Annotated in this window: 203 protein-coding genes, 6 tRNA genes, 1 other RNA gene and 1 riboswitch (1 of these 211 cut by a window edge); of the genes, 95 read left to right on the forward strand and 115 right to left on the reverse strand. The window is 66.9% G+C overall.

Annotation, left to right across the window (positions count from 1 at the left end):
• Positions 1-9: 9 nt before the first annotated feature.
• From ABH900_RS05965 to ABH900_RS06030, 14 genes are all read right to left on the reverse strand, one after another.
• Positions 10-85 (reverse strand) — tRNA-Gly (locus tag ABH900_RS05965).
• A 137-nt stretch (positions 86-222) separates the two neighbouring features.
• Positions 223-298 (reverse strand) — tRNA-Gly (locus tag ABH900_RS05970).
• 313 nt (positions 299-611) lie between these two features.
• The gene (gene pgsA, locus ABH900_RS05975; protein ID WP_012510614.1) at positions 612-1238 is read right to left on the reverse strand and encodes a CDP-diacylglycerol--glycerol-3-phosphate 3-phosphatidyltransferase; all 627 of its coding nucleotides are present in this window, start codon (positions 1236-1238) and stop codon (positions 612-614) included.
• A gap of 18 nt (positions 1239-1256) precedes the next feature.
• Positions 1257-3101, reverse strand: a complete 1845-nt coding sequence (uvrC, locus tag ABH900_RS05980; protein ID WP_429621992.1) for an excinuclease ABC subunit UvrC — start codon at positions 3099-3101, stop codon at positions 1257-1259.
• Positions 3098-4510 (reverse strand): hypothetical protein, encoded by a 1413-nt coding sequence (locus tag ABH900_RS05985; protein ID WP_429621993.1) that lies wholly within the window; start codon positions 4508-4510, stop codon positions 3098-3100. Before ABH900_RS05985 ends, uvrC begins: the two co-directional genes overlap by 4 nt.
• Positions 4507-4995, reverse strand: coding sequence for a low molecular weight protein-tyrosine-phosphatase (locus ABH900_RS05990; RefSeq protein ID WP_429621994.1), 489 nt, complete (start codon positions 4993-4995; stop codon positions 4507-4509). The genes ABH900_RS05985 and ABH900_RS05990 overlap by 4 nt, the downstream gene beginning before the upstream one ends.
• Positions 4992-5765 carry a 3-deoxy-manno-octulosonate cytidylyltransferase gene (kdsB, locus tag ABH900_RS05995; protein WP_429621995.1) on the reverse strand — a complete coding sequence of 258 codons (774 nt, stop codon included), beginning with the start codon at positions 5763-5765 and terminating at the stop codon, positions 4992-4994. The genes ABH900_RS05990 and kdsB overlap by 4 nt, the downstream gene beginning before the upstream one ends.
• A gap of 75 nt (positions 5766-5840) precedes the next feature.
• A complete protein-coding gene (gene lpxK, locus ABH900_RS06000) occupies positions 5841-6860 on the reverse strand; it encodes a tetraacyldisaccharide 4'-kinase (protein WP_429621996.1) in 1020 nt (339 codons plus the stop codon).
• On the reverse strand, positions 6860-8608 hold the full coding sequence (gene msbA / locus ABH900_RS06005; protein WP_429621997.1) for a lipid A export permease/ATP-binding protein MsbA: 1749 nt from the start codon (positions 8606-8608) through the stop codon (positions 6860-6862). The genes lpxK and msbA overlap by 1 nt, the downstream gene beginning before the upstream one ends.
• Positions 8605-9027: an ExbD/TolR family protein gene (locus ABH900_RS06010; protein WP_014036620.1), complete on the reverse strand. Its 423-nt coding sequence runs from the start codon at positions 9025-9027 to the stop codon at positions 8605-8607. Before ABH900_RS06010 ends, msbA begins: the two co-directional genes overlap by 4 nt.
• A gap of 3 nt (positions 9028-9030) precedes the next feature.
• Positions 9031-9693 (reverse strand): MotA/TolQ/ExbB proton channel family protein, encoded by a 663-nt coding sequence (locus tag ABH900_RS06015; RefSeq protein WP_429621998.1) that lies wholly within the window; start codon positions 9691-9693, stop codon positions 9031-9033.
• Between the two features lie 3 nt (positions 9694-9696).
• A complete protein-coding gene (locus tag ABH900_RS06020; protein WP_429621999.1) occupies positions 9697-12096 on the reverse strand; it encodes a DNA internalization-related competence protein ComEC/Rec2 in 2400 nt (799 codons plus the stop codon).
• A gap of 59 nt (positions 12097-12155) precedes the next feature.
• Positions 12156-13499 (reverse strand): sensor histidine kinase, encoded by a 1344-nt coding sequence (locus tag ABH900_RS06025; protein ID WP_429622000.1) that lies wholly within the window; start codon positions 13497-13499, stop codon positions 12156-12158.
• Between the two features lies 1 nt (position 13500).
• Positions 13501-14172, reverse strand: a complete 672-nt coding sequence (locus ABH900_RS06030) for a response regulator transcription factor (RefSeq protein ID WP_429622001.1) — start codon at positions 14170-14172, stop codon at positions 13501-13503.
• Positions 14173-14335: 163 nt separating this feature from the next.
• Between ABH900_RS06030 and ABH900_RS06035 the strand changes: the two genes are divergently transcribed.
• Complete coding sequence (locus ABH900_RS06035; RefSeq protein ID WP_429622002.1) at positions 14336-14620, forward strand: hypothetical protein; 285 nt, start codon at positions 14336-14338, stop codon at positions 14618-14620.
• A gap of 93 nt (positions 14621-14713) precedes the next feature.
• Here ABH900_RS06035 and ABH900_RS06040 read toward each other — a convergent pair whose 3' ends face one another.
• The gene (locus tag ABH900_RS06040) at positions 14714-14854 is read right to left on the reverse strand and encodes a hypothetical protein (RefSeq protein WP_429622003.1); all 141 of its coding nucleotides are present in this window, start codon (positions 14852-14854) and stop codon (positions 14714-14716) included.
• 182 nt (positions 14855-15036) lie between these two features.
• Here ABH900_RS06040 and ABH900_RS06045 point away from each other — a divergent pair, with 182 nt between their 5' ends.
• Complete coding sequence (locus tag ABH900_RS06045) at positions 15037-15378, forward strand: hypothetical protein (RefSeq protein WP_429622004.1); 342 nt, start codon at positions 15037-15039, stop codon at positions 15376-15378.
• A gap of 113 nt (positions 15379-15491) precedes the next feature.
• Here the strand turns inward: ABH900_RS06045 and ABH900_RS06050 are convergent.
• The 3 genes from ABH900_RS06050 to uvrB all read right to left on the reverse strand — a co-directional run bounded on the left by ABH900_RS06050 (position 15492) and on the right by uvrB (position 17870).
• A tRNA-Val gene (locus ABH900_RS06050) sits at positions 15492-15566 on the reverse strand.
• A 98-nt stretch (positions 15567-15664) separates the two neighbouring features.
• Positions 15665-15739, reverse strand: a tRNA-Val gene (locus ABH900_RS06055).
• Positions 15740-15845: 106 nt separating this feature from the next.
• The gene (gene uvrB / locus ABH900_RS06060) at positions 15846-17870 is read right to left on the reverse strand and encodes an excinuclease ABC subunit UvrB (protein ID WP_429622005.1); all 2025 of its coding nucleotides are present in this window, start codon (positions 17868-17870) and stop codon (positions 15846-15848) included.
• A 179-nt stretch (positions 17871-18049) separates the two neighbouring features.
• Between uvrB and ABH900_RS06065 the strand changes: the two genes are divergently transcribed.
• Positions 18050-18544 (forward strand): GspH/FimT family pseudopilin, encoded by a 495-nt coding sequence (locus ABH900_RS06065; RefSeq protein ID WP_429622006.1) that lies wholly within the window; start codon positions 18050-18052, stop codon positions 18542-18544.
• Between the two features lie 52 nt (positions 18545-18596).
• Here ABH900_RS06065 and ABH900_RS06070 read toward each other — a convergent pair.
• The 11 genes from ABH900_RS06070 to grxD (ABH900_RS06120) form a co-directional block, all read right to left on the reverse strand.
• Positions 18597-18673, reverse strand: a tRNA-Asn gene (locus ABH900_RS06070).
• Positions 18674-18720: 47 nt separating this feature from the next.
• Positions 18721-19128: a type IV pilin protein gene (locus tag ABH900_RS06075; protein ID WP_429622007.1), complete on the reverse strand. Its 408-nt coding sequence runs from the start codon at positions 19126-19128 to the stop codon at positions 18721-18723.
• A 22-nt stretch (positions 19129-19150) separates the two neighbouring features.
• Positions 19151-22903 (reverse strand): pilus assembly protein, encoded by a 3753-nt coding sequence (locus tag ABH900_RS06080; protein WP_429622008.1) that lies wholly within the window; start codon positions 22901-22903, stop codon positions 19151-19153.
• 13 nt (positions 22904-22916) lie between these two features.
• Positions 22917-23438 (reverse strand): pilus assembly PilX family protein, encoded by a 522-nt coding sequence (locus ABH900_RS06085; RefSeq protein WP_429622009.1) that lies wholly within the window; start codon positions 23436-23438, stop codon positions 22917-22919.
• 5 nt (positions 23439-23443) lie between these two features.
• Entirely contained in the window at positions 23444-24601 is a 1158-nt protein-coding gene (locus ABH900_RS06090) for a PilW family protein (RefSeq protein WP_429622010.1), read from the reverse strand.
• An 8-nt stretch (positions 24602-24609) separates the two neighbouring features.
• The gene (gene pilV / locus ABH900_RS06095) at positions 24610-25107 is read right to left on the reverse strand and encodes a type IV pilus modification protein PilV (RefSeq protein WP_429622011.1); all 498 of its coding nucleotides are present in this window, start codon (positions 25105-25107) and stop codon (positions 24610-24612) included.
• Positions 25104-25619, reverse strand: coding sequence for a GspH/FimT family pseudopilin (locus ABH900_RS06100; protein ID WP_429622012.1), 516 nt, complete (start codon positions 25617-25619; stop codon positions 25104-25106). The genes pilV and ABH900_RS06100 overlap by 4 nt, the downstream gene beginning before the upstream one ends.
• A gap of 173 nt (positions 25620-25792) precedes the next feature.
• Positions 25793-27181, reverse strand: a complete 1389-nt coding sequence (ppnN, locus tag ABH900_RS06105; protein ID WP_429622013.1) for a nucleotide 5'-monophosphate nucleosidase PpnN — start codon at positions 27179-27181, stop codon at positions 25793-25795.
• 253 nt (positions 27182-27434) lie between these two features.
• Positions 27435-30629, reverse strand: a complete 3195-nt coding sequence (locus ABH900_RS06110) for a TonB-dependent receptor (RefSeq protein WP_429622014.1) — start codon at positions 30627-30629, stop codon at positions 27435-27437.
• Between the two features lie 250 nt (positions 30630-30879).
• Entirely contained in the window at positions 30880-31656 is a 777-nt protein-coding gene (locus ABH900_RS06115) for an SDR family NAD(P)-dependent oxidoreductase (protein WP_429622015.1), read from the reverse strand.
• Positions 31653-31973: a Grx4 family monothiol glutaredoxin gene (grxD, locus tag ABH900_RS06120; RefSeq protein WP_429622016.1), complete on the reverse strand. Its 321-nt coding sequence runs from the start codon at positions 31971-31973 to the stop codon at positions 31653-31655. The genes ABH900_RS06115 and grxD (ABH900_RS06120) overlap by 4 nt, the downstream gene beginning before the upstream one ends.
• A gap of 120 nt (positions 31974-32093) precedes the next feature.
• On the opposite strand from grxD (ABH900_RS06120), the gene ABH900_RS06125 reads away from it, so the two are divergent.
• Entirely contained in the window at positions 32094-32672 is a 579-nt protein-coding gene (locus ABH900_RS06125) for a superoxide dismutase (protein WP_429622017.1), read from the forward strand.
• 38 nt (positions 32673-32710) lie between these two features.
• Here ABH900_RS06125 and ABH900_RS06130 read toward each other — a convergent pair whose 3' ends face one another.
• The 3 genes from ABH900_RS06130 to purE form a co-directional block, all read right to left on the reverse strand.
• A complete protein-coding gene (locus tag ABH900_RS06130; RefSeq protein WP_429622018.1) occupies positions 32711-33052 on the reverse strand; it encodes a carboxymuconolactone decarboxylase family protein in 342 nt (113 codons plus the stop codon).
• A 125-nt stretch (positions 33053-33177) separates the two neighbouring features.
• Positions 33178-34326 (reverse strand): 5-(carboxyamino)imidazole ribonucleotide synthase, encoded by a 1149-nt coding sequence (locus tag ABH900_RS06135; protein ID WP_429622019.1) that lies wholly within the window; start codon positions 34324-34326, stop codon positions 33178-33180.
• On the reverse strand, positions 34323-34826 hold the full coding sequence (gene purE, locus ABH900_RS06140) for a 5-(carboxyamino)imidazole ribonucleotide mutase (protein WP_099820029.1): 504 nt from the start codon (positions 34824-34826) through the stop codon (positions 34323-34325). The genes ABH900_RS06135 and purE overlap by 4 nt, the downstream gene beginning before the upstream one ends.
• A 58-nt stretch (positions 34827-34884) precedes the next feature.
• On the opposite strand from purE, the gene ABH900_RS06145 reads away from it, so the two are divergent.
• The 4 genes from ABH900_RS06145 (at position 34885) to ABH900_RS06160 (ending at position 37516) form a co-directional block, all read left to right on the forward strand.
• A complete protein-coding gene (locus ABH900_RS06145) occupies positions 34885-35154 on the forward strand; it encodes a Trm112 family protein (protein ID WP_032128883.1) in 270 nt (89 codons plus the stop codon).
• The gene (nadC, locus tag ABH900_RS06150; protein ID WP_429622020.1) at positions 35151-36002 is read left to right on the forward strand and encodes a carboxylating nicotinate-nucleotide diphosphorylase; all 852 of its coding nucleotides are present in this window, start codon (positions 35151-35153) and stop codon (positions 36000-36002) included. The genes ABH900_RS06145 and nadC overlap by 4 nt, the downstream gene beginning before the upstream one ends.
• Before the next feature lie 115 nt (positions 36003-36117).
• A complete protein-coding gene (locus ABH900_RS06155) occupies positions 36118-37098 on the forward strand; it encodes a DUF2272 domain-containing protein (protein WP_429622021.1) in 981 nt (326 codons plus the stop codon).
• A 67-nt stretch (positions 37099-37165) separates the two neighbouring features.
• Entirely contained in the window at positions 37166-37516 is a 351-nt protein-coding gene (locus ABH900_RS06160) for a DUF3301 domain-containing protein (protein WP_429622022.1), read from the forward strand.
• Between the two features lie 87 nt (positions 37517-37603).
• Here the strand turns inward: ABH900_RS06160 and ABH900_RS06165 are convergent, their stop codons facing one another.
• From ABH900_RS06165 to ABH900_RS06195, 7 genes are all read right to left on the reverse strand, one after another.
• Positions 37604-38056 carry a ClpXP protease specificity-enhancing factor gene (locus tag ABH900_RS06165; protein WP_429622023.1) on the reverse strand — a complete coding sequence of 151 codons (453 nt, stop codon included), beginning with the start codon at positions 38054-38056 and terminating at the stop codon, positions 37604-37606.
• An 84-nt stretch (positions 38057-38140) separates the two neighbouring features.
• On the reverse strand, positions 38141-38776 hold the full coding sequence (locus ABH900_RS06170; protein WP_429622025.1) for a glutathione S-transferase N-terminal domain-containing protein: 636 nt from the start codon (positions 38774-38776) through the stop codon (positions 38141-38143).
• A 134-nt stretch (positions 38777-38910) separates the two neighbouring features.
• Positions 38911-39660: a cytochrome c1 gene (locus ABH900_RS06175; RefSeq protein WP_429622026.1), complete on the reverse strand. Its 750-nt coding sequence runs from the start codon at positions 39658-39660 to the stop codon at positions 38911-38913.
• Positions 39653-40912 carry a cytochrome b gene (locus ABH900_RS06180; RefSeq protein WP_429622027.1) on the reverse strand — a complete coding sequence of 420 codons (1260 nt, stop codon included), beginning with the start codon at positions 40910-40912 and terminating at the stop codon, positions 39653-39655. Before ABH900_RS06180 ends, ABH900_RS06175 begins: the two co-directional genes overlap by 8 nt.
• Complete coding sequence (gene petA / locus ABH900_RS06185) at positions 40912-41532, reverse strand: ubiquinol-cytochrome c reductase iron-sulfur subunit (RefSeq protein WP_010486121.1); 621 nt, start codon at positions 41530-41532, stop codon at positions 40912-40914. Before petA ends, ABH900_RS06180 begins: the two co-directional genes overlap by 1 nt.
• Positions 41533-41728: 196 nt before the next feature.
• Positions 41729-42649: a transglycosylase SLT domain-containing protein gene (locus ABH900_RS06190; RefSeq protein ID WP_429622028.1), complete on the reverse strand. Its 921-nt coding sequence runs from the start codon at positions 42647-42649 to the stop codon at positions 41729-41731.
• A gap of 46 nt (positions 42650-42695) precedes the next feature.
• Entirely contained in the window at positions 42696-43664 is a 969-nt protein-coding gene (locus ABH900_RS06195) for a helix-turn-helix transcriptional regulator (RefSeq protein ID WP_429622029.1), read from the reverse strand.
• Between the two features lie 80 nt (positions 43665-43744).
• On the opposite strand from ABH900_RS06195, the gene ABH900_RS06200 reads away from it, so the two are divergent.
• Positions 43745-44365, forward strand: a complete 621-nt coding sequence (locus tag ABH900_RS06200) for a glutathione S-transferase family protein (RefSeq protein WP_429622030.1) — start codon at positions 43745-43747, stop codon at positions 44363-44365.
• A gap of 162 nt (positions 44366-44527) precedes the next feature.
• Positions 44528-45946 (forward strand): tRNA (N6-isopentenyl adenosine(37)-C2)-methylthiotransferase MiaB, encoded by a 1419-nt coding sequence (gene miaB, locus ABH900_RS06205; RefSeq protein ID WP_429622031.1) that lies wholly within the window; start codon positions 44528-44530, stop codon positions 45944-45946.
• Between the two features lie 42 nt (positions 45947-45988).
• Here miaB and ABH900_RS06210 read toward each other — a convergent pair whose 3' ends face one another.
• Genes ABH900_RS06210 through ABH900_RS06220 form a run of 3 tightly spaced genes read right to left on the reverse strand, consistent with a single transcriptional unit; the run spans position 45989 to position 48998 of the window.
• Positions 45989-47101, reverse strand: coding sequence for an ABC transporter permease (locus tag ABH900_RS06210; RefSeq protein ID WP_429622032.1), 1113 nt, complete (start codon positions 47099-47101; stop codon positions 45989-45991).
• Positions 47098-48021 carry an ATP-binding cassette domain-containing protein gene (locus ABH900_RS06215; RefSeq protein ID WP_429622033.1) on the reverse strand — a complete coding sequence of 308 codons (924 nt, stop codon included), beginning with the start codon at positions 48019-48021 and terminating at the stop codon, positions 47098-47100. The genes ABH900_RS06210 and ABH900_RS06215 overlap by 4 nt, the downstream gene beginning before the upstream one ends.
• A 20-nt stretch (positions 48022-48041) precedes the next feature.
• Complete coding sequence (locus tag ABH900_RS06220; RefSeq protein WP_429622034.1) at positions 48042-48998, reverse strand: HlyD family secretion protein; 957 nt, start codon at positions 48996-48998, stop codon at positions 48042-48044.
• Between the two features lie 395 nt (positions 48999-49393).
• Here ABH900_RS06220 and ABH900_RS06225 point away from each other — a divergent pair, with 395 nt between their 5' ends.
• The 6 genes from ABH900_RS06225 to ABH900_RS06250 all read left to right on the forward strand — a co-directional run bounded on the left by ABH900_RS06225 (position 49394) and on the right by ABH900_RS06250 (position 54753).
• Entirely contained in the window at positions 49394-50380 is a 987-nt protein-coding gene (locus ABH900_RS06225) for a PhoH family protein (RefSeq protein ID WP_429622035.1), read from the forward strand.
• Positions 50377-50862, forward strand: coding sequence for an rRNA maturation RNase YbeY (gene ybeY, locus ABH900_RS06230; RefSeq protein ID WP_014036587.1), 486 nt, complete (start codon positions 50377-50379; stop codon positions 50860-50862). The genes ABH900_RS06225 and ybeY overlap by 4 nt, the downstream gene beginning before the upstream one ends.
• Before the next feature lie 102 nt (positions 50863-50964).
• Positions 50965-51531: a hypothetical protein gene (locus ABH900_RS06235; RefSeq protein WP_429622336.1), complete on the forward strand. Its 567-nt coding sequence runs from the start codon at positions 50965-50967 to the stop codon at positions 51529-51531.
• A 64-nt stretch (positions 51532-51595) separates the two neighbouring features.
• Positions 51596-52477, forward strand: coding sequence for an HlyC/CorC family transporter (locus ABH900_RS06240; protein WP_429622036.1), 882 nt, complete (start codon positions 51596-51598; stop codon positions 52475-52477).
• Positions 52474-53724: a DUF4105 domain-containing protein gene (locus ABH900_RS06245; protein WP_429622037.1), complete on the forward strand. Its 1251-nt coding sequence runs from the start codon at positions 52474-52476 to the stop codon at positions 53722-53724. Before ABH900_RS06240 ends, ABH900_RS06245 begins: the two co-directional genes overlap by 4 nt.
• 6 nt (positions 53725-53730) lie before the next feature.
• Positions 53731-54753: a magnesium and cobalt transport protein CorA gene (locus ABH900_RS06250; protein ID WP_429622038.1), complete on the forward strand. Its 1023-nt coding sequence runs from the start codon at positions 53731-53733 to the stop codon at positions 54751-54753.
• Positions 54754-55053: 300 nt separating this feature from the next.
• On the opposite strand, the gene ABH900_RS06255 is transcribed toward ABH900_RS06250, so the two are convergent.
• Positions 55054-56112 (reverse strand): NAD(P)-dependent alcohol dehydrogenase, encoded by a 1059-nt coding sequence (locus tag ABH900_RS06255; RefSeq protein WP_429622039.1) that lies wholly within the window; start codon positions 56110-56112, stop codon positions 55054-55056.
• A 107-nt stretch (positions 56113-56219) separates the two neighbouring features.
• On the opposite strand from ABH900_RS06255, the gene ABH900_RS06260 reads away from it, so the two are divergent.
• Positions 56220-57104 (forward strand): LysR family transcriptional regulator, encoded by an 885-nt coding sequence (locus tag ABH900_RS06260; RefSeq protein ID WP_429622040.1) that lies wholly within the window; start codon positions 56220-56222, stop codon positions 57102-57104.
• Positions 57105-57228: 124 nt separating this feature from the next.
• Here ABH900_RS06260 and ABH900_RS06265 read toward each other — a convergent pair whose 3' ends face one another.
• Positions 57229-57891, reverse strand: a complete 663-nt coding sequence (locus ABH900_RS06265; RefSeq protein ID WP_429622041.1) for a TetR/AcrR family transcriptional regulator — start codon at positions 57889-57891, stop codon at positions 57229-57231.
• Between the two features lie 75 nt (positions 57892-57966).
• Here ABH900_RS06265 and ABH900_RS06270 point away from each other — a divergent pair, with 75 nt between their 5' ends.
• Positions 57967-58662: a DAPG hydrolase family protein gene (locus ABH900_RS06270; protein ID WP_429622042.1), complete on the forward strand. Its 696-nt coding sequence runs from the start codon at positions 57967-57969 to the stop codon at positions 58660-58662.
• Between the two features lie 121 nt (positions 58663-58783).
• On the opposite strand, the gene ABH900_RS06275 is transcribed toward ABH900_RS06270, so the two are convergent.
• Positions 58784-59887 (reverse strand): alkene reductase, encoded by a 1104-nt coding sequence (locus tag ABH900_RS06275; RefSeq protein WP_429622043.1) that lies wholly within the window; start codon positions 59885-59887, stop codon positions 58784-58786.
• A gap of 133 nt (positions 59888-60020) precedes the next feature.
• Between ABH900_RS06275 and ABH900_RS06280 the strand changes: the two genes are divergently transcribed.
• The 6 genes from ABH900_RS06280 to ABH900_RS06305 all read left to right on the forward strand — a co-directional run bounded on the left by ABH900_RS06280 (position 60021) and on the right by ABH900_RS06305 (position 65281).
• A complete protein-coding gene (locus tag ABH900_RS06280) occupies positions 60021-60926 on the forward strand; it encodes a LysR family transcriptional regulator (protein WP_429622337.1) in 906 nt (301 codons plus the stop codon).
• A gap of 70 nt (positions 60927-60996) precedes the next feature.
• Entirely contained in the window at positions 60997-61272 is a 276-nt protein-coding gene (gene frmR / locus ABH900_RS06285) for a formaldehyde-responsive transcriptional repressor FrmR (RefSeq protein WP_005411009.1), read from the forward strand.
• A 59-nt stretch (positions 61273-61331) separates the two neighbouring features.
• Positions 61332-62441: an S-(hydroxymethyl)glutathione dehydrogenase/class III alcohol dehydrogenase gene (locus ABH900_RS06290; RefSeq protein WP_429622044.1), complete on the forward strand. Its 1110-nt coding sequence runs from the start codon at positions 61332-61334 to the stop codon at positions 62439-62441.
• Positions 62442-62449: 8 nt separating this feature from the next.
• Positions 62450-62806, forward strand: coding sequence for a YqcC family protein (locus ABH900_RS06295; RefSeq protein ID WP_429622045.1), 357 nt, complete (start codon positions 62450-62452; stop codon positions 62804-62806).
• Between the two features lie 62 nt (positions 62807-62868).
• On the forward strand, positions 62869-63699 hold the full coding sequence (gene fghA / locus ABH900_RS06300) for an S-formylglutathione hydrolase (protein ID WP_429622046.1): 831 nt from the start codon (positions 62869-62871) through the stop codon (positions 63697-63699).
• Positions 63700-63835: 136 nt separating this feature from the next.
• Positions 63836-65281 carry a GGDEF domain-containing protein gene (locus ABH900_RS06305; RefSeq protein WP_429622047.1) on the forward strand — a complete coding sequence of 482 codons (1446 nt, stop codon included), beginning with the start codon at positions 63836-63838 and terminating at the stop codon, positions 65279-65281.
• Between the two features lie 143 nt (positions 65282-65424).
• On the opposite strand, the gene ABH900_RS06310 is transcribed toward ABH900_RS06305, so the two are convergent.
• A complete protein-coding gene (locus tag ABH900_RS06310) occupies positions 65425-65865 on the reverse strand; it encodes a universal stress protein (RefSeq protein ID WP_429622048.1) in 441 nt (146 codons plus the stop codon).
• 141 nt (positions 65866-66006) lie between these two features.
• Between ABH900_RS06310 and ABH900_RS06315 the strand changes: the two genes are divergently transcribed.
• The 4 genes from ABH900_RS06315 (at position 66007) to ABH900_RS06330 (ending at position 71137) form a co-directional block, all read left to right on the forward strand.
• Positions 66007-66915 (forward strand): LysR family transcriptional regulator, encoded by a 909-nt coding sequence (locus ABH900_RS06315; RefSeq protein ID WP_429622049.1) that lies wholly within the window; start codon positions 66007-66009, stop codon positions 66913-66915.
• Positions 66916-67106: 191 nt separating this feature from the next.
• Positions 67107-68621 carry an MFS transporter gene (locus ABH900_RS06320; RefSeq protein ID WP_429622050.1) on the forward strand — a complete coding sequence of 505 codons (1515 nt, stop codon included), beginning with the start codon at positions 67107-67109 and terminating at the stop codon, positions 68619-68621.
• Positions 68622-68645: 24 nt separating this feature from the next.
• On the forward strand, positions 68646-69728 hold the full coding sequence (locus ABH900_RS06325) for an HlyD family secretion protein (protein WP_429622051.1): 1083 nt from the start codon (positions 68646-68648) through the stop codon (positions 69726-69728).
• Positions 69725-71137, forward strand: a complete 1413-nt coding sequence (locus ABH900_RS06330; protein ID WP_429622052.1) for an efflux transporter outer membrane subunit — start codon at positions 69725-69727, stop codon at positions 71135-71137. Before ABH900_RS06325 ends, ABH900_RS06330 begins: the two co-directional genes overlap by 4 nt.
• Before the next feature lie 45 nt (positions 71138-71182).
• Here ABH900_RS06330 and ABH900_RS06335 read toward each other — a convergent pair whose 3' ends face one another.
• The 6 genes from ABH900_RS06335 to ABH900_RS06360 form a co-directional block, all read right to left on the reverse strand.
• A complete protein-coding gene (locus ABH900_RS06335) occupies positions 71183-71581 on the reverse strand; it encodes a hypothetical protein (RefSeq protein WP_429622053.1) in 399 nt (132 codons plus the stop codon).
• Between the two features lie 123 nt (positions 71582-71704).
• Complete coding sequence (locus tag ABH900_RS06340; RefSeq protein WP_429622054.1) at positions 71705-72043, reverse strand: hypothetical protein; 339 nt, start codon at positions 72041-72043, stop codon at positions 71705-71707.
• 77 nt (positions 72044-72120) lie between these two features.
• A complete protein-coding gene (locus ABH900_RS06345; protein WP_429622055.1) occupies positions 72121-73062 on the reverse strand; it encodes a DegV family protein in 942 nt (313 codons plus the stop codon).
• A 95-nt stretch (positions 73063-73157) separates the two neighbouring features.
• Positions 73158-73790 (reverse strand): 2-hydroxychromene-2-carboxylate isomerase, encoded by a 633-nt coding sequence (locus ABH900_RS06350; protein WP_429622056.1) that lies wholly within the window; start codon positions 73788-73790, stop codon positions 73158-73160.
• A 20-nt stretch (positions 73791-73810) separates the two neighbouring features.
• Positions 73811-75073 carry an amidohydrolase family protein gene (locus tag ABH900_RS06355; protein ID WP_429622057.1) on the reverse strand — a complete coding sequence of 421 codons (1263 nt, stop codon included), beginning with the start codon at positions 75071-75073 and terminating at the stop codon, positions 73811-73813.
• Positions 75073-76482 (reverse strand): amidohydrolase, encoded by a 1410-nt coding sequence (locus ABH900_RS06360; protein WP_429622058.1) that lies wholly within the window; start codon positions 76480-76482, stop codon positions 75073-75075. Before ABH900_RS06360 ends, ABH900_RS06355 begins: the two co-directional genes overlap by 1 nt.
• A gap of 247 nt (positions 76483-76729) precedes the next feature.
• On the opposite strand from ABH900_RS06360, the gene ABH900_RS06365 reads away from it, so the two are divergent.
• The 3 genes from ABH900_RS06365 (at position 76730) to ABH900_RS06375 (ending at position 81812) form a co-directional block, all read left to right on the forward strand.
• Positions 76730-80323, forward strand: coding sequence for an autotransporter domain-containing protein (locus ABH900_RS06365; protein WP_429622059.1), 3594 nt, complete (start codon positions 76730-76732; stop codon positions 80321-80323).
• Between the two features lie 130 nt (positions 80324-80453).
• Positions 80454-81230 carry an AMP nucleosidase gene (locus ABH900_RS06370; protein WP_429622060.1) on the forward strand — a complete coding sequence of 259 codons (777 nt, stop codon included), beginning with the start codon at positions 80454-80456 and terminating at the stop codon, positions 81228-81230.
• A gap of 42 nt (positions 81231-81272) precedes the next feature.
• A complete protein-coding gene (locus ABH900_RS06375) occupies positions 81273-81812 on the forward strand; it encodes a DUF924 family protein (RefSeq protein ID WP_429622061.1) in 540 nt (179 codons plus the stop codon).
• A gap of 121 nt (positions 81813-81933) precedes the next feature.
• Here the strand turns inward: ABH900_RS06375 and grxD (ABH900_RS06380) are convergent, their stop codons facing one another.
• Positions 81934-82860 carry a Grx4 family monothiol glutaredoxin gene (gene grxD, locus ABH900_RS06380; protein ID WP_429622062.1) on the reverse strand — a complete coding sequence of 309 codons (927 nt, stop codon included), beginning with the start codon at positions 82858-82860 and terminating at the stop codon, positions 81934-81936.
• Positions 82861-82919: 59 nt separating this feature from the next.
• On the opposite strand from grxD (ABH900_RS06380), the gene ABH900_RS06385 reads away from it, so the two are divergent.
• A complete protein-coding gene (locus tag ABH900_RS06385) occupies positions 82920-83699 on the forward strand; it encodes a polysaccharide deacetylase family protein (RefSeq protein WP_429622063.1) in 780 nt (259 codons plus the stop codon).
• A 75-nt stretch (positions 83700-83774) separates the two neighbouring features.
• Here ABH900_RS06385 and ABH900_RS06390 read toward each other — a convergent pair whose 3' ends face one another.
• The 3 genes from ABH900_RS06390 to ABH900_RS06400 are packed head-to-tail and all read right to left on the reverse strand — an operon-like array spanning position 83775 to position 86391.
• The gene (locus tag ABH900_RS06390; protein ID WP_429622064.1) at positions 83775-84491 is read right to left on the reverse strand and encodes a class I SAM-dependent methyltransferase; all 717 of its coding nucleotides are present in this window, start codon (positions 84489-84491) and stop codon (positions 83775-83777) included.
• A 4-nt stretch (positions 84492-84495) separates the two neighbouring features.
• Positions 84496-85113, reverse strand: a complete 618-nt coding sequence (locus tag ABH900_RS06395) for an SGNH/GDSL hydrolase family protein (RefSeq protein ID WP_429622065.1) — start codon at positions 85111-85113, stop codon at positions 84496-84498.
• A gap of 3 nt (positions 85114-85116) precedes the next feature.
• Positions 85117-86391, reverse strand: a complete 1275-nt coding sequence (locus ABH900_RS06400) for a pyridoxal phosphate-dependent aminotransferase (RefSeq protein WP_429622066.1) — start codon at positions 86389-86391, stop codon at positions 85117-85119.
• 114 nt (positions 86392-86505) lie between these two features.
• On the opposite strand from ABH900_RS06400, the gene rsgA reads away from it, so the two are divergent.
• Complete coding sequence (gene rsgA, locus ABH900_RS06405) at positions 86506-87615, forward strand: ribosome small subunit-dependent GTPase A (protein ID WP_429622338.1); 1110 nt, start codon at positions 86506-86508, stop codon at positions 87613-87615.
• A gap of 185 nt (positions 87616-87800) precedes the next feature.
• Positions 87801-89054, forward strand: a complete 1254-nt coding sequence (locus tag ABH900_RS06410) for a flavohemoglobin expression-modulating QEGLA motif protein (protein ID WP_429622067.1) — start codon at positions 87801-87803, stop codon at positions 89052-89054.
• A 374-nt stretch (positions 89055-89428) separates the two neighbouring features.
• Here ABH900_RS06410 and ABH900_RS06415 read toward each other — a convergent pair whose 3' ends face one another.
• From ABH900_RS06415 to ABH900_RS06430, 4 genes are all read right to left on the reverse strand, one after another.
• Entirely contained in the window at positions 89429-91732 is a 2304-nt protein-coding gene (locus ABH900_RS06415) for a TonB-dependent receptor (RefSeq protein WP_429622068.1), read from the reverse strand.
• 229 nt (positions 91733-91961) lie between these two features.
• Positions 91962-92702, reverse strand: coding sequence for an acetoacetyl-CoA reductase (gene phbB / locus ABH900_RS06420; RefSeq protein WP_429622069.1), 741 nt, complete (start codon positions 92700-92702; stop codon positions 91962-91964).
• A 24-nt stretch (positions 92703-92726) separates the two neighbouring features.
• Positions 92727-94055: a CitMHS family transporter gene (locus tag ABH900_RS06425; RefSeq protein ID WP_429622339.1), complete on the reverse strand. Its 1329-nt coding sequence runs from the start codon at positions 94053-94055 to the stop codon at positions 92727-92729.
• A gap of 75 nt (positions 94056-94130) precedes the next feature.
• Positions 94131-95270 (reverse strand): OprO/OprP family phosphate-selective porin, encoded by a 1140-nt coding sequence (locus tag ABH900_RS06430; RefSeq protein ID WP_429622340.1) that lies wholly within the window; start codon positions 95268-95270, stop codon positions 94131-94133.
• A gap of 275 nt (positions 95271-95545) precedes the next feature.
• On the opposite strand from ABH900_RS06430, the gene ABH900_RS06435 reads away from it, so the two are divergent.
• Genes ABH900_RS06435 through ABH900_RS06450 form a run of 4 tightly spaced genes read left to right on the forward strand, consistent with a single transcriptional unit; the run spans position 95546 to position 99379 of the window.
• A complete protein-coding gene (locus tag ABH900_RS06435) occupies positions 95546-96235 on the forward strand; it encodes a response regulator (RefSeq protein ID WP_429622070.1) in 690 nt (229 codons plus the stop codon).
• Positions 96228-97619: a sensor histidine kinase N-terminal domain-containing protein gene (locus ABH900_RS06440; protein ID WP_429622341.1), complete on the forward strand. Its 1392-nt coding sequence runs from the start codon at positions 96228-96230 to the stop codon at positions 97617-97619. Before ABH900_RS06435 ends, ABH900_RS06440 begins: the two co-directional genes overlap by 8 nt.
• The gene (locus ABH900_RS06445; RefSeq protein ID WP_429622071.1) at positions 97616-98671 is read left to right on the forward strand and encodes an ABC transporter substrate-binding protein; all 1056 of its coding nucleotides are present in this window, start codon (positions 97616-97618) and stop codon (positions 98669-98671) included. Before ABH900_RS06440 ends, ABH900_RS06445 begins: the two co-directional genes overlap by 4 nt.
• A 60-nt stretch (positions 98672-98731) precedes the next feature.
• A complete protein-coding gene (locus ABH900_RS06450) occupies positions 98732-99379 on the forward strand; it encodes a response regulator (protein ID WP_429622072.1) in 648 nt (215 codons plus the stop codon).
• Positions 99380-99446: 67 nt separating this feature from the next.
• Here ABH900_RS06450 and ABH900_RS06455 read toward each other — a convergent pair whose 3' ends face one another.
• Both ABH900_RS06455 and ABH900_RS06460 read right to left on the reverse strand, forming a co-directional pair.
• Positions 99447-102095 carry a hybrid sensor histidine kinase/response regulator gene (locus ABH900_RS06455; protein WP_429622073.1) on the reverse strand — a complete coding sequence of 883 codons (2649 nt, stop codon included), beginning with the start codon at positions 102093-102095 and terminating at the stop codon, positions 99447-99449.
• 66 nt (positions 102096-102161) lie between these two features.
• Positions 102162-103328 (reverse strand): OprO/OprP family phosphate-selective porin, encoded by a 1167-nt coding sequence (locus ABH900_RS06460; protein WP_429622074.1) that lies wholly within the window; start codon positions 103326-103328, stop codon positions 102162-102164.
• A gap of 332 nt (positions 103329-103660) precedes the next feature.
• Between ABH900_RS06460 and ABH900_RS06465 the strand changes: the two genes are divergently transcribed.
• Positions 103661-105004, forward strand: coding sequence for a dicarboxylate/amino acid:cation symporter (locus ABH900_RS06465; protein ID WP_429622075.1), 1344 nt, complete (start codon positions 103661-103663; stop codon positions 105002-105004).
• Between the two features lie 230 nt (positions 105005-105234).
• On the forward strand, positions 105235-107526 hold the full coding sequence (locus ABH900_RS06470; RefSeq protein ID WP_429622076.1) for an NADP-dependent malic enzyme: 2292 nt from the start codon (positions 105235-105237) through the stop codon (positions 107524-107526).
• A gap of 424 nt (positions 107527-107950) precedes the next feature.
• On the opposite strand, the gene ABH900_RS06475 is transcribed toward ABH900_RS06470, so the two are convergent.
• Entirely contained in the window at positions 107951-108694 is a 744-nt protein-coding gene (locus ABH900_RS06475) for a basic secretory protein-like protein (RefSeq protein WP_429622077.1), read from the reverse strand.
• On the reverse strand, positions 108691-112035 hold the full coding sequence (locus ABH900_RS06480) for a GH92 family glycosyl hydrolase (RefSeq protein ID WP_429622078.1): 3345 nt from the start codon (positions 112033-112035) through the stop codon (positions 108691-108693). Before ABH900_RS06480 ends, ABH900_RS06475 begins: the two co-directional genes overlap by 4 nt.
• A gap of 420 nt (positions 112036-112455) precedes the next feature.
• On the opposite strand from ABH900_RS06480, the gene ABH900_RS06485 reads away from it, so the two are divergent.
• The 4 genes from ABH900_RS06485 to ABH900_RS06500 all read left to right on the forward strand — a co-directional run bounded on the left by ABH900_RS06485 (position 112456) and on the right by ABH900_RS06500 (position 115680).
• Positions 112456-112653 (forward strand): zinc-finger domain-containing protein, encoded by a 198-nt coding sequence (locus tag ABH900_RS06485; protein WP_005410967.1) that lies wholly within the window; start codon positions 112456-112458, stop codon positions 112651-112653.
• Positions 112654-112668: 15 nt separating this feature from the next.
• Positions 112669-113784, forward strand: a complete 1116-nt coding sequence (locus ABH900_RS06490; protein WP_429622079.1) for a glycosyltransferase — start codon at positions 112669-112671, stop codon at positions 113782-113784.
• Entirely contained in the window at positions 113765-115096 is a 1332-nt protein-coding gene (locus tag ABH900_RS06495; RefSeq protein WP_429622080.1) for an O-antigen ligase family protein, read from the forward strand. Before ABH900_RS06490 ends, ABH900_RS06495 begins: the two co-directional genes overlap by 20 nt.
• Positions 115097-115230: 134 nt before the next feature.
• A complete protein-coding gene (locus ABH900_RS06500; RefSeq protein WP_429622342.1) occupies positions 115231-115680 on the forward strand; it encodes an REP-associated tyrosine transposase in 450 nt (149 codons plus the stop codon).
• Positions 115681-115890: 210 nt separating this feature from the next.
• Here ABH900_RS06500 and ABH900_RS06505 read toward each other — a convergent pair whose 3' ends face one another.
• Positions 115891-116808 (reverse strand): LpxL/LpxP family Kdo(2)-lipid IV(A) lauroyl/palmitoleoyl acyltransferase, encoded by a 918-nt coding sequence (locus ABH900_RS06505; RefSeq protein ID WP_429622081.1) that lies wholly within the window; start codon positions 116806-116808, stop codon positions 115891-115893.
• A 60-nt stretch (positions 116809-116868) separates the two neighbouring features.
• On the opposite strand from ABH900_RS06505, the gene waaA reads away from it, so the two are divergent.
• Together waaA and ABH900_RS06515 are read left to right on the forward strand one after the other, a co-directional pair.
• Positions 116869-118167, forward strand: coding sequence for a lipid IV(A) 3-deoxy-D-manno-octulosonic acid transferase (gene waaA, locus ABH900_RS06510; protein WP_429622082.1), 1299 nt, complete (start codon positions 116869-116871; stop codon positions 118165-118167).
• Positions 118168-118390: 223 nt separating this feature from the next.
• Positions 118391-119641 (forward strand): amino acid transporter, encoded by a 1251-nt coding sequence (locus tag ABH900_RS06515; RefSeq protein WP_429622083.1) that lies wholly within the window; start codon positions 118391-118393, stop codon positions 119639-119641.
• Positions 119642-119731: 90 nt separating this feature from the next.
• Here ABH900_RS06515 and ABH900_RS06520 read toward each other — a convergent pair whose 3' ends face one another.
• The 3 genes from ABH900_RS06520 to ABH900_RS06530 all read right to left on the reverse strand — a co-directional run bounded on the left by ABH900_RS06520 (position 119732) and on the right by ABH900_RS06530 (position 122572).
• Positions 119732-121090 (reverse strand): TolC family outer membrane protein, encoded by a 1359-nt coding sequence (locus tag ABH900_RS06520; RefSeq protein WP_429622084.1) that lies wholly within the window; start codon positions 121088-121090, stop codon positions 119732-119734.
• A gap of 16 nt (positions 121091-121106) precedes the next feature.
• A complete protein-coding gene (locus tag ABH900_RS06525) occupies positions 121107-121754 on the reverse strand; it encodes a protein-L-isoaspartate O-methyltransferase family protein (RefSeq protein WP_429622085.1) in 648 nt (215 codons plus the stop codon).
• 140 nt (positions 121755-121894) lie between these two features.
• Complete coding sequence (locus tag ABH900_RS06530; RefSeq protein ID WP_429622086.1) at positions 121895-122572, reverse strand: TetR/AcrR family transcriptional regulator; 678 nt, start codon at positions 122570-122572, stop codon at positions 121895-121897.
• Between the two features lie 123 nt (positions 122573-122695).
• Between ABH900_RS06530 and ABH900_RS06535 the strand changes: the two genes are divergently transcribed.
• Both ABH900_RS06535 and ABH900_RS06540 read left to right on the forward strand, forming a co-directional pair.
• Complete coding sequence (locus ABH900_RS06535; protein ID WP_429622087.1) at positions 122696-123835, forward strand: efflux RND transporter periplasmic adaptor subunit; 1140 nt, start codon at positions 122696-122698, stop codon at positions 123833-123835.
• Between the two features lie 3 nt (positions 123836-123838).
• Complete coding sequence (locus ABH900_RS06540) at positions 123839-127000, forward strand: efflux RND transporter permease subunit (protein ID WP_429622088.1); 3162 nt, start codon at positions 123839-123841, stop codon at positions 126998-127000.
• 344 nt (positions 127001-127344) lie between these two features.
• On the opposite strand, the gene ABH900_RS06545 is transcribed toward ABH900_RS06540, so the two are convergent.
• Complete coding sequence (locus tag ABH900_RS06545; protein ID WP_429622089.1) at positions 127345-128250, reverse strand: LysR family transcriptional regulator; 906 nt, start codon at positions 128248-128250, stop codon at positions 127345-127347.
• 116 nt (positions 128251-128366) lie between these two features.
• Here ABH900_RS06545 and ABH900_RS06550 point away from each other — a divergent pair, with 116 nt between their 5' ends.
• Both ABH900_RS06550 and ABH900_RS06555 read left to right on the forward strand, forming a co-directional pair.
• Positions 128367-129140, forward strand: coding sequence for an SDR family oxidoreductase (locus tag ABH900_RS06550; RefSeq protein ID WP_429622090.1), 774 nt, complete (start codon positions 128367-128369; stop codon positions 129138-129140).
• Between the two features lie 43 nt (positions 129141-129183).
• Positions 129184-130314: a hypothetical protein gene (locus tag ABH900_RS06555; RefSeq protein ID WP_429622091.1), complete on the forward strand. Its 1131-nt coding sequence runs from the start codon at positions 129184-129186 to the stop codon at positions 130312-130314.
• A 99-nt stretch (positions 130315-130413) separates the two neighbouring features.
• On the opposite strand, the gene leuB is transcribed toward ABH900_RS06555, so the two are convergent.
• The 9 genes from leuB to ilvC form a co-directional block, all read right to left on the reverse strand.
• Positions 130414-131475, reverse strand: a complete 1062-nt coding sequence (gene leuB / locus ABH900_RS06560) for a 3-isopropylmalate dehydrogenase (RefSeq protein WP_429622092.1) — start codon at positions 131473-131475, stop codon at positions 130414-130416.
• Positions 131465-132043 (reverse strand): 3-isopropylmalate dehydratase small subunit, encoded by a 579-nt coding sequence (gene leuD / locus ABH900_RS06565; RefSeq protein ID WP_429622093.1) that lies wholly within the window; start codon positions 132041-132043, stop codon positions 131465-131467. Before leuD ends, leuB begins: the two co-directional genes overlap by 11 nt.
• A complete protein-coding gene (leuC, locus tag ABH900_RS06570; protein ID WP_429622094.1) occupies positions 132043-133461 on the reverse strand; it encodes a 3-isopropylmalate dehydratase large subunit in 1419 nt (472 codons plus the stop codon). Before leuC ends, leuD begins: the two co-directional genes overlap by 1 nt.
• Positions 133462-133521: 60 nt before the next feature.
• On the reverse strand, positions 133522-134295 hold the full coding sequence (locus tag ABH900_RS06575; protein ID WP_429622095.1) for a class I SAM-dependent methyltransferase: 774 nt from the start codon (positions 134293-134295) through the stop codon (positions 133522-133524).
• Between the two features lie 11 nt (positions 134296-134306).
• Positions 134307-135893 carry a 2-isopropylmalate synthase gene (locus ABH900_RS06580; protein WP_429622096.1) on the reverse strand — a complete coding sequence of 529 codons (1587 nt, stop codon included), beginning with the start codon at positions 135891-135893 and terminating at the stop codon, positions 134307-134309.
• Complete coding sequence (locus tag ABH900_RS06585; protein WP_429622097.1) at positions 135890-136981, reverse strand: threonine dehydratase; 1092 nt, start codon at positions 136979-136981, stop codon at positions 135890-135892. The genes ABH900_RS06580 and ABH900_RS06585 overlap by 4 nt, the downstream gene beginning before the upstream one ends.
• Before the next feature lie 96 nt (positions 136982-137077).
• The gene (locus tag ABH900_RS06590) at positions 137078-137329 is read right to left on the reverse strand and encodes an ACT domain-containing protein (RefSeq protein WP_429622098.1); all 252 of its coding nucleotides are present in this window, start codon (positions 137327-137329) and stop codon (positions 137078-137080) included.
• Positions 137313-139049, reverse strand: coding sequence for an acetolactate synthase 2 catalytic subunit (gene ilvG, locus ABH900_RS06595; protein ID WP_429622099.1), 1737 nt, complete (start codon positions 139047-139049; stop codon positions 137313-137315). Before ilvG ends, ABH900_RS06590 begins: the two co-directional genes overlap by 17 nt.
• A gap of 38 nt (positions 139050-139087) precedes the next feature.
• Positions 139088-140062, reverse strand: a complete 975-nt coding sequence (gene ilvC / locus ABH900_RS06600; protein WP_429622100.1) for a ketol-acid reductoisomerase — start codon at positions 140060-140062, stop codon at positions 139088-139090.
• Positions 140063-140751: 689 nt separating this feature from the next.
• On the opposite strand from ilvC, the gene ggt reads away from it, so the two are divergent.
• Entirely contained in the window at positions 140752-142470 is a 1719-nt protein-coding gene (gene ggt / locus ABH900_RS06605; RefSeq protein ID WP_429622101.1) for a gamma-glutamyltransferase, read from the forward strand.
• 551 nt (positions 142471-143021) lie between these two features.
• Here the strand turns inward: ggt and ABH900_RS06610 are convergent.
• On the reverse strand, positions 143022-144599 hold the full coding sequence (locus ABH900_RS06610) for a BCCT family transporter (protein ID WP_429622102.1): 1578 nt from the start codon (positions 144597-144599) through the stop codon (positions 143022-143024).
• Positions 144600-144856: 257 nt separating this feature from the next.
• A riboswitch (TPP riboswitch) is annotated at positions 144857-144958 on the forward strand.
• Between the two features lie 82 nt (positions 144959-145040).
• On the opposite strand from ABH900_RS06610, the gene thiC reads away from it, so the two are divergent.
• The 6 genes from thiC to ABH900_RS06640 all read left to right on the forward strand — a co-directional run bounded on the left by thiC (position 145041) and on the right by ABH900_RS06640 (position 154577).
• Positions 145041-146885, forward strand: coding sequence for a phosphomethylpyrimidine synthase ThiC (gene thiC, locus ABH900_RS06615; RefSeq protein WP_429622103.1), 1845 nt, complete (start codon positions 145041-145043; stop codon positions 146883-146885).
• 117 nt (positions 146886-147002) lie between these two features.
• Positions 147003-147674: an ion channel gene (locus ABH900_RS06620; protein WP_429622104.1), complete on the forward strand. Its 672-nt coding sequence runs from the start codon at positions 147003-147005 to the stop codon at positions 147672-147674.
• Between the two features lie 259 nt (positions 147675-147933).
• Positions 147934-150243 carry a winged helix-turn-helix domain-containing protein gene (locus ABH900_RS06625; protein ID WP_429622105.1) on the forward strand — a complete coding sequence of 770 codons (2310 nt, stop codon included), beginning with the start codon at positions 147934-147936 and terminating at the stop codon, positions 150241-150243.
• A 130-nt stretch (positions 150244-150373) separates the two neighbouring features.
• Positions 150374-151273 (forward strand): helix-turn-helix transcriptional regulator, encoded by a 900-nt coding sequence (locus ABH900_RS06630; RefSeq protein WP_429622106.1) that lies wholly within the window; start codon positions 150374-150376, stop codon positions 151271-151273.
• A gap of 49 nt (positions 151274-151322) precedes the next feature.
• A complete protein-coding gene (locus tag ABH900_RS06635) occupies positions 151323-154169 on the forward strand; it encodes a TonB-dependent receptor (protein ID WP_429622107.1) in 2847 nt (948 codons plus the stop codon).
• Between the two features lie 198 nt (positions 154170-154367).
• Positions 154368-154577 carry a hypothetical protein gene (locus tag ABH900_RS06640; RefSeq protein ID WP_429622108.1) on the forward strand — a complete coding sequence of 70 codons (210 nt, stop codon included), beginning with the start codon at positions 154368-154370 and terminating at the stop codon, positions 154575-154577.
• Between the two features lie 59 nt (positions 154578-154636).
• On the opposite strand, the gene ABH900_RS06645 is transcribed toward ABH900_RS06640, so the two are convergent.
• Positions 154637-155758 carry an HDOD domain-containing protein gene (locus tag ABH900_RS06645; RefSeq protein WP_429622109.1) on the reverse strand — a complete coding sequence of 374 codons (1122 nt, stop codon included), beginning with the start codon at positions 155756-155758 and terminating at the stop codon, positions 154637-154639.
• A gap of 151 nt (positions 155759-155909) precedes the next feature.
• Entirely contained in the window at positions 155910-156446 is a 537-nt protein-coding gene (gene ppa, locus ABH900_RS06650; RefSeq protein ID WP_005410935.1) for an inorganic diphosphatase, read from the reverse strand.
• A gap of 185 nt (positions 156447-156631) precedes the next feature.
• Here ppa and ABH900_RS06655 point away from each other — a divergent pair, with 185 nt between their 5' ends.
• The 5 genes from ABH900_RS06655 (at position 156632) to ABH900_RS06675 (ending at position 162536) form a co-directional block, all read left to right on the forward strand.
• Positions 156632-157123, forward strand: coding sequence for a hypothetical protein (locus ABH900_RS06655; protein WP_429622110.1), 492 nt, complete (start codon positions 156632-156634; stop codon positions 157121-157123).
• Between the two features lie 41 nt (positions 157124-157164).
• Positions 157165-157599, forward strand: a complete 435-nt coding sequence (locus ABH900_RS06660; protein WP_429622111.1) for a hypothetical protein — start codon at positions 157165-157167, stop codon at positions 157597-157599.
• A gap of 82 nt (positions 157600-157681) precedes the next feature.
• The gene (locus ABH900_RS06665) at positions 157682-158182 is read left to right on the forward strand and encodes an RNA polymerase sigma factor (RefSeq protein WP_429622112.1); all 501 of its coding nucleotides are present in this window, start codon (positions 157682-157684) and stop codon (positions 158180-158182) included.
• Positions 158183-158286: 104 nt separating this feature from the next.
• Positions 158287-159219 (forward strand): FecR family protein, encoded by a 933-nt coding sequence (locus ABH900_RS06670; RefSeq protein WP_429622113.1) that lies wholly within the window; start codon positions 158287-158289, stop codon positions 159217-159219.
• Between the two features lie 398 nt (positions 159220-159617).
• Positions 159618-162536, forward strand: a complete 2919-nt coding sequence (locus ABH900_RS06675; protein WP_429622114.1) for a TonB-dependent receptor domain-containing protein — start codon at positions 159618-159620, stop codon at positions 162534-162536.
• A 125-nt stretch (positions 162537-162661) separates the two neighbouring features.
• Here the strand turns inward: ABH900_RS06675 and ABH900_RS06680 are convergent, their stop codons facing one another.
• Positions 162662-162919, reverse strand: a complete 258-nt coding sequence (locus ABH900_RS06680; RefSeq protein WP_429622115.1) for a DUF2789 domain-containing protein — start codon at positions 162917-162919, stop codon at positions 162662-162664.
• A 108-nt stretch (positions 162920-163027) separates the two neighbouring features.
• Between ABH900_RS06680 and ABH900_RS06685 the strand changes: the two genes are divergently transcribed.
• From ABH900_RS06685 to ABH900_RS06705, 5 genes are read left to right on the forward strand one after another with little or no spacing between them, the layout of a single operon-like run.
• Positions 163028-163615, forward strand: coding sequence for a biliverdin-producing heme oxygenase (locus tag ABH900_RS06685; protein ID WP_429622116.1), 588 nt, complete (start codon positions 163028-163030; stop codon positions 163613-163615).
• A gap of 31 nt (positions 163616-163646) precedes the next feature.
• The gene (locus ABH900_RS06690) at positions 163647-164114 is read left to right on the forward strand and encodes a YbaN family protein (RefSeq protein WP_429622117.1); all 468 of its coding nucleotides are present in this window, start codon (positions 163647-163649) and stop codon (positions 164112-164114) included.
• On the forward strand, positions 164101-164829 hold the full coding sequence (exbB, locus tag ABH900_RS06695) for a tonB-system energizer ExbB (RefSeq protein ID WP_429622118.1): 729 nt from the start codon (positions 164101-164103) through the stop codon (positions 164827-164829). Before ABH900_RS06690 ends, exbB begins: the two co-directional genes overlap by 14 nt.
• Before the next feature lie 9 nt (positions 164830-164838).
• On the forward strand, positions 164839-165264 hold the full coding sequence (gene exbD, locus ABH900_RS06700) for a TonB system transport protein ExbD (protein WP_429622119.1): 426 nt from the start codon (positions 164839-164841) through the stop codon (positions 165262-165264).
• Positions 165261-165980, forward strand: coding sequence for an energy transducer TonB (locus ABH900_RS06705; RefSeq protein WP_429622120.1), 720 nt, complete (start codon positions 165261-165263; stop codon positions 165978-165980). The genes exbD and ABH900_RS06705 overlap by 4 nt, the downstream gene beginning before the upstream one ends.
• Positions 165981-166057: 77 nt before the next feature.
• Here ABH900_RS06705 and ABH900_RS06710 read toward each other — a convergent pair whose 3' ends face one another.
• Entirely contained in the window at positions 166058-168085 is a 2028-nt protein-coding gene (locus tag ABH900_RS06710; protein WP_429622121.1) for a sodium-translocating pyrophosphatase, read from the reverse strand.
• Between the two features lie 283 nt (positions 168086-168368).
• Here ABH900_RS06710 and ABH900_RS06715 point away from each other — a divergent pair, with 283 nt between their 5' ends.
• Positions 168369-168872: a hypothetical protein gene (locus tag ABH900_RS06715; protein ID WP_429622122.1), complete on the forward strand. Its 504-nt coding sequence runs from the start codon at positions 168369-168371 to the stop codon at positions 168870-168872.
• 41 nt (positions 168873-168913) lie between these two features.
• Here the strand turns inward: ABH900_RS06715 and ABH900_RS06720 are convergent, their stop codons facing one another.
• Together ABH900_RS06720 and ABH900_RS06725 are read right to left on the reverse strand one after the other, a co-directional pair.
• Entirely contained in the window at positions 168914-170773 is a 1860-nt protein-coding gene (locus ABH900_RS06720) for a potassium transporter Kup (RefSeq protein WP_429622343.1), read from the reverse strand.
• 199 nt (positions 170774-170972) lie between these two features.
• Positions 170973-172229, reverse strand: coding sequence for a 6-phosphofructokinase (locus tag ABH900_RS06725; RefSeq protein WP_429622123.1), 1257 nt, complete (start codon positions 172227-172229; stop codon positions 170973-170975).
• Between the two features lie 136 nt (positions 172230-172365).
• Between ABH900_RS06725 and ABH900_RS06730 the strand changes: the two genes are divergently transcribed.
• The 3 genes from ABH900_RS06730 to ABH900_RS06740 all read left to right on the forward strand — a co-directional run bounded on the left by ABH900_RS06730 (position 172366) and on the right by ABH900_RS06740 (position 175198).
• Positions 172366-172929: an adenylate kinase gene (locus ABH900_RS06730; protein WP_429622124.1), complete on the forward strand. Its 564-nt coding sequence runs from the start codon at positions 172366-172368 to the stop codon at positions 172927-172929.
• A gap of 329 nt (positions 172930-173258) precedes the next feature.
• Complete coding sequence (mpl, locus tag ABH900_RS06735) at positions 173259-174623, forward strand: UDP-N-acetylmuramate:L-alanyl-gamma-D-glutamyl-meso-diaminopimelate ligase (RefSeq protein WP_429622125.1); 1365 nt, start codon at positions 173259-173261, stop codon at positions 174621-174623.
• A complete protein-coding gene (locus ABH900_RS06740) occupies positions 174620-175198 on the forward strand; it encodes an LON peptidase substrate-binding domain-containing protein (RefSeq protein WP_429622126.1) in 579 nt (192 codons plus the stop codon). Before mpl ends, ABH900_RS06740 begins: the two co-directional genes overlap by 4 nt.
• A gap of 178 nt (positions 175199-175376) precedes the next feature.
• Here the strand turns inward: ABH900_RS06740 and ABH900_RS06745 are convergent, their stop codons facing one another.
• Complete coding sequence (locus ABH900_RS06745; protein WP_429622127.1) at positions 175377-177371, reverse strand: VTT domain-containing protein; 1995 nt, start codon at positions 177369-177371, stop codon at positions 175377-175379.
• A gap of 85 nt (positions 177372-177456) precedes the next feature.
• Between ABH900_RS06745 and ABH900_RS06750 the strand changes: the two genes are divergently transcribed.
• From ABH900_RS06750 to ABH900_RS06775, 6 genes are all read left to right on the forward strand, one after another.
• On the forward strand, positions 177457-178119 hold the full coding sequence (locus ABH900_RS06750; protein WP_429622128.1) for a serine/threonine-protein kinase: 663 nt from the start codon (positions 177457-177459) through the stop codon (positions 178117-178119).
• Complete coding sequence (locus tag ABH900_RS06755) at positions 178116-178622, forward strand: DUF2867 domain-containing protein (RefSeq protein ID WP_429622129.1); 507 nt, start codon at positions 178116-178118, stop codon at positions 178620-178622. The genes ABH900_RS06750 and ABH900_RS06755 overlap by 4 nt, the downstream gene beginning before the upstream one ends.
• A gap of 139 nt (positions 178623-178761) precedes the next feature.
• On the forward strand, positions 178762-179157 hold the full coding sequence (locus ABH900_RS06760) for a DUF6984 family protein (protein WP_429622130.1): 396 nt from the start codon (positions 178762-178764) through the stop codon (positions 179155-179157).
• A 7-nt stretch (positions 179158-179164) separates the two neighbouring features.
• Entirely contained in the window at positions 179165-179713 is a 549-nt protein-coding gene (locus ABH900_RS06765) for a hypothetical protein (protein ID WP_429622131.1), read from the forward strand.
• 42 nt (positions 179714-179755) lie between these two features.
• On the forward strand, positions 179756-180226 hold the full coding sequence (locus ABH900_RS06770) for a hypothetical protein (protein ID WP_429622132.1): 471 nt from the start codon (positions 179756-179758) through the stop codon (positions 180224-180226).
• 134 nt (positions 180227-180360) lie between these two features.
• Entirely contained in the window at positions 180361-180723 is a 363-nt protein-coding gene (locus tag ABH900_RS06775) for a DUF4288 domain-containing protein (RefSeq protein ID WP_429622133.1), read from the forward strand.
• Positions 180724-180768: 45 nt separating this feature from the next.
• Here the strand turns inward: ABH900_RS06775 and ABH900_RS06780 are convergent, their stop codons facing one another.
• The gene (locus tag ABH900_RS06780; protein WP_429622134.1) at positions 180769-181452 is read right to left on the reverse strand and encodes a hypothetical protein; all 684 of its coding nucleotides are present in this window, start codon (positions 181450-181452) and stop codon (positions 180769-180771) included.
• 108 nt (positions 181453-181560) lie between these two features.
• Between ABH900_RS06780 and ABH900_RS06785 the strand changes: the two genes are divergently transcribed.
• Positions 181561-182379 carry an SDR family oxidoreductase gene (locus ABH900_RS06785; RefSeq protein WP_429622135.1) on the forward strand — a complete coding sequence of 273 codons (819 nt, stop codon included), beginning with the start codon at positions 181561-181563 and terminating at the stop codon, positions 182377-182379.
• A 66-nt stretch (positions 182380-182445) separates the two neighbouring features.
• Here the strand turns inward: ABH900_RS06785 and ABH900_RS06790 are convergent, their stop codons facing one another.
• Entirely contained in the window at positions 182446-183318 is an 873-nt protein-coding gene (locus ABH900_RS06790; RefSeq protein WP_429622136.1) for an ion transporter, read from the reverse strand.
• 63 nt (positions 183319-183381) lie between these two features.
• Between ABH900_RS06790 and ABH900_RS06795 the strand changes: the two genes are divergently transcribed.
• Positions 183382-184608, forward strand: coding sequence for an acetylornithine transaminase (locus tag ABH900_RS06795; protein ID WP_006467246.1), 1227 nt, complete (start codon positions 183382-183384; stop codon positions 184606-184608).
• 53 nt (positions 184609-184661) lie between these two features.
• On the opposite strand, the gene ABH900_RS06800 is transcribed toward ABH900_RS06795, so the two are convergent.
• Positions 184662-185264: an HAD-IA family hydrolase gene (locus tag ABH900_RS06800; protein WP_429622137.1), complete on the reverse strand. Its 603-nt coding sequence runs from the start codon at positions 185262-185264 to the stop codon at positions 184662-184664.
• 122 nt (positions 185265-185386) lie between these two features.
• Between ABH900_RS06800 and azu the strand changes: the two genes are divergently transcribed.
• On the forward strand, positions 185387-185836 hold the full coding sequence (azu, locus tag ABH900_RS06805) for an azurin (protein WP_429622138.1): 450 nt from the start codon (positions 185387-185389) through the stop codon (positions 185834-185836).
• Between the two features lie 106 nt (positions 185837-185942).
• On the opposite strand, the gene hemL is transcribed toward azu, so the two are convergent.
• Both hemL and thiE read right to left on the reverse strand, forming a co-directional pair.
• Positions 185943-187232, reverse strand: a complete 1290-nt coding sequence (gene hemL, locus ABH900_RS06810; protein ID WP_429622139.1) for a glutamate-1-semialdehyde 2,1-aminomutase — start codon at positions 187230-187232, stop codon at positions 185943-185945.
• Positions 187233-187248: 16 nt separating this feature from the next.
• Positions 187249-187875, reverse strand: coding sequence for a thiamine phosphate synthase (gene thiE, locus ABH900_RS06815; RefSeq protein WP_429622140.1), 627 nt, complete (start codon positions 187873-187875; stop codon positions 187249-187251).
• A gap of 34 nt (positions 187876-187909) precedes the next feature.
• Between thiE and ABH900_RS06820 the strand changes: the two genes are divergently transcribed.
• A complete protein-coding gene (locus tag ABH900_RS06820; protein ID WP_014038358.1) occupies positions 187910-188134 on the forward strand; it encodes a rubredoxin in 225 nt (74 codons plus the stop codon).
• Positions 188135-188272: 138 nt separating this feature from the next.
• On the opposite strand, the gene ABH900_RS06825 is transcribed toward ABH900_RS06820, so the two are convergent.
• The 8 genes from ABH900_RS06825 to ABH900_RS06860 all read right to left on the reverse strand — a co-directional run bounded on the left by ABH900_RS06825 (position 188273) and on the right by ABH900_RS06860 (position 192404).
• Positions 188273-189118, reverse strand: coding sequence for a SirB1 family protein (locus ABH900_RS06825; RefSeq protein ID WP_429622141.1), 846 nt, complete (start codon positions 189116-189118; stop codon positions 188273-188275).
• 154 nt (positions 189119-189272) lie between these two features.
• Positions 189273-189716 (reverse strand): DUF192 domain-containing protein, encoded by a 444-nt coding sequence (locus ABH900_RS06830; RefSeq protein ID WP_429622142.1) that lies wholly within the window; start codon positions 189714-189716, stop codon positions 189273-189275.
• A 21-nt stretch (positions 189717-189737) separates the two neighbouring features.
• Complete coding sequence (rpiA, locus tag ABH900_RS06835; protein WP_429622143.1) at positions 189738-190385, reverse strand: ribose-5-phosphate isomerase RpiA; 648 nt, start codon at positions 190383-190385, stop codon at positions 189738-189740.
• Positions 190386-190407: 22 nt separating this feature from the next.
• Complete coding sequence (locus ABH900_RS06840) at positions 190408-190887, reverse strand: EVE domain-containing protein (protein WP_429622144.1); 480 nt, start codon at positions 190885-190887, stop codon at positions 190408-190410.
• Complete coding sequence (locus tag ABH900_RS06845; protein WP_429622145.1) at positions 190884-191477, reverse strand: 5-formyltetrahydrofolate cyclo-ligase; 594 nt, start codon at positions 191475-191477, stop codon at positions 190884-190886. The genes ABH900_RS06840 and ABH900_RS06845 overlap by 4 nt, the downstream gene beginning before the upstream one ends.
• Before the next feature lie 83 nt (positions 191478-191560).
• A non-coding RNA gene (ssrS, locus tag ABH900_RS06850) (6S RNA) lies at positions 191561-191746 on the reverse strand.
• Between the two features lie 143 nt (positions 191747-191889).
• A complete protein-coding gene (locus ABH900_RS06855) occupies positions 191890-192186 on the reverse strand; it encodes a cell division protein ZapA (RefSeq protein ID WP_135274969.1) in 297 nt (98 codons plus the stop codon).
• Positions 192183-192404, reverse strand: a complete 222-nt coding sequence (locus ABH900_RS06860; RefSeq protein WP_005410898.1) for a TIGR02449 family protein — start codon at positions 192402-192404, stop codon at positions 192183-192185. The genes ABH900_RS06855 and ABH900_RS06860 overlap by 4 nt, the downstream gene beginning before the upstream one ends.
• 166 nt (positions 192405-192570) lie before the next feature.
• Here ABH900_RS06860 and ABH900_RS06865 point away from each other — a divergent pair, with 166 nt between their 5' ends.
• Together ABH900_RS06865 and ABH900_RS06870 are read left to right on the forward strand one after the other, a co-directional pair.
• Positions 192571-193119 carry a YecA family protein gene (locus tag ABH900_RS06865; RefSeq protein WP_429622146.1) on the forward strand — a complete coding sequence of 183 codons (549 nt, stop codon included), beginning with the start codon at positions 192571-192573 and terminating at the stop codon, positions 193117-193119.
• A 5-nt stretch (positions 193120-193124) separates the two neighbouring features.
• On the forward strand, positions 193125-194447 hold the full coding sequence (locus ABH900_RS06870) for an aminopeptidase P N-terminal domain-containing protein (protein WP_429622344.1): 1323 nt from the start codon (positions 193125-193127) through the stop codon (positions 194445-194447).
• 405 nt (positions 194448-194852) lie between these two features.
• Here the strand turns inward: ABH900_RS06870 and pepQ are convergent, their stop codons facing one another.
• The 7 genes from pepQ to rph all read right to left on the reverse strand — a co-directional run bounded on the left by pepQ (position 194853) and on the right by rph (position 202021).
• Complete coding sequence (pepQ, locus tag ABH900_RS06875; protein WP_429622147.1) at positions 194853-196184, reverse strand: Xaa-Pro dipeptidase; 1332 nt, start codon at positions 196182-196184, stop codon at positions 194853-194855.
• A gap of 75 nt (positions 196185-196259) precedes the next feature.
• Positions 196260-196634, reverse strand: a complete 375-nt coding sequence (locus ABH900_RS06880; RefSeq protein WP_429622148.1) for a PilZ domain-containing protein — start codon at positions 196632-196634, stop codon at positions 196260-196262.
• Complete coding sequence (locus ABH900_RS06885; RefSeq protein WP_429622149.1) at positions 196631-198910, reverse strand: DUF1631 family protein; 2280 nt, start codon at positions 198908-198910, stop codon at positions 196631-196633. The genes ABH900_RS06880 and ABH900_RS06885 overlap by 4 nt, the downstream gene beginning before the upstream one ends.
• A 122-nt stretch (positions 198911-199032) precedes the next feature.
• Positions 199033-200259: a radical SAM family heme chaperone HemW gene (gene hemW, locus ABH900_RS06890; protein ID WP_429622345.1), complete on the reverse strand. Its 1227-nt coding sequence runs from the start codon at positions 200257-200259 to the stop codon at positions 199033-199035.
• Positions 200260-200316: 57 nt separating this feature from the next.
• Complete coding sequence (gene rdgB, locus ABH900_RS06895; RefSeq protein WP_429622150.1) at positions 200317-200913, reverse strand: RdgB/HAM1 family non-canonical purine NTP pyrophosphatase; 597 nt, start codon at positions 200911-200913, stop codon at positions 200317-200319.
• Complete coding sequence (locus ABH900_RS06900; RefSeq protein ID WP_429622151.1) at positions 200910-201299, reverse strand: VOC family protein; 390 nt, start codon at positions 201297-201299, stop codon at positions 200910-200912. The genes rdgB and ABH900_RS06900 overlap by 4 nt, the downstream gene beginning before the upstream one ends.
• A complete protein-coding gene (gene rph / locus ABH900_RS06905; RefSeq protein WP_429622152.1) occupies positions 201296-202021 on the reverse strand; it encodes a ribonuclease PH in 726 nt (241 codons plus the stop codon). Before rph ends, ABH900_RS06900 begins: the two co-directional genes overlap by 4 nt.
• Before the next feature lie 124 nt (positions 202022-202145).
• Here rph and ABH900_RS06910 point away from each other — a divergent pair, with 124 nt between their 5' ends.
• Positions 202146-203006 carry a YicC/YloC family endoribonuclease gene (locus ABH900_RS06910; RefSeq protein ID WP_429622153.1) on the forward strand — a complete coding sequence of 287 codons (861 nt, stop codon included), beginning with the start codon at positions 202146-202148 and terminating at the stop codon, positions 203004-203006.
• A gap of 35 nt (positions 203007-203041) precedes the next feature.
• On the opposite strand, the gene selD is transcribed toward ABH900_RS06910, so the two are convergent.
• The 8 genes from selD to fdnG all read right to left on the reverse strand — a co-directional run bounded on the left by selD (position 203042) and on the right by fdnG (position 213707).
• Complete coding sequence (gene selD, locus ABH900_RS06915; protein WP_429622154.1) at positions 203042-204121, reverse strand: selenide, water dikinase SelD; 1080 nt, start codon at positions 204119-204121, stop codon at positions 203042-203044.
• Between the two features lie 26 nt (positions 204122-204147).
• Positions 204148-204243, reverse strand: a tRNA-Sec gene (locus ABH900_RS06920).
• Positions 204244-204267: 24 nt separating this feature from the next.
• On the reverse strand, positions 204268-206199 hold the full coding sequence (selB, locus tag ABH900_RS06925) for a selenocysteine-specific translation elongation factor (RefSeq protein ID WP_429622155.1): 1932 nt from the start codon (positions 206197-206199) through the stop codon (positions 204268-204270).
• Positions 206196-207614: an L-seryl-tRNA(Sec) selenium transferase gene (selA, locus tag ABH900_RS06930; RefSeq protein WP_429622156.1), complete on the reverse strand. Its 1419-nt coding sequence runs from the start codon at positions 207612-207614 to the stop codon at positions 206196-206198. Before selA ends, selB begins: the two co-directional genes overlap by 4 nt.
• Before the next feature lie 4 nt (positions 207615-207618).
• Positions 207619-208602, reverse strand: coding sequence for a formate dehydrogenase accessory protein FdhE (gene fdhE, locus ABH900_RS06935; protein WP_429622157.1), 984 nt, complete (start codon positions 208600-208602; stop codon positions 207619-207621).
• A 464-nt stretch (positions 208603-209066) separates the two neighbouring features.
• Positions 209067-209714 carry a formate dehydrogenase subunit gamma gene (locus tag ABH900_RS06940; protein WP_429622158.1) on the reverse strand — a complete coding sequence of 216 codons (648 nt, stop codon included), beginning with the start codon at positions 209712-209714 and terminating at the stop codon, positions 209067-209069.
• On the reverse strand, positions 209711-210628 hold the full coding sequence (gene fdxH, locus ABH900_RS06945; RefSeq protein ID WP_429622159.1) for a formate dehydrogenase subunit beta: 918 nt from the start codon (positions 210626-210628) through the stop codon (positions 209711-209713). The genes ABH900_RS06940 and fdxH overlap by 4 nt, the downstream gene beginning before the upstream one ends.
• Before the next feature lie 10 nt (positions 210629-210638).
• Positions 210639-213707 carry a formate dehydrogenase-N subunit alpha gene (fdnG, locus tag ABH900_RS06950; RefSeq protein ID WP_429622160.1) on the reverse strand — a complete coding sequence of 1023 codons (3069 nt, stop codon included), beginning with the start codon at positions 213705-213707 and terminating at the stop codon, positions 210639-210641.
• Positions 213708-213999: 292 nt separating this feature from the next.
• Here fdnG and gmk point away from each other — a divergent pair, with 292 nt between their 5' ends.
• The 8 genes from gmk to ABH900_RS06990 all read left to right on the forward strand — a co-directional run bounded on the left by gmk (position 214000) and on the right by ABH900_RS06990 (position 223110).
• Positions 214000-214665, forward strand: coding sequence for a guanylate kinase (gene gmk, locus ABH900_RS06955; RefSeq protein ID WP_429622161.1), 666 nt, complete (start codon positions 214000-214002; stop codon positions 214663-214665).
• Between the two features lie 110 nt (positions 214666-214775).
• Positions 214776-215075: a DNA-directed RNA polymerase subunit omega gene (rpoZ, locus tag ABH900_RS06960; protein WP_005410877.1), complete on the forward strand. Its 300-nt coding sequence runs from the start codon at positions 214776-214778 to the stop codon at positions 215073-215075.
• Between the two features lie 105 nt (positions 215076-215180).
• Complete coding sequence (locus ABH900_RS06965) at positions 215181-217343, forward strand: RelA/SpoT family protein (protein WP_429622162.1); 2163 nt, start codon at positions 215181-215183, stop codon at positions 217341-217343.
• 85 nt (positions 217344-217428) lie between these two features.
• A complete protein-coding gene (locus ABH900_RS06970) occupies positions 217429-217815 on the forward strand; it encodes a RidA family protein (protein ID WP_429622163.1) in 387 nt (128 codons plus the stop codon).
• 7 nt (positions 217816-217822) lie between these two features.
• A complete protein-coding gene (gene recG, locus ABH900_RS06975) occupies positions 217823-219934 on the forward strand; it encodes an ATP-dependent DNA helicase RecG (protein ID WP_429622164.1) in 2112 nt (703 codons plus the stop codon).
• 332 nt (positions 219935-220266) lie between these two features.
• Positions 220267-221205: a nucleoside hydrolase gene (locus ABH900_RS06980; protein ID WP_429622165.1), complete on the forward strand. Its 939-nt coding sequence runs from the start codon at positions 220267-220269 to the stop codon at positions 221203-221205.
• A gap of 88 nt (positions 221206-221293) precedes the next feature.
• Positions 221294-221536, forward strand: a complete 243-nt coding sequence (locus ABH900_RS06985) for a type B 50S ribosomal protein L31 (protein ID WP_006389217.1) — start codon at positions 221294-221296, stop codon at positions 221534-221536.
• A gap of 296 nt (positions 221537-221832) precedes the next feature.
• Complete coding sequence (locus ABH900_RS06990; protein WP_429622166.1) at positions 221833-223110, forward strand: citrate synthase; 1278 nt, start codon at positions 221833-221835, stop codon at positions 223108-223110.
• A 186-nt stretch (positions 223111-223296) separates the two neighbouring features.
• Here ABH900_RS06990 and ABH900_RS06995 read toward each other — a convergent pair whose 3' ends face one another.
• Positions 223297-224070, reverse strand: coding sequence for an AraC family transcriptional regulator (locus ABH900_RS06995; RefSeq protein WP_429622167.1), 774 nt, complete (start codon positions 224068-224070; stop codon positions 223297-223299).
• A 114-nt stretch (positions 224071-224184) separates the two neighbouring features.
• On the opposite strand from ABH900_RS06995, the gene ABH900_RS07000 reads away from it, so the two are divergent.
• The 3 genes from ABH900_RS07000 to ABH900_RS07010 all read left to right on the forward strand — a co-directional run.
• Entirely contained in the window at positions 224185-224922 is a 738-nt protein-coding gene (locus tag ABH900_RS07000; protein WP_429622168.1) for an alpha/beta fold hydrolase, read from the forward strand.
• Between the two features lie 327 nt (positions 224923-225249).
• Positions 225250-225756 (forward strand): CS1 type fimbrial major subunit, encoded by a 507-nt coding sequence (locus ABH900_RS07005; protein ID WP_429622169.1) that lies wholly within the window; start codon positions 225250-225252, stop codon positions 225754-225756.
• 51 nt (positions 225757-225807) lie between these two features.
• Positions 225808-227707 carry the 5' portion of a TcfC E-set like domain-containing protein gene (locus tag ABH900_RS07010; RefSeq protein WP_429622170.1) on the forward strand. 824 nt of this gene lie beyond the right edge of the window, so only the first 1900 of its 2724 coding nucleotides appear in the window; the start codon lies at positions 225808-225810; its stop codon lies beyond the right edge, outside the window.

Here is a 227707-nt window from a genome sequence, read left to right on the forward strand (position 1 = left end):
TCTTGAATCTGGAGCGGGAAACGAGACTCGAACTCGCGACCTCAACCTTGGCAAGGTTGCGCTCTACCAACTGAGCTATTCCCGCTTGGGAGGCGGCATTTTACCGGATTCACATCGGAGGTCAAGCATCGATCCTGACGACCGATGACATCAATGAAGCGCCACTTCATCACCGATGGGAAAATGAAAAACGCCCTCTTCCGAGAGCGTCATTCTTGAATCTGGAGCGGGAAACGAGACTCGAACTCGCGACCTCAACCTTGGCAAGGTTGCGCTCTACCAACTGAGCTATTCCCGCTTGGGAGGCGAAATTCTACCTGTTCTGGAAAAGGCGTCAAGCGATTTTTTCGGGGTCTGGGGGCGCCTTGCACCGCGTATCCACGCATGGCGTGGATCTACTGCAACATCCCCGCAAACCGTTGGGTCCGCACCACCCGTGATGCAGTATTTCCAGTAGATCCACGCCATGCGTGGATGGACACGCCATGATCCAGTAGATCCACGCCGTGCGTGGATGGACACGCCATGATCCAGTAGATCCACGCCGTGCGTGGATGGACGCATCCTGGGGTCAGAGCCCTTTCCTGCGGAAAGGGATCCGACCCCGGCGCTCAGTTGCCCAGCTTCTTCTGCCGTGCACGCTCGCGCGCAGCGCGCTCGTCATCGCGCAGGCTCGGCCAGGCGGCGTGCAGGTACTGCAGGCCCGACCACAGGGTCAGCACCGCGGCAATCGCCAGGGTCCAGTCGCCGATGTGGAACACCGGCCAGCCCATCCAGATGTCTTCCACCGGCACGTTCGGTGCCACCGAGTACAGCAGGCACAGCAGCGCGACCATCTGCGCGGTGGTCTTGACCTTGCCGATCATCGCCACGCGCACCTTGGCGCGCTGGCCCAGTTCGGCCATCCACTCGCGCAGCGCCGACACCGCGATCTCGCGGCCGACGATCACCGCCGCCCAGAACGCCATCCACGGCGTCGGGTGGCCCTGCACGATCAGGAACAGCGCCACCGCCACCATCAGCTTGTCCGCCACCGGATCGAGGAAGGCGCCGAATGCCGACTCCAGCTGGTAACGGCGTGCAATCCAGCCATCGAGCCAGTCGGTGATCGCGGCAAGACCGAAGATCGCCGCCGATGCGAAGTTGGTCCAGGTGTAAGGCAGGTAGAACACCAGCACCAGCACCGGGATCATCACGATCCGCAACAACGTCAGCCAGGTGGGCAGGGTCAACTTCATGCTTGCGTGCTTCTCTCTCTACTCGGCCGCATCGGGCGTGGCCAACCCGTGCAGGTTAGCGTAGATACGTGCCGCGAGGGCGTCATTGATGCCTTCCACCCTGGCGATTTCCGCTTCACCGGCCGCCTTCAGGCCGACCAGCCCGCCGAAATGCTTGAGCAGGCTGGCACGACGGCGCGGGCCGATGCCAGGGATGTCCTCCAGCTTGCTGGTCATCCGTGCCTTCTGGCGGCGGCCGCGATGGCCGGTGATGGCAAAGCGGTGCGCCTCGTCGCGCACCTGCTGGATGAACTGCAGCGCCGGATCGGCCGCACCCGGGCGCAACTCGCGGCCATCGGGCATCACCAGCGCTTCGTGGCCGGCGCGACGCTCCACGCCCTTGGCCACGCCCACCAGCAGCACGCCTTCCACGCCGAGGTCAGCCAGCGCGGCCTGGGCCTGGGCCAGCTGGCCGGCACCGCCATCGATCAGCAGCACGTCCGGCAGCACACTCTGCTCTTCCACCGCCCGGCGGAAGCGGCGATCGATGGCCTGGCGCATGGCGGCGTAGTCGTCGCCAGGTTCGATGCCGCTGATGTTGAAGCGGCGGTACTGCGCGCGCACCGGTCCGGCGGCATCGAACACCACGCACGAGGCCACGGTGGCCTCGCCCAGCGTATGACTGATGTCGAAGCACTCGACCCGCTTGACCGGCTCGGCCAGGCCCAGCATGTCGCGCAACGCATCACTGCGCGCATGTTGTGCGTTGCGGCTGTTGAGCTCCGTGGCCAGGGTCAGCTGCGCGTTGCGGCTGGCCAGTTCCACGTAGCCGGCGCGCTCGCCGCGCACGTTCCACTTCAGCTGCACCTTGCGCTCGGCCGAGGCCGACAGCGCGGCGGTCAGCAGATCGGCGTCGGGGATCTCGCGATCGAGCAGGATCTCGCGTGGCGGCGCGAATTCGATGTAGTACTGCGAGACGAACGCGGCCAGCACCTCCTCCGGACTCTCCTCGCCATTGGTGCGCGGGAAGAAGGGACGGGTGCCAAGGTTGCGGCCATCACGGAAAGCCAGCAACAGCACACAGGCCTGCGAACCCAGCATGGCCACCGCCAGCACATCCAGGTCGGCGGCGCGACCATCCACGTACTGGCGGGTCTGCATGCTGCGCAACGAAGAGATCAGGTCGCGCAGGCGTGCGGCCTGTTCGAATTCCAGCGCCTCGCTCGCCGCCTGCATCTGGTCGCCCAGCTCGCGGGTCAACTCATCACTCTTGCCTTCCAGGAAAAGCGCGGCACGGCGTACCGATTCGGCATACTCCGCCGGCGCCACCAGCTCGACACAGGGCGCGCTGCAGCGACCGATCTGGTACTGCAGGCACGGCCGCGAACGGTTGCGGAACACGCTGTCCTCGCAGCTGCGCAGCTTGAACAGCTTGTGCATCAGGTTCAGCGTCTCGCGCACTGCGGTAACGCCGGGATACGGCCCAAAGTAGCGACCAGGAATCGCACGCGGGCCGCGATGCAGGGCAATGCGCGGCCAATCCTCGCGCGTCAGCAGCACATGCGGATAGGTCTTGTCGTCGCGCAGCGAGACGTTGTAGCGCGGCGCCAACGATTTGATCAGCTGGTTTTCCAGCAGCAGCGCCTCGGCTTCCGAGCGCGTCACCGTCACGTCCATGCGCGTGATCTGCGAGATCATCGACATGATCCGCGCGTTCTTCGGGCTGCCGTTGAAGTAACTGCCGACACGGTTGCGCAACGCGCGCGCCTTGCCCACGTACAGCAGCGTGTCGTCGGCGGCGTACATGCGGTACACGCCGGGGGCGGTACTGAGCTGGGCCGCGAAGGCCTTGCCGTCGAAGGCCGGGGCGGGAACGTCGGTCATTCGCTGATCGGGACTTCGCTGAGCACACCGCTGTCGGGGTCGAAACGCAGCACCGCGTGGGCATCGGTCTCGGCCACCCATACCGCACCGGCGCCCACGGCCAGCCCGGCCGGCCCATGCAGGCGGCGCGGCAACGGCTGGGTAGTCAGTTCACCGCCGCCCAGACGCAGCGTACGCAGGCGGCCATTACCGGTATCGGCAATCCACAACAGCGGTGCCTCCGGGCTCAGTGCGATGGCCTGCGGGAACTGCAGGCTGGCCTGCGCACGCGGGCCGTCTTCATGGCCGAACCGCCATGGCCCCTGCCCGACCAGGGTCTGCACCAGGTCGCCACGCAGCTGCAGCGCACGGATCGAGGAACCCAGCGCATCGGCCACGTACAGCACCTGTTGCACCACGGCCAGCGCGCTTGGCTGGGCGAAGGCGGCCAGATGGCCGCTGCCATCGCGCTCGTCGATGGCCCCACTGCCGGCACGCCATTGCAGGCTGCGCTGACCCAGGTGATAGCTCCAGATGCGGTTGTCGCCAGCCATGGCGATGTGCAGCTGGTTGTCGGCGATGGCCAGGCCGACCGGATGGTCCAGCGAGACCTGCCGCGCCTGCGCAACCGGACCCTCGACGGGAGCACCGGGCCGGCCATTGCCGCACAGCGTGTCGACGATGCCGGTCAACAGGTTGATGCGGCGCACGGCATGGTTGCCGGTATCGGCCACGTACAGCGCGTCGCGCTCCAGCACCAGCGCCTGCGGACGGTGGAAGGCGGCTTCGGCCAGGTTGCCATCCATGAAATCGGCGGTCCCCAGGCCGAACTGGCGAAGGATGCGGCCGCCATGGCTGCATTCGAGGATGCGATGGTGGCCGCTGTCGGCGATATACAGCCGCTCGGTGCTGACCGCCAGGCCGAGCGGGAAGCGCAGCGCCTGGCGCGGCTCCGGATGCAGCTCACTGCCACCACGCGGCGGTGCCAAAGGGGCGCCCTGGCACAGCGCATTCAAGGCCCGCTCCAGCTCACCCGGCACACCCTGCCCGACCAGCCGCTGTTGCTCGCGCCCCTGCGCATCCAGCAACACCATGGTCGGCCAGGCGGTGACACCGAAGCGGCGCCAGCCGTCCCAGTCGGCATCCAGCAGCACCGGCATCGTCAGGCCTTGCCGCCGCAGCAGCTTCAGTGCGGCCGCGGGGTCGCGTTCGAAATCGAAACGCGGCACCTGCAGCACCAGCGGCTGCAGCTTGCCCGGGTGGCGCGACAGCCATTGGCCGAACTCGGCCAGGCGTTGCGCGCTCCAGGCGGAGGCCGCGTTGACGAACAGCAGTGCGACCGGCCGACCGCGCAGTTCGGTCAGGGTGCAGGGGGTGGCATTGAGCCAGGTGGCGAACTCGGGCAGGTCCGGGACGGGCTGGACGTTCATGACCCGATTATGCCGGAGTCGGCGTCATGCAACAGTCGTGCCACCGCACGTTTTGCAGCATCGTCCACCAGTGACCAGACCTGTTCGAAATGATCGCTGCCGCCGGTATAGGGATCCGGGATCGACACCCGTCCCGACCCGCCGGACCAGGGCAGGTACAGCGCCAGCCGCTCACGCTGGGCAGGCGTGGCCAGGCGGCCTGCATCGCGCAGGTTGGCCTCGTCGGCGCACAGGATCCAGTCGAACCGATCGAAATCAGAGCGCTGCAGCTGGCGCGCGCGCAGGCCACCGATGTCCACGCCGTGCCCCGCCGCGCAGGTGATCGCGCGGCGGTCCGGTGCTTCACCCACGTGCCAGTCGCCGGTACCGGCAGAGTCGACCTGCACCCGTCCGGCCAGCGGCGAGGCCTCCAGGCGTGCGCGCAGCGCCCCTTCGGCCATCGGCGAGCGGCAGATGTTGCCGAGGCAGACGACCAGTAGCTTCATCGTGCCGCCATCGCCTGCAGCAGCGCCTCGGCGCGCTCCAGGTCCTCGGGGGTGTCGATACCCGGCGGGAACGGCTCGGGCGAGATCGCCACGCTGATCGGGTAGCCGGCCTCCAGCACGCGCAACTGCTCCAGCGATTCGACCTGCTCCAGCTGACCGGGCGGCATCGCTGCGAACTGCTGCAGGAAGCCGGCCCGGTAGCCGTAGATGCCGATGTGGCGCAGCCAGCTGTGACCCTCGGGCAGCGTGTCGCGGCCGCGCGCGAAACCATCGCGATGCCAGGCGATCGGCGCACGGCTGAAGTACATCGCTTCGTTGCGCACGTTGCGCACCAGCTTGACCACGTTCGGGTCGAACAGCGTCTGTGCATCCTCGACGGTGGTGGCCAGGGTCGACATCGGTGCATCGCCAGCGACCAGTGCGTCAGCCACCGCACGGATGCCCGCCGCTGGCGCGAACGGCTCGTCGCCCTGCAGATTGACCACCACGGTGTCGTCGGACCAGCCCGCGATACGCGCGCACTCGGCCAGGCGATCGGTGCCGGAGGCGTGCGTGGCCGCGGTCATCGCCACCTTCACCTCGGCCAGCCCGGACAGCGCATCGGCGATGCGCTGATCGTCAGTAGCCACCCAGACCTCGCCGGCACCGGCCTGCAGCGCGCGGCGCGCCACGTGCAGTACCAGCGGTTCACCGCCCAGCGGGCGCAACGGCTTGCCCGGCAGCCGCGAGGCAGCGTAGCGGGCCGGGATGGCGACAACAAATTCGGTCATGCGGGCGGTACTCGGCAGGCTCGTTACAACGGGAATGCGGCCAGCGGCGCGTGAATGCAAGCGCTGGCGCATCACTCAGTTCGGCCGCAGCTTGTCCAGGCGATCGGTGAGCGCCACCCAGAACGCGGCAGGCAGCTCGGCACGCAGCGGGACTGCGTAATGCCAGTCGTTGCCAAACGCACGGCACTTCACCGCGTCCTTTTCGGTCATCAGCACCGGCAGCTGGCTGCCGAAGGACAGGTCCTGCGGCTGGTAGGCCTGATGGTCGGCAAAGGCATGCGGCACCACGCCGATGCCACGCGCGCGCAGCATCTCGAAGAAACGCTGCGGATGGGCAATGCCGGCCACGGCGTGCACACGCTGGCCCTTGAAATACGCCAGCGGGCGCGCGCGGCCGCCGGCCAGTGGCTGCGCACTGTCGATCTGCAGCGCCATCGGCCACTGCCCGAAGCCGCAGGCCTGGGCTGCGGTCTCCCCATCGGCCTGGCCCAGGTTGACCACGCGGAAATCGCATTCGCTGGCACGACTCACCGGTTCGCGCAACGGACCGGCAGGAATCATCAGGCCGTTGCCGTAGCGCCGCTGTGCATCGATCACTTCGATCTCGATGTCACGCGCCAGCCGGTAGTGCTGCAGACCGTCATCGCAGACGATCACATCGCAGCCAGCCTCGATCAATGCCCTGCCGGCCGCCACCCGGTCGCGGTCCACGCGCACCGGCACGCCGGTCTTCCATGCGATCAGCACCGGTTCGTCACCGCCCTTGGCGGTCGGCGTGTCGGCCTGGACCCACAGCGGCTTGTCAGCGTCTTCGCGGCCATAGCCGCGGCTGGCCACACCCGGTTTCCAGCCGGCCGCACGCAGGCGCTCGACCAGGGTGATGGTCAACGGCGTCTTGCCGGTGCCACCGGCGGTGATGTTGCCGACCACGATCACCGGCACCGGCAACGAGTAGCGCTTGCGCCAGCCGCGGCGGTAGGCCCGCCGGCGCAGCGCGGTGACACCTGCATACAGCGGCGCCAGCAGGCGCATCGCCCATGGAACCGGCGCGCCGTCGTACCAGTACGGCGGGGTCTGGGTACCCTTGCCTGCCATCAGTCCTGCCTTTCGCGGAACTGCATGCTGTGCAGATGCTGGTACAGGCCACCCATTTCGAGCAGCTGCTTGTGGGTACCACGCTCGACGATACGGCCGTGATCCATCACCAGCACCTGGTCGGCGTGCTCGATGGTCGACAGGCGATGGGCGATGACCAGCGTGGTGCGTTCGGGCATCAAGCGTTGCAGTGCATCCTGCACCAGGCGCTCGGACTCATTGTCCAGAGCGGCAGTCGCTTCGTCGAGAATCAGGATCGGTGCATCGCGCAGGATTGCGCGCGCGATCGCCAGGCGCTGGCGCTGGCCACCGGACAGCAGCGCACCGTTCTCGCCCACCGGGGTCTGCAGCTGCTGCGGCAAGCGCGCAATGAATTCCCAGGCATTGGCGGCTTCGGCCGCCGCACGGATCTGCTCGTCGGTCGCATCCATGCCATAGGCGATGTTGGCGCCAATGGTGTCGTCGAACAGCATCACCTTCTGCCCGACGATCGCCACCTGCCGGCGCAGGTCGGCCAGCGGGTAATCATCCAGCGCCACGCCATCGAGGGTGATGACACCGCCACTGGGCTCGTAGAAGCGCGGCACCAGCCGGATCAGGCTGGTCTTGCCGCTGCCCGAGCGGCCGACGATGGCCGTCACCGTACCCGGCCTGGCGACGAAGCTGATGTCGTCCAGCGCGATACCACTGTCTTCGCGGTAGCGCAGCATGACGTGGTCGAACGCCAGCTCGCCACGCACGCGTTGCACCGAATGCTTGCCCTCGTCGCGCTCAACCGGCATGTCAAGGATGCCGAACAGGCGCTCGGCAGCAGCGACGCCGCGCGAGATCGAGGTCTGCACGCTGGTCAGGCGGCGCAGCGAGGGAATGATGGCCATCATCGAGGTCATCAGGCCCATGAACTGGCCGGCATTGAGGCGGCCGGCCAGCGCTTCACGGGTCGACACCCAGACGATCACCGCCAGCGCCAGCGCCGCCAGGAACTGCACCACGCTGGATGCGGCAGCGCGGGTGACCTCTACCTTCATGTTCAGCGCCAGCATGCGGTTGGCCAGGCGCGAGTAGCGCGAGATCTCGTGCTGCTGGGTGCCGTGCACCTTCACTTCCTGCTGTGCGGCCAGCGACTGCTCGGCGGTCTGCGCCATCGTGCCCATGCCGTCCTGGATGCCGCGGCTGATGCGCCGGTAGCGCTTGCCCACGTAGGACACGATCACGCCGATCAGCGGCACCACCACCAGCATCGCCAGGGTCACCTTGACGCTCATCTGCAGCATTACCGCCAACATGGCGATGATGGTCAGGGTATCGGCCACCACGGTCTTCAACGCGTCGGCGCTGGCCTGGGTGACCTGCTCGGTATCGAAGTTCAGGCGGCTGACCATCACCGGCGTCGCTTCGGTATCGAAATGCGAAGACGGCAGGTGCAGATACTTCTGCAGCACCTGTTCGCGCAGGTCGCGGACCACGCTGCGGCCGGTCTTGGCCAGCGTGTAATCGCTCACCCAGGTGGCCACGCTGCGCATCAGGAACAGCCCCAGGATGGTCAGCGGCAGGATCACCGCCATGCGCGGTTCGGGATTGACGAAGCCGCGGTTGACCAGGGGCTCCATCAGCTTGGTGAAGTGATAGCCGGCCAGGGCTTCGACCACCATCGCGATGACCGCCCCGACCATGAATACCCAGTAGGTGCGGGTATAGCCCAGCAGACGTTTGTAGATCGGCCACACCGGCGCGTGATGGGAACTCATGGACGCACCTCTGGCGCAGTTGCAATGGCGATACGACGGAAACCGAGCTGACCGAGCGCGTCCTGCGCAGTCACCACGGCCTGGTAGGGAGTACGTGCGTCGGCGCGCAGCAGCACGGGCTGGCTGCGGTCACTGCCGGCGACGGCTGCGATGGTCTGCTTGACCGACTCGACGTCGCTGCGCAGCACTTCCTGGTCATTGATGAAATAACGGCCTTCGGCGTTGATCAGCACGCTGAGCGAACGTGGCGGCTCGTTGTTGGGCTGCTGGCTGGCGGTCGGCAGCTGCACCTGCAGCGTCGAGCGCGCGTCGAAGGTGGTGGTGACCACGAAGAAGATGATCAGCACCAGGATGACGTCGATCAGCGGTACCAGGTCGATGTGCGGCTCATCCTGGGATCGGTCGTTGCCGATACGCATCGATCAGGCCTTGGCCGTCGCGGCGCTGGCCGCACGCGCTGCCGGCGCCGGATTCATCACCCCGGGGCGACCGTCGAGCGTGTCCAGCAGCGCGCTGGCTTCCTGTTCCATCTCAACCACATAGCCATGGATGCGGCCCTTGAAATAGCGATGGAACATCAGCGCCGGGATCGCCACGATCATGCCGGTGGCGGTACATACCAGCGCCTTGCCGATGCCGCCGGCCAGCTGGTTCACATCACCCACGCCATGGTCGAGGATGCCCAGGAACATCTGGATCATGCCGACCACCGTACCGAGCAGGCCCAGCAATGGGCCGGCCGAGGCGATGGTGCCCAGCGCGTTGAGGAAGCGCTCCATGCGGTGCACCAGGTGGCGGCCGGTGTCTTCGATGCGCTCGCGGATCTGGTCACGCGGACGATTGCGTGATTCCAGCGCCGCGGCCAACAGCGCGCCCAGCGGCGAGTTGGTGCGCAGGGTCTGCAGGTGCGCCGGATCAAGCTTGCCGCGTGCAGCCCAGTTGCGCACCTCCTGGCCGAGGCCGGGGGGCAGCACCTCGGTTCGCCGCAGGGACCAGAAACGCTCCAGGATGATCGCCAAAGCCAGTACGCCCAACAGCAGCAGCGGCACCATCGGCCAGCCACCGGCCTTGACCAGTTCCCACACGTTTCAACCCTCCGGCCCAACGGCCGCTTGTTCGATCGGCGATAGGATAGCAGCCGACCGCGCCCGCCCAGCGGCATCCCACCACCGGGATGCATGGATACGCTGTTCACGCAGCTGCAGCCCTTGTGCGCCAAGCCATACGCGGATGGCACCGGACTCGGCAGTGGACACCACTTCGGCTCCCTGCGCCTGCCAGCGCCGGACCACCTCCCGCCGTGGATGGCCGAACCGGTTCTGATGGCCCGCCGAGACCAGCGCCAGACGGGGTGCCACCGCCGCTACCCAGGGCGCGCTGGAACTGCCAGCGCTGCCGTGGTGCGGCACCAGCACCACATCCGCACGCAACTGCGGCGAAGAGGTGGCCAACAGGCTCTGTTCGGCCGGCCGGCCGATGTCGCCCGGCAACAGGATCACGCCGTGGGCACCGACCACCCGCAGCACGCAGCTGTCCTCGTTCTCGGCCCGTTGGCTGTCAGCGGCAGGGTGCAGCACCTGGAAATCGACGCCATCCCAATGCCAGCGCAGCCCCCGCTGGCAACGCCGGGCCCCCGCGATCGCGCTGGCGGGCGGAGCCAGCAGCTCAAGCCCCGGCAACTGACGACGCAGGTTGGGCAGGCTTCCGGTGTGGTCCAGATCATCGTGGCTGAGCAGCACCCGGTCGGGCGGCGCCTGGCCCAGCGCGCGCAGGGCCGGAACCAGGATCCGCTCACTGCCCTCGCCGCCGGCCGGCGGCCCGACGTCGTACCAGAGCGCGTGCCGTGCCGTGCGCAGCAGCACGGCAGTCCCCTGGCCCACATCGTGCACCAGCAGTTCCAGCTCGCCGTCGGCCGGTCGCCCGCGGGCCGGCCACAGCAGCGGCAGGCACAGAAGCAGACCCGCCAGGACACCTCCGGCCCCGCGCGGCAGCAGCCACCAGAACACCCCCAGCATCGCCGCCGGCACCGCCCATGCGGGCGCCTCTGGCAACCACCACATCGCCTGCGGATGCGCCGCCAGCGGCTGCAGGGCCCGCCAGCTGACCTCGAACAACCCCGCTGCCGCGACCCATGCCCATCGCCCCGCCCCATCGTGCAGTGCCTGCAGGCCCGTGCCCAGCAACGACAGCGGCACCACCAGCAGGGTCCACCAGGGAATGACCGGCAGGTTGACCAACGGCCCCAACCGAGCGGTACCTCCGAACAGCGCGATTGCCAACGGCAGCAGCCCCACGCTGGCCACACCCTGCGCGGCGAAGAAGCCACGGAGACTGCTGCCCATACCGCCGGGCCGCCCCTGCGGCAGGCACCACAGCAGCCACAGCACACCGCCGAAACTGAGCCAGAACCCCGCTGACAGGACCGACAGCGGCGCCGGCAGCAGCATCCCCACCGCCGCCAGCGACAGGCCCTGTCCCGCACCGAGCGGCCGTCTACCGCTGCGTGCCAGCGCAATCAGCCCGATCATCAACGCCGTACGCACCGTAGGCAGTGCGCCACCGGCCAGCAGCGCGTACCCGGCGGCGGCCAGGGCAGCGGCCACCGCCGCCGCCTGGACCCTGGGCCGGTGCCGACCCAGACATGGCAACAGCCACCACAACAGCCGGCACAGCCAGGCGCCCAGCCCTGCCACCACGCCAACGTGGAAGCCGGAAATGGCCACCAGATGGGTCAGGCCCAGCGCACGCAGCTGTTCCCAGTCGGTGTCGGACAGGGCGCGCGTGTCGCCCAGCGCCAGCGCCTGTACGAAACGTGCAGACGGGCGCGCCACCTGCGCGGAGATCGCGGCGCTGCTGCGTTCGCGCCAGGCGGGCAGGCCGTGCGCGCGCTGCAGCTCGCGTGCACCGCCCGGCGCACGGACCGTGCCGCTGCCAGCCACGCCCAGCAGCACTGCATGGCGCTCGGCATCGAACCCACCGGGATTGATCCGCGAGCGCGGCGCACGAACGCGCAGGGCCAGCTGCCAGTGCGCGCCGGCACGGACCTGGCGGCGCCCTGCCTGGCCGCTGCCGGCAGCGCGGCCCCGCCAGGCATCGTTCCAGATGATCTGCAGGCGCTCACCGCGCAGCGACGGCAGATCGCCACTTTCGCTGACCTGCAGCAGGAAACGGCTGTAGCCGGGCCGGTGGTCCGGCAGGTCGATGACCCGACCACTGACCACCACGTCCTGTGCAGGTTGGCCGGGAGGAAGCTGCCTCAGCAGTGCCCAGTGCCCATGCAGCGCCGCCCAGCCCATACCGAACACCACGACGGCCAGCACGCGCCAGCGCCAGCGCAGGCAGCCGCCACCGACGCCCGCTGCAACCATTGCCGCACACAGCCACAACGGCGGCAACATCGGCAACTGCACGCCGGCCAGCGCACCCAACACCAGTCCTGCGGCGCAGCCACTGCCAGACAGCGCGGGAATGGATCGTTGGGCAACCATCCTGCCAGCCTGCCGGCACCGGCCGCAGGTGGCCTATCAGGCGTTGCCGCGTATGGATGTCAGCGTCTGACGCTGCCGCGATGGAAGTTGACCCGGAAGCTGGCCCCGCCACCGGCCGCTTCGCCGACGCTGACCGAGCCGCCGTGATGCTGCACGATCTCCTTCACCAGATGCAGCCCCAGGCCGCTGCCACTGCCGGCCGCGCGCAGGCGATGGAACGGTTCGAAGATCGCCTCGCGGTCGCCGACCGGAACGCCCGCGCCCTGATCGCTGACCTCCAGCAACCCGCGCGCATCCAGCCGCACACAGATGGTGCCGCGGCCGCCACCATGGACGATGGCGTTGTGCACGAGGTTGGCGATCACCCGCCCCAGCGCCAGGCTGTCACCATGGATCCACACCGGCATTTCCGGAGCATCCACCTCGAAACCGTAGCCGGCGCCAACCACCAGTGGCGCCAGGTCGGCCGCCGCTTCGCGCACCAGCAACGCCAGATCCAGGCGTTGCAGCGCGCCCACATTGCGGTCCAGCCGCTGCAGGTCGAGCAGGTGCTCGGCCACGTTGCCCAGCCGCGCCACGTCGGTCAGCAGCTGCGATTTCAGCTCGCCCTGCGGCAGCTGTGACAGCCGCGCCTGTACCACCGCGATCGGCACGCGCAGCTCATGCGCCGCGTCGGCAAGGAACTTGTCGCGTGCCGCGTACCCCTGCTGCACTTTGTCGATCGCATCGTTGAAGGCTTCCACCAGCGGCGCCACTTCGGTGGAGACCAGCCGGGCATCCAACCGTGCGCCGGGCCGACCGATGTCCAGCTCCTTGGCCTGCTGCGCGGAACGACGCACACCGCGCATGGCGCGATGGATCACCGTTGGCATCACCAGCAGCGTGATCACGATCAGCGGCAGGAAGAACCACAGACCGATCAGGCGCAGCACCATCAATGCGCCATCCAGCAGCCCGCCCTTGGGCGCGCCACCAACCATCACGGTGATGCGGCGTCCGTCCTCGTTGCGGATCATCACCCGTGCCACGTCCAGGTAGGGCGGCACCAGCGAGCCCAGCTCGGTGGCGCCGAGCGTCGGCAAGCGCGCGAGCAGGGGCGCGTGGATCACCGGGATGGTGCCACGCTCCAGCCAGACCCCCTTGTCGTCGACGGCCGCGAACCAGAGGTTGCCGCCGGCTTCCGCATCGAGCTTTTCCCAGCGCGCCTGGTCAAGCACCAGCCGGCCGCCTTCGGTGTGCACCGCCTTGGCCACCGCCTCGGCCATGAACATGTCCATCCCCCAGGTGTCCTTGTCGCCCCAGGTCAGGATCAATGCGACCACCGCGAACAACACGGTGAAGGCCTGCGCCAGGAACAGCCGCCAGGCCAGGCCCAGGGTGATGGAACGGATCGGACGGGCCATCTCAAGCCTCCGCCAGCAGATAGCCGACGCCCCGGATCACGTGGATCTCCACGCCGGCCCCGGCCTGCTGCAAGGCCTTGCGCAGCTTGGAGATGTGCGCATCGAGTGCGTTGGACTGGATCTCATCATCGAAGCCATACACCGCCGCTTCCAACGCGCTGCGGGTGACCGTGCGCCCCTGCCGCATCGCCAATGCCTGCAGCACCAGCACCTGCCGCCGTGGCAACGCCAGTGGCTGGCCCTCCACCAGGGCCTGCAACGATTCGAAATCGAATTCGAGGTGTCCCAGCCGCAGGCTGGGGGTCACCATCGCCGAGGGCCGCCGCGATACCGCGCGGATGCGCGCCATCAACTCCTCGATTGCCACCGGCTTGACCAGATAGTCATCAGCACCGACATCCAGGCCTTCCACCTTGTCCGACAACGTGCCCTTGGCAGTCAGCATGATCACCGCCAGGTTCGGGCGCAGCGCGCGCGCAGTGGCGACGAACGCGGCGCCATCGCCGTCCGGCAGTTGCCGGTCCAGCAGCATCAACTGGTGCACCGGTTCACGCAGGGCGAGTGCCGCCCCGGCCAGGCTGCCGACCACATCGGCGACCACGCCCTGCCGCTCCAGGCCCGATTGCAGGGCCCGCGAGAGATCGGGATCGTCTTCGACCAGAAGGATGCGCATCGTGGACTCGGCTACCGGAAACGGTGCCGATCATAGTGCCTGACGCCGGGATTTGCCGCCCACGCGCGCCGATTGCACAGGCGCAATGTTCTGACAATGTTGCGCCTTCACCATGCACAGCCATCCTCCGCAAACGTCGTCGCCCACGGACAAGGACACCCCCATGGCCTCCGTCTCCCCCACCAGCGAAGCCCACGCGATCCTGCGTGCGCCCGACCTGGACAGCGCCGAACGCGCCTACCTGGGCCTGATGCCCGACCTTGAACACGTCAATGCCCTGGCACGCCGCGCATTGGGAGTGTCGCGGGCTGCCGATGCCGCACGCGGTTATGCGTTGTCCATGACCCTGGTCGGGCTGCGCCTGCAGGAACTTGAAATGGGCGAGGCGACAGCCAGGGAACAACGCCAGGCGACGCTGCACAGCCTGCGCCAGGCTTTCAGCGCCTGATCACGCCCATGCGCGTGGGCACCGCCGCGCGCATGCAGCGATCCTCTTTCCAGGTGCGCCGATGGCACGCCGCATCCTGCCCACTGCCGTGTTTCAGCGCAGCGTGGTCCAGGCCAGCACCGCGCACAGGATCGCCACCCAGATCACTGCCTTGAAGGTGCCTTCCAGCATGTTGCCGCCAAACAGCAGCTCGAGGAATGGATTGGGCCTGGACACCGGGGCTTGGTCGCTCATGCGGTTGCTCCTTGCAGTAGTGGCGCGATTGCGCGGCAGCCCCAAGTTTACGCCTGACCGGCCCGGATTCATCGGCGCCTGACCGTCTTTGGCAACGCAATCCCGGCCTTCGTCGCAGTCCGGCTGCAACGCCGGACACGCCGTGCCAGCCTGCGTGCACTTTCCCGCTGGAGCACCGCGCCATGCCGATGCTTGCCCTGATGCTGCTGCTCTCCAGCCTGTTCGGCGACGGCAGTGGGCCTGACGAGGATGCCCTGCGCAAGCAGATCCTTCGTGCCGAAGCACAGCCTCCGGCCGGGGCGGCCGCCCAGCAGACCGAGCGTGATGTCCTGCCCCTGCAGCTCTACCCGCTGCGCCAGGATCGGGTGCTCCGGCTGGGCAGCCAGCCGCAGGAGCAGACACCTTCCGACGGCCAGCGCACCGCCGCTGACCGCGTCCGCGTAGCGCAGCTGTGGGAGCGCGTGGATGGCCAGTGGCGGATGCAACGTTCGGTCAGCATCGACCTGCTGATTTCACACCACTGAATCCGTTGCGTGGGCAACTGCCGCAGGGACGAGCCCCTGCCAGAACGAAAAAAGCCGGCCCCGAGGCCGGCTTTGATCGATTCCACCGCTTCACCGGCAATGCCGGGAGCAGGTGGTGGGCGGTACAGGGTTCGAACCTGTGACCCCTACCATGTCAAGGTAGTGCTCTACCGCTGAGCTAACCGCCCATCTTGTTCTTGCCGCCCGAAAGCTGGCCTTGCTACGTAAAAACCCGGCGCCAGGGCCGGGCTTTGCAGTTCACGATCACTCTCTTCCGAGAACATCGTGGTGGGCGGTACAGGGTTCGAACCTGTGACCCCTACCATGTCAAGGTAGTGCTCTACCGCTGAGCTAACCGCCCGTTTTGCTTCTGCATTTCCGCGATTACGTCGGTGCAGGCCGCGTATATTACGGATGCCGGCTGTGAAGCGCAATACTTTTGTGAAGATGATGCCGGCTTGCCGCGTTCAGCCCAGGCTGGCTTCCTTCAACTGCCGGATCTGGTCACGCACCCGCGCGGCATCCTCGAACTCCAGGTCCTTGGCGTGCTGGTACATCTGTTGCTCCAGCCCCTTGAGCCGCGCCGCCAGCTGGGCCGGACTGAGTGAACGATAATCCGCCGTTTCCTCGGCCACACCCCCACGGTTCTTTCCCTTGCCCTTTCTGGATTCCTTCTCCGCCGCATCGGATCGGGCACCTTCCAGCACATCGGTGATCGGCCGCGCTACCGAGCGTGGCACGATGCCGTGCTCTTCGTTGTACTCGACCTGCTTGGCGCGACGCCGGTCGGTTTCGTCGATCGCCGCCTGCATCGAACGGGTCACCTTGTCGGCGTACAGGATCGCCTTGCCGCGCACGTTGCGCGCAGCACGGCCGATGGTCTGGATCAACGAGCCGGTGGAGCGCAGGAAACCTTCCTTGTCCGCATCGAGGATCGCCACCAGCGACACTTCGGGCATGTCCAAACCTTCGCGCAGCAGATTGATGCCGACCAGCACATCGAACTTGCCCAGGCGCAGGTCACGGATGATCTCCACCCGTTCGACCGTATCCACGTCCGAGTGCAGGTAGCGCACGCGGATACCATGTTCAGTGAGGTATTCGGTGAGATTCTCGGCCATGCGCTTGGTCAGCGTGGTGACCAGCACGCGGTCGCCGGCCTTGATGCGCGCGTTGGCCTCGCTCATCAGGTCGTCGACCTGGGTGCCGACCGGGCGGATTTCCACCACCGGATCGATCAGGCCGGTCGGGCGCACCACCAGCTCGGTGATCTCGTCACCGGCCTCGCGGTATTCGTAGGGCCCCGGCGTGGCCGACACGTAGATCGCACGCGGGCAACGCTCCTCCCATTCCTCAAAGCGCAGCGGCCGGTTGTCCAGCGCCGACGGCAGGCGGAAACCGAACTCGACCAGGGTTTCCTTGCGCGAACGGTCGCCCTTGAACATTGCGCCGATCTGCGGAATCGTCACGTGCGATTCGTCGATCACCAGCAGCGCGTCGGCCGGCAGGTAGTCGAACAGGGTTGGTGGCGGTTCGCCAGCGGCCTTGCCGGTCAGGTGCCGCGAGTAGTTCTCGATGCCGTTGCAGAAACCCACCTCGGCCATCATCTCGATGTCGTACTGGGTGCGCTGGGCCAGGCGCTGGGCCTCGACCAGCTTGTTCTGCGCATAGAGCTGCTCCAGCCGCTCCTTCAGCTCCACCTTGATGGTTTCAACCGCCGCCAGCACACGCTCGCGGGTGGTCGCATAGTGGGTCTTGGGGTAGACGGTAAAGCGCTGCATGTTGCGCATCGTCTCGCCGGTGAGCGGATCGAACATCGTGATCTTCTCGACCTCGCCATCGAACAGTTCGATGCGCAGCGCCTCGCTGTCCGACTCGGCCGGGAACACATCGATCACTTCGCCGCGCACGCGGAACGTACCGCGCTGCAGTTCGTATTCGTTGCGCGTGTACTGCAGCTGGGTCAGGTGGTTGATCAGGTCGCGCTGGTCGATGCGCTCGCCCTTGGACAGGATCAGGCGCAGCGACAGATAATCTTCCGGCGCACCCAGACCGTAGATCGCCGACACCGTCGCCACCACGATCGCATCCGGGCGCGACAGCAGGGTCTTGGTCGCCGCCAGCCGCATCTGTTCGATGTGTTCGTTGATCGAACTGTCCTTCTCGATGAAGGTGTCCGACGAAGGCACGTAGGCTTCCGGCTGGTAATAGTCGTAGTAGCTGACGAAGTACTCCACCGCGTTGTGCGGGAAGAACGCCTTGAACTCACCATACAGCTGCGCCGCCAGCGTCTTGTTCGGCGCCATGATCAGCGTCGGCTTCTGCACGTTCTGGATGACGTTGGCGATGGTGTAGGTCTTGCCCGAGCCGGTCACGCCGAGCAGGGTCTGCTTGGCGATGCCGGCCTCGAAGTTGCTGGTCAGCTTCGCGATGGCATCGGGCTGGTCGCCCGCCGGTGAATACGGCGAGACAAGTTCAAAACTGTCGCTCATGGTGTTGCCAGTTCCCGGGAATGATGAGTATACGGGGCAAGGGGTGACGGCTGGCTGAGGGGTTGACGGGCAGCCTGTCGCGGCACTTTCCGATGGCGGCCAACAGGCCGGGCGCGGAGGCTGAAGGCATGTCCCTCACCAGAACGCCCCGCCCCTTCAGCCACCCACCCGCACCCGGCATGCATCTGACCGAACTGCTGGTGGTGCTGGCCGTGCTAGCCATCCTGCTGGCCGTGGGCTGGCCTGCACTGCAACCTTGGCTGCTGCGTCAACGCGCCGATGCACTGCAGCTGACCCTGCACGCCAGCCTTGCCGGCGCCCGCAGCGAGGCATTGCGACGACGCGAGCTGATCGGCCTGTGTGCCAGCGACGACGGCCTGCGCTGCAGCGATGACTGGAGCGCGGGCTGGATCGTCTACCGCAGCGGCGCCCAGCGCGCGCAGCCTTCATCGCCGGACGTGATTCTGACCCACTACCCCGGGCGCTCCGACGTTTCGATCCAGGCCAGGGCCAGCAGCGGGCGCCCACAGCTGTTCTTCCAGGCCGATGGGCGCAGCCCCGGGGCCAACCTCAGCCTGCGCATCTGCGCAGGCGACCGGCTGCACGGCGCACTGGTCGTCAACAATGGCGGCCGCACCCGCAGCGAGCGCGTGGACCGCGACACACCCTGCTGAACACGCACGCGGAAAAGAAAAAGCCGCGATTTCTCGCGGCTTTTTCAGTATCTGGCGCCCGAAGTTGGACTCGAACCAACGACCCCCTGATTAACAGTCAAGTGCTCTAACCGGCTGAGCTATTCGGGCGGGGAGGCGCATTGTACTGGGCGTTCACGGGAAGATCAACACCCGATTCACCAGCAGTTGGCAACGCCACCTTCGGCCGTCTTGCGGTTGGCCTGGTCCACGCTCAACACGCCGCAGCTGTCCTTCAGCTGCGTACCCTGCGGCGTGGCGGTGATGGTGAAACTGGTGCCATCCCCCTTGTAATCCAGGTTGTAGCGCGTCGTGCCGCCATCACGCGGCGACACCTTGGTCGGCAGCGCATAGCCCGTGTAGGAGTTGTTGCTGGTGTGGTAGCGCTCGGCACGCTGCGCATACTCGGCCAGGTCCGCCTTCACCACCGCACGGTGCGATCGCCGCACGTACTCCTGGTAGGACGGAATGGCGATCGCCGCCAGGATGCCGATGACGATCACTACGATCATCAGTTCGAGCAGCGTGAAGCCAGCCGCGCGGCGAGGCAGGGAGGTGTGCAGCATGGGCGTGGATCCTCGCACAGGGTTACTGGAGCTGGCGCCAGGACTGGCGACCGCACGGGTAAGGCAGGTAAAGCGCCTGGCTGCCGGCGGCACCGACGGCCATCCAGCAGGAACTGCCGCCCGGCGGCGCCTTGCTCGTCGGGCGTGGCAGCACCGACAGCGAGACATCGCGAACCGGAGCGGTTCCGCCCGTCTTCAAGGCGATGGCCGCCGTGCCCGTGCCCGGCTGGCTACCGGTCGGCGAGCCATAGCGCACGTTCTCCAGCATCGGCAGGCCGCTGATCGAGGACAACCCGAACAACCAGTTCGAACCACTGGTGGAACAGCCGACGGTCTGCATGTTGGGCACATAGGTCGGCATGAAGACGATGCCGCTGACCAGCATCGGATTGCCGACAGCGCGCTCGCCATTGCTGGCCGGAAGCTGGATCATCCAGCCACGCGCGTTCGCCGGCGCCGTCCCTGCAGTGATCTTGCGCTCATCACTGCCCGTACCCGGGGCCGCTGCGGTGTAGGGAACCAGGTTGGCAGCGGTCACGGTCGAGGTCACGCTCTTGCCGGACAGATCGTTCACGGCATACAGCGCCTGCTGTGCCTTGTCGTCCTTGTCACTGGTGAAGGAGAAGCTGCCGGTACCGAAATAGAGCATGACACCGCCTGACGGGCCGGTCGCGGCCGTCATGCCACCGGTGATCGGCTGCCGGTAGGTCTTGCCGGACGAATCCTGGCTGGTCTGGCTGGTGAACACCGGCACAGTCAGCGCGGTGTTCGCGCTGCTGGTCAGGTCGAACTTCCACACGGCGCCACGCTGGTCGGCGGCATAAACGGTGTCGGCCAGGCCATCACGGCCACGCGCATCCTGGCTCGCGCCGGTCCAGCGATCGACCACGACCACGTTGCCCAGGCCGTTGTCACCGGACACGCCGGCGCCACTGGTGCCTTCGGTGGCTTCGATCATGCGGATGTCGCCGCTGGCCATGTCGACCACGAACAGCACGGCCTTGCCATTGGCACTGCCATAGCCATTGCCGAAGATCGCCTTCCAGGCCACGCCGGTACCACTCTTCACCGGCACGATCACTGGCTTGCCCAGCACGAAGCCGATGTTGTTGCGCACCTCGTCCTTCAGCGACGCGTTGATGTCACTGATTTCCCAGAGCAGGTTGCCGGTGCCGAAACTTCCCGGCGCGGTGACATCCAATGCGAACACCGAGCGACCACCGGCACCGGTGGTGCCTACCAGGCTGGTCTGCCAGCCAGTGCCATTGAACGTATCGGACACCGTGACCGGGCCGTCGACATAGTAGCGATGGCGGAAGGTCTGGTCGGCGGTGTCGGACTTGTACGGGAACAGCAGATTGGCCATGTGGCCCAGCGCCGTGGCCGGGATATAGGCAAAACTCTCCCTGCCGCCGCTGCCATCCTGCTTGGCATCGGCCCCCATGCCGCCATCGAAGGCATGCAGCATGCCGTCGTTGGCGCCGACATAGACCATGTACCGCTGCGACTTGGCCTTGGTGGCCAGGTAGTCGGTGTAGCTCTTGGCGTAGGTACCGCCCAGCTGACGGTAACCGTAGTCGTCCAGCGGCGAGCTCACCACCGGCGCCGAATTGACGATGTCACCCAGCGGTGTGGTCCGGTCACGATACTTGCCGCCGTTGCGGACCTCGGTCGAACTGTCCGCACTGAGATAGTTGATGGCGCTGGCCAGATCGGCCTTGATCGTCGTCAGCTTGTCGGTGGAGCAGACCAGCATCGTCGCGTATTTGCCGCTGGGCTTGCTGCACAGATCCTGCAGGGAGATCCGGGCGCTGTTGAAGTCCACCGGCGACCCGGCCTTGTTGGCCACGATCCGGCGACCGGACGAGGAAAGACGGCTGGAGGCCTCCCAGACTTCGGTCAACTCGGCCACCTGGTCGGCGTTGACCTTGACGCTGGCAGCACTGAGCTTGCTCGACCAGTCGGTGCCACTGTTGGTGATGTCATAGCGCGGCGTCACCGCCAGCGAACCGGCACCGATGCGTGCACCACTGATGCCGATCGTGCCCGAGGGCGAAGCACCGCCAGTGATCGAGGACAGCACCCGGCGCATCGCCTCGGTCACATCGGCCGGCGTCTGCGCGTTGATGAACTCGCCACGGCTGTTGACGGCGGCATGCCACAGCTCATCGATGACGGTACCGTCATCGACATTCAGCGGGTTGCCATTGCCGGCCCAGTTCGGCGGATTCTTGTACGGATCGTCGGTTGCAGCCTGGTTCACGCCGTAGATCCGGCCCTGCGCGCCAAGCGTCACACCATAGAAATTCATGTGCAGATCGGTCTGGCAGTCCAGGCGCTTCCAGTCCGGGCTGCCCTTGTCCAGCGTGTTGCACTTGTCGCTGACCGGGACCTGCCCGACCGGGAAGCTGGTTCCGGTACGCAGCGGCGTGCGCGCACCGGCATAGGCGGCCGCGGCGATGTCGGCGATGGTGTTGCTGTAGCCATCGGCAAACGGAATGGACGGCAGCTGGGTCGAATTCACCGAGTCGGCATCACCGAAGGAGCCGTTCGGTGCATTGCCGGAGTTGGTGTAGCCATCGGTGAACAGCATGCCGCCATTGCGCTGGCAGGCCAGCTGCACCGGCGCATCGGCGTCCGTACGGCGGAACTGATCGACCATGTACTCCACGGCGCGGCGGTTCGGCGTGCCGCCATTGGCGGTCAGCGTGTAGATCTGCGAATACAGGTCGGCGCGGTTGGTGACCATGTCATACATGGTCGCGTTGCTGAGCTTGTTGATGGTGAAGTAGCCCACACGCATCGTATCCACGCTCACCAGCGCAGCCGTCGAGGAGCCGACGATGGCCAGCACGCGGTTGCGGTGATACTGGAACCAGTTGGAGAAACTCTGGATCGCGGCGTTGTATGCCGCCGCGCTCGAGTAGTTGGCCGCCTTGATCTGGTAACGGCGCATGTCGCAGCCAGGACCACAGGCGCCCGAGATGAGCGGACGACTGGCGTTGTCGGTCTTGTAGCCGGCCGGCGCAGGGCTGGCGGCAGGCAGGTAGAACGTCGCCGGGAAATAGGTCACCGCATAGGTGGTGTTGCCGGTGTTATTGACCGCCGCCGTACTCCAGCCACGACTGGTGTAGTAGGAATTGCCGGTACCCGACAGGTCCGGAATGCGCATGCCGCTGACGAACTGGAACTGCTCCGAGGTGCTGGCACGGTCGGCCGTCATGTTGTACACGGCGTTGTAGCCGCGCTGGTTGGAACGTGGATCCGCGCGCGTCTGGCTGATCGATGCGTCCGCCCACAACGTGCCGTCGGCGTTGGTCCACGGCCGGTAGGTCACATCCGGATTGAAGTAGCTGGCGTTATAGACATGCGAACGGGCGAAGCCGTAGATGTCCAGCGGCGGAATGGCGCGCCCCGGCGAATACTCCTTGTTGAAATCCGTGTGCGGGTACAGGTAGAGATAGCAGTCCACCGAGTTGTTCGCGCACGCGGTGCCGACGCTGAAGAAGCTGCCATCGTTGTTGAAGAAGCTGCTGGTGTTGCTGTTCCAGCGCATGCGTCCGTCACCACCGGGGAACATGCGTTCGAAGTTCATCGAACCCGAATCGTCCACCGCCATGATGAAGGCCGGCGTCGCGCGGGTCTGCACGTTCATCGGCTCCTGCGCCAGCACGCCCTGCGCCTGTGCGGCGAACAGGGTGTGCGCCAGATAGCCGCCAGCGGCCAAGACGGCAAGGCCAACGCCTGCCAGGATCCTGCGATTGCGCGTGTTCATGGGCACCCCACCCTCACAGCTTGAATACGGTATCGATCGCCGCACGCGACGTCGCATCACCGGTGGTGTCACCGGCATAGGTCGTGATCTGGTAGACCGGCGTTGGCTTTTCCACCGACTTGCCCATGTCCAGCGAACCTTCTCCCTGGATGCAGCCCTGGATCTCGCGGACATTGACGGCCGGCTTGCTGCCCAGCGTCGTCTTGGTCACCCAGCCGGAGGGATCGAACCCATCGTCACACTGCTGACTGATGTCCGACGACGCCACGGCCGGATTGGCGCCGGCGTCCTTGCGGTTGGCGATGTTCTCCACCGCGTTCTCGACGCTGCGGGCGGCGCCCTCGGCATTCTGGAATGCCATGTTGGTCGCCCGGTAGCCGGCCGCCATACGTTCCTGCATGCCCGCCACCTGCATGCCGATCACCCCAAGCAGGGCCAGCAGCACCAGCATGATCAGCGCGACGTAGAGCACGGCGCCCTGCTGTCGTGCCTGGCCAGCAAAGGGGCGGCGCCGGGAGGAAGAAGGGGAGCGCATGGTCGTCAGTTCCCGAACAAGCGGTTGCGCAAGGCAACGGACGCTTCATAGGCGCCGCGATGGCGCTGGTCATAAGGATCGGCCGGGGCAAAGCTGACACCCAGGATGGCCGGATAGGTCGCCGCGCTTCCCGGCGCTTCGGCCGAGGCACGTTGCGGACTGCGCGCCAGCAGGCCCACCTGCACCATGCCCACGCGGCGCCACTGCCCGGCGGCGGCCGCATCGGTGCCGGTGCTGACCGCACTGGCCACGCGCTGGTCGACGATACGGCCGGTCGGCGGCGTCGACAACGCGATGTTGGTGGTGGCATCCAGGCCATACAGGAACTGCATGTTCTCGATGCCTTCCACCAGTTCCTCGCCGTCACCATAACCACCGGCGCCGTTGGCCCGCGCGCGGTACAGCGCAGGCTCGCCGTTGGTATTGGTGGCGATGTAGTAGGCCATGCCGTCGGCGCGATACAGCATCGTCATCGCGTTGTTGACCGAGTAGTTGCTCAGGTCGACCTTGTCGACCTTGACGGTCGAACCGGTGACGGTGGCCGGAAACACGTCGGCACGGGTGCAGTCGGCCAGCGCGAAGACCGTGGGCGTGCCTGCGGCGTTGGCCTTCAGGCGGGTCATGCCATCGCTGGAAACGGTCAGCGTGGTGGCCGTGCCGGCCACGGACACGCCGGTCACGACCGCCCCTTCCGGACTCAGCAGGCGCAGCACCAGGATGTCGCTGCCGGGAAGCGGCGCCGGCTTCAGGCCGGTGATGCTCTTAGGAACCGACTGTGCCGCACTCCAGGCACGTCCCAGCATCAGCGTGGTGCCCGGCGCGGTACCTGCCGCCTCATAGCCCTGCACCGGAACCGAGAAATCCAGCGGATCGCCACTGCCGGAACTGATGCCCAGATGGTAGCCGACGTCCCCGGTGTTCTTGATCACGTGCGCCTGGTCGTTGACGCAGCCGAAGTGGCCGGCCATACGCAGGTCGCGCTGCAGGAAATCCAGCGCGAAGCGCGCGTTCTCCTGGGTACGGGCAGCACCTTCGGACAGGCGCGAGGCCGCGCGCGAGGCAATGAAGATCTGGGTCACGCCCAGCATCAGGACCAGACCGATGACCATGGCGATCATCAGTTCGATCAGCGACAGGCCGCGGACTCGCGAAATGGGGCTCATGGGCGCTTTCACAGGAAGGTCGTCAGGCCGAAGGTGGTGAGGCTGTCGGGATCCTTGGGATCCCAGCGCTGGTCTCCCCAGCTGATCGCAACGCTGACCTGGCCGGTACTCTGCACGAAGGTGACCTGGGCACTGGCCTTCTCACCCAGCGTCCGCACGACTTCGCACTGCCAGCGCGCCACATTCGTCTTCGGCGTCACCGCCGCACCGGTCGGCCAGGCACAGGCACTGGTCGGCTTCACCGCGCCAGCGGAGAACGAGGCCGTGGAATAGGCGCCGCCGTCCAGCGTATCGGTGCGCTGCGCACGCATCAGCTCGATCAGGTCGTTGGCCAGGTTGGTCGCCTGGGTCCGGTAATTCGCGCTCTGCACGAAGCGGACACTGGTGGTCTGCAACAGGGCGAAGCCAAGCAGGCCGAAGGCCAGGATCAGCACCGCCACCATCACTTCGATCAGGCTGAAGCCCCCCTGCGACGCGCGCGGGCGGGCCAGGTTGCGGCGGCTCATGAGCAGGTTCCCTTGGTCACCCGGACCTGGCCGGATTGATTGATCGTCAACGTGCTTTTCGATTCACCGGCCTTGCAGCTGTCCGGCGACAGCACCAGGGTCTGATCAGCGCTCGCCCTGCGTCGCCCACGCCCATCGAAGGCGATGGTCGCGCCCGGCGGCCCCACCACGCTCAGCTGCGGATTGCCCTGCGAGTAGCGCAGCGCGACATCGCCACTGCTCATCTGGCCGTCACCATCCAGGTCCGACCAGGCCAGCACGCCCTTGGACCAGTCGCCGTCACAGGCCTTGCCGTCGGTACTGCCACAGACGCCGCCGCCGCGGCTGTTGCGTACACCTTCGCTACGGGCCAGGTTGGCCAGTGCAATCAGTTCATTGTTGGCGGTTGCAAGCCGGTTCGAGCGGATCATGCCGCGGAAACTCGGATAGGCGATCGACGCCAGGATCACGAAGACGGCCAGCGTGACCATCAACTCAACCAGCGTGAAACCGTTTTGCCGGCGCAAAGACATTGGACGCTCCCCAGCGTGTTGAGCGCCACGATGCGCGATCCTCCCGCCACCGGCAAGCGGCGGCAGGACGAACGGTCATTCCGGGGCGACGGGCGTCAAAGGGTTGACAGCCCCTACCCTGTCGGCAACCCGCGGCAGGGGTCGGAGCCCGATGGGATCCAACCCCGGGCCGGTCAGGCCAGCACCTGATAGCAGGGCTGGTACTCGCCGGAGATCTTCATCCGGCGCTGCTCGACGAAGGCGCGCAGCAGTGCATCCAGCGCCTGCATCATGTCCGTGTCGCCGTGGATCTGGAACGGCCCGAACTGCTCGATGCGGCGCATGCCGTCTTCCTTCACGTTGCCGGCCACGATGCCCGAGAACGCCCGGCGCAGGTCGGCCGCCAGCGCGTGCGGCGCACGCCCGTGGTGCAGGTCCAGTGCGGCCATCGCCTCATGGGTCGGCACGAACGGCTGCTGGTACTCCCACGGAATCTCGATCGACCAGTTGAAGAAGAAGGAGTCTTTCTGCGCCAGGCGGTGCTCACGCACGCGCTTGATGCCGTTGGCCATCTTCTTCGCCACCGCGACCGGGTCGCCGATGATGATCTCGTAGCGCTCGGCAGCTTCATCACCCAGGGTCAGGCGGATGAAACGGTCGATCTGCTCGAAGTATGGCGCAGCCACGGTCGGGCCGGTCAGGATCAGCGGGAACGGCAGGTCCTTGTTCTCCTCGCGCAGCAGGATGCCGAGCAGGTACAGGATTTCCTCGGCGGTGCCGACACCACCAGCGAACACGATGATGCCGTGGCCGATGCGGACGAAGGCCTCGAGGCGCTTCTCGATGTCCGGCATGATCACCAGGTGGTTGACGATCGGGTTCGGCGACTCGGCGGCGATGATGCCCGGCTCGGTCAGGCCGATGTAGCGCGTCACGGTGCGCCGCTGCTTGGCATGGGCGATGGTGGCGCCCTTCATCGGGCCCTTCATCGCACCCGGGCCGCAGCCGGTGCAGATATCCAGGCCACGCAGGCCCAGCTCGTAGCCGACCTGCTTGGTGTACAGGTACTCGTCGCGTGAGATCGAGTGGCCGCCCCAGCACACCACCAGGTTGGGGTCGCCCGGGTTGAGGATGCGCGCGTTGCGCAGCAGACCGAACACCGCGTTGGTGATGCCTTCGGACGACTCCAGCTCGGCCGCGTAGGCCGGGCCCATTTCGATGGCCATGTAGGCCAGGTCGCGCACTACCGCGAACAGCAGCTCGGCAACGCCGCGGATGATCTCGCCATCGACGAAGGCCATCGCCGGGGCATTGACCAGGTCGATGCGTACGCCGCGATCCTGCTGCGCCACCTGGATGTCGAAATCGGGGTAAAGATCACGCGCCGCGCGCGGATCGTCAGACGCACTGCCACTGGTCAGCACCGCCAGCGCGCAGCGGCGCAACAACTCATGCATGCCGCCGGCGGAGGCATCGCGCAAACGTGCCACCTCGGCCCGCGACAGCACATCCAGCCCGCCGCGCGGGTAGATCCGCGCATCCTGCACCGGCAGCGTCCGCGCTGCTTTTTCGTTCGTCGTCATATCCAATTTTCTGCTTCCTTTAAGGTGTCCGACTGTACTGCCGCCCCCTTAAAAAGCAAAACGGCCGGGAAGCCCGACCGTTGGATGTGTGCTGCCCGCGTTCGCCTTTCCGGGCCCGCCTGGGCGGCGTTGGCGCCGCGCACATTCTTGGATGCTACGCCGATGTTCTGCATTCCGCAAGGGCTTTCGCTTGAACGGGAAACGGCCGGGTTTCCCCGGCCGTTTCCGTTTACAGCAATGCTACGTCAGTGCATCAGAACTGGTAGCGGAAGCCCAGCTGCAGCGACCACTGCGAGACACCGGCATCGAAGCCGTCGGCATCCTGGTTGGCCACGCTCGGGGAATCGGCGCCAGTGAAGTTGTACACGTACTTGCCCTGGTACAGGCCCTGCAGGGTTGCAACACGGTTGTTGGCGTAGAAGCCGTAGTCGTAGATGTTGCCCCACTTCTTGTTCAGCATGTTGCCGACGTTCTGGATGTCGACCCAGATCTCGGACTTGTGGCCCTTCATGAAGCCCGGCAGCTGCTGGCTGATGCGCACGTCGAAGGTGTTGATCCAGCCGGTACGGAAACCGTTGGCCGGGGCAACGCTGCCGGCGTACTTCTCAAGCTGCGGGTTCTGCGCCAGCCAAGCGAAGAACTTCTTCTCCATGTCGGCATCCGGAGCGAAGCGGCCATTGAGGTCCAGGGCGCCGAACAGCACTTCACCACGCTGCGGCACGTAGAACAGGTCGTTGCCCGAGCGGCCGTCGCCATTGGCGTCGTTGGCGTAGATGTAGCTGAACGGACGACCGCTGCGGCCTTCGTACACCAGGCCGACCTTGGTTTCGTAGTCGCCGAAGAACTTGTGCTTCCAGTTCAGCGAGCCCGACAGGCGGTCGCGGATCTGGTAGCGCGAGGTGTTCAGCTGATCGGCGTTGGCGTCGAAGGCGTACTGGTAGCCCCAGCCCGAACCTGCGGTGGAGCTGGTCAGCGAACCCACTTCCTTGGCATCGGTATAGGTGTAGCCGATGTTCCAGGACCAGTCGCTGTCGTTGCTCCACGGCTTGGCCAGCGAGAAGGTGGCCTGCGAGGTACGGCCCTTGCTGGTGTTGTCGATCAGATAGACCGCATCGAAATCACCATTGGCACGGTAGCGCGCATTACCGGTCGCCCACTGGCGGCCGTCAGCCGACGGCGCGTAGTAGTTGACGCGGCCATCCGGACCGACCTGGCGACCCTGGCCCAGGTTCAGGTGCTGGTAGTACAGGCCATCCTTGACCTTGGTGACCAGCAGTTCAGCCGAAGCCACGATGCCGTACCACGGCAGCTCGTGATCCAGGGCGATGTTGGCCTTGTAGATCGACGGCAGCTTGAAGTCCTTGCCGACGAAGCTGACGTTCTGGCGCGCCTGCCCCGGGGTGTTCGGAACCGGCTGGGTGTCCTTGTTGGCGTTGAACGGCATGCCGTTGTAGCCGGTGATGTTATACGCGGTGTAGTTGAAGCCGGTGGTGGAGTAGCTGTTGCTCAGCCACACCTGCGGGGCATCACCCTGGAACAGGCCCACGCCGCCGCGCAGCTGGGTCGGGCGCTCGGTGTCGAAGGTGTAGTTGAAGCCCACGCGCGGCTGGATCAGGAAGCTGCCGCCAAACACCTTGCTGTTGTCATAGCCATAGGCATTGAGCGCCTTCTGGTTGAAGGCCGGCGACGGGCTGGTGTCCGGACGGTCGGCGCGCACGCCCATGGTCAGGGTCAGGTTGCTGTTGACGTACCAGGTATCCTGCACGAACAGGGCCAGGTTGCTGAACGTGTAGTCAGCAGCGATCGAGCCCGGCTGGTTTTCCTTGTTGTACTGGTAGGTCTGCCAGCGGCCGGCGGCGAAGTTGTCCAGGCCGTAGAAGGTGTAGGTGCCCCACGAGTTGGCGCCGAAGTAGTTGTAGATGTCGTTGGTGTCGTAAGAGGCACCGAACTTCAGGTCGTGGTTGCCCAGGGTCCAGGTCGCCGCGGCGTAGTAGTTCCACGCCTTGGTCTGCAGGACGTTGTTCTGCGAGTTGGCTTCGGTACCCAGGTACAGCGAGTCACCCTGCGGGGTGGTCGGATTGCGCGGGAAGTAGACGCGGATGCTCGGGGCATTGGTCGGCACTTCGCGGATCGAGGAGAACTCGCGGTACGACGCCTTCAGTTCGGTCGAGAAGGTGTCGCTCCAGTCGCTGAACACCTGGGCGACGTAGCTCTCGTTGGTCTTGGCCTGCTGGTACCAGTACGAGCTCAGCGACGCGGCCGAGGTCGAGTTCATGCCATTGATGCGCAGCTTGCTCTGGTCGATCTTGCTGTAGCGGATGTTGGCACGGTGGTTGTCGCTGATGTTCCAGTCCAGCTTCAGCGCGTACTCTTCCATGCTGGTGTCGCCATTGCTTTCGGTGCCGCCGGCCTCGAAGCCGTAGACGTCCTTGGCGATCTGCTGGGCGCGCGCCACGTCAGCGGCATTGAAGTTGGCGTTGGCCTTGCCCAGCGCGGTACCGGAGATGTCGGCACCCGGAGCGGCCTGCTCGAACTTCTCGTAGTTGGCGAAGAAGAACAGCTTGTCCTTGACCAGCGGACCACCCAGGGTCATGCCGTAGGTCTTTTCCTTGGTGAAGCCCTTGAACGGCTGACCTTCCGGATTGTCACCGAACCAGTCACCGTCACGGTAGGTGCCGTAGACCGAACCGTGGAATTCGTTGGTACCCGACTTGGTCACCGCATTGACGGTGGCGCCGGCGGCGGCAGCGATGCTGACGTCGTAGTTGGACAGGTTGATGTCCAGCGCTTCGATGGCTTCCATCGCGACCGGCTGGCGGCGGGTCGGCATGTTGTTGCCTTCCAGGCCGAAGGTGTCGCTGGCCGAGACGCCGTCGATGTTGATCGAGTTGAAGCGCGGGTTCTGGCCACCGGCCGAGATCGAGCCCGAGGCGCGATCGATGAAGGTCACGCGCGGGTCCAGGCGCATCAGATCCTGGATGTTGCCGCCGATGGACGGCGCAACTTCGATCTGCTGCTGGCTGATGTTGGTGCCCGAGCCCATCTTGGTGGCGCTGAACACTTCCGAGCCGCCGCCGACAGCGGTGACCTGCACGGTGTCCAGGTTGGTCGCACCGACCAGGTCGCCGGCCAGGGTGGCGTTGATGGTGCCGGTCTGGTTCACGCCCAGGTAGACGCCATCTTCGGTCTTGGTGCCTTCACCCGGCTTGGTGATGGTGATGGTGTACGGGCCACCCACGCGCAGGCCGCGCGCGTTGTAGCGACCCGCCGCATCGGTGGTAGCACGCGAAACGGTGCCCGACTCGGTGTGGGTGATGGTGACTTCAGCGCCGACGACGGGCTGGCCGCCGCGGGAGATGACCTGGCCGCCGACACCGGCAGAGGTGCTCTGGGCAAAGGCGGGGGCGGCGGCAAGTGCAGCCACGAGACCAAGGGTAAGCTTGGACATCCGGAGTGGGTGAGTCATTTTTCGGTAGCCTCGATGCGAGTTGGCGATGGCGGAAAAAAAGCGCATCCAATCAGCCCTGCGGGTGGCTGGTCGGAGAGTTATCTGGGGTTCCCTACCGCTTGGCTGAAGGTAGCCATAACGGTTAACACTAGATTAACACGCTACGCCATCAATGTGACGGTTGTGCGACAAACGGCACCGGATCGCAACGCAATCGTGACGGGTTCTTCATTCCGCCTTACGACCACCTTCACACGCCAGCCGGATCACCGCTGGCATCGAGGATCTGCCCGCGCCAGGCCTGGCCGGCACGGGACAGCAGGGTCACCGCCGCGGCAGCGGCGGCCTCGGGACCCCGCGCGGCGGGATCCTGATCGACCGAGTAGGCACGCGCCCGCAGCGCGGTGCGCAGCGGGCCGGGATAGAGGCCACTGACCCGGACCGGGCTGCGCCCCAGCTCATCGTGCAGGCTGCCGATCAGCCCGCGCAGGCCGTGCTGGGCCACGCCATACCCTCCCCAATAGGCCTGCCCCACCCGTTCGGGGGCATCAACTGCAAGCACCAGAGCGGCATCCTCGCGCTGCCGCAGCAGCGGCAGGCACGCCTGCGCCAGCCAGGCCGGGGCCGTCAGGGTGACGTGGATCGCGCGGGCGAAACTGGCCGGGTCGGCCAGCTCGAAGGGGGTCAAGCCTGGAAAATGGGCGGCGCAGACCAGCAGGCCATCCAACCGCCCCAACTCACGCTGCAACGCCTGCGCCAGTTCGGCGTAGTCGTCTGGGCCCGCACCTTCCAGGTCCAGCGGGTAGAGCAGCGGCTCCGGCCCCACCGCCTGGACCTGGGTATAGACCCGGTCAAGCCGGCGTGGCTTGCGTCCCAGCAGGACCACGGTGGCGCCGGCCGCCGCCGCGGCCACCGCCGCCGCACTGCCCAGACCACCACCGGCGCCAGCCACCAGCACCACACGGTCCTGCAACGGACGGCCATCGAGCGCCCCGTCAGTCGGTGACGTCGATGGCCAGGCACTCATCCCTGGGCCGCCTCTTCGACGATCCGCTTGAGCTCGCCGGATTCAAACAGTTCCATCACGATGTCACAGCCGCCGATCAGCTCACCGTTGATGAACAGCTGCGGGAAGGTCGGCAGGTTGGAGAAGCGCGGCAGGTTGGCGCGGACCTCCGGCTCCTCGAGCACGTTGACGGTGCGCAGCGCGACCGCGCCGGCCGCCATCAGCGCCTGTACGGCGCGGCTGGAGAAACCACACATCGGGTACTGCGGGGTGCCCTTCATGAACAGCACGAGCGGGTAACGATCGACCTCGGCCTGGATTTGCTGCATCACCGCCACAACCTCACTCCTTGCTTCGCCGGGCAACCCGACCGCGATGGTCGGCTAGACTGCCCACGGTAGCCGCCATTGTAAGCCGATGGAACAGGCTGCCGTCGTCCCCTGGCCACGAACCTGTCCATGCCTGTCGAATTGCCCGCCCTGCCCTACCTCTCCGGCTCCCTGCAGCCGCACCTGTCCGCACAGGCCCTGGAGCTGCACCACGGCCGCCATCACCGTGCCTATATCGATGCGGTGAATGCCGGCATCCTCGGCACCGAGTGGGAAGAAGCGTCACTGGAGGAGATCGTCCGCCACGCCCAGGGCCGTTTGTTCGACGCAGCAGCCCAGGCCTGGAACCATGGCTTCTACTGGCAATGCCTGCGCCCGCGCGGCGGTGGCGAGCCGCAGGGCCCGCTGGCCGAACTGGTCAAGCGCCAGTTCGGTGATGTGCAGCGCCTGCGCGAAGAGTTCAACCGCACTGCATTGGGCCTGTTCGGCTCCGGCTGGGTATGGCTGGTACAGCATCCGGGCGGGCAGCTGGGCATCCAGGCGACCCGCAATGGCGGCACGCCGTTGACCGGCGACAGTACCCCGCTGCTGGGCTGCGATGTCTGGGAACACGCCTACTACACCGACTACCAGAATGACCGGGCGCGCTATCTGGAGGCGTTCTGGCAGCTGGTGAACTGGGAATTCGCCGAGAGCCGGCTGCGCTGAGGACATCCGCCGGGCATGGCCCGGCGACAAGGTGGATCTCACGCGCTCTCGTGCGCGACCACCGCGTCCATCACCCGTGCCGAGTACACCAGCGCCGCACCGGCATTGAGCGAGACCGCCACGCCCAGCGCCTCAGCGATTTCCTCGCGGCTGGCGCCCTGTTTCAACGCCGCGTCCACGTGCACGGTGATGCAGCCGTCGCAGCGGGTGGTGACCGCCACCGCCAGCGCGATCAGTTCACGGGTCCTGGCGTCAAGGTGGTTGGTCTGGGCGCCTGCGTTGGACAGCGTGGCATAGCCCTTCACCGTATCCGGCGAGAGCTTGCTGATCTCGCCGATGCGGCCCTTCAGTTCCTTGCGGTAGGCATTCCAGTCGAGCATGGTCGTGACTCCAGTGAAAGGAGTTCCACGCTACCACCGCCGCTGTTGCGCCGATGCGTGCGCCAGCGCGTCACAACGTTGCAGGAATACCGGGCAGCGCCGGCCGCTGGCCGGCACACCCCTGTTCAGCGGTGGCGCAGCGCGTGTACCGCCGGCACCACCTGGGCCTGGCGGTCCAGTTCCAGGCCCACCTGCTCCAGCGCGTCAGCCAGAGCTGCGGCATCATCGTCGCGCAGGGTGGCGTGGCCGACCTTGCGGCCCTCGCGCGGCTGCTTGCCGTAGTCGTGCCAATGGCCGCTGGCCTGGCCCAGCACCGGCAGCGGATCGGGCATCTCGCCCAGCCAGTTCAGCATGCAGGCATGGCCGAGCATGCGGGTGCTGCCCAGCGGCAGGCCCAGCACCGCGCGCAGGTGGTTCTCGAACTGCGAGGTCTCGCTGCCTTCGATGGTCCAGTGGCCGGAGTTGTGCACGCGCGGCGCCATCTCATTGGCCAGCAGCTCACCATCGCGGCAGAACAGCTCCAGCGCGAACACGCCGACATACTGCAGGTGCTCGGCGATGCGACGGGCGTAGCCGATCGCAGCCTCGTGCTCAGCGGCCGACAGCACGGCAGGCGCCACACTGGCCGACAGCACGCCGTCGACATGCCAGTTGCCGGTGACCGGCCAGGCCTGGAAGCTGCCGTCGCGTCCACGCACGGCCACCACGCTGACCTCACGCTGGAAGGCGACGAAGCCTTCCAGGATCAGCCCGGTGCGCTCGACCTGTGCGCCCAGCGCATCCCACGCGGCGTCGATATCGGCATCACTGCGCAGGCGGAACTGGCCCTTGCCGTCATAACCGAGGCGTCGGGTCTTGAGAATGCACGGCAGACCGAACTCGGCGGCCTTCGCGGCCAGCTCGTCACGGCTGCGGATGTCGGCGAAGGCCGGCAGCGGAATGCCCAGCTGCTGGAACAGGGTCTTCTCGCTCAGCCGATCCTGCGCCACGGCCAGCGCGGCCGGCGGCGGGTACACCGGCACGCGGCCGGCCAGGAACTGCGCACTGTCGGCGGGCACGTTCTCGAAATCGAAGGTGACCACATCGACCTTGGCGGCGAAGTCCGCCAACGCCTGGCGGTCATCGAAGGCGCCGACGGTGAGCGGCGCCAGCGGGCCGCTGCAGGCATCGGCCGCCGGGTCGTACAGTTCGAATCGCAGCCCCAGTGGCGCACCGGCCAGGACCATCATGCGGGCGAGCTGGCCGCCGCCGAGGATGCCGACAGTCAGGCTCATTGGCGCGGATCGTCGTGGGCCATCACGTCTTCGGTCTGGCGAGCGCGGAAGGCGTCGAGGGCCTGGCCGATGGCCGGCTGGTCGCTGGCCAGCATCGCGGCGGCGAACAGCGCGGCATTGGACGCGCCGGCATTGCCGATGGCGAAGGTGGCGACCGGGATGCCGGCCGGCATCTGCACGATCGACAGCAGCGAATCCATGCCATTGAGGGCCTTGGACTGCACCGGCACGCCCAGCACCGGCACCGCGGTCTTGGCCGCGATCATGCCCGGCAGATGCGCGGCACCGCCGGCGCCGGCAATGATCGCGCGCAGCCCGCGCGAACCGGCCTGCTCGGCATAACTGAACAACACATCCGGCGTCCGATGCGCGGACACCACCTTCACTTCGAACGGAACACCCAGGGCTTCAAGCTTCTGGGCGGCGTGCTGCATGGTTTCCCAGTCGGAACGGGAACCCATGACGATGCCGACAAGCGGCGCGATCGGGTTGGGGGTCATTGGCCGTCACCTGCCTTAAAGACGTATTCTAGCCGTCTTCCACGCAAGACGAAGAACCATGGATCGCAAGCTGCTCGACCTGCTGGTGTCGCCGGACACCCGCCAGCCCCTGTCCCTGCTGGATGGCAAGGGCCTGGAAGCGCTCAACAAGGCCATTTCCACCGGCGCGGTGAACAAGGCCGATGGCAACCCGCTGGCGCAGCCGTTGCGCGAGGCGCTGGTCACCCGTGACCGCAAGCAGGTGTTCCGCGTCGACGACGGTATCCCGGTGCTGCTGGCCGAGGAAGCCATCCCGACCGCACAGATCGCCGACTTCCCTGCCGCATGAGCACGCTGCCGACGCCGGATGCGGCCGTGGTCGCCGCCGATGTCGCGCGTGCCCTGGCCGAAGACCTGGGCAGCGGCGACGTCACCGCCGCCCTGCTGCCCGATCAGGCCGACAGCGCCTACCTGCTGTGCAAGCAGGACGCCGTGATCGCCGGCCGCCCCTGGTTCGACGCCACCCACCGCGCGCTCGATCCGGACGTGCGCATTGAATGGCGCATTTCCGAGGGTGATGCGGTCGCTGCGGGCACCGTGCTGGCCCTGCTGCATGGGCACAGCCGCAGCCTGGTCAGCGCCGAGCGCACCTCGCTGAACTTCCTGCAGACGCTGTCCGGCACCGCCACCACCACCGCCCGCTACGTGGCCGCCGTGGCCGGCACGGGCACGCGCATCCTCGACACCCGCAAGACGCTGCCCGGCCTGCGCATGGCCCAGAAATACGCGGTGCGGTGCGGCGGTGGCGAAAACCACCGTTTCGGCCTGTACGACATGGTGATGCTGAAGGAAAACCACATCCGCGCCGCCGGTTCGTTGGCCGCTGCCGTGGCCGCCGCGCGCCGGCAGTGGCCTGCTCTGCCGCTGGTGGTCGAGGTCGAAGACCTGGTGCAGTTGCGGCAGGCACTGGAGGCCGGCTGCGAACGCATCCTGCTGGACGATTTCAGCCCCGACCTGCGCCGTGAAGCGGTGCGCATCACTGCCGGCCGCATCCCGCTGGAAGTCTCCGGTAGCGTCGGCCTGGGCGGCCTGCGCTCGATCGCCGAAGATGGCGTGGACTGCATCTCCATCGGCGGACTGACCAAGCATGTGCAGGCCATCGACCTGTCGCTGAAGCTGGGCCCGCCGCCGGCTTGAGGCCGGGCTTGGGGTCAGATCCCTTTTCCAGCGGAAAAGGGATCTGACCCCGTCCTCACACCCGGCGTTCACGACGGCACTGCGACGCTGCGGTCATCCCCCACAGGAGCCGCGCATGCGCCGGACGCTCTTGCCTGTCTGCCTGCTGCTGGCGGCCACCCCCTTGTCCGCAGCTGCCGCCGAAGCCTGCGATGTGCCGCCCCGCTTCGGCCTCAGCCCGTTGGCGGTCGCCATCCGCAATACCGCCTGCAACGAACACCGGCTCTGGTTCCGCCCCTTCATCGATCGTGATGGCCGCGCCGCCAGCCTCAGCGTCACCGAAGCCGAGAGCGAGCATCTGGCCGACAACGGCCTGATCGCCTGGCAGCGCGTGGCCGGCTACTGGCGCGACAGCGGCACGCTCAATGCCATGGGCAGCATCGCCGGTGCCAGCAGCTGCCTGGCGCCGCTGGGCACGCGCTACACCGACAGCGACTGCCGCGCGTTCCTGGTCGACAACCCATGGTCGGCAGCCTTTATTTCGTGGGTGATGGTGCGTGCCGGTGTGCCCGGCTTCACTACCTCGCCGCGCCATATCGACTATATCCGTGCCGCGTACCAGGGTGGCCCCTCGGGCGTGCCCTACCGCCTGGTCGATCCGGCCACGGCCAAGCCGGCACCGGGCGATCTGCTGTGCTTCCTGCGTGACCGCAGCACGACGCTCAGCTACAGCGGACTGGTGCAGGCGCTCGGCAATGGCTCGGTGGGGCACTGGAAATCGCACTGCGAAGTGGTGGTGGCGGCCAATCTCGGCGGCGACCAGACTCTGTACCTGGTCGGCGGCAATGTCATGAACACCGTGGCGATGCGGCTGCTGCCGCTGGATCGCACCGGGCTGATCCAGCTGCCGCCGGCTCGCGAGCGCAACAGCACCGGCATCGATCCCAGCTGCACGCCTGGCCGCGAGGATGAGTGCAGTTTCAACCGCCAGGACTGGGCGGCGCTGCTGCAGCTGACGGCCAGCGCCCCCCTGCTGATGCCGTCATCGAGCGCCACTCCGGTGCAGCCCGCTCCAACACCGCAGCCAGTGATCGTCCCGCCACAGCCGACGCGGTGATGCCGACGCTTGATCCTGCGCGTATTCGCCGCCATCTTGGCAGGATCGACACCTGACGGCTGACGCCATGCCCACCCTGCTGCTGTTGCTGATTGCCGGCGGAATCATCTATTTCTTCTGGAACGCGGCACGCTCAGCTGCCGAGCGCGCCGTCGAGCTGGGCCGCAATGCCTGCCGCGCCGCCAATGTGCAGTGGCTGGACCAGGCCGTGCACGCCACCGGCCTGCGCCTGTCGCGCGGCGAGGACGGCCGGCTCGGTTTCGAGCGCACCTTCAAGTTTGAGTATTCCTACGACGGCATCGACCGCCATGTGGGGCGCATGGTGCTGCGCGGCGATCAGCTGATCTCATTCACCGGCCCGGGCGCGGCGCGGATCAGCCAGATCCGGCCGGATGTGGACGATGCCGAGGATGTGTAAGGGTTGAAAGTGTGCCGACCAACGGTCGGCACCCACCACTGAACCACCCAATGAAAAACGCCGCCCATCGGGGCGGCGTCGGAATAGTTATTTGACCACGCGCAGGTTCGGGCGACCCTTCGGCGGCGGGCTGGCGGGCGGCGTATCGTCCGGCGGCGCGCCTTCCTCGTGCAGCAGTTCGTCGCTGGCCGGTGCGGTCTCGTTGCCCGGGATGTCATCCGGCAGCGCCATGCCCTGCCCGGTCTCGCGGGCGTAGACGGCCAACACGGCGCTGATCGGCACCTGCACCGGGTAACTGGTACCGGAGAAGCGCGCCGAGAAGCTCACCATCTCGTTGTCGATCATCAGCCGCACGACGGCACGTTCGGCGATGTTGAGCACAACCCGGCCGTCCTTGACCGCCGAAGGCGGGACCTGCACGCCGGGGACGCCGGCGTCGACCAGGATGTGCGGGGTCAGCTGGTTGTCATTGATCCATTCCACCAGCGCCCGCAGCAGATAGGGGCGGTGGCTGGTCATGTGGAAGAAGTCTTCGGTCATGCGTGAAGTGTACGCGCCCGGCGCCCCGCCGGGGCAGATCGCCTGCACGCGGGTCGGCGTGCAGACGGGAATGCCGCCGCCGGATCAGACCGGCAGGTCGCGCAGTTTTCTTTCCTGATCGGTCAGGCTGCGGACGAAACCGGGGTGGCGGAAGATGCGGTTGCCATAGTCCTCGATCGCCTTGCCATCCTTCGGCAACGGCACGTCCAGCGACTGCAGGCGCCAGATGATCGGTGCCATCGCGCAGTCGGCCAGGCTCATTTCCGGGTTGAGGAAGAATTTGCTGGCCTTGAACAGCGGCAGAGACGCGGTCAGCAGCTCTTTCAGGCGCTTGCGTCCGGCCTCGGCCTGGGACTTGTTGCCCAGCTGGATGGCCTGCACCTGCGGCACCCAGTCGTGCTCGATGCGCAGCATGGCCAGGCGGATGCGCGCACGGGAGAGCGGATCGACCGGCATCAGCGGCGGATGCGGGTAGCGTTCATCCAGATACTCGCTGACCACCGATGCGGCGTACAGCACCAGTTCGCGCTCGACCAGGGTCGGCACCGAGTGGTACGGATTGAGATCGATCAGGTCTTCGGGCGGGTTCTGCGGATCGACCGGAACGAAGTCGAAGGTCACTCCCTTGGCCGCCAGCACCAGGCGCACCCGGTGGCACAGTACGTCGTCGTTCGAGGAAAACAGCGTCAATGTATTACGCATGCGCACGCTCGCCGCCATCAAAGGCTCTCCTACGACAGGAGACCGCCTGCCGCATCGGCGCCGCCAGCACCGTGCCAGCGGTCGACTCCTCCCCGAGTGTGCAACCGACCATCACAAAAGCCAATAGGCCCATGTGATGCTCGGCGGCAGAATCAGTGAACGTCCTTCCAGTATTCCTTCTTCAACAGGTACAACAGGAAGGTCAACAGCGCCAGGAACAGGATCACCCACACGCCCAGTTGCTGGCGCTTGAGGGCGGCCGGTTCGCCGGCGTATTCGAGGAAGTTGGTGATGTCCCGCACCGCCTGGTCGTACTGGCCGGCATCGACCGACCCAGGGGTTTCAATCTTGAGCCCCGTCACTGGCGGGTCCATGCCCGGCACCTCGGGCTTGCCATGCATGGCATGCTGCAGGCCCTGCATCTCCCACAGCGGATTGGGCATGGAGGCGTTGGCGAACAGCGCGTTGTTCCAGCCCAGCGGCCGGCTGCTGTCCAGGTAGAACGACTTGAGGTAGGTGTAGACCCAGTCGCTGCCGCGCACCCGCGAGATCAGGCTGAGGTCCGGCGGCATCTTGCCGAACCACTTCTCGGCATTCTCCTTGGGCATCGCCACCGGGATCGGGTCGCCGATCGCCGAGCCGGTGAAGTTGAGGTTGTTCATCACCTCTTCCTCGGTCAGGCCCAGGTCCTGCGCCATCCGCGAATAGCGCAGGTACTTCAGCGCGTGGCAGCCGGAGCAGTAGTTCATGTACAGCTGTGCGCCGCGCTGCAGCGACGCGCGATCACCGAGGTCGTTGCCCGCCTGCAGCAGCGGGGTGCCGCCCTCGGCGGCGGAGGCCAGGAAACTGCCCAGCATCAGGGTGGCCGCCAGGGCCAGCCGGACCATCCAGCGCTCAGTCATGCGTGGTCACCCTCTCCGGTACCGGCTTGGTCTTGTCCAACCTTGTCCATAGCGGCATGGTGATGAAGAACGCGAAGTACAGGAAGGTCAGCACCCGGCCGATGTAGGTTTCGTGCACGTCAGTGCCCGGGCCGGAGCCGATCACGCCGAGCCAGACGAAGCACACTGCAAACACCGCCAACAGCACCTTCGAGAGCACGCCGCGGTAACGGTAGGACTTGACACGCGCGCGGTCCAGCCACGGCACCAGGAACAGGATCGCGATGGCCGAGAACATCACCAGCACGCCGCCCAGCTTGTTCGGCACCACGCGCAACATCGCGTAGTACGGCGTGTAGTACCAGACCGGCTTGATGTGCTCCGGGGTCACCAGGCGGTTGGCCTCGGTGAAGTTGTCGTGCTCCAGGAACAGGCCGCCGAAGGCCGGGGCGAAGAAGATGATGAAGGCGGCGATGATCAGCAGGAAGCCGGCGCCGACGCCATCCTTGAGCGTGTAGTACGGATGGAACGGAATGCCATCGGCCGGCGCGTTCGGCGACCAGCGGTTGCCCTTCGGTCCCTTCTTGATCTCCACGCCATCTGGGTTGTTCGAACCCACTTCGTGCAGCGCGCCCAGGTGCAGCACCACCAGCAGCAACAGCACCAGGGGCAGCGCGATGACGTGCAGTGCGAAGAAGCGGTTGAGCGTGGCGTCACTGGGCAGGTAATCGCCCATGATCCATTCGGTCAGGCCGTTGCCGATCACCGGTATCGCGCCGAACAGCGAGATGATCACCTTGGCGCCCCAGAATGACATCTGGCCCCACGGCAGCACGTAGCCCATGAAGGCCTCGGCCATCAGCACCAGGTAGATCAGCATGCCGAGGATCCACACCAGCTCGCGCGGCTTCTGGTAACTGCCATACAGCAGGCCGCGGAACATGTGCAGGTAGACCACGATGAAGAACAGCGAGGCACCGGTGGAGTGCATGTAGCGGATCAACCAGCCCCACTCCACATCACGCATGATGTATTCGATGGAGCCGAACGCCTCGGCGGCGTTGGTCTTGTAATGCATCGTCAGGAAGATGCCGGTGACGATCTGGTTGACCAGCACCAGCAGCGCCAGCGAACCGAAGTAGTACCAGATGTTGAAGTTCTTCGGCGCGTAGTACTCGCTGACGTGCTTGCGGTAGACCGGCATCAGGCCCGGCGCGCGGGCATTGACCCAGTCGGCCACGCCGCTGGCGGTACGGCTGAGGATATTGGCCATCAGGCAGCCCCCTGCGGATCGACACCAATGATGATGGTGTTGTCGTCCTGGTAATGGTGCGCGGGCACCTTCAGGTTGATCGGCGCCGGAACGTCCTTGAAGACGCGGCCGGACATGTCGAAGCGCGACTTGTGGCAGGGGCAGAAATAGCCGCCCTTCCACTGCGGGTCATAGGGTTCGGGCCGGATCTCGGCGACCATTTCCGGCGAGCAGCCCAGATGCGTGCACAGGCCGACCAGCACGGAGATATCCGGCTTGATCGAGCGCAGCTCGGGGTTCTGCTTGAGCACGTACTCCGGCTGCTGGTCCTTCTCGCCGGACTCGGGGTCCTTGAGTCGGCCATCCAGACCGTGCAGCGCATCGAGGATGGCCTTGGACCGTTTGACGATCCAGATCGGCTGGCCGCGCCACTCCACGATCAGGCGTTGGCCTTCCTGCAGGGCACTGATATCGGCCACCACCGGTGCGCCGGCGAGCTTGGCACGGGCACTGGGGTTCCAGGATTTGATGAAAGGAACGGCGGTGAATCCGACGCCGACGGCGCCAACCACAGCAGTGGTGGCAGAAAGAAAACGCCGACGTCCGGTGTTGACTGGATCGTGTACCCCATCGTTGGCCATCCGGCACTCCGATATTGATTAGGTAGCTTTAAGGCTGCCAGCGGCGGTCCGGTGGGGGCCAGAGCCGCGTGAATCATGGGCGAGTGTAGCGGAACCGTCGCGCGCCACACAACGCATTGCAACAACTCTTTCAAAGGCGTGCCGACTGACAGTCGGCACCTGCATTATCAAGGGTGTGCCGACCAACGGTCGGCACCTACTGGTGGCTCAGGGCGGTGCGGTAACGCTCGGCCAGCTGGCCGACCCGGCGCACGTAGTACTGGGTCTCGCTGTAGGGCGGCACGCCACCATGGCGGTCGACCGCACCTTCGCCGGCGTTGTAGCCCGCCGCCGCCAGGGTCAGGTCACCGTTGAAGCGCTTCAACAGCCAGGCGAGGTACTGCACGCCGCCACGGATGTTCTGACCGGCATCGTAGGAATCGCCCACCCCGAAGCGGGCCGCGGTCGGCGGCATCAGCTGCATCAGGCCCTGCGCACCAGCGCGGCTGAGCGCGGTCGGGTTGTAGGCCGACTCGGCATGGATGATCGCGCGCACCACCGCCTCTTCCACGCCGAACTCGCGCGCGGCGGCGGCGATCTCACCCTGGAAGGCCGTGGTGTTCAGCCGCACCGAGCCGAAGTCCACGCGCGGGTTGGCCCCGCAGGCGTAACAGCGCTCCATGAAGCTGTAGCGGATGGTGCGCACCGGGCCGAGGCTGGCCAGCTGGGTCGGCCGCGCGCTGGTGTAATGGCGTACGCCATCCTTCATGAAGGAATAGACCTGGCCGCTTACCATGCGCCCGCCGCGTGAGACGGCCGGTGTTGCCGATACCGTTGCAGGTGCCGGCGTGGGCACGACCGCTGCCGGTGCCACCGTACTGGCCGCCACCGCAACCGGATTGCGTTCGATGCTGGCCACCGTGGTCGGCGCGGGTTTCGGTGCGGCCGCCACCGGGCGGGGTGTCAGGCGGGTATCGCGGCTGTAGCTGATGGTGCTGCAGCGGGCCCCGGCCACACGCTTGCTGACATAGCTGGTGACGCCATCGGCGCCCTGGCACTTGTACAGGCTACCGGCGCTGGCCGGCGCAGCGGTCAGCGCAGCGATGATGATCGCCGTTGTCCCCAGTATCCCCTTCATGGCGGCGAGTGTCCCAGCTTCGCCGGGGCTTGCCAAGCGATAAGGCTCAGCCTGTGACCGGCGGCACAGCCAGCACCTTCCCGAGCCCGGCCAGGCGCTGCGCCAGTTCGTCGCGCAGTTCTGGCGGCGTGGTCCACAGCGCCACCGGAACCCGGTCCAGGCTGAGGATCTGCGCCAGCATCATGCCGCGACTCTCGGCGCCCATGCGCAGCAGGCAATGGTCGCCACCATCCGCCTCCAGCACGCCGCACCAGGGCGGGATGCGGCCTTCCAGTTCGGCGCGGCTGCCGGCCAGGCGCAGGACGGCCTGCAGCGCGAACGGCGCCTGGCTGACTGCCTGTCGCACCATCACGTCCGGTGGCGCCGGAGGGCGCCGATGCAGGCCCGGTTCGGAGCATTCACGTACCGCGCCCATCCGGTCCACGCGCAGCGTGCGCCAGTCCTGCCGCCCAACGTCCCAGGCCAGCAGGTACCAGCGCCGGCCATAGTTCACCAGGTGCTGCGCCTCGACCTCGCGCTGGGTCACCGCATCCTGCGCGCTGCGGTATTCAAAGGCCAGCCGTGCGGCCTGCCGGCAGTGCTGGGCCAGGCGGCCGAGCAGGCGTGCGTCGGTGGACGGCAGTTCGGACAGGGTGGCGGTCGCTGCGTGCACCTCACCGGCCTGCTGGCGGCGGCGGGTCGGCACCAGAGGATCGAGCTTGGACAACAGGCCACGGGCGGTGTCGTCGATGCCGGCAACGGTCGCCGACGCCGCACGCAGGGCGATGGCCAGGGTGGTCGCCTCTTCTTCGTCCAGCAGCATCGGCAGGACCGGCGCCCCGGCCCCGAGCTGGTAGCCACCGCCGACCCCGGCCGAGGCCTGCACCGGGTAGCCCAGTTCGCGCAGGCGCTCGATGTCGCGGCGGATGCTGCGCCGGTCCACGCCCATGCGCTCGGCCAGCTCGGCCCCCGACCACTGGCGGCGGGCCTGCAGCAGGGCGATCAGGCGCAGCAGTCGATGAGCGGTATGGCGCATGAGGAATCGAGGACAGAAGTCGTCCGCAATAGTGCCCCAGGATGGCCTCCCGTTCACCACCCATCGCAAGGAGCACCGCCATGACATCCCGCCAGATCACCCTGTACCACGCCGCCCGTTCACGCTCGAGCGGCGCCGTGGCCCTGCTCGAAGCACTGGGCGCCGACTACCGCATGCAGGTGCTGGACCTGAAGGCCGGCGCCAATCTCGCCCCGGCCTATCTGGCCATCAACCCGATGGGCAAGGTGCCGGCCATCGTCCACAACGGTGCGCTGGTGACCGAGCAGGTAGCGATCTACCTGTACCTGGCCGACCTGTACCCGGAAGCCGGACTGGCCCCGCCGATCGGCGACGCCCTGCGCGGCCCTTACCTGCGCTGGATGGCCTTCTATGGCGCCTGTTTCGAGCCGGCGATGATCGACAAGGCCATGCACCGCGAACCGCCGCCGCGCCTGATGTCGCCCTACAACGATGCGGAGACCGTGCTGCAGGTGATCGAAGCCCAGCTGGCTCAGGGCCCCTGCCTGCTCGGCGAGGTGATGAGCGCGGCCGACGTGCTGTGGGGCAACGCGTTGAAGTGGACCAGCGAGTTCGGGCTGGTGCAGCTGGCACCGGCCACCCGCGCCTATGTGGACCGGATCGGCGCGCTGACCGCGTTCGACCGTTCACGGCAGATCGATGCGGAGCTGGTGGCGGCCTAACCGGGGTTGCAGTAGATCCACGCCGTGCTTGGATGAACCCCTCGAATGCAGCCAGGCATGGCCTGGCTCTACTGAATTCATCGGCTCTACATGAACGCGGCGCACGCGCCGGGATGCGGGTAGAATTGCCCGCTTTCCCGCCACCCGAATGGATTAAGCGCCATGACCGGGACGCCAGACGTCTTTCCGCCCGCCACACCGGGCGAAACCCCGCTCGTTGCCCTGCCCGCTGGTCCACGCAAGCCCGACCAGGTCAAAGGCAAGCTGTACATCAAGACCCACGGTTGCCAGATGAACGAGTACGACTCAGCCAAGATGGCCGACGTGCTTGCCGCCAGCGATGGCCTGGAACTGACCGACAGCCCGGACGACGCCGACGTCATTCTGGTCAACACCTGTTCCATCCGCGAGAAGGCGCAGGAGAAGGTGTTCAGCCAGCTGGGCGTGTGGAAGGGCCTGAAGAACAAGGGCCGCGAGGTCATCATCGGCGTCGGCGGCTGCGTCGCTTCGCAGGAGGGCGAAGCGATCATCAAGCGCGCGCCATTCGTGGACCTGGTGTTCGGCCCGCAGACCCTGCACCGCCTGCCGGAACTGATCCGCGCCCGCCGCGAGCAGAAGCGCCCGCAGGTCGACATCAGCTTCCCCGAGATCGAGAAGTTCGACCGCCTGCCGGAACCGCGCGCCGATGGTGCCTCGGCGTTCGTGTCGATCATGGAGGGCTGCTCCAAGTACTGCTCGTTCTGCGTGGTGCCCTACACCCGCGGCACCGAAGTCAGCCGTCCGTTCGAGGACGTGGTGGTGGAAGTGGCGCAGCTGGCCGCGCAGGGCGTGCGCGAGATCAACCTTCTCGGCCAGAACGTCAACGCATATCGCGGGCCGTATGGCGATGGCGAGTTCGCCGACCTCGGTCTGCTGATCCGCACCATTGCCGAGATCGACGGCGTCGGCCGCATCCGCTTCACCACCTCGCACCCGCTGGAGTTCAGCGATTCGCTGATCGATGCGTTCCGCGACGTGCCGCAGCTGGCCAACTTCCTGCACCTGCCGGTCCAGGCCGGCAGCGACCGCGTGCTGTCGGCGATGAAGCGCGGCTACACCGCGCTGGAATTCAAGTCGAAGATCCGCAAGCTGCGCGCGGTGCGCCCGGACATCTCGATCAGTTCGGACTTCATCGTCGGCTTCCCCGGCGAGACCGATGCCGATTTCGAGAAGACCCTGAAGCTGATCGAGGACATCGGCTTCGACCACAGCTTCTCCTTCATCTATTCGCGTCGCCCAGGCACGCCGGCGGCGGACCTGGAAGACACCATCAGCGATGCCGAGAAGCACGCGCGCCTGTCGCGCCTGCAGGAACGCATCAATGCACATGCCGCCAGCATTTCAGAGAAGATGGTCGGCACCGTGCAGACCGTGCTGGTGGACGGCCCCTCGCGCAAGAATCCGAATGAGCTGACCGGCAAGACCGAGAACATGCGCTCGGTGAATTTCCCGGCGCCGGCACGGCTGATCGGCCAGTTCGTGGACGTGGTGATCACCGAGGCGCTGACCAATTCGCTGCGCGCACGGGTGGTGGCGGAATGATCCCCCGGGTCGGAGCCCCTGCGGGGATCCGACCCCGTGCCCTCAATCCAGGCGCTTGCGGAAGCGCAGGATCGCCAGCGTCATCATCACCACGATGAAGACCAGCAGCGCCAGCGCGTCGTGCCACAGTTCCCACAGCGAGGCACCGCGCAGCATGATGCCGCGCACCAGGCGCAGGAAGTGGGTCAGCGGCAGCACTTCGGCCAGCCACTGCACCGGCCGCGGCATGCCCGCGAACGGGAACATGAAGCCCGACAGCAGGATCGACGGCAGGAACAGGAACAACGTCATCTGCATCGCCTGGAACTGCGAGCGCGCACGCGTGGAGATCAGCAGGCCCAGCGCCAGGTTGGCCAGCACCAGCAGCACCGCGGCCAGGTAGATATCCAGCAGGCTGCCGCGGATCGGCACCTGGAACAGCCAGGTGCCCAGCACCAGCACCAGCGTAGTCTGCAGCAGGCCAATCGCTGCGTAGGGCAGCACCTTGCCGACCATCAGTTCACTGCGCGACACCGGCGTGGCGATCAGCAACTCCATGTTGCCGCGCTCGCGTTCGCGCACCACTGCCACGGCCGTGAACATCACCAGGGTCATGGTCAGGATCACCCCGATCAGGCCGGGCACGATGTTCACCGCAGACCGCCGCTGCGGGTTGTAGAAGCTGATCACACTGACCTGACCACTGGCGATGCTGCCCTCGCGCAGCGGCCGCGTGTTGCTGGTCGGGCGCGGGTCCAATGGCACCTGCGCCAGTTGGATCGCTGCGCTCTGCACCACGGTGTCGCTACCATCAACCAGCACCTGCACCGCTTCGCGACCGTCGAAGCGACGGCGCTCGAAATCCGCTGGCACCACGATGCCGACACTGATCTCGCCGCGACGCAGCGCCTGCATCAGCTGGTCCGGGCTATACGCTTCACTGCGCGGCGTGATCACGCCGGTGGCGACCATGTCCTGCACCAGTGCGCGGGAGGCGGCGCTGTTGGCCTGGTCGGCGATACCGGCATCGAGGTGGCGCAGATTGAGGTTGATCGCATAACCGAACAGCAGCAGCTGCATCACCGGAATGCCGACGATCATCGCCAGGGTGATGCGATCGCGGCGCAGCTGGCGCAGCTCCTTGAGCATGATGGCCCACAGCCGACGCAGGTTCATGCCGCCGGCTCCCGGCCGCGACCCCGGGTCGCGGCGACGAACACGTCTTCCAGGTTCGGTGCCACCGTTTCGATACGGGCCTGCGGATCGGCGCTGGCCAAGGCGCGCTGCAACGACGCCATGTCGGCCGCGTCTTCACTGCACAGCACACGCAGCTGCGTGCCGATCTGCGCCACGCTCAGCACGCCGGGCATCTCGGCCAGCGCGCGGCTGGCGTGGCGCGGCTGCGAGGCGGTGACCTGCAATGTGCGTCCCTGCAGCGCTGCACACAGTTCGGCCGGTGTGCCATCGGCCACCAACGCGCCGCGATCCAGGATCGCCAGCCGGTGGCAGCGCTCGGCTTCGTCCATGTAGTGGGTCGAGACCAGCACCGTGGTACCGGCATCGGCCAGTTCGAACAGCGCTTCCCAGAAATCGCGACGCGACTCAGGATCGACCGCGCTGGTCGGCTCATCCAGGAACAGCAGTTCGGGCGCGTGCACAACGGCGCCGGCCAGGGCCAGGCGCTGCTTCTGCCCACCACTGAGCGTACCGGCCAGCTGCGGCTGGCGGTCCTGCAGCCGGTACTGCTGCAGCAGTGCATCAACCCGCTGCCGGGCCTGCGTACGCGGCAGGTCCTGGATGGCGGCGAGGAACTCCAGGTTCTCGCGTACCGACAGGTCTTCGTACAACGAAAAGCGCTGGGTCATGTAGCCGATGCGCCTGCGCAGCGCTTCGGCCTGCTGCGGCACGGCCAGCCCAAGCACCTCGATCTGCCCCGCGCTGGGTTCCAGCAGGCCGCACAGCATGCGGATGGTGGTCGACTTGCCCGAACCATTTGGGCCGAGGAAGCCATAGACCTGACCACGTGGCACGGTCAGGTCGACGTTGTCCACCGCCAGCAGATCGCCGAAGCGGCGGGTCAGGCCCTGCGCATGCACTGCAATGTCATCACCGGTGTTCAGAAGCTCACCCGCACCGGCAGGCCGGCCGGTAGCTTCTGCATGTCGCTGCTCCCGTCCACTTCGATCTCGGCCAGATAGCTCAGGCGTTCAATGTCATCACCGGTCAGGGCGTAGTACGGCGTAAATGAAGGCTCGCTGCGGATCGCGCGCACATGCCCCTTGAGGACAGTGCCACCCCCTTCCAGCTGTACCTGCGCCGCCTGCCCGACCTTCACCTGCAGGCGCAACGGCTGTGGCAGGTAAACGCGCGCATAGGGACGGTCGCCGACCAGCATCACCGCCAGCGGTGCCCCGACCGGCGCCTGGTCGCCCTGCCGGTAGGGCAAGGCGTCGACCACGCCGTCGCGAGGCGCACGCAGCTGCAGCTTCTGCAGGTTCACGCCCTGCACCACCTGCTGCGCGTGCGCGGCGTCCGCTGCGGCCTGTCCCTGGGCGATGTCCTGCGCACGGCTGCCGTGCACCAGCTCCAGCCAGGCCTGCTCGGCGGCACGCGCGCTGGCCTCGGCATTGCCCGCGGCGGCACGGGCGCGGTCGAGCTCGGCGGCGGCGATCAGGCGCTGTCGCGCCAACGGTTGCACCCGCCGGTAGTAGGCACTGGCTTCTGCAGCCTGCGCGCGCAGTGCGGCCAGCTGCGACCGGGCCTGCGCGATCTGCTCCTGGCGCGGGCCGATCTTCAGTTCCTCCAGCTGCGCCTGGGCACGCACGGTGTCGGCCTGCGCAGCGGCGAACTGCGCATCGCCACGGGCCGGGTCGAGCTGCATCAGCAACGCCCCGGCCTTGACCGGCTGGCCCTCGCGCACCTCCACCGTGGCAATCACTTCAGCCGCCGGTGCCGGCACCGTGATCCGATCCCACTCCAGCGTACCCAGCGCGGCCGGCGGCGCCTGTCCACACCCCGCCAGCAGGCCGAGGCCCGCCAGTCCGACTCCCTGCATCCCTTTGCCGATGCCCATGCCATCCCCTCCTGCGACGGCGCCACGGTGCCATGCGACCTGTGCACCCGCAATGATCCCGATCAGCCCTGACGGTTTTTTCACCACCCCACGGCAACGCCCTTGCCACAAGGCTCCGCGCCACCTATCCACAGGTTCGCTGCACTGCCGTCCACATCGCATGTGGAAAACCAGCGCAACGCTGACCATATTTTCACCACGGCATCATTTGCCTTGTGGCACAAGCGCTGCGAAGGACTATCCACAGCTTTCTGCAACGTCGGTCCACACGGACTGTGGAGAACCGTGCGGAGCACCACGCTCCGACGCCCATGCTGGCCGCCTGCCCGGCACGCGCGTAACCTTGTCATCCCGAGTCCATCGCGGTGGACGGCGAACCCGCCCCACCCCAAGCAATGAAAAGCATCGAGCATCGAGACTTCACCCTGTCGCCGGAAGACAACGAGCGACTGGCCAACCTGTGCGGCCCCTTCGATGGCCACCTGCGCCAGATCGAGCTCAAGCTCGGCGTGGAGATCGCCAACCGTGGCTTCGTGTTCCGCATCAGCGGGCCGAACGAGGCCATTGTCGAAGCCCAGAAGCTGGTCGAGGCACTGTACGCCGAAGCCGGCGAGACCACCTTCGACAACCATGCCATCCACCTGCGCCTGGCGCAGGCCAATATCGAGCAGATCGCCGAGCGCTCCTATGACGCGCAGGACGTGGCGATCAAGGTCAAGCGCGGTACGGTGCGCGGCCGCGGTGCCAACCAGGGCCGCTACCTGCACCAGATCGCCACCCACGACATCAATTTCGGCGTCGGCCCGGCCGGCACCGGCAAGACCTTCCTGGCCGTGGCCAGCGCGGTGGAAGCCCTGAACGAATCGCGGGTGCAGCGCCTGATCCTGGTACGCCCGGCGGTGGAGGCCGGCGAGAAGCTCGGCTTCCTGCCCGGCGACCTGAGCCAGAAGGTGGACCCTTACCTGCGACCGCTGTACGACGCCCTGTACGAGATGATGGGTGTGGAGAAGGTGGTCAAGCTGCTGGAAAGGAACGTCATCGAGATCGCGCCGCTGGCCTACATGCGTGGCCGTACGCTCAACGATGCGTTCGTGATCCTGGACGAAGCCCAGAACACCACCATCGAACAGATGAAGATGTTCCTGACCCGCCTCGGCTTTGGATCCACTGCGGTCGTGACCGGCGATCTGACCCAGACCGACCTGCCCAAGCACCTGAAGTCCGGCCTGCGTGATGCCATCGACGTGCTGCGCGATGTCGACGGCGTCAGCTTCACCTTCTTCGAATCGCGCGACGTGGTCCGGCATCCGCTGGTGGCACGCATCGTCAGTGCCTACGATCGCCGCGACCTGCATCAGATCCAACCTGGAGCAACTCCATGACCCGTGGTCCCGTGCGACTGGACGTCGCCGTCAGCTATGCCCTGCCGCGCACAGGCCTGCCGGCGGCGGTGAGTTTCCGCAAATGGGTGGCAGCGGCCCTCAAGGGCCGCATCCGCGAGGCCGACCTGGCCATCCGCGTGGTCGATGCCAAGGAAGGGCAGTCGCTGAACCGCCACTACCGGGGCAAGGACTACGCCACCAACGTGCTCAGTTTCCCGGCCGAGGTACCCGAAGGCCTGCCCAAGGGCGTCAAGTTCCCGCTGCTGGGCGACCTGGTGATCTGTGCACCGGTGGTGGCGCGCGAGGCCGATGAACAGGGCAAGGCGCTCAACGCCCACTACGCGCACCTGACCGTGCATGGCGTGCTGCACCTGCTCGGCTGGGACCACGAAGACGACAAGGAAGCCGACGCGATGGAACAGCTGGAGCGCGAGATCCTGGCCGAGCTCGGCATCGCCGACCCGTACGCCGGCGAGCGCTGAACCTGCCTTTGTAGCGCCGAGCCTGCGCTCGGCAGCTTCCACCGGACCTGACCGAAATGCAGCCGAGCATGGGCTCGGCGCCACAACGGAAACCTCTTCGTGCTGCTGCGTACTGCCCTGCCCCTGCTGCTTGCCGCATCCGCCCCGGCCTCCGCGCTGGACCTGCCGGCCCTGATCGAATGCCGCCAGAGCGTGGCCGAGCGGGCCGCGCTGGCGCCCCTGCTGGACGACCCGCTCAAGGCCGTGGCCCAGGGCCTGCAGCCGTTGCCGCAGGGCAACCGGTTCATGAGCGAGTACCGGCTGGCCCAGCCGATCACCGTATTCGGCAGCCGTACCGAGCTCGTTGCGGTGGCCGGATCCAGCGTGATGGCCATCCTCGACGAGGCCGACCCGCGTCCGCTGGCCCAGCGGCTGGGGCTGGAGACCGGCTACGACCAGGACGGCAAGTTCATGGCCGGCCGCGAGCTGGTCAGCCGCGATGTCGCCGATGCGAAGAGCGGCGAGGCCCGGATCGAGTCGATCATTCTCAGCGTCTCCACCGTCGCCTCCCACCCCGGCAGGACCCTGGCCGGCTGCACCTACAGCCTGGACCTGCCCGAGGAACAGGCGCCGGCCCGCCCTGAACTGGCGCCGCCGCCGATCACCGGCCCCGGCGGCGACGGCCACTGACAGGCCCCCACATCCTGCTAGACTTGGGCCAACGCCCGGCTTGCCGGGTGCCCTTTTTCCAGAGATGTCAGAAGACGACAGTAGTAGCTCCTCGCAGGAGCCCAGTGAAAAGAAGCGCGGCTGGCTCGAACGCCTGACCTCCGCCTTCTCCGGCGAACCCCATACCCGCGACGAGCTGGTCGCTGTGCTGCACACCGCGCAGGAAGAGGGACTGATCGCCGCCGATACCTTGAAGATGATGGAAGGTGCCATTTCGGTCGCTGAGCTGACCGTGGGCGACGTGATGATCTCGCGCTCGCAGATGGTCTCGCTGCCGGTCGAGGCGCCCTTCCTGGAACTGATGAAGCAGGTGGTCGAATCCGGCCATTCGCGCTTCCCGGTGCACGGCGAGAACAAGGACGACATTCTCGGCATCCTGCTGGCCAAGGACCTGCTGCGCGGCGTGGTCGCCGACAACGGCCCGGCCAACGTGCGCGAGCTGCTGCGCCCGGCGGTGCTGATTCCCGAGGCCAAGAAGCTCAACGTGCTGCTGAAGGAATTCCGCCTGTCGCGCAACCACATGGCGATCGTGGTCGACGAGTACGGCGGTGTCGCCGGCCTGGTCACCATCGAGGACGTGCTGGAGCAGATCGTCGGCGAGATCGACGACGAGCATGACGAGGCCGAGGATCCGTCGGCGCAGATCGCCATCCAGTCCGACGGCCAGTACGTGGTCGATGCACTGACCCCGATCGGCGACTTCAACGAGCGTTTCGGCGCGACCTTCTCCGACGAGGACTACGACACCATCGGCGGCCTGGTCACCGAGGCGGTCGGTCATCTGCCGGAAGTCGGCGACGAACTGGCACTGGACCGCTTCCTGTTCCGTGTGGCCCGCGCCGACGCGCGCCGGGTGCAGGCCTTCCACGTGACCGTACTGGCGCCGGACGCGCAGGACGACGCTTGAAGCGCCGCGGCCTCCTCCTGACGGTGTGGCTGGCACTGTGCGTGCTGGCCATGACCCTGCCGTTGGCCGCGTCCGCGCAGCCGGCGGCGGCCGCGCCTGGCACGCCCACTGCCAGCACCGAAGCGCCGGTCCCGCGCATCGGCGTGGTGACCATGCAGCCGGGCACGGTGTTCTTCGAACGCTTCGGCCACGACGCCATCGTCGTGCTCGATCCGGTCAGCGGCGAGGCGACCTCGTACAACTTCGGCTACTTCGATCCGTCCGAGGAGGATTTCATCGGTCGCTTCGTGCGCGGCGACATGATGTATTACCTGGTGGCGCTGCCGCTGCAGCAGGACCTGTCGTACTACGACGAGACCGGCCGCGGCGCCAGCGTGCAGTGGCTGGACCTGCGCCCCGACCAGGCGCGTGCCCTGGCCGCCGACCTGGCCGAACGGGCCAAGCCGGAAAATGCGCGCTACCACTACGATTACTACACCGCCAACTGCGCCACGATGGTGCGCGACAGCCTGGACAAGGCGCTCGACGGTGGCCTGCAATCGCAGCTGTCGGGGCGCTCGCGCGGCAATACCTACCGCAGCGAATCGGTGCGCCTGGCCTCGCCGGCACCGTGGATGTGGCTGGGCTTCGATCTTGGCCTGGGGCCGTTCGCCGACCAGCCACTGTCGCGCTGGCAGGAAGCCTTCGTGCCGATGCGCCTGGCCGACGCGCTGCGCCAGGCCCGCAACAGCGATGGCCGCCCGCTGGTGCAGTCCGAACAGGAACTTCTGCCGCACCGCATTGATCCGGAGCCGAAGGAATCGGCGCGCCGCTGGTGGCCGTGGCTGCTGCTCGGCCTGGCCGTGGCCGGCGGTGTCCTGGCGCTGCGCAGGCGCCCACGCCTGCTGGCCGGGCTGGCCCTGCCGTTCTGGCTGCTGAGCGCCCTGTTCGGCGGCGTGCTGGTGTTCCTGTGGGGCTTCAGCATCCACTACGCCGCCTGGGCCAACCGCAACCTGCTGCTGCTTTCGCCGCTGGCGGTGCTGCTGCTGCCGGGTGCGATCGCCCTGCTGCGCCGGCGCGTGCCAGGACGCATGTTCAGGATCGTGCTGTGGCTGCTGGCGATCCAGGCGGTGGCTGCGCTGGTGCTGCACTGGCTGAGCCTGCAGGCGCAGTACAACACGCAGTGGATCGTGCTGCTGCTGCCGGTCCATGCGGCGCTGGCCTGGGTGCTGGGGCGTCGTCCTCACTTGTCCGAAACACGGCGCTGACGCACGATGGCGGGCATGTCATTGCCCGCCTCCGCTTCGGCCCCCGCTTCGGCCAACCCCACCTGCGTCATCAACTGCGTCCACTACGATGACGAAGGCAAACGCCACGACATCAGCCTGGACGCCATCAGCGATGTCATCGCCAGTGGCAACGGCTTCGTCTGGGTCGGCCTGTACGATCCCAATGAAGATGTGCTGCTGAAACTGCAGGAGGAATTCTGCCTGCACGACCTGGCCATCGAGGATGCGCGCAACGCGCACCAGCGGCCCAAGGTCGAGACCTACGGCAACTCGTTGTTCGTGGTGGTCACCACTGCGCAGATGGTCGAGGAGCGCATCCAGTACGGCGAAACCCACGCCTTCCTCGGCCCGCGCTTCCTGGTAACCGTGCGCCATGGTGCATCGCTGTCCTACGCGCCGGTGCGTGCGCGGGTGGAGCGCGAGCCGCAGCTGTTGAAGATGGGACCGTCGTACTGCCTGTACGCCGTCGCCGACTTCGTGGTCGACAACTACCTGCCGATCGTGCACCGCTTCCGCGACACGCTGGATCTGCTGGAAAAAGACATCTTCGCCGACAACTACAAGCGCAGCACCGTGGTGCGCCTGTACGAGCTCAAGCGCGAACTGAACAAGATGCGCATGGCGGTGGCGCCGCTGCAGGATGTGCTGGCGCAGATCAGGCGGTACCAGGGCGACCTGATCCCGGACGAAGTGAAACTGTACGTGCGCGACGTGCACGACCACGCGGTGCGCATCAGCGATGTGATCGACACCCTGCGCGAGATGCTGGGCACCGCGCTGAGCGTGAACCTGTCGCTGGTGACGCTGGCGCAGGGTGAGACGGTCAAGCGTCTTGGTGCCTGGGCCGCCCTGCTGGCCGCGCCGACGCTGATCACCAGCTGGTATGGCATGAACTTCAGTCACATGCCGGAGCTGAGCGAACCGTGGTCCTACCCGATGATGATCGTTGGCGTGGGCGGCGTATGCGTGGGCCTGTACCGGTTGTTCAAGCGCGCTAAGTGGTTGTAGGGCGTATCGACCAACGGTCGATACCCACCAAACCGGCAGGCCACGACCGTTGGTCGTGGCACAAAAACCCGGTAGTGGGGGGGGGGGGGGGGGGCCCCCCCCCCCACCCCCCCCCCCCCCCCCCCCCCCCCCCCCCCCCGCCCCCCCAAACAACAGGGGGGGGGGTGGGGGGGGGGGGGGGCGGGGGGGGGGCGGGGGGGGGGCGGGGGGGGGGGGGGGGGGGCCGCCCCGCCCCCGGCACTACCTGCAGAAAAAACCCCGGCATCGCCGGGGTTTTTTCGTTTTGCGCAGCGCCGGCTGTCAGGCGGCGTTCGGCAGCGTCGCCATGTCGATCACGAAGCGGTAGCGCACATCGTTCTTCGCCATGCGCTCCCAGGCCTCGTTGACGTTCTTGATGTCGATCATTTCGACGTCGCTGACGATGCCGTGCTCGGCGCAGAAGTCCATCATTTCCTGGGTTTCGGCCATGCCGCCGATTGCCGAGCCGGTCAGGTGCTTGCGGCCGAAGATGACGCTGCCACCGGTCAGCGGCGGGTCCAGTTCGGTCAACACGCCGACCAGGCACATGGTGGCCTCGCGCTTGAGCAGGCCCATGTACGGGTTGGTGTCATGGCCGACCGGAATGGTGTTGAGCAGGAAGTCGAAGCTGCCGGCGTGCGCCTTCATCTGCGCGGCATCGCGCGAGACCAGCACTTCATCGGCGCCCAGGCGCTTGGCGTCGGCACCCTTTTCCGGCGTGGTGGTGATCATCACCACGTGCGCGCCGAGCGCCTTGGCGAACTTCACGCCCATGTGGCCGAGGCCACCGAGGCCGATCACGCCGACCTTCTGGCCTGGGCCGACCTTCCAGTGGCGCAGCGGCGACCAGGTGGTGATGCCGGCACACAGCAGCGGGGCGGCGGCCTTCAGGTCCAGGGTATCGGACACCTTCACCACGAAGCGCTGTTCGACCACCACGTGGTCGGAATAGCCGCCGTAGGTCGGCGCGCCGCTTTCGCGTTCGCGGCCGTTGTAGGTCCAGGTTGCACCTTCGGCGCAGTACTGCTCCAGATCGTGCTCACAGGCATCGCAGTGGCGGCAGGAGTCGACCATGCAGCCGACGCCGGCGTGGTCGCCGACCTTGAAGCGGGTGACGTTGCTGCCGACCTCGGTCACGCGACCGATGATCTCGTGGCCCGGCACCATCGGGTAGATCGAGCCGCCCCAGTCGTCGCGGGCCTGGTGCAGGTCGGAGTGGCAGATGCCGCTGTACAGGATCTCGATGCGCACATCGTCCGGGCCGACCGCGCGGCGCTCGAAGTCGTACGGGATCAGCGGGTCGGTATGTGAATGGGCGGCGTAACCACGGGCGAGGGACATGGGGAATCCTTGGCAGGGTTTGTCGAAAGGCGTTTTACAATACGCTGCGTACCCAGCGGCAAGAAGCCCGGATATCGGCATGATTCATCAAGTGAAACTGCACAATCATGGCCACTGACAACCTCTCGCATCTGGCCGCCTTCGCCGCGGTTGCACGCCATCGCAGCTTCCGCCGCGCCGGTGCCGAGCTGGCGCTGTCGACCTCAGCGGTCAGCTACGCCATCCGCGCGCTGGAAGAACGGCTGGGGGTGGGCCTGTTCCATCGCACCACCCGCAGCGTGGCCCTGACCGAAGCGGGGCAGCGCCTGTTGGAGCGTCTGCAACCGGCGCTGGGGCAGGTGCATGACGCGCTGGAAGAAATGAACCAGTTCCGTGCCGCGCCGGCGGGCCTGCTGCGCATCAATGCGACGCGCGCGGCGGTGGCGACGCAGCTGGGACCACGGCTGGCGCGTTTCCTGCACGCGCATCCGGACGTGCGGGTGGAGCTTACCGAGAATGATGGCCTGGTCGATATCGTGGCCGAAGGCTACGACGCCGGCGTGCGCCTGCACGAATTCGTGCCCGAGGACATGGTGGCGGTGCCGATGGGGCCGCCGCTGCGCGGGCTGATCGTCGGTTCGCCGGCGTATCTGCGGCGGCGTCCGGCGCCCCAGCATCCGCGCGACCTCGCCGCGCACGAGTGTGTGCGTTTCCGCTTCGCCAGTGGGCATCTGTACAAGTGGCAGTTCGAGCGCAACGGGCAGGCGCTGGAAGTCGACGTGCCCGGGCGGCTGACGCTGGGCGAGCAGGGCACGGTGGTCGGCGCGGTCCTTGATGGCATTGGCCTGGCGTACGTGTTGGAGGACACCGCGCGGCCGTACCTCGAATCGGGGCAGCTGGTGGCGGTGCTGGAAGACTGGAGCGAACCGTTCGCCGGCTTCGCGCTGTATTACCCGAAGCAACGGCAGATGCCCGGCGCGCTGCGCGCGTTCGTGGATATGCTGCGGGAGTGAATCGCAGTGAGTCGCATCCACGCATGGCGTGGATCTACTGACCATCGCCGCATGCCCATTTGGACCTCGCCATGCGTGGACGTCGTTGCACAGCAGATTCACGCCATGCGTGGATAAGGCCACGCTACGAAGCCTGCAGCATCGGTTCCATCAGGTGCAGGCACTCACACAGGTGCACATCCACCGACGCGTCTTCGGCAACCACGCCGATAGCGCGTTCGCGTAGGGGTTCGGCCACGGCCATGGACAGCACCAGACGCGCCATCCGTTCTGGATCACCGGCGCGCAGCAGCCCGCGCTGCTGCTGCCGCCGCAGCCAATCGGCCAGCAGTGCGCGACCGCGACCGATGCCGTTGTCGAGGTAGGCCCGCAGCAGCGCGTCCTTGCCCGGGAAGTCGGTGGTCAACAGGCGGAATACCCGCACCGCCTGCGCTGACAATGCCTGCGCGCACACCGCCTGCAGGATGTCGTGCAGCAATGGCAGTACCTCGTCGGCATCGCGTGCGTCGCGTTGCAGCTGCGGTGCGAAGCCGTCGGTCCACTCGCGAACCGCCAGCCCCACCAGCGCCTCGCGGTTGCTGGCGTGGCGGTACACCGTCTTCTTCGCCACCCCGGCGTGCGTGGCCACCGCCTCGATGGTAGTGGCCTCGTAACCCTGCGCCAGCAGCAGGTCCAGCGCGGCCTGCAGCACGGCGTGGCGGACCTCGGCTTCCGGTCGCGCGGGGCGTCCACGGCGGCGGGTCAGCGATGGGGGCTCGGGCAGGGCGGTGCTGTTCATTGCGCCCATCTTACCGCATTCGATCAATTGAGAAACGTTGTGCGTTTCCGTATTGTCCGATCTCCCCACTCTGCAGGAGACCCCATGGATACCCTCGCGAATGCACGCCCGTGGCTTGACCACCACGATCTACTCGACCCGGCACCGATGCACCTGGAGACCGGCATCCAGCGCCGCGAGGACGGCACTCTGTGGGTGGCGGTGCGTACCGATCTGCACGGCTGCAAGGGCCGCATGCTGGACTGGTGGTTCACCTTCTTCGAGACCACCCAGCACATCCGCTGGTGGCATCCGCTCGATCATGTCGAGCACCGTGGCTGGGACGAAGCCTGGCAGCGTGGACGCAGCTACCACGGCGCCAGCATCCACGCCGTGGAATCGCTGGCCGACATTCCGCCGGTAGCGGCGCGGCTGAAGTTCCATGACCCACGCACGTTGCTGTCGCCCGAGCGGCTGCAGGCGGCACAGGACGCGGGTACTGTGTCAGCGGTGATCGCCGCGCGCATCGGCTTCGGTGATCACGTGCGCCTGGACGCGCACGGTGATCCCTGCGATGGGCAGATGCTGCACGTCGCGCGCGACACGCCGTTTGGCTGCGTGCTGCGCAGCCGCTTCATGCTTGGCCTGGACAGCGCTGATCCGCAGTACGATGCCAGCGATGCGGTTGGCCTGGGCCTGCTCAAGCACTGCTATACCGAGTTCAGTTTCCTGTCGCGGCTGCTGCCGTCGCTGTACTACGGCGAGCGCGCCAACGGCGAAGCGGTGCCCCTGCCGTGGTGACTGGCAGGCCGCTCCACCGCGGTGGCAGCTGCTGCTTCCGGGCCCGCACGGCAGGAATCGCCGGCACCTGAAGCGAGGGGTCGGAACACTGGGATTGGCCGCTGTCCGACCCCTTGCGCGGTCAGCCCGCGGCCGGGTAATCCAGGTAGCCTTCCTCGCCGCCGCCGTAATAGGTGCTGCGATCGGGCGAGGCCAGCGCGATGTCGTGCCGCAGGCGCTCGACCAGATCCGGATTGGCGATGAATGGTTGGCCGAACGCGGCCAGATCGATGGTGCCGGCTTCGACCAGCTGCAGGGCGCGCGTGCGGGTCATGCCGCCGGCCAGGATCAGCGTGCCGCCGTAGGTCTGCTTGAACTGCTGCAGGAACGCCTCACCCAGCACCGATTCACCCTGCTGCAGATTGTCGTTGAGGTGCACGTAGGCCAGGCCGCGCTTGCCCAGTTCTTCGGCCAGGTACAGATAGGTGACTTCGTTGTCGGCGTAGTAGGGCATGTCGAAGGTGAGGTTGTTCGGCGCCAGGCGCACGCCGACGCGATGCGCACCGATGCGCTCGGCCATCGCATCGACGGTCTCCAGGATCAGCCGCGCACGGTTCGGCAGCGAGCCGCCATAGCGGTCCTCTCGCTGGTTGATGAGCGGGTTGAGGAACTGCTCGAACAGATAGCCATTGGCAGCATGCAGCTCGATGCCGTCGAAGCCGGCGGCGATCGCGTTGTTGGCGCCGCGCACGAAGTCGGCGACGATGCCGGGAATCTCTGCGGTATCCAGTGCACGTGCCGGGGTCGGGTCGGCATGGCCGCGGCTGCCGTCGGCCAGGTACACGAACGAGGTGTTCTTCGGTGCGCTGGCCACCGGGCGGGTGCCGGCGCTGACCGGCTGCCCGCCATTGGGCTGCAGCGACGCGTGCGACATGCGGCCGACATGCCAGAGCTGGGCGAAGATCGCACCCTGTGCCGCATGCACGGCCTCGGTGACGAGCTTCCAGCCAGCCACCTGTTCGTCGGACCAGATGCCCGGCACGTCGATGTAGCCCTGGCCCTGCGGTGAGACCGGCGTGCCTTCGCTGATGATCAGGCCGGCGCTGGCACGCTGCCGGTAGTACTGCGCGGTGAGTGCGTTGGCGACCGTACCGGGGTTGCGGGCGCGGGTCATCGGCGCCATCGCGATGCGGTTGCGCAGGGCGGTGCCTGCCAGGTCGAACGGTTGGAACAGGGCGGCGGTCATGTCGGTCATCTCGATGCGGGGGAGGGGCGCCGTCGGCGCCATGCATACAGGATGGAGTTGACATGCGGGCGCATAAAGCGCTTCGATCTCCCTGGGTACGGGACTATTTGTCCCCAATGGAGTGCGAAGAATGATACCGCCGCTGGAATCCTTGAATGGCCTGGTGACCTTCGTCACCACGGCACGCTCGGGCAGCTTCACCGAGGCTGCCGACGCGCTGGGCATCTCGCGCTCGGCGGTGGGCAAGGCCATCGCCCGGCTGGAAGCGCGGTTGGGCGTGCGCCTGTTCCATCGCACCACGCGGCGCATCGCGCTGACCACCGACGGCGAGGCCTACCATGCCTCCTGCGCAGCGGCGCTGGAGGAGATTTCCGCCGCCGAGGCCTGCCTCGGCTCGGGCGGCCTGCCCAGTGGGCGGCTGCGCATCGACATGCCGTCCTCGTTCGGTCGGCTGATGGTGCTGCCGGTGCTGCTTCGGCTGTGCCGGCAATATCCGGATCTGCAGCTGACGATGACCTTCACCGACCATTTCGTCGATCCGATCGAGGAGGGCATCGATCTGCTGATCCGCTTTGGCGGGTTGCATCACGCCGAGCACCTGGTGGCGCGACGGCTCGGGCGCCAGCGCCTGGTCACTTGCGCGTCGCCGGAGTATCTGCAGATGCACGGCGTGCCGCGCACCGTAGAGCAGCTGGCTGAGCACCGCAGCATCGTCGGCTTCCGCCACGGCCAGCCGGTGGCGTGGCGGATCGGCAGTGACGATGCGGAAGGGACGTTCATCCCCAATGCGGCCTACCAACTCAACGATGGCGATGCGGTGATCGAAGGCGCTCTTGCCGGGCTGGGCATCTGCCAGATGCCCATTTCACTGGTGCGCGGCCATCTGCAATCGGGTGCGCTGCAGTCGGTGCTGGATGCGCACATGCAGCGGTACATCGACATCCATGCGCTGTGGCCGCCGACCCGCCACCTGCGGCCGAAGGTGCGTTACGTGGTGGATGAACTGGCGCGGATGGCAGGTCAGGGCGCCTTCGACTGAGGCCCCGGGATTGAGTCCGGAAATGCGGTGTGTATACTATCCCCCAGTATAGTTTCTGGTTGGCCCCGCCATGCCGCACTCCCCCGAAGAGAAGAAGAAGGTCCTGGCCCGCGTGCGCCGCATCCGCGGCCAGTGCGATGCGCTGGACCGCGCGCTGGAAGCCGGAGCCGACTGCGGGCCAGTGCTGCAGCAGATCGCCGCCATCCGTGGCGCGGTCAACGGCCTGATGTCCGAGGTGATGGAGGCCCATCTGCGCGAGGAGTTCGGCCAGCCCGCGGCGTCTGATGAACAGCGCGCCGAACGCGTGCGCGACATGAGCGCACTGATCCGCTCTTACCTGAAATAAACGACGGCGCAACACAGCGCCGCGCATCCTGTTTCCCTTACGTATCCGGAGAGTCCACCATGAAGTCCCGTGCCGCCGTCGCCTTTGGTCCCGGCCAGCCGCTGCAGATCGTCGAGATCGACGTCGCCCCGCCGAAAGCGGGCGAAGTGCTGGTCAAGATCACCCACACCGGTATCTGCCACACCGATGCGTTCACCCTGTCCGGTGACGATCCGGAAGGCCTGTTCCCGGTGGTGCTGGGCCATGAAGGTGCCGGCATCGTGGTGGAAGTGGGCGAGGGCGTGACCAGCGTCAAGCCGGGCGACCACGTGATTCCGCTGTACACCGCCGAGTGTGGCGAGTGCCTGTTCTGCAAGAGCGGCAAGACCAATCTCTGCGTGGCCGTGCGCGCCACCCAGGGCAAGGGCGTGATGCCCGACGGCACCAGCCGTTTCAGCTACAACGGCGAGCCGCTGTACCACTACATGGGCTGCTCGACCTTCAGCGAGTACACCGTGGTGGCCGAAGTGTCGCTGGCCAAGATCAACCCGGACGCCAACCCGGAGCACGTCTGCCTGCTCGGCTGCGGTGTCACCACCGGCATCGGCGCGGTGCACAACACCGCCAAGGTGCAGGAAGGTGACAGCGTGGCGGTGTTCGGCCTCGGCGGCATCGGCCTGGCGGTGATCCAGGGGGCGCGCCAGGCCAAGGCCGGCCGCATCATCGCGGTGGATACCAATCCATCCAAGTTCGAGCTGGCCCGCGAATTCGGCGCCACCGACTGCATCAACCCGAAGGACTTCGACACGCCGATCCAGCAGGTCATCGTTGAAATGACCACCTGGGGCGTCGACCACAGCTTCGAGTGCATCGGCAACGTCAACGTGATGCGTGCGGCGCTGGAATGCGCGCACCGTGGCTGGGGCCAGAGCGTGGTGATCGGCGTGGCCGGCTCGGGCCAGGAAATCTCCACCCGTCCGTTCCAGCTGGTGACCGGCCGCAAGTGGATGGGTACCGCCTTCGGTGGCGTGAAGGGCCGCAGCCAGCTGCCGGGCATGGTCGAGGACGCGATGAAGGGCGATATCGAACTGGCGCCGTTCGTTACCCACACCATGGACCTGGACAAGATCAACGAAGCCTTCGACCTGATGCATGAAGGCAAGTCGATCCGTTCGGTGGTCCACTACTGAACCGCGGCGTGGGCTGGTTCGATGCCCTGCGCAGGCCGCGTGCGGACGATCCGCGCGCGGCCCTGGTCGATCCGATCGAGCAGGCGCTGCGGGGGCTGGGCTGGCTCGAGGGTGACGTCGGCTCGCCGCGCGCGGTGGATTCACCCTTCGGCATCGACGAGATGCCGTTCGAGCACTGGTTGGTGCAGGTGTTCCTGCCACGTCTGCACGAAGCTCGTGCAGGCGGCCAATGGCCGCCGCGCAGCCAAGTGGCGGTGGCGGCGTACCGTAACCTGGACGGGCAACCCGGTGTCGAGCCATTGCTGCGCCTGCTGTCGCAGCTGGATGAACTGATCAACAAAGGGATCCACGCGGTGCGTGGATAGGCCGACCAAGGTCGGCATCTACCGGAACACGCGTGCGCTGACGCGCCGTGCAGGAGAACACCATGGAACGCATTGAACATCGCGCCTGTTTCGGCGGCTGGCAGGACGTCTACCGCCATCATTCGACCACGCTGGGCTGCGACATGCAGTTCGCCGTTTACCTGCCGCCACAGGCGGAAACGCAGAAGTTGCCGGTGCTGTACTGGCTGAGCGGTCTGACCTGTACCGAGCAGAACGTCATCACCAAGGCCGGTGCGCAGCGCTACGCGGCCGAGCACGGGGTGATCATCGTCGCGCCCGATACCAGCCCGCGTGGCGAGGACGTGGCCGACGCCGATGGCTATGATCTCGGCAAGGGCGCAGGGTTCTACCTCAATGCCACCCGCACGCCCTGGGCGAAGCACTACCGCATGCACGACTACGTGGCGCAGGAGCTGCCGGCACTGATCGAAGCGAATTTCCCGGTCACCGGTGCCCGTGGCATCAGTGGCCATTCGATGGGCGGCCATGGCGCGCTGGTGATCGCGCTGCGCAACCCGGGGCGCTACCGCAGTGTGTCGGCGTTCTCGCCGATCGTTGCGCCCAGCCATGTGCCATGGGGGCAGAAGGCGTTCAGCGCCTATCTGGGCGACAACCCGGCGGACTGGGCGCAGTGGGACACATGCGCGCTGCTGGCCACGGCCTCCGAGCGGCTGCCGCTGCTGGTTGACCAGGGCGACGCCGACGAGTTCCTGCAGACCCAACTGCAGCCACAGCGCCTGCAGGCGGCCTGCGATGCGGCTGGCCATCCGTTGACCCTGCGCCTTCAGCCCGGTTACGACCACAGCTACTACTTCATCAGCAGCTTCATCGGCGAGCACATCGCCCACCACGCCCGCGCCCTGCACGGCTGACCGCCAAAAAGGGGACGGAGGGAATTAAGTCGTTTTAGGCGTAAACGACTTAATTCCCTCCGTCCCCTTTTTTTACGTGGCCGTGGCGCAGGCGGGGCTATCGTCCGCGCGTACGGTCCTGTCGATCGGGGGATGCATGCCGGTAGTGCTGGCGCTGCTGTATGTGCTGTGCCATGGCCTGGTGCTGACCCTGTGGCCGGGGCCCGCTGGGGCGGGATCCTTTGTCTTCCTGACCGGCGCCCCGTTGCTGGCGGCGGCGGCCTGCCTCTGGCGGGCGCGCCGCGATCAGGCGGCGCTGGGCTGGCGTGCCACCGCGCTGGCTTTGCTGCTGTGGGCCGGCGGCATGGCCCTCAACATGATCGACGCGTTGGGAGCCGGCCGCGCCGACATCACCCCGCGGGCAAGCCTGTTCCTGTACGTGCTGTACGGGGTGCCCCTGGTGTTCATCCTGGCCCGCGCACGGCGCGAGCGGCTCAGCATCAGCCTGATCGACGCGGCGATGGCCGCGCTGCTGGGCGTGCTGTTCTTCGTACACACGCAGTCCTTCGCCGACCGTGTCGAGAACGATCCATTGGCGCTGGCCCACATGCAACGGATGTTCGATATCCAGAACCTGTGCATCGCGGGCTTTGCGGTGGTGCGTTGGCTGGCCGGTGACATCCCCGAGCGGCGCAGCTTCTTCCGCGTGCTGGCGTTGTATGCGCTGGCCTATCTGCTGGTGGCGTACTACATCAACCACTACACCTCCGGCGATGCGTTCGGTGCCTACAACGACCTGCTGATCGACCTGCCGTTCCTGCTGCTGGCCCTGTTGGCGCTGAGCCAGGCGCTGGCTCCGGCATTCGTGCCGCATCCGCGGATGGCCCGCACGGTGCAGGCCGCTGGCCCGATGATCCTGCCGCTGCTGCTGCTGGTGGTCGGCACCCTGGTGGTGGATCATGCGCGACCGCTGGCGGTGGCGGGGTTCGTGGTGGCAACGCTGGGCTTCGGCCTGCGCAGCATCCTGCTGCAGACCGATCTGATGGAGCGGCAGGCGGCGCTGGACCAGCTGGCGCGACTGGACGGCCTGACCGGGGTGGCCAACCGTCGGCAGTTCGATGCGGCGCTGCTGGGCGAATGGAACCGGGCGCGCCGCAGTGGCAGCGAGTTGGCCCTGCTGCTGGTCGACATCGACCACTTCAAGGCGTTCAACGACCAGTACGGCCATCCTGCCGGAGACCGCTGTCTGCAGGCGGTGGCGACTGTATTGAAGGCAACCGCCGGCCGCGCGGGCGACAGTGTTGCGCGCTATGGCGGAGAAGAGTTCGCGGTGATCGTGTCCGGAAGCTCGCTGTCGGGCGTGCTGGCGCTGGCCGAACGCCTGCGCGAGGCGGTGGAGGCGCTGCCGTTGCCGGAAGGGGCGATCAGTATCAGCGTCGGCGTCGGGTTCCTGCATCCGCCGGCCCTGGCCAGTGCCGACCAGCTGTTGGCCGATGCCGATGCCGGGCTATATGCCGCCAAACGTGCCGGTCGCAATCAGGTGATCCTGCATGCGCACGTGCTCGACGATGAAGGCAACGCGCACGGCACGATGGATTGTTGAGGCGCCGGCGGCGCCGGTAGTTGCCAAGCCTGGTTGGCGGCCTCTGCCCGAAGTGCCAACCAAGGTTGGCGTCTACCAGGACGGCGCAGCGCAGGGATTGGGTAGTTGCCAACCTTGGTTGGCAGCCATCCGAGCGGGGCAGGTCAGCCATCGCGGGTCTCGACCAGCACAGGGCAGGGCGCGTGGTCGATGGTCCATTGCCCGATCGATGGTTCGAACAGGCGTTGCAGCCGGGACAGGTGGCGATGCCCGATGACGATCAGATCGCACTTCAGGCGGCGGGCCTGCTCGCTGATCACTTCGCCGGGTTCGCCGGAGGGAATCTGCGCGATGGCGTCGACGCCGCGTTCGCGCAGTTCGGCCAGCGCTTCGGCCAGCACCGCTTCGGCACGTGAGCGTTGGTGCGCGGCTTGCGGGTATTCGATGCGGTCGGCCTCGCTGGCATCGGCGGCCAGCGCGAATTCGGGGTCGAGCACGCACAGCAGGTGCAGGCGGCTGCGTGGGCCGGCGATGGCCGCAGCGAGGTCCAGCACGCGTGCGTGCTGGGGGCCGCCGTCGAGGGCGACCAGCAGGGTGTTGAACATGGATGTCTCCGTGGCAGGCCGGGGATGGTCGCCCATGCCGCACCGTGCACCCATGCCGTGCGGTGCAGTAAATACGTGCACGGTATGCAATCGACTTTGCCTGGGAGTGTCGTAGATTCATTCCATCCGTTGGAGACTGCCATGCCCCTGCCCGACCTCAACCTGCTGCTGGCCCTGGACGTCCTGCTGGACGAAGGCAGCGTCGCCGGGGCGGCCCGGCGCATGAATCTGAGCGCGCCGGCCATGAGCCGCACCCTGGGGCGGATCCGCGATGCGCTGGGCGACCCGGTACTGGTACGCGCAGGCCGCGGTCTGGCACCGACCCCGCGCGCACTGGAACTGCGCGAGCAGGTGCGCGACGTGATCGAGCAGGCCCATCGGGTGTTCAACGATGGGCGTGAGGTGGACATCCAGACCCTGGAACATACCTTCAGCATCCGCGCCAACGACGTGTTCATCGGCAGCTACGGCGGCCGCCTGCGGGACGTGTTCCGCCAGCAGGCGCCACGCTGCACGCTGCGGTTCATGCCTGAAGGCGATACCGACGATGACGCGATGGTGCAGGGCCGGATCGACCTGTATATCAGCACTGCCGGCAAGCATACGCAGGAAACCAAGGTGCAGAACCTGTTCACCACGGCCTTGCTGGGCGCAGCGCGTGAGGATCATCCGTTGTTCGACGGCGATATCACCGCCGAACGGTTTGCCGCCTGCGACCACATCGCCGTCTCGCGGCGCGGCATCGCGCATGGACCGATCGACGACGAACTGGCACAGCTGGGCCTGCGGCGGCGGGTGGCGATGGTGATCCCCACCTTCCATGGCGCGATCTTCGCCGCAGCCACCTCGGACCTGGTGCTGCCGCAGATGCCCAGCGTGATGCTCGATCGTATCGCCTACATGGGACTGCCACTGCGCATGTTCCCGCTGCCGGTGCCAGTACGCACGGTGGCATTGGTGCAGGCCTGGCACCCGCGCATGGACAACGACCCGGCACACCGCTGGCTGCGCCGTGCGATCAAGAGCATGTGCGACGCCGACGCTTTGTAGCGTCGAGCTTGCTCGACGTTACGAAGCGCCGATCTATAGCGCACCGCAAACCGTGCGTCCGGCGCACGTCTGGCATTGCACCCACGCCATTTTTCGCAGTAGTGGGCCTGCCTAGACTGCACTCCCCACATTCACGGAGCGCACGCCATGTCGCTTCACCTGCCGTGCGCTGCACGGATCGGCCCCCACCCATGAGCGCGATCACCCTGCCACAGGCCCAGGTCGCCCCGCTGGCCCCCGCGTTTGATCGCCGCATCGTGGTCGGCCTGTGCGGTGTGCTGCTGGTGGTGCTGGTGTCGGGCTTCAACGAGAACGTCACCAAGGTTGCGTTGGCCGACATCCGCGGCGCGATGGGGTTCAGTGTCGATGAGGGCAACTGGATCACTGGCATCTACAGCGCCATGTCGGTCAGCGCGATGGCCTTTGCACCCTGGTGCACGACCACCTTCTCGTTGCGCCGCTTCGGCCTGGTGATGATCACCGCCTTCATGTTGCTGGGCGTGCTGAGCCCGCTGGCACCGAACCTGCCGATCTTCCTGCTGCTGCGCGCGTTGCAGGGCCTGGCCGGTGGCGCCCTGCCGCCGCTGCTGATGAGCGTGGCCCTGCGCTTCCTGCCGCCGGGTATCAAGCTGTACGGCCTGGCGGGCTACGCGCTCACCGCAACGTTCGGGCCGAGCATGGGCACGCCGCTGGCCGCGCTGTGGGTCGAGCACGCGGGCTGGCAGTTCGCGTTCTGGCAGATCGTGCCGTTCTGCGTGGCCGGCATGGTGATGGTCGGCTGGGGCCTGCCGCAGGACCCGATGCGCCTGGAGCGCTTTGCCCAGTTCAACGGTGTGGGCCTGGCCCTGGGGCTGCCGGCGCTGGTGATGCTGGTGCTGGGCCTGACCCAGGGCGCACGCCTGAACTGGTTCGATTCGCCGCTGATCACGGTGTTGCTGGGCGGCGGCACCGGCCTGCTGGTGTTGTTCTTCATCAATGAGTGGTTCCACCCGCTGCCGTTCTTCAAGCTGCAACTGCTGGCCCATCGCAATCTCAGCTATTCGCTGGTCACCTGCATGGGTGTGCTGTTCGTACTGCTGGCGGTCATCTCCATCCCCTCCGGCTTTCTGGCCAGCGTGCAGGGCTACCGCCCGCTGCAGACCGCGCCGATGTTGTTGTGGGTGGCGCTGCCGCAGGCCATTGCGTTGCCGCTGGTGGCTGCCCTGATGAACCAGCGTGCGGTGGATTGCCGCTGGGTGCAGGCGGCCGGACTACTGCTGCTGGCCGCGGCGTGCTTCATCGGCGCACACCTGGATGTGCAGTGGAACCGCGACACCTTCCTGTGGGCGCAACTGCTGCAGGTAGTGGCGCAGCCGATGGCGGTACTGCCGTTGCTGCTGCTGGCGACCACCGGCCTGGCGCCGCAGGACGGTCCCTATGCCTCGGCCTGGTTCAACACCGTCAAAGGCTTTTCGGCAGTGCTCGCCGGTGGCGTGCTCGATGCGGTCGGACAGTCACGGCGCCACTTCCATTCCACCGTGCTGGTCGACCACCTGGGCAACCAGCCGTGGTTGCCGGCCGGCGCCGATCTGCCCGCGCGCCTGCACGCCCAGGTGCAGGCGCTGACCTCGGCGGACCTGTATTGGTTGGTCGCGCTGGTGGCCCTGGGCTGCCTGCCGCTGCTGCCGTGGGCCACCCGTGTCCATCCGCCACGCGCCGTGGCCTGACCCTCACCCGCAAGGACTCCCCCCATGAGCCTCAACAAGACAACCCTCAACACCGGCCTTGTGCTGGGCGTCCTGGCCCTGGCCATCGGCAGCTGGCTGCTGCTGCGCGAAGGGCGTTACCAGCGCACCGACAACGCCTACGTCAATGCCGATTTCACCGTGGTCGCACCGAAGGTGGCCGGCTTCGTCAGCAGCGTCGAGGTGCAGGACAACCAGCTGGTGAAGGCCGGCGACGTGCTCGCCCGCATCGACGACCGCGACTACCAGGTGGCACTGCAGGCCGCGCGTGCCGACCTGGCCAGCGCCCGTGCACAGCTGGCCAACGCGCAGGCCGCACTGGCCCAGCAGGACTCGCTGATCGAACAGGCCAAAGCCAGTGTCGATGTCGGTCGCTCCGAACTGACCCTGGCCAGCGCCGACCAGCAGCGCTACCGCGAACTGGCTCGTGACGGCGCCGGCACCGTGCAGAACGCCGAGCAGGCGCAATCGAAGCAGGCCGTGGCCAGCGCACATCTGCAGCAGGGCCAGGCGGCGCTGTCGACCGCTCGCCAGCGCACTGACATTCTCAACGCCGGCGTGCAGGCCGCGCAGGCCGCCGCGCAGCGCGCAGAAGCGGCACAGGCGCGCGCTGAACTGGATCTTTCGCACACCGTGCTGCGCGCACCGATCGACGGTGTGGTGGGGCGTCGTGCGGTGCGCGTAGGTGCCTACCTGACCCCGGGCACGGCGGTGGCGGCGGTGGTGCCGTTGAAGCGCGCGTTCGTGGTCGCCAACTTCCAGGAAACGCAGATGACCCGCATGCAGCCCGGCCAGCAGGTCGAACTGAAGGTGGACGTGTTCCCCGGCAAACCGCTGCGCGGCCACATCGACAGCATCGCGCCGGCCACCGGCGTCACCTTCGCTGCCGTCGCACCGGAGAATGCCACCGGCAACTTCACCAAGGTGGTGCAGCGGATTCCGGTGAAGATCGTGCTGGAGCCGGGCCAGCCGCTGCTGGACCAGCTGCGTGCCGGCATGTCGGTGGAAGCCAGCGTTGACCTGGGCGGCGGCGCGCGTGTGCAGAGCGTGCAGCGCGAACGGGGCCGCGCGGGCGGGGAAGGCGCATGAGCGCAGACGCCGCGTTCCGCACCTTCATCGCGGCAACCCTGTGCACGGCCCTGGTCGCATGCACGATGGGCCCGGACTTCGTGCGCCCGCAGGCGGAGCTGCCCAACCATTGGCAGGGCGAGGCGGTCGCCGGCAGCGCCATCGAACAGGACACCGCCTGGTGGGCCGGCTTCGACGATCCAGCGCTGGGCCAGTTGGCCAACCGGGTACTGCAGGCCAACCTCGATCTGCAATCGGCGGCCAACCGCGTGCAGCAGAGCCGCGCCGCGCGCGATGTCACCGCGGCCGACCGTCTGCCCAGTGTCAGTGCCAGCGCCAGTGGCACGCGTGCACGCAACAGCGAGGTGGGCTTGAACGATCCCTCCGGCAATGGCGGCCGTGACGATTACGGGTTGTTCCAGGCCGGCATCGGTATGAGCTGGGAACTGGATCTGTGGGGCCGCGTGCGGCGCCAGCTGGAAGCGGCCGATGCCCGCGTGCGGATGGCCGAAGAGGACGCACACGCGGTGCGCATCGCGTTGCTGGCGGAAACCGCGCGTGACTACCTGCAGCTGCGCGCGACGCGGCAGTTGCTGGCGATCACCGAGGACAACCTCAGCATCGCCCACGACATCAAGCGCCTGACCGAGGCGCGCCAGCGACAGGGCGTGGCCAGCACGCTGCAGGTATCCAGTGCGGCGGCGCAGGTGGCCTCGCTGCAGGCGCGCATCGCGCCGCTGCGGCATCGTGAATCGCAGTTGCGCAATGCGCTGGCGTTCCTGGTCGCCCAGCCGCCGCAGGCACTGGATGCGCAGCTGCAGGATGCGCGTCGTGACTGGCCGGCGTTGCCGGCGGTGGCGGTGGGTGTGCCCAGCGAACTGGCCGAGCGCCGCCCGGACATCCGTCGTGCCGAGGCGGCATTGCATGCCGCGACGGCAGGCGTCGGCGTCGCCCAGGCCAGCTTCCTGCCACGCATCACCTTGAATGGCGATGCCGGTTTCCAGGCCAGGCAGCTTGACGATCTGGACGGTTGGAACGCGCATCGCTTCAGCATCGGGCCGTCGATCAGCGTGCCGATCTTCCAGGGCGGACGGTTGAAGGCCAATCTCGCGCTGAGCAGGCTGCAGCAGCAACAATCGGCGCTGCAGTTCCGGCGCACCGTGCTGCAGGCCTGGCATGAGGTGGATGACGCCATCGATGGCTACGCCGCCGAGCAGCAGCGCACCGTGCAGCTGCAAGTGGCGGTGGAGGAGAGCGAAACCGCGTTGGGTGCGGCGCGTCTGCAGTACCAGGCCGGCGTGGTGGACATGCTGGATGTGCTGAGCACCCAACGCATCGCGCTGGACAACCAGGCCGCGCTGGCCAACAGCCAGGCCACGGCGGCGATCGCCCGGGTGGAGCTGTACCGCGCGCTGGGCGGTGGCTGGTAGATATGTGGAAACGCCGGGCCATGCCCGGCGAGCATCGCGGCCGCCTCAGTTCGACGGTTTCTCGCGCTTGCGGAACAACAGATAGGGCCAGATACCGACCAATACCAACGCGATGATCGTGCCGTAGGCCCGGGCGAAGACCGGCTTCGCGGGATCGGTCCAGACCATGGCGAGCAGGAGCAGGCCAAACACGATGGTCGGTCCACCCAGCAGAATCATCGCGAAGGTCTTCACTTTTCCGCTGGTGGGGGCGTTGGCCAGTTTGCCGACCATGTCGGTACCACCGAAGTACACCTGCAGCGCATCGTTGGTCGAGCGTGCGGGTTGTGGCTTGGCAGGTTCGGCGGGAGCCACCGGCTGCTGCAGGTCCACTTCCTGAGACGCCTGCGGCAGCAGGTCGGGCAGGTTGGTCTGCTCGATGAGGGCTTTCAGTCTGGGGTCCATGTGCAATCCGTGCAGCTACCCTTGGCGGCGGCACGATAGCAGCACGCCCGAGCCGCAGATAGTGCCGACCAAGGCCGGCAACTACCGTGGAACCCGCACGCCGGGCCACGCCCGGCGCTCGCCTCAACGCACGTCGCGCAGTTCCCAGTGGCTACCGGCCAGCAGGCGCAGGCGCTGCTTGAACACATCGCTGTCGATGCGCGTGGTGGCGACCAGGTTGATGCGCAGGTCCTTCTGCTCACCGGTCACGGTGGCCTCCGGGTCGGTCGCGCCCCACTGCGGTTCCACCGCATCCGGGTCGGGTTGCTTGGCCTTCCAGCGCTCGAACAGCGTGCCGCTGCGCAGCGCGTCCTGCAGTTCCTCGGCGAAGCCGCCGGCGCCCTGCGAATGGAAGGACAGGTCAGGGTCGTTGCCGCGGGCCTTGGACGGGTCGGGCAGGCTGATGTGGTACTGCGCAGGCATGGTGTTCTCCTTGAAGTGCGGCAAGGCTGGCACAGTCGCGGTGGAATCGATGTGCAGATTCCTGCCGCAGGCTGTCCTTATTCGAACCGGTGCGGCCCATCGGCAAAGCCCACGGTGACCGCACCCTTGCCGACGTTGACCATGCCGGTCAGGCTCATCACCGATTCGTACACGCTCACGCCGTGGCCGGCGCAGACTTCCTTCATCTGTGCATAGCCGGGCAGGCTGCGCAGTTCGTCCAGTTCGCCGCCGTAGCTGACGCACACCGTCGGTGTCATCAGCCCGGCACGCACGCGCTGGCCGACCACCGCGAACAGCTTCTGCACCGCGCTGTCGAAACCCTTGATCTTGGCCACCGGCCCGGTCTCGCCGCGGTAACCGTGCAGCACCGGCTTGATGTCCAGCGCACTGCCCAGCGCCGCGCTGAGCAGGCCGACGCTGCGGTCGCCCTTGTGCCGCGCGCGTGCGCGCATGTAGTACAGGTCGCGGGTGATCATGTAGCCGTGCACGTTGCCGGCCAGTTCTTCCAGCCGCTCGCGGATCTGCTGCACGCTGGCGCCGCTGTCACGCAGGCGTACCGCTTCCACGGCGGTCACCGCCTGCGCGGCGAACAGATTCTGGGTATCGAGTACGCGCAGCGCGAAGGGCGAGTTGTAGCCCGCCGCCTGCCGTACCGGCTTGTAGTCGTTGAGAATGGCGAAACTGGCCTGCAGCGCGTTGTCATGGATCGGGCTGCGGGTCTTGGTGATGGTCATGCAGAACACGTGGTCGTAGTCGATCACCAGCTGCTGCAGGAACAGGTCACGGATCTGGTTGACGCTGAACGGGATGGTTTCCGCTTCAGCGCCATGCTCGGCCACGTGGGCGTGCAGGAAGCTCAGCGTGGCCTGCTCGTCGCGGTGATCGGCCAGCACGGCCTCGCCGATCCTGACGGTGATCGGCAGCAATACGATGTTGTGTTCGGCGATGAAGTCCTGTGGCAGGTCGCAGGCCGAGTCGACGACGATTCCGATGCGCATCCGCGGCTCCCCCTCCAGGGCGGTTGTAGGTTCGGAAATGTGAAAACTATCTCAAAACTGCGCCCGGCGCGCGAGGGGAATGCGCCGGGGCCTGTTCAGCGACTGCGCTGCACGGCCACCGGCAGGCTGGCCAGGCGCAGCCATTCGGGCTGCTGCAACAGGCTCGGGTCGTCCAGCACGGCGGCCATCAATGGGTGGGCATCGTTGCCCCAGAACAGCTCATTATCGATGGCCAGGGTTGGCACCCCGAACACGCCGGCGGCGATGGCGGCCTCGGTATTGCGTCGCAGCTGCTCCTTGACCGCCGGATCGGCAATGGCAGTGACGACATCCTCGATGCCCAGCCGCGCGCCCGGTTCGCGCAGAGCCTCGGCGCTGTCGCCGGCATGGCCATCGCGCCAGATCCAGTCAAACAGCACGTCCACGGCCTGCACGCTGGCCCCGGCCGCCAGGCACAGCCGCAGCGCCGACAGCGGGTTGAACGGATGGCCGGGCGGGAAATGCAGCGGTGTGCCTTCGGCCTGCGCGGTCCACTGCAGGTGGCGATATGCGAAGCGCCGTTTGGCGGGGATCTCCGCAGGTCCCAGGTTGCCCAGGTGATGCAGCACCGCACCGAAGGCGATCGGTACGGTCTGGATCTGCGCGAACTGTGGCAGCTGCTTCAGCTTCTGCCAGTGCAGGTAGGAATACGGCGAAACGAAGTCGAAATACCAGCGCAGCGTAGCCATGGGTGTTTCCTCCGATGCGGTCAGGGTTGCGCGTTGCGCTGCAGGTAGCGGTCACGCAGTTCGGTCTGGCGCGAGCGCATCGGCATCGCACGGCCGCCCAGCCAGACCTGTTCGGCATAATGCGCCACATCCAGCGGATCGCCTTCCCACAACACCAGGTCGGCGCGCTTGCCGGGCTCGATGCTGCCGATCTGATCGGCCACGCCGAACGCCTGCGCCGGTATCCGGGTCAGGCCGGCCAGGCCGTCGGCCCAGGGCAGGCCGTTGGCTACCGCGTTGCCTGCCAGCTGGCGCATCTTGCGCGCGTTGTGCGAGGCATCGCCGCGCTGCACGAACGACACCGCCACGCCAGCGCGCTGCAGGCGCGCCGCATTTTCAAGGGTAGCGCCGATCTGGTCGAAGCTGGCCGGCAGATTGGAAAGCACGTCGACGAACACCGGCACCTGCGCGGTCGCCAGCTCCGGTGCCAGCTGCCAGGCCTCGCTGCCACCGGCAATGGCGATCTTCACTTTCTCGCGTGCGGCCCAGCGCAGCAGCTGGCGGATGTCCGCAGCGCGGTCCACCTCCACCACGATGCGGCCCTGGCCGCCCAGGTAGCGCCCCAGCGTGCGGCGCCCGGCCGGCGTCAGCAGTGCATGCGGTGAATCGGCAGCGACCTGGCCGCGTGCCTCATCCACCATCTGCTGCAGCAGCATCCATTGCGCAGCGCGCGAATGCCCGGTCAGCTCAGATGCCGCCGAGCCCAGGCGCAGGAACAGCGCGCGTGGCCCCAGCGGATCGGCGCTGCCATCGAGCCGCATCACACCGCCCTGTCCGGCGACGAACCCGCCGCCCGTGGCAGCCCCCAGCGCAGTGAAGCCAATGCCTTCCAGCCGCGCCACCGGAATCAGCACCGATGCCGGGTTGTAGGCCAGGGTGACGTCGAATTCCGGCCGCAGCGGCTGCTCGCCGATCTTCAGCGTGCTGTCGACCGTGCTCGCTTCGCCCGACACCTCTTCGATGCCGATCTCGGTGATGCCGCCGAACAGCGCCGGGGTCAGCGGCCGGCCATTGGCTTCGATCACGCTGGCCCCGGCCGGCGCGGCCAGGCCGGGGCCGACTGCGCGGATGACCCCGCCCTGCACCAGCACATCGGTGTGCTGCAGGCTGCCGCGGGTGCTGGCGGTGTGCACGGTGGCGTTGCGCACCAGCAGGTCCTGCGCCGATGCTGTGGTTGCCAGCAACAACAGCGCAACCACGGTAGCGCCGGACCATGCCCGGCGACGCTCGTTCAACACGCCCATCAGTGCACCTCCTGGCCAAGCTGGAAATCAGAACGTGGCGTGGTCGCCGGCGCACTGCGGTCATACAGCCGTCGACCGTCGATGAAGACCTGCTCGGCCAGCGCGTATGAGCTGAACGGATTGCCGTTCCACACCACCACGTCGGCCATCTTGCCGGCTTCCAGGGTGCCGGTCTGGCCCGCGATGCCCAACGCCTTGGCAGCGTTGGCGGTCATCCAGGTGATGGCGTGCTCGGGCGTGATCTCCGGCATGTGCGCGCGGCGCGCGACCGCGATCACTTTGGCCGCCTCCTGGTTCAGGCGCTGAATGCCTTCGGGCGAATCGGAATGGACGATGGCGCAGCTGTTCTTCGGCCGGTCGACCAGCGCGATGTTCTCCTGGATGCCGTCGAACGCCTCCATCTTGAAGCCCCACCAGTCGGCCCACAGCGCACCGCAGACACCGTCGGCGGCCAACCGGTCGGCTAGCTTGTAGGCCTCCACGCCGTGGTGGAAGGCGGCCACCTTGAAGCCGAATTCCTTGGCCAGGTCGAGCATGGTGGCCATCTCGTCGGCGCGGTAGCAGTGGATGTGCACGCGGATATCGCCCTCGATGGCGCCGGCCAGGGTGTCCAGCTTGAGGTCGCGCTTGCCGCCGGCATCGCCTGCGCTGTCGCCCTTGTCGCTGCCGAACCAGCCCTTGCGCTTGGCCGGCTTCGGCGTGTTCTTGGCGATGTAGTCGGCGGCATCGATGAAGGCGGCGCGGTAACCGGCCACGTTGCCCATGCGCGTGGCCGGCGCTACGCCCTTGCCTTCACCATAGACCCGCTTGGGGTTCTCGCCACAGGCCATCTTCAATCCCCACGGTGCACCGGGGAACTTCATCGCCTGGTAGGTGATGGCCGGTACGTTCTTCAGGGTCACGCCACGGCCACCGACCAGGTTGGCCGAGCCGGGCAGCACCTGCATGCTGGTCACGCCGCCGGCCAGTGCCGTGGCGAAGCCCGGGTCCTGCGGCCATACCGAGTGTTCGGCCCAGACGTTGGCGGTGACCGGGGCAGTCATCTCGTTGCCGTCGCTGTGCGCGCCGACGCCGGGGCTGGGGTACACGCCCAGGTGCGAATGCACGTCGATCAGGCCCGGTGTGACCCACTTTCCCTGCGCGTCGATGCGGGTGACGCCTGCGTCGGCCTGCAACTGGCGGCCCACGGCGGCGATGCGGCCCTCGCGCAGCAGCACGTCGGCATTGTCCAGGCGCTGGCCAGTGCCGGTCAGCACGGTGGCGTTCTGGATCAGCACCGGCGCATCGGGATGGGCCTGGTAGGTGCTGGGGTAGGGATCGGCCACGAAGCGCGAGGCGCCCACCGCCGGCGCGGTGGTCAGTGAGAGCAGCGCCAGTCCCAGGCCGGTGCGCAACAACGTCGATGCCATGCAGTTCCCCTTCCGCTGAACATGAATTCTTCGACGCTAGCCGGGGCCGGGGCGGCTTGCCAAGTGGCCTTGGGCAGGGGAGTGGGGGTAGGGGTAGGGATTTTCTGATGGAGGATTTGTGAAGGAAATATTAACGTTGGATGAAGCGGGGGCTGATTGCGTCTTGTACTGACCTGCATCACCAGCTTTCGCACGTGCTCCAAGAGGGAGCCAGCCCGCACTTTTCATGGAATCAAGGACGCAACCGATGACTGCTGCAATACCCTGCCGTTCGACCGTTTCGCGCCGTTCCTTCCTCCCTTCGCCGCTGGCTTCGGCCATTGTCGGTTCGTTGCTGCTGACCACCGCGCTGCCGGTCCTGGCCCAGGACAGTGACGATGCCCTGGCCCGTTACCAGCTGCAGCGCAGTCTGCAGTCGGCGTTCGCCGCGCCAGGCGGGGTGTCGGCCTCCGCTCCCGCATTGATCGCCCCCACGGTATCGATCCCGGAGACGGCGCTGGCTCCCAGCGTCAGCACCCCGGCCCAGCCGATCATGGGCAAGCCCGGTGATGCCGCCAGCTGGCGTACCAGCGAATTCAACCTCGACTGGGGCCTCGCTGCGATCAATGCCGATGCCGCCTATGCGCGCGGACTGACGGGTACCGGCATCCGCCTGGGCGTGTTCGACAGCGGCAGCGGTCTGGACCATCCCGAATTCGCCGGCAAGAACAACCGCAGCATCCGCATCGCTGACCTGATGGCCGATGGCACGCGCTGCACCAACACCAGCGTGGTGCGCGGCCCGGCGGCCTGCTTCGCCAGTGATGGCGATGACGTCCAGATCAGCTATGTGGGCTACAACGCCAATGTCCCCGAGAACATCCGCAGGATCATCGAGTCGGGCCCTTACGTGCAGCCGGGCATGCAGTTCGAGATCCACGGCACGCACGTTGCCGGGACCATCGCGGCGAACCGGGATGGCAACGGCATGCATGGCGTGTCCTTCGGCTCGGACCTTACTGTTGGGCGGCTGTTCTCCGACAGCATCCGCGAGTGGCAGCGTACTGCGGACGGCTATGCGGTGGTGACGCTGGGCGCGATCGGTCCGAAGCTCAGCGCCTTCCAGGACATGTACGACCAGATGAACGCCCAGGGCGTGCGTGCCATCAACCACAGCTGGGGCCTGGCTGTGGAACCGCCGACCGCGGCGGACATGGACGAGATCTACAACGATCCCGATGATCGCCAGTACCTGAGCACCTTCGCTGACGGTTCGCGTGCGCGCGGGATGATCCAGGTGTGGGCGGCAGGCAACACCAATTCTCTCATTCCGACGCCTGCGCAGAGCCCCATTGCCGGCATGTACGCCACGCTGCCGCGCGCCTTCGCCGACATCGAGCCGTACTGGTTGAGTGTGGTCAACGTCGGTACCAACCTGACCCTGAGCAATCGCTCCAACAAGTGCGGCCTGAGTGCCAACTGGTGCCTTGCGGCGCCGGGTTCGGACATCGTGTCGACCGCGTACGGTGACGATTCCACTCTCGCCGGCAGCATCGGCATCGACGCCAATGGCAACGTCAGCCTGGACATCCAGCAGCGCGTGCCCACCTACGGCTACGCAATGCTGAGCGGAACGTCGATGGCCGCACCGCATGTCACCGGCGCGCTGGGCCTGCTGTTTGAACGCTTCCCCTATCTGGACAGCGCTCAGGTGCGCGATGTGCTGCTGACCACGACCACCGATCTGGGAGCGCCAGGCATCGATGACATCTACGGCTGGGGCCTGATGAACCTGGCCAAGGCCATCGAGGGTTACGGATCGCTGCGCGTGGACACCAACGTGGTGATGAACCAGCGCGCCGGTGGGCTGAAAGTGTGGGAAGGCGATGCATGGGATGACTGGCGCAACGACATCGGCGGCCCCGGCAAGCTGACCAAGAGTGGCATCGGCTGGCTGCGCTTGAGTGGCGACAACAGCTTCAATGGCGCCCTGCTGCGCGAGGGCGTGCTGGAACTGGATGGCATCAACACGCTGACCAGTGCGGTAGACGTGGCCGGCGGGACCTTCCTGCTCAACGGCACATTGAAGAACACGGCACTGAACAGCCTGGCAGGCGCCAGCCACGTCAGCGCCAGCGGCGTGCTGGATGGCTCAGACCTGACAGTCATCGGCGGCGTGACGATCTTCGACGGCGTCCAGCGTGGGGCCCGGACGTCGGTGGCTGCGCAGGGAACGTTCGAATTGAACGGCAGGCTGGAAAACAGCAGGCTGACCAGCCTTGGCAACGGCCGGGTCAATGCCGGCGGCGTGTTGGCAGGTTCTGACCTGATCATCAATGGCGGAGTGCTGTCGTTCAATGGCGTACAGACCGGCGGCAGTACCGTCGTTGGCCCGCAGGGCACGCTGAAGGGTATCGGCCAGCTCGGTGACACCACCGTGTCCGGCGTCGTAGCGCCGGGCAATTCGATTGGCACGCTGACCATCAACGGCAATTACGTGCAGACCGCTACCGGTGTGTACCAGGCCGAGCTGGCCCCGGGCGGCCGCAGCGACCAGCTGCGTGTCACCGGCACCGCCACGTTGGGCGGCACCCTGATTGCGCTGCCGGAGCCGGGAACCTACTACCTGGGCGAACAGTTCAACTTCATCCGCGCTGATGGCGGAATCAGCGGGCAGTTTGCCACCACCGACTTCAGCGCGTTCTCGCCCTTCATGAAGTTTGCGCTTGCCTATGGCACCGGCGGCGCGCGCATCGAAGTGACCCGCGGCAATCCGCTTGCCAGCGCCGCCAACACGGAAAACCAGCGCGCGGCCGCCGTCGTGGTCGACAGTCTGGCGGTCAACCAGGGCCTGCCGCGCCCGCTGACGCTGCTGTTCCCGCAGCAGGTCGGGGCAGCATTGGATGGCCTCACTGGCGAGCTGCATGCTGCCACCGCGATGGCCCTGGTCGAGGGCAGCCGCTATGTGCGTGACGCTGCACTGTCGCGCCGGGTGGGTGCGAGCGCCCCGGGTGCGGACAGCGAGGCAGCCACGGGGGTCTGGATGCAGGCGATCGGCGGCAGCACCACACTGGACGGCAATGGCAACACCGCACGCACCGAGGCCAACAGCAATGGCCTGTTGATCGGCGTGGACCGTGAGATCAACGGCTGGCAGCTGGGCGTGTTGGCCGGCACCGGCCGTACCGATGCCAAGCAGCAGGAAACGCGCCGTGCGCGTGCAAAGGTCGACAATACGCATCTGGGCGCCTATGCCAGCCACGAGTGGGGTGCCTTTGGCCTGCGGGGAGGCCTTGCATGGAGCGAGCATGAGGTGAAGAGCACGCGCGAGCTGGCCTTCTCCGGCTACAGCGACACGCTGGCGGCCCGCTATGACGGTCGTACCCGCCAGGCGTTCATCGAGGCGAGCTACCGCTTCGGCGGCCGCGAGGCGGGACTGGAGCCCTACCTGCAGCTGGCTCGCGTGGAAGTGGACATGAAGCGCGTCAACGAACGCGGCGGTGCTGCCGCGCTGCAGGGCGAGGTGGACGATCTCCGTACCACGGTGGCAACGGCCGGCCTGCGTTTCGACAAGGGCCTGAAGGCTTCGTTCCAGCAGGACAGCTGGCTGCATCTGCGCGGTGGCGTGGGGTACCGCCACGCCAGCGGCGATCGCGACCCGTCGGCCCGCTTTGCCTTCACCAGCGGCAGCGACAGCTTCGTGGTCAGCGGGGCGCCGATCGCCGACAACACCGTAGTGGCTGAACTGGGTTTGTCGGCGTGGCTGACCGCGCGCCAGCAGCTGGAGCTGGGCTACAGTGGCCAGTATGGTGACGAAAGCCGCGACCACAGTGCGAACCTGCGCTGGTCCGTGCGTTTCTGATCCACCGGTTCCCCTGCAACGGGAATCCCCGGGAGGGCGGCCGCAGGTCCGCCCTTCTTCGTTGGCAGCTTGGGTGCCGGTTGCCCTGCGCGCGCCTACAATGGCGGCCCCACGCCGTTCCGGACCGTCCATGAAGAGCAAACAGGAAATCGTCGACAACTGGCTGCCGCGTTACACCGGCGTGCCGCTGGACCAGTTCGGCCAGCACATCCTGCTGACCAACTTCGGCGGCTACCTGCATACCTTCTCCGAGTTGACCGGGGCGCCGGTCATCGGCCTTGACCGGCCGATGGCCAGTGCCACCATCGATGGCATCACCATGATCAACTTCGGCATGGGCAGCCCCAATGCTGCGATCATCATGGACCTGCTGTCTGCGGTGATGCCCAAGGCGGTACTGTTCCTGGGCAAGTGCGGCGGCCTCAAGCGCAAGAACCAGCTGGGCGACCTGGTGCTGCCGATCGCCGCGATCCGGGGCGAGGGCACCTCGGGCGACTACCTGCCGCCGGAAGTCCCGGCACTGCCGGCCTTCGCCTTGCAGCGGGCGGTCTCGACCATGATCCGCGATCTCGGCCACGACTACTGGACCGGTACCGTCTACACCACCAACCGCCGGGTCTGGGAGCACGACGAGGCCTTCAAGGAGCGCCTGCGGGCGATGCGCTGCATGGCCATCGACATGGAGACCGCCACCGTGTTCGCCGCCGGCTTCGCCAACCACATCCCCGCCGGCGCGCTGCTGCTGGTCTCGGACCAGCCGATGATCCCCGACGGGGTCAAGACCGAGGCCTCCGATGCCAAGGTCAGCTCCCAGTTCGTGGAAAACCATATCCAGATCGGCATCGAGGCGCTTAAGCTTATCCGGCGCAACGGCAAGTCGGTCCGCCACCTGCGCTTCGACGAATGATGATGATGGCCTGGCGCGGTGCGCCGGCCCTGGGAGTAGGTGATGGATGTTGCCGCGCAAGTGGTGGAATTCTGGAGAGAGGCGGGCCCTGCGAAGTGGTTCGCCCGCGACGATGCGTTCGACGCGCAGTTTCGCCAGCTGTTCCTGGATGAGCATTTCGCCGCCGCTTCGCGCGCGCGCGAGCATTGGCTGGGCAGCGCGGAAGGGGCGCTGGCGCTGATGCTGCTGCTGGACCAGTTCCCGCGCAACTGCTTCCGGGGCACCGGCCATTCCTACGCCACCGATGGGCTGGCCCGTCACTACGCGATGCGCGCCATCGAGGAAGGCCTGGACCTGCAGCTGGTGCCCAAGCTGCGCGCGTTCATCTACCTGCCGTTCGAGCATTCCGAGGACCCGCTGGACCAGGACCGTTCGGTGGCGATGTTCGACGTGCTGGGTGACAAGGAATACCTGCAGTACGCCGAGCTGCACCGCGACATCATCCGCCGTTTCGGCCGCTTCCCGCACCGCAACGCGGTGCTGGGCCGCATGCCGACGCCGGAAGAACTGGATTACCTGGCCGAAGGCGGATTTGCCGGGTAACCCGGAACGTCAGCCCCCGCGCCTGGGACACGGAACGAGTAGATCCACGCCGTGCGTGGATGGGCTCAACAAAAAACGCCGGCTTTCGCCGGCGTTTTTCCTGTGTATCAACCGCAGCCGATCAGTACTTCGGCACGCCGTTGTCGACGTCTTCGGACCAGGCGTTGATGCCGCCGGTGACGTTGAAGACCTTGGTGAAGCCCAGGGCACGGAACTGTTCGGCAGCCTGTGCACTGCGGCCACCGTGGTGGCACAGGAAGGCCAGCGCGGTGTCCTTCGGCAGGGCTTCCAGCGCGGCGCGGCCGTTGCCGTCGAAGCTCTTGAACGGCACGCCCACCGCGGCGATGGCACGTTCGTCGGCCGGGCGCACATCCACCAGGGTGATGGTGCCGGCACGCACCAGGTCGTCGGCGTCACGCACGCTGATTTCCTGCACCGGCTTGGGCGCATTCGGGTTGTCGATGGCCAGGCCCTTGCCGCGGATGTCATCCACCCAGTCGATGGTGATGCCGTTGGCGCGACGGGCGCTGGCCAGGTCGAACTGCACGCGCAGGCCGTTGGACTCGGCGGCGATCGCGCCTTCGTCGTGCGGGGCCAGCTGGAAGTTCGGCTGGAAGCCGGCGTCGATGGACAGCTGCAACGATGCACCCGGCGAATCGGCCAGCGCGCCCTTGAGCATTTCCACGGCGGCCGGGGTGACGGTGATGCTCGGCGGGGTACGGTCCGGCGCGGCCAGGCCCAGCACGCTGCTCAGCTCACCGCTGGCGGCCATCTGCAGCACGATGTCGCTGCCGCCGACCAGTTCGCCGTCGATGTACAGCTGCGGGATGGTCGGCCAGTCGCCATAGGCCTTGATGCCTTCGCGGATTTCCTGGTCGGCCAGCACGTTGACGTGTGCGAACTCGACACCCAGGTCCTGCAGGGCGCCCACGGCCTTGGCCGAGAAACCGCACTGCGGCATCGACGGCTGGCCCTTCATGAACAGCACGACGCGGTTGTCGTTGAGGATGGATTCGATGCGCGAACGCAGGGCGGGATCGAGGGACATGGACGTCGGGGTTCCGGGAATTCGAATCATCAATTCTAACCCCCATGGCATCATGGGGGATGAGCAACGCAGGAACATTGCATCGCATCTCGACCCGGCCGTGGCGCTGGCTGCCCTGGCTGGTGGCGTCGCAGCTGGCCGTGATCCTGGTCTGGGCTCTGGCCGGCTGGCTGTGGGGCCTGTCGCTGATGGTGGCCAGCCACGCGCTGTTCATGGTGCCGGTGTTCCTGCCCAACAGCCGCTTCTATGCGCCGGTGCTGAGCCGGATGCCGGACGCGGGCGACAGTGTCTGGTTGACCATCGATGACGGACCTGGCCCGGAAACCCGTGCGGTGCTCGACCTGCTGGATCGCCACCAGGCCCGGGCCACCTTCTTCCTGGTGGGCGAGCGCGCGCTGGCGCAGCCGGACCTGGTGCAGGAGATCCTGCGTCGCGGCCACGACCTGGGCAACCACAGCCACAGCCACCCGCAGGCGCGGTTCTGGCGGCTGGGCCCAGCCGCGATGCGTGCCCAGATCGAGGGTTGCCAGGACGCGTTGCAGGCCGTGAGCGGCCGCCCGGTGCGCTGGTACCGCTCGGTGGTGGGCATGACCAACCCGTTCGTGGCGCCGGTGCTGAAGGCCCTGGGCCTGGTGCGCGTGGGCTGGAGTGCCCGCGGTTACGACGGTGTCGGCTGCACCCCGGACGGGGTGCTGGCGCGGCTTCTGCCGGACCTGCGCCCAGGGGCGATCGTGCTGCTGCATGAAGGCGCCGCGCACGGCCACAACCTGGCGATCATCGCGCGCGTGCTGCAGGCGCTGGACGAGCGTGGGCTGAAGGCGCAGCTGCCCACCGGCTGACACGTGTGCGGTAGCGCCGGGCCATGCCCGGCGGATTCCACAGGCGCCGCTGCGCCCGCTGGGCATGGCCCGGCGCTACCGGTTCCGGTGCGCCACCAGCAGCCAGCTGTTGAACGGTGTGCGCCCATGCAGCGGGCGCGGCGCTGTCACCTGCAATCCAGCTCCGGCCAAGGTCGCCTGGAGCACCTGAGGGTCGGGGTAGTGGCGCGGCCGCGTCCCCATCCAGCCGACCAGCCAGGCCAACCGGTCCGCCACCCGGGTGGTGCGGTCGCGGCCATCGCCGGTGGCCAGCGGCGTGCGCAGCAGCAGCCGGCCGCCCTCGGCCACGCGTGTACTGGCGGCGCGCAACAACGCCTCCTGTGCGTCCGCGTCCAGGTACTGCAGCACATCCAGCAGCAGCACATGCCCGGCCTGTGCCGGCAGCGGTGCCTGCACGTCCAGGCAGTCGAAGTGCACGTCGTGCAGCTCGGTGGCGGCATGCTGGGCGCGTGTGATCTTGCCGGCATCCACGTCCACGCCGAGATAGCGCTGGGTACCGCCGCGCTGGCGCAGTACATGGGCGAACAGGCCCAGTCCACAGCCCAGATCCAGTACCGGTTGCCCATCGCAAGGCAGATGCTGCAGCACGCCGTCGTACAGCGGATCGCTGCCGAGTTTGCCGCGGGTGTAGTAGTAGTCGCGGCGGCTGCCCCAGGCCTGCGCCGGGCGGAACGCTTCGGCGATCGAACGGGCCTGCGGCGCCGTCAGGGGTGTACAGGGCAGGGGCGTGCCATTCCGTGGCGTGCCGTCCATTGCTTCAGTCCGTTGCGCCGAGCAGGTGCGCGGCGACCGGTAGCGCACGTTCGCTCCACAGCGCGTACATCCGCGCCGAAGGATGCAGGCCGTCCTCGGCGATCATCGCCGGGTCTTCGCCCTGCGCGCGGCTGATATCGGTAATGTCGACGAACGCCACGCCCTGCTGGGTGCTGATCACCTCGGCAGCGGCATTGAATTCGTCGGTCTCGATCTCGATCGCCGCCAGGTCGCGGCCGCTGCCGGCGCCAAACGGGGTGGCGCCCCAATCGGGGAAGGACAGCACCAGCACACGCTCGGGGCGGCCACCGGCGAAGCCGATCGCCCGCTGCAGCAGCGCTTCAAACTGCACGCGGTATTCGTCCAGCGGGCGACCGCGGTACTGGTTGTTGACGCCGATCAGCAGGCTGACGAAGTCGAATGGCCCATGCGGAGCGGCCCCGTCGATGGCGGCGTCCAGCTCGTCGGTGCTCCAGCCGGTGGTGGCGATGGTCTGCGGATCGGCCAGTGCCACGCCCCGTGCGCGCAGGGTGGCGGCCAGCTGGTGCGGCCAGCGGCCTTGCACCGCAACCGCTTCGCCGATGGTGTACGAGTCGCCCAGCGCCAGGTAGGACAACGCCACGGCTCAGGCCACCGAACGGCGCGGCTTCAGCGGCACGACCTTGGTCGCGTCCTCGGCACGGCGCGCCAGCACGCGATCGATGCGGGCGAACACATCGCGCATCACCGAGGCTTCCGGCAACAGCGTTACGCGGAAATGGTGGCGATAGGGCACATTGAAGCTGGAACCCGGCACCACCAGCACGCCTTCATTGTTCATCAGGTCCAGCGCGAAATTGTGGTCGTCGAAGCCCTTGGCGGCGGCACCGACCACGGCCGGGAATGCGTACAGCGCGCCGGCCGGCGCGACCAGCGACAGATGTTCGCTGGCTTCGCAGGCTTCGATCACTGCGCGGCGGGTTTCATACAGACGGCCACCGGGCGTGCACAGTTCAGAGATGGTGTCCGGGCCGTTCACCGCAGCCTCGATGGCGTACTGGCCGGGCACGTTGGCGCACAGACGCAGCGCGCCGAGCAGGTCCAGCGCGGCACGGAACTCGCCCAGGCGCGCATCGTCGCCGCTGAGGTGGGCCCAACCCACGCGCCAGCCGCAGGCACGATGCACCTTGCTCAGCCCACTGAAGGTCAGGCACGGGTGGTCGCCGGCCAGCGGCGCGACCGGCTGGAACACCGCATCGTCGTACAGGATCTGGTCGTAGATCTCATCGACCAGCAGCAGAAGATTGTGGCGGCGCGCGATCTCGACCACGCGCTCCAGCAGTTCACGCGGGTAGCTGGCGCCGCTGGGGTTGTTCGGGTTGATCAGCACGATGGCGCGCGTGCGCGAAGAGACCAGGGTCTCGATCTCGCTGGGGTCCGGCTGGAAGCCGTTCTCAGCGGCGCAGCGGTAATACACCGGGCGGCCGTCGTTGAGGATGGTCGAGGCCGACCACAGCGGGTAATCCGGCGAGGGCACCAGCACTTCGTCGCCCGGGTTGAGCAGCGCACGCAGTGACAGGTCGATCAGCTCGCTGACGCCGTTGCCGACGAACACGCGGTCCGGGTGCGCATCGGGTGCGCCGCGACGGGCGTAGTACGCCGCGATCGCTTCGCGCGCCACCGGCAGACCCTGCTGGTGGGTGTAAGGGTCGGTGCGCCCCATGTCGTCGGCGATCGCGCGCTGCAGATGCTCGGGTGCACGGAAACCGAAGTTGCCGGGATTGCCGATGTTGAGCTTGATCAGCTTGCGGCCCTGCGCTTCCAGCTCCCGGGCTCGCCGCGCCAGTTCTCCGCGGATTTCGTAGCGCACTTCGGAAAGGCGCTCGCGGATGGCCAGGGGCTTGGGCGAGGAGGTGGACATGGGAGCTGGGCCGTCAAAAGGCATGGGGCTTCCATCCTACCGGAATTGCTGCAATGCATGGCAAGGGTTCAGGGCTTGCGGCTGTTGGGCTGGCAGGGCGCCGGCACAGGTAGAATGGCGGCGATGACCCAGACCCCCGATTTCACCGCCCTGCAGACCATCGGCTGGCCCTGGCCGGGCCCGGCGCAGCAGGCCGACTGGCAGGCCGTGATGTCCGCCCACCCGCAGGCCCGCCCGGCACGGGTGATCGAACAGCACCGCACCCATTACGTGGTGGCCGATGCCCCGGATGCGTCGATCAAGGCCGAGTCGCTGCCGGAATGGCAGCGCCCGCGCTTCCCCAGCCACGAACGGCCGGCGGTGGGCGACTGGGTGCTGCTGGACGGCATCCGCATCGTCGCGCTGCTGCCACGCCGTACCGCGATCAAGCGCGGCGCGGCCGGCGAGCATTATCACCAGCAGGTGATCGCGGCCAACATCGATACGGTGTTCATCGTCTGTGGCCTGGATGCCGACTTCAATCCTCGCCGCATCGAGCGCTACCTGCTGCTGGTCGGCGGTGGCGGTGCCGAGCCGGTGGTGGTGCTGACCAAGGCCGACCAGACCGAGTACAGCGAGGATGCACTGGCCGTGCTGGAAGAGCTTGAAATGCAGGGCATCGCCCTGCACGCGATCAACGGGCTGGATGCCGACAGCGTGGCGGTGCTGCAGCCGTGGCTGGGCCCGGGCCGTACGGTGGTGCTGGTCGGTTCCTCCGGTGCCGGCAAATCCACGCTGACCAATACCCTGTTGGGCGAGCAGCGGATGAAGACCAATGCGGTGCGCGCCAACGACTCGCGTGGCCGTCATACCACCACCCATCGCGCGCTGATGCCGCTGCCCATGGGTGCGTGCCTGATCGACACGCCTGGCATGCGCGAGCTCAAGCCGACGGGCGAGGAAACGCTGTCCGAAGGTGGCTTCGCCGACATCGAAGCACTGGCCGCACAGTGCCGCTTCAATGACTGCAAGCACCAGCAGGAACCGGGCTGCGCCGTGCGTGCGGCGATCGAGGCCGGCGAGATCGAAGAGAGCCGGCTGCTGAACTACTTCAAGCTGAAGGAAGAGGTGGCCGCCGCGGCCGCCAAGCTGGCGGTACGCCAGGCCGAGACCGCGCAGGAGCGCGGCGGCAGGAAAGGCAAGGGCCAGCAGTTCCGCCCGGCCGGCAAGCCGCGCCGGCGCTGATCGGAGTCGCGGGGTCAGAGCCCATTGCGCTGCAATGGGATCCGACCCCGGCAATGAACCCACCTCTGCCCGCTCCTGGTAGGTGCCAACCCTGGTTGGCACGGAGGTGTCCGAAGCCCGCCGCCGGCGGATGCCAACCAGGGTTGGCACCTACCAACGCGCGGGCAGGGCGCTATAGTCCGCGCATGGAACCGACCGCGACGCTGGACCGTGACGTGGCCCACCATGCAGCGCTCGATGCGCGCCTGGTCGAGGCTGTGGGAGGCATCCGCCTGCTGGGACTGACCAGCTGGCCGGCAACGCTGCAGGCGCCGTTCCTGGAGAGCGTGGCGCGTGGCCAGCCGGTCCTGCCGAAGGTGGACTACCCGCGACTGGACTTCGGCGAAGAGCGTCGTGCACTGGCCGCGATCGCCGCTGACTGCGACGACGGCCATCCCCTGGGCCACTATGTGCGGCAGTCGGCGCAGAGCTGGGACCTGGCCGCACAGCTGCTGGAGGGACTCGGCACGGCCGCAGTTGATGCCTGTTCGGTGCAGCTGTTCGGCGCGCCCGAGCAACCGCTGCCGGGCAATGGCCCGAGCACGCGCGAAGCGGCGCGGCATTTCATCCAGATCGCTGCCGAACTGGACCACGAACTGCTGGCGCCGGAAGAGCAGGTGCCGGTTTCGGCCATCGCGTTGCAGCTGCAACTGCAGAACGATCTGGACGCCTTCTTTGAATCGCGCATCATCCAGGTGCAGCTGGATCCGGAGCTGGTGTCCAAGGCTGCTGCTGGTCCGACCCGCATCCGTCTGCGCACCAGCGCACGCTTCAGCGCCTACGATCGTGCGCAGCTGTTCCACCATGAAGCACTGGTGCATTCGCTGACCGCATTGAACGGCCGCGAACAGCCGGTACTGCCGAGCCTGGCGCTGTCCTCGCCACGGGTGACCGCCACCCAGGAAGGGCTGGCAACCTTCGCCGAGCAGATCACCGGCAGCATTGATATCGAACGCCTGAAACGCATCAGCCTGCGCACCGAAGCGATCGCGATGGCACGCGAAGGTGCCGACTTCATCGAGGTGTTCCGTTACTTCTGCGATGCCGGACAAAACGCGGAAGAGAGCTTTGCGTCGGCGCAGCGCGTGTTCCGGGGCGTGCCGCCCAGTGGCGGCCTGGCGTTCACCAAGGACACGGTGTACCTGCGTGGTCTGGTATCGGTGCATACCTTCTTCCGCCACATGCTGGCCGAGGACCGCCTGCAGGTCTGCCGCTGGTTGTTCGCGGGCAAGATGAGCCTGACCGACGCGATCGCGTTCGCGCCGCTGTTCGAGGCGGGTGTGTTGAAGCCGCCGCGCTGGCTGCCGCACTGGGTGAGCCGGGCGAACGGGCTGGCCGGCATGCTGGCGTTCTCGCTGTTCGCCAACCGGATACGGATGGACCAGCTGGCGCCGGAGTGAAGGGCGTTGGCGGGATGACGCGCTGGCGCCTTGATTGATTTCGCTGGGCGGCGGTGGGGCACCCTGGCCAGGACACGCCGTAAACCCATCCATGGGGGCTCGATCGGCGCATCCATGCGCCTCACGGTCCTGGCCAGGGTGCCCCCCGCCGCCAGACAGTTCCCCGCGCGGGCGGCAGCACAGCACCGCGCCGAAGGGGTTGCGCTTGAAAAGCTTGAAAAGCAAAGAGCCGGGCAATGCCCGGCTCTTTGCTTTCGCTCTTCTTTGCCTTCCGCACCGTGGCGCGGGAAACCGTCGAGCAGGGTTGGATGGGCCGGCGCATCCGGCCCTGCCCTGCGACGATAATCAAGACGCCGCGGGGCAATGCTTCTGACTTAGAACTCCGCCGCCACCGTCATGAACAGCTGCCGCGGCGCGCTCGCATGGATCGCATAGCGCGTGCCCTTCGGATCGGTTGGCGCGAACGAGCTCAGCTGACCGGCATAACGCTTGTTGGTCAGGTTGGTCGCATTCAACGACACCCGTACGTTGCGCAGGCCCAGGCCCGGGCCGAAGTCATAGCCCGCACCCGCGTCGAAGGTGGTCACGCCCGGCACCGACTGGTCGTTGGTGTAGGTGTAGTAGCGCTTGCCGGTGTACTTGGCGCGCAGGCTGGCGAAGAAGCCATCGCGGTTCCAGCTGATCTCGCTGGAGGCCATGCGCTGCGGGGTATCCACCGTGATCTTGCCGGCCACCGGCACCACCGCGCCCCCGGAGATGTAGTCATCCTCGTAGGTGGTCTTGTTCCAGGACAACGCGTTGTACCACTGCAGGCCATCGATCGGCTTGAGGATGAAGGTCAGCTCGGCACCATGGCTCTTCACCGAGCCGACGTTGATGAAGCGCGTCACGCACTCCGGACGCGTGCCCACTTCGATGCTCGAACACGGATTGAGCGACAGCAGGCGGTTGTCGAACTTCACGTTGTAGGCGGCAATCGACGCCTGGTACTTCTCACCGAAGGTACGGAAGCCGGCTTCCAGGCTCTTGGACTTCTCCGGCTCCAACCCGGCGCTGGCCGCGAAGGATTCCGGGGTCACCTGCAGCGGGCCACCGCTGCCACCGCCGACGAAGGCGGCGATGTTCTCGGCGTACGAAGCGAACAGCTCGTTGTTGGCGTTTAGCTTGAAGCCCACGCCCAGCTGCGGCAACACCGATTCCTTGGCGGTCAGCGTGCCCGAGGCGATGCTGGTTTCCACGCCCGGCTGGGCGGTGGCGCGCATGCGCGTGTTGGGGCTCTTGATGCCCACGTCCACGGTCAGGCGCTGGTCCAGGAAGCGCATGCGGTCCTGCACGTAGAACTGGCGCGTGCGGATGTCGAAGTCCTGGTTGAACAACAGGCGGTCCGGGTTCTTCAGGTACAGGTCGTCCAGGAACGGGCCGCTGATGTAGTAGAAGTTGCGCGAGACGTTATGGTCGTTCTGCTCGTACCACAGGCCCGCTTCCAGCTCATGGATGCCCACCGTCCACGACAGCGCGGCGGTCAGGCCATCGCGGTTGATCGTGTAGTTGGTGCTGCGGATCGAGATCGGCAGCATCTTGTCGGTGCCCGGATAGGACGGCTGGCCTGGCGCCCACCAGTGGCCCTGGCCACGGTTGTCGTGGTGATAGGCCACCAGCTTCAGGCGGCCCTGCTCGCCCAGGCGCAGGTCGGCATCGACCGAGTACAGGTTGTCGTCACGCAGCGCCCGGCTCTGGTAGTACGCGTCGTCGATGCTGTTGACGCCGCCGCTGAACGCGCAGCGCGCCTTGTTGTAGGTGCCCGGCGCGCAGTACGCGGCGGCGACGGCGCGGTTCCAGTCTGGCGCGTAGATGTTCCAGTCATAGCCCAGGCCGCGGGCCAGCATGTCCTTGGACAGATAGGCGTAGTTGGCCTGGCTGGCGCGCGAGGTGGCCACGAACGCACCGAAGCGGTGGTCGCCGATATTCCATACTGCCTTGGCATTGAACTGGCGCGTGGTCTGGTTCTGGTACGGCGCGGCCCACATGTCCTGGTCCTGGTGCACGCCGGACACATAGGCGGAGAAGCCGTTGATATCACCAGTGTCCACGCGCAGGTAGCCACGCCGCTGGTTGTTGTCGCCGACGGTGACGCTGGCGCGGCCGCCGAACTCGGTGGACGGATCCATCGAGAAGTACTGGATGGTGCCGCCCAGGTTGCTGGTCGAGGCCACGCCCAGCGAACCGATGCCCTGCGACAGCTCTGCGCCGGCCAGATTCTCGGCGATGAGGGCGCGGGCGATGCTCAGGCCGTTGTAGTTGCCGTAGCTGTTGTCACCCAGCGGGATGCCATCGAGCGTGTAACCCAGGCGGCTCTTGTCGAAGCCACGCAGGCTGATGGTCTGCGATTCTTCGTTGGCGCCGAACGCATCATTGGACTGCACCGATACGCCCGGCAGGCGGTCGAGGATCTTCTGGCCACTGGTGCCCGGCGGCAGCACCTGCTTGTCGACCGCGGTGATGCGCTGTACCTGGCGGGTCTCGCCCTGGCCGATCACGGAGACGGTATCCAGCGTCTGCGCACTCAGCGCGGCCTCGGTGCCGGCGTTGGCGCCGGTATCAACTGCAGTGGCGGCATGTGCGCTGGCGGCGGCGGAGAGCGCGATCGCCACGGCGATCGTCAGGTATCGGGTCTGCATGGTGGTCCGTTGCATGGGGAGTGGTCACCGGCATGCGTGCGCGGTGCACGGCCACTATGCGAACGGAACATGAAACCTTCTTTACGAAAAACCAACGAACGGTGCAGGACACCCGCGCGCATGTCCTGCAGCCGAATGAAAAAGGGGCCGGATCCCCCTCGCAAGCGAAGGTTCACCGGCCCCGCGCACTCCGTGGGGGAGGCGGTCCACGCGCTGCGTGGAGGAGGGCTCAACCCATGTACAGGCCACCATTGACCGGATAGTCGGCACCGGTCACGTACGAGGCTTCGTCCGAGGCCAGCCAGGCGCACAGGCCGGCTACTTCCTCGGGGCGTCCCAGGCGGCGCACCGGCACCGAGGCGGCCAGCCGGTCCAGCACATCCGGCGGGAAGCTGCTGATTGCCTGGCTGGCGATGTAGCCCGGTGACAGCGTGTTGACGGTAACCCCGCGCGAGGCCACTTCGGCGGCCAGCGCGCGGCTGAAGCCGTGCATCGCGGCCTTGGCGGTGGCGTAGTTCACCTGGCCGATCTGGCCCTTGTGGGCGCTGACCGAGCCGATGTTGATGATGCGACCCCAGCCACGCGTAGCCATGCCATCGACCACCTGCTTGGTCAGGTTGAACAGCGAATTGAGGTTGGAGGCGATCACTGCGTTCCAGTCTTCGACCGTCATCTGACGGAACAGCAGGTCGCGGCTGCCGCCGGAGTTGTTGACCAGCACGTCCACTTCGCCGACATCGGCGCGCACCTTGGCGAACGCGGCGCTGGTCGAGGCCCAGTCGGTGGCGTTGCCTTCGGAGGCGATGAAGTCGAAGCCCTGGTCGCGCTGCTCGCGCAGCCAGTTGGCCTTGCGCGGTGAGTTCGGCGCGCACCCGGCGACCACGGTGTGGCCGCTGCGGGCCAGGCTCTGGCAGATGGCAGTGCCGACACTGCCCATTCCACTGGTGACGTAAGCGATTCGAAGCGTCATTGCAGAAGGCTCCTTGGTAAGGGGTCAGGCGGCGAGCGGGTACAGGCCGAACAGCAGGCTGCCGATCATCAGCAGCATCGAGATGGCGATGGCCCACTTCAGGGTGAACTTCTGGTGGTCGGCGAATTCGACCTTGGCCAGGCCCACCAGCAGGTAGGTGGACGGCACCAGCGGGCTGAGCAGGTGCACCGGCTGGCCGGCCAGCGAGGCGCGGGCCATTTCCACCGGGGTGATGCCGTAGTTGCTGGCGGCCTCGGACAGGATCGGCAGCACGCCGAAGTAGAACGCGTCGTTGGACATGAAGAAGGTGAACGGCATCGACGCCACCGCGGTGATCACCGCCAGGTATGGGCCCCACGATTCCGGAATCACCGCCAGGAAGGCATGCGACATCGCCTCGACCATGCCGGTGTTGTTGAGGATGCCGGTGAAGATGCCTGCAGCGAAGATCAGCGACACCACCGACAGCACGTTGCCGGCGTGGTTGACCACACGGCGGCGCTGTTCGGCTAGGTTCGGGTAGTTGATCACCAGCGCGATGGCGAAGCCGACCATGAACAGCACCGGCATCGGCAGCACGCCGATGATCAGCGCGGTCATCAGCGCCACGGTCAGGGCCAGGTTCACCCACAGCAGCTTCGGGCGCTTGATGTCCTCGGCATCTTCCACGGTCGGCAGCGCGTTGCTGTCGTCGGACACGCTGGTGTCCATCCAGCTGCCGCCCCTGGGCAGGGTCACCACGCCCAGCCGGCGGCGTTCCTTCAGGCCCAGGTACCAGGCCAGCAACAGCACGCCGGCGCAGGCGATCACCATCGACGGGATCAGCGGCACGAATACATCGGCCGGGTCCACGTGCAGCGCGGTGGCCGCGCGCGCGGTCGGGCCGCCCCACGGGGTCAGGTTCATCACGCCACCGGCCAGGATGGTCACGCAGGTCATGTTCAGCGCGTTCATGCCCAGCCGCTGGTACAGCGGCAGCATCGCCGAGACGGTGATCATGTAGGTGGTCGAGCCATCCCCGTCGAGCGAGATCAGCATCGCCAGCACGGCGGTGCCGAGCACGATCTTCATCGGATCGCCCTTGACGAAGCGCAGGATCACCCGCACCAGCGGATCGAACAGGCCGGCATCGATCATCACGCCGAAGTAGAGGATGGCGAACATCAGCATCACGCCGGTCGGCGCGATCTTCTTGATGCCTTCCAGCATCATCTCGTCGATGCCGGCGCCGAAGCCGCCGATCAGTGCGAACAGGATGGGAATGGTGATCAGGGCCACCAGCGGCGACAGCCGCTTGCTCATGATCAAGTACATGAACGTAATGACCATGCCAAAGCCGAGGATGCTCAGCATCATCTGCGGACTCCTTGCGAATACGGGACGTGGGGGAGTGGAAGGGGCCCGGGCGGCACGCCCGGGAGAGTGGGCTTAGAAGTCGTACTGCAGGCGGCCGGTGACCGCACGCGTGCGGTCCACCGTGATTCCGGCCAGGCGGTCGCGGTTGCGGCTTTCGATCACGTTGAGCATGAAGCGCAGGTTGTCGCGCAGGTACCAGTTGCCGCCCAGCGTCCAGGCCTCGGTGCTGCCGCGGCGCAGGTCCGGCGCACCATCCAGATGCTGCGCGCCCCACATCTGGTCGTAGCGCAGCGCCACTTCAAAGGCACCGGCCTTGTGGCGGATGTCCTTGACCCGGGCAAAGCGGCCGGTCTTGCGGTCATAGGCGCGGCTCTCGCCGGTGACGAACCAGCTGAGCATGCCGTAGGCCGCCATCACGTCACCGCGCTGGGCACCATCATCGAAGGTGGCGCCACTGAATTCGCCCTGCCACGACAGCGGGCCGCGCACCTGCGCGTACTCCAGCGACCACTTGTTGACGTCGGTGTCTCGGCCGGCCGAGAAGTCGACCAGGGTCAGGCGGCTTTCATCGGACAGATGGCCGGCCGGGCGCGGGCGAATCCTCAGGCCGGGCACGCCGTTCGCGCCCGGATTGTCATAGGCCTCGCGGGCCAGCGACAGTCCCAGGTGCAGCACGTCGCCGTCGCTGGGCGAGGGCGCCCAGGTGACCCGGCCGCCGGCGGCGCGGCCCTTCACCTGCCAGGCATCGATGCTTTCCAGGCTGTAGACGCTGGCCGCCCAGGTGAAGTCCCCCGGATTGGCCTGCCACGACGCACCCAGCCGATACAGCGGCGCCAGCGTGGTGCCGGCATTGCCGCGCTCCAGGAAGCTGCCGTAGTTGGAGCTGGTGCGGTCGTCCAGCGAGAAGTACTGCTTGAACTGGCCGACGGTGAGCTTGCCGGCCTTGCCGAAGCTGCGCGCCAGATACACGTCCTTGGCCTCGACGCGGTCGCCGGAAAAATCGGCCTCCAGCTTGTAGTCGACCACGAAGAACTTGCCGGACACGTCAACCCACGCACGGCGGATTTCGGTGTCGTCCTTGTTCGGCGTACCACGGTTGTCGTTGTCGAAGGTGGCGAAGTCCAGGTGCAGGCGACCGCCCAGGGCGGCGGTGACCGGACGGTCATCTTCAGCGGCGAAGGCCGGCGCCGACAGGGCAGCCAGCGCCATCATGGCGGCAGGACGCCGCCAGGCAAACGTGAATTCCACAAACCCTCCCAGGTGCGCGCCAGGCGCGCGGCAATCGTGGGCACCGGACGGTGCGCGGCCGCAGTCTGGGTCGGGCAAGCTGTCATCGTCCTGTCAACGGTTTGTGCGGTGCAGCGTAAATCGCCGCCGGGCATGGCCCGGCGCTACCCCTGCGCGCTATCCGGTAGCGCCGGGCCATGCCCGGCGGGCGGACCCTGCGCCATGCGGTAGCATTCGCTTCCCTTCCCACCGTTGTCCCCATGCGCCTGCTGCTGGTCGAAGACAATCCGGATCTGGCCGATGCGATCATCCGCCGCATGCGCCGCAGCGGGCATGCCGTCGACTGGCAGGCCGACGGCCTGGCCGCCGCCAGCGTGCTGCGCTACCAGAGCTTCGACCTGGTGGTGCTGGATATCGGCCTGCCCAAGCTCGATGGCCTGCGTGTGCTGGCTGGCATGCGCGAGCGCGGTGACAGCACACCGGTGCTGATGCTGACCGCGCGCGATGGCATTGAAGACCGCGTGCAGGCACTGGATGTCGGTGCTGACGACTACCTGGGCAAGCCGTTCGATTTCCGCGAGTTCGAGGCGCGCTGCCGCGTACTGCTGCGGCGTGGCCGTGGCCAGGCCAGCGAAGTGGTGCAGGTCGGTGGTTTCCAGTTCGACAATGCGGCGCACCGGGTCACGCTCGACGGCGAGCCGATCGAGCTGCCCAACCGCGAGTACCGTCTGCTGGAGATTCTGGTCGGCCGCCTGGGCCAGGTGGTGGGCAAGGACGAGATCGGCAACGGCCTGTTCGGCTTCGACGACGAAGCGGGTCCGAATGCCATCGAGCTTTACATCGGTCGCCTGAGGAAGAAGCTGGCCGGTGCACCACTGCGCATCACCACGGTGCGTGGCGTGGGCTATCTGCTGGAAGGCAGCGATGGCGGCGCCGACGCCGATGGCTGACGTGCGCGCTGCGCATGCCGCGCCGGGCTCGCTGCGGCGCACGCTGCTGCTCTACCTCGGTGGTCTGCTGGCGGTGTTCGCAGTGGCGCTGCTGTTCGCCGCGCGCGATTACGGCCAGCGCGCCGCCAACCGCTCGTACGATCACCTGCTGGTGTCCTCGGCGCTGTCCATTGCTGATTCGGTGGCCCTGGTCGATGGCCAGTGGCAGGTTGATCTGCCGTATGCCGCGCTCGACCTGCTGGCGATGGCGCCGGAAGACCGCGTGTTCTACCGCGTGGCTGACAGCCGCGGAAACCTGATCACTGGCTATGGCGACCTGCCAACGCCACCGCGTCGGCCCGGCACGCAGCCGCAGCTGTTCGATGCCAGCTACAGCGGTGAGACCGTGCGTTTCGTGGTGGTGGGCCGCAGCTTCGCCGCTGCGTCGGCGCAGGGCGAGGTGCAGGTCCAGGTCGGCCAGACCCGGCGTGCGCGTGAAGCCGTCGCGCAGGACATGGTCAACCGTGCGCTGCTGGCGATCGGCGTGCTGTCCGGCCTGCTGCTGGCACTGGTGGCCTTTGGCGTGCATCGCGCGTTTCGCCCGTTGGTGCGGGTGGAACGCGAGCTGTCGCGGCGCGAGCCGTCCGACCTGAAGCCGCTGGACGCGCGCGTGCCGCGTGAGATGGACCAGATGGTGGCCGCGCTGAACCGTTTCATGGAGCGGCTGTCCAGCAGCAACGAGACGTTGCGTGCGTTCATGGCCGAGGCTGCGCACCAGATGCGCACACCCCTGGCCGCGCTGCGTGCTCAGGCGCAGCTGGCATTGGACGACGATGATCCAGAGGACATGCGGCGAAGCCTGCAGGCGATCGAGCGCAATGCCACCCATATGAGCCGGCTGCTCAACCAGCTGCTCAGCGATGCCAGTGTGATCCATCGTTCGCACCTGCAGCGCTTTGCTGCGGTGGACCTGGCCGAGACCGTGCACCAGGCCCTGCATGAAGCCTTGCCGCAGGCCGGCCCGGCACCGCGCGTACAGCTGGCGATGACCACCGAGCCGGTGCAGGTGCATGGTGATGCGCTGCTGCTGCGGGAGGCGATCAAGAACCTGGTCGACAACGCACTGAAGTACGGTGGCGACGGTCCACTGCAGATCGCGCTGACGGTGGAGGGCGGGCAGGCGGTGCTGACCATCGCCGACCATGGTGCCGGCATCGCGCCTGTCGATGCCGAACGCGTATTCGAGCGCTTTGCGCGTGGCGAAGGCGCGCCTTCCGGCGGCGCCGGGCTCGGCCTGGCCATCGTCAAGCGCGTGGTCGACAGTCATGGTGGCCGCATCGATCTCAGCAACCGCCCGCAGGGCGGGCTGATCGCCACCATCCGCCTGCCCCGGAGCAGTTCATGATCCGCCTGTTCGCTGCCGTCGTCGCCCTGCTGTTGGCGCTGCCGGTGCTGGCCGCGCCCGGCGACGTGCGCCGTTTCCCGGCGCAGGGAAAAACCACCGCCCAGCTGCGCATCCACGGCACCACCGACATCGAAGTGTTCGCGGTGGTCATCGCCGATTACCAGCGCCTGCACCCGGGCACTGAAGTGGTGTATGAAGACATCATCACCCAGGACCTGTACGCACGTTACCTGCATGACCGCGCGGGGCCCGCTTCGCCGGACCTGCTGATCTCCAGTGGCATGGACCTGCAGACCAAACTGGTCAACGACGGCCACGCATTGCCGCATCGTTCGGCGCAGACCGCTGCGTTGCCGGCCTGGGCGCAGTGGCGCAACGAAGCGTTCGGCATCAGCTACGAGCCGGTGGTGATGGTCTACAACACCCGCACGCTACCGGCGGCGAAGGTGCCGCATACGCGTCGCCAGCTGCTGGACCGGCTGCGGGCGGACGGTGCACCGCTGCGCGGAAAGGTCGGCACCTATGACATCGAGCGCAGCAGCGTCGGCTACCTGCTGGCGACCCAGGACGCACAGCGGGGCAGCATCGCCGGGGCGCTGCTCGGGGCACTCGGTGACAACGACGTGGTGCGCGAGGAACGTACCGGCGTGCTGCTGGACAAGGTCGCAAGCGGCCAGCTGTCGCTGGTCTACAACGTGCTCGGTTCCTACGCGCAGGCGCGCATCGACGCCGGCGCACCGCTGGCCATCGTTGAACCCGAGGACTACACGCTGGTGGTGCTGCGCACGGCGGTGATCCCGCGCACGGGTCTGCATCCGGAGGAGGCGCGGCGCTTCCTCGACTACCTGCTGTCGCCACGTGGCCAGCAGGTGCTGTCACGCGAGGCACGGCTGATGCCGATCGTGACCGGCAACGCGCGCGGCGGGGATACCCCCGGCCGCAGCCGCCGCCCGATCCAGCTGGGCCCGGGCCTGCTGGTGTACCTGGATGCGCTCAAGCGCCGCCAGTTCCTCGATGCCTGGCGCAGCAGCGTGGAGCCGGCAGGACGCTGATGTCCTGCTAGCGCCGGGCCATGCCCGGCGGACGCGGTTTGCTGCCCGTACAATGGCGGCATGAGCGAATACACCATCCTGATCGCCGATGACCATCCGCTGCTGCGTTCGGCGGTGGTGCAGTCCTTGCGGCAGAGCCTGCCGTTGGCGCAGGTGCGCGAGGTGGCCAGTGCCGAGGCGCTGGCCGAAGCACTGGATGCACACCCGGATGTGGACCTGGTGCTGCTCGACCTGACCATGCCTGGCGCACACGGTTTCTCCGCACTGCTGCATGTGCGCGGCTCGCATCCGGACATCCCGGTGGTGATCCTCTCGTCCAACGACCACCCGCGGGTGATCCGCCGCGCCCAACAGTTCGGCGCGGCCGGTTTCATCCCGAAGTCGGCCCCGGCCGAGACCATCGGCGAAGCCGTGCAGGCAGTACTCGATGGCGGCCTGTGGTTCCCGGCGATGGCGGCCGAGCGCTCGGAGGCGGACGCACTGCTGGCCAGCCGCCTGGCCCAGCTGACCCCGCAGCAGTTCCGCGTGCTGCTGTGCCTGGCCGATGGCCTGCTCAACAAGCAGATCGCCTACGAGCTGGGCCTGGCCGAGAACACGGTGAAGGTGCACGTCACTGCGATCCTGAAGAAGCTCGAATGCCATAGCCGCACACAGGCGGCGGTGCTGGTGAAGGCACTGGAACCGGAAGGCGACGCAGGCGGGATCTGACCCTCCTGTAGCGCCGAGCCCATGCTTGGCTGGATTTCCCGACCGTTGCAGTCGAGCAAGCTCGACTCTACCCCCGATGCCGCAACAGCAACTGCGTCATCAATGCCCGCAGCGCGGGCGGCCGCACGGGCTTGAGCAGGAAGCCCCAGCCGTTCTCGGCGGCATGCGCCTTCAGCGCCTCATCACGCTCGGCGGTCACCAGGATCACCGGGGGCCGCGCCTTCCACAGCGTGCACAGCGCCTCATACAGGTCCGGTCCGTGCCATTGCCCCATGCGCACGTCCAGCAGCAGCAACTGCGGTACGTTCAATGCACTGGCGATTTCCAGTGCACCCTGCGGGCCATCGGCAAGTTCGACCTGGCAACCCCAGCGTTCCAGCAGCGCACGGGTCGCCGCACAGACGTGGGGGTCATCGTCGATGCTCCACACCCGGCATTTCCGCAGTGGGCTGTCGTCGGAGGGTTCGCTTGCGACGACCGGCGCTGCGGCGGGTACGATCACATCGTCGGCGCGCCCAAGTGCCACGCTCACGGCGAACACGCTGCCCTTGCCCAGTGTTGAGCGCAGGCTGATACGGTGGCCAAGCAGGCGGCCGATGCGTTCGACGATGGCCAGGCCCAGGCCGGCGCCACGTTCCTGCTCCACGCCATCGTTCAGGCGACGGAACTCTTCGAAGATCTCGCCCTGCAGGCTTTCCGGAATGCCGGGGCCCTGGTCATGTACCTCGATGCGCAGCTGGTCGCCTGCACGCCGGCAGCCGATCAGCACGCGCCCACGTGGGGTGTAGCGCAACGCGTTGGACAGGAAATTCTGCAGGATGCGCCGCAGCAGGGCTTCGTCGCTGACCACCACCGCGCGGGTATCCACCCAGTCAAGCTGCAGGCCACGGCTCTGGGCGGCGATGCCGAACTCGCGCGCCAGGGTCTCCAGCAGTGGAGAAAGTGCGAACGTGCGCACGCGGATCTGCAACGATCCTGATTCCAGCCGCGAGATATCCAGCAGGCTGTTGAGAATCGCATCCTGTGCCGCCAGTGCGGCATCGATGTGGTCGCTGGTCTGCTGCTGTGCGGGATCGCTCAGCTTGCCGCGCAGCACCGAGACGAACATGCGCGCCGCGTTCAACGGCTGCAACAGGTCGTGCACCGCCGAAGCGACGAAGCGGGTCTTGTAGCGGTTGGCCTGTTCGGCCTCGCGGCGTGCCTCGTCCAGATCGCGGGTACGCTCGGCAATGCGATGCTCCAGCGCGTCGGCCAACGAGCGCAGCTCGCGCGCGGCGTTCTTGTAGCTGGTGATGTCGGCGTAGCTAGTGACGAAGCCGCCGTCCGGCAGTGGATTGCCGCGGATCTCCAGCACCGTGCCGTCGTCCTTCTCGCTCTCGCGCATGTGCGGGCGGCCGCTGCGCAGATGGTTGAGGCGACGTTCGATGGCGTCGTCCACAGGCCCGGGGCCGAGCAGGCCGCGGCGTGCGTTGAAGCGGAACAGTTCTTCGATCGGACGGCCGACCCGCACCAGGTCTGCCGGAAACCGGAACAGTTCCAGATAGCGCGCATTCCATGCGACCAGACGCAGCTCCTTGTCGATCACCACCACACCCTGTGGCAGGTGCGCCAGGCTGCGGCTGAGGCCGCTGTCGGCGTCGGTGGCCGCTTGCAGCAGGCCATCCTGCGCAGTGCGCAGTTCCTGTGCATGCTGCTTGAGCAGGGTCTCCAGTTCGCGTCGGCTGCGCAGGCGATGCTTGGCCAGGCGCCGGCGCTGCTGCACGAACAGTACCAGGAACCCCACTGCCAGCCACGCCGCGCCACCGGCCAACGCGGCGTCGCGCCCCGCGCCGTTGGCGGCGCCGGCATCGTGCAGCAGGTGCAGGTTCCAGCCTTCCACGGGCAGCGGCAGGGTCTGCCACAGCATCGGCTGCGGCAACGCGGGATCGAGCAGGCGGACCATGCGCCCGCCGTCGGCCAGTACATCTTCGGTACGTGCGCGAAGTGGTTGCAGCGAGCGGTCGGCGTATTGGCGGCTGTCGAGCATTTCGCGGCGCTCGGCGTCGCCCAGCGGACGCAGCAGGCGATAGCGCCAGGCATCACGGTTGGCCAGGAATACCACGTCATGGTCGTCACTGGCGAGCACCACATCCGGGCTGCTCAGCCACTCCTGTTCCAGTGCGGACAGTTCGACCTTGATCACCACCACACCCAGCCGCCTGCCGTCTTCCTCGATCGCCTGCGAGAGGTAGTAGCCGGGCACGCCGGTGGTCATGCCGATGCCGTAGAAGCGGCCACGGCCCTGCGCCAATGCCTGGCGGTAGTAAGGGCGGTAGCTGTAGTTCTCGCCGACGTTGCTGGTGGGCTGATCCCAGTTGCTGGCGGCCACCGCCACGCCATCGTGGCCGACCAGGGTCAGGGTGGACGCACGGGTGACCTGGTTGGCACGTTGCAGCTTGAGGTTCAGCCGTTGCCGCTCGGCGGGCGAGGGCGCGACCCGCAGCGCCTGCAGCAGGTCCGGATCAAGCGCGAGAACCTGCGGCAATGTTCCAAAGCGGTCGATGCGCTGCTGCAGCCCCTGGCCGTACAGCTGCAGCTGGCGCTGCACCTGGCTGCTTTCGCTGGCCAGTGCCTGCCGCCACGCGTAGTGGCCTGCCGCGATGGCGCACAGCACGGTGCCGCCGACCATCACCAGCAGGGTGAGCAACAGCATCCGGTGGCGGCTGAGCCAATACATGGCGGCAGTCTACGCAGGGCCGGCGGGCGTGGCGTGCACGCCCGCCGGGGTCTGACGTGGAAGGGGTCAGAAGTGCATCTGCGCGCGCAGTTCGAAGATCTCCGGCGTGCTGTGCACGCCACGACGGCTGGCGTCGACCTTCACGTAGTTGGCCTGGAACTTGAAGTGGCTGGTCAGGTACCAGTTGGCGCCCAGCGTCAGGTCATGCTGGCGGCCGCCGAGGATGCTGCCGTCGTCCAGATCCAGGCGGCTGTAACGGGCCACCAGTTCCACCGCACCGTAGTCGTGTGCCGGCTTGATGTTGGCCACCGCGCCAGCGTTGTACGGGCGCGATTCGCCGGTCAACACCCAGCTGGCCATCGCGTACTGGCCGCTGCCGGTGTAGTCCGGCAGGCCCTTGCGGGTGACGGTGGCCTGCAGGGCTTCGGCCTGCAGCGAGAACGGGCCGCGGATCCAGATGCCTTCCAGGCCGGTGCGACGGATCTGGTCAGCGGTGACCAGGGCACCGGAATCGACGTAGCGGATATCGGTCAGGCCAGCTTCCGGGCGTGCGCGCAGACGTGCGCTCGCCTCGTGGTGCACGTCGCGGCCATCGCTGTAGCCGCGCGGATTTTCCTGCGAATAGGCCACGCCGAGGTGGATCACATCACCCGGTGCCTTCACCGGCGTCCACACCGCGCGCACGGCCTGGGTGGTGCCCGGGTTGTCACCCTGCAGGTCCTTGCCGCCATAGGCGCCGGCCTGCAGCAGGTACTGCGGGCGTTCGAGCACCCATTCCACGCCGGTGCGGCGACCTTCATAGAAGGCCTGCACGGGCAGCGCGGTTTCCAGGAACGTACCGGCACGCGAGGAGGTATTGGCATCCAGGCCGACCGGGGTCTTCATGTAGCCGAAGCGGAAGCGGCCGACGTCACGGCCGAGGAAGGCCTTGCTCTCGAAGCGAACGAACACGTCCAGCCAGGTGTCGGCCTGGAAGTCGTAGTAGACCATCGCGTCAAAGACGCCCTTCTTCTTCAGCGTCGCACCGAACTCCTTGCGGCGCACGGCGTCGTCGTCCTCAAGGCCACTGGCCGAGGAAAAATCGTTGTAGTCGTAGGCGATGTTGGCGGTGGCCGCCAGCTCGGTGCCATCGCCGAAGGTGTACTTGGTCGGCCAGTTGTCGAAATCCGCAGCCGAAGCGAAGGCGGGAAGGGCGGCCAGGGACAGGGCCAGCAAGGTGGGATTCGGGCGCATGTTGGGTGCGGCTCTCTCAGATTGCATGTGGACAGGACAACAACGGCCGCAAGGGCCAGAACTTTTGCAAAGACGTGCCCGGCCGTTCAGCGCGGGCCACCGGCCTCCCCAGGATCGGGCGGTGCGGCGCCAGTGTAGGCATCGCCGCTGCCTGAACCGGGGGGCTAGTACCAATAGGTTATCTGCGTCGGCGTGCCCGGCGCGTACAAAGGCGTCCATTGGTCGCACCCTCTGCACGTGCCACGCAGGGCCTGCGAGCAGTTTCCACGGTAACGGTTCCCGTGCAGTCCCGGGGCCGTACGTGCCTGAAAACGCCCCTTCCGGAGTCCGCCATGCACATCCCGACCGCAGCCTCGGCGCCTGCAAAGCCGTTGCCGATCTATCGCCAGCTGTACTTCCAGGTGATCGTGGCGATCGTCCTGGGTGCCATCCTCGGCCATTACGAACCGTTGATCGGCGAGAAGATGAAGCCGCTCGGCGATGCCTTCATCAACCTGGTGAAGATGATCATCGCGCCGGTGATCTTCCTGACCATCGTCACCGGCATCGCCAGCATGACCCACCTGCGCACGGTGGGCCGCGTGTTTGCCAAGGCGATGGCGTACTTCCTGTTCTTCTCCACGCTGGCGCTGATCGTCGGCATGATCGTGGCGCACGTGGTGCAGCCCGGCGCCGGCATGAACATCAACCCGGCCGAGCTGGACCAGGCCGCGGTGCACAGCTACGTCGAGAAGTCGCATGACCTGACCCTGGTCGGCTTCCTGATGGACATCATTCCGAAGACGCTGCTCAGCGCCTTCGTCGACGGCAACATCCTGCAGGTGCTGTTCGTGGCCGTGCTGTTCGGCATCGCGCTGGCGATGGTGGGCGAGAAGGGCAAGCCGGTGCTGAACTTCCTGGAAGCGCTGGTCGCTCCGGTGTTCAAGCTGGTGCACATCCTGATGAAGGCCGCCCCGATCGGTGCGTTCGGTGCGATCGCCTTCACCATCGGCAAGTACGGCGTCGGTTCGCTGATCAATCTGGCGTGGCTGGTGGGTTCGTTCTACCTCACCGCGTTCCTGTTCGTGGCGGTGATCCTGGGCGTGGTCTGCCGCCTGTGCGGCTTCTCGGTATTCAAGCTGGCACGCTACCTGAAGGCCGAACTGCTGCTGGTGCTGGGTACCTCCTCCTCGGAGTCGGCGCTGCCGTCGCTGATGGAGAAGATGGAACGTGCCGGCTGCAGCAAGTCGGTGGTGGGTCTGGTGGTCCCGACCGGCTATTCGTTCAACCTGGACGGCACCAACATCTACATGACCCTGGCCGCACTGTTCATCGCCCAGGCCACCAATACCGAACTGACCCTGGGCCACCAGATCGCCCTGCTGCTGGTCGCCATGCTCAGCTCCAAGGGCGCGGCCGGCGTCACCGGTGCCGGCTTCATCACCCTGGCCGCCACCCTGGCCGTGGTGCCGGAAGTGCCGGTGGCCGGCATGGCGCTGATCCTGGGCGTGGACCGTTTCATGAGCGAATGCCGCTCGCTGACCAACTTCATCGGCAATGCGGTGGCCACCGTGGTGGTCTCGCGCTGGGAAGGCGCGCTGGATCGCAACCGCCTGCAGCTGGCGCTGGATGGCCGCGAAAGCGAGCTGCCGCCGCCGGTTGATGCCTTGCCCGACGCGTTGCCGGCCAAGGGCTGAGCCAGGTGTGTGGTACCGCGGGGCCGGTCACGACAGTGGTTCGGCCCCGCGGCGTTTCAGGGCGTCCCATGGCTGTCATGGGCGACGCCGAAGCTGGTGTCGCGGTACCCTCGCATACGGCACGGAATTGTGCGGTCGCAGCATGCCTGCGACAGGATAGCGACAGGTCCAGACGCTCCAACGGGGGTATCATCCCCTGTCCCTTCTGCCCATTCATGTAACCCACATCGATGTCCAACGAAGATTTCAAACAGGCCGCCCTCGATTACCACCGGATGTCTCCGCCCGGCAAGATCAAGGTTTCCGCTACCAAGCCCATGCTGACCCAGCGCGACCTGTCGCTGGCGTATTCGCCGGGCGTGGCGTACGCCTGTGAAGCGATCAAGGCCGATCCGCAGCAGGCCAGCGAGCTGACCGCGCGCGGCAACCTGGTTGCCGTGATCTCCAACGGCACCGCCGTGCTGGGCCTGGGCAACATCGGCGCGCTGGCCGGCAAGCCGGTGATGGAAGGCAAGGGCGTGCTGTTCCAGAAGTTCGCCGGCATCGATGTGTTCGACATCGAAGTCGACGAGACCGACCCGGACAAGCTGGTCGACATCATCGCCTCGCTGGAGCCGACCTTCGGCGGCATCAACCTGGAAGACATCAAGGCGCCGGAATGCTTCGTGGTCGAGCGCAAGCTGCGCGAGCGCATGAAGATCCCGGTGTTCCATGACGACCAGCACGGCACGGCGATCATCGTCGGCGCGGCGGTGCTCAATGCCATGGCGATCACCGGCAAGAAGATCGAGGAAGTGAAGCTGGCGACCACGGGCATGGGCGCGGCCGGCATTTCCTGCGTGAACATGCTGGTGCAGCTGGGCCTGAAGCCGGAGAACATCCTGGCCTTCGACCGTGAAGGTGTGATCCACACCGGCCGTACCGACCTGGACCCGGAAAAGCAGCGCTATGCGCGCGACACCGACAAGCGCAGCCTGGCCGAGATCGTCGACGGCGCGGATATCTTCCTGGGCCTGTCGGCACCGGGCATCCTGACTGCCGACATGGTCAAGACCATGGCACCGGATCCGGTGATCTTCGCCCTGGCCAACCCGACCCCGGAGATCATGCCGGAGCTGGTGCGCGCCGCGCGCCCGGACGCGATCATCGGCACCGGCCGTTCGGACTACCCGAACCAGGTCAACAACGTGCTGTGCTTCCCGTACCTGTTCCGCGGTGCGCTGGACGTGGGCGCCACCGCGATCAACGAGGAAATGAAGATCGCCTGCGTGCGCGCCATCGCCGCGCTGGCCCGTCGTGCTGCCACCGACATGGGTTCGGCCTATGGCGGTGATACCCCGAGCTTCGGTCGTGAATACCTGATCCCGCGTCCGTTCGACCGCCGCCTGCTGGTGGAGCTGTCGGCTGCCGTGGCCCAGGCCGCGATGGACTCGGGCGTGGCCTCGCGCCCGATCGCCGACATGGGCGCCTACCGCGACAAACTGGCCCAGTTCGTCTACCGCACCAGCCTGATGATGAAGCCGGTCTACGACCGCGCGCGCAGCGACAAGCAGCGCGTGGTGTACGCCGAAGGCGAAGAGGAAGTGGTGCTGCAGGCGGTGCAGAACGTGGTCGATGACGGCCTGGCACACCCGATCCTGATCGGCCGCCCGGAAGTGATCGAGTCGCGCATCGAGCGTCTCGGCCTGCGCCTGAAGATCGGCGAGAACGTTGAAGTCACCAACATCAACGACGATCCGCGCTTCAACGAGTACTGGCAGTACTACCACGGCCTGACCGGCCGCCGTGGCGTGACCGTGGCGGCGGCGAAGAACCTGATGCGTTCGCGCCCGACCCTGATCGCGGCGGTGATGGTGGCCCGTGGCGAGGCCGATGCGATGCTGACCGGCATCGTGGGCCGCTTCCACAAGAAGCTGGGCTACGTGCGCAGCGTGCTGCCGCTGGAGCCGAAGGTCACCTCGACCTCGGCGATGACCGGCGTGATCAACCAGCAGGGCGTGTTCTTCTTCGTCGATACCCACGTGCAGGAAGACCCGACTGCCGAGCAACTGTGCGAAGCGACCCTGCAGGCGGCCTACCGCATGAAGCTGTTCGGCATCGAGCCGAATGTGGCGCTGCTCTCGCACTCCAACTTCGGCAGCCATGATTCCAAGGACGCACTGAAGATGCGCCAGGTGCGCGAGCTGCTGCTCAAGCGCAACCCGCGTCTGAACGTGGACGGCGAAATGCAGGGTGACACTGCGTGGGATGAAGCGCTGCGCCAGAAGCTGCTGCCGGGCTCGACCCTGCAGGGCCGTGCCAACCTGTTCGTGCTGCCGAACCTGGAAGCGGCCAACATCGCCTACAACCTGGTGCGTGTGTTCACCGACGGTGTGGCGATCGGCCCGATCCTGATGGGCGTGAACAAGCCGGTGCACATCCTGACCACCAGTGCGACCTCGCGCCGGATCCTGAACATGACCGCCATCGCGGCGGTGGATGCGCAGATCCGCAAGCAGCTGGAAGCGGAAAAGAAGGCATAAGCCTTCTTTGCCGCGACAGCTACGGAAACGCGCCCCACGGGGCGCGTTTCTGTTTCCGCCCCGCGGAAACGGTAGTGCCGGCCGCTGGCCGGCAACCGCAATCATGTCCAGGTACGCCGCGACAGCCGGCCAGCGGCCGGCTCTACCTGCAGGTGTGCCTGCCACACCCACTACGCCGCCCGGTAATCGCGCTGCAACCTCATTGCGGCCCAATACGTCCACGCGGCCCGGCCGTGGGGAGGGACCGGACCGGCCTTCCCACCCTGGGCCCGACCAACTTTTCATTGGCGAGGGTGTCATGCGCAATCGAGTGACGCGGCGGTACTTCCAGCAGCTGTTCGCGCTGTACGCCGGGTTCGTGCAGTCGCGCTGAGGCAATGACGTGGTAGCGCCGGGCCATGCCCGGCGGTGGCCGTGCGTGTGGTCAGTGCCGCTTGCCGCGGCGTGCCGGGGCAGGCGGCGGTGCGTCAGACCGCGGCTTGGCGTACTGCGCCCACAGCGCCGGCAGTGCCTTGCCGGTGTGCTTCTGCCACAACGCCGGTACATAGCGCCCCTCGCGCAGGGCCTTGTCCAGTGCCAGCACCAGGCCAGGGTGTTCGGCGTCGGCCCATTTCAGGAACGCACCGGTCACCCGATAGCCGCTTTCGACGTTCTGGCCCTTCTCGACCTTGCCTGGCAGTGCCCAGCCGGCGGCGGCATTGTCCATGCCGTAGCGGTCGCGCGCGTAGTCGGCGATGCCTTCCACCAGCCAGCCCGGCACCCGTGCGTCGCCGTAACCGGGATAACCCTGCACGATGTGCATGGCTTCATGGGTGACCAGGTCGATGTCGTTCGGGTGCTGCGCCAACCAGCCGGGGTTGATGGTGATCGTTGCCGCCTGGTCCTTGTCGCCGACGAAGGCGATGCCGGTGTAGGCCGGATCGATCACGATGCGCACCATCGACGGCGCGGCCGGGTGGAAGTCCGCACGTTCGCGCAGATAGGCGAAGTAGAACGTATCGATCAGCCGCTTGCGCTGCGGTGCGGCCAGGGCGCCACGGGCGTCCTGGTAGTTCAGCGTCACGCCGTCGCGGGTCAGCTGCGTATCGAACGCCTGGGTCTGGCCGAAGCTGGAGAAGGACAGGGAGACAAGGGCCAGAGGCAGCAGACGGTAGCGCATACGGCTCATTGTACGGCGCTGGGTGCCAACAGTTCGATCTCCGCCAGCGGCAGGCGGCCCGGCGCGGCCAGACGCAGGCGGTACTCGCTGTAGCGACCAGGCCTGGCGATGCGGAACGGACGGGTCTGGCGGGCAGATTCGAAGGCTTCACCACTGCGCTGGTCGAGCACGGTCCAGCTGGCGGCGCCATTGCGCGCCTCCAGCGTCCATTCGCCGCCCTGGATGCGGCCGTCGCCGCTGGTCAGCGTATACATCGTCGGCGCGCCGTCGGTCAGGCCGGTCAGCGCGATGGTGGCGCCGCCGCCCAGGCCTACGGTGGTAGCCGCATCGTCATCGACCAGCGCGGGCAGGGCGCGGCCATCGGCCAGCGTCGCTTTCGCGCCGCTGCCGAGCAGGTCGTGCAGCAGCTGCGGGCGCTGGCCATGCGTGGTCAACGAGCGCGGCACGTCGTCCACGCCGCTGCCCCAGCGCGACGGCTGTGGCCCCATCTCGAAGTCCAGCGTCGCGCCCCTGGCGATCAGCTCGTGCGGCACCCAGGTCTTCGTCCAGGGCTTGCCGTTGATCTTCAGCGACTGCACGTAGACGTTCTCGCGCGAATTGTTCGCTGCGTTGACGGTCAGCACCGCACCCCCCTGCAGTTCCACCCGCGCGTGGCGGAATGCCGGCGAACCGATCACGTACTCCGGGGCGCCCATGCGCAGCGGGTACAGGCCCAGCGAGGCCAGCACGTACCACGCCGAGGTCTCGCCGTTGTCCTCGTCGCCCGGATAGCCCTGGCCGATCTCGCTGCCGACATACAGCCGCGACAGGATCTCGCGTACGTGCTGCTGGGTCTTCCACGGCTGCCCGGCGTACAGGTACATCCACGGGATGTGGTGAGCCGGCTGGTTGCTGTGTGCGTACATGCCCATGCGCACGTCGCGTGCTTCGGTCATCTCATGGATGGTGCCGCCGTAGGAGCCGGCGAACGCGGCGTCGGCAGTTTCCGGGGTGGCGAAGAAGGTATCCAGCTTGGCGGCAAGCTTGTCGCGGCCACCGTACAGCGCGGCCAGGCCTTCGCCATCGTGGGCGGCGGTAAAGGCGAAGGTCCAGCCATTGGATTCGGTGTAGTCGTGACCCCACACGCGCGGGTCGTAGCGCGTGCTGTCCACGCGCCAGCTGCCATCGGCGTTGCGGCCCTGGAAGAAACCGGCGGCCGGATCGAACATCGTCGCGTAGCTCGCCGCACGATAGCGGAAGTAATCGGCCTCGGTGCGGTAGCGCTCGCGTGCGGCCGGCGTGGTCGCGCGGGTGGCCAGGGCGTCGGCCATGTTGGCGATGCCGAAATCGTTGAGTGCGCCTTCCATCGTCCACGACATCCCTTCGTGCACGTCCGCGCTGGCGTAGCCACGGAAGGTCGATCGGTCCATGCCCTTGCGGCCGACATGGCGATCGGGCGGGACCACGGTGGCGTTCTTCAGCGCCGCGGCGTAGGCCTCGGCCGGATCGAAGCCGCCGATGCCCTTCAGCCACGCATCGGCGAAGGCCACATCCGAGCTGGTGCCGACCATCAGATCGGCGTAGCCCGGCGACGACCAGCGCGCGATCCAGCCACCGGCGCGGTACTGCTCGATGAAGCCTTGCACCATCTGGCCGGCATCGTCGGGCGTGAACAAGGCATAGGCCGGCCAGGTGGTGCGGAAGGTGTCCCAGAAGCCGTTGTTGACGAACACCTTGCCGTCGCGCACGCCGGTGTAGCTGCGGCTCGCGCTGCCCTCGGTGTTGTCATCGCTGGCGCTGGCCTGGTTGGCGTAGCGCCAGTCGGGCGCCGCCGCGCTGCCGGCATTCTCGTGGCCGGAATTGGGATACAGGTACAGCCGGTACAGGCTGGAGTACAGCGTGGTCTTCTGGTCGTCGCTGGCATCGCCGATGTCGAAGCGGGCCAGACGGGCATCCCATGCGTCCTGCGCGCGGCCGGCCACACTCTCCAGCGTATCGGCGGCGGCGATTTCCAGTGCGAGGTTGTGCCGCGCCTGCTCCGCCGAGATCAGCGAGGTGGCGATGCGCATGGTCACCCGGCGCTCGCTGTCCGGGTCGAACTTGATGTAGCCAGTGGGGCGGCCGGTGTCGAGGCGCCCGCTGCTGCGCCAAGGCCTGTCGAAACTGGCCACCACGTACATGCGGCTGGCGCCGTTGGACAGGCCGCTGCGTGTATCGGTGTAGCCGGACAGCGTCTGCGTGGCCGCGTCCAGGGTCAGTCCGCCGCGCGCGTCGACATTGTCGAACAGCAGGTTGGCATCGCCGCCGTCGGGGAAATCGAAGCGGAACACCGCGGCGTGGTCGGTCGGTGCGATCGCGGCGGCGATCCCGTTGTCGAAGCGCACGTCGTAGCGATAGGGACGCGCGCTTTCATGATTGCGGTCGAACGACAGCGCACGCTTGCGGCGGTCTGCGTCCGGTACGCCGCGGTTGGCCGAGGGCATCACCTGGAAGGTCTGGCGGTCGCCCATCCACGGGCTGGGCTGGTGGCTCAGGGCCAGCGCCTGCAGCTGCGGGCGGTTCTGTGCGTCGTTCTGCTCGTTCCAGCGGTACAGCCAGTTGAGCGCACCGGCATCGGTCACCGGGGTCCAGAAGTTGAAGCCGTGCGGCACGGCCGTGGCCGGGAAATTGTTGCCGCGCGAGAAGGTGCCGTTGGCCTGGGTGCCGCGGGTAGTCAGCACCCAGTCCGAGACACGCTGCGGCGCGTGGCGCGGCGCAGCGTCCAAGCGCACATCGTCGATCCAGCCGGATACCGGCGCACCGTCGGCACTGGCGACTTCCAGTTCGATCGCTACCACGCGACGGCCCTTCAATGCGGGCACATCGCCCAGGCGTACCGCCTTGCGCGCCCACTGCTGTGGATACAACGTCTTCGAGTCGCCCTGCGCGCGTGCGCCGATGGCCACGCCGTGCTGGTCGCGCGCGGCGCCGGCCGAAATCCGGCTGCCATCGTCCAGCAGCAGATCCAGCGAGACATAGGTCGAGGCCACGGTGTCCTTGCCGACGATCTCCGGCAGCACCAGCCACGACAGCGTGGTATCGGCCTCGATGGGCAGGTCGGCCTTGAACAATTCGCGCCTCGCGCTGCCGCCACCACTGCTGTAGCGCAGTGCATGCAGGCCGCTGTAGCCGGCGTTGCGCTTGGCGGTGTAGGGCGCGGCCGGTCCATTGCCGATCGTGACCTGCAGTGCACCCGCGGCCTGCGTCGGGGCAGGTTCGCCCGGTTCGAACGAGGTCTGCAGCCCCTGCGCCAGCACCGGCATCGCAGTGGTCGCACAGGCCAGGGCCAGGGCGAGCGGAAGCAGGGCGCGGCGTGGATCGGACAGGGTCATGCGAGGGTCTCCCGGAAGGGCAGGCGGCGGGCAGAACCCGCATCGGCGGACACCACGGACAGCATCGCTCCGCCCGCCGGGATGGCAGTGGAAGAGGCGATGCCGGTCCGGTGGGGGCGGGCCATGCGATCGGGTTGGATTGGGCGGGTCGGGGTACGACCTGGCCCGATCCTGCAACAGCCGCCGCGCGCTGACAAGTGCCATTTAGTTCGATCCAAATGCGGGAAATATCGATGAGGACAGATATGAGGCGCGAACCTGCCGGAACGACCGCAGAAACCCCGCGGGTGCCGTCGCCCGGCGTGCCGCGGGGAGGTGCAGGGATTCGCCGGATGCGCGCAAAGGCCGGTTGCGGCGCAATGTCGGCGTGGCCCAGATGCTAGAATCACAGGCCTCGCAACCCGTTCATCGACACCCGCCATGAGCCATACCGCCACCGCGCCCGCCAACGCCGAGAAGCGCTACACCGTGCACCGCAGCGATCTGCCGCTGAGCTGCCCGACCCCGGAAATGGCGCTGTGGAACTCGCATCCGCGCGTGTACCTGCCGATCGAAGACGAGCCCAACGGCGAAGCGCAGTGCCCGTACTGCGGTTCCGTATTCGTGCTGGCCGACTAAACGGCGGCCCCGTCGATGCGCCGATTGACCGTGGTGCAGTTGCTGCCGGCGCTGCACTCCGGTGGCGTCGAGCGCTCGACCCTGGAAATCGCTGCGGCGCTGGTCGCCGCCGGCCATCGTGCGCTGGTGGTCTCCGCCGGTGGTCGCCTGGTGCAGCCGTTGCTGGACAGCGGTGCCGAGCACCTCACCCTGGACATCGGCCGCAAGTCGCTGCTGACGCTGCGCCACCTGCCGACCCTGCGCCGACTGTTCACCGAGGTCGGCGCGGACATCGTGCACGCCCGCTCGCGCCTGCCAGCATGGCTGGGGCTGTACGCGATCCGTGCCATGCCCGTTGCACAGCGCCCGCATTGGGTGACCACCGTGCATGGGCTCAACTCGCCCAGCCGCTACAGCGCGGTGATGACCAGCGGTGAACGCGTGATCTGCGTGTCCAACACCGTGAGTGGCTACGTGCAGCGTCATTACCCGACCGTGCCCGAAGAGAAGCTGCAGGTCATCCCGCGTGGTGTCGATGTCGGACAGTTTCCACGTGTGGCACGCGCAGATCGTCGCCCGCGTCTGGCGCTGGCGGCCGATTATCCGTGGTTGGCCCAGGTCGAAGGCCCGTTGCTGCTGTTGCCGGGACGGGGCACCCGCCTGAAAGGCCACGCCCATGCGCTGCAACTGCTGGCCGACCTGCGCGCCGCCGGCGTGCCCGCCCAGTTGTGGATGCTGGGCACCGACGAGCCCGGGCGCGAAGCCTACGTGGCCGATCTGCGCAGGCAGGCAGCGGCGTTGGGCGTGGCTGATGCCGTGCAGATCAGCACGCCGACCGCACGTATCGCCCAGGCCTACGCGGCCAGCGACCTGGTGCTGCAGCTGTCGGACAAGCCAGAAGCCTTCGGCCGCACGGTGGTCGAGGCGCTGTCGGTGGGGCGTCCGGTACTGGGCTGGGACCACGGCGGTGTCGGCGAACTGCTGCAGCAGCTGCAGCCCAGTGGCGCGGTACCGCTCGGCGATGCCCGCGCGTTGGGTGAACGTGCGCTGGCCCTGCTGACGTCGCCGCCGTCCTTGCCGACCCGCATCCCGTTTACCCTGCAGGCCATGCAGCGCGATACCCTCCGCCTCTATGCCGACCTCGCCGGCTGACCCTGCCGTCATCGTGCGCGACGACCGCGCCGGACGCTGGGCGCCCTGGTGGGTGCTGGCGTACGTGGCGATGTGGCCGTTGCCGGGCATCGCCGAAACCGTGTTGGGCCTGGGCGCGCTGTACGCCGCAGCGCGCATGGTCATGCGTCGCCTGCAGCGCCGCCCGCACCTGTTGAGCACGGCGGCCTGGGCACTGACTTCGATCCTGTTCCTCGGCTACTGGTTGCCGCAGGCGTTTTCCGCGTTCGATGCCATCGATCCGGCGGCCTCGTGGACCAAGGCCGCTGCCGGCCTGCGCTATCTGCCCTTCATGTGGCTGGTGGCAATCGCGGTGGCCACGCCGGAGCGGCGGCGGCTGACCTTCGCGGGCCTGGCGCTGATCACCGGCGCATGGACGCTGGATGCGCTGGTGCAGGCGCTGGCCGGAACCAGTCCGTGGTTCTGGTCGCTGGAGCACCTGAAGCTGGCGGTGAGCGGTCGCGCGCTGTGCCCGGCCGATGAAGCCGCGCTGGCCGACCGCCTCAGTGGCGCGCTGGGGCCGTGCAACCTGAAATTCGGCCAGGTGCTGGCCAGCCTGTCGCCGTTCCTGCTGTTGCCGATGGCGCGGCGTTTCGGTCACGTGGGATGGTTGCTGGCCGCGGCCGCGCTGGGATGCGTGCTGCTGTTGGCCGGTTCGCGTGCCTCGTGGATCACCTTTGCGCTGGTGCTGGCCTACAGCGGCGTGCGCCAGTTCGGCTGGAAGCGGCTGCTCCTGCTGGCCCTGGTGGCGGCATTGGGGACCGCCGCACTGACCGCGGGCGTGCCGCAGCTGCGCGAGCGTGTTGCGCGCACGGCACAGGCGTGGAACGAAGACGGGCAGGGCGTGGACGAGGCACTTTCAGGGCGTGCGCGTATCTGGAAAGCGGCCGCGTGCATGATCGAGGAGCATCCGTTCAACGGTGTCGGCGCGCGCGGCTTCCGCGATGCGTACCCGGCCTGCGTGACCGACGAAGGCCCAGCAGTGTGGGGCAATCAACCGGCATTGCATGCCCACCAGATCGTGCTGGAAATCCTTGCCGAAACCGGCGTACTGGGCCTGTTGCTGTGGCTGGCGGCCGTCGCCCAGGCATGGCGCGCATGGCGCTTCGCCCCCGCTGCGGCCCGCGAGCGTGCACGCCCGGCGATGCTGGCGTTGGCGGTCACTGTGTTCCCGCTCAACACGCACCTGGCGTTCTATTCCGCGTTCTGGGGTGGGCTGACTGTACTGCTGGCAGCCCTGTTCGCCGGCAGCCTGCTGGCCCGCGACCCGGACGACGCGCCACAGTCGGTGTGATCGGCCATCCACGCCATGCGTGGATGGAGCATCCGCGTCAGTAGATCCACGCCATGCGTGGATGGAGCTTTCCCGACCCGAGCACGGCGTTATCCCCAATACCGGTGTCCCTGCAGGCCGCGCACGCTGGAGGCATGGCTAGTCCCAGACTCCGCTACGGCCGATTTTCCCGGTCGGGCAACGTGTATTCACTGACCACGGCAATCCACGGCCGCGAACCCGTCTTCGTCGATGACGCCAGCGTGGCGATCCTGGTCGAGACCCTGCGCTTCGTGGAGTGCAAGGGCTTCAGCCACAGTCTCGCCTGGGTGGTCATGCCCGATCATCTGCACTGGTTGATGGAACTGCGCAAGGGAACCCTGGCCGAGTGCATGGCCCTGCTGAAGTCACGCAGCGGCCGGCTGCTGAACCGGCGATTGGAGCGGCGAGGGCTGCTGTGGCAGCACGGTTACCATGACCACGCCGTACGCAGCGATGAATCCCTTCATGAGAAGGCGATGTACATCCTGGCCAATCCGGTCCGCGCGGGCCTGGCCGGCATGCTGGGGGAATACCCCCACGCCTGGTGTCGCTGGCCGTTGTAGATCCACGCCATGCGTGGATGGGGTTGCTGGTTGGCGGAGCAAAGAGCATCCACGCATGGCGTGGATCTACTTCAGAGTGCTCCGCGTCAGTAGATCCACGCCATCCGTGGATGAAGCCCGAACAGGTCAGTAGATCCACGCCATGCGTGGATGAAGCATCCGGGTCAGTAGATCCACGCCATGCGTGGATGAAGCCCACAGGCCCCCTCGTCACTTGTAGAAATCACTCCGCCCACCGGGCTGGCGCTTGAAGCGGCGATGGATCCACAGGTACTGGTCGGGCGCCTCGCGCACCATCTCCTCGATGGCCTGGTTGACCCGCGTGGTATCGGCTTCGACGTCTTCACTGGGGAAGTTTTCCAGCGGCGCGCCGATCTTCAGGAAATACTTCCCGCCTTCGCGGCGATGGAAGTACGGGATCACCGCGCAACCGGTCATCCGCGCCAGCTGGTGGGTGGCGGTGATGGTCGAGGCGGTGTGGCCAAAGAAGGGTACGAACACGGTGTCCTTGCCGCGCATGTCCTGGTCGGGGGCGTACCAGAGGAAGCCGCCCTTCTTCAGGTGGCGCACCGTCGCGCGGATGTCCTCGTTGGCGAACATCGCCTTGGCGTAGCGCAGCCGGCCGAACTTCACCGCCCACTCGTACACCGGGTTCTTGTGCCTGCGGTACATGCCGGACAGGTCGACGTAGTCGCACAGCAGACGGCCGCACATCTCCAGGGTCATGAAGTGGCCAGACACCAGCAGCACACCACGGCCTTCGGCCTGCATCTGCCGCAGGTGTTCCAGGCCTTCGATCTGCACGTTCGGTCGAAGGCTGTCGATGCTGCCCCACCAGGCGCGGATGCACTCGAACACGCCTACGCCCAGCGCGTCGAAACTGTCGCGTACCAGGCGCTGGCGCCAGGCGTCGTCCTTCTCGGGGAAGCACAGCTTCAGGTTGACCTCGGCGGCGCGGCGGCGGCTGCCGAGCAGGCGCCAGGTGACCCAGCCGACGCCCCGGCCCAGTGCGCGCTGCAGCATCCACGGCAGGCGGGCGATGACGAAGGCGCCGAACATGGCGGCGAACATCGGCCAGTTGCGCGGATCGCGCAGCGACGGGCGGGTGGCGGTGGAGGCATCGGACATGGACGCATTCTACCAAGGCCGCCACGTGTCTTTCCCGGGGGGCTCCCGTATCCTTGCCGCATGCGTAAAGACCCTGTCGAATGGATCCTGCGCGGCCTGTACTCGGTCGTGCTCTACATCCTGCTGCCGATCACCGTGTACCACCTGGTCTGGCGCGGCTTCCGGGTCCGTGAATACTTCCGCCGCTGGGACGAGCGCTACGCGTCCTATCCGCAGCCGACCGGCCAACCGCGGGTCTGGCTGCACGCGGTTTCGGTAGGCGAGGTCAATGCCGCCGCACCGTTGGTCAACGCGCTGCGTGAGCAGCGCCCGGACATCCGCTGGGTCATCACCACCATCACCCCCACCGGCTCGGAGCGTGTGCGCGCACTGTGGGGCGACGCGCTGGACCACGTCTACCTGCCGTACGACGTGCCGGGCAGCGTCAACCGCTTCCTCGGCCATTTCCAGCCCAGCCTGGCGCTGATCCTGGAAACCGAGCTGTGGCCGAACATGCTGTTCGGCTGCCGCGATCGTGGCATCCCGGTCTACATCCTCAACGCCCGGTTGTCGGCGCGATCGTTGCGGGGCTACCGGCTGCTGGCGGCATTGATCCGCCGGGCACTGCGCACCGTCACCTGCGTGGCCGCGCAGTCGCAGGATGATGCCGAGCGCTTCGTGCAGCTCGGCGCGGAGCCTGGCCAGGTGCAAGCGCTGGGCAACCTGAAGTTCGACATCACCACGCCGGACGTGAAGGGGTTCGTCGAACAGTTCCATGCGCGGGTACCGGCAGGTCGCCCGGTGTGGATCGCCGCCAGTACCCATGATGGCGAGGAGCAGGCGGTGATCGACCTGCACCGGCGCCTGCGCCAGCGCCATCCGGATCTGCTGCTGCTGTGGGCCCCGCGCCACCCCGAGCGTTTCCCCAAAGTGGAAGCGTTGGCGCGCGAACAGGGCTGGAGCGTAGCGACCCGCCGTGTGGACCAGTGGCCACACGCCGCCACCGAAGTGTTCGTCATCGATACCCTGGGTGAATTGATGCCGTTCTACGCCTGTGCGCAGGTCGCCTTCGTCGGCGGCAGCCTGCAGGCGATCGGTGGCCACAACCTGCTTGAGCCCGCAGCGATGGGGACGGCGGCCGTGACCGGCCCACATCTGCACAATTTCGCTGAAATTTCCCGGCGGATGCGCGAAGCGGGCGCGCTGCTGATCGGCGAGGACGCGCAGGCGGTCGGCGATCTGCTGCAGCACCTGCTTGACGATGCCCAGGCCCGCGAGGACATGGCCCGGGCAGGGTGCACGCTGGTCAGCAACGGCCGCGGTGCACTGCAGCGCACCCTTGCCCTGGTCGCGCCGCATCTGCCGCCACCACGCGAGTGAGGCCGGCTGCGCCGCTGCGGCGGCGTAGCGGAGCACTGTCGCGATCAACTTCATCAATTCCCCTTAGCGGCGCGATTTCTGTCGCTGCTGGACCGGTTGTGCCAATGACAGCGTGCCTGTCATCACATCGTGGCGTGCACGGCACCGATTTTGATTTCGCAGGATGACGCAGGCTGCGAGCCTGCTGTCGACCGCGCTTGGGCGGATATCAAGGGAACTTGCGATGGACGGCGACAGTGGCAGGGACGGCACCGGCGAAGTCCGGCCGGGGATGGATCATCTGGCAGTGGTGGCGCTGACATTGCTGCTCGGCGGCAGCGTGATCGCGTTGGTTGGCCAGCACACGGCGGCGCAGGCCGGTCCGGCCATCGTGCTGAGCCTGCTGCTGGCCGCGCTGGGTGCGGGCCTGGTGCTTTGCTGCCTGCAGGACCTGGTGCTGCGGTTGCCTTCGGCCGAAGGCCTGCACGGGCTGCTGGCCACCAGCTGGGGTACGCGGGTGGCCGGGCTGCTGGGGGCGGTGCTGCTGCTGGAGCTGGTGATGACGATGGCGGGCGCAGCGCAGTCGGCCGCCAGCCACCTGCATGCGGCGCTGGCCACAGCGGATATCCAGCTGGGCTTCTGGTTGCCGGTGCAGGTGACCGCAGCGGCCGGCTTGCTGGCGCTGGGTGCGGTGGCGCTGTTGCCGCCCCGGCGCGTGGCCCTGGTGGCGTGTGGCCTGCTGACGATCAAGATCGGCGTGGGTGTGCTGCTGCTGACACTGGCCGCACGCCATGTGCATTACGCACATTGGATTCCCTGGTTGCCGCCCGCGACGGCGCCATATCGCTTTGGACTCGGCGGCGTGCTGGCGGCGGCGGTGCCGCTGCTGGGAGTGTTCGCCAGCGTGGGCCTTGCACTGGGTTTTCCTGCGCTGCGCAGGCAGCGCGCAATGTGGCAGCCGGCCGTGCTGGGTCTGGTGTCGCTACTGGCGATGCTGCTGCTGATGGTGCTGCTGATGGTGCTGGCCGCGCTGCAGGCCGGGCTGGTCGAGTTTCCGGCCCTGGCCAGCCCCCGGCCATTGTCGGTGGCGCTGCAGATGCATCCGCAGTTGCAGTGGATGCTGCCATTGCTGCCGCTGGCAGGAGCGGCCGGCCTGGTGGCATTGCAACTGGTGCTGCTGGTACTGGCGGTGCCGCTGGCGAGAGGCCTGTGGCCGGCGGCGTGGTGTCCGGTGCGGTGGTCATGGACCGTTGCCGTTGTGCTGCCCGCGGTGCTGTTGGTGTTGTGGTCGCCGCTGGATGCCCTGCCGGCGCTGCCAGGTCCGGCGACGCTGCTGGTGATGGCGGCCCTGTGCTTGGCGGTGCCGCGCCAGCGACGTCAGGAGAGCGGGCAGGGCACGTCACGCCGGGACGTGGTGATGTCGCTGCTGGCGCCGATGGCGGCCGCACTGTGCCTGCTTGCAGGGGCGCAGCGTCTCTGGGGTACGTCTGGCTGACCGCCAACGGATTTCCCGCGCTTGTGGAGGCGTCGCTCACAAAAAAGCCACCCTCGCAGGTGGCTTCCTCGTTGCAGCCCGGGCGACGACTCAGTGCGTGGTCGTCGCCGGATTGCCCGCGTCCTGGGTCAGCAGGCGGTTGACGTCCTGCAGCTCGGCCACGTCCAGCGCGCCCAGCGACTGGCTCAGCAGCAGGCGGTTCTGCAGGAAGGTGTAGCGGGCGTTGGCGTAATCCAGCTGCGCCGAGAACAGGATGCGCTGGTTCTGGATCACGTCCAGCACGGTACGGGTACCGACTTCCAGGCCGACCTGCGAGGCGTCGTAGGCACTCTGTGCCGAGACCACCGCCAGGCGGCGTGCTTCCACTTCGCTGATGCCCTGCACCAGGGTCTGGTAGGCATTGCGGGTGTTGCGGTCCAGGGCGCGCTTCTGCTGCTCGTAACCGTCCTGGGCGATGTCACGCTGGGCCAGTGCCTGGCGCACGCCGGACTGGGTGGCACCACCGGAGAAGATCGGCACGCTCAGGGTCAGGCCGATGCTGTTGGTGCGCGCATCCGGCGACAGCGAACCGGAGCCGACGCTGTCACCCCAGGTGGCGCTCTTGCCCCAGCTGCCGCCCAGCGACAGGGTCGGGTAGTGGCCACCGCGGGCGGCCTGCACGCCGGCTTCGGCGGCGCTCACCTTCAGTTCCTGTGCCTTCAGCGCCGGGTTCTGGGTGCTTGCCTGGGTCACCAGCTGATCGATGTTGCCGCGGTTGGCCGGCACTTCCGGACGGAAGTCGGCCGGCAGACCCTTCAGGTTGACCACCGGCTGGCCGGTCAGTTCGGTCAGGGCCTGGTAGTTATCGGCCAGGGTGTTCTGCGCAACGATGGTGTTGGCGCGCGCCTGGTCGTACTGGGCGCGTGCTTCGTGCACGTCGGTAATCGGCGCCAGGCCCACTTCCAGGCGCTTGTCGGCGAAGTCGAACTGCTTCTTCGCGGCGGCTTCATTGGTCTGCGCGGCGTTCAGCGATTCGATCGCCACCAGCACGTTGAAGTAGGCCGCCGAGGTGCGCACGATCAGGCTGTCGTTGGCCGAATCGAGGGTGAAGTCCGCCGCCTTGCTCAGCTCACGCTGCGAACGCAGGTTGTTGATCTGGGTCCAGTTGAACAGCGTCTGGCTGCCATCGATCGTGTAGTTGCGGCGCTTGCTGGTGACCGTGCCGGAGTTGGCGTCATGGTCCGCTTCGGTGCGGGTGCGGTTGAGCGTGGCCTGGCCGTTGATCTGCGGCAGCAGGGCAGCCCGCGCCTGCACGGCACCTTCCTTGTCGTACAGCCGGGTGGATTCGGCAGCCGACAACTGCGGATCGCCATTGCGGGCCATTTCGTAGACCTGCAGCAGGTCGGCGGCATGGGCGGACAACGGCAGCAGGGCAGTGGCCAGCGCAACAGCGAGGGATCGGCGGATCATTGCGGCTTCCTTGGACTCAGAGGTGGAACTGGGGGGCCGGGGCGGCACCACGCAGGTAATCGATATCGGTCTCGAACAGGGACTCGGTGCTGCCGTCAGCCTTGACCAGCAGGGCCTCCATCGCCGGCGAGCGACCGTGGATCACGAACAGGCGGCCACCCGGACGCAGCCACGAAGCGAACTGTGACGGCACCAGGTCCACAGCACCAGTGACACAGATCACGTCAAAACGGCGTTCGGTCTGCCAGGACAGGGCGTCGGCGACTTCCACGCGGACGTTGGTACCGAGGCCGGAGGCATCCAGGCGGGCGCGTGCAGCGGCGGCCAGCTCCGGATCGATTTCCAGGCTCAGCACGTCGCGCGCCAGCGCGCCGATGCAGGCCGACAGGAAGCCGCTGCCGGTGCCGATTTCCAGCACTTCGTCACCCGGCTGCAGGTCCAGCGCCTGCAGGGTACGGCCCTCGATGACCGGCTTCATCATCTTCTGGCCATTGCCGATCGGCAGTTCGACATCGGCGTAGGCCAGCGCCCGGTGTGCATCGGCGACAAAGGCCTCGCGCGGCAGGCGGGCCAGGACGTCGAGCACCTTGATGTCCAGCACGTCCCAGGGACGGATCTGCTGTTCCACCATCAGTTCGCGGGCGTGGGCGTAATCAATCGTCATGAGGTTCAAATCCAGCGCAGTGGGCCGGCCATTTTACCGGTGCCGGAGGCCGGCGGCGCGCCCAGAGCATCAGCTGCCGGGGGGCCGGGGTCGCAGTGCCGGAAGTCATCGCGACCTCCGGTTCATTCAGGTTTGCCGTTTCAGCCGGTTCCGGCCCCTCGCGGCGCATAGGCGCGCAGGAAGAAGTCGATGCTGGCGGTCACATGGGTGACAGGGTCGCATTCCACCGGTGACAGTGGCATGCCGCACATCATATGCATGTGCACTTCGCCCTTCACCAGGGTCAGGAACTGCTGGCCGGCAAGGTAATAGTCGGGGATGTCCAGTTCGCCGCGTGCGCCGCGGGCGCGCAGGAAGTCGGCCAGCGCCTCGCAGGTGCGCTCCGGGCCGGCCTGCCAGAACAGCTCGCGCAGGCGCTCGTCGGTCTCCGGGGCCATCATCATGCGCTGGATCGAGATCGCTGCATCGGAGGTGATCAGCTTGAAGAAGGCCAGGCCGATGCCGATCAGCTGGTCGCGCAGTGGGCCATCCGCGTCGGCCACGAACAGCGCGTCGGGCAGCATTTCAATGCATTTGGACTGGACCGCCTGGGAGAACAGGGTCTCCTTGTCGCCGAAGTGGCTGTACACCGTCAGCTTCGAGACGCCGGCCTGGGCGGCAATGGCATCCATGCTCACGCCGGTATAGCCCTGTTCGATGAACAGTGCCTTGGCTGCTTCAAGGATCGCCGCGCGCTTGCCGAGGTCCTTGGGGCGCCCGGGGCCGGCGGCCTTGGCAGCGGGCTTGGCCGACGGCTTGCGGGAAGTGGAAGAACTCATCGCAACAATACTAGACCAAGCGGTTCGATATTTATACTATACCGGCTGGTTCACTAATGTCCGTGTCGCAACAGTATGTTGCCGGCGCGTTCCCCCGGATCCCCTTTTCAGGTCTTGTACCTCATGAAGAACATGCGTTGGTTGGGCGTTGGCGTGCTGGCGGTGGTGGTGGCAGCCTGTGGCAGGCAGGCTGCCGAGCCGGTGGCGGCCATTCCGGTGCTGGTGGTGCACCCCACAACGCAGGACGGGCAGGCACCGGCGGCTTACCCCGGCGAGGTACGTGCCCGCCAGGAGAGCCCACTGTCGTTCCGGGTCGGCGGCAACATGGTCAAGCGTCATGTCGACGCCGGGCAACGCGTGAAGAAGGGCCAGCTGCTGGCCGAGCTGGACGTGGCCGACTACGCCTCGCAGGCGGCCGCTTCGCAGGCACAGCTGGCGGCGGCGGAAGCCGACCTGGTGCGCGCCCGCGATGACCAGAAGCGCTATGCCAAGCTGGCCGAAGACCAGTTGGTCAGCCGCTCCGCGCTGGACCAGCAGACCGCCGCGTTCAAGGCCGCGCAGGGCCAGGCCAATGCCGCCCGCGCCAATCTGGCGGTGGCGCGCAACCAGGCCGAGTACGCGCAGCTGCGCGCGCCGGCCGACGGTGTGATTGCCAGCCGCCAGGCCGAAGCCGGGCAGGTGGTCAGTGCCGGGCAGACGGTGTTCACCCTGGCCGCAGATGGCGGTCGCGAAGTCCTGATCGCTCTGCCGGAAAGCAGCATCCGTGATTACAAGGTCGGGCAGGCGGTGCAGGTGGAACTGTGGAACCGCCCGGGCCAGCTGCTGCCGGGGACGCTGCGCGAGATCGCGCCGGCGGCCGATGCACAGGCCCGCACCTATGCCACACGGGTCAGCCTGGCGCCGGAAGCCCTGAGCGAAGTGGAGTTGGGCCAGAGCGCGCGGGTGTTTGCCGCCGCCGGCCGCAGTGGCACCTTGCAGCTGCCGCTCGGCGCGGTGCTGCGTGGCAGTGATGGCAAGGCCAGCGTGTGGGTGGTCAATCCGTCCAACGGTGCGTTGAAGGCAACCGCGGTGTCGGTCGGTGCCTATGGCGCGCAGGCGGTGCCGGTGCTGTCCGGCGTGGTTGCGGGCGACTGGGTCGTGGCTGCCGGCGGTCATCTGCTGCGCGAAGGCCAGGTGGTGACGCCGGTGGACCGCCAGAATCGTCCTGTGCTGGCACCGGCGGGCACACCGACCGCTGCGCCGGCCGCAGGCAAGGGGCACTGATCCGTGCGCCGCTTCAATCTCTCCGAATGGGCGCTGGGCAATCGCCCGCTGGTGCTGTTTGCGATGCTTGCCTTCGCCGTCATTGGCGCCTGGTCGTACAAGCATCTTGGCCAGTCTGAAGACCCTCCTTTCACCTTCAAGGCGATGGTGGTGCGCACGATGTGGCCCGGTGCCACCGCCGAGCAGGTCTCGCGGCAGGTGACCGAGCCGATCGAGAAGGCGCTGATGAATACCGGCGAGTACGAGTTCATCCGCTCGTACTCGCGCCCCGGCGAATCGCAGGTGATCTTCATGGCGCGCGACAGCCTGCGCTCCAAGCAGATCCCGGACCTGTGGTACCAGGTACGCAAGCGCGTGGGCGATATCCGCGCGACGCTGCCGAGGGAAATTGTCGGGCCCTTCTACAACGATGAGTTCGGCGACACGTTCGGCAACATCTATGCGTTGACCGGCGAAGGCTTCGACTACGCCGTGATGCGCGACTATGCCGACCGCATCCAGCTGGAGCTGCAGCGCGTACCCGACGTCGGCAAGATCGACCTGGTCGGCCTGCAGGACGAGAAGGTGTGGATCGAACTGTCCAACACCAAGCTGGCCATGCTGGGCGTATCGCTGCAGCAGGTGCAGCAGGCATTGGCCGACCAGAATGCGGTCAGCGCCACCAGCTTCTTTGAAACCCCGACCGACCGCGTGCAGCTGCGCGTGACCGGCCAGTTCGATTCGATCGAGGACATCCGCAGATTCCCGATCCAGGCCGGCGAACGCACGCTGCATCTGGGCGACATCGCCGAGGTCAAGCGCGGTTTTGCCGATCCCTCTTCGCCGAAGATGCGCTTCATGGGCCAGGATGCGATCGGCCTGGCGGTGGCGATGAAGGACGGCGGTGACATCCTCAAGCTCGGTGCCACCCTGGATGCCGAGTTCGAGCGTCTGCAGAAGACCCTGCCGGCCGGTATGCAGCTGCGCAAGGTGTCCGACCAGCCGCATGCGGTGGAAGAGTCCGTGGGCGAGTTCGTGCAGGTGCTGACCGAAGCGGTGGTGATCGTGCTGCTGGTCAGCTTCTTCTCGCTGGGCCTGCGCACCGGCCTTGTGGTGGGCGTGACCATTCCGCTGGTGCTGGCGATGACGTTCTTCGTCATGCACTACTTCGACATCGGCCTGCACAAGATCTCGCTGGGTGCGCTGGTGCTGGCACTGGGCCTGCTGGTGGACGATGCGATCATCGCGGTGGAGATGATGGCCACCAAGATGGAGCAGGGCTACGACCGCCTGCGGGCGGCCAGCTTTGCCTGGGAGTCGACCGCATTTCCGATGCTGACCGGTACCCTGATCACCGCGGCAGGCTTTCTGCCCATCGCCACCGCCGCGTCCAGCACGGGCGAATACACCCGATCGCTGTTCCAGGTGGTGACCATCGCGCTGGTGGTGTCATGGATTGCCGCGGTGCTGTTCATCCCGTATCTGGGCGACAAGATGCTGCCGGACCTGTTCAATCCGCAGTTGCCCAAGCCGGATAGTCTTGCCGGCCGCTGGCGCGCCAAGCGTCTGCAGTGGGCCGACCGGCATCCGGCACTCGCGCGCTGGATCGCGCCGAAGGAACACGCGCACGATCATGATCCGTACCAGCGCCCGTTCTACACCCGCTTCCGGTCGTTCCTGGATACCTGCCTGCGCCATCGCTGGTGGGTGATCGCTGCGACCATCGCGCTGTTCATCGGCTCGCTGATGCTGTTCCGCTTCGTGCCACAGCAGTTCTTCCCGGACTCGACCCGCCCGGAACTGATGGTGGACATCGAGCTGGCCGAAGGTGCGTCGCTGGCCGCGACCCAGGCACAGGCCGACAAGCTGGAGAAGCTGTTGAAGGGCCGCGAAGGCATCAGCAACTACGTGGCCTACGTCGGCACTGGTTCGCCGCGCTTCTACCTGCCGCTGGACCAGCAGCTGCCGGCGACCAATTTCGCCCAGTTCGTGGTGCTTACCGAAGACGCCAAGGCCCGCGAGGCGACCCGCGACTGGATGCTGAAGGACGTGATCAAGCAGTTCCCGGACGTGCAGATGCGCGTGACCCGGCTTGAGAACGGCCCGCCGGTCGGCTATCCGGTGCAGATGCGCGTGTCCGGCGAGCACATCGCACAGGTGCAGGCGATCGCGCGCCAGGTCGAGGCCAAGGTGCGCGAGAACCCACACGTGATGAACGTGAACCTGGACTGGAGCGAGCCGAGCAAGGTGGTGCGGCTGGTGATCGACCAGGATCGCGCGCGCGCGCTGGGCGTGAGCAGCGCGCAGGTCAGCCAGTTCCTGAGCAGTTCGCTGTCGGGCATGAGCGTGAGCACCTACCGCGAAGGCAACCGCCAGATCGAGATGCTGCTGCGTGGCCCGGACAACGAACGCGCGCAGCTGGACCTGCTCGGCAGCTTGGCCATTCCGACCAGCAGCGGTACAGCGGTGACGCTGTCGCAGGTCGCACGTCTGGAGTACGCCTTCGAAGACGGCATCATCTGGCATCGCAACCGCCTGCCGACGGTGACCGTGCGTGCCGACATCAGCGATGGGATGCAGGCGCTGGACGTGGTGCAGCAGATCGTGCCGACGTTGGACGGCATCCGTGCCCATCTGCCCAGTGGCTACCTGCTGGAAACCGGCGGCTCGGTGGAGGATTCGGCCCGCGGGCAGAACTCGATCAAGGCCGGGATGCCGCTGTTCCTGATCGTGGTGGCCACGCTGCTGATGCTGCAGCTGCGCAGCTTCTCGCGAGCGGCGATGGTGCTGGTGACCGCGCCGCTGGGCATCATTGGTGCGACGTTGTTCCTGCTGTTGTTCCGCGCACCGTTCGGCTTCGTGGCATTGCTGGGCACCATCGCACTGGCCGGCATGATCATGCGCAACTCGGTGATCCTGATCGACCAGATCCAGCAGGACATCGACGCCGGGCATGATCGCTGGCATTCGATCATCGACGCGACCGTGCGCCGCTTCCGTCCCATCGTGCTGACCGCGCTTGCGGCGGTGCTGGCGATGATTCCGCTGTCGCGCAGTGCGTTCTACGGCTCGATGGCGATCTCGATCATGGGCGGCCTGATCGTGGGCACGGTGCTGACCCTGGTGTTCCTGCCGGCGCTGTATGCGGCATGGTTCCGGGTGAAGCCGGACGAATCCGGGGCGTGATGCCCCGGGTTCCTGGGCCGCCGCTCTGGTAGGTGCCAACCTTGGTTGGCACGGATGCGGGCATCCGCCGTGACGTCAGTAGAGCCACCCCATGGGTGGCTGCGGATGTCCTGGCCCGTCCATCCACGCATGGCGTGGATCTACTGGTAGAGCCACCCCACGGGTGGCTGCGGATGTCCTGGCCCGTTCATCCACGCATGGCGTGGATCTACTGGTAGAGCCACCCCATGGTTGGCTGCGGATGTCCTGGCCCGTCCCTCCACGCATGGCGTGGCTCTACTGGTAGAGCCACCCCACGGGTGGCTGCGGATGTCCTTGCCCGCCCATTCACGCATGGCGTGGATCTACTGCAACTGCAGGCCGGTGCGCAGCAGCGGCACCAGCCACTCGAGGAACACCTGCACACGTTGCGCGCGATGCTGCCGATGCGGCTGCAGCAGTGTCACCGGCAACGGCTGCGCTACATATTCCGGCATCACCTCCACCAGCGCGCCAGACTGCAGTTCGGCCTGCACGTCGTAGCGCGGAATCTGCAGCAGTCCCAGCCCCGCGACGCAGCAGGCAATCGATGCCTCGGCGTTGTTCACCCGCACCCAGCCGGTCATCGGCAGCGTGCGCAGCTGCGCGCCGTCCTGCCATTCCCACGGCTCCACCCGCGCCGTGGTCGGCGATGCGTAGTTCACTGCGCGATGCTGCTGCAGGTCGGCAGGATGCTGCGGTACGCCGTGCTCGTGCAGGTACGCAGGCGCGGCAACGTTGACGAAGTTCAGCTGGCCCAGCGTGCGGGCCACCAGGCTGGAGTCACCCAGCTGGCCCACCCTCAGCACCGCATCGCAGCCGTCCTCGATCAGATTCACCGCGCGATCGGTCATGCCCAGGTCCAGCTCGACCTGCGGATGCCGTGCGAAGAAGTCGGGCAGGGCCGGGGCGATGATGCGGCGACCGATCCGGCTGGGTACATCGATCTTCAACAGGCCCCTCGGCTGCGCATCTTCCTGGCGGAACAGCGACTCGGCATCTTCCATTTCGGCGATCAGGCGCAGGCAGCGCGCGTAGAAGGTGTCGCCATCGTGGGTGGTGGAGACCCTGCGGGTGGAGCGCTGTAGCAGGCGCGTGCCCAGACGTTGCTCCAGTTCCGCCACGGCCGCCGAAACGGTGGAGCGAGGCAGGCCGAGCTGATCGGCGGCGCGGGTGAAGCTGGTGCACTCCACCACCCGGGCAAAGATGCGGAAACGCTCGATCCGGTCCATTGTTCGCCCACTCTGGAAAGTTAAGTCAATGTTGCGGGCTTTATCCGCGATTTCTGCACGATATCGTCGTCAGCACAGGGTTGCCAGTCCGGCAGCCCCTTACCGGGACCGATGCCATGACCGACCACCGTATCCAGGGCAAGACCGTGCTGATCGCCGGCGGTGCCAAGAACCTCGGCGGGCTGATCGCCCGCGACTTCGCCGAGCAGGGCGCCAAGGCCATCGTCATCCACTACAACAGCACCGCCACTCAGGCCGATGCCGAGGCGACCGTTGCAGCCGTGCAGGCCGCAGGTGCCAAGGCCGTGGCGTTGCAGGCCGATCTGACCTCGGCCGCGGCGATGGAACGCCTGTTCGCCGACGCGGTTGCCGCCGTCGGTCGCCCTGACATCGCCATCAACACCGTCGGCAAAGTGCTGAAGAAGCCGATGCTGGAGATCAGCGAAGCGGAGTACGACCAGATGAGCGCGGTCAATGCGAAAACGGCGTTCTTCTTCCTCAAGGAAGCCGGACGCCATGTCAACGACGGCGGCCGCATCTGCACGCTGGTCACTTCACTGCTCGGCGCGTTCACGCCGTTCTATTCCAGCTACGCGGGCACCAAGGCGCCGGTGGAACACTTCACCCGCGCAGCATCGAAGGAATTTGGCGAGCGTGGGATTTCGGTGACCGCGATCGGCCCCGGGCCGATGGATACGCCGTTCTTCTATCCGGCCGAGAGTGCCGATGCGCAGGCGTATCACAAGACCGCCGCGGCGCTGTCGGCGTTCACCCGCACCGGCCTGACCGACATCGCCGACATCGTGCCGTGGATCCGTTTCCTGGTGACCGACGGCTGGTGGATGACCGGGCAGACCATCCTGGTCAATGGCGGCTACACCACCAAGTAGAGACACGCGAGGCTTGAGTTCGTGCCGTAGATCCACGCCATGCGTGGATGCTCTTGGCTTCATCCACGCATGGCGTGGATCTACTGTTGGTCCCCAAGTGGACAGCATCAGGGCGTTCGCGGGCACAATAGCGGCCAGTTCCAGGGCCGGAGCGCGTGCCATGTTCTTCCGTACGACCTGCGTTTCGGCGCTGCTGCTGGTCGCCTGCAGCGGCGCTGCCGATGCGCAACCGACAGATACCGATGCTCTGCGGTTCCAGCACGACCTGCGGGATGTACTTGAGTGCAGCGCGAGTGCGGACGTCCAGCAGGCCGTCGTCAGCCGCCTGCGCGAGGCACGCTACGCCGACGCTTCCGATCGACTGCCGTTCCTGCGCGACTGGCGATTCGAGCAGGAGGATGAGGATGACGATCACCGGGTGACCGTCATCACTCCGCCACAGTCGATGACCGTTCATGGCGTCGAAGTGCCACGGCTGTTCGCTGATGCGTTCGGGTTCTCGGTTGCGTTGGACCCTGCGCAGCGCGAGCGTATCGTTGCTGCGCACCGCTTGCGGCTGCAGTCGAGCACGCTGCGGGAGCCGTTCGAATTGTGGTCGACGCCCACCACGTCGATCATCGTGCGAAGTGCGGGCGATGGCTATCGACTGGGCTGCGCACCTTCCACGAAGGGCAACAAGGTAGGCGCACATCAGGTGCCGGCTGTTGACGTCCACGACCTGCAGGATGCCATTCACTGCCGCGCCGATGAAGGCGGCATGCGCCGGCTGCAGGCGTTCTGGCAGCGGCTTTCCGAACAGCCGCAGTTCGAATGGCCGCAGGATGTCCGTTCGGTCAACGAGGTGAACTACACCGTTGGTGATGATGATCTGCACCTGCTGCTGATCGGGTTGCAGGTGCCTATCCAGGCGTACGGCGTTTCCACGCACACGATTGCGCTGGCGTTCGGTGGATTCTTCGGCGCGGATCTGGGTGGTGTTGCGGTTGCGCCAGTGCTTGCCCAGGCGGGCATGGACACCTCGCATACGGTCGGCAAGGATGCCTGGCAGCGCCCGTTGCCGCCGGTTGCTTTCAGCGGTGGCAGTTGGATCCCGCAGCACATCGTGATGCGCACCGACGAAGGTCGCGTTGTTGCCGGTTGCGCCAGCGACTACGCGCGCAGCACGTCGCACTGAGCGGATCTCGTGCCGGGCAACCAGCAGCAGGCCGGGTAGGGCTCGCAGCTACCGATGGACATGCAAAGGGTGCCGGACATGTCCCGGCACCCGCGTGCTTCATCCCAGCTTGGCCAGCACCGCGTCGGTGGCCGTCGCCGTGCTTACTGCGTGCCCCTTGGCGGCCAGATCCGCGGTGAACACGCCATCGTCCAGCGCCGCATGCACGGCCGCCTCCACCGCAGCCGCCTCGGCGTCCAGCCCCAGCGAATGGCGCAGCAGCATCGCCGCACTGAAGATCGTGGCGTACGGGTTGGCGATGCCCCTGCCTGCGATGTCCGGGGCCGATCCATGGATCGGTTCGTAGATACCCACGGCGCCCGGTTCGCCCAGCGAGGCCGACGGCAGCAGTCCCAGTGACCCGGCCAGCATCGAAGCCTCATCGGTGAGGATGTCGCCGAACATGTTCTCGGTCACGATCACGTCGTACTCGCGCGGCTTGGCCAGCAGGTGCATGGCCATCGAGTCGACCAGCTGATGCTCCAGTGCCACGTCCGGGAATTCCTCGCGGCCGATGCGAGCAGCCACATCGCGCCACAGGCGGGAGGTTTCCAGCACGTTGGCCTTGTCCACCGAAGTGACCTTGCCGCGGCGCTGCTGCGCCAGACGGAAGGCACTGCGCAGCACGCGTTCGATCTCGGCCACGGTGTAGCGGCACAGGTCGCTGGCGCTGTCGGCGTCGCGGGTCTTGTCACCGAAGTAGATGCCGCCGGTCAGTTCGCGTACCACCACGAAGTCCACGCCCTGCAGCAGCTCGGCCTTGATCGGCGAGGCGTGCAGCGCGGCCTCGTGGGTGCGCACCGGGCGCAGGTTGGCGTACAGGCCCAGCGCCTTGCGGATCGCCAGCAGTCCCTGTTCCGGGCGCACCTTGGCATTCGGGTCGGACCACTTCGGGCCACCGACGGCGCCCAGCAGAACCGCATTCGCGGCCTGGCAGGCGGCCAGCGTCGATGCCGGCAGCGGTTCGCCATGGCGGTCGATGGCGATGCCACCGATGTCGTGCTCGCTGAAAGTGAAGGTGTGATTGAAGCGTTCGGCAATGGCCTCCAGGACGGCGACCGCGGCGGCGGCCACTTCCGGGCCGATGCCATCACCGGGCAGGACAACAATTTCAGCGTGCATGCTCACTCTCGTAACGTTCGATTTCAGGGACACGGCCCAACAGATACCCCAACTGGTCGACGCCTTCCAGCAGGCAGGTCTGCGAGAAGCCATCCAGTGGGAAGGAATAGACGCGGCCATCGGGCGCGCGCAGTTCGCGCGTGGCTACGTCGATGCTCAGTTCATCGCCTGGCCGCTGCATCAGCGCCTGCACATCGGCTTCGTCCAGCACGATCGGCAGCAGCCCGTTCTTCAGCGAGTTGCCGCGGAAGATGTCGGCGATCTCGCTGCTGACGATGGCGCGCAGGCCCAGGTCGGTCAGCGCCCAAGGGGCATGCTCGCGCGAGGAACCGCAGCCGAAGTTGCGGCCCGCCAGCAGGATGCTGCGGCCAGCATTGTGTGGCTGGTTGAAGGCGAAGTCGGCCACTGGCGAGCCATCGGCCTGCCAACGCCAGTCGTTGAATGCGTTGCGACCCAGACCGGCACGTTCGGTGGTGGACAGGAACCGCGCCGGAATGATCTGGTCGGTGTCGATGTTGGTCTGGCGCAGCACCACGCTGGCCGAGGTCAGGGTACGGAAACCGGCCATCACGCCACCTCCTGTGCGAACAGTTCGCGGATGTCGGCGACGTGCCCGTTCACCGCCGCCCAGGCGGCGGTCATCGGTGACGCCAGCAGGGTGCGTGAGCCGGGACCTTGGCGGCCTTCGAAATTGCGGTTGCTGGTGCTGACGGCCAGTTGGCCAGGCGCGACCAGATCACCGTTCATGGCGATGCACATCGAGCAGCCCGGCTCGCGCCACTCGGCACCGGCCGCACGAACGATCTCGTGGATGCCTTCGGCCTCGGCCTCACGCTTGACGATCTCAGAGCCCGGCACGACCAGCATGCGTACCCGCTCGGCGACGCGACGGCCGCGCAGCACCTGCGCAACCTCGCGCATGTCGCTCAGACGGCCATTGGTGCATGAGCCGACGAACACCACGTCCACCGGCGTGCCGGCCAGTGCCTTGCCGGCCTGGAAGTGCATGTAGTCCAGGCCCTTCTGTGCGGCCGCATCGTTGGCGGCCGGGATCGGTGCATCCACCGCGATGGCGGTGCCCGGATGGGTGCCCCAGGTCAGCGTGGGGCGGATGTCGGCGGCGTCGATGCGTACTTCGCTGTCGAAGCGTGCGCCGTCATCGCTGCGCAGCTGCTGCCAGCGCGCAACGGCGGCCTCGAAGTCGGCCCCCTTCGGGCCGCGGGGGGTAAGGGCGACGAAGTCGAAGGTGACCTGGTCCGGGGCCACCATGCCGGCACGGGCACCGGCTTCGATCGACATGTTGCACAGGGTCATGCGCTGCTCCATGTCCATCGCTTCGATGGTGCTGCCACGGAACTCGATCACATGGCCGGTACCACCGTTGACGCCGATCACGCCGATGATGTGCAGGACTACGTCCTTGGCGCCGACGCCTGGCGCCAGCGGACCATCGACGGTGATTGCCAGGGTCCTGGCCTTGCGCTGCAGCAGGCACTGCGTGGCCAGCACGTGGCCGACTTCACTGGTGCCGATGCCGAATGCCAGGGAGCCGAATGCACCGTGGGTGGAGGTGTGGCTGTCGCCGCAGACGATGGTCATGCCGGGCTGGGTAAAGCCCTGTTCCGGCGCGATCACATGGACGATGCCGCGGTTGTCCGAGGCCATGTCGAACAGTTCGATGCCGTGCTCGGCACAGTTGCGCGCCAGCGTTGCAACCTGCGCTTCGGAAGCGGCACTTGCATAAGGCAGCGTGCCGTCGGCTGCAGCCGGCAGGGTCGGCGTGGAGTGGTCCATCGTCGCCTTGGTACGGTCCGCGCGACGTGGCGACAGCCCGCGCTCGCGCAGCTCGGTGAAGGCCTGCGGCGAGGTGACCTCGTGGATCAGGTGCAGGTCGATGTACAGCACGGCGGGCGCGTTGTCGGATTCGGGAACCACCACGTGGGCGTCCCACAGTTTGTCGTACAGGGTGCGGGGTGCGGAAGTCATGCGTATGCCTGGCAGAAGTACGAGATAGCGAACATCAGTAAAGAAAGCGGAACGGTCAAGTCAGCGACGACGGGCGAGCACGCGCAGGCGCACGTAGTCGGCCAGCGGCTGGCCGGCGGCATTGCGCGGCAGCTCGGCCAGCAATGCCGTGGCTGCCTCGCGCACGGTGGCGCGAGCTTCCGCCGGCAGGTCATCCAGCAGCGGTGCGGCGAATACCCGCAGCCAGCCGGCCACGCCCGTTGGCAGCGCGGTCGGGCGCGGCGTGCACTCGATCAGTTGAACCTGGAAGCCATGCTGGCGCAGGCGGTCGGCGTAGGCGTCAGCGGTGGGGAAGTACCACTGGAAGGTGCTCGCGGTGTGGCCGTGGGCCACGCGTGCAGCCTGCACCGCTGCGATGATCGTGGACACGTTGCCATGGCCGCCGAACTCGGCGACGAAGCGGCCGCCGTGGCGCAGGGCGCGACGCACGCCTTCCAGCACGCGGTCTGGCGTGCCCATCCAATGCAGTGCCGCATTGCTGAACACCGCGTCGAAGTCACTGTCGAACGACAGTGCGTGGCCATCCATCACCTGGGCGTCGACACCGCGGGCACGTGCGGCGATCACCAGCTCCGGTGACGCGTCCACACCATGGATGCGTGCGCCGCTCAGGGCCAGCTCGGCACTGAGCACGCCATCGCCACAGCCCAGGTCGAGGATGCGTTCACCGGCGCGCGGGTCGAGCAGGCGCGCTACGGCGCCGCCGAGCAGCGGTACGAAGCCGGCATCGATCGCATAGTCCTGGGCGTTCCAGTGCTGCCCTGCAGGCAGCGTGGTGGTGTCGAAGGCGCTCATCTCAGGCTTCCTCAGGCGGTGGCGGGAGTGGGGGTGTCGATGGTGCTGGGAGCGGCAGCCAGGCGTTGACGCAGCAGGCGGTTGGCCACATCCAGCCAGGCCAGCGCGGAGGCCTCGATGATGTCCTTGCTGGTGCCGGTGCCGTCGTACTCCACGCCCTCGTGGCGGACGCTCAGATTGGCTTCGCCGCGCGCATCGGCGCCGATGCCGACGCTGTGCACGTGGTAGCTGTCCAGCATCAGCTGCACCCCGGTGGCGGCCGACAGTGCGCCGAACAGCGCATCGACCGGGCCGTCGCCCTGTGCGGTCTCTGCCACGCGGTTGCCGTCCGGGTCGGACAGCTCGACCAGCGCGTTGGCGCGGCTGCCGACATCGCTGATGGTCATTGAGGCCAGGCGGTAGCCCTGCGCGTTGGAGCCACCCTGCATCAGAGTCTGCAGGTCGGCATCGGTGACCACGCGCTGCTGTTCGCACAGGCCCTTGAACTGCTCGAACACCAGCTTCAGTTCGTCTTCTTCCAGCCAGAAGCCCAGTGCGCGCAGGCGCGCTTCGACGGCCGCACGGCCACTGTGGCGGCCCAGCACCATCTGCGAGTCCTCCCAGCCCACGTCTTCCGGACGCATGATTTCGTAGGTGCCGCGATGGCGCAGCATGCCGTGCTGGTGGATGCCCGATTCATGGGCGAAGGCGTTGGCGCCGACGATGGCCTTGTTGCGCTGTACCGGCATGCCGACCAGGCGCTGCAGCAGCTGCGAGGTGCCGACGATGCGCGGGGTGTCGATGGCCGTGTCCTGCTCGTAGAAGGCCTGGCGCACCTTCAGCACCATCGCGATCTCTTCCAGCGAGCAGTTGCCGGCGCGTTCACCGATGCCGTTGACGGTGCATTCGACCTGGCGCGCGCCGCCTTCGATGGCGGCCAGCGAGTTGGCCACGGCCAGACCCAGGTCGTTGTGGCAGTGCGCGCTGAAGATCACGTTGGCGGCATTCGGCACGTCGGCAACGCCGGCGATGACCCGCTGGAACATCGTGCGGATCTCTTCCGGCGTGGTGAAGCCGACGGTGTCGGGCAGGTTGATGGTGGTGGCGCCGGCGGCAATGGCCACGCGCGAGACCTCGATCAGGTAGTCCAGCTCGGTACGGGTAGCATCTTCGGCCGAGAATTCGACATCATCGATGTAGGAACGTGCCAGTGCTACATGCTTGCGTACCGATTCCAATACCTGTTCGCGGGTCATGCGCAGCTTGTGCTCGCGGTGCAGCGGGCTGGTCGACAGGAACACGTGCAGGCGCGGGTTGACGGCCGCTTCCAGCGCACGTGCCGAGGTTTCGATATCCGCCTGCAGGCAGCGCGACAGCACCGCCAGGCTCAGGCTCGGGCGGCGCAGTTCGCGGCCGATCAGGGCCATTGCCTCGCGGTCGGACTGCGAGCTGGCCGGGAAGCCGGTCTCGATGATGTCCACGCCCAGTTCGTCCAGCGCACGCGCCATCACCAGCTTCTGCGGCGGGCTCATGCTGCAGCCGGGGGACTGCTCGCCGTCACGCAGGGTGGTGTCGAAGATGCGGATGCGCGGGATGGTAATTCGTTCGATGGTGGTCACAGGGAAATCTCCTCGACAGCGGGTGCGACGGCTTGCAGGGGGGAAGGGGAAGATGTGGGGGAGGCAGGGAGGCTGGCCTTGGCCGGCGAGCGCGGAGACTCGCTGCGCCGTCGCCGTGGTTTGCGTGGCGGGCGCGGACGGATGTCGGTGAGCAGGCCGGCCAGTACGCCGGCGTCGATGTTGCCGCCGGAGACCACCGCGCACTTGCGGCGGCCGGCGACGCGGCGGCCGGCGGCCAGCGCCAGCGCACCGGCGCCCTCGGCGATGATGTGTTCTTCCAGTGCCAACCGCACCAGGGTCTCGCGCAGTTCGGCTTCGCGCACGATCACCACATCGTCCAGCAGCGAGGTGCACAGGCGGCGGGTCAGGAAACCGGGGATCTTCACCCGCACGCCATCGGCCAGCGACGGCACGGGATTGATCTCGCGCACATCGCCGCGGATCGCGCGGGCCATCGAATCGACACCTTCGACCTGTGCACCGACGATGCGCACGCCCTGCGATTTCAGCGCCAGGGCGACGCCGGAGGCCAGGCCGCCACCGCCGATCGGTACGATCACCACGTCCGGCGCATGCGCGGCCAGCTCGATGCCGACCGTGCCCTGGCCGGCGATCACATCCGCATCGTCGAACGCCGACAGGAAGCGGTAGCCGTGGCGCTGCGCCAGTTCGACGGCGAACGCATAGGCCTCGTCGTAGCTGTTGCCGTGCTGGCGCACGGTTGCGCCCCAGTGGGCGACGCCGGCGATCTTGGTGGCCGGGGCGCCATGTGGCATCACCGCGATGGCCGGGACATCCAGGCGATAGGCGGACCACGCCACGCCCTGGGCGTGGTTGCCGGCCGAGGCGCAGATCACCGGCCGGGTATCGCCGCGCTCGCGGCCGGCCACCAGTGCGTTCAATGCGCCGCGCACCTTGTACGAACCGGTGCGCTGCAGGTTTTCCAGCTTCAGCCAGGTGCCGAAGCGCTCGGCATGGTGCAGCGGCGTGGGCGGCAGGAAACGGCGCAGGCGGGCCTGCGCTGCCAGGACATCGGCGACGGTTACATCGCCGACATCGCTTTCCTTGCTGGTTTCAGCGGCCGGCATGGGCCACCTGCGGGTCGCGGAGCACCGCCGCATGCGGGCACGGGCGGCGAAGAAGACCCCTCCGTACCGGTACCGTGGTCGCTACGGTACGGGCGTTCATGGTGATACTCCTTCCACTGCAGTGACCTGCACGGACACGCAGTCGTAGATCTTCTCGATCTGCCGGCACAGCGTTTCCGCCGAGCGCTGGCCATCGACCACCAGCTGCAGATGCCAGCGTCCGTCATCGGCGGCCACTGGCGCGCCGCTGATCGCGCGCGGCGCGAAGCCGCGGCGTTCGGCCATGCCGATCACGCGCAGCAGCGCGCCTTCGGCCGGGTGCAGCACCAGGTCAAGCCGGTAGTGCATTGGGAGCCTCCTGGCGGGCATGGGCAGGGTTGCTTTCCAGCATCGTGCTGTTGGCGGTGTTCGGCGGCACCAGCGGCCACACGTTGGCCCGTGCGTCGATGGCCACGTGCAGCAGCGCCGGGCCCGGTTCGGCCAGCAGCGCAGCCAGGCCGCCCTCCACGTCGTCGCGTGCCTCGATGCGGGTCGCGGCGATGCCGAACACCTGCGCCAGTGCCACGAAGTCCGGGTTGTCGGACAGGTCGATCTCGCTGTAACGCTCGGCGAAGAACAGTTCCTGCCACTGCCGCACCATGCCCAGCGAACTGTTGTCCAGCAGCACGATCTTCACCGGCAGGCGGCAGCGGGCGATGGTCGCCAGCTCCTGCACGTTCATCATGAAGCTGCCATCGCCGGACACCAGCACCACGGTCCGATCGGGGCAGGCGAACTGCGCGCCCATTGCCGCCGGCAGGCCGAAGCCCATGGTGCCCAGCGCGCCGCTGGTCAGGTGGTTGCGCGGGTGGTTGAAGCGGCAGTGCTGGGCCACCCACATCTGGTGCTGGCCGACGTCGCAGGCGATCACCGCATCGGCCGGTGCCAGCTCGCTCAGCCGCTTCAGCAACGCCGGGGCGTAGATGTGCTGGCCCGGCGCATCGTAGCGCGCGGCGAAGCGATCACGGTGCTGCGCACAACGCTTGCGCCATGCGTCCTGGTGGGCCTTGGGGGAGTGGAAGGCCGCACGCAGGGCGCGGATGGCATGGCCGACATTGCCGGGCACGGCGACGTCTGCGCTGCGCAGCTTGGAGATCTCGTAGGCGTCGGCGTCGATGTGGACGACCCGGGCGAACGGCGCGAACTCGGCCAGCTTGCCGGTGGCGCGGTCATCGAAGCGGGCACCCAGCACCAGCAGCAGGTCACTTTCCTGCACGGCCATGTTGGCGGCGCGGGTGCCATGCATGCCCAGCATGCCCAGTGACTGCGGATGATGCGCCGGCAGTGCACCCAATCCACGCAGGGTCATCACAGTGGGAATGGCGCTGGCTTCGACGAAGTCGCGCAGTTCCTGCACCGCATCGCCCAGCGCGATGCCGCCACCGGCGTAGACCACCGGCTTCTCGGCCGCCGCCAGCGCAGCGATCGCCTCGGCGATGGCGTCGTCGACAGGAGCCGGCGGCGGCTCGACACGGCTCGGCACATGCGCCGGCAGATGGCTGGCATCGGCCAGCTGCACGTCCTTGGGCAGGTCGATCAGCACCGGGCCAGGGCGGCCTTCGCGGGCGATGCGGAAGGCATCGGCCACCACGCGCGGCAGGTTATCGACGCTGCGCACCAGCCAGCTGTGCTTGACGATCGGCATGGTCAGGCCGAACACATCCAGTTCCTGGAAGGCGTCGGTGCCCAGCAGCGGCGTGCCGACCTGGCCGGTGATGCAGACCATCGGCACCGAATCCAGCATTGCATCGGCGATGCCCGTGACCAGGTTCGAGGCGCCCGGCCCGGAGGTGGCCACGCAGACGCCGACCTGGCCACTGGCACGGGCGAAGCCGTTGGCGGCCAGGGCCGCGCCCTGTTCATGACGCACCAGGATGTGCTTCAGCGACGAATCCACCAGCGCGTCGTAGAACGGCATGATGGTGCCGCCGGGATAGCCGAACAGCGTGCGGACGCCTTCGGCCTCCAGCGCCTGGGTCAGCCAACGCGCGCCGTTGGGCAGCGCGCTGCGGTGTGTGGAAGAGTTCATGGGGAACCTTGCAAAGCGGGTGGGGGAGGGCCGCGTGGTTACGCGGCCTGTCCTTGCAACCAGACCATCTTGGCGCGCAGTTCCTTGCCCACCTTTTCGATCGGATGTTCCAGGTCGGCCTGCTTGAACTTGTTGTAGTTCGGCAGGCCTGCTTCGTACTCCGCTACCCAGTTCTTGGTGAAGGTGCCGTCCTGGATGTCCTTCAACACTTCCTTCATGCGCGCCTTGGTGCCGGCGTCGATCACCCGCGGGCCGCTGACGTAGTCGCCGTACTGCGCGGTCTCGGAGATGAACTCCAACATGCGCGAGATGCCGCCTTCGTAGAACAGGTCGACGATCAGCTTCAGTTCGTGCAGTACTTCGTAGTAGGCGATTTCCGGCTGGTAGCCGGCCTCGACCAGGGTCTCGAAACCGGCCTGCACCAGCGCCGAGGCACCGCCGCAAAGCACCGCCTGCTCGCCGAACAGATCGGTCTCGGTCTCTTCCTTGAACGTGGTCTGGATCAGGTTGGCGCGGGCACCGCCGAGGCCGGTCGCATAGGCGAGTGCATGCTCGGCGGCCTTGCCGCTCTTGTCCTGGTAGACCGCCCAGATGCACGGCACACCGCGGCCGATCTCGTACTCGCGACGCACCAGCGCCCCCGGGCCCTTCGGTGCCACCAGCACCACGTCCAGATCTTCGCGCGGTTTGATCATGTCGAAGTGCACGTTCAGGCCATGGGCGAACAGCAGCACCGCGCCCGGCTTCATGTTCGGCGCCAGCACGTCGTCGTACAGCTTCTTCTGCACCATGTCCGGGGTCAGCACAGCGACCAGATCTGCGTCCTTCACCGCATCGGCCGGCGCCTTGACGGTGAAGCCATCGGCCTGCGCCTTGACTTCGGTGGGGCCGCCCGGACGCAGGCCTACCACCACGTCGAAGCCGGATTCGCGCAGGTTCAGTGCGTGGGCGCGGCCCTGGCTGCCGTAACCGATGACGGCGATCTTGATCTGGGGCAGGTCGTTGGTGCTCATGGGGGAGGTTCCTTGCGGTGGGAAGAAAAAGAACGGCCGGTCGTCGAGGTGACGTGCCGGCCGGTCAGGGGAAAGCGGTGGAGTGAGCGCCGCGCATTGCACAGGCACAGCCACCACGAGGCGTCGTAGTGCTGCAGGTCCGGGTTTTGCGGTAGGCGTTGTTCATGGTGGTTGCGTCTGAAACCAGGTCCTGAAATGAAAAAACCCGCACCTGGGCGGGTGCGGGTTTTTGATGAGTTCCGGTGTGTTTGCTGCTTACACGCTGGCTCGTCCCGCACCTGTTGGTTGGGTAATAAGTACGAGCACAAGAATCGAACGCAGCGAGGCGGCGCCGGTGTCGGCGGCTTCGATGTGGGTTCGCGGTGGCGTGTTGTGATGCAACATGTGATCGAGAGAAACACAGCCGTTTCGGCGATGTCAACCCTTGCGATGGAATTTCCATCAGTTTCCGTCGCATCCAGCGCAATCGCCTGCGGCATAAGGATGGTTGCCGCTGAAAGTGTTTAGGTGAACCCGAATTCACTCTTTTCAGGGCGTTTTTTGCGCGGATTCCGGGTGGTTTTTGCCTTGATGGGGGCGGACCAGGGTCCGCACTCAGCGAATGCGCATCGCCCATGACCTCTGCCCGATACCACCTGGAGGCTGCAACGGCGAAGATCGGGGGACCACCCTTCCATCGGAACCCGACCGTGTCCCGACGCCTTGCCCGTTCCCTGCTTGCCGCCGCCGTGCTGGCCGCCGTGCCCGCGCTGTCCTCTGCCGCCGATCGCATCACCGGCCACACCTTCGCCACCCGCTCGGAGGTGATCGCCCCGCACGCCATGGCCGCGACCTCGCAGCCGTTGGCCACGCAGATCGCGCTGGACGTGATGAAAGGGGGCGGCTCCGCCGTGGACGCGGCGATCGCCGCCAACGCCGCGCTCGGCTTGATGGAGCCCACCGGCAATGGCATCGGCGGCGACCTGTTTGCCATCGTCTGGGACCCGAAGACGCAGAAGCTCTATGGCTACAACGGCTCTGGCCGCTCGCCGAAGTCGCTCACCCTGGCCGAGTTCCAGCGTCGTGGCCTGAAGGACATCCCTGCCACCGGCCCGCTGCCGGTGTCGGTGCCCGGCGCGGTCGACGGCTGGTTCGCGTTGCACGACCGCTTCGGCCGCAAGCCGATGGCCGACAACCTCGCGCCGGCCATCCGTTATGCCCGTGAAGGCCACCCGGTGGCCGAAGTGATCGCCTATTACTGGGACCGCTCGGTCCCGAAGCTCTCGCAGTATCCGGGCTTCAAGGAGCAGTTCACGATCAACGGTCACGCCCCGCGAAAGGGCGAGATGTGGAAGAACCCGAACCTGGCCAGCACCCTGCAGAAGATCGCCGACGGCGGCCGCGACGCCTTCTACAAAGGCGATATCGCCCACACCATCGGCGACTACTTCAAGGCCAACGGCGGCTACCTCAGCTACCAGGACCTGGCCGACCATCACGGGGAGTGGGTCGAGCCGGTCAGCAGCAACTACCGTGGCTACGATGTGTGGGAGCTGCCGCCGAACAGCCAGGGCATCGCTGCGCTGCAGATCCTCAACGTGCTGGAAGGCTACGATTTCTCGAAGATTCCGTTCGGCTCGCCGGAGCATGTGCACCTGTTCGTGGAAGCGAAGAAGCTGGCCTTTGCCGACCGTGCGCGCTTCTACGCCGATATGGCGTTCCAGCCGGCGCCGGTGCAGAAGTTGATTTCCAAGGAGTACGCCGCGCAGCGCCGTGCGCTGATCTCGATGGACAAGGCGTTGAAGGAAGTGCAGCCAGGCACGCCGAAGCAGCTGGAAGAGGGCGACACGATCTACATGACCGTGGCCGATGCCGACGGCATGATGGTATCGCTGATCCAGTCCAACTACCGTGGCATGGGCAGCGGTATGGCCCCACCGGGGCTGGGCTTCATCCTGCAGGACCGTGGCGAGATGTTCGTGCTGCAGAAGAACCATCCCAATGGCTACGCACCGGGCAAGCGTCCGTTCCAGACCATCATTCCGGCGTTCATCACCAAGGGCGGCAAGCCCTATGCCAGCTTCGGTGTGATGGGCGGCGCAATGCAGCCGCAGGGCCATGCGCAGATCGTGATGAACCTGGTGGATTTCGGCATGAACCTGCAGGAAGCCGGTGACGCACCGCGCATCCAGCACGAAGGTTCCACCGAGCCGACCGGCCAGGCCACGGCGATGACCGATGGCGGTGAGGTGAATCTGGAAACGGGCTTCCCGTACGAGACGGTGCGTGCGCTGATGCGCAAGGGGCATCGCATCGTGTTCGCCGATGGCCCGTATGGCGGATATCAGGCGATCATGCGTGATCCCGAGACCGGGGTTTATTACGGTGCTTCGGAGAGTCGCAAGGATGGGCAGGCGGCGGGGTACTGAGGTTTCCCGGCCACCGGGCTGAGCCCCTTCTGCGGTGATGGCAGTGATACGGGGCTTGGCCGGGCGGGTGGGCTGGTCGGGGGACGCCGTGAATCCGTCCATGGAGGCTTGGCAGCCGCATCCATGCGGCTGACACCCCCGCCCAGCCCACCCGCCCGGCCCCTGACAGTTTCCGTGGCCGCCACCGCAGGAAGAAAAAGAAGAAGATCAAAATCAAAGGCAGCAGCAACAGCCGCGCGCTGTGGGTTGGGGTCGGATCCGTTTTCCGAAGGAGAACGGATCCGACCCCTTCTTGTTTTCCGATACACCTCATCCACGCATGGCGTGGATCTACTGCCGTCAACGGAAATCTGTCGGGGGTGGGGCGGTATGGGTGGGCAGGACCGTTGGCGCCATGGATGGCGCCATCGAGCCCTCATGGATGGGTTTACGGCGTGTCCTGCCCACCCATGCCGCCCCACCCAACCTGCAGAAAACCAGAGCCGCTTTTGAAGTTGCTGTTGCCGTTGCCTGAAAGAAGCGGTGCAGCCGCAGGCTGCAAAACAACCCCCTCAATCCCGATCCTGCGCGCGCGCTGCCTCGGCCTGGGTGTCTTCCTGCGCTGCCATCTCGCGTGCGATCCACGCATCGATCATGTGCCGCTGGCGCTGCGCCTGCCGCCGCTCGCGCGTGTACTCCTGGTCCAGCACCCGATACAGCGACACCATCACCAGCACCATCAACAATGCGAACGGCAACGCCGCAATCGTGATCATGCCCTGCAGCGCATCCAACCCACCGGCAAGCAGCAGGGCCGCCGCGATCAACGCCACTGCGATACCCCATGCCAGCTTGCGCTTCAAGGGCGGATCACCGGCTTCGTCGGTGGACATGCTGGCCAGGACCAGTACCGCAGAGTCGGCCGAGGTCACGAAGAAGATCATCAGCAATACCAGCGCGATGCACGACAGCAGCAGCGACAGCGGCATGCTGTCGAACAGCGTGAACAGCACCGTCTCGTAGCCATTGCCCAGCGCCGTCAGCAGATCGGCGTGGCCGAAGATCTGTGCCCACAACGCGGTGCCACCGAATACCGCGAACCAGAAGAAGCCCAGCAGCGTCGGCGCGAGCACCACCCCGATCACGAATTCGCGCACGCTGCGGCCACGCGAGATGCGCGCGATGAACGAACCCACGAACGGTGCCCACGAGATCCACCAGGCCCAGTAGAAGATCGTCCAGTCCGCCACCCACGTGCTGCCGGAGAACGGCGACATGCGCAGGCTCATCGTGACCAGCTGGTTGAGGTAGGAGCCCAGGGTGGTGGTGAAGGTATCGAAGATGAAGCCGGTCGGCCCCAGCACCAGCAGGATGGCCGCCAGCAGCGCGGCCAATGCAAGATTGAAATTGGACAGCCATTTCACCCCGCGCTCCACACCGCTGGCGGTGGAGGCCATGTACAGCACGAAGGCGACAGCGATGATGGTCATCTGCACCGCAACCGTGGCCTGCAGGCCGAACACGCGTTCGATGCCGGCAGCGATCTGGATGGTGCCGAAGCCGAGCGTGGTGGCCACGCCGATCGCGGTGGCGACGACAGCGGCGATGTTGACCACACGCCCGATCCAGCCCCGATGGTGACGGCCGATGATCGGCTGCAGCATGTCGCTGACCAGGCCACGGCCGTTGCGGTTGAACTGGAACCAGGCCATCGCCAGACCGATCAGCGCATAGATCGCCCAGGGATGCAGGCCCCAGTGGAAGAACGCGTAGCGCATCGACGCGCGCGCGGCGTCCATGCTTTCCGGCGTGAGGCCCTCCGGCGGCTTGCTGAAGTGCGATATCGGTTCGGCTGCGCCCCAGAACACCAGGCCGATGCCCATGCCGGCGGCGAACAGCATCGACATCCAGCTGGCCCGTGAGAATTCCGGCTCGGCGTCTTCACCGCCGATGCGCAGGTGGCCAAAGCGGCCGAAAGCCAGGTACATCAGGAACACCAGTGCCAGGAACACGACCAGCAGGTACAGCCAGCCGACACTGCGGATCACTTCCGCCAGCATCGACTGCACGACGGTATTGAAGGGGCCGGGCGCGATGCCGGCCAGCAGCACCAGAGCCAGCACCAGTGCGATGGAAATGCGAAACACCATGAAGGAGCTTCTCCGATCAAGGGGATTGAGGGGAGCGAGCAGAGCTTGCGGCGAGGGGCCGGCGGCATGCAGCACGAACCGGGCAAGGGCCGCGCGGGCGGCAAAGGAAACATCGGTCGCTGCGACACGATGGGCGTGCACGTTACTGAACGCGACGTCATGGTTCTGTTAACGCCGGCCCCGAAATCGTTCAGTAGATCCACGCCATGCGTGGATCAGCAGGAGGTAGGCCGAGTGCTTTCTATGCTCTAATGCGCAGCAAGAAGCGGGGGTACCGCGGCCTTGTGGCCACGGTTGAGACAGTCCCTTGGAACCTGATCCGGCTCATACCGGCGTAGGGAAGCTTTGCAACGCAGCCATGCCCGGACTCCGCCCAAGGACCGTCCGGACGCGGCTGCAGTGCGCCGCCGCTTCGTCCCTGACCTCCCTGGACGATGCCCGATGAACGCACAGCTCTCTGCCCTGCAGCAACAGGCCCAGCAACTCTCCGAATCCGTGACCCGGCCGATTCCCGGTTCGCGCAAGATCCATGTGCCTGGCTCGCGCCCGGATCTGCAGGTACCGATGCGCGAGATCGTGCTGACCCGTACGCCGACACTGTTTGGTGGCGAAGAGAACGCACCGGTCACCGTCTATGACACCTCCGGCCCGTACACCGATCCGGAGGTGCGCATCGACCTGTCCGCAGGTCTGCCGGCACTGCGCCGTGGCTGGGTGGAAGAACGCGGCGACACCGAACAGCTCGACGGCCTCAGTTCGTCGTTCGGGCGCGGTCGCGAGCATGACCCGAAGCTCGATGCCGTGCGTTTCCCCGCACGCAGCCTGCCACGCCGTGCACGTGCCGGCACCAACGTCACCCAGATGCATTACGCGCGGCGCGGCATCATCACCCCGGAAATGGAGTTCGTTGCCATCCGCGAGAACCAGCGGCTGGACGCGATCCGCGATGCCGGCCTGCTGCAGCAACATCCGGGCGAAGCGTTCGGTGCGTCCATCCAGACAATCATCACCCCCGAGTTCGTGCGCGACGAGATCGCTCGCGGCCGTGCGGTGCTGCCCAACAACATCAACCACCCGGAAAGCGAACCGATGATCATCGGCCGCAACTTCCTCACCAAGATCAACGCCAACATCGGCAACAGCGCGGTGTCCTCCGGCATCGCCGAGGAAGTGGAGAAACTGGTGTGGGCGATCCGCTGGGGTGGCGACACGGTGATGGACCTGTCCACCGGCAAGCACATCCATGAGACCCGCGAATGGATCGTGCGCAACTCGCCGGTGGCGATCGGCACCGTGCCGATCTACCAGGCACTGGAAAAAGTCGACGGCCGCGCCGAAGCACTCACCTGGGAAATCTTCCGCGACACCCTGATCGAACAGGCCGAACAGGGCGTGGACTACTTCACCATCCATGCCGGCGTGCTGCTGCGCTATGTGCCGCTCACCGCCAAGCGGGTCACCGGCATCGTCAGCCGCGGCGGCTCGATCATGGCCAAGTGGTGCCTGTCACACCACAAGGAGAACTTCCTCTACACGCACTTCGAAGAGATCTGCGAAATCATGAAGGCCTACGACGTGACCTTCTCGCTGGGCGATGGCCTGCGCCCGGGCTGCATCGCCGACGCCAACGATGCGGCACAGTTCGGTGAACTGGAGACGCTGGGTGAACTGACGAAGATCGCGTGGAAGCACGACGTGCAGACCATGATCGAAGGCCCCGGCCATGTGCCGATGCAGCTGATCAAGGAGAACATGGACAAGCAGCTGCGCGAGTGCGGTGAAGCACCGTTCTACACACTGGGCCCGCTGACCACCGACATCGCGCCGGGCTACGACCACATCACCAGCGCGATTGGTGCGGCGATGATCGGCTGGTTTGGTACCGCGATGCTCTGCTACGTGACGCCAAAGGAACACCTGGGCCTGCCCAACCGCCAGGATGTGCGCGACGGCATCATGGCCTACCGCATCGCCGCGCACGCGGCCGACCTGGCCAAGGGCCACCCGGGTGCGCAGGTGCGTGACAATGCGCTGAGCAAGGCACGCTTCGAGTTCCGCTGGGAAGACCAGTTCCACCTGGGCCTGGATCCGGAAAAAGCCAAGGAGTTCCACGACGAGACCTTGCCGAAGGATGCGCACAAGCTGGCCCACTTCTGCTCGATGTGCGGCCCGCATTTCTGCTCGATGAAGATCACCCAGGACGTGCGTGAGTACGCCGAGGCTGGCATGCAGGAGAAGTCGGCCGAGTTCCGCGCTTCGGGCGCCGAGGTCTACCACCAGGGATGATGCCGCATCGGTAGCGCCGGGCCATGCCCGGCGAGCGCAGCGGTCCGGGCAAATCGCCGGGCGCGGCCCGGCGCTACCCGCTATGCTCGGCGCATCGTTCCCAGGGGAAAGGACGCCATGCCCATTGCAGTGACCACGCGTTGGCTGGCCATCGCCCGCCGCCATCCCTCGGCCTGGCTGCTGGGCGCGCAACTGCTGGCGGTGCTGTTGTATCCCGCGTTGGATGACACGGCCGGCGGTCGTGCGGCGCTGGGCATGTTCGGCATGGCGGTGCTCGGTCTGGCGCTGTGGGTGGTACAGCGCAGCCCGCTGGGAACCTGGCTGGCGCTGCTGCTGGCCATTCCAGCGGTGGTGTTCTCGCTGGCCGGCGCATTGCTCGAACGCAGCACATTGCTGACCACCGCGCAGTTGCTGGAGAGCCTGCTGTACTTCTACACGGCCGGCGCGCTGATCGCGTACATGCTTCAGGATCACAAGGTCACCCGCGATGAGCTGTTCGCCGCTGGCGCCACGTTCACGCTGCTCGCCTGGGCATTCGCGTTCGCTTTCTCGGTGTGCCAGCAGTGGTATCCAGGCAGTTTTCATGGCGTCAGCGAGGGCCCTCAGCGCAGCTGGATGGAGCTGCTTTATCTGAGCTTCAGCTTGCTGTCCGGGGTGGGGCTGAGCGATGTCGTACCGCTGCATCCACAGGCACGCGCACTGGTCATGCTGGAGCAGTTTTCAGGCGTGATGTACGTGGCTTTGGTGGTTTCGCGACTGGTCGGATTGACCATGCTGCGGCGTGTCTGAAAATGAACGCCAGATAAAAATTTCGCGCCCGGAAGGGCGCGAATAGTGCAGCGAATTATGTGAATGCGTCGGCGAGAGAGAGCCTGATGTCGACCACGCGATAGGCGAGGTAACCGGCATAGGCTAGTATTCGCGCGCTCAATTGTTTTTGCGGTATGCGCCGATGCTTTGTGCGGAGTCTGGCTTTTCGCTGTTCCCCGGAAGGGACGGTATCGAAGGCAACCACTGCCCGCGACCTGTCTCTACTGTGTAGCAGAAAATGAACAGCAGCGAAATACAGCCCCCCGGGTTCGATCGGATCCGGATAGGAGAGTGCACCGTCACTCTGTCCTCGCGCGAAGTCGAGGTCGTCGGCGCGCGTCGCGCACGCCGGCTGACACCGAAAGCGCTGGGCGTGCTGCGCGTGCTGCTGCGTCAGCCGGGACGCGTGGTCACCCGCGATGAGCTGTTCGCCGAAGTGTGGCCGGACACGCTGCCCACCAACGATGTGCTGACCCAGGCGGTTACCCAGCTGCGCAAGGCGTTCAGCAACGACGACGATAATGGCCAGGCCTACATCGAGACCATCGCCAAGACCGGTTACCGGCTGTTGGTGCCGGTGCAGGTACTGGACGATGTCGAGCCGGCTTCCCCGGTGATGTCCGACGTTGACGTCGCCGATGCAGCACCGGTACTCGCGGCCGTTGCCGGCGCACCGACGCGCGCGCAGGAGTCGCGCCGTCGCTGGCGCTACGTGCGGCGCCGCGTGTTGCTGGCACTGGGCGTGCTGATGCTGGTCACGTTGCTGGTGTTGACCGCGTTGCTGTTGCGCCGCGCACCGGCCAGCAGCTCGGCGGTCGATGCGGCAGTAGAGAACGGCACGCGGGTGATCGGCAGTCCGCAGCGTCCTTACCGGCTGATCACCGCAACGAGTGGCTTTGAAACCTATCCCACGCTGTCGCCCGACGGCTCGCTGGTGGCCTATGAAGGTGCCAACGAAGATGGCAATGGTGGCGGTGCGATCAAGGTGCAGACCTCCGGCAACGCGCCGGCACGTCAGTTGCTGGTGCCGCCGGCGGGAGCGGTTGATCGTTTCCCGAACTGGTCGCCGGATGGTCGTGAGATCGCGTTCGCGCGGTTCTCTGCCGATGGCGGTTGCCAGGTGCTGATCGCCAGCGCCACCGGAGGTGCCCTGCGCCAGGCCACGCGCTGCGATGGCACCGAACTGCTCAGCTTCGACTGGACGCCCGATGGCCGCGGCCTGGTGTTCGGCAGCATGGTCGGGCGCTACGCCCATCGCGGCATCCGTGTGCTGGATCTGGCAAGCGGTGAGTGGCGCGCGCTGGCGTACAGCGTCGACGCGGATGACTTTGACTACGCGCCGCGTTACTCGCCCGATGGGCAGTGGCTGGTGTTCGTGCGCAACCCGCAGCTGGGCGACCTGTGGCGGGTGCCGGCCGATGGTGGCACGCCCGAACAGCTGACCAACGAGGCGGCCGAGCTGCGTGGCTGGGCGTGGCTGGACGATGGTCGCACCATCGTGTTCGGCCGCCGCGTCGACAGCGAGGCGCGGCTCTACTATCTGGATGTCGAGCGCCACACGCTGCGCGACGCCGGCCTGGACGATGCGCAGTGGCCGGCCGTGTCGCGACGCGGTGGCATGCTGGCCTTCGTGCATCGTCGTGCACAGTTCGGCGTGTTCAAGGTGCCGCTGCAGGGCAACGGCACGCCCGAACGCCTGTTTGCATCCAGTGGCCGCGATGGACAGCCGATGGCAGCACCGGATGGCCGGCAACTGGTGTTCACCTCGGATCGCTCCGGCAGCTTTGCCTTGTGGTGGGCCGACATGCAGCGCCCGGATTCGCTGCGGCCGATCGAAGGGTTGCGGCCGGAAGCACGGCAGGCACCGGACTGGTCGGCTGACAGCCGCCAGCTGCTGGTGGTCGGCCGCGACGAGCATGGGCGGACCGTGGTCTACGAGATCGCGCCGCGTGATGAACGCCTGCAACCGTTGCCGGTCCCGGTCGAGCAACCTCTGCAGGCGCTGTATGGTGCGTCGCCGGATCAGCTGTTGGTGGTCGAGCGCGATGCCGATCAGCGCACGCGGCTGAGCCTGTACGACCGTAGCGCACAACCGTGGCGCCGGCTGGCCAGCATCGAGGGGGTTTCGCAGGCGCGCTTCGATCGCAGCAGCGGCCGGGTGTTGTTCACCCGTCTGGCGGCGGGCGGGCTGTGGTCGGTGGATGCGGCATTGGCGCCGGCCAGCGTGCAGCAGATCAGCGACGACCGTCCCAGCCGCTGGCGTTACCGGGCCTGGACCGTGGCCGGCAACAGCGGCATTGGCTACCTCGGCACGTCCACGACCTGTGGCACCACCCTGGTGCGGATCCAGGCCGGTCGCGAGGCGCCGGAGCGCTGCCTGGACGCGGAACGGCTCAGCGCCGGCAACGGGCTCAGTGCCAGCGCCGACGGAAGTGACCTGTTCGTGGCGATGGCGGTCAGTGACGGCGCCGACATCGGCGTGATGCGCCTGCCCGAGCGCGCGCCCACGCTGCTTCCGGCGTTCTCCAAGTTGTTGTTGTTCAAGTGAAATGCGCCTTCGTGATTTCTTCGTAGCGATCTCGTCGCGAATTCGTGGCGATCTCGTCTGACTTTCCTGACGCGCTGCCACCTGATTTGGCAAAACGGAGACCTGTACTAGGCAAATCCGTGGTGCCCCCATGCGTCAACTCTCGCTGGCCGATCGCGGCCAAACCCTTTCCCTGGATCGGTCGCTCGACGATGCCGCGCCGACCTGCCTGGGCGTGGCCCGGCTCGGCAGCCTGCAGACCGCAGGCGCCAGCTTCACCGTCTGGATGCAGGTGCGTGGCAGCTCGTGGGTGGAGGCCAAGGAAGGGCGCTTCCGCTTGCGCCAGGGTGAGTGGATCGCCTTCGAGAGGGAATCACGGCCGTTGGTGCAGGCCGGTCGCAACGGGTTGTGCATCGGCCTGAACCTGAACGTTGAAGCGCTGCGCGTGCTGGCCGAGATGGCCGATTGCGGCCTGTATGCCGGTCGTGGCCGCATGAACCGCGGCGATGCGCGTGTGGCGCTGCGTCTGTGGCGCGACGCATTGGCCAGTGGCCAGCCGGCTCAGGCCCTGCGCCCGCTGCTGTTGCATCTGGCGGGATTGCAGCGTGGCCTGGCCGACAATGTGCAGCGCTGCCCGGGGCGCTCTCGCAGCCGCAAGCGCCAGGTGTTCGGCCGCATGCAGCGCGCACGCCTGTACCTGGAGGGCAACAGCCACCGGGTGGTGCGTATCGGTGAACTGGCCGAGCTGACCAACTTCTCCAGCTGGTACCTCTCCAAGACCTTCCAGAGCCTGTACGAGGAAAGCCCTCAGTCGCTTTCGGCACGGCTGCGCCTGGAGCGTGCCGCCGACCTGCTGCGTGACACCGACATGATGGTCGGTGAGGTCGCTGCCGCAAGCGGTTTCGACAACTGCTGCAGCTTCGCGCGTGCGTTCCGGGCCCGTTATGGCCAGTCGGCATCGCGCTTCAGGGAGAACGGCGGCTTGCTCCCGCCACAATCTGCAAAGTCTCCGGTTGGTTCGCGCAAATACAGCGCTGCAACGCAATCGTAACGTGCTGGGGTGTTTTAACACGCTGCTAACACGTACCTTGGAGAGATTGATGAACGTTCGTAATCCCGCAGTGCGGTTCGGCTTGCTGCCGGCCGGCATTGCGCTGGCGCTGGCGCCGGCCTTTGCTTCCGCTCAGGAAGCCAAGGGCACCACCGACCTGGACCGCATCTCGGTCACCGGCTCGCGCATCCGCGGCGCCTCGGTGGAGACCCAGCAGCCGATCCTGACGATGACCCGCGAATCCCTGGAAAAGCAGGGCTTCTCGAGCGTCGCCGATGTGCTGAACAACCTGACCTCGGCCGGTTCCCCGGCCATCTCGCGTTCGGAGTCGCTGGCTTCGGGCGAGAACGTGGGCGGTTACTACGTCGACATCCGCAACCTGGGCGCCCAGCGCACCCTGGTGCTGATGAACGGCAAGCGCCTGGGCGCAACCACCGCCGGTTACCAGGATCTCAGCCAGATCCCGATGTCGGCCGTTGAGCGCATCGAGATCCTGAAGGACGGCGCGTCCTCGATCTACGGTTCCGACGCCATTGCCGGCGTGGTCAACGTGATCACCCGCAAGAACTTCGACGGCGGCGAAGCCAATGTCTACGTCGGCCAGTACGGCAAGGGCGACGGCGACACCGAAACCTACTCGATGACCCTCGGTGCCCGCGGCGAGCGTGGCAGCCTGACCCTGTCGGCCGAGTACTCCAAGCAGGATCCGGTGTGGGCCAAGGACCGCTGGTACAGCCGTGACGGCTCGCTGGGTCCGAACTCGACCTCGTCGACCTGGAGCCCGATCAGCCAGAACGGCAGCTGGTGCAACCCGACCCAGGTCGATTGCAGCGACTCCAAGAAGGCGGTCTGGAAGACCCTGAACGCCGGTGGCAACCCGAAGAACCCGAACGACTACCACACCATCACCTCGGATGAGTTCGCCAACTCCAACGAGCAGATGACCCTGCTCACCGGTGTGAAGCGCAAGTCGGTCTACATCAACGGCACCTACGACTTCACCGATTCGATCAGCCTGAACACCGACGTGCTCTACAACGAGCGCCAGACGTTCCAGCAGATCGCCGGTTACCCGTTCCAGTCCAACTCCTTCGGCACCCCGCTGTCGGGTTCGAGCGCCTTCAACCCGGTCGGCCAGGACGTCAGCTTCCGTCGCCGCCTGTGGGAAGTGCCGCGTACCACTGACAGCCAGCTGAAGACCCTGCGCTTCGCTCCGACCCTGACCGGCTTCTTCGAGCTCGGCGGCAAGACCTTCGATTGGGATGTCGGCGCGCTGTGGAACCGCAACGAGTCGATCAAGAGCAACCGCGGTGACATGAGCCTGATCGCTGCGCGCCAGGCCCTGGGCCCGTCGTTCATCGATGCCGGCGGCGTTGCACGCTGCGGCACCTCGGCCAAGCCGATCCTGGGCGATTGCCGCCCGTGGAACCCGCTGCTGCCGTACGGCGTTGATGGTCAGGGCAACCTGGCGAACCAGGAGCTGCAGGACTTCCTGTTCCCGACCTTCACCACCCGTGGCGTCACCAAGACCACCAGCTTCACCGCCAACCTGTCCGGTTCCATCGTGACCCTGCCGGCCGGCGACCTGGGCTTCGCCCTGGGTGTCGAGCACCGCAAGGAAGAAGGCAGCTACGTGCCGGACGCCTTCGCGCAGTCGGGCCAGTCCACCGGTCTGGGCCAGAAGCCGACCCGCGGTCAGTACGATCTGAACGAGGTCTACCTCGAACTGAACGTGCCGCTGCTGGCCGACATGGCCTTCGCCAAGGAACTGACCCTGAACGTTGCCAGCCGTTATTCGGACTACAGCAACTTCGGTGGCACCACCAACAGCAAGTTCGGCCTGACCTGGCGTCCGCTGGATGAACTGCTGGTCCGCGGCACCTACGCCCAGGGCTTCCGTGCTCCGACCATCAGCGATCTGTACGGTGGCCTGAGCTCGAGCTTCGAGTCGTACATCGATCCGTGCGGCGTCAAGGCGCCGGGCAGCGTTGCCGGCAATGCCGCCTGCACCGCCGCCGGCGCTCCGGCCAACTACGTGCAGCTGGGCCAGGGCAACCTGCCGTGCTCGACCCTGCCGTGCCAGTCGGGCGACCAGTTCGTCTCCGGTGCCAACCCGAACCTGAAGCCGGAAACCTCCAAGAGCACCACCTTCGGTCTGGTGTGGAGCCCGCGTTGGGTGCAGGGCCTGGACCTGTCGCTGGATTGGTACAAGTACGAAATCAGCGACATGATCATCGCTGACAGCGTCGACCGCATCCTGCGTGACTGCTACGTGCTGGGCAACTCCGCACGTTGCGCCAGCGTGACCCGTGCCGCTGACGGCCACGTCAGTGCGATCACCTACGGTACCGCCAACCTCGGCAAGATGAAGACCGAAGGTTACGACCTGGGCGTCAAGTACCGCCTGCCGGAACTGGCCATCGGTCAGTTCAGCATCGACTGGCAGACCAGCTACACCGCCAAGTACGACGAGCAGGGCCAGAACAGCGCGGGCGACAACATCATGATCGGCCGCGTCAGCGAGCCGGGCCTGTTCCGCGTGCGTTCGAACCTGGGCGTCAACTGGCAGTACGGCGACTTCGGTGTCAACTACACCGCGCGCTACTACTCCGGCATGAAGGAAAGCTGCATCTCGCTGGCCGATGGCTGGTGCGATGCGCCGAACCACATGGCCAACGGCGAAAGCGATCCGCTGCGTCACACCGGCTCCAACACCTTCCACGACCTGCAGGTCAGCTGGAAGGCGCCGTGGGATGCGACGATCGCGCTGGGCGCGAACAACGTGTTCGACCACAAGGGTCCGCTGCAGTACTCGGCTCCGAACTCGAGCTTCGCCTACTACGGCGGCTTCGATATCGGTCGCTTCCTGTACATGAAGTACACCCAGCGCTTCTGATCCATCGAAGTGCGGTAGCAACAGAAGGAGGGCGGACCGCAAGGTCCGCCCTTTTTTTGTAAGAAATTTCTTTGAAGGAGACTTCTCTGTAGGGAATTTCCGAAACGTGTTCGAAGGTGAGCGAAGTCACGGTCCTGCCGTGTCGTAATCAACACAGTGGGAGGGTCCAATACCGGACGTTCGCAGGTGGAGAGGGATATGAAGAGCACGTTGCTGCGCCAGGCATCGGCCGCCGCATTGATCTACGCAACGCTGGTGGGCGCGGTGTTCGCGCAGGGCCTGGGGGTCTGTGGAGGTGGCATCTACTGCGAGGGCGTGCGCCAGCAGTGCCTGGCCAATGGCACCTCGGCGGTGATCTGCCAGTCGCAATACCGTCTCTGCGTGCAGGACGCCTGCGGCACCCGCTGATACGAAAAGGGCGCGCCACGTGGCGCGCCCTTCCATCAACCGGCAATGACAGCCCGCGCTCAGGCGTCGCTGGGCACCAGTCCCATCAGTGCATTGGCATGCTCGCGCCACTGCGGCAGCCGGTTCAGTACACCCGCGCGCTGCAGGTAGTCCTCGTCCACCGGATCGCCATTGACCAGTGCCAGCGCCACGTGTACCGCGCCGGTCACCCAGAAGCTGCGGGTGTTGGCACGCTGCGGCTGCAGGTGGAACGCCACCGCTTCGATGATCGGCATCGGCAATCCCCACAGGCCGAGCAGGTACGCGCCTGCCTCGGCATGGCCAGGGCGCGTATCGCCGGCCAGCGACGGTTCGCTGCGCTCGTTGCGCACCCCGGGCAGCAGCAGGCCGATGTCGGCCAGCAGTGCAGCGGTCGCGCCCAGTTCGGCACTGGAGTCGGGCAGCAGGCGTGCCGCCAGCCGCGAAGCGAGCAGCGCGCGCTGCTGCAGCGAATTGCGTTCGGCCGCCGACAGCGTCGGGGCGGAAAACACTTCGCTGGCCAGCACCAGATCACGCAGGGTGGACAACCCCAGCCGGGTCACGGCGGTGCGCAGGTCGGCAATGGTGCGGCCCTGGCTGAAGAACGCCGAGTTGGACAGCTGCAGTACCTTGGCGGCGATCGCCGGATCGGCGGCGACCAGCTTGGCCACGTCGGCGCTGTCGGCGTCGTCATCATGTTCCAGTGCCTGGGTCAGGCTCAGGTAAAGATGCGGCGGTGAGGGCAGCTTCTCGATACGGCCGATGGCATCGCGCAGGCGCGGGCTGTCCAGCACTTCGCGCAGCTCTTCCAGGCTGGTCAATGCTTCCAGCAGCACTTCCGGCGCCAGCGGCAGTGGCAGGAAGCGGTGGGCGACACCGATCAGGCGTGCCGGCGGTGGCCGGTTGCCGTGCTGCGCATCGATCAACGCGATGCGGATGGTTTCCGGACGCAGTGTCCGGATCTGACCCAGCAGCGTGGTGGCATTGAGATCGGGCAACTGGGGGCAGACGATCACCGCGTCCACGCCCTGCGTAGCCACCGCGGTCATCGCGGTCTGGCCATCGGTGGCGGTCAGCGGCTGCCAGTCTTCCCCAAGATCGGCAATGAATTCGGTCAGCTCGGCCGGCAGGCTGGCTGCATCCCCAACAAGCAGAATACGCACGACACATTCCCCTGGCTGTCTCGACGATGGATGTCGATGACGTGTGAAGTGACGCAATTTACCTAATACGGCAGCAAGAGTGATGTGCCGTCGTCATGAAACGTGACCCGCATCGCTCCGGCAGGGTGCGCCGGAGCGATCCGGTTCAGTCTCAGGCCTTGCTGTCCAGATGGCGCTGGTGCGCCTCGATCAGGATCTGCTTGGCCTCGGCGGCGCCGCCCCAACCATCGAGCTTCACCCACTTGCCCTTTTCCAGGTCCTTGTAGTGCTCGAAGAAGTGGCCGATGCGCTCCAGCCAGTGGCTGGACACCTGGGCGATGTCTTCGACATGGGCATAGCCACTGAAGATCTTCGACACCGGCACCGCCAGGATCTTCTCGTCGCTGCCAGCCTCATCGCTCATCTTCAGCACGCCCACCGGACGGCAGCGCACGACCGAGCCCGGCACCAGCGGCAACGGCAGCACCACCAGCACGTCGGCCGGGTCGCCATCGCCGCACAGGGTGCTCGGCACATAACCGTAGTTGCACGGATAGCGCATCGGGGTGGACAGGATGCGGTCGACGAAGATCGCGCCGGTTTCCTTGTCCACTTCGTACTTCACCGGCTCCGAGTCCTTCGGGATCTCGATGATGACGTTGATTTCTTCCGGCGGGTTCTTGCCGGGCGAGACGAGTTCCAGACCCATGGTCGTGCTCCAGGTGGGGGATATAGACGGATAGCCCCCATTTTATGCCTTTGCCGGGCGCTGTGCAGCGGGAGGGCGCCGACCTGCCGGCGCGGCAAGACCTGACGGTGCGCACCGGCCTTGGCCGATGGGGCGGGATGGTGTGCCGGCGCAGGCTGGACGCCCATTCCCAAGGAGTTCCGCCGATGTCCTGGTATGTCCGATGCATGGGGGCCGTGCTGTTGCTGGCATCCCTGCCTGTCGCCGCCCGTGGTCTGCACGTGGACCTGATCGATTACCCCCGGCCCGAGGCCAACTGGGAGCGCGCCTACGGGCTGGAGGCCGCTCTGGCCAGGGAGTTCGACCGGATCTGTGCCGATACCTGGTGCGAGGGCGACTACAGCAACTACCAGATTCTGGAGTTCCGCTGTCTGGTGCTGGCGCATCGCGGCACCGTGCAGCGATGCACCTGGGTGGTGGCCGCCAGCGAGCTGGCGGTGCAGGCCGATACCGGTGTGGTGCAGGTCGACAATGGCCGCTGGACCTGTCCGGTGGAGCTGGGACCAGGAGTACCTGTCGAAACTTTCCATGCTGCTTTGGAAGGGCCGGAAGGTCTGACGGCGCCCTTGCCAGGCCTCGACCGTGGTCTGTTCGACGTGTTGCCTGATTGCATCCGCAAGCCGGGGAGGGCGGGGTGATGCGATTCTTCCCCGCACGATCGCTGGTCTGTGCGCTTCTGATGGCAGCCAACGCCCAGGCCGAACCCCTCTATGTGGATGCCCGTGACTACCCCAATCCGGCAACCGGACGCGAGCGCTTCCTGGCTGCCGAACGCCTGTTGGTGCGCGGCTTTGACGATATCTGCGGCGATACCTTCTGCGAAGGGCAGTATTACAACCTTCGGGCAATGCGCCTGCGCTGCTCGGTGCAACGGGCCACCGGTGTTGTGGCCAGTTGTGTCTGGACTTTCGCCGGAAGCTACACCTGGGTCCACCAGGCCGGGCGGATCGATGTCGACCAGGGAAGCTATGCCTGTGTGCTGCCACTGGCGGTGGGAACCCGTTTGGATGAGCTGCTGGCAGCGTGGGAGGGAGCGGCCGGGAATGACGCCCTGCATGCAACCCTGCCCGGAACCGATACCCACGTGTACGAGGGGCTGACCGATTGCCTGTGACCATGCTGATAATGCAAACGTGACTGATTCGCATTAACGGAGTAGCATGCGCGGCGCCTCCCGTCTGTCTCCGGCTCCGCGCATGTCCTCCAATGCCGCCACCCTCACCGAACTGCTGATCCGCGAGCGGCCGGCATTGCTGCGTCGCGTGCAACGCATCCTGGGGGGCGACAACGGCGCCGAAGACGTGATCCAGACGGTCTGGTTCAAGGCCCGCGGCGTCGATGACAGCCAGGCCATCGACAACCCGCGCGCCTACCTGTACCGGCTGGCCGCGAACCTGGCCACCGATCATGGCCGTGAATCAACCCGCCGTAATCGCCTGCTGGCCGACCACTACCTGTGGGGGCCGGACGAAGTGGTCTCGACCGAGGAGCAGGCGATGGCGCAGGACGAGCTGCAGCGCGTGCTTGACGCGGCCGGGCATCTGCCGGAGCCGACGCGCACGATCTTCCGGCTCAATCGCCTGCAGGGCCTGACCCAGGCCGATATCGCGCGCCGCCTGGGCGTGTCGGTGACCACGATCGAAAACCATGTGCGCACGGCGCTGCAGCGCTTGGCGTGGGCGCGCAGCGGTCGATGATTGTCCCGGCTTGGGGTTCGCCCTCGCTGAAACGTCTTGATTACTGGACCGTGCATGCGGTCTAGTTCCTCCGCCTGCGCTTGAGTGCGCCAGTCCGCCAGCCGATGAGCCCGCCGAACCTGCTGTCCGCCGCCGATGATGACACCCTGGCCGAACAGGCCCGGGGCTGGATCGCGTGGCTGGCGTCGGGCGATATCAGTGATGCGCGCATGGGCGAGTTCGAGCGATGGCTGCATCAGCCTGGCCACCGTCGAGCCTTCGAGCATGAGCGCGCGCTCTGGCGCAGCATCGGGCCGCGTCCGACATCAACCCCCATCGCACGGCGACGGCCGCGGCGTCTGCGCTGGGCGATGGCCGCGGCGGCAATGCTGGCGATGCTGGTGGTATGGCCGGAGGCGTGCCTGCGCCTGCAGTCCGATCATCGCAGCACGCATCAGGTGCAGAACGTGCTGCTGCCTGATGGCAGTCGTGCGGTGCTGGACGCCGACAGTGCGATTGCCGTGCGCTTCAGTGCGAACGTCCGCGAGGTCGAGCTGCTGCGCGGGCGCGCCTGGTTCGAAGTCAGCCCGGATGCACAGCGGCGTTTCAGCGTGCGCGCCGGCAATGGCCTGGTCGAGGACATCTCGACGGCCTTTACCGTCGCGCGTGGCGACGGCAGGGTGGAAACCCAGGTCGGGCAGGGCAAGGTGCGTGTGGCCAGCCCGGCCGATGGTGGATGGACCTACCTGCAGCAGGGGCAGCGTGCGGTCTACGGTGAACACAGCGGAGTCACGCGACTGGCTGACGTGACCGCCGACAGCGTCGGCGCCTGGCGCCAGGGCGAGCTGCTGCTGGAGCAGGCCCGCGTGGCCGATGCGGTGCAGTGGGTGGGCCGCTATCGTGCCGGTCCCACCTTCGTGCGCGGTGACCTGTCGCAGTTGCCGGCGGTGAGCGCGGCGCTGCGCATCGATCGCCCGGAACAGGCGTTGGATGCATTGGCTGCCACGGCTGGACTGAAGGTCACCCGGCTGCCGTTTGGCGTCGCCATCGTCCAGTAGATCCACGCCATGCGTGGATGAGCGATGCGAGCAACCTGCAGCCACGCATCGCGTGGCACTACTGAAGCATTCGACGTCCAGTAGATCCACGCCATGCGTGGATGAACGATGCGACCAACCTGCAGCCACGCATGGCGTGGCTCTACTGACGCATTCGACATCCGGTCGATCCACGCCCTGCGTGGATGATCATCGCGATCCATCCCGGTGTGCCGACCAACGGTCGGCACCCACCGCGACCGAAAACACCTCCGCGACCGAAAATCCGTCTTGGGGTTTCTGCCGGCCCATCCGTCCTACTCCGCGAACGTACCCGCCGCCGCCACGTACGTCGCCGTGTCCGCGCATGCCGCGGATGACGCCGCGCCCGCGGCACCGATTACCTGACAGGTTCCCCCATGTTCGACTTCCCCCGCCCGGGCCGCGCACCGCGCCCGTCCCGCCTGTGCATCGCGTTGCTGGCTGCCGGCCTGGCCAGTGCCGCGCCGTCCGTATTGGCGCAGAGCGCCGCAGGTGGCCACGCTGTCGTGCAGCGTTTCGACATCCCCGCGCAGCCGCTGGACGATGCATTGCGCAGCTACATGCGCCAGTCGGGCGTGCAGGTGGTGTACCCGGCCAGCCTCACCCAGGGCGTGACCTCGCGCGCGATCAGCAGCAGCCTGTCCGCCAGCGAAGCGCTGCAGCTGCTGCTGCATGGCACCGGCCTGGCCGTGCGCCGTGTCAGTGCCGACGCGGTCACGCTGGAAGCTGCGACGCCGGTGCAGGCCGGCGCGGGCGTAATCGTCACCGAAACGCTGAGCGTGGCCGGTGACCGCGTCGGTGACGGGTCGGCCAGCGATGAAGCGCGCCTGCTCGACAGCTACCGCAGCGTCGGCTCGACCACCACGCTCAACCGCACGCACCTGGAGCGCTTCCGTGGCACCTCCAATGGTGACATCGTCAAGGGTATCGCTGGCGTCACCGCCGGCGATCCGCGCGTAGGCAACGGCTTCGACGTCAACATCCGCGGCATCCAGGGCCAGAGCCGGGTACCGGTGATCATCGATGGTGGCCAGTCCAGCATGGACACCTACCGTGGCTACGCCGGCCAGTCGCAGCGCAGCTATCTCGATCCGGACCTGATCTCCAGCCTGACCATCACCAAGGGCCCGAGCCTGCAGGCCAACGCATCCGGCGGCATCGGCGGCGTGGTCGAAATGGAAACGCTGAAAATCGGCGACGTACTGCGCGAAGGCCGCGACTTCGGCGTGCGTGTGCGCGGCGGCCTGGCCAATGCCAGTGCCAACAATCTGCCGGCCTACGGCGCCGCGCCGCGCACCGACCGCAGCGCCACCGGCAGCCAGTTCTTCAACGTGGCGGGCGCAGGGCACTGGGATCGTTTCGATCTGGTCGCCGCATACGCCTACCGCGACAACGGCAACTACTTTGCCGGCCGGCATGGCTATGACGACTTCCCGCAGACCCGTCGCACGCTGGCACCGCTGAATCCGCCGCGCACTGAAGTGTTCAACACTTCCTCGCGCTCCAAGTCGGCGCTGCTCAAGGGCACCTGGCGCATCGACGATGCGCAGACCCTGGAAGCCGGCTACCGCCGCTATGAAGGCACCGCTGGCGAGATCATGGCCTCGCAGATCATTCGCGTCGACCGCGACCGCATCCCGCAGTGGGACCCGGGCCACGTCGACATGGACAGCTACAGCCTGCGCTACCGCTTCAACCCGGACAACGAGCTGGTCGATCTGCGCGTCAACGCCTGGTACACCGATACCGACAGCGTGATGTACAACAGCCTGACCGGCATCACCCCGTGGTATTTCGATCGCCGCACCGAGTGGTACGACGCGCCCAGCTTCAGCGGCGATCCCGGCTACAAGGACGCCTACCGCAATCCGCTGCGGCAGAAGCGCTTCGGCCTGGATGCCAGCAACACCTCCAAGTTCGATACCCGTGCCGGTGCGTTCACGCTCGACTACGGTCTGTCCTACAGCGATGAAGACATCGCGCCGGGCAGCTCGGGACCGGTCATGCATGACGACCTGGTCAACAACCGCTTCCTGCGTAATGCCGAGCGCAAGGAATACAGCGCGGTTGCCTCGCTGAAGTGGCAGCCCGACGAGCATTGGGAGCTGCTGGCCGGTGGCCGCTGGAACCGCGTGGATGTGCATGACCGCAACCGCCTGGCCACGCCTGACGCCTACGAGGTACAGGGCCAGTACCGCTACACCGAGCTGCTCAACGGCAACCCGGCGCTGCCGTCGTGGCGCGCCAAGCGCATCGCGCTGCTGAACTGGTATCCGGACGCCAACGGCAACTTCACCCAGCAGTCGTTGCTGGCCTCGCCGTACAAGAAGGGCACGGTGGCCGACATCGGCGGCTGGAACTTCTACGACGCCGGCAAGGCACAGGACCTGGAAGTGCCGGTCAGCTGGAGCTGGTCGCAGCCGATCCGCCGCCGCGACAGTGCGTTCTCGCCGACCGCCAGCGTGGCCTACCGCTTCAGCGAAGACACGATGGTCTACGTGAAGTACGCCGAAGGCACCAAGCTGCCGAGCCTGTTCGAGACCACGCTGGGATTGTTCACTGCCGCCAAGCCGGTTGGCGAGTTGAAGCCGGAACGCGCGCGCAGCTGGGAAATCGGAGCCAGCACCATCCGCTACGACCTGTTCACCAACGGTGACCGCCTGGCGTTGAAGCTGGCCTACTTTGATACCCGCATCGACGACCTGATCACCCGCGACTACCGCACGCTGTCGGCCGGTCTCATCCGCAACGTCGACCAGTTCAAGGTGTCGGGCATGGAGTTCCAGTCCAGCTATGACAGCGGCAAGGTGTTCGCCGACCTGTCCGCGCATTACTACTTCAAGGCCAAGACCTGCGCACCGGACATCGCCGCCGAGCGCCGTGCCTATGGGGTACAGCGCAAGAACGCGGAGTTGGCCGGTACGCCGGACTGCGTGGATGGCGGCTTCGAGGGCTCGTACACCAACACGCAGAATCCGCCGCGCTACATGGTCAACCTGACCCTGGGCTCGCGCCTGTTCGACGAGCGCCTGACGTTCGGCACCCGCGTGATTCACAACGCCGGGCCGATCAGCAAGCTGGACAAGGAGTGGAACGTGGGCCTGTCGGCGATCCAGCAGCTGTACCGGCCGACCACCCTGGTCGACCTGTTCGCCAGCTGGACCTTCAACGACCAGTGGTCGGTGGAAGCGGGCGTGGACAACCTGACCGACCGCTACTACCTGGATCCGCTTGCCCTGGGCGTGATGCCGGCACCGGGCCGTACCGCGCGGCTGGCGCTGACCTGGAAGTACTGAGCGGAGGGGTCGGATCCCTTTCCTGCGGAAAGGGCTCTGACCCCATCGGTTCGGCCATCCACGCATGGCGTGGATCTACTGGCGATCTGCCTGTGGGGTAGTGCCGGGCCATGCCCGCCGCCTGCTTACAGCCCGGTCGCGGCCTTCACCGCATCTTCGTGCAGTGATTCGTTCAGCTCATCGACCACGGTGCTCCACGCCGCATCGGCCTGCAGCGACTCGGACAGGAACTGGCGCTGGGCATCGTTCCAGTAAGGTGCCTCGGCCACTTCAACGTCGGTGGCCAGCTGGTGCCCACGGATGAAGTCGGCGATGCCCTCGGCGCTGGCATCCAGGCCCAGCTGCAGGAACAGGTTGGTCATGCGCGGTTCGGTGGTGATCATCGTCGGTTCCGGGTGGAAGAAGGGGATGGCCCATTATCGGCGCACACGGGCTTGGGGAAAGCCCCGCAGCATACGTCTACAGCAGGACGACCCTCCTGGCATTCCCCCATGAACGCACACATCGCTCCTGAAGACAGCCGCAGCCTGCGGCTCAAGGCCGCCACCCGCGACAGTCACGGCGCCCTGGACAAGCGCATCATGGCCGGCGACATCTTCGCCGACCGCAGCAACTTCGCCCGCTTCCTGCGCGTGCAGTACCGCTTCCACCGCAGCATCGACGCGTTGTATGCCAACCCAGCGCTGGATGCACTGCTGCCTGACCTGGCCGAGCGCCGCCGCCTGCTGCAGGTCGCCCGCGACCTGCAGGACCTGGAACAGACGACGCCGGGCGAAGACATCGCCGCGCTGCCGTCGGACCTGGCGCTGCCGGATGCGTTGGGTTGGCTGTACGTGGCCGAAGGCTCCAACCTGGGCGGCACCGTGCTGTACAAGATGGCCGCCAAGCTCGGCCTGGATCGCGACTTCGGCGCCCGTCACCTGGCCGCGCACCCGGATGGCGCCGCCCGTCACTGGCGTGAGTTCACCGCCGCACTGGACGCGGTGCCGCTGAGTGCCGAGCAGGAGCAGCAGGTGATCGATGCGGCCGACGCCGCGTTCCGCAGTGTGCACGGCCACGTTGAAGTGGAATTCTCCTGATGCACGGCTCCTGCCCACAGGCGCAACCCTGATGCGCTGGCTCTGGTTCGCGCTGGGCTGGCTGATGGTCGGCCTCGGGGTGATCGGCGCATTGCTGCCGGTGATGCCGACCACCATCTTCCTGATCCTGGCGGTGGGCTGCTTCGCGCGCAGTTCGCCGAAGTTCGAGCAGCGCCTGCTGGCGCACCCCCGCTATGGCCCGTCGCTGCGGCTGTGGCGTGAACAAGGCGCAGTCTCGCGCAAGGGCAAGGCGTTCGCCAGCGCGGGCATGGCCGTGGGGTTTGCGATGTTCTGCTGGGGCGCGCATCCGTCCTGGCGCCTGCTGCTGGGCGTGGGCCTGTTCTTTGCGGTCAGCGCCGGCTATGTGCTCAGCCGCCCGGCGCCGCGCTTGGACCCTGCGCCACTGGTGGAAGTAGACGATGCCAATGATCCGCGCGCGGCCCGCCGCCGTGCTGCTTCCCCCGATACCGATGGAACCCGAGACGATGCTGCCTGCTGACCTGGCCCCCGTGGCCGCCCCCGCACTGACGCCCTGGGGCATGTACCTGGCCGCCGATGTGGTGGTGAAGGCGGTGATGATCGCGCTGGCCCTGGCATCGCTGGCCACCTGGACTGTGCTGCTGGCCAAGGGCTGGGAACTGGCCCGTCAGGCCCGGCAGCTGCGTGCAGCACGCGCGCTGTTGCTGCAGGTGCCGAGCCTGCCCACCGGAGGCGCCGATGCCAGCGTGCTGCAGGGCACTGCGCTGGCAATGCTGGATGCGGCGCGCACCGAACTGCGCCTGTCGCAGGATCTGGATAGCCGCGACGGTATCAAGGAACGCGTCGCCTCGCGGCTGGATCGGATCGAACTGGACACGGCGCGCGTGCAGCGGCGCGGTATCGGGGTGCTCGCCAGCATCGGCGCGGTGGCGCCGTTCGTCGGCCTGTTCGGCACGGTGTGGGGCATCATGAACAGCTTCATCGGCATTGCCCACAGCAACACCACCAACCTGGCGGTGGTGGCCCCCGGTATTGCCGAGGCGCTGCTGGCGACCGCGCTGGGCCTGGTCGCGGCGATTCCGGCGGTGCTGGTCTACAACCACTTCAGTCGTGCGCTGGCCGGCCTGCGTGGGCTGCTCGGCGATCTGTCGGCCGCAGTACAGCAGCTGGTGTCGCGCGATCTCGATCGCACCGCTCCGCGCACCGCAGCGACGCCGCTGCGCGCGGTGCACTGAGGTACGACGATGGCGATCAGGACTGCATCCGACCGCGACGACGCACCGGAAGAAGCACACGAGATCAATGTCACGCCCTTCATCGACGTGATGCTGGTGCTGCTGATCATCTTCATGGTGGCCGCGCCGCTGGCCACCGTATCGGTGCCGGTGCAGCTGCCGGCCAGCAGCGCCGGTGCCACGCCGCCGGACCAGGCACCGGTGTACGTGACCGTGCAGGCCGATCTGTCGCTGCGCGTGGGCGAGCAGGCGGTGGCACGCGACAGGCTGGCTGCTGCACTGTCGGCAGCGACCCGCGGTGATACCGAACAGCGCATCTTCCTGCGCGCCGATACCCGCGTGCCTTACGGCGAACTCATGGCGACGCTGGACGGGCTGCGTGCCGCAGGCTACCTGAAGGTCGCACTGGTCGGCCTGGAGCAGGGCGCGCGATGAGTGGACTGCGGCGCTGGGCGACCAGCCTGGCGATCGTGTTGCTGGTGCATGCGCTGCTGATCGGCGCGGCCTGCTGGTGGGCGGCGCGTGCACCGGCTTTGACGGCTGCCGCCCCGCCAGCGGCACTGATGCTGGAACTGGCACCGATGGCACAGGCGCCACCGGTGCCGCCGCGTGAGGTCGCCACCGGGCCGCTGCAACAGCAACAGCAGCGGCAGGCACCGAAACCGGCGCTGCGTGAGCAACCCAAAGCGCCGGTGCTGCCGCAGGGCGATCTGCCGCCGCCGCGTGCGCCGGAGCCGACACCCTCGCCGGAGGCTGCCGACACCAATGTCGCGCAGACCAGCGCACCTCCGCAGGTGGCCGCCGACGCGGCCGCACGCTACACCGCACCACAGACCACGGCCGGCGAACGCAGCCGCGCCGAGGCGACCTGGGAAGGCCGCCTGCTCGGGCATCTGCAGAAGCATCGTCGCTATCCACGTCAGGCCGAGCGGCTGCGCCAGCAGGGCGTGGTCTACGTACGATTTGCCGTAGCTCGCGATGGTGCAGTGTCCGGATTGAAGCTGGGCCGCAGCAGTGGCTTCGAACTGCTCGACCAGGAGACGCTGGATACCGTGCAGCGTGCCAGCCCGGTGCCGGTACCGCCGGCCGAGGTGGCCGGCGACCCGGTGGAGGTGATGGTGCCGGTGTCGTTCTTCCTGCGCGGGCGGTGACGGCACCGGGGTCGGATCCCTTTCCGCAGGAAAGGGCTCTGACCCCATCGGAGCCGTCATCCACGCATGGCGTGGATCTACAGCAGCGGCACCAGCAGCAGCGCCACGATGTTGATGATCTTGATCAGCGGGTTGATCGCCGGGCCGGCGGTGTCCTTGTACGGGTCGCCGACGGTATCGCCGGTTACTGCGGCCTTGTGCGCTTCGCTGCCCTTGCCACCGAAGTGGCCATCTTCGATGTACTTCTTGGCGTTGTCCCACGCGCCGCCGCCGGTGGTCATCGAAATGGCCACGAACAGGCCGGTCACGATCGTGCCGATCAGCAGGCCACCCAGTGCGCGCGGCCCCAGCAGCAGGCCCACCACCACCGGTACCGCCACTGGCAGCAGTGAGGGCACGATCATTTCGCGGATCGCCGAACGGGTCAGCATGTCCACCGCCTTGTCGTACTGCGGCTTGGCGGTGCCCTGCATGATGCCGGGGATCTCGCGGAACTGGCGGCGCACTTCCTCCACCACGGCGCCGGCGGCGCGGCCCACCGCTTCCATCGCCATCGCACCGAACAGATAGGGAATCAGGCCGCCGATCAGCAGGCCGATGATCACCGTGTGGTCGCTGAGGTCGAAGCGGAATTCCTGGCCTGGATTGGCCGCCTGCAGGTTGTGCGTGTAGTCGGCGAACAGCACCAGTGCCGCCAGCGCCGCCGAACCGATGGCATAGCCCTTGGTCACCGCCTTGGTGGTATTGCCCACCGCATCGAGCGGATCGGTGATGTCGCGGATCTCCGACGGCAGCTCGGCCATCTCGGCGATGCCACCGGCGTTGTCGGTGATCGGCCCATAGGCATCGAGGGCGACGATCATGCCGGCCATCGACAGCATCGCCGTGGCAGCGATGGCGATGCCGTACAGGCCACCCAGCGCGAATGCCCCCCAGATCGCCGCACACACCGCCACCACCGGCAGCGCGGTGGACTTCATCGAGATGCCCAGGCCGGCGATGATGTTGGTGCCGTGGCCGGTGGTCGAGGCCTGTGCTACGTGCTGCACCGGCTTGTACTGGGTACCGGTGTAGTACTCGGTGATCCACACGATCAGGCCGGTCAGCACCAGGCCGATCAGCGCGCAGCCGTACAGTGCGATGGGCCCGTGCACGTTGTCGCCCATCAACCCGGTGGTGATCGGGTAGAAGGCGATCGCAGCCAGCACACCGGAGACGATCACGCCTTTGTACAGCGCACCCATGATCGAGCCGCCCGGCTTCACCTTGACGAACAGCGCACCGATGATCGAAGCGATGATCGATACGCCACCCAGTACCAGTGGATACAGCACCGCGTTGGCACCGGCTTCGGCCAGCATCAGGCTGCCCAGCAGCATGGTGGCGATGACGGTCACCGCATAGGTCTCGAACAGGTCGGCGGCCATGCCGGCGCAGTCGCCGACGTTGTCACCGACGTTGTCGGCGATCACTGCCGGGTTGCGCGGGTCATCCTCGGGAATGCCGGCTTCGACCTTGCCGACCAGGTCGGCGCCAACGTCGGCGCCCTTGGTGAAGATGCCACCGCCCAGGCGCGCGAAGATCGAGATCAGCGACGAGCCGAACGCCAGGCCGACCAGCGCGTGCAGTGCCTGCTCCATCGGCAGGCCCATGCGCAGCAGCAGCGAGTAGTAGCCGGCTACGCCCAGCAGGCCCAGCCCGACCACCAGCATGCCGGTGATGGCTCCGCCGCGGAAGGCGACGTCCATTGCGGCGCTGATGCCGTGACGTGCGGCCTCGGCGGTGCGCACGTTGGCGCGTACCGAAACATTCATGCCGATGTAGCCGGCCGCGCCGGACAGTACCGCGCCGATGGCGAAGCCAATGGCGGTGTACCAGCTGAGGAAAATGCCAACCAGCACGAACAGCACCACGCCGGCGACGCCGATGGTCAGGTACTGGCGGTTGAGATAGGCGCGCGCGCCTTCCTGGATGGCGGTCGCGATCGCGACCATGCGCTCATTGCCGGTGGGTTGGCGCAGGATCCAGCGCGCCGAGACGATTCCGAACAGGATCGCGAGGATGGCGCAGCCCAGCGCCAGTGACAGCCCGTGACGTTCCAGCATTAGACCCCTCCGCAGAATGGATGATGAGCATCCAGTGGCGATGAACTTCACCACGAAGGGGACGACGGGCTGCAGCCTGGAACCAACCCGTGCCGACCATGGCGGTCGTCCAACGTATGGCGGTGTTCAGCATTCCCTGGTGCCCGCAGTATGCGTGCACCAGCGCCGGGATGGTAGCGCCGGGCCATGCCCGGCGAGCGCAGTGGCTGCTCGATGGATGCGCCTTTGCACCCCGTTAAGCCAGTCTCTGCAAGCCTGCGCCCAGTCCTGAAGGAGATTTCCGATGCGCCTGTCCCTGTTGATGCTTGCCGCTCTGGTCCCGGCCGTGCCGGCACTTGCCGCGGAAACCCCGGAGCTGCAGCGCGCAGTCGGTGCACCCCAGGCGGTGGGCGTGGTGCACACGCTGCGGCAGATCCCCGAGGCCTGTGCCCGGCTGGAAGGTGCGTTCACCGGCCAGGCCGCCGAGTCCTACCGCTTCTCCGCCGTGCGCATCAGCGAGCAGTGCCAGCCGCGTGCACGTTTCGTCGACTACACCAAGGCACAGCCGAGTACCGACAAGGGCTGGAAGCTCAATGATGTGATCCGCGTGCCCAACGCCGCATGCCCGGCGCAGCAGGCTGTGGTGCGGGTGTGGCGCCTGCCGGTCAACAATGCGCAGTCTTTGGACGGCCAGGGCCAGTCGCGCATCTACCTGGAAGAGGCGAAGAAGCAGGCGGCGGCCGGCCAGATTCCGCAGGTGACGATGTTCGCCGCGCAGTTGCAGATGGAAGGCAAGGCCTGCAATTGAGGCTGAGCATCCACGCATGGCGTGGATCTACTGCATGCCGCTCACACCGGCACCTGGCGCCCGATCAGCACCACATTGTCCTTTGGCAGCTGCAGGAAGTCGGCGGTGTGCAGTGAATTGCGCGCCATGAATGCAAACAGCGCCTTCTGCCAGCGTGCTGGACCTTCATGGGAGTCACCGGGCACCACTTCCAGGTAGCCGATGTAGTAGGTGGCTTCGGCCAGAGCCAGTTCCGGGGCCAGGGCGGAGGCCTGCTGCAGAGCGGCGGGCACGTCGGACTTTTCCATGAAGCCGAAACGCGTGGTCGCGTGCCAGTAGCCCGGGCGCAGCTGTTCCAGCCGCAGGCGCTGGCTGTCGTTGATCCATGGCACGGATTCGTTGACGACATTGACCACCAACAGGTGCTGGTGAAGCGCGCCGTTGTGACGCACATGCCAGGCCATCACCGGCGGCACGCCCTCATCGCTGCGTGACAGGAACACACCGGTCCCCGGCACGCGCGGGATGGAGGCTGTCTCCAGTTCTGCCATGAACACGTCCAGGTCGATCGCCTGTTCGCGCACGTGCGCCAGCACCATCGCCACGCCGCGGTGCCAGACCCGCATCAGGCCGAACACCATCGCCGCCAGCAGCAGCGGAACATAGCCGCCATCGACGAGCTTGTCGAAGTTGGCCAGGAAGAAGGCCAGGTCGATGCACAGGAAGAAGCCGGCAACCAGCAGGGTGCGCAGCCGGCCCCAGCCCCAGATCTCGCGCATGGCCACGGCCAGCAGGCTGGAGGTCAGCAGCATGGTGGTGGCCACGGCCAGGCCGTAGGCCGAGGCCAGGTTGTCCGACTTCTGGAACACCAGGATCAGCGCAACGGTCACCCCCATCAGCAGCCAGTTGACCACTCCGATGTAGATCTGGCCATGGCCCTGCGCCGAGGTCTGCTTCACCCGCAACCGCGGCAGCCAGCCCAGCTGCATGGCCTGCCGGGTCATCGAGAACGCACCGGTGATGATCGACTGGCTGGCGATGATGGTGGCCAGCGTGGCCAGGCCGACGTAGGGCACCAGCAGCATGTCCGGGCACAGGCGGAAGAAGATGTTGTCGGTGGTCGGCGTGCCGGTCATCACCAGCGCGGTCTGCCCGGCATAGTTGAGCAGCAGGCTGGGCAGCACCACCACCGACCAGGCAACGCGGATCGGCCCGGCGCCGAAGTGCCCCATGTCCGCGTACAGGGCTTCGGCACCGGTGACACAGAGGAACACGCCACCCAGGATCAGGAAGCCGGAATAGCCATTGGAGAACAGGTAGTGCAGCCCGAGCAGCGGATTGAGGGCCTGCAGCACCTGCGGGTGGCGGAGGATGCCGGCGATGCCGAGCACGGCCATGACCAGGAACCAGAGCAGCATGATCGGGCCGAACGCGCGGCCGATCTTCGCCGTGCCCAGTGGCTGGATCGCAAACAGGGCCACCAGGATCACCGTGGCGGCCGGCAGCACGTAGGGCTCGATGTCGGCGGTGACCAGCTTCAGCCCTTCCAGTGCCGACAGCACCGAGATGGCCGGCGTGATCGCACCATCGCCGTAGATCAGCGCCGCACCGAACAGGCCCAGCGCCACGATGACCGGGCGCTTGTGCCGCTTGATGCCCAACAGCGACATCAGCGCGAGGATGCCGCCTTCGCCATCGTTGGTGATGCGCATGGCCAGGGTCACGTACTTCACCGAGGTGATCACGATCAGCGTCCACACGATCAGCGACAACACTCCCAGCGCGACGGTCTCGGTGGCCACGCCGGCGCTGCGGCTCATGCCGAGGATGGTCTTGAGGGTGTACAGGGGGCTGGTGCCGATGTCGCCGAATACGACACCCAGCGCCGCCAGACCGGAGGCCGACAGCCCGGCGCCGCGCAGTGTTGCGCCGGAGGGGGAGGGCGATGGGCGAACGGAGCGGCTCAGGAGCGACCTCGCCCGCGGCGGGCTGTGCAGGAAGCCCGGTCAACGGCGCACCCACCCGGGCACGGCACGCCCGGACCGGAGGCAGGCACGCGCAGGCAGCTTCCGGCGCGTGCCGTGGTGATGCAGTGAAGCTGCGCGGGTGCGTAGCGCCGGTTCAGCCCTCGAAGGCCGGCAGCTTCTTCTTCACCGCCACATTCTTCAGCGTGACGTACTTCGGCAGGCCGTCGGCGCCGTAGGGCAGTGGCGCTTCGCCCTTGATCAGCGGCGACAGGTAGGCACGTGCCTTGGCGGTGATGCCGAAGCCATCGCGGCGGATGAAGCCAGCGGGCATCTTCTTCTCGTGGTTGGCGATCTTCGACAGCGGCGCCGCCTCGATCTTCCAGCGATACGGCGCATCGCTGCTGCGCACGATCACCGGCATCACCCCGTTCTGGCCCTTCAGTGCCAGCTGCACGGCCGCCTTGCCGACTGCTTGGGCCTGCTCCCAGTCGGTCTTGCTGGCCAGGTGGCGGGCCGAGCGCTGCAGGTAGTCGGGCAGGGCCCAGTGCACCTTCAGGCCCAGCTGGTCCTTGACCCGGCCGGCCAGGTGCGCGGCCACGCCGCCCAGCTGCGAATGGCCGAACGAGTCCTTGCCGCCACCGGCATCGGCGACGAAGCGGCCATCGGCGGTGGCGATGCCTTCCGAGGCCACCACCACGCAGTAGCCGACGCGCTCGACCACCGCCTTCACCTTGGCCAGGAACACGGCCTCGTCGTAGGCGCGCTCGGGCAGCAGGATGATGTGCGGGGCCTGGTCATCGCCATTGCCGGCCAGGCCGGCGGCCGCGGCCAGCCAACCGGCGTGGCGCCCCATCGCCTCGTAGATGAAGACGCGGGTGGAGGTTTCGGCCATCGCCGCCACGTCCAGCGCCGCCTCGCGCACCGACACGGCGGTGTACTTGGCCGCCGAGCCGAAGCCGGGGCAGGTGTCGGTCACCGCCAGGTCGTTGTCGATGGTCTTGGGCACGCCGATGCAGGTCAGGTCGTAGCCGGAGGCCTGGGCCAGCTGCGAGACCTTCAGCGCGGTGTCGGCCGAGTCGTTGCCGCCGTTGTAGAGGAACCAGCGCACGTCGTGCGCGCGCAGCACCTCCAGCAGGCGGTCGTAGCGGGCGCGGTCGGCGTCCAGCGATTTCAGCTTGACCCGGCACGAGCCGAACGCGCCGCCGGGGGTATGGGCCAGGGCGCGGATGGCCGCGGCGCTCTCCTTGCTGGTGTCGATCAGCTCCTCGCGCAGCGCGCCAAGGATGCCGTTGCGGGCGGCCAGGACCTTGATGCCCTTGGCCCGCGCCTGTTCGATCACCGCCGCCGCCGTGGCATTGATGACCGCGGTGACGCCGCCGGACTGGGCGTAGAGGAGAGTACCGTTGCGCATGCTTCTACCTGCTCGGGGGAGGGGACATTGCAGGGACATTACCCGGATGCGCTAAAGTGGCGCTATTGCGGTGCAGCGATACCGGACCGTCCGGGACGCGAACCTTCTTAATTTTCAACACGTTGGAGTCAGGTCAATGCGATTGGTTCTGTTGGGACCGCCCGGTTCGGGCAAGGGGACACAGGCGACGCGCCTGAAGGAAAAGCTGGACATCGCCCACATTTCGACCGGTGACATGCTGCGCGCGGAAATCGCCGCCGGCTCGGAGCTGGGCAAGCAGGCCAAGACGGTGATGGACGCCGGCAATCTGGTCTCGGACGAGATCCTGCTGGGCATGCTGAAGTCGCGCCTGGCCCAGGCCGATGTCGCCAAGGGCTTCATCCTCGACGGTTATCCGCGCAACGTCGCCCAGGCCAATGCGCTGGACGGCATGCTGGCCGGGATCGGCCAACCGCTGGACGCTGTGGTGCAGCTGGACGTGGCCACCGAACTGCTGGTCGATCGCATCGCCGGTCGTGCCAAGGAGCAGGGCCGTGCCGACGACAACCCGGAATCGGTGCGCCAGCGCCTGCAGGTCTACAACGACCAGACGGCCCCGGTGGTCGATTTCTACGCCGGCCGTGGCACCCTGGCCCGCGTCGACGGCGTCGGTGAGCTGGACGAGATCGAAGCCCGCATCCTGGCCGCGATCAAGGGGTAATCCGGCAGGGCTGGCCTGCTGCCGCCCCGCACGGACACAAAAAACACAGGCCTGGTCCGTGAGGATCAGGCCTGTGTCGTTTCATAGGCGCCAGCGAAGGGCTTGCTCAGGGCCCCGCAGCATGAGCTCCCTTGGGGATGGCCTCTTGGGGAGTAGGACCGGTTCGGGTACTGCGGCTGGCAGTTCGAATTGTGTCCGGGTTCACAGAACATCGCTATCGGGAATTCCCTGACAGTCGATTGGAGTTTTCTCACATCCCATGTAGGGGTTGTCTTACCCGGGATCGGACATTGGCCCTATACAGCCGTCATCGGTCACAATCCTCGGTCATGAGCAGCGTACATATCCTTGCAATCGCCGGCACCTTCATGGGCGGCGTGGCCGCCCTGGCGCGGGAACTGGGCCATACGGTCAGTGGCAGCGACCAGGCCATCTATCCGCCGATGTCGACCCAGCTCGAGCAGCTGGGCATCACCCTGGACCAGGGCTACCGCGCCGACAGCGTGCCGGCCGGCACCGACGAGGTGGTGATCGGCAACGCGCTCTCGCGCGGCAATCCGGCCGTGGAGGCGGTGCTCGACGCCGGCCAGCGCTACATTTCCGGTGCGCAGTGGCTGTCCGAGCAGGTCCTGCCGGGCCGCGACACCCTGGCCGTGGCCGGCACCCACGGCAAGACCACCACCACCACCATCCTCACCTGGCTGCTGGAAAGCGCCGGGCGCTCGCCGGGCTTCCTGATCGGGGGCGTGGCCGAAGATTTCGGCGTCTCCGCGCGCGTGGGCCAGGGCCGCGAATTCGTGGTCGAGGCCGATGAGTACGACACCGCCTTCTTCGACAAGCGCAGCAAGTTCGTGCACTACCGGCCGCTGGTGGCCATCCTCAACAACCTCGAATACGACCACGCCGACATCTTCCCGGACGTGGCCGCGATCCAGCGCCAGTTCCACCATCTGGTGCGCACGGTACCGGCACGTGGCCGGCTGATCGTCAATGGCGAGGACCCGCACCTGGCCGAGGTGCTGGCGATGGGCTGCTGGACCCCGGTCGAGCGTTTTGGCTTCGACCCGTCGCTGGAATGGCATGCCGAGTTGCTGGCCGCCGATGGCAGCGCGTTCCGCGTGCACCATCGCGGGCAGGCATTGGGCGACGTGCAGTGGTCGCTGCTGGGTCGCCACAACGTGCTCAATGGCCTGGCCGCGCTGGCCGCCGCACATGCCGTGGGCGTGGCGCCGGCCGAAGTGATTCCGGCACTGGCGCGCTTCCGCAGCGTCAAGCGCCGCATGGAAGTGATCGGCAGCCATGACGGCATTACCGTCTACGACGATTTCGCCCATCACCCGACCGCGATCGCCACCACGCTGGAGGGCCTGCGTGCCAAGGTCGGCGATGCGCGCATCGTGGTTGCGATGGAGCCGCGCAGCAACTCGATGCGGCTGGGCGCGCATGCGCAGGCGCTGGCCCCGTCGCTGGCGCTGGCCGACGAGGTGGTGTTCCTGCATCGCCCGGAACTGGCCTGGGATGCCGCAGCCGTGATCGCGGCGGTGCGCGGTGAGGCGCATGCCGTGCCGGATACCGACGCATTGCTGGCCCAGCTGCAGTCCAGCGCGCGCCAGGGCGACCACGTGGTGTTCATGTCCAACGGCGGCTTCGACGGCGCACCGCGCCGCTTCCTCGCCGCCCTGCAGGCCCGATGAGCACCGATACCCTGCTGCCGTTGTTTCCGCTGCACACCACGCTGGTGCCGGGTGCGGCCGTTGGCCTGCGCGTGTTCGAACGGCGCTACCTCGACCTGGTCCGCGACAGCGGCCGCAGCGGCGAGGGTTTCGGCGTCTGCTTGATCCTCGAGGGGCAGGACGTGGGCGCACCGGCAACGCCGGCCGCCTATGGCGTGCAGGTACGCATCGAGGACTTCGATGTCGGCGCCGATGGCGTGCTGCAGCTGCGCCTGCGCGGCACCCGCCGCTTCCATGTCGAGCGCACCCGCGTGCGCGACAACGGGTTGGTTGTGGCCAACGTGCGCTGGTGCGAGGAAGACCCTGACGACGAACTGCGGCCGCAGCACGCGCTGTTGGCCACGGTGCTGGGGCACATCATCGAACAGGCCGGCGAGGCCTATGCACCGGCCACGCCGGCATTGCTGGACCAGGCCAGCTGGGTCGGCTGGCGGCTGGCCGAGCTGTTGCCGTTGAGCGAGCAGCAGCGCCTGCAGCTGCTGCAGCTGGATGATCCGCACCAGCGTCTGCAGCAGTTGCTGGGCTGGATGCCGTAAGCCCTGCTTCTGGTGGGTGTGCACCTTGGTGCACACGCTTGGGCTTGCGTGAGGAACGCCATCCACGCATGGCGTGGATCTACCTTCGCCGGGCGTGCCCTCGTGTTATCACGCCGAATCCCATGTTCGCCGGGCATGGCCCGGCGCTACCACGCGGATTCCATGCCCGGCGAACCGATCACGGCGTAGTCTTCAACCGCAGCACCGGCAACCCGGTTTCGCTGTGCACGGCCTCGCGCTGCGGCAGGCCCTGCACGGCCTCCTTCACCGCGTTCATCGCCGGGTCGACCCCGCGCACCGGATGCCACATGCCGATCCACTCGAAATGGCGCTCGTAGCGCAGGGTCTGTGCGCTGCCCAGCCACAGCGGGGTCGCGCCCGGCTGCAGCTGCGCCGCCGCCGGCCACAGGCGCAGCACGTAGCGCTCGTCCGGCTTGGCGCCCTGGCGCACCATCAGCAGTGCTTCCACGCGGGTTTCCAGCGTTGCCGGAAGCACCGGCAATTCATCGGCACCGGTGTTCTTGTCCAGCATCAACAGCGCTTCCTGCCAGCCGGCCTGTTCCTGCCGCTTCCAGCCGCGTGCTTCCAGCTGCGCCTGCAGCGGCGCCAACGGACCGGCCACCTGTACGTCCAGCGGCCAGCGCTGGTCGTCGTCGAATTCATTGCGGCGGGCCGGCAGCGTTGCCCAGTCCTGCTGCCACCAGGCCTGCATGTCCATCGCCTGCGGGGCCGGCAGGGTCGGCTCGAAGCGTTCCAGCTTCACCGGGATGTGGCGCGGCGCGTACCACATCGCCGCCAGCGCAAAGACGCCGTAGAACAGCCAGGCCACCGGTTTCACCCAGAACGAGCGGTTGAAGCGGCGGCGGTAGGCGATGCCCAGCACCAGCAGCCAGAACGTGCCGAACAGCATGCCGCCGATCACATCGCTCAGCCAATGTGCGCCCAGGTACAGGCGCGAGAAACCGATCAGGCTGACCACGATGCCCGACACCAGGTACGGCCAGACGCGGGTGCGGCCGGGCATCTCGCGCGCGATCAGCACCGCGAAGAAGCCGAAGGTGATGGTGGCCATGGTCACCGACACCGACGGGAAGCCGAAGCCGCTGCTGGCATCGACCGGGCGCACCACATCCACGGTGGCGCCGAGCAGCATGGTCAGTGCCAGGCCGAAGGCGAGTGCCGCCAGCCAGTGTGCAGCGGCCATCCAGCGCCGGCGCCAGATCAGGTAGCCCATCGCCGCTGCCGTGGCCGGCAGCAGCACCTGCCATGCGCCCAGCGAGGCCAGTGCGGCCATCGGGTAGTCGGCCAGCGGGTTGCGCAGCGCCAGCATTGCCTGGTGCACCAGCAGGTCGATCGCCAGCGGTTCACCGTGCGCGACCACCACGGTCAACAGCGCGAACCAGCCCCAGCCCAGCACCAGCAGCATCAATGCCAGCATCGCCAGCGGCACCGACTCGCGGCGCTTCGGGTCCAGCACGCCCACCGTGTAGCGGCCCAGCGTCGGATGGCGGTTGGACCAGTCCAGCAGGCGTGCCAGCCAGTTGTCCATGCGCGCGGCCGACCAGCGGTAGCCGTACAGCACGATGGCCCAGACCAGGCCGAGGATCACCACCAGCAGGCCGACCACCACCACCAGGCGTCCGGCCACGGCGGCGACGGCGTCGTACGCTTCGCCGAGCACCCAGCCCGGCGCGAGGAACAGCACGGCCCAGGAAATGCTGGCGATGCCGCTGGCCTGCATGTAGCGGCTGGCCGGCATCTTCAACATGCCGGCGATGGCGGGCACGAACGGCCGGATCGCGCCCACGTAGCGCGCCACCAGGATGCTCTTGAACGCATTGCGGCGGAACAGGTTCTCGCCGCGGTCGAGCAGCTGCGGGTAGCGGCTGAACGGCCACACGCCACGCAGGCGGTCGCCCCAGCGGCGGCCGATCCAGTAACTGATGCCGTCACCGGCAAATGCACCCAGCGCCGCCGCGGCCACCGCGTACGGCCCGGAGATCTGGCCCAGGCCGATGAACACGCCCACCGCGAACAGCAGCGGCAGCGCCGGCACGATGGCACCGAGAATGATCACCGCATCGCAGAAGGCGATGAGGAAGATAACGGCACCCGCCAATACGGGGTGAGCGGCAATCCACGCAAGCGTGGCGTCGATCCATGAAGAGTCCATTGCCCGATTATAGGGGCGCGAAGGTGACTGGTTCCCAGCCCCTTCGTGACCGTTTGCAACCAGCGCCATCGCCTAGAATGGGCCCATGCCGCATTCGCCAGACACCCCACCGCATGCCTTGAAGGCCGACAGCTTCGGTCGCATCCTCCTCGTGAACGGGCCCGACGGCCCCTTCGTGCGCCGTGATCTGGGCGCAACGCCGCTGTGGTTGCGGCTGCCGGCCTGGTGGCTGGCCCGCCGCGAAGCGCGCGCGCTGAGCCATATCCACGGCATGGCCGATGTGCCGCAGCTGCTGGCGTGGGATGGACGTCATCTCGACCGCAGCTTCATGGCCGGCGATGCCATGTACCAGCGTCCCCCACGCGGCGACCTAGCCTGGTTCCGCGCCGCGCGTCGCCTGCTGCAGCAGCTGCATCGCAACGGCGTGGCCCACAACGATCTGGCCAAGGAAGCCAACTGGCTGGTCACCGACGATGGCCGCCCGGCGCTGATCGACTTCCAGCTGGCGGTGATCGGCAACCCGCGCTCGCGCTGGATGCGCCTGCTGGCCCGCGAGGACCTGCGCCACCTGCTCAAGCACAAGCGCATGTACTGCCGCGAGTCGCTCACCCCGGTGGAGAAGCGCGTGCTCAAGCGCACCTCCTGGGTACGCGAACTGTGGTTCGCCACCGGCAAGCCGGTCTACCGCTTCGTCACCCGCCGCATCCTGCATTGGGAAGACAACGAGGGGCAGGGGCCCAAGCCGTGAGTTCATCGCGTGTGGTGGCCGGGCCATTGAGTGCGGGCAGCATCCTGCGCCCACAGCTGGACGGCGCCGACTTCGTGCATGCCTGCCAGGCGACGACCCGTCGTGACGGGCGCCCGGCCTTGCAGGCCTATCGCGACATGGCCGCGACCATTCCCGGCTGGTTCGACGGGCTGATGGCGCTGCGCAATCGCGGCATGCAGCTTCTGGGTATGAAGCATCTGGGCTCGTTGCGTGCGGTGCAGGGCACCGTCGATCCGGTTTCCGGCCAGCGACTGGGCATCTTCACCCTGCAGTCGCTGGACGACGATGTCATCGTGCTGGAAGACAACGACCGCCATCTGCGTGTGCAGCTGGCCCTGCAGTGGCAGGGCGACGTGCTGGAAGTGGCGACGGTGGTGCATACGCACAACGCGTTCGGGCGTCTATACATGCTGCCGGTTGCACCCGTGCATCGGCTGATCGTGCCGCGTCTGCTGGAGAAACAGGTGCGCAGCTATCGGTAGATCCACGCCATGCGTGGATGCGGTTTGCGATCCGCCGCCTGCTCAACGGGGCATTGCCAAGCTCTGCAGAAATGTGGATTCTGCGAGCAGCATTCCAGCATCAGATCGACTTGATGAAAGCAGGAAAGGAGGCACAGTAATGCAGCGCGGAAGCGATCATGCGATCAACGATGGGATGCGCAATCCGACGCGCGCCGTTTCCAGCTTCGAAAGGGCGCTGATCGAGGCTGTGGCGCCCCGCCTGCCTGCGGTCTCTGCTTCGCAGCTTCAAGCCGACCTGGCTTCCGCAATGGCGATGGAAACGGGTCTTGGTGGAGCTCGGGTGGGATTTGTCATTTCTGGATATGAGCGCCCGCCGTATCAAGGGCAGCACGCGTATCCCGTTGAGCTACAGATGCAGGACGCAGATGGTGCAGAACTCACGCCGATTCTTCATGCGGACGTGAGTGACCGCCTGCTGGAGCTGGAGATCATCCGTTGGGATGGTGCCGAGCTGATATCTCCGCAGATTGAGAGCTTGGTCTGCTATGCCTGAGATGGCGATGAAGGATTCTGGTGATGACAGGGGCAATGTGCAGAATGCCTGCCTCGAAGAGCCAGTGGACGTCGCGGAAGCGCTTGCGATGTACCAGCGCTTGATGCTTGAACGAAGCGACGCTGAATTCGTCGCCGACTTCATGGTGTTCTGTTGGCAGTCCGTTGATCCCGGGCGCGTCGCCGGATTGGACCTGCCTGGGGTCGTTGTGGATGCGTGCGCCGATCAGCTATCCCTGCTTATGCGGATGGTGGATCACCAGGATCAGCAGCGTGGGGCCCCGGCTTTCTGGAAGCGCTATATCGAGTGGGCGGATTACGCCATCGATTTCCCGCTTGATGAACGCAAACGGTTCATGTGGGAGACGCCTGGCTACCTGGAGCCCGCATTTTCTGTGTTCGTGGCCACTGGCGGTGCTGAGATGAGGTCTGAGGCGATGGAGCTCCTGGCCGAGTACTCCGGGTCTGGCAAAGCGAGGGCTGCCTATGTCAGATCGGTGATCGAGAGTCGGCTCAGCTCTGAAGTGTCCTGTGGTCATCAACACGTCGGTGGCTGATGGGTGTCAAACGGGTCTGCCCATCACAAGGGAAAGTGGCCGATGTGCAACGGTCTGAATAGAGCACTCGGTATTGCTCTGCTGCTGGCAGCGGGTGGGGCGGGTCTGGTTCCCGCCTTTGCCAGGGACAAGCATCGAGACATCTGCCAAGGAATGAGCGGGGCGCGCAATGGTGTGCAGTACTGCCAGGCGCCGCTGCAGGCGCTTCTTGCGAATTCGGACGACTATGACGGCAGGCACGTTGCTGCATTCGGCTACCTGCTCCATGAGGGTGGGAGCAGTGATGCCCTTGGCCCCTCCGCCGATGCGCTACGCAGAATCGACTTCATAGGATGTGTCGCGGTCGATCTGAGTGGCGCGGAGTACGAGGACTCCGTGCGTGGCATCGAGCCAGGCCTGTACTTTGTCATGGTCCAGGGGATGTATCACGCGGGGGCAGTGAACGGTGCCTGCGTGGGCGAACTGAGGGCGCCTTTCATATCGCGCATATCAAAGGTCGATGAGGTTGATTGAGGAGCGTCCAACCTATGAGGTCGTCCAGAATGCAGGGTGATGCAAGTTGGCGAATCGAGAAACGCGTGAGCGCGTTGGCCTCTGCTGATGGTCAGTCGTGATGGCAAGCGACCAGAGAACTGTTGAGGTGATGTATGTGGTACTGCGCACACGCCATTTTCTATTACGAGAGCCCAGGGCAGGACTCGTTCCTGGTGCATGAGAACGTCTATCTCCTCAGTGCGGATAGCGAAGAGCACGCTCTCGACAATGCGAAAGCGCTTGCTTCTGAGTATGAGGATAAGAGCGGCCGCCTGATGGGTGAAGACGGTAGACCGTCCCTCTATCGATTCGCCGGAATCCGCAAGCTGATATCAGTAGAGACTGACGAGGACACTGCCGAGGGACGCCTGCACTCCGGTATGGAGGTCACGTACTCCGTCATGGCGGTGGATACGTTGGATCAGGTGAGACGTCTTGCCCGTGGTGATGGCGTTGAAGTGCTGTACCAGGAATAGAAATCTAGAGCCGAGCATGGCTCGGCTCTACAGAGGTCTTTGACGTTACGGTGTCGCCGGCACCACCTGCTGGCCGATGAAGTTGCGCTTGGCGTCGAAGTCGTAGGCGATCTGCAGCTGGCCCACATCCGGGCAGGCGTGGCAGTCGCGCAGCGGCGTGCGGTACAGCACGCGGATACCGCCATTCTCCAGTGGCGTGGCCCCCGCCGACTGCGCAGGCGCGAACGGTGTGGCCTGCGGGTTGGCCTTCAGCAGTTCCTGCACGGTGGGGTCGGCACGCAGGGTGTCGTCCAGCTGCACGGCATCCACATCGATGCGCTTGCCGCTGGCGTCGACCAGGCGGGTGCCTTCGTTGGTGTTGGCGCGGAACGGGTATTCGACCGTGGCCACGCCCAGGCCATCGTTCTCGTGCCAGGCGGTTACATAGGCCAGTTCGCCGCCGGTGGACAGCTGCTGGGCGGCGCTGATCGCATCGGCACTGGCGCCACCGGCGCGCATCGCATCGCGCAGGCAGTCACGGGTGGCAGCGTTGTCGCCCTGGCGGCAGGCATTGAGGTCGCCATCCCAGACCACCGCTTCGCTCCAGCGCAGCGTACCGTCGGCGGCGGCCTTCTCCGCGCTGGGCGTGTCACCGGCCGGCGGCTCCTTGCCGGGTTCCGGCGAACGGCCCTGGCAGGCGGTCAACAGGGCAAGCCCCAGGGCAGGCAGCAGCAGGCAGGAACGGCGCATGGCGTGGACCTCGTGCGTTGACTGGAGGCCCGAGTATCGTCAAGGCCGGGTGAACTCCGCGTCGGCGCGGCATACTAGCGGCTCATTGCATACGCTGGAGTGTGGAACGTGGGCAGTCTGCAGGGCAAAACCCTTTTCATCACCGGTGCCTCGCGCGGCATCGGCCTGGCCATCGCACTGCGCGCTGCGCGCGACGGGGCCAACGTGGCGATCGCCGCCAAGTCGTCGGTGCCGAACCCGAAGCTGCCGGGCACCATCCACAGCGCGGCCGAAGCGGTTACCGCCGCCGGTGGCCAGGGCCTGGCGCTGAAGTGCGACATCCGCGAGGAGGAGCAGGTGCAGGCGGCGGTGGCAGCCACGGTCGATACCTTTGGTGGCATCGACATCCTGATCAACAACGCCAGTGCGATCTGGCTGCGCGGCACGCTGGATACGCCGATGAAGCGCTTCGACCTGATGCAGCAGGTCAATTCGCGCGGCAGCTTCCTGTGCGCGCAGGCGTGCCTGCCGTACCTGCTGCAGGCGCCGAATCCGCACATCCTCACGTTGGCGCCGCCGCCGAGCCTGGAACCGAAGTGGTGGGCGCCGCACACCGGCTACACGCTGGCCAAGATGGGCATGAGCTTCGTCACCCTCGGCCTGGCTGCCGAGTTCGGGCCGCAGGGCGTGGCGGTGAACGCGCTGTGGCCGCGCACGGTGATCGCCACTGATGCGATCAACATGATTCCGGGCGTGGATGTGGCCGGTTGCCGCACCCCGCAGATCATGGCCGATGCCGCGCATGCGGTGCTGGTGCGCGAAGCGGCAGGCTTCCACGGCAAGTTCCTGATCGATGATGAAGTGCTGGCGCAGGCCGGCATCACCGATCTGTCCGGCTATGCGGTGGACCCGTCGCGGCCGTTGCTGCCGGATCTGTTCCTGGATTGAGCCGGAGCATCCACGCATGGCGTGGATCTACCGACGGTCGCGCCGGGTCATGCCCGGCGCGCGCCATCAATGGCTGAATGCATCCGGCAATTCACTGCCGCACCTGCGGCAGTGGCGCGCGTCCGGTTCGTGGCCTTCCAGCCCGCAGTGCGGGCATCCGCGTGCATCGCGGCGGGCGGCCAGCTCGGCCTCGCGCATGGTGCTGGCCAGTTCAGCGGTGTAGATGCCGGTGGGCACGGCGATGATGCTGTAGCCGATCAGGATCAGCACCGAGGTGACGAAGCGGCCGAGCACGGTCTGCGGCACGATGTCGCCGAAGCCGACCGTGGCCATGGTCACCACCGCCCAGTACATGCTGGCCGGGATGTTGGTGAAGCCGTGTTCGGGGCCCTCGATCACGTACATCAGCGCGCCGGCGATGATGGTGATGGTGATGACCGTGAACAGGAACACCAGCACCTTGCGCCGGCTGCGCCACAGCGAGGTCATCAGCACGCCGCTTTCTTCAATGTAGCGGGTCAGCTTGAGGATGCGGAACACGCGCAGGATGCGCAGCGCGCGCACGACCAGCAGGCTCTGCGCGCCGGGGATGAGCAGCGACAGATAGGCGGGCAGGATCGACAGCAGGTCGATGATGCCCCAGATGCTCACCGCGTAACGCAGCGGGCGCTTGACCACCGCCAGCCGCAGCAGGTACTCGGCGGTGAAGATGATGGTGAAGGCCCATTCCAGGATGTACAGGCTGGTGGACCATTCGGCATGCAGGTGCTGCACGCTGTCGATCATCACCACCAGGATGCTGGCGACGATCGCCACCACCAGGATCAGGTCGAAATTGCGTGAGGGCCGCGAGTCATGGCGGTAGATGATGTCGAACCACCGACGGCGCCAGCCGGTCTCGGTGGCGGGGTTCAGCTGAGGGGCGGAAAACGGTCGCATGGGCGCATTGTGCCGCAGGGGTTCCGGCGCGAGAATGGGGATTCCTGAATCCTGCCGACTGCCATGACCGCCGCTACCGATCCGCTGATCTCCCTTTCGCACTATTACCTGCCGGTCTACAAGCCCCGCCAGGTGGTACTGGAGCGAGGCCAGGGCGCCCGCGTGTGGGACAGCCAGGGCCGTGAGTTCATCGACCTGGCCGCCGGCATTGCCGTGTGTGGCCTGGGCCACAACGATCCGGACCTGGTGGCCGCACTGGTCGAGCAGGCCGGCAAGCTCTGGCACACCAGCAACGTGTTCTACAGCGCGCCGCCGCTGCACCTGGCCGAGGAACTGGTGAAGGCCAGCCGCTTCGCCGAGCGCGTGTTCCTGTGCAATTCCGGCGCCGAAGCCAACGAAGTGGCGATCAAGATGGTCCGCAAGTGGGCCTCCAGCCAGGGCCGCCCGGCCGACAAGCGGGTGATCATCACCTTCCGTGGCAGCTTCCACGGGCGCACCATGGGCGCGGTGACCGCCACTGCCCAGCCGAAGTACCAGGAAGGCTACGAGCCGCTGCCCGGTGGCTTCCGCTACATCGATTTCAACGATGAAGTGCAGCTGGAAACCGCGATGGCCGCTGGCGACGTGGCGGCGGTGATGCTGGAGCCGATCCAGGGCGAGGGCGGCGTGATGCCGGCCAAGTCCGGCTTCCTCAAGCGCGTGCGCGAACTGTGCGACCAGCACAACGCGCTGCTGGTGCTGGACGAGATCCAGGCCGGCATGGGCCGTACCGGTACGCTGTTCGCGCACTGGCAGGACGACGTGGTGCCGGACATGGTCACCCTGGCCAAGGCACTCGGCGGTGGTTTCCCGATCGGCGCAATGCTGGCCGGTCCGAAGGTGGCCGAGACCATGCAGTTCGGCGCGCACGGCACCACCTTCGGCGGCAACCCGCTGGCCGCTGCGGTTGCCCGTGTGGCGCTGCGCAAGCTGGCCTCGGCCGAGATCGCCGCCAACGTCAGCCGCCAGTCGAAGGCATTGCGCGATGGCTTCGCCCGCATCAACGACGAGTTCGGCGTGTTCAGCGACGTGCGCGGCCGCGGCCTGATGCTGGGCGCGGTGCTGAGCAAGGACTTCGCCGGCCAGGCCGGTGCGATCCTTGACCACGCCGCCGAGCAGGGTCTGCTGACCCTGCAGGCCGGCCCGGACGTGCTGCGCTTCGTGCCGTCGCTGAACATCACCGACGAAGAAGTGGCCGAAGGCCTCAAGCGCCTGCGCGCAGCGATTGCTGCGTTCATCGCCGCGCGCTGAAGCTATGGTGCTGGGGTCCGATCCCTCTCCTGCGGAGAGGGCTCTGACCCCGATCAGCTCACCGCGTAGCGCTTCAACACCTTGCCCAATCCACGGCCATCGCGCACGGTCTCCGCGTGCAGGCCGGCAGCGCGTGCACCGCGCACATTGGCGAACAGGTCATCGACGAACAGCGTGTGCGCAGGCGCGACACCGAGTGCCTCCAGGGTGCGCAGGAATACCTCCGGCGCCGGTTTGCGCAGGCCGAAATCCGCGCTGCAGAACACGCGGTCCTGCAGAGCGGGGAACAGCTCCGGCAGCAGCGTGGGCAACGCCTGCTTCATCAGTGCACCGTTGTTGGTCAGCACCGCCATCGGCAGTTGCAGGGCCTGCAGCCGCTGCAGCACCGCTGGTTGCGGATGGCTGGCGGCCTGCCGTGCGGCGATCCAAGCAGGTGCATCGACAGTGCTGCGCAGGCGCTCACTCAATCGCGCCAGGTAGCTCGGGCCGTCCAGCGTGCCGCTGTCATACGCGGTCTCCAGCCCGTTGTCGTACAGCGCGGCCCGCACATCCTGCGGTGCGACCTGCAGCGCCTGTGCCAGATGCAGCACGCGCTGCGCGCGCTGGTACTGCACCAGCACGCCGTCCACATCCAGCAGCAACAGGCCGATCCGCATCGGCCGAGCATGCCATCGTGGTGAATGCGTGGGAACCCTGGAGCGGCCATGCGACAGACGGTCGCAGCCGGGGGCGCGGGCGCCTGCCTAGAATGGCGCTTGAATCCGCAGGAGATGCAACGATGAAGGCTTGGGTGGTGGCAATGGGACTGGGTGCGCTGATGCTGGCCCCCTCGGCGATGGCGCGGGTGTGTGCGGTGAGCATCGACAGCACCGACCGGATGAGCTTCAGCAGCCGCGAAATCAAGATCGCCGCCGATTGCAGCGCCGTGGACCTGACCCTGCGCCACACCGGCAAGCTGGCCGTTACCGCGATGGGGCACAACTGGGTGCTGACCCGCAGTGCTGACTACCAGCCGGTGGCGATGGCGGGCATGCGCATGACCCTGGCCGACAGCTATCTGCCGAAGGCCGACAAGCGCGTACTGGCCCATACCAAGGTGATCGGTGGCGGCGAGACCACGCGCGTGCGCTTCTCCACGCAAGGCCTGCAGAAGGGCGGCGATTACACCTTCTTCTGCTCGTTCCCCGGTCACTTCGCGATGATGAAGGGCAAGTTCGTCTTCGGTTGAGTGCAGCCACGCATGGCGTGGCTCTACCTCTGGTGGTAGAGCCACGCCATGCGTGGATGCGGTGAATGGCCGTGCCAACCAAGGTTGGCACCTGCCATTGCAGGACTCAGCCCTTGGCGGCCCTGAATGCCACGCGCGCGGCGGCCAGTGTCGCTTCGATCACTGCATCGTCGTGGGCGCTGGACAGGAAGCCGGCCTCGTATGCCGACGGGGCCAGGAACACGCCCTGTTCGAGCATCGTGTGGAAGAAGCGGTTGAACGCCGGGATGTCACAGGCGGTGGCTTGCGCGTAGGTTTCCACCTTTTCATCGGTGAAGAACAGGCCGAACATCGCGCCTGCCTGGGTGGTGGTCACGGCCACGCCGGCGTCGGCAGCGGCCGCTTCCAGGCCGGCACACAAGCGCGCGGTGCGTTCGGTGAGGTCGGCATGGAAACCCGGTTGCTGGATCAGCTCCAGCATCGCAAGGCCGGCGGCCATCGCCACCGGATTGCCGCTCAGGGTGCCGGCCTGGTAGATCGGGCCGGCCGGGGCGATCTGCTGCATCAGCTCGCGGCGGCCACCGTAGGCACCCACCGGCATGCCGCCGCCGATGATCTTGCCGAAGGTGGTCAGGTCCGGGGTGATGCCGTAGTGGGCCTGTGCACCGCCAAGGGCAACGCGGAAACCGGTCATCACTTCGTCGAAGATCAACAGCGTGCCGTGCTTCGTGCACAGCGTGCGCAGGTGCTGCAGGTAGCCCTCGCGCGGCGGAATGCAGTTGGCGTTGCCGACCACCGGTTCGATGATCAGGCCGGCGATGTCATCGCCCTGCGCCTCGAACAACGCGGTGGCGGCCTCGAAGTCGTTGTAGGGCAGGGTCAGGGTCAGTTCGCTCAGGCCAGCCGGCACGCCCGGCGAGGTCGGCACGCCCAGGGTCAGCATGCCGCTGCCGGCCTTGACCAGGAACGAATCGCCGTGACCGTGGTAACAGCCTTCGAACTTGACGATGCGGTTGCGGCCGGTGGCACCACGTGCCAGGCGGATCGCCGACAGCGTGGCTTCGGTGCCGGAGTTGACCATGCGCACCATTTCGCACGACGGCACCAGGCGGGTGATGGTCTCGGCCATGGTCACTTCGGCCGCACACGGCGCGCCGAACGACAGGCCGTTGTCGATCGCCTTCTTCACCGCCTGGCGCACGGCCGTGTGGTTGTGGCCGACGATCATCGGGCCCCAGGAGCCGACGTAGTCGATGTAGCGGTTGCCGTCGACGTCGTACAGGTAGGCGCCATCGGCACGTTCAACGAAGAACGGCTCGCCGCCGACCGACTTGAACGCGCGCACCGGCGAATTGACGCCGCCCGGCAGCAGCTGCTGGGCGCGGGAGAACAGGGCGTGGGACTGGTCGTGGTTCATGGGGCTTTCCTGGGCGTTACGCGAACTGGGCGAGGTAGGCGCGCTGGGTCGCGACCGGGTCCGGTGCGGCGTAGACGCCGCTGACCACGGCCACCAGGTCGGCGCCGGCGTCGATGATGGGACCGACATTGTCCGGCGTCAGCCCGCCGATCGCCACCCGCGGCACGCCCAGTGCGGCGCTTTGCCGCAGCAGGTCGGCATGGGCGCGGCTGGTGGTGACCTTGGTGGTGGTCGGGAAGAAGGCGCCGAAGGCCACGTAGCTGGCGCCGGCGGCCACGGCCTGTTCGGCGTTGGCGAGCTGGTCGTAGCAGGAGGCGCCGATGATGGCGTCGGGCCCGAGCAGCGCGCGTGCGCTGGGGATGTCGCCGTCGGTGCCGCCCAGGTGCACACCGGCGGCGCCCACCGCCTGGGCCAGCGCCGGGTCGTCGTTGATGATCAGCGGTACGCCGTGTTCAACGCACAGTGCCTGCAGGGCGGCAGCCTGCTCATGCCGCAGGGCATCGCTGGCGGTCTTGTTGCGGTACTGCAGCCAGGTGGCACCGGCGGCCAGCAGCGGCGCGGTGCGGGCCAGCAGGCGCGCGGTATCGGGCTCGTCCGGGGTGATCAGGTAGACGCCGCGGGGCGCCGGGGAAGCAGAAGTCATCGATGGCTACCGGTGCGTGGGCCGCGATGGGACAATGGCGGCCCGTGAATCCAGCCCCGATTATCCGATGAGCGATGCCACCCCTACCACCTTGCGTACCTGGATGTGCGTGGTCTGCGGCTTCCTGTACAGCGAAGCGGAAGGCTTGCCGGAGGAGGGCATCGCGCCGGGCACGCGCTGGGAAGATATTCCAGAGACCTGGACCTGCCCAGACTGCGGGGTGACCAAGGCCGATTTCGAGATGGTCGAGGTCGATTGAGTTGTCGGGCCGCCGGGCATGGCCCGGCGCTACCGATATGAACCGGCCACTGCAAAGGCGGCCCGACGCTACTCAATGCAGCCGCAAGGCGGATTGATGAGGGTGGGGGCGGACCGTTGGTCCGCACACCGGGAACCCTCAATGCAACCGCGGCATCGGCCCGCCGAGGTCGATCAGCTTCTCGCGCAGCCACTGCGCATCGCTGGCCTCGGGGTTGCGTTTCAGGTACTGCCCCAGGTCGTGGCGGGCACCGGCCAGGTACTCCAGCTGCAGATAAGCCAGCCCGCGGTCGCGCAGGGCATCGTCCTGCTCCGGGGCCAGCTTCAGCAGGCGGTCGGCACTGCGCGCGGCGCGGTCCCATTCGCCGGCCTCGGCGTACACCCCATGCAGGTTGCGCAGCATGCGCATCAGGATCGCGCGCGCGGGGGCCGGGTCGAGGATCTGCGCCAGCACCTGGTCATCAGGCATCTGCCCGCCCAGGTGTGACTTGGCGCGTTCACGCAGTTCATCCACGTCCAGCGGCCGGCCGCCATTGAACGGGTCCATCACCAGCACGCCGTCGTCCACCGGCAGTCGCACCAGGAAGTGGCCGGGGAAGGACACGCCATCGAGCGGAATGCCCAGCCGGCGCGACACTTCCATCTGCACCAGCGCCAGCGAGATCGGGTTGCCGAGGCGGCGCTCGAAGACCTGGTTGAGGTAGCTGTTGCGCGGGTCGTAGTACTCGTCGTGGTCGCCGCTGTAGCCCAGTTCGTCGAACAGGTGGCGGTTGATCGCCGCCATCTTCAACGGGCTGTTGTCGATGCTTTCCACCTCCGAGCGGAGATGGTCGACATGGCTCTGGATCAGCGCGTCGTAGGTGGACGGCTGAAGATCGGGGTATTCATCGCGCGCGATCAGCAGCGCGGTCGGCAACAACGGCAGCGCCTCGTCTTCGAGGTCGGCCAGTGCATCCCAGTCGGGGAGTGTGATCCGGTCCTGCATGGCCACAGACTGGGGTCATTCGCGAGCGGATTCAAGCAGTGTCGCGTGAAAAATTCAGGGGTCAGAGCCCTTTCGCATGCGAAAGGGATCCGACCCCGACAGGGTTGCCGGCCGAGGTCGACACCTGTCCTGCCCATCCACGCATGGCGTGGATCTACTCGATGCCCGGGCCGAAGGTCAGCGCGGTGCCGTCCTTCAGCTTGAGCTTCTCGGCCTGGCCGGCGTTGAGCTCCAGCACGTAGCGCGCCGGGCCGCCGCTGGGGTAGGGCGGGCACATGTCGCCGGCCGAGCACGGCGGCACGTCGCGCTGCTGGCTGACCAGCCTGCGCTCGCTGTCGAAGTACAGGATGTCCAGCGCGATCTTGGTGTTCTTCATCCAGTACGCCTGCATTTCCTCGCGGTCGTGGATGAACAACATGCCGTGGTCGGCCCCCATCTGGTCGCGGAACATCAGCCCGCGTGCGCGGGTTTCATCGTTGGTGGCCAACTCGACCTGGTAGCGGGCTCCTTCCAGCTCGACCCAGTGGCGGGCCGGGTCGGTGGCACAGCCAGCCAGCGCCAGCAGTGGAAGCATCAGCAGCGAACGCAGCAGCGACATCGTCAGGATCCTTGGAAAGGGTCAGAGCACGACCGGCGGCTCGCCGCCGACGATCACCACATCGGCGCGACGGCGCGCGAACAGGCCCACGCAGACCACGCCCGGCAGCTGGTTGAGCTCGCGCTCCAGCTTTTCCGGATCGGTAATCTGCAGGTTGTGGATGTCCAGGATCTGGTTGCCGTTGTCGGTGACCACGCCTTCGCGCCAGGTCGGCTGGCCGCCGGTCATGTCGCGGATCTGGCGGGCGATCAGGCTGCGCGCCATCGGGATCACTTCCACCGGCAGCGGGAATCCGCCCAGCACCGGCACCTGCTTGCTCGGGTCGACGATGCAGATGAAGCGCTCGCTGGCCTCGGCGATGATCTTCTCGCGGGTCAGCGCGGCGCCGCCGCCCTTGATCAGGCACTTGTTCGGGTCGCACTCATCGGCGCCATCGACGTACAGCGACAGGTTGCCACTGTGGTTCAGCTCGATCACCTCGATGCCGTGCTGCTTCAGGCGCGCGGTGCTCTGCTCGGAGCTGGACACGGCGCCCTTGATGCGGTGCTGGATGCGGGCCAGGGCATCGATGAAATAGGCCACGGTGGAACCGGTGCCGACACCGACGATCATGCCGTCTTCAACGTACTCGATGGCTTTCTCGGCGGCCAGGCGCTTGGCTTCGGACATGGGAGAACTCTCAGGCAGGGAATCAGGATTTCTTTTCCAGCGACAGCAGCAGCTTCCACTGCGCGGCGGTCACCGGGAACACCGACAGGCGGTTGCCCTTGGCAACCAGCGGGAAGCCCTCGCCGAGTTCATCGGCGTGCAGCTTGATCTCGTCCAGCGCGATCACCTGCGTGAGCTTGCGGTCGAAGGCCACGTCCACCAGCATCCAGCGCGGGTTCTCGCGCGTGCTCTTGGGGTCGTGATAGTCGGATGTCGGGTCGAACTGGGTGTCGTCCGGGTAGGCCGTGCTGGCCACCGTGGCCAGGCCAACGATGCCCGGCACCTTGGTATTGGAGTGGTAGAACAGGATGCCGTCGCCCACCTGCATGCCGTCGCGCATGAAATTGCGCGCCTGGTAGTTGCGCACCCCGTTCCAGGGTTCGACCTTGACCTTGGCCAGATCATCGATGGAGAAGGCGTCCGGTTCGGACTTCATCAGCCAGTAGCGCTTGCGGGCGGTCATGCGTTCACGGGGGCAGCGGAGGGGAACAGGGGGCCGTCTTCGGTGCAGATCGCATCCACCGGCACGTCCCACGACGCCACCGGCAAGGACTCGACCTGCTGCACCGCGAAGGCAGCACCGACCAGCCAGGGCGGCGCCGGCCGGTCATGGCGGAAGGCGAAGCTGCGATCATACCAGCCGCCCCCCATGCCCAGCCGCCGGCACTGCGCGTCGAAGCCCACCAGCGGAGTCACCACCAGCGCCATCTGTGCAGGTTCCAGGGTGTCTGCCAACGCCACATCCGGTTCGGGGATGCCGTAGCGGTTGCTGGTCAGTGGCTGCCCCGGGCGCCAGGGCGCGAAGCGCAGCACCTCACCGGCCAGCACCGGCAGGCAGTAGGTCAGGCCTTCGGGCAGCTGCAGTTGCCAGCGATGCAGGGCGATCTCGCCATCCAGTGCCCAATAGCCGGCCACGGCGCCGTGGTGCGGGGCGAACGGCAGGGCAAGCAGGGCATCGGCCAGCGATTCGGCGGCGGCGATGCGCTCAGTGGCGGAAAGGTCGCGGCGGCGTTGCCGCAGGTCGTGGCGCAGGGCCTGGCGCGGGTCGGTCATGGCAGCGAGCGGCAAGGGACAGCCGTCATTGTGCCGCAAAGAACAAGGGCGACGCCCGAAGACGCCGCCCTTGCTGGAATATTGCATTCTCCGCAATGTCGATGCATGCGAAACGACCTTGAACCCGGGGGCTCAAGTGGGAACGCTGGAGAACCATCGGGCTTCCCGCTACAAGGCGGACCTGCACTCCCGGCGCTGTCGCGCTCCCGGTGTCGTTCTTAAGGGACAAGGCGAATGTTTGCACATGCCGTCGAGTACCGCAGAGAACGCGTGGCCATTATAGCCAGCGCGCAGGATCTGGATAGGCCGTTCGTCGGCAACAGTCCGTGCCAATTCAGAAAAGGGGACGGAGGGAATTAAGGCGTTTTCAGTACGAAGGGGGCGAAAGTGCCTTAATTCCCTCCGTCCCCTTTTACGGGGTGCCGTCGATCGCGCGGTCCAGGCGGCGGTTGAGGTCGGCCAGGGTCTGCTGCAGGGCGACCGCCTGCCGGGCGTTCTCATCGCGCAGCTGCTGTAGTTCATGGGCCAGATTCAGCGCGGCCAGCACCGCGACGCGGTCGACCGCCGCCATGCGGTTGCTGCCGCGGATCTCGCGCATGCGCGCATCGAGCAGGCGCGCGGCCGCCATCAGGCTGTCACGTTCATCGCCGCCGACGCCCACGGTGTATTCACGATCGAGGATGCGGACACTGACCGGTTCGGCGCTCATGTGTGCTGTTCCAGGGATTTGAGCCGGCTGATCATTGCTTCCACCCGCGAGCGCGCCTGTTCGTTCTTGGCCAGCAGCGTGGAGCGCTCGGCCACCAGCTGTTCCTGCTGGTGGCGCAGGCTGCGGTTCTCCTCGGCCAGGCGCTGGTTGCGTTCAAGCAACGCTTCCACGCGGGCGGCGAAGTCCTGCAGCTGGGCAAGGGGGTCGGCGGGTTCCATGGGGGCACGATAGGCAAGCCGGGTGAGGGTGGTCAAGCGCTGTCGCAGCAAGGCCGGACGGCCACGGGGAGGATGCCGCGGGGTTGCTACACTACCCGGTCTCACGGGCGCGCGCGTGTGCGTTCCGGGTGCTTCCTTAAATTCCGAATTCCGAACGAGCCGCACGATGACCGAACTTCCCTCCGTCGACGACGTTTCCCGCGCCAGCCAGGAACTGGGCCTGGGCGCCACCGCTGCCGAGCTACACGGCGCGCTGTGTGGCTGGCTGGCCGCCGGCGGCGCCCCCGGCAATGACTGGCCGGCGCGCGTGCTGGCCGACGACAACCTGCCGCCGGTGGCCGCTGACAGCGTGCTGGGGCAGTTGCTGCAGGCCACCATCAAGCAGCTGGAAGACCGTGACTTCGCCTTCGAGCTGCTGCTGACCGACAACGATGACGTGTCGGCCCAGGCCGATGCCATGTTCAGCTGGACCCGTTCGTTCCTCGGTGGCTTCGGCCTGGGCAGTGGCGGCAACCGCCCGACCCTGTCCGAAGAGGGCGAAGAAGCATTGACCGACATGGCCAGCCTGGCCCGCGCCTCCAGCGAGGATTTCGAGGCCGGTGGCGACGATGACGATGAAGCGCTGTCGGAAATCGAAGAGTTCATCCGCGTGGCAGTGCTGCTGCTGCACGGCGACGTGGTGCTGGCCGCGCGCCATCGGCAGCGCCTGAATTGATGGACATCAAGCAGCGCACGGGTATCGCGGCCGGTGAATACAAGCGTCGTCGCCGCCAGCTGATGGACATGGCCGGCGAGGACGCGATCCTGGTGCTGCCGGCAGCGGCCGAAAAGGTGCGTAGCCTCGATACCCATTACCCGTTCCGGCAGGATTCGGACTTCCAGTACCTGAGTGGTTTCCCGGAACCGGAAGCGGTGCTGGTGCTGATTCCCGGCCGCCGCCACGGTGAAGCGATCCTGTTCTGCCGCGAGCGCGATGCCGAGCGCGAGGCCTGGGATGGCAGTCGTGCCGGCCAGGAAGGCGCGGTATCGCAGTTCGGCATGGACGACGCGTACCCGATCGATGATCTGGACGACATCCTGCCAGGCCTGCTGGAAGGGCGTTCGCGCGTCTACTACCACTTCGGCCGCGATGCGGATTTCGACCTGAAGCTGATCGGCTGGGTCAACCGCGTGCGCTCGCAGGTGCGCCACGGCGCACAGCCGCCGCATGAATTCCTGGAATTGGGCCACCTGCTGCACGAGCAGCGCCTGTTCAAGTCCGGTGCGGAGGTGGCGCTGATGCAACACGCCGCACAGATCAGCGTGCGCGCACACCTGGCGGCGATGAAGGCAGCGACGGCGGGCATCCACGAGTACGAACTGCAGGCCGAGCTGGAACGCGTGTTCCGCGCCAACGATGCAGTGCCGGCGTACTGCAGCATCGTTGGTACCGGCCGCAACGCTTGCATCCTGCATTACCGCGACAACACCGCGCGTTCGCGCGATGGCGAGCTGGTGTTGATCGATGCCGGCGCCGAGTACCGTGGCTATGCCAGCGACATCACCCGCACGTTCCCGGTGAATGGCCGTTTCAGTGCCGAGCAGCGCGCGCTGCACGATCTGGTGGGCGACGCGCAGGCCGCAGCGCTGGCGCAGGCCAAGCCGGGTGTGCCGTACGAGGCCGGGCATCTGGCCGCGGTGCAGACTCTGACCGAGGGCCTGCTGCGCCTGGGCCTGCTGAAGGGCACGCTGGAAAAGAACCTGTCCGAAGGCCTGTACCAGCGCTTCTACCGGCACAAGACCGGACACTGGATCGGGATGGACGTGCACGACGTGGGCGACTACCGCCTGGCGGGCGATTCGCGCCTGCTGGAGCCGGGCATGGCGTTCACGATCGAGCCGGGGCTGTACGTCGGTGTTGACGATACGACGGTGGATCCGCGCTGGCGGGGCATCGGCATCCGTACCGAAGACGATGTGCTGATCACCGACGATGGCCATCGGGTGCTGACCGAGGGGCTGGCGCGCAGCGCCGACGAGATCGAAGCGGTGATGGCGGGGTAGGGGGATTCTGCAGGGCTTGCAGCCCTGCACCTGCTCAATGCAACGGCAAAGGCCAAAGCAAGAGCGGTATTCCGTGGGATGGCGGGGCACTGTGGGTTTGCGGGGGCGCCGTGAACCCATCCATGGGGGCTTGGTCGCCGCATCCATGCGGCTCACACCCCGCAAACCCACAGTGCCCCGCCTTCGACAGGTTCACGCGGCTGTTGGTCGGTGTCGACCTTGGTCGACACAGAGCGAGCGCAGCGAGCGACCCGCTTTTGCTCTTCTTCTTTCTTTTCCATGCAGGGGCGTTGGCGCCATGGATGGCGCCATCGAGCTTACAGGGACGTACTTGCAGCGTCCCCTGCATGGCCCACCCGCCCCGCCAAACCCATGAGCCGCATTCCGCGACCAACCACGAGGGGCTCAGCCGTTCGCCGCTGCAAACTCCGGCCGGGTCAGGTTGTCTGCCTCGCCGTCGGTGCACAGCACTTCGTCTTCGATGCGGATGCCGCCATATGGACGGAAGAAATCCACGCGGTCCCAGTTGATCGCATCGCCATGGCCGGCGTCCTTCACTTCGTTCAACAGCATGTCGATGAAGTACAGGCCCGGTTCGATGGTCACCACCATGCCCGGCTCCAGCACGCGGGTCAGGCGCAGGTAGGGATGACCGGCCGGGCGCTCGACACGGCCGCCTTCGTCGCTGGCGGCGAACCCCGCCACGTCATGCACCTGCAGACCGATCAGGTGACCGATGCCGTGCGGGAAGAACGCGGCGCTCACGCCGGTCTCCAGCGCGGTCTGTGGCGAGACCTTGATCACCCCGAAGTCCTTCAGCACGCTCATCAACGAAAGATGCGCGTCCACGTGCAGCTGCTTGTAGTCGAAGCCTGGGCGCACCGCTGCGCACATCTGCTGCTGGGCGGCATCGACAGCGGCGATCATCGCGGCGAATTCGTCGTGGCCGCTGGCGGCGTAGGTGCGGGTGATGTCGCTGGCGTAGCCGTGCGCGCTGGCGCCGGCATCGATCAGGAAGCTGCGCAGCGGCTGCGGTGCCTTGCGGCCCAGTTCGGTGTAATGCAGCACGGCGGCGTGTTCGTTCAGCGCCACGATGTTGCCGTACGGCAGTTCGTTGGCATCCTGGCCCACGGCCTGGCAGTACGCCATGTGGATGCTGAATTCATCGGCGCCATTGCGGAACGCAGCCTCGGCCGCGCGGTGGCCGCGCACGCCCAGCAGCTGTGCCTGGCGCATCAATGCGATTTCATAGGGCGTCTTGTACGCGCGATGCCATTCCAGGTAGTTCACCACCGGTGCCGGATTGTTCGGCACGAACGCACCGAGCGCGCTCTGCGGCTCGCCCAGGATCGCGCAGCGCGACGGATCGGCCGGCAGCAGGGCCAGCGCCTCTTCGGGCTTGCGGATGATGTGGATGTCGAAGTGCTCCACCCACCAGCCGCTCGGTGCGTCCGGCACCACATGCCAGTAGTCGAACGGCTGGTGGAAGATCACCGCCGGGCGCTTGCCCGGGGTGAACACGATCCAGCTGTTGGGCACGCGGGTCAGTGGCAGCCATGCCTTGAACTGCGGGTTCACCGCGTACGGGTAGTCACGGTCGTCGAAGACCTGGTAATGCAGGGTGCCGCTGGGCACCACCAGGTGATCGAAGCCACCGCGGGCCAGCGCCTGTTCGGCGCGTCGGCACAGCACGGCCAGGTGGTCGGGATACAGGGCGCCGGGGTCTTGCTGGATCATTGCGGTGGCTCGACACGGAAAACGGCCCTAGATTCTGCCGCATACCGCGAAAAACCGCTGTGCTGGAACCGGCACTCAGGCCGTCGAAAGCGGTCCCTCGTCGCTGTCTTCGCCCACCCACTGGCGCAACAGCTGCCGATGTTCACGCGACAGCGTGAGGAAACGGAAGCCGGTCCAGCTCTGGCCCGGCGCATGCGCCGGCTCGCTCCACAGCAGGTGCACGCCCACGTCGATGGCCTCGTGGCGGCCGTCGCCCATCGGCAACGGGAAGCGGAACTGGTAGAGCGCGTCTTCGCGCAGCGGCGCGCTGGCCAGCATCAACATGCCGGTCTCGGAAACATTGCCGAGGCGGCCCACCACGCATTCGCGCATCTGGTCGGTGACCGGCACCAGGTCCGACACCTGGCGGCGCGGCGCGCGACGGGTGTCCTGCGGCGGCGAGGTGTTCATGCGGAGGTCTCCTTGGAGCGGCCACCGGCCAACGCACGCAGCGCGCTGAGGCTGGCCTGCCAGGCGCGATCGACCAGCCGGCCCTTGTCCTCGGTGACCAGGTGGGCGTGGCCGGCGCTGATCTGCCGGGCCAGCGTATCGAGGTCGGTGTCGGTGATCTTCTGCCCGCGCGCATTGACGAACAGGGCATGGCCGGTCAGCAGGCTGTACCAGGACAGGCGTTGGCGGCGCAGGGTGCCATCGCCGTTTTCGATGTCGAACCAGCTGCCGAACGGCAGCGTGGACAGCTGCTGGTAGGCGGCCTCTTCGGCGCTGCTGCGCGCTGCCTGCGGCGCAGTGTCGCTGCCGCTGGCGGCATGCTCGCCCAACCGTGCGCGTGCCTTCAGCCGTGCGCTGAGCTCGGTGCGTGAGGTGATCTCGTCCTCGCCACCCGGCGTGGCCAGGCGGCGCGCGACGGCGGCCGCTTCCTCGGCGTGGTAGCCGACCTGCACGAGTGCCGCTTCCACGTCGGTGGCCAGCGCAGCATCGGTGCCGCCGGGTGCATCAACGGCCTGTGCGGTCACTGTTGCGATGCGCTCGGTCTGCTGCAGGCGTTCCTGCCACTGCGGCGAATCGTCGCCGTGGCGCAGGCGGGTCAGGGTCAGCGCATCGGCCCAGGCCTGGCGCAGCAGGGTCTGCACGAAGCGCGGCGGTTCCTGCGCTTCGCAGCAGTGGTCGATCTGCGCGCTGGCCTGGCGGCGCGCCAGTTCCAGCCGTTCCTTGCCGCGCGCGGCTTCGACGTGGCGGCGCTCGGCCAGTTCGGCGCGATGGGCTGCTGCACGCTGGTGCTGCTGCACGTCTTCGTTGGCGGCGGCGAACGCCTCCGGCGAGCGTGCATCCTGGCCGAGCAGGCCCTGCACGCTCTGCGCCATGCGCTGCAACAGCTGCGGATCGACATCGTCGTCGCCCAGCCAGTTGGCGCCGACTTCGGCGATCTGGTTGAGCAGTTCGCGCGCGGGGTGTTCATCACGTACGAAGAAGCCAGGGTCGGCCATCGCTGCGCGCGCCAGCGGTACCTGCAGGCGCGCAAGCAGCGCCGCCGGCACCGGATCGGGGCGTTGTTGCTGCTGCACCTGCTGCATCAACAGGCGCAGCAGGTCGAGGTTGTCGCGGTCGTGGCTGCCCAGCTGGGCCTGCACGCCGTGCTCGCTGCGCAGCTGGGCGACCACTGCGGCCTGCAGGTCGGCCACGCCGGTGGCCGCGCTGGACTGGGCCTGCAGGCGCGCCAGCACCGCGTCGACCGCTGCGCTGGGGACCGCCGTCGTTTCCGCTGGCGTCGCCGTGGCGTGGCGGGCCTGCTGCAGCAGCTCATGCAGGGCGCTGCCGGTGGAGGTGGTCAACCCGGGCGTGGGCAGGCCGGAGGGGCCGGCGTCATTGAACGCATCCTGCACCAGGTTCGACCAGGAACCGGCAGGCGCGGAGCCGTTCCAGCCAGTCAACGGCGCGGCGGCACGCTTGGCCGGCTGCGTGGCGCGACCGCCACCCACCGACTGGGTGATGATCCGGCGGGTGCTCGACGAGCGCGCCAGGTAGGGGGTGTAGACCAGGCCCGGCAGCACACCGTGCTGGGCCAGCAATGCGTTGGCGCGGTCCAGTACATCGCCCAGCCGCTCCAGCACCTGGCGTTCGAAGCTGCGGTACAGCGCCAGCTGCACCTCAACGCTGAGCGCGTCCTGTTCGGCCAGCCTGCGTACCATCGCGCACAGCGCCTGCGGCGCCAGGGGCAGGGTGTCGGTCTCGAAGGCCGGTGCGGCCGCCAGAACCCCCAGGCGTTGGCCCAACAGGTTCAGCGTGTTGGTCGATCGCAGTGTCTCGCGCCGGATCATCTCGGTCAGCAGCAGGTCGCGATCCACCTCGTGCTCATCGACCAGCGACAGCCCGAGCATGCCCGGCAGGGGCGGTGGCGTGTTGCTGGCCGGGGCCGTGGTGGACGGCTCGCGCAATCCGGCCAGCGCTTCGGCCACGGCGTCGAGCATGCGGTCGGCGAACTGGCCGGCGAAGGCGTGCAGCTGGCCGCGCTGGGCCATCAGTTCGGCCTGCTGCATGGGGTTGCGCGCGCGGTCGGCGTCGTGCAGCAACGTCTGCTCCAGCGCTTCAACGGTCAGGATCAGGGGCGCGGCCAGCGTCTGCCGGCACAGGCCGATCAACGCACCCAGCAGCTCACGCACACGCGGCGGCTGGTCGCTGGCGGCCAGGCGGGCTTTGTCGGCAGAGGTGATGGAAAAGACAGCTGACATCGGCGAGCGGTACCCGGATTCCCGCGGATCGATCTTGTGAATCTACCGTGTCGGCCGCGGTCGGCGCTACTTTAGGGTGAATGTGCACCGCATCGCGTCGGATGCGGTTCAGGCCAGGAGCCTCACTCCCCCAGGAACAGGCTCACCACATCGTTGGTGAAGCGGCGGCCCAGCTCGGTCGGCTGCGCGTGGCCATCCGCCACCTCCAGCCAGCCGCGCTGTACGGCTTCGGCCAGCGGCACATCAAGCACGCTGCGCGGCAGCCCGGTACGCGACTCGAAATCGCGCAGGCTGAAGCCCTCGTGCAGGCGCAGCAGGTTGAGCATGTACTCGAACGGCAGGCGCTCGGGCGTGATGACATCGTCGCCACCGAACGAGGCGGGCGTGCCAGCGCTGTCCAGGTAGGCCTGCGGATGCTTCAGCTTCCAGCGGCGCAGTACGTGTTCCTCGGCACCGGAACTGATCTTGCCGTGCGCGCCGGCGCCGATGCCCAGGTAGTCGCCGAAGCGCCAGTAGTTCAGGTTGTGTGCGCTCTGCCGGCCGGGGCGCGCGTAGGCGCTGACCTCGTACTGACCGAAGCCGGCCTGCGCCAGCAGTGCCTGGCAGTGTTCCTGCATGTCCCAGGCGTTGTCTTCATCGGGAATGCCCTGCGGCGGCCGCGCGAAGAACACCGTGTTCGGTTCCAGGGTCAGCTGGTAGTGCGAGATGTGCGCAGGCTGCAGTGCGAACGCGCGTTCCAGATCGGCCTCGGCACCGGCCAGGGTCTGTTCCGGCAGCGCGTACATCAGGTCGATGTTGAAGTTGTCGTAGCCCGCGTCCTGCGCCATCTTCACCGCGCGCTCGGCTTCGCCACTGTCGTGGATACGGCCCAGGCGCTTGAGCATGGCGTCGTCGAAACTCTGGATGCCGAAGCTGAGGCGGTTCACGCCGGCCGCGCGGTAGCGGTCGAAACGGCCATGCTCGGCGGTGCCCGGGTTGGTTTCCAGGGTGATCTCGGCATTGGGCGCGAAGCGCAGGCGCGCGCTGGCCTGCTGCAGGAAACGGTCGATCGCTTCCGGCGGGAACAGGCTGGGCGTACCACCACCGAAGAACACGCTGTGCACCACCCGGCCCCAGACCAGCGGCAGGTCCTGGTCCAGGTCGCGCAGCAGCGCATCGATGTAGGCATCGAATGGCAGCTCGCCCTTGGCCTGGTGTGAATTGAAATCGCAGTACGGGCATTTGCGCACGCACCACGGCAGGTGCACATACAGCGACAGCGGTGGCGGCACCAGCCGCACCGGGGCGTGGTGGTCACCCGAACAGGTTTCGCCGGGCAGGTGGTTGCAGTGGTCGTGGTCGTGCGGCATGGGCTTCATCGGTAGTGCCGGCCGCTGGCCGGCTTCCCTTGGGTAATCAGGAAAACATCAATACAGCGTCGCCAGCTGCTGCTTGAGCTGCTGCAGGGCGAGGGCGCGATGACTGATGGTGTTCTTCAGCGTGGTGTCCATTTCCGCGGCGGTCTGGCCGTGGGCGGTATCCAGGAACACCGGGTTGTAACCGAAGCCATTGCTGCCGCGCAGCTCGCGGATGATCTCGCCTTCCCAGCGGCCCTCGCAGATGAGCGGCTGCGGATCGGTGGCGTGGCGCAGCAGCACGATCACCGCGTAGAAGCGGGCGCGGCGCTGGCCATCGGGCACGTCGGCCATGGCGTCCAGCAGCTTGGCGTTGTTGGCCGCGTCATTGGTCGGGCGACCGGCATAGCGCGCGCTGTACAGGCCCGGCGCACCGCCGAGGGCATCGACGATCAGGCCCGAATCATCGGCCAGCGCCGGCAGGGCGGTCGCTTCGCAGGCCGCGCGTGCCTTCAGCAGCGCGTTCTCGACGAAGGTCAGGCCGGTCTCTTCCACATCGCCCAGGCCCAGCTCGGCGGCCGAGGTGATCTGCAGCGGCAGGTCGGCGAGGATCTCCTGCATTTCCACCAGCTTGCCGGCGTTGTGGCTGGCCAATACCAGTTTCTTCATTGACGGGGCTCCAGCAGGTCCCAGGTGTTGCCGTAGAGATCGCGGAATACCGCGACCGTTGCATAGGGTTCTTCGCGCGGCGCTTCCAGGAACTCGACCCCGGCGGCCAGCATCGCCGCATGGTCACGGTGGAAGTCGTCGGTGTTGAGGAAGAAGGCGACGCGGCCCCCGGTCTGGTTGCCGATGCGGCTGCGCTGCGCCTCGTCGCTGGCACGCGCCAACAGCAGCGCGGCGGCGCTGCCGTCGGTCGGGCCGACCACCACCCAACGCTTGTGGCCCTGGTCGATGTCTTCCAGCAGCGTGAAGCCGAGCTTGCCGGTGTACCAGGCGATGGCTTCGTCATAGTCGGCCACCACCAGGGTGGTCAGTGCAACGCGCCGGTTCATGCCGACAGCGCTGCCTGCTGTGCGGCGAGCAGCTCGGCCACGCCCTTCTCGGCCAGGCCCAGCAGCGCGTCCAGTTCATCACGGCGGAACGCGTGGCCTTCGGCGGTGCCCTGTAGCTCGATGAAGCCGCCACCGTCGTTCATCACCACGTTCATGTCGGTGTCGCAGTCGCTGTCTTCGGCGTAGTCCAGGTCCAGCACCGGGGTGCCGCGGTACACGCCCACCGACACCGCGGCCACCGCGCCCAGCACCGGGTTGCGCTTGATGTCACCGCGCTTCATCAGCACGTTCACCGCATCGACCAGGGCCACGTAGGCGCCGGTGATGGCGGCGGTGCGGGTGCCACCGTCGGCCTGCAGCACGTCGCAGTCAAGAGTGATGGTGCGCTCGCCCAGTGCGTTGCGGTCCACGCAGGCACGCAGGCTGCGGCCGATCAGGCGCTGGATTTCCAGCGTGCGGCCACCCTGCTTGCCACGTGCCGCTTCACGGTCGCTGCGGGTATGGGTGGCGCGCGGCAGCATGCCGTATTCGGCGGTGACCCAGCCTTCCCCCTTGCCGCGCAGGAAGCCCGGCACGCGGTTCTCGATGCTGGCGGTGCACAGCACGCGGGTTTCACCGAAGCACACCAGCACCGAACCTTCGGCGTGGCGGGTGAAGCCGCGTTGGATGACGACCGGGCGGAGCTGATCGGGCTGGCGGCCGCTGGGGCGGGAATCGGACATGGTGCGGGTTCCGTAAGGGCAGGGGAGTACGCCGCCGCGCCCGCAGCCTTCACGGCGCGGGCAAGGGGGCTCTGGTGAGGGCGCTAGGGTACCATTCCCCCTTTGCACGCACCGGACACATTCCATGATTCGAAGCATGACCGCCTATGCCGGCGGCGAGCGCGTCACTCCGTGGGGCACGCTGGGCTGCGAGCTGCGCTCGGTCAACCACCGGTTCCTGGAAGTGGGCACGCGCCTGCCCGAGGAACTGCGGGCGCTGGAACCGCAGCTGCGCGAGCGCATCTCCGCGCGCCTCAGCCGCGGAAAGCTGGACCTGATCGTGCGCCTGCGTGCGCCGGAAGGGGCGGCCAGCCTGCAGGTGAACGAGGCGCTGCTGGGCCAGCTGGGCCAGCTGGCACACCGGCTGACCTCGGATTTCCCCAACCTGCAGGTCAGCTTCACCGAGCTGCTGCAGCTGCCCGGCGTCACCCAGGGCGAGGCCACCGACGCGGCGGCCCTGCAGGCCGAGGCGTTGTCGCTGCTGGACCAGGTGCTGGACGGTTTCGTTGCTGCCCGTGAACGTGAAGGCGACACGCTGGCTACCGCCATCGCCGAGCGCGTGGATGGCATCGAACGCATCGCGAGCGATGTGCGCACCCTGATTCCAGCCATTCGCGACGGCCAACGCGCCAAGCTGGCCGCTCGCCTGGCCGATCTGCCGCACCCGGTCGATCCCGGCCGCGCCGAGCAGGAGCTGGTGCTGTGGCTGCAGAAGCTGGATGTGGATGAAGAGCTGGACCGCCTCGGCAGCCACATCGTCGAGATCCGCCGCGTGCTCAAGCAGCGCGAGCCGGTGGGCCGCCGCCTGGACTTCCTGTTGCAGGAGTTCAACCGCGAAGCCAACACGCTGGGCTCGAAGTCGGTGGACAGCCGCACGTCCAATGCCGCGGTGGAACTGAAGGTGTTGATCGACCAGATCCGCGAGCAGGTGCAGAACATCGAGTGATGTTGCTGGGGGCGCCTTCGGGCGCCCTTGTCGTTTCAGCGCACGCTGACGCCTGGGGTTCCATCAGACAGCCGGCCTACCACGGTGGCGTGGCCGAACCCCGCAGCGTGGAAGCAGGCCAGCACCGCATCCACCGCGTCCGGGGCACATGACACCAGCAGGCCGCCGCTGGTCTGCGGGTCGGTCAGCAGCGGCTGCCAGTGCGCCGGCACCCCGTCGGCGAAGCGTACCTCGGCGCCATACGAGGCCCAGTTGCGGTGCGAGGCGCCGGTCATGCAGCCGCGCTGCAGCAGCTCCAGCGCCTGCGGCAGCAGCGGCACCTGCGCGCTGTCCAGCTCGGCGGCAACGCCACTGGCGTGACACACTTCCAGCAGGTGGCCGAGCAGGCCGAAGCCGGTGACGTCGGTCATCGCATGCACGCCGTCCAGCACGGCCAGCGGCATGCCCACGCTGTTGAGACGGGTGGTGGAATCGAGCATCTGCCGGTAGCCGTCGGCATCGAGCAGTTCCTTCTTCAGCGCCGACGAGTACACACCCACGCCCAGCGGCTTGCCCAGCACCAGCACATCGCCGGCGCGGGCATCGGCATTGCGCTTGAGCCGCTGCGGGTCGAGCACGCCGATCGCGGCCAGGCCATAGATCGGTTCCACCGCGTCGATGCTGTGGCCACCGGCGACCACGATGCCGGCGTCGGCACAGGCGCGTTCACCGCCCTGCAGGATGCCGCGGATGGTGTCCTGCGGCAGCGTATTGATCGGCATGCCGACGATGGCCAGCGCGAACAGCGGCCGTGCGCCCATCGCATACAGGTCCGACAGCGCATTGGTGGCGGCAATACGACCGAAGTCGAACGGGTCGTCGACGATCGGCATGAAGAAATCGGTGGTGGCGACGATTGCCTGGCGGTCATCGAGGCGATACACCGCAGCGTCGTCGCTGGTTTCGCGGCCGACCAGCAGCTCGGCCGGTGCCGGGAACGCGGGCGTGCCACGCAGCAGTTCGGCCAGCACGCCGGGGGCGATCTTGCAGCCGCAACCGCCGCCATGCGCAAGCGCGGTCAAACGTTGCGGGGCATCGGCCGGCGAAGGGGCGGGGGACGGTGCGTGCGTGGCCATGCCGGCATCTCCTGCGGAAACACGAATGGCGGAAGACAGCAGGAGTCGAACCTACCAGGGAGCGATCGACGCCCCCTACTGGGTTTGAAGCCCAGCCGCATGCCCGGATGCGCATGCCTTCCGAAAGTACGGCGATGCCGGCGCGCTCATCCCCGCGGGACGTTCCATTGGAGGTCGCCGCGCGGCCGATGGTGGTCACCAACGCGTCGAGTGTAGCCAACGCGATCGAAGAACTCCAAGATCTGGATGCTGCGCTTGCGGCCCAGGCCGACGGCATCGCGGAACGCCGCTGCATCCACCGTACCGGTGGCGTGTGACAGCTGCGCGAGAATCGTGGCCAGCTCGGCGATGCGGGCGGGGGCGTAGAACAGGTCCGGTACCACCTGGAACAGTTCGCCACGCGCGGCAGCCCGGCGCAGGACGGCGCGGACATGGTCCTCGGTGAGGCCCATATCGGTGGCCAAGGTACGTACCCACGGTGGATCGAAACCACCGGCGTGCAGCAGCGGCAACACACGTTCGAGCAGGAGCCGTTCACGCTCCGGCGGCGCGTGATCGTGGTTGGGCAGCCGCCACCATGCGCCCGTACGCTGCACGCTGCCGTCGTCGAGCAGGTCCTGCAGCAAGACGCTCCAGAGGCTGGCCGCCAGCGTGGGCAGGGTGCTGCGCTGCAGGCGTCCGCTGTCGACACCGGGTTCGTCGGGGCGTCGTTCATGCCAGCTCCGCAGCGAAGCAATGATCCGCTCACGCAGTACCTGCCAGTGCGAGGCAAGGATGATCACGGTATCTTCGCGAACGGTGATGCGCAGTGCGTCCGCAGGAAGATCGATGTCTGCAGCCGCACGTCGGCAGTAGCGCTGCAGCGCGGCCATGGGAATGCCGGTGGGTGCCTGCTGTAGCAGCAGACCAACGTCTGCATTGGCAGCCAGTTGTTCCAGAGCCGCCAGCCATACCAGTCTTGCCGGGCTGCGCCGACGCCGCTGCGGCGGATCCGGATCGAGCACGATGCCGCCGCCCACCGTCTGGGTAGCCGCGGAATCACGGGCGATGAAGCGGTCACCGCACATCGCGCAGACCGGCGCATCGAACACCAGCTGGACAAGCTGCCCATGGCCGTTGTCGTGGTCCTCCAGCAGCACCACATGCGCCTGCCGGTGCATCGTGCCCCAGTGGATGTGCAGCGGCGTCCAGTCCCGTACCGGTGCGGCCAGTGCGGACAGCCGCAGGCGCGCATCGACGCGGGTGGTCGCCAACAGTGCGCGCGGATCGGCGATCCAGTCGCCACGGTGGATCTCGTCGCGCGCGATGGCGGCCAGGTTCAACGCACAGCGCTGCCCGGCCATCGCATGTTCACTGGCCTGGTTCTGCGCGTGGATGCCGCGCACGCGCACTTCGGTGGCGGCCGGCATCAGCTGCAGGTGTTCACCCATAGAGGCAACACCGCCATGCACCGCGCCGGTCACCAGCGTGCCGTGGCCCGTCAGCGAGAACACGCGGTCCACCGGCATGCGGAACAATTCGCCGCGCAACGCAGCGTGGCCTGCGCTGGCGCGTTCCGCGGCCAATGCATGCAGATGGCTGCGCAGCGCGGCGACACCCGGATCGTGGGTATCGGTACTGTTGCAGGCGAATGTGGGGGAATCCTGCAGCGGCGTGGCGGCCAGCAATGCAGCGATCTCGATCTCGGCCCGGGCGATGCGCGCAGCGTCCACGCGGTCGATCTTGGTCAGTGCCACCACACCACGATCCACGCCCAGCAGCTGCAGGATCGCCAGATGCTCGCGGGTCTGCGGCATCACCCCGTCGTCGGCGGCGACCACCAGCAAGGCCACATCGACGCCGGTGGCACCGGCCACCATCGTGTGCACGAAGCGCTCGTGGCCCGGCACATCGACGAAGCCCAGCATGGCCCCGGGCTCGACTGCCGCCGTCGCCTCGACCGGTACATAGGCATAGCCCAGTTCAATGGAGATGCCACGTGTACGCTCTTCCTGCAGGCGATCGGTCTCGATGCCGGTCAGTGCCCGCACCAGGCTTGTCTTGCCATGGTCGATGTGGCCGGCGGTACCGACGATCATGCCTGCAGTGCGCTCCACTGGGCGAGGAACGCCGTTTCGTCAGCGGATTCCAGGCAGCGCAGATCCAGCCACAGTGCATCATCGGTGATGCGGCCGAGCACCGGCTTCGGCAACTGGCGCAGACGCTTGGCCAGGCGATCCAGGCCGCCTCGGTGCGCGCTGGTGATGCGCAGCCCCGCACTGGCCAGCTGCGCCTGTGGTTGTGCGCCGCTGCCGATCTGGCTGTGCATCGGCGCCTGTTCGATGACGTAGTCGATTGCCAGCGCCGCGCGCATCGGCTGCAGCAGCCGCTGCGCCTGCGCATCGATATCGCCCTGCGTGCGTGACAGGGTGCGCAGCGTCGGCAGCCGTCGTGCCAGCAGCTCCGGTTCGCGATACAGGGCCAACACCGCCTCCAGTGCGGCCAGGCCCATCTTGTCCATGCGCAGTGCCCGCTTGAGCGGGTTGCGGTTGATCCGCGCAATCAGGTCGGCGCGGCCGGCGATGATACCGGCCTGTGGCCCGCCCAGCAGCTTGTCGCCACTGAAAGAGACCAGGTCGGCGCCGGCCGCCAGCGTTTCCTGCACGGTGGGCTCGTGCGGCAGGCCGAATTCTGCCAGGCCGCACAGGCTGCCGCTGCCCAGGTCCACTACCAGCGGCAGGCCACGTTCGTGCGCGATGGTGGCCATCGCTGTAGTGTCGACCTTGGCGGTGAAACCGGTGATCGCGTAGTTGCTGGCATGCACCTCCATCAGCAATGCGGTACGCGTGCCGATGGCATTGGCGAAATCGGCCGGATGGGTCCGGTTGGTCGTACCCACTTCCAGCAGCCGTGCACCGGCACTGCGCATCACATCGGGAATGCGGAAGGCGCCACCGATCTCCACCAGTTCGCCACGTGACACCACCACTTCGCGGCGGTTGGCCAGGCTGTTGAGCAGCAGCAGGACCGCCGCCGCATTGTTGTTGACCACGGTGGCCGCTTCGGCGCCGGTCAATTCGCAGACCAAGGACTGCACCCGCGCGTCGCGGTCGCCACGACGGCCACGGGCAATGTCCAGTTCCAGATCGACCGGGGTGGTCATCGCGCAGGTGACGGCGTGCACCGCGGCCTCGGGCAGCAGGGCGCGGCCCAGATTGGTGTGCAGCACGGTGCCGGTCAGGTTGAACATCGGCTGCAGGTTCAGCCGGGCATCGGCGGCGATGGCGGCGTCGACCACTGCGACCAGCGCCGGGCCATCCACTGCCTGTTGCAGCTGTTCGGCCGACAGGTGCCCGGCATTGATTCGTTCGCGCAACGCCTGCAGGTGTGAACGCAGCAGCGAGGTGATGCGGCTGCGGCCATGTCTTTCGATCATCGCCGCCAGCGCGGGCAGCCGCAGCAGCCGGTCCAGCGAGGGCAGGGCGGCGACCGATGCCGGGGGCGTGCGTGGCATCGGGTCAGTCGCCGTCCGACTGCCACAGCAGCGGGTTCTGGCTGGCACGTGCATAGCCTTCCTCGCCCAGCAGCAGGTCCAGCGCCAGCGTGCCGAGATCGTCGGCTACCGGTTCCAGCGCCGGGTCCTTTTCCAGGTAGAGGATCTTGCGGTAGCTGTGGCAGTGGTCGCAGGTTTCGGCACGCACTGCGCTTTCGCGCACGGCCTCGCCGGTATCGCCGTCCGCGTCGGCCAGGGCGCGGTAGGCGATGTCCCTGCCGGGGGTGCCACACTGGCTGCATTGCACGCGCACGTAGTGCCATTGGCAGGCGCACAGCGAGCACGATAGGTAACGGTAGGAGGCATAGGGTGGGCGCGCCTGCACGACGCTGGCGACCGGCAGGCTGCCGCACAGCGGGCACAGCCCCGGCGCGTCGGCCAGCGGTTTCAGGTCGGTGGGGCGGAAGCCGCTGGCCAGCAATACCCAATACACCTGAAGCGCATTCATCACCAGCAGCGCAGCGACTGCATCCACCGAGGGCGCGTCGTCCCGCTCCAGCACCGCATGCGCCTGAGCATCGAGCCAGGCGTCGTCGGCAGCGACAACGCGCTGCAGTTCCTGTCGCGTCTCTGCTGGCAGCCCGGCCTCATCGGCGCAGTGCCGGCACAGTGTGCGCAGCCAGTCGCGCCAGCGGTCGTCGAGCCGCAGCGTGTTGGCCGGCCTCAGTGGCATGCCGGCACTGGCAGCAGCACTCGACTGCTGCCCGCGCGCCTGGGCCTGAAGTGCTTCGCGCTGATGAGGTGTCAGTTCATCCAGCAGCGCCTGCTGTGCATCGGCCAGCGCTGCCAGCAGCTGCAGGTAGCCGCCGATGGCGCTGTGTGCGGCCAGGCTGCGCAGTCGTGCCGCGCGTGCGCTGAAAAGATGGGTGGCATCGGGCAGGATGATGCGGGGGACGTCGCGCGAGGCGAGCGTCTCGATCTCACCGGGTTCAAGGATGCGTTGCGCCATGCAGGGCCAGCCGGAAGAACCAGCCTCCATCCTCGCTGTTGTCGGCGCTGGCGTCCAGCGTGTTGCAGGCCATGCGAGACGTCGGGGTCAGATCCGTTTTCCTCTGGAAAACGGATCTGACCCCATCGGTCGTTGCCGTGTTCATCGTGTCGACCAAGGTCGACACCCACCAACAGAAGCCCATGACATTCCGACAGACCGCGGAAAACTGTCGAAGGCGGGGTGGGTCCGGTTGCGAGGGCGTGAGCGCCATGGATGGCGCGACCGAGCTTACATGGGTGAGGGCGCTTTGCTTGCGAAGCATTGCTTCGCAAGCAAAGCGCCCGAACGCCCAGCCGCCAGCGGCCGGGCCGGGCCCCGGAGGGGTACTTGCAGCGTCCCCCGCAACCGGACCCACCCCGCCATCCCGCAGGAAGCCGGCATTTGACGTTGATTCTGCGGGTGCAGGGCCGCAGGCACGGCCGCTAACCCTCTTCCCGCCGCCCGCGCAGGATGTCGCGGAACCACTGCCGGTGATGCTTGTACGCCCACCCATAGGTCACCTTGCCCTGGGTCATCGCGCGCACCGAGCCCTTGATCCAGATCGCCGCATAGATGTGCACCACGATCGCGCATATCAACACCCAGCCGAACAGCGCGTGGGCGAGTACCGAGAACCGGATCACCCCGATCGGGAAGAAGTGGCTGAAATACTGCCGCCAGATCACGAAGCCGGTCAGCAACAGCGCCGACAGACAGCCGATGATGGCCCAGAACAGCAGCTTCTGGCCGGCATTGAAGCGGCCCACCGGGGGGAGTTTCTCATCTTCGTTGCGCAGCACATCGCGCATGCCACGCATCCACGCGCGATCGTCGGGGCTGAGGAAGTTGTCACGCCACATCCGCAGTGCCAGCAGCGCAAAGCCGACCACCATGGCCAGGCCGACGAACGGATGCAGGATGCGCGTCCATGGTCCACCACCGAACAGCTGGGTCAGCGGAAACAGGGCCGGATGGAACAGCGCCAGCCCGGACAGCGCGGTCAACACGAAGCAGATCGCCACGATCCAGTGATTGATGCGGGTCGGCGCGCGGTACCGGATGATCTGTCGTGGGTGCGGTGCGTACTTCATGGCTGCTGCTCCTCCTCGATCTTCTTCGCCTCGTGCTCGGCTTCCTCCTCTTCCTCGTCGTTGACCGTATTGCGGCCGATGCCGATGTAGTGCAGGAAGCCGGCGAAGGCGGTGGCCGCGATGGCCAGCACGCCCAGTGGCTTGGCCACGCCCTTCCAGATCTCCACCATCGGGCTGATGCGCGGGTCCTTGGGCAGGTCGGCGTACAGCTCCGGCTTGTCCACGTGCTGCAGCACGTACATCACGTGGGTGCCGCCGACGCCCTGCGGATCATACAGGCCGGCATTCTCGTAGCCGCGCGACTTCAGGTCTTCCACGCGGCCGGCGGCGTGCTCGGTCATCGCCTGCTTGCTGCCGAAAGTGATCGCGCCGGTTGGGCAGGTTTTCACGCAGGCCGGCTCCTGGCCTACCGCCACCCGGTCCGAACACAGCGTGCACTTGTAGGCCTTGTGGTCCTTCTTGGAGATGCGCGGCACGTCGAACGGGCAACCGGTGACGCAGTAGCCGCAACCGATGCAGTTCTCTTCCTGGAAATCGACGATGCCGTTGGCGTACTGGATGATCGCGCCCGGCGACGGACAGGCCTTCAGGCAGCCCGGGTCGCTGCAGTGCATGCAGCCTTCCTTGCGGATCAGCCACTCCAGCTTGCCCTTCTCGTCCTCGTATTCGCGGAACTTCATCACCGTCCACGACTGGTCGCTGAGGTCGGGCGGGTTGTCGTAGCTGCCAACGCAGCTGCCGACTTCGTCGCGCAGGTCGTTCCATTCCATGCAGGCCACCTGGCAGGCCTTGCAGCCGATGCACTTGCTGACGTCGATCAGCTTGGCGACCTGGCCGGTGTGCGCACTGCGCGCCTGCGGCGAGGGCGTGGTGGTGGCCGAGCGGCGGATGATATCCAGTGATTGCAGTGACATGGCGTGTCTCCTACACCTTCTCGACCTTGACCAGGATGCACTTCGATTCAGGCGTCTGCGAATTGCCGTCACCGATGGCGTTGGTCAGCGTATTGGCGATGTAGCCGGGCTTGGCCGCACCGAGGAACCCCCAGTGGATCGGTATGCCCACCTGATGGACGGTCCTGCCATCGATCTGCAGGGCCTTGATGCGCTTGGTCACCATTGCCACCGCCTCGATGTGCCCGCGCTTGGAACTCACGCGCACGCGGCTGCCGTTGTTGATGCCCAGCTCGTCGGCCAATGCGGCGCCGATCTCGACGAACTGTTCGGGCTGGATGATGGCGTTGAGCCTGCCGTGCTTGGTCCAGAAGTGGAAATGCTCGGTAAGCCGGTAGGTGGTGGCCACGTGCGGGAACTCATCAGGTGAACCGATCTGCGCCCGATCACTGGCAAACACGCGCGCGGCGGGGTTGTTCAGCGTCTGCGCCTGGCCGGGGCTGAGCGGGTTGCTGCGCAGCGGCGTATCGAACGGTTCGTAGTGCTCCGGGAACGGACCCTCGGCCATGCCGGCCTTGGCGAAGAAGCGGGCGATGCCTTCCGGGTTCATGATGAACGGGCCCATGCCGCCGGCGGGGTCTTCGTCGGCCTTGAAATCAGGCACGTCCACGCTGCCCCAGTTCTTGCCATTCCAGGCCAGCAGCGTGCGCCGTGGGTCGAACGGCTGCCCGGCCACGTCGCACGAGGCGCGGTTGTACATCACGCGCCGGTTGGCTGGCCATGCCCAGGCCCAGCCCAGGGTATTGCCGATGCCGGTCGGGTCGCTGTTGTCGCGCTGCGCCATCATGTTGCCGTTCGGGCCCCAGGCGCCGATGTAGATCCAGCAGCCGGATGACGTGCTGCCATCGTCGCGCAGGTCACCGAACGCGGCCAGCTGCTCGCCGGCCTTGCGCACAAGCCTGGTCGGGTCTTTCGGATCGAACACGTCCACCAGTGCTTTGCCGTTGTATTCCATCGCCAGCTCTTCCGGGGTCGGCACCTCCGGGTTGGAATACTTCCAGGCCAGGTCGCGCACCGGCTCCCACCAGGCGCCACCGTCTTTCTGGTACAGGGCTTTGATGCGATGGAACAGCTCGGACATGATCTCGATGTCGCTGCGCGCTTCACCCGGTGGGTTGGCGCCCTTCCAGTGCCACTGCAGCCAGCGCGAGGAGTTCACCACCGCGCCGTTCTCCTCGGCGAACGACGTGGTCGGCAGGCGGAACACTTCGGTCTGGATGGCGCTGGGGTCCACATCGTTCAGCGCGCCGTGGTTCTGCCAGAAGGCGATGGTCTCCGTCTCCAGCGGGTCCATGCTGACCATGAACTTCAGCTTGGAGAACGCGCTGATCAGCTTGCCCTTGTTCGGCGCCGAGGCCAGCGGGTTGAAGCCCTGGCAGATGTAGCCGTGGATCTTGCCCTCGTTCATCAGCTCGTACGCCTGCAGCATGTCGTACGGTTTGTCGAGCTTGGGCAGGTAGTCGAAGCACCAGTTGTTGTCGGCGGTGGCGGCGTCGCCCCACCACGATTTCATCAGGCTGACATGGAACTTCGGGTAGTTCTGCCAGAACGACATCTGGTTGGCGCGCAGCGGCTTCTGCGTGCGCTTGGCGATGTAGGCGGTGTAGTCCTGCTCGTCCTGTTTCGGCAACGTCAGGTAGCCGGGCAGCAGGTCGGACATCAGGCCGATGTCGGTCAGGCCCTGGATGTTGGAATGCCCGCGCAGTGCGTTCATGCCGCCACCGGCCACGCCGATGTTGCCCAGCAGCAGCTGCACCATGGTGCCTGCACGCACGTTCTGCGCGCCGATCGAGTGCTGCGTCCAGCCCAGCGCGTACAGGATGGTCATCGCCTTGTCCTTCCCGGCGGTGGACGCGATCATGTCCCAGATCTGGCGGATGCTGTCGGCCGGCGTGCCGCAGATGCGTTCGACCATCTCCACGGTGTAACGCGCGTAGTGCTGCTTGAGCAGGGTGTAGACGCAACGTGGATCCTTCAGTGTCGGATCACTGCGTACGAAACCATCCTCACCGTACACGTAGTCCCAGCTGGAGCGGTCGTAGCTGCGCTTTTCTGCGTCGTAACCCGAATACAGGCCGTCCTTGAAGGCGAACTCGTCCTTCACCAGGAACGACATGTCGGTGTAGTTCAGCACGTACTCGTGCTGGATGCGGTCCTCGGTCAGCAGGTAATTGATCAGGCCGCCCAGGAACACGATGTCGGTACCGGTGCGGATCGGCGCATACACGTCGGCCACCGCGGCCGAGCGGTTGAAGCGCGGGTCGACCACGATCAGGCGGGCCTTGTTGTGCGCCTTGGCCTCGGTCACCCATTTGAACCCGCACGGGTGTGCCTCGGCGGCATTGCCACCCATGATCAGGATCAGGTCGGCATTCTTGATGTCGACCCAGTGATTCGTCATCGCACCACGGCCTAGCGTCGGGGCAAGACCTGCCACCGTCGGGCCGTGTCAGACACGTGCCTGGTTGTCGAATGCCAGCATGCCAAGGGAGCGCACGACCTTGTGGGTCAGCACCGCGGTTTCATTGCTGGTGGCCGAGGCGGCCAGCATGCCGGTGGTCAGCCAGCGGTTGACCGTCTGCCCGGCTTCGTTCTTCTGCACGAAGTGGGCATCGCGGTCTTCCTTCATCAGCCGCGCGATGCGGTCCAGCGCATCGTCCCAGCTCAGCCGTTTCCACTCATTGGAGCCCGGTGCGCGGTACTCGGGGTAGAGCAGGCGCGACTTGCTGTGGATGATGTCGGCCAGGCCGGCCCCCTTCGGGCACAGCGTGCCGCGGTTGACCGGATGGTCGGGGTCGCCCTCGATGTGGAAGATGCTCGGCTCGGCGTTCTTGGCGCCATCGCCGAGGCTGTACATCAGGATGCCGCAGGCCACCGAACAGTAAGTGCAGGTGTTGCGGGTCTCGGTCGCGCGGGTCAGCTTGTACTGCCTGACCTCCGCGAGCGCGATGCCGGGCGCGAAGCCCATCAGGGCCAGGCTGGAGCCCACCAGGGTTGTCCCGGTGACCTTCAGGAACTGGCGGCGACTCATCGAGGGCATGCCGTTCTCCTTGGATGGCGGGGCGGCACGCAGACCACCCGGCTGTCGGTAGGTACGCGCCGGTTATAGCACAGCCCCCCGGATGCCCATGTGGCACAAGGGCCGGCGCCTGCCGGACGGGCGCGCAAAGGGGCCTCTCTGGTAAAGTTGCGTGCCCGCACCCCGGGGAAGCGTCTGCCGGGCCTGGTTCCAGGATGTTCCGCGCAGCCCCCGCCATCCTGGCGCGATCCTCCGCGCCGGATCTGGAACACCGAGGAAAAATTTTGCGAAATCAACCAGTTGGGTTCCGCGCATGAGCGCCCCGTCGAAGCCGGCGGACGCCGTTGCGCGCGGCACGCTGTACATCGTTGCCGCCCCGTCCGGCGCCGGCAAGAGCAGCATCGTCAATGCCACCCTGGCGCGTGACCCGCAGATCGCCCTGTCGATCTCCTTCACCTCCCGCGCCATGCGCCCGGGTGAAGTGAACGGCCAGCACTACCACTTCGTCAGTGCCGAGACGTTCGAGCAGATGATCGCCGCCGGCGACTTCTTCGAGCACGCCTGGGTGCATGGCGACTGGAAGGGCACCGCCCGGCAATCGGTGGAGCCGCAGCTGGCCGCCGGCCAGGACGTGCTGCTGGAGATCGACTGGCAGGGTGCGCAGCAGGTGCGCCAGCTGGTGCCGGGCACGGTCACCGTGTTCATCCTGCCGCCGTCCAAGCAGGCCCTGCAGGACCGCATGCGCAAGCGTGGCCAGGACAGCGAGGCGGTCATCGCCCAGCGCCTGGGCGCGGCGCGTGACGAGATGCTGCACTTCAACGAGTTCGACTACGTCATCGTCAACGAGGTGTTCGACACCGCCGTGGACGAGCTGTGCGCGATCTTCACCGCCAGCCGCCTGCGCAGGGAGGCCCAGAAGGTCCGCCATGCCGGCCTGATCCAGGCCCTGCTGACCCCCGATCCGGGTGCAACTGACTGATTCCAAAAGAATCGGGTGGGGGTTGGCTTGATTTTGTCCAGCCCCTGCCAGTACACTCCGTCCCCTTTCCCTCATTCGACTGAGCGGCCGACCGGTCGCCGGGAGCCCGTATGGCCCGCATCACCGTAGAAGATTGCCTGGAAGTCGTTAACAACCGTTTCGAGCTGGTCATGATGGCATCCAAGCGTGCCCGCCAGCTCGCCAACGGCGTGCAGGCCACGCTGGACAACAGCGAGACCGAGGACAAGCCGACCGTGCTGGCGCTGCGCGAAATCGCTGCCCGCAAGATCGACAATGCGCTGATCGACGAAGTCGAGAAGGCCGAGCGCGAGCGCGCCGAGCGCGAAGCACTGGAGTGGGCGGCCGCCGAAGTGGTCGCCGACGAAGACATGTCCAAGAACGACGATTGATCACATCGATCGACGTCATTGCTGGATAGCCGAACAGCCCGCCCCGTGCGGGCTGTTTCGCATTCAGGATTTGCCGTAAACGTCGCGCTGGAATAGGCTGCGGGCATGAACCCAGGCCCCACTGCCAAGGTCGCCGCAGCTCCCACTGCCGCCGTACCCGACTACGTCCTCCAGCTTGAACGCGCCGCCCACTACCTGCCGCCGGAGCAGTTGCCGCTGCTGCGCCGTGCCTGGGAAGTCGGGGCCTCCGCGCACGCTGGGCAGACGCGCAAGTCGGGCGAGCCCTATATCACCCATCCGGTAGCCGTGGCGCAGGTGCTGGCCGAGCTGGGCCTGGACGTGGAAGCGCTGATTGCCGCGATTCTGCACGACACCATCGAAGACACTCCGCTGACCCGTGAAGCGCTGGCCGCCGAGTTCGGCGAGGCCGTGGCCGAGCTGGTCGATGGCGTGACCAAGCTGGACAAGCTGAAGTTCCGCGACCGCCAGGAAGCGGCCGCCGAGAGCTTCCGCAAGATGCTGCTGGCGATGTCGCGCGACCTGCGCGTGATCATGATCAAGCTGGCCGACCGCCTGCACAACATGCGCACGCTGGGCGCGCAGAGCCGCGAAGCGCGCAGCCGCATCGCCCGCGAGACGCTGGAGATCTACGCACCCATCGCCCAACGGCTGGGCATGAGCCTGGTCAAGAGCGAGCTGCAGAACCTCGGCTTCAAGGCGCTGTACCCGTGGCGCCACGCCATCATCGAAAAACACATCCGCAGCCAGCCGGTGGTGCGCCGCGAGTCGATGGCGCAGGTGGAGGTGCAGCTGTCGCAGCGCCTGGCCAAGGAGGGCATCGAGCACCGCCTGGTCAGCCGCATCAAGACGCCGTGGAGCATCTACAACAAGATGCGCGACGAGAACAAATCCTTCGACCAGGTGATGGATGTGTTCGGCTTCCGCCTGGTGGTGCGCAGCGTACCCAGCTGCTACCACGCGCTGGGTTCGGTGCACGCCACCTTCAAGCCGCTGGACGGGCGCTTCCGCGACTTCATCGCGATTCCCAAGGCCAACGGTTACCAGTCGCTGCACACCGTGCTGTTCGGGCCGTATGGCTCACCGATCGAAGTGCAGATCCGCACCGAGGAAATGGACCTGATCGCCGAACGCGGTGTGGCCGCGCACTGGACCTACAAGTTCGGTGGTGATTCGCCCAACAGCGCGCAGAGTCGCGCGCATGCCTGGATCGTCGAGCTGATCGACTCGCAGCGCGCCGCCGGTTCCTCGCTGGAGTTCCTCGACAACGTCAAGGTCGACCTGTTCCCGGACGAGGTCTACCTGTTCACGCCCAAGGGCAAGATCCTGGCCCTGCCGCGCAATTCCACCGCGCTCGATTTCGCCTATGCCGTGCATACCGACGTCGGCAACATGGCCGTGGCTTCGCGCGTGGACAAGAAACTGGTGCCGTTGCGCACCAAGCTGGTGTCGGGCCAGTCGGTGGAGATCATCACCGCACGCTCGGCCACGCCGAAGCCGCAGTGGCTGGAGTTCGTGGTCACCAGCAAGGCGCGCACCGCCATCCGCCACCAGCTCAAGCAGCTGGAGCATGAGGACGCCGTGCAGCTGGGCCATCGCATGCTCGACCGCGCGCTGGAAGCGATGGACTCCTCGCTGGAGCGGTTGCCGAAGGGGCGCCTGGATGCCTTCCTGGCCGAGCACCGCTTCCCGCGCCTGGAGGCGCTGCTGGCCGAGGTCGCGCTGGGCAACTGGATGCCGACCCAGGCCGCGCAGGCACTGATGGCCTACGCCGAGCTGCGCGGTGGCCCGCATTCGCGCCACCACTCGCAGGAAAAGATCCTGATCAACGGCAGCGAACGCGGCGTGGTCACCTTCGCCGGCTGTTGCCAGCCGATTCCCGGGGACGAGATCATGGGTTACCACACTGCCGGCAAGGGCATCGTGGTGCACCGCATGGACTGCCCGAACCTGGCCGAGCTGCGCAAGTCGCCCGAACGTTGGGTGCCGATCGGTTGGGACACCACCGTCTCCGGCGACTACGACACCTCGCTGGTGGTGGAGGTGGAGAACGGCACTGGCGTGCTGGCGCAGCTGGCCGCTGCCATTGCACAGAGCCACTCCAACATCGAGCGGGTGGACTACCTGGACCGCGACTTCAACGCCGCCGTGCTGGCGTTCAATATCCAGGTGCGCGACCGCAACCATCTGGCCGAAGTGATGCGCCGCCTGCGCCGCCTGTCGGTCGTGCAGGCCGTGCGCCGCCAGTAGGTCCACGCCATGCGTGGATGATGGCCCGGCGCTACCGGGTTGGTACAATCACCGCTCTGTTTTCCCCCAACGCACCGGAGCGACCATGTCCCGCCAGATCATCAACACCGAAAAGGCTCCCGCCGCCATCGGCCCGTACTCGCAGGCCGTGCGCGCCGGCAACACCGTGTACTTCTCCGGCCAGATCCCGCTCGACCCGGCCACCGGCGATATCGTCGGTGCCGGTGACGTCGAAGCGCAGGCCCGCCGCGCCTTCGACAACCTCAAGGCCGTGGCCGAAGCCGCCGGTGGTTCGCTGGACCAGGTCGTGCGTCTGGGCCTGTACCTGACCGATCTGGGCGAGTTCGCCAAGGTCAATGCGGTCATGCAGGACTACTTCCAGGCCCCGTACCCGGCCCGTTCCACCATCGAAGTGTCCGGCCTGCCGAAGGGCGCCAACTTCGAGGTCGACGCGGTGATGGTCATCGACTGACCGTCACGTGGCACGCAAGGCGGCGGTCACCCCGGTCCTGTCACCCTCCGGCGAAGCATCCCTGGCGATGCTCGCTGGCGTGGGACCGGCCGTGGCCGCCAAACTGCAGGCGCGTGGCCTGGCCACCCTGCAGGATCTCTGGCTGCACCTGCCGCTGCGCTATGAAGACCGCACCCGGCTGACCCGCATCGAAGACCTGCGCAACGGCGTTCCGGCGCAGGTGGAAGTACGGGTGATCGCGGTCGAGCGCGGCATGCGCTACCGGCCGATGCTGAAAGTGGCGGTGGAAGACGAAGGGCAGGGCACCCTGGTGCTGCGCTTCTTCCATTTCCGCCAGCAGCAGGTCGGTCAGTTCGCGGTCGGCAACCGGCTGCGCTGTTTCGGCACGCCCAAACCCGGCCACCTGGGGCTGGAAATCGTCCACCCCAGCTACCAGGTGCTGGGCCGCAACGACGATCCCGAACTCGGCGACCGCCTCGACCCGGTGTATCCCACCGTCGAAGGCGTGGGCCCGATGACGATGCGCAAGCTGATCGGCCAGGCACTGGACCGCCTGCCCGAAGAAAGCACGTTGGAACTGCTGCCGACCGGTTGGCTCGATGGCCTCGGCCTGCCGTCGTTGCGCAGCGCGCTGCTGACCGTGCATCGGCCGCCGCCGGACGCCGACCTCGCCGCATTGGCCGCCGGCACCCATCCGGCGCAGCGCCGCCTGGCGATGGAAGAACTGCTGGCCCACCACCTCAGCCTGCGTCGCCAGCGCATCGCGCTGCAGGCGCACCATGCGCCGCCGTTGGCCGGCCCCGGCAAGCTGGCCAAGGCGCTGCTGAAGCAGTTGCCGTTCGCGCTGACCGGCGCGCAGACGCGTGTGTTCAAGCAGATCCGCGAAGACCTCGCACGCCCCAGCCCGATGCTGCGGCTGGTGCAGGGTGACGTCGGCTCGGGCAAGACCGTGGTTGCCGCGCTGGCGGCGATGCTGGCAGTGGAGCAGGGCAAGCAGGTCGCGCTGGCCGCACCCACCGAGCTGCTGGCCGAGCAACATCTCAACAACCTGCGCGGCTGGCTGGAACCACTCGGCGTGCGCATTGCCTGGCTGGCCGGCAAGGTCACCGGCAAGGCGCGCGCCAAGGTGATGGAGCAGGTAGCCAATGGCGAAGCGCAGGTGGTGGTGGGGACGCACGCGCTGATGCAGGAGGCGGTGGTGTTCCAGGATCTGGCGCTGGCCATCGTCGATGAGCAGCACCGCTTCGGCGTGCACCAGCGGCTGGCCCTGCGTGACAAGGGTGCAGGCGGCAACAGTGTGCCGCATCAGCTGGTGATGACCGCCACGCCGATTCCACGCACGCTGGCGATGTCCGAATACGCGGACCTGGATGTGTCGGCCATCGACGAACTGCCGCCGGGTCGCACGCCGGTGCAGACAGTCGCACTCAACAACGACCGCCGCCCGGAACTGATCGAGCGCATCGCGCTGGCCTGCGAAGAGGGGCGGCAGGTCTACTGGGTGTGCACGCTCATCGAGGAAAGCGAAGAGCTGGACGCTACGCCGGCGCAGGCCACCTACGAATCGCTGCAGGCACTGCTGCCAGGCGTGCGCGTCGGTCTGGTACACGGTCGGCTGAAAGCGGCCGAGAAGCTGGCGACGATGGTGGCGTTCAAGGCCGGCCAGATCGATCTGCTGGTGGCGACCACCGTCATCGAGGTGGGCGTGGACGTACCGAATGCCTCGTTGATGGTGATCGAGAACGCCGAGCGCCTCGGGCTGGCCCAGCTGCACCAGCTGCGCGGGCGTGTTGGCCGCGGTTCGGCGGTTTCGCGCTGCGTATTGCTGTACCAGGCGCCGCTCTCGCAGATGGCACGTGAGCGCTTGCAGACCATGCGCGAAACCAATGATGGTTTCGTCATCGCCGAAAAGGATCTCGAACTACGTGGCCCCGGCGAACTGCTGGGCACGCGTCAGACCGGCCTGGCGGGTTTCCGCATCGCCGACCTCGCCCGCGACGCGGGCCTGCTGCCGGGCGTGCACGATCTGGCCGAGCGGCTGTTGGCCCAGCAACCCGCGCTGGCCGACCGCGTGGTACAGCGTTGGATCGGCACCGCCGTGCGCTACGCCTCGGCGTAAACGCCCCGGGATCAGTTCCCTTTGTGCAGCAGAGGGCTCTGGCCCCATTCCCGGGCGGCTCATCCACGCATGGCGTGGATCTACTTCGCGCCGCGCGCGTGAATCGAGCATGGCTCTACGCTACATGAAGCGTTCTCGATCATCTCGTGAATGTGTCGACCAAGGCCGACACCCGCCATCCCCCGGGAAACCAGCTTTTGACCTTAGCTGTTGCTGCTGCCGTTGTTCCGGCCCGGCGGGTGCAGGGCGCAGCCCTGCCGAACCCGAACCCCCGTACTTGCAACGGTCATCATCCCGGTCCACACTTCGTTGCCGATCTGAAGACGGCAACGATGACCCACAAGATCCCCCTGTTGATCGACACCGACCCCGGTGTGGACGACGCCCTGGCCCTGCTGATGGCCTTTGCCGACGAACGGCATGACGTGGTCGCCCTGACCATCGCCGCCGGCAATGTCGGCCTGCAGTACACCGTCCGCAACGCCCTCAAGCTCTGCGACGTCGTCGGCCGCGCCGACGTGCCGGTGTTTGCCGGAAGCCCGGATCCGCTGCTGCATCCCTCCGTCGACGCTGCGCATGTGCACGGCCGTGATGGCTATGGCGACGTGGACCTGCCGCCGCCGAGCCGCCAGGCCGAAGCCGAGCACGCCGCGTTGGCGATCCTGCGCCTGTCGCACGAACACGCTGGCGAGCTGATGCTGGTGATGCTCGGCCCGCTCACCAACCTGGCGCTGGCGCTGAAGCTGGATCCGACCCTGCCACAGCGCATCAAGCGCATCGTGGTGATGGGCGGTGCAGTGACCTGCCACGGCAACATCACCCCGGCCGCCGAGTTCAACATCGCCTTCGATCCGGAAGCGGCGCACGTGGTGTTCACCTCGTTCAAGCACCTTCTGGTGTCGGACTGGGAAGCCACCGTTGCTCACGGCCTGCCGTTGCAGGAAGCCGAAACATGGCTGCAGGCCGATTCCGATCGCGCCCGCTTCTACGAACTGATCTCGCGCAAGACCCGTGGTCTGTCCGAGGACAGCAAGGGCGGCCGTTGGTACACCGCCGATGCCGTGGCGATGGCCTGGGCGCTGAACCCGGAAGGGCAGCTGCAGGTGGAATCGCGGCCGCTGAACGTGGAACTGAACGGCACGTTCAGCCGCGGTGCGACCATCGTCGACTGGAACCGCCAGACCGGCCAGCCGGACAACTGCGATCTGCTGATGGCTTACGACCAGGGGCGTTTCGAGGCCCTGGTACGCCAGGCCCTGGGCGCGGATTGAAGTCCGTTTCCCGGCACCGGTTGCTCCGGGCGGCAACCGGTGCTTATAATGCCGCTCTTGACCACCAGCCCATTTACGGTGTGAGCCCATGAAGGCCGATATCCATCCGAACTACCGCGACGTCGTCTTCCATGACGTCACCTCCGATTTCAAGATCCTGACCCGCTCGACCATGAGCACGAAGGAAACCATCAAGTGGGAAGACGGCAACGACTACCCGCTGGTGAAGGTTGAAATTTCCTCGGCTTCGCACCCGTTCTACACGGGCAAGCACAAGGTCATCGACACCTCGGGCCGTATCGACAAGTTCCAGAAGCGCTACGCGCGCTGATCTGTCGATCCTGCTTGGAACCGACGGCCGCGCTCTGCGCGGCCGTTTGTTTTTCCCCAACGCCCGCCCAACGAGCGTTTGGATGAACGGAACACTGCGTTCGTGTGACAACGCTTTTGCCGATCCGGGCCGCTGGCTGGCCGGGTTCTGGCCGCCTGCCGTCTACGACTTCTGTCTAGCGCCGGGCAAATGCTGCTGTGCGATAATGGCGTGATCCCCGGCACAGGCCGAGGACGTCATTCACGTGCCTGACCAATGCGCTTGGGCAGGCGCCTTCCCATGAAGGAGCGCACACAGTGTCCGATCTTGATCAGGTCACGCTCAACGCCGGCGATACGTCGGTCGTTCTGCCCGTCATCAAACCCACCCTTGGCAACGACTGCGTCGACATCGCGAAGCTGACCAAGGAAACGGGGTACTTCACCTACGATTCCGGTTTCACCGCGACGGCCAGCTGCAAGTCCGCCATCACTTACATCGACGGCGACAAGGGCGTGCTGCTGTATCGCGGCTACCCGATCGAGCAGCTGTCGGAGAAGTCGAGCTACGTCGAAGTGGCCTACCTGCTGATCAACGGCGAGCGCCCGAGCGCCGAGCAGCTGAAGGCCTTCACCGACGAGCTGGCCGCCGAAGCCAACGTCGATGCGTCGATCAACACCCTGATCGGCACCTTCGCCAAGGATGCCCATCCGATGGCCATCCTGACCGCCGCCATCGCGCAGCTGTCGGGCATCTACCACGCCTCGCTGGACCTGTCCGACGCCGAACAGCGCCGCCAGGCCGCCGTGCGCCTGATTGCCAAGGTGCCGACCCTGTCGGCGCTGATCTACCGCCACGGCAAGGGCCTGCCGGCCAACACGCCGGACACCTCGCTGGACTACGTCAGCCGCTTCCTGAAGCAGACCTTCGAATCGGCCGACGGCCAGTTCGAACTGAACCCGGATGTGGTCAAGGCGCTGGACCTGCTGTTCATCCTGCACGCCGACCACGAGCAGAACGCCTCGACCTCGACCGTGCGCCTGGTCGGTTCGACCGGTGCCAACCCGTATGCATCGGTCGCCGCCGGCGTCACCGCGCTGTGGGGTCCGGCCCACGGCGGTGCCAACGAAGCCGTGCTGAAGATGCTGGAAGAGATCGGTTCGGCCGACAACGTCGAGTCCGCCGTGCTCAAGGCCAAGGACAAGACCTCCGGCTTCCGTCTGATGGGCTTTGGCCACCGCGTCTACAAGAACTTCGACCCGCGCGCCAAGGTCATCGGTGAGATGACCGGCAAGGTTCTCAAGCAGCTGGGCGTGCAGGATCCGCTGCTGGACGTGGCCGTGAAGCTGGAGCAGGCCGCGCTGCAGGACGAGTACTTCGTTGCCCGCAAGCTGTACCCGAACGTCGATTTCTACAGCGGCATCATCTACAAGGCGCTGCAGATCCCGACCGAAATGTTCACCGTCATGTTCGCCCTGGGCCGTACCTCCGGCTGGGTGTCGCATTGGCTGGAACAGCAGGTCGACCCGGAAATGAAGATCGGTCGTCCGCGCCAGGTCTACACCGGCCATGACGTGCGTGACTACCAGGGCTGATCGTCCCGTGTAGCTTGTAGTGAAAGCGCCCCGCATCCGCGGGGCGTTTTTTTTGCGCCACGGATTGTGCTGGCTCCACGCCATCGAGCCCAAGTAGATCCACGCCATGCGTGGATAAGCCTCAACAAATCCATCCCGTACCCGCCTCACGCGCGGCGCCTTCAGCCGCCACGCGCAGGCCCCGTACTACACCTCCGAATACCGGCTCGGCGAACATCCCAGCACACGGCGGAAGCCAGCGGAAAACGCACTGGGGCTCGCGTATCCGAGGTCCAGCGCGACACGGGTCACGGCCTGCCCCTGTCCAAGCCGCTCGATGGCCGCCAGCAGGCAGACCTGTTGGCGCCATTCCGCAAAGCTCACCCCGGTATCGGCGCGGAACATGCGCGTGAACGTGCGCCGGCTCATGCCTGCGTCGGCGACGACGTCATCAAGGCGGACGGCCAGCGAAGGGGTATCGAACAACGCGCGGCAGACACGTGCAAGGCGTGCATCGGCAGGCAGCGGCGCATGCAGGGACAGTGTCGGCATCGATGCGATTTCCGCCACCAGCAACTGCATCAGCTTGCCTTCACGCCCGTTCTCGTCGTACAGCGCAGGCAGATCCACTGCAGCCTCCAGCAACTGTCGCAACAACGGCGATACCGCATACACGCGGCACTGCATCGGCAGCGCCACTGCCGTCGCCGTTCCGGCAGACAGGAAGGCGTTGAGCATCGTCACTGGGCCGCGCATGGTCATCTCATGGGCCAGCCCGGCGGGTACCCAGCAGGCGCGCTGCGGTGGCACCAGCCAGCGTCCCTGTGGCGTCGTCACGCTGATGGTGCCGCGCGCAGCGAACGCGAACTGCCCGCGCCGGTGGGCATGGCGGGGAAACGTGGACTCGGCCGCGTAGTCGTTCGAAGTGACCACGACGTCGCGTGGCAGGTCTTCGTAGGGGTCCAGCAGCGAGTTGCGCATGGCCCGGATTCTATAGCGATTGACCCGTCGTCGACGGTGCGCCTGAGGTTCGCTGCCTAGCATCGGGGATTCCCCCAACTGCACTGGAATCCCATGACCAACACATTCCATCGCGTGGGCAACGGTCCGCATCCGGTCCTGGTCCTGCATGGCTGGTTCGGCGATGCCCATGCCTTCGAGCCGATCGAGCCCTGGCTGTCCGGCGATGCATTCACCTACATCTTCATGGACTGCCGAGGTTACGGCGGCATGCGCGAGGCACGCGGTGCGTACACCATCGACGAGGTCGCCTCCGATGCGCTGGATCTGATGACCTCTCTCGGCCTCGAGCACTTCAGCGTGGCCGGTCATTCGATGGGGGGAATGGCCATCGAGCGGATTGCGGTGCTCGCGCCAGCGCGTGTGCGCGGGATGGTGGCCATCGCACCGGTGCCGTGCGGCGGGGTTGCCTACGATGCCGATACGCGGGCCATGCTCGAGGCGGCCGCCGCTGACGTGGGACTTCGCCGGGGCATCATCGACCGTAGTACCGGTGGACGACTGCCCGCGTCATGGCTGGACTGGAAGGCTGCGTATTCGATGAGCCGCTCCTCGGCAGGGGCATTCGCTGCGTACTTTCCTGCCTGGGCGGATACGGACTTTGGCGACGATATCGTCGGTGCGCATCCGTTGAAGGTGCTGGTGGGTGAGCACGACCCTACCTTCAACACCGTGCTGATGGAGAAAACCTATCTGCGTCGCTATCGGCACGCATCGCTGGAAGTGATGCGCAATGCCGGCCACTATCCGATGAATGAAACGCCGTTGGCGCTGGTGGCTGCCATGGAAGCATTTCTTGCATCGCTTTTCTGATCAGTCCGTGGCGTCGGGCGATGCTCGGCTGCCGCTGTCGCGTCGTACGCGCCGAGTCGAGTATGGCGCTCTTGTGCAAGGTGCGGTTCGCGCAATGAGGCTTGTTGCAAAGATCGAATGAGGAAAAGTGCATAAGTCCAAAACATTGAGCGCCTTCAAGGATCCTTCTTAACGTTCAGCAATTTAGGAATGCTTGAATGGTCGGCATGGACCTGGATTCCTAACATTCTCTCCGTCGCCCGCATCCCTTTCCGCAGGCGGCGCTTCCCTCCTTTTCTCCTTGAGGAGGGGAGCTTTCCCCATTCCCCGTGTCCGAGAGAGACAACCATGCACTCCATTCTGAAGAAGGCCACGCTCGCTGCAGCGCTGGCCACCGTTTCGCTGTCCGCCAACGCCTTCGACGCCGACATCAAGGTCTGGGCCAACGTCGACCCGACCCTGGCCCTGCTCAAGGCCGATGGCACCGCACTGGATTCGGTGGTCAACATGGTCCACAACCCGGTCAGCGGCCTGGTGCCGTGGTCGCAGCAGGTGCGCGTCTACTCCAACGATGAAGACAAGGACATCGAAGTGCGCGTCGGCAGCACGCCTCAGCTGCTCAACACCGATGGCAGTGGCGCCCCGGTACCGCTGACCGTCAGCCTCAACGGCAAGGCGCTGACCGTGGCCGCACAGGACTTCACCGCCTCCGACCTGTTCGACGGCGCACTGCCGGGCGCCTCGATCCCGATGCCGCTGCGCATTGCGCAGACCAACCAGGCGCCGATTGCCAAGGGCGGTACCTACGAAGGCATTGTCACGATCGCCATGCAGCAGAAGACCACCAGCCCGTAAGGCGCCCGCGCCGGCCCGCTTGCCGGGCCGGCCGCTTCCGGTAACTCCCCCATGAAAGCTCCCGCACCCGCCCTCACCCGGCTGGCGGTCGCGCTCGCCTTGTCGTTGGCCACGCCATTGGTCGCCGCGCGCGGCGTTCCCGCCGGTTTCGAGGATCTGGTCGAAGGCCAGACCGAACAACTTGAGGTACGCCTGTTCGGTCGCTCGACCGGGCTGGTGCCGGTGCGCGTGACGCTGGAACACGTGCAGCTGGAAGCCCCGGCCGAGGCACTGCAGGCCTTGCAGCTGCCCGCCGAGGCACAGGCTGCGTTGTTGCCAGCATTGTCACAGCCGCTGCCGCGCAACAGCCATCTGGCCTGCCGTTACGGTGGCGCCAGCGCCGGTTGCGGTTACATCGATCCCCCCGAGGAGCCCACCGCCGTGCGCGCGCTGTATGACGAAGGCGAGGGCGCTGTGCGCCTGTTCGTCGCCCGCCAATGGATTCCCGGTGAACCGGCCGCCGAGCGCTACCACCAGGTCAGCGCCAATGCCGAAAATGCCTTCCTGCACCAGCACACGCTCAATGTCAGTGGTGGCCGCGGCTACCAGTCGCTGGCCGCGCAGGGCATGGGCGCGCTGGGCGTGCTCCAGCGCGGGCACCTGTCCGCCGACTGGACCTTCAGCCAGCAGCACTACCGCGGTGGCCGCGCGCACCGTGATTTCCAGCTGGACAACGCCTACTACCGCCATGACCTCGGGCAGCAGCACTACCTGCAGGCCGGGCGCATGGATCGCCGCAACCTGAGCAGCCCGCAGGGCGGCACCTTCAGCTTCAGCATGCTGCCGATGGACCGCTTCCAAGGCCTGCGCCTGGGTACCACGCAGGCCTACGTGGATTCCGCTGCCGCCGTACAGGCCACGCCGCTCACCGTGCTGCTGGCACGCGATGCACGGGTGGATGCGTTCGATGGCGAGCGCCTTCTGCAGACCTTCTACCTGCAGGCCGGTATCAACCAGCTCGATACGCGCCGTTTCCCGCTGGGCAACTACACCATCACCCTGCGCATCTACGAAGACGGCGTGCTGGTGCGCAGCGAGGAGGCGCCGTTCGACAAGGGCGGCGACTGGACCGACAGCAGCGTGCAGTGGTTCATGCAGGGCGGCCGCCGTAACGAGCGCCGCAGCGACCGCTTCGACGACGAGCTGGCAGCGATGGCCGGCCTGCGCGTGCCGGTATCGCGCAACGTGGCAGTGACGGCCGGTGTCGCCGACCTCGGCGGCTTCAGCTATGGCGAACTGCGGCTGGACGTGCGTCACGTGTTTGCCACCCAGGAGATCCGCGGCACCTTCAGCGGCATGCACGGCAGCGATGGCAGCCGTGGCCAGCAGCATCAGCTTTCGTACCGCCGCCGCGCCTCGTGGAATGTGTACCACCAGCGCATGCGTGGCCGTGCATGCCAGTTCGAGGACGATGCGCGCGACCGGCTCGGTTGTGCTGATTCGCTCAGCGCCTCGATGGCGCTGCCGGTGGCCGGTGGCAATGCCTATCTGGCCTATACCCGCCGCCAGACCTGGCGCGCAGGCACCGTGCAGCCGGGGCTGGGGGATGACCCGCTGGCCGGGCTCGACCCGCTGTTGCCGCCGTGGCTGCCACAGCCCACGCGCGTGCCGCAGCTCAGCCGCACCTGGCAGGCCAGTTACAGCCGCAGCCAGCGCTGGGGCGAGTTCAGTGTCTCCAGCCGCATCGGCGTGTGGCAGCAGACCAGTGGCGGCGGCCTGCGCGATGGTCGTGACCGCGGCATCTATTTCAACTTCAGCCTCAATCGCCTGCAGCGCGGCGACCACGGCAGTTCGCAGCGCCGCTACGGCCTGGATGTGCGCCAGCCGCAGCACGCGCGGCCCGACGTCAACTACAGCGCCGGCCAGACCCTGCGCCAGGAATACGAAGACCAGTACCGCGAAGTGTCTGGCG

The organism is Stenotrophomonas sp. AN71 (assembly GCF_050435725.1).
Lineage (GTDB): Bacteria > Pseudomonadota > Gammaproteobacteria > Xanthomonadales > Xanthomonadaceae > Stenotrophomonas.

Coding starts and splice junctions, on each gene's coding strand:
- pgsA (WP_012510614.1), bottom strand. CDS start 1,238: ATGAAGTTGACCCTGCCCACCTGGCTGACGTTGTTGCGGATCGTGATG.
- uvrC (WP_429621992.1), bottom strand. CDS start 3,101: ATGACCGACGTTCCCGCCCCGGCCTTCGACGGCAAGGCCTTCGCGGCC.
- ABH900_RS05985 (WP_429621993.1), bottom strand. CDS start 4,510: ATGAACGTCCAGCCCGTCCCGGACCTGCCCGAGTTCGCCACCTGGCTC.
- ABH900_RS05990 (WP_429621994.1), bottom strand. CDS start 4,995: ATGAAGCTACTGGTCGTCTGCCTCGGCAACATCTGCCGCTCGCCGATG.
- kdsB (WP_429621995.1), bottom strand. CDS start 5,765: ATGACCGAATTTGTTGTCGCCATCCCGGCCCGCTACGCTGCCTCGCGG.
- lpxK (WP_429621996.1), bottom strand. CDS start 6,860: ATGGCAGGCAAGGGTACCCAGACCCCGCCGTACTGGTACGACGGCGCG.
- msbA (WP_429621997.1), bottom strand. CDS start 8,608: ATGAGTTCCCATCACGCGCCGGTGTGGCCGATCTACAAACGTCTGCTG.
- ABH900_RS06010 (WP_014036620.1), bottom strand. CDS start 9,027: ATGCGTATCGGCAACGACCGATCCCAGGATGAGCCGCACATCGACCTG.
- ABH900_RS06020 (WP_429621999.1), bottom strand. CDS start 12,096: ATGGTTGCCCAACGATCCATTCCCGCGCTGTCTGGCAGTGGCTGCGCC.
- ABH900_RS06025 (WP_429622000.1), bottom strand. CDS start 13,499: ATGGCCCGTCCGATCCGTTCCATCACCCTGGGCCTGGCCTGGCGGCTG.
- ABH900_RS06030 (WP_429622001.1), bottom strand. CDS start 14,172: ATGCGCATCCTTCTGGTCGAAGACGATCCCGATCTCTCGCGGGCCCTG.
- ABH900_RS06035 (WP_429622002.1), top strand. CDS start 14,336: ATGGCCTCCGTCTCCCCCACCAGCGAAGCCCACGCGATCCTGCGTGCG.
- ABH900_RS06040 (WP_429622003.1), bottom strand. CDS start 14,854: ATGAGCGACCAAGCCCCGGTGTCCAGGCCCAATCCATTCCTCGAGCTG.
- ABH900_RS06045 (WP_429622004.1), top strand. CDS start 15,037: ATGCCGATGCTTGCCCTGATGCTGCTGCTCTCCAGCCTGTTCGGCGAC.
- uvrB (WP_429622005.1), bottom strand. CDS start 17,870: ATGAGCGACAGTTTTGAACTTGTCTCGCCGTATTCACCGGCGGGCGAC.
- ABH900_RS06065 (WP_429622006.1), top strand. CDS start 18,050: ATGCATCTGACCGAACTGCTGGTGGTGCTGGCCGTGCTAGCCATCCTG.
- ABH900_RS06075 (WP_429622007.1), bottom strand. CDS start 19,128: ATGCTGCACACCTCCCTGCCTCGCCGCGCGGCTGGCTTCACGCTGCTC.
- ABH900_RS06080 (WP_429622008.1), bottom strand. CDS start 22,903: ATGAACACGCGCAATCGCAGGATCCTGGCAGGCGTTGGCCTTGCCGTC.
- ABH900_RS06085 (WP_429622009.1), bottom strand. CDS start 23,438: ATGCGCTCCCCTTCTTCCTCCCGGCGCCGCCCCTTTGCTGGCCAGGCA.
- ABH900_RS06090 (WP_429622010.1), bottom strand. CDS start 24,601: ATGAGCCCCATTTCGCGAGTCCGCGGCCTGTCGCTGATCGAACTGATG.
- pilV (WP_429622011.1), bottom strand. CDS start 25,107: ATGAGCCGCCGCAACCTGGCCCGCCCGCGCGCGTCGCAGGGGGGCTTC.
- ABH900_RS06100 (WP_429622012.1), bottom strand. CDS start 25,619: ATGTCTTTGCGCCGGCAAAACGGTTTCACGCTGGTTGAGTTGATGGTC.
- ppnN (WP_429622013.1), bottom strand. CDS start 27,181: ATGACGACGAACGAAAAAGCAGCGCGGACGCTGCCGGTGCAGGATGCG.
- ABH900_RS06110 (WP_429622014.1), bottom strand. CDS start 30,629: ATGTCCAAGCTTACCCTTGGTCTCGTGGCTGCACTTGCCGCCGCCCCC.
- ABH900_RS06115 (WP_429622015.1), bottom strand. CDS start 31,656: ATGAGTGCCTGGCCATCGACGTCACCGACTGACGGGGCGCTCGATGGC.
- ABH900_RS06125 (WP_429622017.1), top strand. CDS start 32,094: ATGCCTGTCGAATTGCCCGCCCTGCCCTACCTCTCCGGCTCCCTGCAG.
- ABH900_RS06130 (WP_429622018.1), bottom strand. CDS start 33,052: ATGCTCGACTGGAATGCCTACCGCAAGGAACTGAAGGGCCGCATCGGC.
- ABH900_RS06135 (WP_429622019.1), bottom strand. CDS start 34,326: ATGAGCCTGACTGTCGGCATCCTCGGCGGCGGCCAGCTCGCCCGCATG.
- purE (WP_099820029.1), bottom strand. CDS start 34,826: ATGACCCCCAACCCGATCGCGCCGCTTGTCGGCATCGTCATGGGTTCC.
- ABH900_RS06145 (WP_032128883.1), top strand. CDS start 34,885: ATGGATCGCAAGCTGCTCGACCTGCTGGTGTCGCCGGACACCCGCCAG.
- nadC (WP_429622020.1), top strand. CDS start 35,151: ATGAGCACGCTGCCGACGCCGGATGCGGCCGTGGTCGCCGCCGATGTC.
- ABH900_RS06155 (WP_429622021.1), top strand. CDS start 36,118: ATGCGCCGGACGCTCTTGCCTGTCTGCCTGCTGCTGGCGGCCACCCCC.
- ABH900_RS06160 (WP_429622022.1), top strand. CDS start 37,166: ATGCCCACCCTGCTGCTGTTGCTGATTGCCGGCGGAATCATCTATTTC.
- ABH900_RS06165 (WP_429622023.1), bottom strand. CDS start 38,056: ATGACCGAAGACTTCTTCCACATGACCAGCCACCGCCCCTATCTGCTG.
- ABH900_RS06170 (WP_429622025.1), bottom strand. CDS start 38,776: ATGGCGGCGAGCGTGCGCATGCGTAATACATTGACGCTGTTTTCCTCG.
- ABH900_RS06175 (WP_429622026.1), bottom strand. CDS start 39,660: ATGACTGAGCGCTGGATGGTCCGGCTGGCCCTGGCGGCCACCCTGATG.
- ABH900_RS06180 (WP_429622027.1), bottom strand. CDS start 40,912: ATGGCCAATATCCTCAGCCGTACCGCCAGCGGCGTGGCCGACTGGGTC.
- petA (WP_010486121.1), bottom strand. CDS start 41,532: ATGGCCAACGATGGGGTACACGATCCAGTCAACACCGGACGTCGGCGT.
- ABH900_RS06190 (WP_429622028.1), bottom strand. CDS start 42,649: ATGAAGGGGATACTGGGGACAACGGCGATCATCATCGCTGCGCTGACC.
- ABH900_RS06195 (WP_429622029.1), bottom strand. CDS start 43,664: ATGCGCCATACCGCTCATCGACTGCTGCGCCTGATCGCCCTGCTGCAG.
- ABH900_RS06200 (WP_429622030.1), top strand. CDS start 43,745: ATGACATCCCGCCAGATCACCCTGTACCACGCCGCCCGTTCACGCTCG.
- miaB (WP_429622031.1), top strand. CDS start 44,528: ATGACCGGGACGCCAGACGTCTTTCCGCCCGCCACACCGGGCGAAACC.
- ABH900_RS06210 (WP_429622032.1), bottom strand. CDS start 47,101: ATGAACCTGCGTCGGCTGTGGGCCATCATGCTCAAGGAGCTGCGCCAG.
- ABH900_RS06220 (WP_429622034.1), bottom strand. CDS start 48,998: ATGGGCATCGGCAAAGGGATGCAGGGAGTCGGACTGGCGGGCCTCGGC.
- ABH900_RS06225 (WP_429622035.1), top strand. CDS start 49,394: ATGAAAAGCATCGAGCATCGAGACTTCACCCTGTCGCCGGAAGACAAC.
- ybeY (WP_014036587.1), top strand. CDS start 50,377: ATGACCCGTGGTCCCGTGCGACTGGACGTCGCCGTCAGCTATGCCCTG.
- ABH900_RS06240 (WP_429622036.1), top strand. CDS start 51,596: ATGTCAGAAGACGACAGTAGTAGCTCCTCGCAGGAGCCCAGTGAAAAG.
- ABH900_RS06250 (WP_429622038.1), top strand. CDS start 53,731: ATGGCGGGCATGTCATTGCCCGCCTCCGCTTCGGCCCCCGCTTCGGCC.
- ABH900_RS06255 (WP_429622039.1), bottom strand. CDS start 56,112: ATGTCCCTCGCCCGTGGTTACGCCGCCCATTCACATACCGACCCGCTG.
- ABH900_RS06260 (WP_429622040.1), top strand. CDS start 56,220: ATGGCCACTGACAACCTCTCGCATCTGGCCGCCTTCGCCGCGGTTGCA.
- ABH900_RS06265 (WP_429622041.1), bottom strand. CDS start 57,891: ATGGGCGCAATGAACAGCACCGCCCTGCCCGAGCCCCCATCGCTGACC.
- ABH900_RS06270 (WP_429622042.1), top strand. CDS start 57,967: ATGGATACCCTCGCGAATGCACGCCCGTGGCTTGACCACCACGATCTA.
- ABH900_RS06275 (WP_429622043.1), bottom strand. CDS start 59,887: ATGACCGCCGCCCTGTTCCAACCGTTCGACCTGGCAGGCACCGCCCTG.
- frmR (WP_005411009.1), top strand. CDS start 60,997: ATGCCGCACTCCCCCGAAGAGAAGAAGAAGGTCCTGGCCCGCGTGCGC.
- ABH900_RS06290 (WP_429622044.1), top strand. CDS start 61,332: ATGAAGTCCCGTGCCGCCGTCGCCTTTGGTCCCGGCCAGCCGCTGCAG.
- fghA (WP_429622046.1), top strand. CDS start 62,869: ATGGAACGCATTGAACATCGCGCCTGTTTCGGCGGCTGGCAGGACGTC.
- ABH900_RS06305 (WP_429622047.1), top strand. CDS start 63,836: ATGCCGGTAGTGCTGGCGCTGCTGTATGTGCTGTGCCATGGCCTGGTG.
- ABH900_RS06310 (WP_429622048.1), bottom strand. CDS start 65,865: ATGTTCAACACCCTGCTGGTCGCCCTCGACGGCGGCCCCCAGCACGCA.
- ABH900_RS06315 (WP_429622049.1), top strand. CDS start 66,007: ATGCCCCTGCCCGACCTCAACCTGCTGCTGGCCCTGGACGTCCTGCTG.
- ABH900_RS06320 (WP_429622050.1), top strand. CDS start 67,107: ATGAGCGCGATCACCCTGCCACAGGCCCAGGTCGCCCCGCTGGCCCCC.
- ABH900_RS06325 (WP_429622051.1), top strand. CDS start 68,646: ATGAGCCTCAACAAGACAACCCTCAACACCGGCCTTGTGCTGGGCGTC.
- ABH900_RS06330 (WP_429622052.1), top strand. CDS start 69,725: ATGAGCGCAGACGCCGCGTTCCGCACCTTCATCGCGGCAACCCTGTGC.
- ABH900_RS06335 (WP_429622053.1), bottom strand. CDS start 71,581: ATGGACCCCAGACTGAAAGCCCTCATCGAGCAGACCAACCTGCCCGAC.
- ABH900_RS06340 (WP_429622054.1), bottom strand. CDS start 72,043: ATGCCTGCGCAGTACCACATCAGCCTGCCCGACCCGTCCAAGGCCCGC.
- ABH900_RS06345 (WP_429622055.1), bottom strand. CDS start 73,062: ATGCGCATCGGAATCGTCGTCGACTCGGCCTGCGACCTGCCACAGGAC.
- ABH900_RS06350 (WP_429622056.1), bottom strand. CDS start 73,790: ATGGCTACGCTGCGCTGGTATTTCGACTTCGTTTCGCCGTATTCCTAC.
- ABH900_RS06355 (WP_429622057.1), bottom strand. CDS start 75,073: ATGGGCGTGTTGAACGAGCGTCGCCGGGCATGGTCCGGCGCTACCGTG.
- ABH900_RS06360 (WP_429622058.1), bottom strand. CDS start 76,482: ATGGCATCGACGTTGTTGCGCACCGGCCTGGGACTGGCGCTGCTCTCA.
- ABH900_RS06365 (WP_429622059.1), top strand. CDS start 76,730: ATGACTGCTGCAATACCCTGCCGTTCGACCGTTTCGCGCCGTTCCTTC.
- ABH900_RS06370 (WP_429622060.1), top strand. CDS start 80,454: ATGAAGAGCAAACAGGAAATCGTCGACAACTGGCTGCCGCGTTACACC.
- ABH900_RS06375 (WP_429622061.1), top strand. CDS start 81,273: ATGGATGTTGCCGCGCAAGTGGTGGAATTCTGGAGAGAGGCGGGCCCT.
- grxD (WP_429622062.1), bottom strand. CDS start 82,860: ATGTCCCTCGATCCCGCCCTGCGTTCGCGCATCGAATCCATCCTCAAC.
- ABH900_RS06385 (WP_429622063.1), top strand. CDS start 82,920: ATGAGCAACGCAGGAACATTGCATCGCATCTCGACCCGGCCGTGGCGC.
- ABH900_RS06390 (WP_429622064.1), bottom strand. CDS start 84,491: ATGGACGGCACGCCACGGAATGGCACGCCCCTGCCCTGTACACCCCTG.
- ABH900_RS06400 (WP_429622066.1), bottom strand. CDS start 86,391: ATGTCCACCTCCTCGCCCAAGCCCCTGGCCATCCGCGAGCGCCTTTCC.
- rsgA (WP_429622338.1), top strand. CDS start 86,506: ATGGCGGCGATGACCCAGACCCCCGATTTCACCGCCCTGCAGACCATC.
- ABH900_RS06410 (WP_429622067.1), top strand. CDS start 87,801: ATGGAACCGACCGCGACGCTGGACCGTGACGTGGCCCACCATGCAGCG.
- ABH900_RS06415 (WP_429622068.1), bottom strand. CDS start 91,732: ATGCAGACCCGATACCTGACGATCGCCGTGGCGATCGCGCTCTCCGCC.
- phbB (WP_429622069.1), bottom strand. CDS start 92,702: ATGACGCTTCGAATCGCTTACGTCACCAGTGGAATGGGCAGTGTCGGC.
- ABH900_RS06425 (WP_429622339.1), bottom strand. CDS start 94,055: ATGCTGAGCATCCTCGGCTTTGGCATGGTCATTACGTTCATGTACTTG.
- ABH900_RS06430 (WP_429622340.1), bottom strand. CDS start 95,270: ATGATGGCGCTGGCTGCCCTGTCGGCGCCGGCCTTCGCCGCTGAAGAT.
- ABH900_RS06435 (WP_429622070.1), top strand. CDS start 95,546: ATGCGCCTGCTGCTGGTCGAAGACAATCCGGATCTGGCCGATGCGATC.
- ABH900_RS06440 (WP_429622341.1), top strand. CDS start 96,228: ATGGCTGACGTGCGCGCTGCGCATGCCGCGCCGGGCTCGCTGCGGCGC.
- ABH900_RS06445 (WP_429622071.1), top strand. CDS start 97,616: ATGATCCGCCTGTTCGCTGCCGTCGTCGCCCTGCTGTTGGCGCTGCCG.
- ABH900_RS06450 (WP_429622072.1), top strand. CDS start 98,732: ATGAGCGAATACACCATCCTGATCGCCGATGACCATCCGCTGCTGCGT.
- ABH900_RS06455 (WP_429622073.1), bottom strand. CDS start 102,095: ATGTATTGGCTCAGCCGCCACCGGATGCTGTTGCTCACCCTGCTGGTG.
- ABH900_RS06460 (WP_429622074.1), bottom strand. CDS start 103,328: ATGCGCCCGAATCCCACCTTGCTGGCCCTGTCCCTGGCCGCCCTTCCC.
- ABH900_RS06465 (WP_429622075.1), top strand. CDS start 103,661: ATGCACATCCCGACCGCAGCCTCGGCGCCTGCAAAGCCGTTGCCGATC.
- ABH900_RS06470 (WP_429622076.1), top strand. CDS start 105,235: ATGTCCAACGAAGATTTCAAACAGGCCGCCCTCGATTACCACCGGATG.
- ABH900_RS06475 (WP_429622077.1), bottom strand. CDS start 108,694: ATGAGCCGTATGCGCTACCGTCTGCTGCCTCTGGCCCTTGTCTCCCTG.
- ABH900_RS06480 (WP_429622078.1), bottom strand. CDS start 112,035: ATGACCCTGTCCGATCCACGCCGCGCCCTGCTTCCGCTCGCCCTGGCC.
- ABH900_RS06485 (WP_005410967.1), top strand. CDS start 112,456: ATGAGCCATACCGCCACCGCGCCCGCCAACGCCGAGAAGCGCTACACC.
- ABH900_RS06490 (WP_429622079.1), top strand. CDS start 112,669: ATGCGCCGATTGACCGTGGTGCAGTTGCTGCCGGCGCTGCACTCCGGT.
- ABH900_RS06495 (WP_429622080.1), top strand. CDS start 113,765: ATGCCGACCTCGCCGGCTGACCCTGCCGTCATCGTGCGCGACGACCGC.
- ABH900_RS06500 (WP_429622342.1), top strand. CDS start 115,231: ATGGCTAGTCCCAGACTCCGCTACGGCCGATTTTCCCGGTCGGGCAAC.
- ABH900_RS06505 (WP_429622081.1), bottom strand. CDS start 116,808: ATGTCCGATGCCTCCACCGCCACCCGCCCGTCGCTGCGCGATCCGCGC.
- waaA (WP_429622082.1), top strand. CDS start 116,869: ATGCGTAAAGACCCTGTCGAATGGATCCTGCGCGGCCTGTACTCGGTC.
- ABH900_RS06515 (WP_429622083.1), top strand. CDS start 118,391: ATGGACGGCGACAGTGGCAGGGACGGCACCGGCGAAGTCCGGCCGGGG.
- ABH900_RS06520 (WP_429622084.1), bottom strand. CDS start 121,090: ATGATCCGCCGATCCCTCGCTGTTGCGCTGGCCACTGCCCTGCTGCCG.
- ABH900_RS06525 (WP_429622085.1), bottom strand. CDS start 121,754: ATGACGATTGATTACGCCCACGCCCGCGAACTGATGGTGGAACAGCAG.
- ABH900_RS06530 (WP_429622086.1), bottom strand. CDS start 122,572: ATGAGTTCTTCCACTTCCCGCAAGCCGTCGGCCAAGCCCGCTGCCAAG.
- ABH900_RS06535 (WP_429622087.1), top strand. CDS start 122,696: ATGAAGAACATGCGTTGGTTGGGCGTTGGCGTGCTGGCGGTGGTGGTG.
- ABH900_RS06545 (WP_429622089.1), bottom strand. CDS start 128,250: ATGGACCGGATCGAGCGTTTCCGCATCTTTGCCCGGGTGGTGGAGTGC.
- ABH900_RS06550 (WP_429622090.1), top strand. CDS start 128,367: ATGACCGACCACCGTATCCAGGGCAAGACCGTGCTGATCGCCGGCGGT.
- leuB (WP_429622092.1), bottom strand. CDS start 131,475: ATGCACGCTGAAATTGTTGTCCTGCCCGGTGATGGCATCGGCCCGGAA.
- leuD (WP_429622093.1), bottom strand. CDS start 132,043: ATGGCCGGTTTCCGTACCCTGACCTCGGCCAGCGTGGTGCTGCGCCAG.
- leuC (WP_429622094.1), bottom strand. CDS start 133,461: ATGACTTCCGCACCCCGCACCCTGTACGACAAACTGTGGGACGCCCAC.
- ABH900_RS06575 (WP_429622095.1), bottom strand. CDS start 134,295: ATGAGCGCCTTCGACACCACCACGCTGCCTGCAGGGCAGCACTGGAAC.
- ABH900_RS06585 (WP_429622097.1), bottom strand. CDS start 136,981: ATGCCGGCCGCTGAAACCAGCAAGGAAAGCGATGTCGGCGATGTAACC.
- ABH900_RS06590 (WP_429622098.1), bottom strand. CDS start 137,329: ATGCACTACCGGCTTGACCTGGTGCTGCACCCGGCCGAAGGCGCGCTG.
- ilvG (WP_429622099.1), bottom strand. CDS start 139,049: ATGAACTCTTCCACACACCGCAGCGCGCTGCCCAACGGCGCGCGTTGG.
- ilvC (WP_429622100.1), bottom strand. CDS start 140,062: ATGAGCACCAACGACCTGCCCCAGATCAAGATCGCCGTCATCGGTTAC.
- ABH900_RS06610 (WP_429622102.1), bottom strand. CDS start 144,599: ATGGTGTTTCGCATTTCCATCGCACTGGTGCTGGCTCTGGTGCTGCTG.
- thiC (WP_429622103.1), top strand. CDS start 145,041: ATGAACGCACAGCTCTCTGCCCTGCAGCAACAGGCCCAGCAACTCTCC.
- ABH900_RS06620 (WP_429622104.1), top strand. CDS start 147,003: ATGCCCATTGCAGTGACCACGCGTTGGCTGGCCATCGCCCGCCGCCAT.
- ABH900_RS06625 (WP_429622105.1), top strand. CDS start 147,934: ATGAACAGCAGCGAAATACAGCCCCCCGGGTTCGATCGGATCCGGATA.
- ABH900_RS06630 (WP_429622106.1), top strand. CDS start 150,374: ATGCGTCAACTCTCGCTGGCCGATCGCGGCCAAACCCTTTCCCTGGAT.
- ABH900_RS06635 (WP_429622107.1), top strand. CDS start 151,323: ATGAACGTTCGTAATCCCGCAGTGCGGTTCGGCTTGCTGCCGGCCGGC.
- ABH900_RS06640 (WP_429622108.1), top strand. CDS start 154,368: ATGAAGAGCACGTTGCTGCGCCAGGCATCGGCCGCCGCATTGATCTAC.
- ppa (WP_005410935.1), bottom strand. CDS start 156,446: ATGGGTCTGGAACTCGTCTCGCCCGGCAAGAACCCGCCGGAAGAAATC.
- ABH900_RS06655 (WP_429622110.1), top strand. CDS start 156,632: ATGTCCTGGTATGTCCGATGCATGGGGGCCGTGCTGTTGCTGGCATCC.
- ABH900_RS06660 (WP_429622111.1), top strand. CDS start 157,165: ATGGCAGCCAACGCCCAGGCCGAACCCCTCTATGTGGATGCCCGTGAC.
- ABH900_RS06665 (WP_429622112.1), top strand. CDS start 157,682: ATGTCCTCCAATGCCGCCACCCTCACCGAACTGCTGATCCGCGAGCGG.
- ABH900_RS06670 (WP_429622113.1), top strand. CDS start 158,287: ATGAGCCCGCCGAACCTGCTGTCCGCCGCCGATGATGACACCCTGGCC.
- ABH900_RS06675 (WP_429622114.1), top strand. CDS start 159,618: ATGTTCGACTTCCCCCGCCCGGGCCGCGCACCGCGCCCGTCCCGCCTG.
- ABH900_RS06680 (WP_429622115.1), bottom strand. CDS start 162,919: ATGATCACCACCGAACCGCGCATGACCAACCTGTTCCTGCAGCTGGGC.
- ABH900_RS06685 (WP_429622116.1), top strand. CDS start 163,028: ATGAACGCACACATCGCTCCTGAAGACAGCCGCAGCCTGCGGCTCAAG.
- ABH900_RS06690 (WP_429622117.1), top strand. CDS start 163,647: ATGCGCTGGCTCTGGTTCGCGCTGGGCTGGCTGATGGTCGGCCTCGGG.
- exbB (WP_429622118.1), top strand. CDS start 164,101: ATGCTGCCTGCTGACCTGGCCCCCGTGGCCGCCCCCGCACTGACGCCC.
- exbD (WP_429622119.1), top strand. CDS start 164,839: ATGGCGATCAGGACTGCATCCGACCGCGACGACGCACCGGAAGAAGCA.
- ABH900_RS06705 (WP_429622120.1), top strand. CDS start 165,261: ATGAGTGGACTGCGGCGCTGGGCGACCAGCCTGGCGATCGTGTTGCTG.
- ABH900_RS06710 (WP_429622121.1), bottom strand. CDS start 168,085: ATGCTGGAACGTCACGGGCTGTCACTGGCGCTGGGCTGCGCCATCCTC.
- ABH900_RS06715 (WP_429622122.1), top strand. CDS start 168,369: ATGCGCCTGTCCCTGTTGATGCTTGCCGCTCTGGTCCCGGCCGTGCCG.
- ABH900_RS06725 (WP_429622123.1), bottom strand. CDS start 172,229: ATGCGCAACGGTACTCTCCTCTACGCCCAGTCCGGCGGCGTCACCGCG.
- ABH900_RS06730 (WP_429622124.1), top strand. CDS start 172,366: ATGCGATTGGTTCTGTTGGGACCGCCCGGTTCGGGCAAGGGGACACAG.
- mpl (WP_429622125.1), top strand. CDS start 173,259: ATGAGCAGCGTACATATCCTTGCAATCGCCGGCACCTTCATGGGCGGC.
- ABH900_RS06740 (WP_429622126.1), top strand. CDS start 174,620: ATGAGCACCGATACCCTGCTGCCGTTGTTTCCGCTGCACACCACGCTG.
- ABH900_RS06745 (WP_429622127.1), bottom strand. CDS start 177,371: ATGGACTCTTCATGGATCGACGCCACGCTTGCGTGGATTGCCGCTCAC.
- ABH900_RS06750 (WP_429622128.1), top strand. CDS start 177,457: ATGCCGCATTCGCCAGACACCCCACCGCATGCCTTGAAGGCCGACAGC.
- ABH900_RS06760 (WP_429622130.1), top strand. CDS start 178,762: ATGCAGCGCGGAAGCGATCATGCGATCAACGATGGGATGCGCAATCCG.
- ABH900_RS06765 (WP_429622131.1), top strand. CDS start 179,165: ATGAAGGATTCTGGTGATGACAGGGGCAATGTGCAGAATGCCTGCCTC.
- ABH900_RS06770 (WP_429622132.1), top strand. CDS start 179,756: ATGTGCAACGGTCTGAATAGAGCACTCGGTATTGCTCTGCTGCTGGCA.
- ABH900_RS06775 (WP_429622133.1), top strand. CDS start 180,361: ATGTGGTACTGCGCACACGCCATTTTCTATTACGAGAGCCCAGGGCAG.
- ABH900_RS06780 (WP_429622134.1), bottom strand. CDS start 181,452: ATGCGCCGTTCCTGCCTGCTGCTGCCTGCCCTGGGGCTTGCCCTGTTG.
- ABH900_RS06790 (WP_429622136.1), bottom strand. CDS start 183,318: ATGCGACCGTTTTCCGCCCCTCAGCTGAACCCCGCCACCGAGACCGGC.
- ABH900_RS06795 (WP_006467246.1), top strand. CDS start 183,382: ATGACCGCCGCTACCGATCCGCTGATCTCCCTTTCGCACTATTACCTG.
- ABH900_RS06800 (WP_429622137.1), bottom strand. CDS start 185,264: ATGCGGATCGGCCTGTTGCTGCTGGATGTGGACGGCGTGCTGGTGCAG.
- azu (WP_429622138.1), top strand. CDS start 185,387: ATGAAGGCTTGGGTGGTGGCAATGGGACTGGGTGCGCTGATGCTGGCC.
- hemL (WP_429622139.1), bottom strand. CDS start 187,232: ATGAACCACGACCAGTCCCACGCCCTGTTCTCCCGCGCCCAGCAGCTG.
- thiE (WP_429622140.1), bottom strand. CDS start 187,875: ATGACTTCTGCTTCCCCGGCGCCCCGCGGCGTCTACCTGATCACCCCG.
- ABH900_RS06820 (WP_014038358.1), top strand. CDS start 187,910: ATGGCGGCCCGTGAATCCAGCCCCGATTATCCGATGAGCGATGCCACC.
- ABH900_RS06825 (WP_429622141.1), bottom strand. CDS start 189,118: ATGCAGGACCGGATCACACTCCCCGACTGGGATGCACTGGCCGACCTC.
- ABH900_RS06830 (WP_429622142.1), bottom strand. CDS start 189,716: ATGTCGCTGCTGCGTTCGCTGCTGATGCTTCCACTGCTGGCGCTGGCT.
- rpiA (WP_429622143.1), bottom strand. CDS start 190,385: ATGTCCGAAGCCAAGCGCCTGGCCGCCGAGAAAGCCATCGAGTACGTT.
- ABH900_RS06840 (WP_429622144.1), bottom strand. CDS start 190,887: ATGACCGCCCGCAAGCGCTACTGGCTGATGAAGTCCGAACCGGACGCC.
- ABH900_RS06845 (WP_429622145.1), bottom strand. CDS start 191,477: ATGACCGACCCGCGCCAGGCCCTGCGCCACGACCTGCGGCAACGCCGC.
- ABH900_RS06855 (WP_135274969.1), bottom strand. CDS start 192,186: ATGAGCGCCGAACCGGTCAGTGTCCGCATCCTCGATCGTGAATACACC.
- ABH900_RS06860 (WP_005410898.1), bottom strand. CDS start 192,404: ATGGAACCCGCCGACCCCCTTGCCCAGCTGCAGGACTTCGCCGCCCGC.
- ABH900_RS06865 (WP_429622146.1), top strand. CDS start 192,571: ATGACCGAACTTCCCTCCGTCGACGACGTTTCCCGCGCCAGCCAGGAA.
- pepQ (WP_429622147.1), bottom strand. CDS start 196,184: ATGATCCAGCAAGACCCCGGCGCCCTGTATCCCGACCACCTGGCCGTG.
- ABH900_RS06880 (WP_429622148.1), bottom strand. CDS start 196,634: ATGAACACCTCGCCGCCGCAGGACACCCGTCGCGCGCCGCGCCGCCAG.
- ABH900_RS06885 (WP_429622149.1), bottom strand. CDS start 198,910: ATGTCAGCTGTCTTTTCCATCACCTCTGCCGACAAAGCCCGCCTGGCC.
- hemW (WP_429622345.1), bottom strand. CDS start 200,259: ATGCCGCACGACCACGACCACTGCAACCACCTGCCCGGCGAAACCTGT.
- rdgB (WP_429622150.1), bottom strand. CDS start 200,913: ATGAAGAAACTGGTATTGGCCAGCCACAACGCCGGCAAGCTGGTGGAA.
- ABH900_RS06900 (WP_429622151.1), bottom strand. CDS start 201,299: ATGAACCGGCGCGTTGCACTGACCACCCTGGTGGTGGCCGACTATGAC.
- rph (WP_429622152.1), bottom strand. CDS start 202,021: ATGTCCGATTCCCGCCCCAGCGGCCGCCAGCCCGATCAGCTCCGCCCG.
- ABH900_RS06910 (WP_429622153.1), top strand. CDS start 202,146: ATGATTCGAAGCATGACCGCCTATGCCGGCGGCGAGCGCGTCACTCCG.
- selD (WP_429622154.1), bottom strand. CDS start 204,121: ATGGCCACGCACGCACCGTCCCCCGCCCCTTCGCCGGCCGATGCCCCG.
- selB (WP_429622155.1), bottom strand. CDS start 206,199: ATGATCGTCGGTACCGCCGGCCACATCGACCATGGCAAGACAAGCCTG.
- selA (WP_429622156.1), bottom strand. CDS start 207,614: ATGCCACGCACGCCCCCGGCATCGGTCGCCGCCCTGCCCTCGCTGGAC.
- fdhE (WP_429622157.1), bottom strand. CDS start 208,602: ATGGCGCAACGCATCCTTGAACCCGGTGAGATCGAGACGCTCGCCTCG.
- ABH900_RS06940 (WP_429622158.1), bottom strand. CDS start 209,714: ATGAAGTACGCACCGCACCCACGACAGATCATCCGGTACCGCGCGCCG.
- fdxH (WP_429622159.1), bottom strand. CDS start 210,628: ATGTCACTGCAATCACTGGATATCATCCGCCGCTCGGCCACCACCACG.
- gmk (WP_429622161.1), top strand. CDS start 214,000: ATGAGCGCCCCGTCGAAGCCGGCGGACGCCGTTGCGCGCGGCACGCTG.
- rpoZ (WP_005410877.1), top strand. CDS start 214,776: ATGGCCCGCATCACCGTAGAAGATTGCCTGGAAGTCGTTAACAACCGT.
- ABH900_RS06965 (WP_429622162.1), top strand. CDS start 215,181: ATGAACCCAGGCCCCACTGCCAAGGTCGCCGCAGCTCCCACTGCCGCC.
- ABH900_RS06970 (WP_429622163.1), top strand. CDS start 217,429: ATGTCCCGCCAGATCATCAACACCGAAAAGGCTCCCGCCGCCATCGGC.
- ABH900_RS06980 (WP_429622165.1), top strand. CDS start 220,267: ATGACCCACAAGATCCCCCTGTTGATCGACACCGACCCCGGTGTGGAC.
- ABH900_RS06985 (WP_006389217.1), top strand. CDS start 221,294: ATGAAGGCCGATATCCATCCGAACTACCGCGACGTCGTCTTCCATGAC.
- ABH900_RS06995 (WP_429622167.1), bottom strand. CDS start 224,070: ATGCGCAACTCGCTGCTGGACCCCTACGAAGACCTGCCACGCGACGTC.
- ABH900_RS07005 (WP_429622169.1), top strand. CDS start 225,250: ATGCACTCCATTCTGAAGAAGGCCACGCTCGCTGCAGCGCTGGCCACC.